Annotated in this window: 193 protein-coding genes and 1 tRNA gene (2 of these 194 only partly in view); 121 read left to right on the forward strand and 73 right to left on the reverse strand. The window is 38.7% G+C overall.

Going from position 1 to position 230,686, the window contains the following annotated elements; genetic code table 11:
- From B9A18_RS02295 to B9A18_RS02395, 20 genes are all read left to right on the forward strand, one after another.
- A protein-coding gene (locus B9A18_RS02295; RefSeq protein WP_084287040.1) for a FecR family protein crosses the window boundary here: on the forward strand, positions 1-263 show its 3' end. The gene continues 934 nt to the left of window position 1, outside the view; the window shows 263 of its 1,197 coding nt (coding positions 935-1,197); its start codon lies off the left edge, out of view; the stop codon is at positions 261-263.
- A gap of 195 nt (positions 264-458) precedes the next feature.
- Positions 459-3,971 carry a SusC/RagA family TonB-linked outer membrane protein gene (locus B9A18_RS02300; protein ID WP_159452584.1) on the forward strand — a complete coding sequence of 1,171 codons (3,513 nt, stop codon included), beginning with the start codon at positions 459-461 and terminating at the stop codon, positions 3,969-3,971.
- A gap of 12 nt (positions 3,972-3,983) precedes the next feature.
- Complete coding sequence (locus B9A18_RS02305) at positions 3,984-5,438, forward strand: RagB/SusD family nutrient uptake outer membrane protein (RefSeq protein WP_084287042.1); 1,455 nt, start codon at positions 3,984-3,986, stop codon at positions 5,436-5,438.
- A gap of 23 nt (positions 5,439-5,461) precedes the next feature.
- Positions 5,462-6,382, forward strand: coding sequence for a hypothetical protein (locus tag B9A18_RS02310; protein ID WP_084287043.1), 921 nt, complete (start codon positions 5,462-5,464; stop codon positions 6,380-6,382).
- Positions 6,383-6,442: 60 nt separating this feature from the next.
- Positions 6,443-7,576, forward strand: coding sequence for a TlpA disulfide reductase family protein (locus B9A18_RS02315; RefSeq protein WP_084287044.1), 1,134 nt, complete (start codon positions 6,443-6,445; stop codon positions 7,574-7,576).
- A gap of 140 nt (positions 7,577-7,716) precedes the next feature.
- The gene (locus B9A18_RS02320) at positions 7,717-8,295 is read left to right on the forward strand and encodes an RNA polymerase sigma factor (RefSeq protein ID WP_084287045.1); all 579 of its coding nucleotides are present in this window, start codon (positions 7,717-7,719) and stop codon (positions 8,293-8,295) included.
- A gap of 51 nt (positions 8,296-8,346) precedes the next feature.
- Positions 8,347-9,507, forward strand: coding sequence for a FecR family protein (locus B9A18_RS02325; RefSeq protein ID WP_084287046.1), 1,161 nt, complete (start codon positions 8,347-8,349; stop codon positions 9,505-9,507).
- A 381-nt stretch (positions 9,508-9,888) separates the two neighbouring features.
- Positions 9,889-13,383: a SusC/RagA family TonB-linked outer membrane protein gene (locus tag B9A18_RS02330; RefSeq protein WP_235005214.1), complete on the forward strand. Its 3,495-nt coding sequence runs from the start codon at positions 9,889-9,891 to the stop codon at positions 13,381-13,383.
- A gap of 10 nt (positions 13,384-13,393) precedes the next feature.
- Positions 13,394-14,842: a RagB/SusD family nutrient uptake outer membrane protein gene (locus B9A18_RS02335; RefSeq protein ID WP_084287048.1), complete on the forward strand. Its 1,449-nt coding sequence runs from the start codon at positions 13,394-13,396 to the stop codon at positions 14,840-14,842.
- A 16-nt stretch (positions 14,843-14,858) separates the two neighbouring features.
- The gene (locus B9A18_RS02340) at positions 14,859-16,058 is read left to right on the forward strand and encodes a thioredoxin family protein (protein WP_159452585.1); all 1,200 of its coding nucleotides are present in this window, start codon (positions 14,859-14,861) and stop codon (positions 16,056-16,058) included.
- 88 nt (positions 16,059-16,146) lie between these two features.
- Positions 16,147-17,331: a thioredoxin family protein gene (locus B9A18_RS02345; RefSeq protein ID WP_084287050.1), complete on the forward strand. Its 1,185-nt coding sequence runs from the start codon at positions 16,147-16,149 to the stop codon at positions 17,329-17,331.
- 395 nt (positions 17,332-17,726) lie between these two features.
- Entirely contained in the window at positions 17,727-18,329 is a 603-nt protein-coding gene (locus B9A18_RS02350; RefSeq protein ID WP_084287051.1) for an RNA polymerase sigma factor, read from the forward strand.
- 62 nt (positions 18,330-18,391) lie between these two features.
- Complete coding sequence (locus tag B9A18_RS02355; RefSeq protein ID WP_084287052.1) at positions 18,392-19,585, forward strand: FecR family protein; 1,194 nt, start codon at positions 18,392-18,394, stop codon at positions 19,583-19,585.
- A gap of 205 nt (positions 19,586-19,790) precedes the next feature.
- On the forward strand, positions 19,791-23,195 hold the full coding sequence (locus B9A18_RS02360; protein ID WP_084287053.1) for a SusC/RagA family TonB-linked outer membrane protein: 3,405 nt from the start codon (positions 19,791-19,793) through the stop codon (positions 23,193-23,195).
- A 10-nt stretch (positions 23,196-23,205) separates the two neighbouring features.
- Positions 23,206-24,615 carry a RagB/SusD family nutrient uptake outer membrane protein gene (locus B9A18_RS02365; RefSeq protein WP_084287054.1) on the forward strand — a complete coding sequence of 470 codons (1,410 nt, stop codon included), beginning with the start codon at positions 23,206-23,208 and terminating at the stop codon, positions 24,613-24,615.
- A gap of 13 nt (positions 24,616-24,628) precedes the next feature.
- Complete coding sequence (locus tag B9A18_RS02370) at positions 24,629-25,390, forward strand: DUF4843 domain-containing protein (RefSeq protein WP_084287055.1); 762 nt, start codon at positions 24,629-24,631, stop codon at positions 25,388-25,390.
- Between the two features lie 25 nt (positions 25,391-25,415).
- Positions 25,416-27,068, forward strand: coding sequence for a PKD-like family lipoprotein (locus tag B9A18_RS02375; protein WP_084287056.1), 1,653 nt, complete (start codon positions 25,416-25,418; stop codon positions 27,066-27,068).
- A 23-nt stretch (positions 27,069-27,091) separates the two neighbouring features.
- Entirely contained in the window at positions 27,092-28,870 is a 1,779-nt protein-coding gene (locus B9A18_RS02380) for a CE1 family esterase (protein WP_144009374.1), read from the forward strand.
- Positions 28,871-28,969: 99 nt separating this feature from the next.
- Positions 28,970-30,166 carry a thioredoxin family protein gene (locus B9A18_RS02385; protein WP_159452586.1) on the forward strand — a complete coding sequence of 399 codons (1,197 nt, stop codon included), beginning with the start codon at positions 28,970-28,972 and terminating at the stop codon, positions 30,164-30,166.
- 281 nt (positions 30,167-30,447) lie between these two features.
- Positions 30,448-30,966 (forward strand): hypothetical protein, encoded by a 519-nt coding sequence (locus B9A18_RS02395; protein ID WP_084287060.1) that lies wholly within the window; start codon positions 30,448-30,450, stop codon positions 30,964-30,966.
- 407 nt (positions 30,967-31,373) lie between these two features.
- On the opposite strand, the gene B9A18_RS02400 is transcribed toward B9A18_RS02395, so the two are convergent.
- Both B9A18_RS02400 and B9A18_RS02405 read right to left on the reverse strand, forming a co-directional pair.
- Entirely contained in the window at positions 31,374-31,703 is a 330-nt protein-coding gene (locus B9A18_RS02400) for a DUF3276 family protein (RefSeq protein ID WP_084287061.1), read from the reverse strand.
- 68 nt (positions 31,704-31,771) lie between these two features.
- On the reverse strand, positions 31,772-33,562 hold the full coding sequence (locus B9A18_RS02405; RefSeq protein ID WP_084287062.1) for an ABC transporter ATP-binding protein: 1,791 nt from the start codon (positions 33,560-33,562) through the stop codon (positions 31,772-31,774).
- A gap of 112 nt (positions 33,563-33,674) precedes the next feature.
- Between B9A18_RS02405 and B9A18_RS02410 the strand changes: the two genes are divergently transcribed.
- The 9 genes from B9A18_RS02410 to B9A18_RS02445 all read left to right on the forward strand — a co-directional run bounded on the left by B9A18_RS02410 (position 33,675) and on the right by B9A18_RS02445 (position 39,764).
- Positions 33,675-34,763, forward strand: coding sequence for a Glu/Leu/Phe/Val family dehydrogenase (locus B9A18_RS02410; RefSeq protein ID WP_084287063.1), 1,089 nt, complete (start codon positions 33,675-33,677; stop codon positions 34,761-34,763).
- 90 nt (positions 34,764-34,853) lie between these two features.
- Positions 34,854-35,747, forward strand: coding sequence for a transcription antitermination factor NusB (gene nusB / locus B9A18_RS02415; RefSeq protein ID WP_235005215.1), 894 nt, complete (start codon positions 34,854-34,856; stop codon positions 35,745-35,747).
- A gap of 4 nt (positions 35,748-35,751) precedes the next feature.
- The gene (locus B9A18_RS02420; protein ID WP_084287065.1) at positions 35,752-36,213 is read left to right on the forward strand and encodes a DUF1573 domain-containing protein; all 462 of its coding nucleotides are present in this window, start codon (positions 35,752-35,754) and stop codon (positions 36,211-36,213) included.
- 21 nt (positions 36,214-36,234) lie between these two features.
- Positions 36,235-36,561, forward strand: a complete 327-nt coding sequence (gene yajC, locus B9A18_RS02425) for a preprotein translocase subunit YajC (protein WP_084287066.1) — start codon at positions 36,235-36,237, stop codon at positions 36,559-36,561.
- A 102-nt stretch (positions 36,562-36,663) separates the two neighbouring features.
- A complete protein-coding gene (locus B9A18_RS02430; RefSeq protein WP_084287067.1) occupies positions 36,664-37,611 on the forward strand; it encodes a CdaR family protein in 948 nt (315 codons plus the stop codon).
- On the forward strand, positions 37,611-38,204 hold the full coding sequence (coaE, locus tag B9A18_RS02435; RefSeq protein WP_084287068.1) for a dephospho-CoA kinase: 594 nt from the start codon (positions 37,611-37,613) through the stop codon (positions 38,202-38,204). The genes B9A18_RS02430 and coaE overlap by 1 nt, the downstream gene beginning before the upstream one ends.
- A complete protein-coding gene (locus B9A18_RS02440; protein WP_084287069.1) occupies positions 38,204-39,145 on the forward strand; it encodes an MBL fold metallo-hydrolase in 942 nt (313 codons plus the stop codon). The genes coaE and B9A18_RS02440 overlap by 1 nt, the downstream gene beginning before the upstream one ends.
- The gene (locus B9A18_RS25120) at positions 39,145-39,303 is read left to right on the forward strand and encodes a C1orf53 family protein (RefSeq protein ID WP_159452587.1); all 159 of its coding nucleotides are present in this window, start codon (positions 39,145-39,147) and stop codon (positions 39,301-39,303) included. The genes B9A18_RS02440 and B9A18_RS25120 overlap by 1 nt, the downstream gene beginning before the upstream one ends.
- Positions 39,304-39,314: 11 nt before the next feature.
- Positions 39,315-39,764 carry a MarR family winged helix-turn-helix transcriptional regulator gene (locus B9A18_RS02445; protein ID WP_084287070.1) on the forward strand — a complete coding sequence of 150 codons (450 nt, stop codon included), beginning with the start codon at positions 39,315-39,317 and terminating at the stop codon, positions 39,762-39,764.
- Here the strand turns inward: B9A18_RS02445 and B9A18_RS02450 are convergent.
- The 3 genes from B9A18_RS02450 to B9A18_RS02460 are packed head-to-tail and all read right to left on the reverse strand — an operon-like array spanning position 39,761 to position 41,789.
- Positions 39,761-40,498 (reverse strand): ZIP family metal transporter, encoded by a 738-nt coding sequence (locus B9A18_RS02450; RefSeq protein ID WP_084287071.1) that lies wholly within the window; start codon positions 40,496-40,498, stop codon positions 39,761-39,763. The genes B9A18_RS02445 and B9A18_RS02450 overlap by 4 nt on opposite strands.
- Entirely contained in the window at positions 40,498-41,061 is a 564-nt protein-coding gene (locus B9A18_RS02455; RefSeq protein ID WP_084287072.1) for a phosphatase PAP2 family protein, read from the reverse strand. Before B9A18_RS02455 ends, B9A18_RS02450 begins: the two co-directional genes overlap by 1 nt.
- Entirely contained in the window at positions 41,058-41,789 is a 732-nt protein-coding gene (locus B9A18_RS02460) for a class I SAM-dependent methyltransferase (protein WP_084287073.1), read from the reverse strand. Before B9A18_RS02460 ends, B9A18_RS02455 begins: the two co-directional genes overlap by 4 nt.
- 156 nt (positions 41,790-41,945) lie before the next feature.
- On the opposite strand from B9A18_RS02460, the gene glmM reads away from it, so the two are divergent.
- The 3 genes from glmM (at position 41,946) to B9A18_RS02475 (ending at position 44,774) form a co-directional block, all read left to right on the forward strand.
- Positions 41,946-43,334: a phosphoglucosamine mutase gene (gene glmM / locus B9A18_RS02465; RefSeq protein WP_084287074.1), complete on the forward strand. Its 1,389-nt coding sequence runs from the start codon at positions 41,946-41,948 to the stop codon at positions 43,332-43,334.
- Positions 43,335-43,340: 6 nt separating this feature from the next.
- Positions 43,341-44,489 carry a cysteine desulfurase family protein gene (locus B9A18_RS02470; RefSeq protein WP_084287075.1) on the forward strand — a complete coding sequence of 383 codons (1,149 nt, stop codon included), beginning with the start codon at positions 43,341-43,343 and terminating at the stop codon, positions 44,487-44,489.
- Positions 44,490-44,567: 78 nt separating this feature from the next.
- Positions 44,568-44,774: a hypothetical protein gene (locus B9A18_RS02475; RefSeq protein WP_144009375.1), complete on the forward strand. Its 207-nt coding sequence runs from the start codon at positions 44,568-44,570 to the stop codon at positions 44,772-44,774.
- A 61-nt stretch (positions 44,775-44,835) separates the two neighbouring features.
- On the opposite strand, the gene accD is transcribed toward B9A18_RS02475, so the two are convergent.
- Positions 44,836-45,681 carry an acetyl-CoA carboxylase, carboxyltransferase subunit beta gene (gene accD, locus B9A18_RS02480; RefSeq protein ID WP_084287077.1) on the reverse strand — a complete coding sequence of 282 codons (846 nt, stop codon included), beginning with the start codon at positions 45,679-45,681 and terminating at the stop codon, positions 44,836-44,838.
- Positions 45,682-45,800: 119 nt separating this feature from the next.
- Between accD and fbaA the strand changes: the two genes are divergently transcribed.
- The 3 genes from fbaA (at position 45,801) to B9A18_RS02495 (ending at position 47,871) form a co-directional block, all read left to right on the forward strand.
- On the forward strand, positions 45,801-46,880 hold the full coding sequence (gene fbaA / locus B9A18_RS02485; RefSeq protein ID WP_084287078.1) for a class II fructose-bisphosphate aldolase: 1,080 nt from the start codon (positions 45,801-45,803) through the stop codon (positions 46,878-46,880).
- Between the two features lie 111 nt (positions 46,881-46,991).
- Positions 46,992-47,480: a low affinity iron permease family protein gene (locus B9A18_RS02490; RefSeq protein ID WP_084287079.1), complete on the forward strand. Its 489-nt coding sequence runs from the start codon at positions 46,992-46,994 to the stop codon at positions 47,478-47,480.
- Positions 47,446-47,871 carry a GNAT family N-acetyltransferase gene (locus B9A18_RS02495; protein ID WP_084287080.1) on the forward strand — a complete coding sequence of 142 codons (426 nt, stop codon included), beginning with the start codon at positions 47,446-47,448 and terminating at the stop codon, positions 47,869-47,871. Before B9A18_RS02490 ends, B9A18_RS02495 begins: the two co-directional genes overlap by 35 nt.
- Before the next feature lie 8 nt (positions 47,872-47,879).
- On the opposite strand, the gene B9A18_RS02500 is transcribed toward B9A18_RS02495, so the two are convergent.
- From B9A18_RS02500 to B9A18_RS02520, 5 genes are all read right to left on the reverse strand, one after another.
- Positions 47,880-48,755 carry a hydroxymethylglutaryl-CoA lyase gene (locus B9A18_RS02500; RefSeq protein WP_084287081.1) on the reverse strand — a complete coding sequence of 292 codons (876 nt, stop codon included), beginning with the start codon at positions 48,753-48,755 and terminating at the stop codon, positions 47,880-47,882.
- Positions 48,752-50,059: an NAD(P)/FAD-dependent oxidoreductase gene (locus B9A18_RS02505; protein ID WP_084287082.1), complete on the reverse strand. Its 1,308-nt coding sequence runs from the start codon at positions 50,057-50,059 to the stop codon at positions 48,752-48,754. The genes B9A18_RS02500 and B9A18_RS02505 overlap by 4 nt, the downstream gene beginning before the upstream one ends.
- Positions 50,060-50,167: 108 nt before the next feature.
- Positions 50,168-53,149, reverse strand: coding sequence for a protein translocase subunit SecDF (secDF, locus tag B9A18_RS02510; protein WP_084287083.1), 2,982 nt, complete (start codon positions 53,147-53,149; stop codon positions 50,168-50,170).
- A gap of 113 nt (positions 53,150-53,262) precedes the next feature.
- Entirely contained in the window at positions 53,263-53,748 is a 486-nt protein-coding gene (locus B9A18_RS02515) for a dihydrofolate reductase (RefSeq protein WP_084287084.1), read from the reverse strand.
- Positions 53,745-54,539, reverse strand: a complete 795-nt coding sequence (locus B9A18_RS02520) for a thymidylate synthase (protein ID WP_084287085.1) — start codon at positions 54,537-54,539, stop codon at positions 53,745-53,747. The genes B9A18_RS02515 and B9A18_RS02520 overlap by 4 nt, the downstream gene beginning before the upstream one ends.
- A gap of 406 nt (positions 54,540-54,945) precedes the next feature.
- Here B9A18_RS02520 and B9A18_RS02525 point away from each other — a divergent pair, with 406 nt between their 5' ends.
- From B9A18_RS02525 to B9A18_RS02540, 4 genes are all read left to right on the forward strand, one after another.
- Positions 54,946-55,455 carry a Uma2 family endonuclease gene (locus tag B9A18_RS02525; protein ID WP_084287086.1) on the forward strand — a complete coding sequence of 170 codons (510 nt, stop codon included), beginning with the start codon at positions 54,946-54,948 and terminating at the stop codon, positions 55,453-55,455.
- A 64-nt stretch (positions 55,456-55,519) separates the two neighbouring features.
- Entirely contained in the window at positions 55,520-56,323 is an 804-nt protein-coding gene (gene ispE / locus B9A18_RS02530; RefSeq protein ID WP_084287087.1) for a 4-(cytidine 5'-diphospho)-2-C-methyl-D-erythritol kinase, read from the forward strand.
- Between the two features lie 67 nt (positions 56,324-56,390).
- Positions 56,391-56,807, forward strand: a complete 417-nt coding sequence (locus B9A18_RS02535; protein WP_084287088.1) for an OsmC family protein — start codon at positions 56,391-56,393, stop codon at positions 56,805-56,807.
- A gap of 5 nt (positions 56,808-56,812) precedes the next feature.
- On the forward strand, positions 56,813-57,979 hold the full coding sequence (locus B9A18_RS02540) for an O-succinylhomoserine sulfhydrylase (RefSeq protein ID WP_084287089.1): 1,167 nt from the start codon (positions 56,813-56,815) through the stop codon (positions 57,977-57,979).
- Positions 57,980-58,068: 89 nt separating this feature from the next.
- Here the strand turns inward: B9A18_RS02540 and B9A18_RS02545 are convergent, their stop codons facing one another.
- The 5 genes from B9A18_RS02545 to tgt form a co-directional block, all read right to left on the reverse strand.
- On the reverse strand, positions 58,069-58,344 hold the full coding sequence (locus B9A18_RS02545; RefSeq protein ID WP_084287090.1) for a LapA family protein: 276 nt from the start codon (positions 58,342-58,344) through the stop codon (positions 58,069-58,071).
- A 3-nt stretch (positions 58,345-58,347) separates the two neighbouring features.
- Positions 58,348-61,158 (reverse strand): TolB family protein, encoded by a 2,811-nt coding sequence (locus tag B9A18_RS02550; protein ID WP_084287091.1) that lies wholly within the window; start codon positions 61,156-61,158, stop codon positions 58,348-58,350.
- Positions 61,159-61,739: 581 nt separating this feature from the next.
- Entirely contained in the window at positions 61,740-62,630 is an 891-nt protein-coding gene (locus tag B9A18_RS02565; protein WP_084287094.1) for a DMT family transporter, read from the reverse strand.
- Positions 62,630-63,733, reverse strand: a complete 1,104-nt coding sequence (locus B9A18_RS02570; RefSeq protein ID WP_084287095.1) for an LptF/LptG family permease — start codon at positions 63,731-63,733, stop codon at positions 62,630-62,632. Before B9A18_RS02570 ends, B9A18_RS02565 begins: the two co-directional genes overlap by 1 nt.
- A complete protein-coding gene (gene tgt / locus B9A18_RS02575) occupies positions 63,734-64,864 on the reverse strand; it encodes a tRNA guanosine(34) transglycosylase Tgt (protein WP_084287433.1) in 1,131 nt (376 codons plus the stop codon).
- A 175-nt stretch (positions 64,865-65,039) separates the two neighbouring features.
- Between tgt and B9A18_RS02580 the strand changes: the two genes are divergently transcribed.
- From B9A18_RS02580 to B9A18_RS02595, 4 genes are all read left to right on the forward strand, one after another.
- Complete coding sequence (locus B9A18_RS02580) at positions 65,040-66,185, forward strand: glycosyltransferase (protein WP_235005216.1); 1,146 nt, start codon at positions 65,040-65,042, stop codon at positions 66,183-66,185.
- Positions 66,182-66,808 carry a 16S rRNA (guanine(527)-N(7))-methyltransferase RsmG gene (gene rsmG, locus B9A18_RS02585; protein ID WP_084287096.1) on the forward strand — a complete coding sequence of 209 codons (627 nt, stop codon included), beginning with the start codon at positions 66,182-66,184 and terminating at the stop codon, positions 66,806-66,808. Before B9A18_RS02580 ends, rsmG begins: the two co-directional genes overlap by 4 nt.
- 110 nt (positions 66,809-66,918) lie before the next feature.
- Complete coding sequence (gene dprA / locus B9A18_RS02590; protein ID WP_084287097.1) at positions 66,919-68,010, forward strand: DNA-processing protein DprA; 1,092 nt, start codon at positions 66,919-66,921, stop codon at positions 68,008-68,010.
- A 151-nt stretch (positions 68,011-68,161) separates the two neighbouring features.
- On the forward strand, positions 68,162-69,523 hold the full coding sequence (locus tag B9A18_RS02595; protein ID WP_084287098.1) for a pyridoxal-phosphate dependent enzyme: 1,362 nt from the start codon (positions 68,162-68,164) through the stop codon (positions 69,521-69,523).
- A 120-nt stretch (positions 69,524-69,643) separates the two neighbouring features.
- Here B9A18_RS02595 and murA read toward each other — a convergent pair whose 3' ends face one another.
- The 4 genes from murA to B9A18_RS02615 all read right to left on the reverse strand — a co-directional run bounded on the left by murA (position 69,644) and on the right by B9A18_RS02615 (position 78,349).
- Complete coding sequence (gene murA, locus B9A18_RS02600; RefSeq protein WP_084287099.1) at positions 69,644-70,969, reverse strand: UDP-N-acetylglucosamine 1-carboxyvinyltransferase; 1,326 nt, start codon at positions 70,967-70,969, stop codon at positions 69,644-69,646.
- Positions 70,970-71,005: 36 nt separating this feature from the next.
- Positions 71,006-71,677 carry a DUF4290 domain-containing protein gene (locus B9A18_RS02605; protein WP_084287100.1) on the reverse strand — a complete coding sequence of 224 codons (672 nt, stop codon included), beginning with the start codon at positions 71,675-71,677 and terminating at the stop codon, positions 71,006-71,008.
- Between the two features lie 281 nt (positions 71,678-71,958).
- Positions 71,959-74,271 carry an ATP-dependent helicase gene (locus B9A18_RS02610; protein ID WP_084287101.1) on the reverse strand — a complete coding sequence of 771 codons (2,313 nt, stop codon included), beginning with the start codon at positions 74,269-74,271 and terminating at the stop codon, positions 71,959-71,961.
- A 100-nt stretch (positions 74,272-74,371) separates the two neighbouring features.
- Positions 74,372-78,349, reverse strand: coding sequence for a hybrid sensor histidine kinase/response regulator transcription factor (locus tag B9A18_RS02615; RefSeq protein WP_159452588.1), 3,978 nt, complete (start codon positions 78,347-78,349; stop codon positions 74,372-74,374).
- A 306-nt stretch (positions 78,350-78,655) separates the two neighbouring features.
- Between B9A18_RS02615 and B9A18_RS02620 the strand changes: the two genes are divergently transcribed.
- The 21 genes from B9A18_RS02620 (at position 78,656) to B9A18_RS02720 (ending at position 112,160) form a co-directional block, all read left to right on the forward strand.
- Positions 78,656-80,020 carry a glycoside hydrolase family 88/105 protein gene (locus B9A18_RS02620; RefSeq protein ID WP_235005217.1) on the forward strand — a complete coding sequence of 455 codons (1,365 nt, stop codon included), beginning with the start codon at positions 78,656-78,658 and terminating at the stop codon, positions 80,018-80,020.
- A 9-nt stretch (positions 80,021-80,029) separates the two neighbouring features.
- The gene (locus tag B9A18_RS02625; RefSeq protein ID WP_084287104.1) at positions 80,030-81,310 is read left to right on the forward strand and encodes a DUF2264 domain-containing protein; all 1,281 of its coding nucleotides are present in this window, start codon (positions 80,030-80,032) and stop codon (positions 81,308-81,310) included.
- 538 nt (positions 81,311-81,848) lie between these two features.
- On the forward strand, positions 81,849-84,830 hold the full coding sequence (locus B9A18_RS02630; RefSeq protein ID WP_084287105.1) for a TonB-dependent receptor plug domain-containing protein: 2,982 nt from the start codon (positions 81,849-81,851) through the stop codon (positions 84,828-84,830).
- Positions 84,831-84,848: 18 nt separating this feature from the next.
- Complete coding sequence (locus B9A18_RS02635) at positions 84,849-86,447, forward strand: RagB/SusD family nutrient uptake outer membrane protein (RefSeq protein WP_084287106.1); 1,599 nt, start codon at positions 84,849-84,851, stop codon at positions 86,445-86,447.
- A gap of 20 nt (positions 86,448-86,467) precedes the next feature.
- Positions 86,468-87,145: a hypothetical protein gene (locus tag B9A18_RS02640; RefSeq protein WP_084287107.1), complete on the forward strand. Its 678-nt coding sequence runs from the start codon at positions 86,468-86,470 to the stop codon at positions 87,143-87,145.
- Positions 87,146-87,155: 10 nt separating this feature from the next.
- Positions 87,156-88,178, forward strand: a complete 1,023-nt coding sequence (locus tag B9A18_RS02645; RefSeq protein ID WP_084287108.1) for a DUF5007 domain-containing protein — start codon at positions 87,156-87,158, stop codon at positions 88,176-88,178.
- Positions 88,179-88,213: 35 nt separating this feature from the next.
- Complete coding sequence (locus B9A18_RS02650; protein ID WP_084287435.1) at positions 88,214-91,369, forward strand: SusC/RagA family TonB-linked outer membrane protein; 3,156 nt, start codon at positions 88,214-88,216, stop codon at positions 91,367-91,369.
- Positions 91,370-91,381: 12 nt separating this feature from the next.
- A complete protein-coding gene (locus tag B9A18_RS02655) occupies positions 91,382-92,899 on the forward strand; it encodes a RagB/SusD family nutrient uptake outer membrane protein (protein WP_084287109.1) in 1,518 nt (505 codons plus the stop codon).
- 4 nt (positions 92,900-92,903) lie between these two features.
- Complete coding sequence (locus B9A18_RS02660; RefSeq protein ID WP_084287110.1) at positions 92,904-93,623, forward strand: fasciclin domain-containing protein; 720 nt, start codon at positions 92,904-92,906, stop codon at positions 93,621-93,623.
- Between the two features lie 33 nt (positions 93,624-93,656).
- Positions 93,657-95,363, forward strand: a complete 1,707-nt coding sequence (locus B9A18_RS02665; protein WP_084287111.1) for a DUF5008 domain-containing protein — start codon at positions 93,657-93,659, stop codon at positions 95,361-95,363.
- Between the two features lie 201 nt (positions 95,364-95,564).
- The gene (locus tag B9A18_RS02670; protein WP_159452589.1) at positions 95,565-97,286 is read left to right on the forward strand and encodes a LamG-like jellyroll fold domain-containing protein; all 1,722 of its coding nucleotides are present in this window, start codon (positions 95,565-95,567) and stop codon (positions 97,284-97,286) included.
- 6 nt (positions 97,287-97,292) lie between these two features.
- Positions 97,293-99,224, forward strand: a complete 1,932-nt coding sequence (locus B9A18_RS02675; RefSeq protein ID WP_084287113.1) for a M60 family metallopeptidase — start codon at positions 97,293-97,295, stop codon at positions 99,222-99,224.
- A 13-nt stretch (positions 99,225-99,237) separates the two neighbouring features.
- On the forward strand, positions 99,238-100,932 hold the full coding sequence (locus tag B9A18_RS02680) for an alkaline phosphatase family protein (RefSeq protein WP_084287114.1): 1,695 nt from the start codon (positions 99,238-99,240) through the stop codon (positions 100,930-100,932).
- A 122-nt stretch (positions 100,933-101,054) separates the two neighbouring features.
- Entirely contained in the window at positions 101,055-102,485 is a 1,431-nt protein-coding gene (locus B9A18_RS02685) for a Gfo/Idh/MocA family oxidoreductase (RefSeq protein WP_084287115.1), read from the forward strand.
- 12 nt (positions 102,486-102,497) lie between these two features.
- Positions 102,498-103,850 carry a sulfatase-like hydrolase/transferase gene (locus B9A18_RS02690; RefSeq protein WP_084287116.1) on the forward strand — a complete coding sequence of 451 codons (1,353 nt, stop codon included), beginning with the start codon at positions 102,498-102,500 and terminating at the stop codon, positions 103,848-103,850.
- 38 nt (positions 103,851-103,888) lie between these two features.
- A complete protein-coding gene (locus B9A18_RS02695) occupies positions 103,889-105,292 on the forward strand; it encodes a hypothetical protein (protein ID WP_084287117.1) in 1,404 nt (467 codons plus the stop codon).
- A 2-nt stretch (positions 105,293-105,294) separates the two neighbouring features.
- A complete protein-coding gene (locus tag B9A18_RS02700; protein ID WP_084287118.1) occupies positions 105,295-106,419 on the forward strand; it encodes a glycoside hydrolase family 88/105 protein in 1,125 nt (374 codons plus the stop codon).
- Positions 106,420-106,434: 15 nt separating this feature from the next.
- A complete protein-coding gene (locus tag B9A18_RS02705; RefSeq protein ID WP_200816295.1) occupies positions 106,435-107,688 on the forward strand; it encodes a DUF2264 domain-containing protein in 1,254 nt (417 codons plus the stop codon).
- Positions 107,689-107,902: 214 nt separating this feature from the next.
- Complete coding sequence (locus B9A18_RS02710; protein ID WP_084287120.1) at positions 107,903-109,636, forward strand: DUF4091 domain-containing protein; 1,734 nt, start codon at positions 107,903-107,905, stop codon at positions 109,634-109,636.
- Positions 109,637-109,718: 82 nt separating this feature from the next.
- Positions 109,719-111,089: a dipeptidase gene (locus tag B9A18_RS02715; protein WP_084287121.1), complete on the forward strand. Its 1,371-nt coding sequence runs from the start codon at positions 109,719-109,721 to the stop codon at positions 111,087-111,089.
- Positions 111,090-111,242: 153 nt separating this feature from the next.
- Entirely contained in the window at positions 111,243-112,160 is a 918-nt protein-coding gene (locus B9A18_RS02720) for a glycoside hydrolase family 25 protein (protein ID WP_084287122.1), read from the forward strand.
- A gap of 12 nt (positions 112,161-112,172) precedes the next feature.
- Here the strand turns inward: B9A18_RS02720 and cls are convergent, their stop codons facing one another.
- Positions 112,173-113,627 carry a cardiolipin synthase gene (gene cls / locus B9A18_RS02725; protein WP_084287123.1) on the reverse strand — a complete coding sequence of 485 codons (1,455 nt, stop codon included), beginning with the start codon at positions 113,625-113,627 and terminating at the stop codon, positions 112,173-112,175.
- Between the two features lie 226 nt (positions 113,628-113,853).
- Here cls and B9A18_RS02730 point away from each other — a divergent pair.
- Positions 113,854-113,937 (forward strand) — tRNA-Leu (locus B9A18_RS02730).
- Between the two features lie 367 nt (positions 113,938-114,304).
- Here the strand turns inward: B9A18_RS02730 and B9A18_RS02735 are convergent.
- The 6 genes from B9A18_RS02735 to B9A18_RS02760 form a co-directional block, all read right to left on the reverse strand.
- Positions 114,305-115,624 (reverse strand): DUF4302 domain-containing protein, encoded by a 1,320-nt coding sequence (locus B9A18_RS02735; protein WP_084287124.1) that lies wholly within the window; start codon positions 115,622-115,624, stop codon positions 114,305-114,307.
- Between the two features lie 5 nt (positions 115,625-115,629).
- On the reverse strand, positions 115,630-116,958 hold the full coding sequence (locus B9A18_RS02740) for a zinc-binding metallopeptidase (RefSeq protein ID WP_084287125.1): 1,329 nt from the start codon (positions 116,956-116,958) through the stop codon (positions 115,630-115,632).
- A 45-nt stretch (positions 116,959-117,003) separates the two neighbouring features.
- A complete protein-coding gene (locus B9A18_RS02745) occupies positions 117,004-118,479 on the reverse strand; it encodes a RagB/SusD family nutrient uptake outer membrane protein (RefSeq protein ID WP_084287126.1) in 1,476 nt (491 codons plus the stop codon).
- A gap of 12 nt (positions 118,480-118,491) precedes the next feature.
- Positions 118,492-122,094 (reverse strand): SusC/RagA family TonB-linked outer membrane protein, encoded by a 3,603-nt coding sequence (locus B9A18_RS02750; protein ID WP_084287127.1) that lies wholly within the window; start codon positions 122,092-122,094, stop codon positions 118,492-118,494.
- 138 nt (positions 122,095-122,232) lie between these two features.
- Positions 122,233-123,381, reverse strand: coding sequence for a FecR family protein (locus B9A18_RS02755; RefSeq protein ID WP_084287128.1), 1,149 nt, complete (start codon positions 123,379-123,381; stop codon positions 122,233-122,235).
- A gap of 103 nt (positions 123,382-123,484) precedes the next feature.
- Complete coding sequence (locus B9A18_RS02760) at positions 123,485-124,072, reverse strand: RNA polymerase sigma-70 factor (RefSeq protein ID WP_084287129.1); 588 nt, start codon at positions 124,070-124,072, stop codon at positions 123,485-123,487.
- Positions 124,073-124,306: 234 nt separating this feature from the next.
- Between B9A18_RS02760 and B9A18_RS02765 the strand changes: the two genes are divergently transcribed.
- Complete coding sequence (locus B9A18_RS02765; protein ID WP_084287130.1) at positions 124,307-124,489, forward strand: hypothetical protein; 183 nt, start codon at positions 124,307-124,309, stop codon at positions 124,487-124,489.
- 7 nt (positions 124,490-124,496) lie between these two features.
- Here the strand turns inward: B9A18_RS02765 and B9A18_RS02770 are convergent, their stop codons facing one another.
- Positions 124,497-125,594 (reverse strand): mandelate racemase/muconate lactonizing enzyme family protein, encoded by a 1,098-nt coding sequence (locus B9A18_RS02770; protein WP_084287131.1) that lies wholly within the window; start codon positions 125,592-125,594, stop codon positions 124,497-124,499.
- Between the two features lie 94 nt (positions 125,595-125,688).
- On the opposite strand from B9A18_RS02770, the gene B9A18_RS02775 reads away from it, so the two are divergent.
- Together B9A18_RS02775 and B9A18_RS02780 are read left to right on the forward strand one after the other, a co-directional pair.
- Entirely contained in the window at positions 125,689-127,713 is a 2,025-nt protein-coding gene (locus tag B9A18_RS02775) for a thioredoxin domain-containing protein (protein WP_084287132.1), read from the forward strand.
- 7 nt (positions 127,714-127,720) lie between these two features.
- Positions 127,721-128,221, forward strand: a complete 501-nt coding sequence (locus B9A18_RS02780) for an FKBP-type peptidyl-prolyl cis-trans isomerase (protein ID WP_084287133.1) — start codon at positions 127,721-127,723, stop codon at positions 128,219-128,221.
- 3 nt (positions 128,222-128,224) lie between these two features.
- On the opposite strand, the gene B9A18_RS02785 is transcribed toward B9A18_RS02780, so the two are convergent.
- The 6 genes from B9A18_RS02785 to B9A18_RS02805 all read right to left on the reverse strand — a co-directional run bounded on the left by B9A18_RS02785 (position 128,225) and on the right by B9A18_RS02805 (position 133,017).
- Positions 128,225-128,644 carry a Fur family transcriptional regulator gene (locus tag B9A18_RS02785; protein WP_084287134.1) on the reverse strand — a complete coding sequence of 140 codons (420 nt, stop codon included), beginning with the start codon at positions 128,642-128,644 and terminating at the stop codon, positions 128,225-128,227.
- 2 nt (positions 128,645-128,646) lie between these two features.
- Positions 128,647-129,090 carry a hypothetical protein gene (locus B9A18_RS02790; RefSeq protein ID WP_084287135.1) on the reverse strand — a complete coding sequence of 148 codons (444 nt, stop codon included), beginning with the start codon at positions 129,088-129,090 and terminating at the stop codon, positions 128,647-128,649.
- A gap of 13 nt (positions 129,091-129,103) precedes the next feature.
- Positions 129,104-130,357, reverse strand: a complete 1,254-nt coding sequence (locus B9A18_RS02795) for an ABC transporter permease (protein WP_084287136.1) — start codon at positions 130,355-130,357, stop codon at positions 129,104-129,106.
- Positions 130,354-130,983: an ABC transporter ATP-binding protein gene (locus tag B9A18_RS02800; protein ID WP_084287137.1), complete on the reverse strand. Its 630-nt coding sequence runs from the start codon at positions 130,981-130,983 to the stop codon at positions 130,354-130,356. The genes B9A18_RS02795 and B9A18_RS02800 overlap by 4 nt, the downstream gene beginning before the upstream one ends.
- A 4-nt stretch (positions 130,984-130,987) precedes the next feature.
- Entirely contained in the window at positions 130,988-131,116 is a 129-nt protein-coding gene (locus tag B9A18_RS25515; RefSeq protein WP_262497641.1) for a hypothetical protein, read from the reverse strand.
- 275 nt (positions 131,117-131,391) lie between these two features.
- Complete coding sequence (locus B9A18_RS02805; protein WP_084287138.1) at positions 131,392-133,017, reverse strand: ABC-F family ATP-binding cassette domain-containing protein; 1,626 nt, start codon at positions 133,015-133,017, stop codon at positions 131,392-131,394.
- A 139-nt stretch (positions 133,018-133,156) separates the two neighbouring features.
- Between B9A18_RS02805 and B9A18_RS02810 the strand changes: the two genes are divergently transcribed.
- Genes B9A18_RS02810 through B9A18_RS02825 form a run of 4 tightly spaced genes read left to right on the forward strand, consistent with a single transcriptional unit; the run spans position 133,157 to position 135,082 of the window.
- Positions 133,157-133,435 (forward strand): hypothetical protein, encoded by a 279-nt coding sequence (locus B9A18_RS02810; RefSeq protein ID WP_084287139.1) that lies wholly within the window; start codon positions 133,157-133,159, stop codon positions 133,433-133,435.
- Between the two features lie 31 nt (positions 133,436-133,466).
- Positions 133,467-134,036 (forward strand): hypothetical protein, encoded by a 570-nt coding sequence (locus B9A18_RS02815; protein WP_084287140.1) that lies wholly within the window; start codon positions 133,467-133,469, stop codon positions 134,034-134,036.
- Between the two features lie 21 nt (positions 134,037-134,057).
- Complete coding sequence (locus B9A18_RS02820) at positions 134,058-134,633, forward strand: nitroreductase family protein (RefSeq protein ID WP_084287141.1); 576 nt, start codon at positions 134,058-134,060, stop codon at positions 134,631-134,633.
- 2 nt (positions 134,634-134,635) lie between these two features.
- Complete coding sequence (locus B9A18_RS02825) at positions 134,636-135,082, forward strand: GreA/GreB family elongation factor (protein ID WP_084287142.1); 447 nt, start codon at positions 134,636-134,638, stop codon at positions 135,080-135,082.
- A 3-nt stretch (positions 135,083-135,085) separates the two neighbouring features.
- Here B9A18_RS02825 and B9A18_RS02830 read toward each other — a convergent pair whose 3' ends face one another.
- Together B9A18_RS02830 and B9A18_RS02835 are read right to left on the reverse strand one after the other, a co-directional pair.
- Positions 135,086-135,943 carry a polysaccharide deacetylase family protein gene (locus B9A18_RS02830; RefSeq protein ID WP_084287143.1) on the reverse strand — a complete coding sequence of 286 codons (858 nt, stop codon included), beginning with the start codon at positions 135,941-135,943 and terminating at the stop codon, positions 135,086-135,088.
- A 26-nt stretch (positions 135,944-135,969) separates the two neighbouring features.
- The gene (locus tag B9A18_RS02835) at positions 135,970-136,863 is read right to left on the reverse strand and encodes a polysaccharide deacetylase family protein (protein ID WP_084287144.1); all 894 of its coding nucleotides are present in this window, start codon (positions 136,861-136,863) and stop codon (positions 135,970-135,972) included.
- 127 nt (positions 136,864-136,990) lie between these two features.
- Here B9A18_RS02835 and B9A18_RS02840 point away from each other — a divergent pair, with 127 nt between their 5' ends.
- Complete coding sequence (locus tag B9A18_RS02840) at positions 136,991-139,504, forward strand: S9 family peptidase (RefSeq protein WP_084287145.1); 2,514 nt, start codon at positions 136,991-136,993, stop codon at positions 139,502-139,504.
- Between the two features lie 93 nt (positions 139,505-139,597).
- Here B9A18_RS02840 and B9A18_RS02845 read toward each other — a convergent pair whose 3' ends face one another.
- A complete protein-coding gene (locus tag B9A18_RS02845) occupies positions 139,598-140,203 on the reverse strand; it encodes an outer membrane beta-barrel protein (RefSeq protein ID WP_084287146.1) in 606 nt (201 codons plus the stop codon).
- Positions 140,204-140,581: 378 nt separating this feature from the next.
- On the opposite strand from B9A18_RS02845, the gene B9A18_RS02850 reads away from it, so the two are divergent.
- Positions 140,582-142,102, forward strand: coding sequence for a glycoside hydrolase family 130 protein (locus B9A18_RS02850; protein ID WP_084287436.1), 1,521 nt, complete (start codon positions 140,582-140,584; stop codon positions 142,100-142,102).
- Here B9A18_RS02850 and B9A18_RS02855 read toward each other — a convergent pair.
- The 4 genes from B9A18_RS02855 to clpB all read right to left on the reverse strand — a co-directional run bounded on the left by B9A18_RS02855 (position 142,094) and on the right by clpB (position 148,605).
- Positions 142,094-144,370 (reverse strand): glycosyltransferase family 4 protein, encoded by a 2,277-nt coding sequence (locus B9A18_RS02855; protein WP_084287147.1) that lies wholly within the window; start codon positions 144,368-144,370, stop codon positions 142,094-142,096. The genes B9A18_RS02850 and B9A18_RS02855 overlap by 9 nt on opposite strands.
- A 164-nt stretch (positions 144,371-144,534) precedes the next feature.
- On the reverse strand, positions 144,535-145,194 hold the full coding sequence (locus B9A18_RS02860) for an outer membrane beta-barrel protein (protein WP_084287148.1): 660 nt from the start codon (positions 145,192-145,194) through the stop codon (positions 144,535-144,537).
- Between the two features lie 36 nt (positions 145,195-145,230).
- Positions 145,231-145,866: an outer membrane beta-barrel protein gene (locus B9A18_RS02865; RefSeq protein WP_159452590.1), complete on the reverse strand. Its 636-nt coding sequence runs from the start codon at positions 145,864-145,866 to the stop codon at positions 145,231-145,233.
- Positions 145,867-146,010: 144 nt separating this feature from the next.
- On the reverse strand, positions 146,011-148,605 hold the full coding sequence (clpB, locus tag B9A18_RS02870; protein WP_084287150.1) for an ATP-dependent chaperone ClpB: 2,595 nt from the start codon (positions 148,603-148,605) through the stop codon (positions 146,011-146,013).
- A 242-nt stretch (positions 148,606-148,847) separates the two neighbouring features.
- Between clpB and B9A18_RS02875 the strand changes: the two genes are divergently transcribed.
- Positions 148,848-150,071 carry an MFS transporter gene (locus B9A18_RS02875; protein WP_084287151.1) on the forward strand — a complete coding sequence of 408 codons (1,224 nt, stop codon included), beginning with the start codon at positions 148,848-148,850 and terminating at the stop codon, positions 150,069-150,071.
- A gap of 52 nt (positions 150,072-150,123) precedes the next feature.
- Positions 150,124-150,729 carry a hypothetical protein gene (locus B9A18_RS02880; RefSeq protein WP_084287152.1) on the forward strand — a complete coding sequence of 202 codons (606 nt, stop codon included), beginning with the start codon at positions 150,124-150,126 and terminating at the stop codon, positions 150,727-150,729.
- A gap of 72 nt (positions 150,730-150,801) precedes the next feature.
- On the opposite strand, the gene B9A18_RS02885 is transcribed toward B9A18_RS02880, so the two are convergent.
- Positions 150,802-151,200, reverse strand: coding sequence for an SRPBCC family protein (locus B9A18_RS02885; RefSeq protein ID WP_084287153.1), 399 nt, complete (start codon positions 151,198-151,200; stop codon positions 150,802-150,804).
- Positions 151,201-151,210: 10 nt separating this feature from the next.
- Positions 151,211-151,864: an orotate phosphoribosyltransferase gene (gene pyrE / locus B9A18_RS02890; RefSeq protein WP_084287154.1), complete on the reverse strand. Its 654-nt coding sequence runs from the start codon at positions 151,862-151,864 to the stop codon at positions 151,211-151,213.
- A 398-nt stretch (positions 151,865-152,262) separates the two neighbouring features.
- On the opposite strand from pyrE, the gene B9A18_RS02895 reads away from it, so the two are divergent.
- Together B9A18_RS02895 and B9A18_RS02900 are read left to right on the forward strand one after the other, a co-directional pair.
- A complete protein-coding gene (locus B9A18_RS02895) occupies positions 152,263-153,123 on the forward strand; it encodes a sigma-70 family RNA polymerase sigma factor (protein ID WP_084287155.1) in 861 nt (286 codons plus the stop codon).
- A gap of 144 nt (positions 153,124-153,267) precedes the next feature.
- A complete protein-coding gene (locus B9A18_RS02900; protein WP_084287156.1) occupies positions 153,268-153,891 on the forward strand; it encodes an NUDIX hydrolase in 624 nt (207 codons plus the stop codon).
- Here the strand turns inward: B9A18_RS02900 and coaD are convergent.
- The 3 genes from coaD to B9A18_RS02915 are packed head-to-tail and all read right to left on the reverse strand — an operon-like array spanning position 153,886 to position 155,768.
- Complete coding sequence (gene coaD / locus B9A18_RS02905; protein ID WP_084287157.1) at positions 153,886-154,347, reverse strand: pantetheine-phosphate adenylyltransferase; 462 nt, start codon at positions 154,345-154,347, stop codon at positions 153,886-153,888. The genes B9A18_RS02900 and coaD overlap by 6 nt on opposite strands.
- A 60-nt stretch (positions 154,348-154,407) precedes the next feature.
- On the reverse strand, positions 154,408-154,947 hold the full coding sequence (locus B9A18_RS02910; RefSeq protein WP_084287158.1) for an RsmD family RNA methyltransferase: 540 nt from the start codon (positions 154,945-154,947) through the stop codon (positions 154,408-154,410).
- A complete protein-coding gene (locus B9A18_RS02915; protein ID WP_084287159.1) occupies positions 154,938-155,768 on the reverse strand; it encodes a DUF3822 family protein in 831 nt (276 codons plus the stop codon). Before B9A18_RS02915 ends, B9A18_RS02910 begins: the two co-directional genes overlap by 10 nt.
- A gap of 52 nt (positions 155,769-155,820) precedes the next feature.
- Between B9A18_RS02915 and B9A18_RS02920 the strand changes: the two genes are divergently transcribed.
- The 8 genes from B9A18_RS02920 to B9A18_RS02955 all read left to right on the forward strand — a co-directional run bounded on the left by B9A18_RS02920 (position 155,821) and on the right by B9A18_RS02955 (position 167,099).
- Positions 155,821-157,263, forward strand: a complete 1,443-nt coding sequence (locus B9A18_RS02920) for an ATP-dependent DNA helicase (RefSeq protein WP_084287160.1) — start codon at positions 155,821-155,823, stop codon at positions 157,261-157,263.
- Positions 157,264-157,368: 105 nt separating this feature from the next.
- A complete protein-coding gene (locus tag B9A18_RS02925) occupies positions 157,369-158,055 on the forward strand; it encodes an MCP four helix bundle domain-containing protein (protein WP_084287161.1) in 687 nt (228 codons plus the stop codon).
- 91 nt (positions 158,056-158,146) lie between these two features.
- A complete protein-coding gene (locus B9A18_RS02930; RefSeq protein ID WP_084287162.1) occupies positions 158,147-158,761 on the forward strand; it encodes an RNA polymerase sigma factor in 615 nt (204 codons plus the stop codon).
- Positions 158,762-158,839: 78 nt separating this feature from the next.
- Complete coding sequence (locus B9A18_RS02935; protein WP_084287163.1) at positions 158,840-160,033, forward strand: FecR family protein; 1,194 nt, start codon at positions 158,840-158,842, stop codon at positions 160,031-160,033.
- A 343-nt stretch (positions 160,034-160,376) separates the two neighbouring features.
- A complete protein-coding gene (locus B9A18_RS02940) occupies positions 160,377-163,904 on the forward strand; it encodes a SusC/RagA family TonB-linked outer membrane protein (protein ID WP_084287164.1) in 3,528 nt (1,175 codons plus the stop codon).
- 4 nt (positions 163,905-163,908) lie between these two features.
- The gene (locus tag B9A18_RS02945) at positions 163,909-165,363 is read left to right on the forward strand and encodes a RagB/SusD family nutrient uptake outer membrane protein (RefSeq protein WP_084287165.1); all 1,455 of its coding nucleotides are present in this window, start codon (positions 163,909-163,911) and stop codon (positions 165,361-165,363) included.
- Between the two features lie 85 nt (positions 165,364-165,448).
- Positions 165,449-166,132 (forward strand): hypothetical protein, encoded by a 684-nt coding sequence (locus tag B9A18_RS02950; protein ID WP_084287166.1) that lies wholly within the window; start codon positions 165,449-165,451, stop codon positions 166,130-166,132.
- A gap of 13 nt (positions 166,133-166,145) precedes the next feature.
- A complete protein-coding gene (locus B9A18_RS02955) occupies positions 166,146-167,099 on the forward strand; it encodes a DUF5007 domain-containing protein (RefSeq protein ID WP_084287167.1) in 954 nt (317 codons plus the stop codon).
- 83 nt (positions 167,100-167,182) lie between these two features.
- On the opposite strand, the gene B9A18_RS02960 is transcribed toward B9A18_RS02955, so the two are convergent.
- On the reverse strand, positions 167,183-168,505 hold the full coding sequence (locus tag B9A18_RS02960) for a sensor histidine kinase (protein WP_084287168.1): 1,323 nt from the start codon (positions 168,503-168,505) through the stop codon (positions 167,183-167,185).
- 172 nt (positions 168,506-168,677) lie between these two features.
- On the opposite strand from B9A18_RS02960, the gene B9A18_RS02965 reads away from it, so the two are divergent.
- From B9A18_RS02965 to B9A18_RS02975, 3 genes are read left to right on the forward strand one after another with little or no spacing between them, the layout of a single operon-like run.
- Entirely contained in the window at positions 168,678-170,024 is a 1,347-nt protein-coding gene (locus B9A18_RS02965; RefSeq protein WP_084287169.1) for a TolC family protein, read from the forward strand.
- A gap of 39 nt (positions 170,025-170,063) precedes the next feature.
- A complete protein-coding gene (locus B9A18_RS02970; RefSeq protein WP_084287170.1) occupies positions 170,064-171,164 on the forward strand; it encodes an efflux RND transporter periplasmic adaptor subunit in 1,101 nt (366 codons plus the stop codon).
- A gap of 20 nt (positions 171,165-171,184) precedes the next feature.
- On the forward strand, positions 171,185-174,565 hold the full coding sequence (locus tag B9A18_RS02975) for an efflux RND transporter permease subunit (RefSeq protein ID WP_084287171.1): 3,381 nt from the start codon (positions 171,185-171,187) through the stop codon (positions 174,563-174,565).
- Between the two features lie 130 nt (positions 174,566-174,695).
- Here B9A18_RS02975 and B9A18_RS02980 read toward each other — a convergent pair whose 3' ends face one another.
- The 4 genes from B9A18_RS02980 to B9A18_RS02995 form a co-directional block, all read right to left on the reverse strand.
- Complete coding sequence (locus B9A18_RS02980; RefSeq protein ID WP_084287172.1) at positions 174,696-175,205, reverse strand: PIN domain-containing protein; 510 nt, start codon at positions 175,203-175,205, stop codon at positions 174,696-174,698.
- Entirely contained in the window at positions 175,202-176,266 is a 1,065-nt protein-coding gene (locus tag B9A18_RS02985; protein WP_200816296.1) for a helix-turn-helix domain-containing protein, read from the reverse strand. The genes B9A18_RS02980 and B9A18_RS02985 overlap by 4 nt, the downstream gene beginning before the upstream one ends.
- Positions 176,267-176,668: 402 nt before the next feature.
- A complete protein-coding gene (locus tag B9A18_RS02990; RefSeq protein ID WP_084287173.1) occupies positions 176,669-177,067 on the reverse strand; it encodes a VOC family protein in 399 nt (132 codons plus the stop codon).
- A 155-nt stretch (positions 177,068-177,222) separates the two neighbouring features.
- Positions 177,223-178,362, reverse strand: coding sequence for a histidine decarboxylase (locus B9A18_RS02995; RefSeq protein ID WP_084287174.1), 1,140 nt, complete (start codon positions 178,360-178,362; stop codon positions 177,223-177,225).
- 291 nt (positions 178,363-178,653) lie between these two features.
- On the opposite strand from B9A18_RS02995, the gene B9A18_RS03000 reads away from it, so the two are divergent.
- Positions 178,654-179,433, forward strand: a complete 780-nt coding sequence (locus tag B9A18_RS03000; RefSeq protein WP_084287175.1) for a DUF3050 domain-containing protein — start codon at positions 178,654-178,656, stop codon at positions 179,431-179,433.
- Here the strand turns inward: B9A18_RS03000 and B9A18_RS03005 are convergent, their stop codons facing one another.
- Complete coding sequence (locus B9A18_RS03005) at positions 179,434-180,213, reverse strand: hypothetical protein (protein ID WP_084287176.1); 780 nt, start codon at positions 180,211-180,213, stop codon at positions 179,434-179,436.
- A 472-nt stretch (positions 180,214-180,685) separates the two neighbouring features.
- Here B9A18_RS03005 and B9A18_RS03010 point away from each other — a divergent pair, with 472 nt between their 5' ends.
- From B9A18_RS03010 to B9A18_RS03045, 8 genes are read left to right on the forward strand one after another with little or no spacing between them, the layout of a single operon-like run.
- Entirely contained in the window at positions 180,686-181,714 is a 1,029-nt protein-coding gene (locus B9A18_RS03010) for an AAA family ATPase (protein WP_084287177.1), read from the forward strand.
- Between the two features lie 2 nt (positions 181,715-181,716).
- Positions 181,717-182,592, forward strand: a complete 876-nt coding sequence (locus B9A18_RS03015) for a DUF58 domain-containing protein (protein ID WP_084287178.1) — start codon at positions 181,717-181,719, stop codon at positions 182,590-182,592.
- Positions 182,593-182,596: 4 nt separating this feature from the next.
- On the forward strand, positions 182,597-183,577 hold the full coding sequence (locus tag B9A18_RS03020) for a hypothetical protein (protein ID WP_084287179.1): 981 nt from the start codon (positions 182,597-182,599) through the stop codon (positions 183,575-183,577).
- Positions 183,564-184,568, forward strand: a complete 1,005-nt coding sequence (locus B9A18_RS03025) for a vWA domain-containing protein (protein ID WP_200816297.1) — start codon at positions 183,564-183,566, stop codon at positions 184,566-184,568. The genes B9A18_RS03020 and B9A18_RS03025 overlap by 14 nt, the downstream gene beginning before the upstream one ends.
- 4 nt (positions 184,569-184,572) lie before the next feature.
- On the forward strand, positions 184,573-185,607 hold the full coding sequence (locus tag B9A18_RS03030) for a vWA domain-containing protein (protein WP_084287180.1): 1,035 nt from the start codon (positions 184,573-184,575) through the stop codon (positions 185,605-185,607).
- A 1-nt stretch (position 185,608) separates the two neighbouring features.
- Positions 185,609-186,373, forward strand: coding sequence for a tetratricopeptide repeat protein (locus B9A18_RS03035; RefSeq protein WP_084287181.1), 765 nt, complete (start codon positions 185,609-185,611; stop codon positions 186,371-186,373).
- Positions 186,374-186,391: 18 nt separating this feature from the next.
- A complete protein-coding gene (locus tag B9A18_RS03040; protein WP_235005218.1) occupies positions 186,392-188,200 on the forward strand; it encodes a BatD family protein in 1,809 nt (602 codons plus the stop codon).
- A complete protein-coding gene (locus B9A18_RS03045) occupies positions 188,178-188,969 on the forward strand; it encodes an SH3 domain-containing protein (protein ID WP_235005219.1) in 792 nt (263 codons plus the stop codon). Before B9A18_RS03040 ends, B9A18_RS03045 begins: the two co-directional genes overlap by 23 nt.
- Here B9A18_RS03045 and B9A18_RS03050 read toward each other — a convergent pair.
- The 4 genes from B9A18_RS03050 to B9A18_RS03065 form a co-directional block, all read right to left on the reverse strand.
- A complete protein-coding gene (locus tag B9A18_RS03050) occupies positions 188,946-189,431 on the reverse strand; it encodes a helix-turn-helix domain-containing protein (protein ID WP_084287183.1) in 486 nt (161 codons plus the stop codon). The two genes, B9A18_RS03045 and B9A18_RS03050, sit on opposite strands and share 24 nt — an antisense overlap.
- A 98-nt stretch (positions 189,432-189,529) precedes the next feature.
- Positions 189,530-190,786: an RNA polymerase sigma factor gene (locus B9A18_RS03055; protein ID WP_200816298.1), complete on the reverse strand. Its 1,257-nt coding sequence runs from the start codon at positions 190,784-190,786 to the stop codon at positions 189,530-189,532.
- On the reverse strand, positions 190,786-191,124 hold the full coding sequence (locus tag B9A18_RS03060) for a YciI family protein (RefSeq protein WP_084287184.1): 339 nt from the start codon (positions 191,122-191,124) through the stop codon (positions 190,786-190,788). The genes B9A18_RS03055 and B9A18_RS03060 overlap by 1 nt, the downstream gene beginning before the upstream one ends.
- 22 nt (positions 191,125-191,146) lie before the next feature.
- Positions 191,147-191,740 carry an FMN-dependent NADH-azoreductase gene (locus tag B9A18_RS03065; protein ID WP_084287185.1) on the reverse strand — a complete coding sequence of 198 codons (594 nt, stop codon included), beginning with the start codon at positions 191,738-191,740 and terminating at the stop codon, positions 191,147-191,149.
- A gap of 108 nt (positions 191,741-191,848) precedes the next feature.
- Between B9A18_RS03065 and B9A18_RS03070 the strand changes: the two genes are divergently transcribed.
- The 10 genes from B9A18_RS03070 (at position 191,849) to B9A18_RS03115 (ending at position 198,860) form a co-directional block, all read left to right on the forward strand.
- On the forward strand, positions 191,849-192,352 hold the full coding sequence (locus B9A18_RS03070) for a hypothetical protein (RefSeq protein WP_084287186.1): 504 nt from the start codon (positions 191,849-191,851) through the stop codon (positions 192,350-192,352).
- Between the two features lie 18 nt (positions 192,353-192,370).
- Positions 192,371-193,090, forward strand: a complete 720-nt coding sequence (locus tag B9A18_RS03075) for a hypothetical protein (protein ID WP_084287187.1) — start codon at positions 192,371-192,373, stop codon at positions 193,088-193,090.
- A 63-nt stretch (positions 193,091-193,153) separates the two neighbouring features.
- Positions 193,154-194,233, forward strand: coding sequence for a helix-turn-helix domain-containing protein (locus tag B9A18_RS03080; RefSeq protein ID WP_084287188.1), 1,080 nt, complete (start codon positions 193,154-193,156; stop codon positions 194,231-194,233).
- A 61-nt stretch (positions 194,234-194,294) separates the two neighbouring features.
- A complete protein-coding gene (locus B9A18_RS03085; RefSeq protein WP_084287189.1) occupies positions 194,295-195,107 on the forward strand; it encodes a helix-turn-helix domain-containing protein in 813 nt (270 codons plus the stop codon).
- 49 nt (positions 195,108-195,156) lie between these two features.
- Positions 195,157-195,654 carry a hypothetical protein gene (locus tag B9A18_RS03090; protein WP_144009377.1) on the forward strand — a complete coding sequence of 166 codons (498 nt, stop codon included), beginning with the start codon at positions 195,157-195,159 and terminating at the stop codon, positions 195,652-195,654.
- Positions 195,644-196,270: a succinate dehydrogenase/fumarate reductase transmembrane subunit gene (locus B9A18_RS03095; RefSeq protein ID WP_084287191.1), complete on the forward strand. Its 627-nt coding sequence runs from the start codon at positions 195,644-195,646 to the stop codon at positions 196,268-196,270. Before B9A18_RS03090 ends, B9A18_RS03095 begins: the two co-directional genes overlap by 11 nt.
- A gap of 247 nt (positions 196,271-196,517) precedes the next feature.
- Positions 196,518-197,630 carry a hypothetical protein gene (locus B9A18_RS03100; protein ID WP_084287192.1) on the forward strand — a complete coding sequence of 371 codons (1,113 nt, stop codon included), beginning with the start codon at positions 196,518-196,520 and terminating at the stop codon, positions 197,628-197,630.
- A gap of 196 nt (positions 197,631-197,826) precedes the next feature.
- The gene (locus B9A18_RS03105) at positions 197,827-198,048 is read left to right on the forward strand and encodes a hypothetical protein (protein ID WP_084287193.1); all 222 of its coding nucleotides are present in this window, start codon (positions 197,827-197,829) and stop codon (positions 198,046-198,048) included.
- Positions 198,049-198,082: 34 nt separating this feature from the next.
- A complete protein-coding gene (locus B9A18_RS03110) occupies positions 198,083-198,550 on the forward strand; it encodes a MauE/DoxX family redox-associated membrane protein (RefSeq protein ID WP_084287194.1) in 468 nt (155 codons plus the stop codon).
- A gap of 4 nt (positions 198,551-198,554) precedes the next feature.
- The gene (locus B9A18_RS03115) at positions 198,555-198,860 is read left to right on the forward strand and encodes a hypothetical protein (protein ID WP_084287195.1); all 306 of its coding nucleotides are present in this window, start codon (positions 198,555-198,557) and stop codon (positions 198,858-198,860) included.
- Between the two features lie 52 nt (positions 198,861-198,912).
- Here B9A18_RS03115 and B9A18_RS03120 read toward each other — a convergent pair whose 3' ends face one another.
- Genes B9A18_RS03120 through B9A18_RS03130 form a run of 3 tightly spaced genes read right to left on the reverse strand, consistent with a single transcriptional unit; the run spans position 198,913 to position 205,031 of the window.
- On the reverse strand, positions 198,913-200,385 hold the full coding sequence (locus B9A18_RS03120) for a TlpA family protein disulfide reductase (RefSeq protein WP_084287196.1): 1,473 nt from the start codon (positions 200,383-200,385) through the stop codon (positions 198,913-198,915).
- A 31-nt stretch (positions 200,386-200,416) separates the two neighbouring features.
- Positions 200,417-201,793, reverse strand: a complete 1,377-nt coding sequence (locus B9A18_RS03125) for a RagB/SusD family nutrient uptake outer membrane protein (protein ID WP_084287197.1) — start codon at positions 201,791-201,793, stop codon at positions 200,417-200,419.
- A 10-nt stretch (positions 201,794-201,803) separates the two neighbouring features.
- Positions 201,804-205,031 carry a SusC/RagA family TonB-linked outer membrane protein gene (locus B9A18_RS03130; RefSeq protein WP_084287198.1) on the reverse strand — a complete coding sequence of 1,076 codons (3,228 nt, stop codon included), beginning with the start codon at positions 205,029-205,031 and terminating at the stop codon, positions 201,804-201,806.
- A 558-nt stretch (positions 205,032-205,589) separates the two neighbouring features.
- Between B9A18_RS03130 and B9A18_RS03135 the strand changes: the two genes are divergently transcribed.
- The 4 genes from B9A18_RS03135 to B9A18_RS03150 all read left to right on the forward strand — a co-directional run bounded on the left by B9A18_RS03135 (position 205,590) and on the right by B9A18_RS03150 (position 210,652).
- Complete coding sequence (locus tag B9A18_RS03135; protein ID WP_084287199.1) at positions 205,590-205,811, forward strand: helix-turn-helix domain-containing protein; 222 nt, start codon at positions 205,590-205,592, stop codon at positions 205,809-205,811.
- A 499-nt stretch (positions 205,812-206,310) separates the two neighbouring features.
- Positions 206,311-207,480 carry an SIR2 family protein gene (locus B9A18_RS03140; protein WP_084287200.1) on the forward strand — a complete coding sequence of 390 codons (1,170 nt, stop codon included), beginning with the start codon at positions 206,311-206,313 and terminating at the stop codon, positions 207,478-207,480.
- On the forward strand, positions 207,480-209,348 hold the full coding sequence (locus B9A18_RS03145) for an ATP-binding protein (protein ID WP_084287201.1): 1,869 nt from the start codon (positions 207,480-207,482) through the stop codon (positions 209,346-209,348). Before B9A18_RS03140 ends, B9A18_RS03145 begins: the two co-directional genes overlap by 1 nt.
- Positions 209,349-209,488: 140 nt before the next feature.
- On the forward strand, positions 209,489-210,652 hold the full coding sequence (locus B9A18_RS03150; RefSeq protein ID WP_084287202.1) for a hypothetical protein: 1,164 nt from the start codon (positions 209,489-209,491) through the stop codon (positions 210,650-210,652).
- Between the two features lie 35 nt (positions 210,653-210,687).
- Here the strand turns inward: B9A18_RS03150 and B9A18_RS03155 are convergent, their stop codons facing one another.
- Together B9A18_RS03155 and B9A18_RS03160 are read right to left on the reverse strand one after the other, a co-directional pair.
- Positions 210,688-211,878 carry a hypothetical protein gene (locus B9A18_RS03155; protein ID WP_084287203.1) on the reverse strand — a complete coding sequence of 397 codons (1,191 nt, stop codon included), beginning with the start codon at positions 211,876-211,878 and terminating at the stop codon, positions 210,688-210,690.
- 5 nt (positions 211,879-211,883) lie between these two features.
- Positions 211,884-213,104: a hypothetical protein gene (locus tag B9A18_RS03160; RefSeq protein WP_084287204.1), complete on the reverse strand. Its 1,221-nt coding sequence runs from the start codon at positions 213,102-213,104 to the stop codon at positions 211,884-211,886.
- A 245-nt stretch (positions 213,105-213,349) separates the two neighbouring features.
- On the opposite strand from B9A18_RS03160, the gene B9A18_RS25630 reads away from it, so the two are divergent.
- Positions 213,350-213,460, forward strand: coding sequence for a topoisomerase DNA-binding C4 zinc finger domain-containing protein (locus B9A18_RS25630; RefSeq protein ID WP_084287205.1), 111 nt, complete (start codon positions 213,350-213,352; stop codon positions 213,458-213,460).
- 64 nt (positions 213,461-213,524) lie between these two features.
- On the opposite strand, the gene B9A18_RS03170 is transcribed toward B9A18_RS25630, so the two are convergent.
- Entirely contained in the window at positions 213,525-214,007 is a 483-nt protein-coding gene (locus B9A18_RS03170; RefSeq protein WP_084287206.1) for a hypothetical protein, read from the reverse strand.
- Between the two features lie 401 nt (positions 214,008-214,408).
- On the opposite strand from B9A18_RS03170, the gene B9A18_RS03175 reads away from it, so the two are divergent.
- Together B9A18_RS03175 and B9A18_RS03180 are read left to right on the forward strand one after the other, a co-directional pair.
- Positions 214,409-215,119 carry a tetratricopeptide repeat protein gene (locus B9A18_RS03175; protein ID WP_144009378.1) on the forward strand — a complete coding sequence of 237 codons (711 nt, stop codon included), beginning with the start codon at positions 214,409-214,411 and terminating at the stop codon, positions 215,117-215,119.
- Positions 215,120-215,122: 3 nt separating this feature from the next.
- Complete coding sequence (locus B9A18_RS03180) at positions 215,123-216,136, forward strand: hypothetical protein (RefSeq protein ID WP_084287208.1); 1,014 nt, start codon at positions 215,123-215,125, stop codon at positions 216,134-216,136.
- Between the two features lie 181 nt (positions 216,137-216,317).
- On the opposite strand, the gene B9A18_RS03185 is transcribed toward B9A18_RS03180, so the two are convergent.
- The 6 genes from B9A18_RS03185 to B9A18_RS03210 all read right to left on the reverse strand — a co-directional run bounded on the left by B9A18_RS03185 (position 216,318) and on the right by B9A18_RS03210 (position 222,903).
- Positions 216,318-217,109, reverse strand: a complete 792-nt coding sequence (locus tag B9A18_RS03185) for an AbiV family abortive infection protein (RefSeq protein WP_084287209.1) — start codon at positions 217,107-217,109, stop codon at positions 216,318-216,320.
- Positions 217,110-217,172: 63 nt separating this feature from the next.
- A complete protein-coding gene (locus tag B9A18_RS03190; protein ID WP_084287210.1) occupies positions 217,173-217,886 on the reverse strand; it encodes a hypothetical protein in 714 nt (237 codons plus the stop codon).
- A 62-nt stretch (positions 217,887-217,948) separates the two neighbouring features.
- Complete coding sequence (locus B9A18_RS03195; protein ID WP_084287211.1) at positions 217,949-219,760, reverse strand: DUF262 domain-containing protein; 1,812 nt, start codon at positions 219,758-219,760, stop codon at positions 217,949-217,951.
- Between the two features lie 426 nt (positions 219,761-220,186).
- Positions 220,187-221,710 (reverse strand): hypothetical protein, encoded by a 1,524-nt coding sequence (locus B9A18_RS03200; RefSeq protein WP_084287212.1) that lies wholly within the window; start codon positions 221,708-221,710, stop codon positions 220,187-220,189.
- Between the two features lie 104 nt (positions 221,711-221,814).
- Positions 221,815-222,375 carry a hypothetical protein gene (locus B9A18_RS03205; RefSeq protein ID WP_084287213.1) on the reverse strand — a complete coding sequence of 187 codons (561 nt, stop codon included), beginning with the start codon at positions 222,373-222,375 and terminating at the stop codon, positions 221,815-221,817.
- A 54-nt stretch (positions 222,376-222,429) separates the two neighbouring features.
- A complete protein-coding gene (locus B9A18_RS03210) occupies positions 222,430-222,903 on the reverse strand; it encodes a hypothetical protein (RefSeq protein WP_084287214.1) in 474 nt (157 codons plus the stop codon).
- A 294-nt stretch (positions 222,904-223,197) separates the two neighbouring features.
- Here B9A18_RS03210 and B9A18_RS03215 point away from each other — a divergent pair, with 294 nt between their 5' ends.
- The 4 genes from B9A18_RS03215 to B9A18_RS25635 all read left to right on the forward strand — a co-directional run bounded on the left by B9A18_RS03215 (position 223,198) and on the right by B9A18_RS25635 (position 226,022).
- Positions 223,198-223,890, forward strand: a complete 693-nt coding sequence (locus B9A18_RS03215; protein ID WP_084287215.1) for a CPBP family glutamic-type intramembrane protease — start codon at positions 223,198-223,200, stop codon at positions 223,888-223,890.
- Between the two features lie 100 nt (positions 223,891-223,990).
- Entirely contained in the window at positions 223,991-224,974 is a 984-nt protein-coding gene (locus B9A18_RS03220; RefSeq protein WP_144009379.1) for a hypothetical protein, read from the forward strand.
- A 26-nt stretch (positions 224,975-225,000) separates the two neighbouring features.
- Positions 225,001-225,747 (forward strand): metallophosphoesterase, encoded by a 747-nt coding sequence (locus B9A18_RS03225; RefSeq protein ID WP_084287217.1) that lies wholly within the window; start codon positions 225,001-225,003, stop codon positions 225,745-225,747.
- A 71-nt stretch (positions 225,748-225,818) separates the two neighbouring features.
- Positions 225,819-226,022: an HTH domain-containing protein gene (locus B9A18_RS25635; protein WP_144009400.1), complete on the forward strand. Its 204-nt coding sequence runs from the start codon at positions 225,819-225,821 to the stop codon at positions 226,020-226,022.
- 239 nt (positions 226,023-226,261) lie between these two features.
- Here B9A18_RS25635 and B9A18_RS03235 read toward each other — a convergent pair whose 3' ends face one another.
- Genes B9A18_RS03235 through B9A18_RS25275 form a run of 3 tightly spaced genes read right to left on the reverse strand, consistent with a single transcriptional unit; the run spans position 226,262 to position 227,984 of the window.
- On the reverse strand, positions 226,262-226,870 hold the full coding sequence (locus tag B9A18_RS03235) for a hypothetical protein (RefSeq protein WP_084287219.1): 609 nt from the start codon (positions 226,868-226,870) through the stop codon (positions 226,262-226,264).
- Between the two features lie 26 nt (positions 226,871-226,896).
- The gene (locus B9A18_RS03240; RefSeq protein WP_084287220.1) at positions 226,897-227,499 is read right to left on the reverse strand and encodes a hypothetical protein; all 603 of its coding nucleotides are present in this window, start codon (positions 227,497-227,499) and stop codon (positions 226,897-226,899) included.
- A gap of 26 nt (positions 227,500-227,525) precedes the next feature.
- Positions 227,526-227,984 carry a hypothetical protein gene (locus B9A18_RS25275; RefSeq protein WP_200816299.1) on the reverse strand — a complete coding sequence of 153 codons (459 nt, stop codon included), beginning with the start codon at positions 227,982-227,984 and terminating at the stop codon, positions 227,526-227,528.
- Between the two features lie 296 nt (positions 227,985-228,280).
- Here B9A18_RS25275 and B9A18_RS03250 point away from each other — a divergent pair, with 296 nt between their 5' ends.
- Positions 228,281-228,628 carry a hypothetical protein gene (locus B9A18_RS03250; protein WP_084287221.1) on the forward strand — a complete coding sequence of 116 codons (348 nt, stop codon included), beginning with the start codon at positions 228,281-228,283 and terminating at the stop codon, positions 228,626-228,628.
- Complete coding sequence (locus B9A18_RS03255) at positions 228,567-228,977, forward strand: hypothetical protein (protein WP_144009380.1); 411 nt, start codon at positions 228,567-228,569, stop codon at positions 228,975-228,977. Before B9A18_RS03250 ends, B9A18_RS03255 begins: the two co-directional genes overlap by 62 nt.
- A 375-nt stretch (positions 228,978-229,352) precedes the next feature.
- Here B9A18_RS03255 and B9A18_RS03260 read toward each other — a convergent pair whose 3' ends face one another.
- Together B9A18_RS03260 and B9A18_RS03265 are read right to left on the reverse strand one after the other, a co-directional pair.
- Positions 229,353-230,168, reverse strand: a complete 816-nt coding sequence (locus tag B9A18_RS03260; RefSeq protein WP_084287223.1) for a BRO-N domain-containing protein — start codon at positions 230,166-230,168, stop codon at positions 229,353-229,355.
- A gap of 314 nt (positions 230,169-230,482) precedes the next feature.
- Positions 230,483-230,686: the end of a hypothetical protein gene (locus tag B9A18_RS03265; protein ID WP_084287224.1), read on the reverse strand. The gene runs 984 nt beyond the window's last position; only the last 204 of its 1,188 coding nucleotides appear in the window; the start codon falls outside the window, past its right edge; the stop codon is at positions 230,483-230,485.

Below are 230,686 nucleotides of genomic sequence, written 5' to 3' on the forward strand. Positions count from 1 at the left end.
AAATATCAACGGTAGATACCGAAGAGATTATAGCCTGGAAAAACGGAAACTTTGTGTTTGCCAATGAAGGTATTGAAAGCATTATGCGTAAAATTGCCAGATGGTATAACGTAGAAGTTATCTATCAGGGAAAAATAACAGATAATAATTTTGTGGGTACAGTACCTCGTTTTGGAAACATCTCGGAGGCCTTAACCATACTTGAACTAACCAATACCGTACACTTTAAGATCGAAGGAAGGAGGGTTACAGTTATGCCATAAATGCTACCTATTATAGCTGTAATCCAAAAAAGAAGTCAGACCCGACTGCCATCGGATCTGACGTAGGTTTGGGTTACTTAATAATTTGCAGATAACAGTCTATCAACAAACCAAACCAAAACAAATGTAATGAATTTTTACTATGTCTTTAGGCGTAAGCTGTCCGCTTGTGCGCCTGGCCAAATATTGCGTATAATGAAGTTAACCACCATTATTATCACTGCCTTTTTGTTTCAGGTAAGTGCTAATACGCTAGCTCAAAAAATCACGCTTTCTCGAAGTAACGTTGCTTTAAATCAGGTTTTTAAAGAACTTCAGGGTCAAAGTGGGTATAACTTTGTTTATACATCCCAAATGCTTGAGGGGATTAAAACTGTAAATGTTAAACTTAAAAACGCTACGCTACAACAAACGCTAGCTGCTTTGTTTGAAAATCAACCTGTAACCTATGTCATTAAAGAGAACACTGTAGTTATTCAAAGAAAAACCAATCTGGATCAAGCTCCGCTTGCAATAGAAATAAAAGGAAAAGTTGTGGATGAGCGTGGACAGGAGTTTCCAGGCGTAAGTGTAAAGCTAAAAGGAACAAGGGTAACGGTAGCAACAGATAACAATGGACAGTTTAAAATTACGGTACCGGATAACAATGCTGTGCTTGTTTTCTCTTACGTAGGTTATAACGCAATCGAAGAAACCGTAAAACAAAGAACCACCATTAATGTGAAAATGGTGCCGTCAGAAAGTGCATTGAATGATGTGGTAGTTACCGGTTACCAATCATTAAATAAAAAAACTTTAACGGCTTCAATTTCTACTGTTCAATTAAAAGATTTGCAATCAGTTTATCAGCCAAATATTGATAAATTGTTGCAAGGTCAGGTACCTGGATTAACAGTAATGAGTACTTCAGGTGCTCCGGGGGCCGTTCCTCAGATTCGTATTCGTGGTACTTCTACTATTTCTGGTAACGTACAGCCTTTATGGGTGGTGGATGGAATTATCCTGGATGATGCTGTAAACGCTTCTGTGGATGATATTTTAACCAACCGTAACCTGATTGCTTCCGGTATTGGTGGTGTTAACGTAGATGATATTGAATCGATTAGTGTGTTGAAGGATGCAGCCGCAACTGCGATTTATGGTACTAAAGCCGCAAATGGTGTAATTGTAATTACCTCTAAAAAAGGTGTTTCAGGAAAAACCAGAATCAATTATACCACCAACTTATCTATAGCAGAACGTCCGAGGATCGAAGATGCTTACATGATGAATTCTAAAGAGCGTATTGACGTTAATATGGAAATGATCGGTAAGGGGATTTTAAATGCATCATCGCCTAAGGCCGGTGACTATGGTACAGTTTCTGATTTTGAACGCTACTTTATAGATGTAAACGATAGAAAAATTACATGGAGTGATTTTGAGAATAAAGTAAAAGGACTGGAAGAAGTCAATACGGATTGGTTTCAACACCTTTTCAGGAATGCATTTACACAAAGACACAGTTTAAATATTTCTGGTGGTAATGATAGAACGACTTTTTATGCTTCAGGAAGCTTTATGGATGATAAGGCTACTGCTAAAGGAGTCGGTCAAAAGACCTATACCGGTGCATTAAAAGTAAACACTCGTTTTGGTAGTAATATTCGTTTAGGCTTATCACTGGACGTTAATGCTCGTGATAATACTAGTTTCTTCGCTACAGACTCCAGGGAAAACCCTTATGAATGGGCAATTTATACGACCAGAGCGCAAAATGCTTTCGATGATACTGGCGGATACAACCATATGTATTATAATAGCTTGAAATACAGTTTTCTGGAAAATCGTGAGCAGAACTGGCGTACTTCCAGAAACTTCGGTATGCGTGGTAATATAGATTTTGAATGGAAACTGTTAAAGGATTTAACTTATTCCAGTTTATTCTCTTATGCCAAGCAAAATACAACTGATGTGGATATTGCTCAGGAAGATAGTTACTTTGTTAGAGCAAGGAAAAAAGATGTATATCAGATTGTTAATTCTACGGCAGTTCCTCTTTGGTTGGATGGTGGGTACCGCAAAGATAAAGACAGTTACAATGGAAGTATCACCTTCAGGAATCAACTGACTTACAATCCAATATTTAATAATGTACATTACCTGAATTTAATGGCCGGACAAGAGATCCGTACTTCTAAATTTGAAGATCAGACTACTCAGATTTATGGTTACTCACATGATAGAGGTCACCAGCAAATTCCGCAGTTTGAGCTGATGAGGTATCTTGGTGTACCATATTGGAATGAAAATTTAAATGAAACTGCTGCTGTTTCTTATTTTGGGGTAGCAAGCTATACTTATGACAATAGGTACTCTATCAGCTTAAATGCACGTACAGATGGTTCAAACCGTTTTGGATTAAAAACTAATCAATTATTTCAGCCATTATGGGCAGTAGGTTTAAACTACCAACTTAAAGAAGAAGCGTTTTTGAGAGATAAAGATTGGTTGAGCTATTTAACACTGAAAGGATCTTATGGTAGTCAGGGTAATGTGGCATCTCAGGCTTATTCTGATTTGGTAGCCACCATAGGTAAATTAGATGTGATCAATAAGGAAGGTTATTTAAACATTGTAGCACCAAAAAATCCTACTCTAAAGTGGGAAATGAACTATACAACTAATGCTGCATTAGAATTTGGTTTTTGGAAGCGTCGGTTAACGGGTAGCATCGAGTACTATAATAAAAAGGCTATGGATTTGTTAGGTAGTAAAGAGGTGTCTCAGGTAACCGGTTTTAATTCAGTACAGGTAAACTGGGCATCGATGAGAAACCGTGGTATGGAATTCTCATTGAGCTCTATTAACGTGGATTCAAAATCTTTCCGTTGGTCTACTAATGTTAATTTTGGTTACAACAAAAATGAAGTACTTGAAGTTTATTCTGTTCCTGGAGTTAATGATTTAACGAATGCACAACGCTCCAACTATTCTGCTGCTGCGGTTGTGGGTAAGCCAATCAATGGTTTATGGTCTTACCGTTATGCGGGATTGAATAAAGATGGTAGGGCGACCTTTTATACGCAAACTGAAGGTAAAACATTGATTACGGGTATGAACAGCGTTGCTGGTTTGGCCTATTCTGGAACTACTATGCCGCTTTTACAGGGTGGATTTACCAATACTGTTTCCTATAAGAAATTGAGTTTATCTGCTTTGTTTATAGGAAGTTTTGGTAACGTGATCCGTTTACGTAACTTATCTCAAGGCTATGGCTTAGGTTATCCAGATGCTACTCAAAACATGTCTAAAGAATGGGTAGATCGTTGGAGACAACCTGGCGACGAACTGAAAACCAATATCCCTGTATTAGAAAGAGATGTATTTGATCCTGTTGTTTTTGGAGCAAGCCCTTATAATGGAGCTATGTATGATAATAGTGATCTGAGAACGGTGAAAGGTGATTTTGTTCGTTTGCAGAACCTCTCTTTGAGCTATGATCTGTTCAGTCCTAAACTTAGAGCAAATGGCATACAAAACATTCGTTTTATGTTACAGGGTAATAATTTATATACCTGGAAAAATAGCAAGTTAAAAGGACAAGATCCTGAATCTACAGGTTCAACGATGCGGTACAGCGATACCCGTTCGGCTAACGTATCTTTTGGTAATACATTTTTACCTGTGCCTCGTGCTTACTCATTGTCTTTGTCTGTTCAGTTTTAAAACATTATAGCCATGAAAAAAATATTCTATATCAACATATTGGCAATATTGCTAATCACTTTTAGCGGTTGTAAAAAATTGCTCGATATTAAACCTGTTAACGGTATGATGCCGGTAACTGTTAAGGATTACGAATCGCTCCTAATTGGTGGGTATCCGCGATCTGACTATTTCTTTAATACGGAACTCATGACAGATAATGCTTATGCCAATTTAAATTCAGGCAATGCACCTGGTAAAACACATGAACCATGGTTTGTTTGGGCTTCCAGTGTGCTACCAGATGCGGTTAAAACAGATGCTTATTGGGGTAATTTATATAAATCCATATTCTACGCCAATACTGTGCTCGATAATTTTGCAATGCGTACTCCTTCATCTGATGAAAAGGAATTGTACGAAAAAGTTAAAGGTGAAGCACTTGCATTAAGGGCTTATAGCTATTTCTATTTAATAAATTGGTATGCTGATGTTTATACAGCGGAGAATTTACAGTTGCCTGGTGTACCTATGCCTTTAACTGCGGTAGATGTAAATGTAAACACAACTAATAATGTACGTCAACCAATTGGAGTGGTTTGGACGCAAATCGTAAAGGATATAAACGAAGCTTCACGACTTTTAGCAGGTAAATCAGCTACAAGCAGATTTAGGTTCAGTGCTAACACTGTAGATCTATTTAAAGCGAGGGTAGCGCTTTTTATGGGGGATAATCAAACTGCTATTGAGTCTGCTACTTCCGTTATGGGTGCTAGTCCACTGACAGATTTGAACGGCTTGCAAGATTATATTGATTCTAAAAGTGGTCCATATGCTTTTACATATGATTTTGGGTTTATAGATACGGATTATAACAAAGAAATTTTGTTTTTTACAGGCGGCAGGGCTAACAACAATCTTTTTTATTATAGTGCTGCTGCATTTAAACCTACCGAGGAGTTGTTAAATCTAACCAAGCGTTATGGATATTTAACAGATTACAGGCAATACATTTTTGAATCATGGGCTGTCCAAAATACTGATGTGGTAGCCAAAGGGCCAACCATGTATTGTATGTATGCAACCCAATCAAGAGACTCTTATTATATTGGAATGAAGGCTAGTGAAGCTTATGTGACCCGTGCCGAGGCCTATGCCCGTACCAACCAGGGTGCATTGGCCATTGCAGACTTGAATCTGATTTTGCAAAAGCGCATTAAAAAGGCAAATTATGTGCCTTTAAAAATGACAGATTTTGCAAACAATGATGCTATCCTAAAAAGAGTTTTAGAAGAACGTCGTGTAGAAACAGCTTTTGATGCTGGTTTACGGTGGCTGGATTTGCGCCGCTTCGGCAAACCTGAAATTCAGCATAACTATAAAAATGGAGTGATTTATGCTTTGAAAAAGAATGATCCTAGATACTTATTGCAGATTCCTCCTTCTGAAATCAACAACAGTCCCGAAATGCCACTTAATCCTAGATAGTAGTTTATTTTAATATAAAGATTATGAAATTTAGAAATGTATGCGTCCTTGCATTGGGCTTAATCACCACCTTTGCCGCATGTAAAAAAGAAGATAATCCAGTTGCCTCTGATGATTTGAAAATCTCGCAGATGTTCGGACCGGATCCAAATGCGGATCCTAAAGTAAGATCTATCTATAATGATTATGGTTTATGGATCAGGATGGATTTTAACAATCCTAAAGAAGTCTCTAACGGTATATTGTACAATGATGTGAATAACCGATTTGGCGCTACAAAAATTGAGGACAACAAGCGTCAGGAAGCGATCACCTTTACGCAATCATTATTATCAAATGTGTCTTCAAAGTATACCAAAGCTTTTTTTCCGCTGGAGTTCTTTTATGTTAAGACTTACAATGGTTCCTGGTGGGCAGCAGACATGCAGATGATTGGCCGAAGTAGATTGTTGCTAACCTGGCCTAATAAGATGCTTAATTCGCTTCCGGTAACTGATCCCGCTACCCATTACTATAAAGATTCTGTACTAACAAGAGCTATCTGGTCTAGTTTGGGAACTATGGCATCACAAAGAATGGAGAAACCAATTGATGGTTTTGAATTGGCCGGTAAAGCCTATGATGGAGGGTTAGCTGCAGATAGGATTAATGCCGATTACTTTAAGGATTATGATGCAGCTAAAAGAGACGCTGCCAATGATGAACTGGCTAAAAGCGGAGGATTTATCTCAGGTTCTGGATCACGCTCATTTGATTCAGATTTCCCACAATGGATTACTTTGATGACAACAGAATCATATGACAACATCAAGAAGAAGTATCTTGACAACAGTCCTAGACGTGCAAAGAAATACGAAGTGCTGATCAAATTCTTCAACAGCTATGGCTGGAATATCCAGGCTACTGGTAACCAGTACAGACAGAAATTGGATTTATATAAATAATTCCCGCTCCACCCGCACAAGAAATTGTGCGGGTTTTCTCTTTAAAAACAATAAACACACATGAATAAATTACTATTGACCCTACTTTGCTCGGTTCCGGTTTTGGCCAACGCAGAGAGTGAACCATTTAAAGTAACAGGCAAAATTGCCAAAGCAGGCCCTAAAGCCAAAGTTTATTTAACCTACCGTGCTGCCGGATCAACTGTTAAAGATTCAGCTTTGGTAAAAAACGGAATTTTCTCATTTCAGGGAACAGTTGCCGGACCATTAGCTGCAAAACTGAGTTTAGATCATACCGGTGCTGGTATCAGCCAGGCTACAAAAAATCCTGACGTACTTTCTATTTATCTGGATAAAGGAAATGTAACCGTTGTAGCGAAAGATTCTGTTAAAAATGCAGCAATTTCGGGTTCTCCAATCAATACAGAATATCAGAAATACCAAAAGGCTATTGCTGCTCCTGAAAAAATCATTACTGATTTAAATACTGCCTGGGCAGCAGCAAGCATGGACCAAAAGCAAAATGAAGATTTTGTAAAAGGTTTCCGCGATAGGCATCAACCAGCAGCAGCAGAAAAAGCAAGGTTGCAACAGATCTTTATTGCTGAGAACCCTGATTCTTATTTTAGTTTAATGTCTTTAAAAGACATGTCTGAATACGATATGGATATTCCTAAAGTAGAGCCGGCCTTCAATAAACTTTCTGATCGCTTGAAAAAAAGTAAAGCAGGAGTGGAGTTTGTAAAACTGATGAACATCGCGAAATCTACTTCAATTGGTGCTATTGCTCCTGATTTTACGCAGAATGATGTAAACGATAAACCGGTTAAGCTTTCTGATTTCCGTGGGAAATATGTATTGATTGATTTCTGGGCTTCATGGTGCGGTCCTTGTCGTGCAGAAAACCCAAATGTAGTTGCTGCATACAACAAGTTTAAAGACAAAAACTTTACCGTGTTAGGTGTTTCTTTAGATATGCCAGGTAAAAAAGACAACTGGTTAAATGCAATTAAAGCCGACGGATTAATCTGGACTCAGGTGAGTGATTTAAAAGGATGGGCTAATGCAGCATCTCAAATGTATGGTGTTAAAGGTATCCCTCAAAACTATTTGGTAGGTCCTGATGGAAAGATCATTGCTTCTAATTTAAGAGCAGAAGGTTTACACAAAAAACTGGAAGAATTATTGAAATAATACATGCTCAATGATAACGAAGCCCTCTCCTAAGTAAAATCGGGAGAGGGTTTTCTTTTGTAAAAGTCATAATATAGTCCGTTCCTCCCTCCATTAAGGTAATAGTTTCTTAATCCGTATCTTTGCGTCCAAATTACACTATGGGGTCTAATTATGAATTTTCGTCAGATTATGAACTGCTGATCTTGCTTAAGGCAGGAGATAGGCTGGCGTATACTGAAATTTATAATAGATATAAAATCGTATTACACACCCATGCTTATAAATGGATGCGAGATCGCGAAGAAGCAAAGGATATTATCCATGAGCTTTTTGCTTTTTTATGGGATAAACGTGAAAGTATTGAATTCAATACCACTCTTTCCGGCTATCTGTACATCTCTTTAAGAAACCGAATTTTCAATAGAATTTCAAAAAAGAAGTTCGAGTCTCAGTATATAGATTCTTTACAAGAATTCATCAATAAAGGCCATTGCGTTACCGATCATCGCGTTCGCGAAAAGCAGCTTGGAGAGCTTGTAGAAAAGGAAATAACCGCTCTTCCTAATAAAATGCGTGAGGTATTCGAACTAAGTCGTAAATCGAACCTAAGTCATAAGCAGATTGCTGCGCAACTGGATTTATCAGAGCAAACTGTTCGGAAACACATCCAACATGCACTGCGGATTTTGAAGTCTAAATTCGGATTAATATTATTTTCACTTTTTTTTACCCCATAGGCATTTTTCATTTGTCTTCCATTTATAAGCCTAACCAAAACGCTCAATAAAATGGAGAAACCAGACGCAAAAGACCTATTAGCCAATTACCTCGCAGGAAAATCTACTGAAGAGGAAGCTGCGCTTTTAGAAAGTTGGCATCTAGATTATGAATTAGATGATGTAGCTACTATAACCCCTGAAGATCAGTCGAAAGATCTGGATGAGGTGTGGAATGCATTGGAGCAACGCGAACTGGTAAGCAAAAGGATCGTAATGTGGCCTAAAATGGCTGTTGCTGCTGCCGTAATCCTTGTTACAGGATTAGCTTTGTTTTTCTATTTACAACAATCAAAGCCTGTTGAGCAAATAACGAATACCGTTGCCGATATACCTCCCGGTAAAAACGATGCAGTGTTAACATTATCAAATGGCCAAAAAATCGTGCTTAATGAAACTGGCGAAGGAGAAATAGCTAGTCAGGCAGGGATATCTATTACAAAAGATAAAGACGGAACAATTGTTTATCATAGCAATGCTTCAGCCGGAGCAAAATTGAATTCTGGTGAATTGCTTTACAATACTATTACCACCCCCAGAGGAGGTAAGTACCAGTTGAATTTGCCTGACGGCAGTAAAGTTTGGTTGAATGCCGGATCATCGTTAAAATATCCGGTTGTATTTGCTGAGAATGAGCGCAGGGTAGAATTGAGTGGTGAAGCTTATTTTGAAGTCTCAAAAGATAAGAAGCGACCATTTTATGTAAATACAGATCGTCAGGGGTTAAAAGTGTTGGGTACACATTTTAACATCAACGCTTTTAGAGATGAACCTGAAACCACGACTACTCTATTGGAGGGTAGTGTAAAGATTATACCTGTATATAAGAATGTTACAAATTTAGCGTTAAGGGATGTGGTGTTGAGCCCTGGTCAACAGTCTGTTGTGGGCAGGACCGTCACCGTTTCCAAGGCAAACCTCGAAGAAGCTATTAGCTGGAAAAATGGGATGTTCCAGTTTAATGATACAGATTTAAGCAGCGTTATGCGTCAGGCCTCGAGATGGTATGATGTTGATGTAGTTTATAAAGGTGGAGTTCCTGCTATAAAGTTCAGTGGGGAGGTGTCGCGTAATGTAAATGCCTCCGCTTTTTTAGATATGCTTAAATATCTGGACATAAAGTTCAGTATTGAAAATGTAGATGGCAGGAAAAGAATAGTTGTGTCCAGATAAGGCCATAGCATAAAAATATAAATCAATTTAACTTAAACCAGCAGGATGAAAAAACAATTACGACCAAAATAGGGGCAGCCGAGAGAGAGCTGAAAAAAAACCGGGAAAAGTGTTATCGCACTTCCCCCGGTATAGACTTGGATTGCCGTCCTTGTCACCGTTCAGTTAATAATTATTCCTGATGAAATCAGGATAGAAATATCTAACAAATCTTACTATTTACTAACCTTACCTTACAAATGTATGTATTTTATTAATACTTCACATGGTGTGGATGAGCCTCGGTTTGCACCAATTTTTAAACTTTTAAAAGGCCTTTATAAGTGTGTCCCGCTTATAAAGCCGGAAACCAGGAGACAGATTATTATGCGGATTAATCTTATGGCTGTTTTTATGACATTGTGCCTGATGCAAGCTGTAGCAAGCGGCTTCGCTCAGGTAACCCTACATAAAAAGAATGCAGCGTTAAATGATGTACTTAAAAGCATCAAACAACAAACAAATTACACCTTTCTTTACAATAGCGAATTGCTAAAGGATGCAAAAACTGTATCCGTTAATTTGGATAAAGCGTCTATTGAAGAAGCACTGAAAGCTTGTTTTGAAAACCAGGATCTTACTTTTAAGATCATTGAAAAAACAGTGTTGCTTAAAAAGAAGGAAACTGGAATTCTTGATAAAGTAGTGAGTTATTTCGCTACGAAAGATATTCGTGGAACGGTATTAGACGAAGATGGTTTACCACTTCCAGGTGCTACTATACAGATTAAAAACAGTACTAAAGTAGTTTTAACTAATGGTAAAGGTGAATTTGAACTGAAAGGCATAGATGAAAAAGCCATATTGGTGATTTCATTTATTGGCTACAAATCAAAAGAGATTTCAGCTGGTCAGGCTTCACCAGTTACCATTCATTTAGAAACTAATCCTGGTGAATTGGCTGAAGTAGCCATTGTATCAACCGGTTATCAGAACATTCCAAAGGAACGTGCTGCGGGATCTATTGAGGTGATTAATGCAGATAAAGACTTGAAAGGAAAATTACAAGCTAATATTTTAGATAGGATTGAAGGGATGTCGGCTGGTTTGACCAGTTATAAGTCAGCAGGTAATACCCAGAATTCTGTTCGTATTCGTGGTGTATCCACATTGTTGGGTGAGGCGAAACCTTTGTACGTGGTAGATGGTTCTCCGTTTGAAGGTGATATCACGTCAATCAACGCTGCTGACATAGAAACGATCACAGTTTTAAAAGATGCTACCGCTGCTTCTATCTACGGCGCACGTTCTGCCAATGGAGTAATTGTAATCAATACCCGTCGTGGTAAAAAAGGCCCTGTAAGAATTACTTACAATGGTATCGCTAAATTGACTCCACTACCTAACCGCGACTACACGAACAAGATGAGCAGTTCAGAGTTGGTGGATTTCCAGAGAGAAATGTTTAACTACAGATCAGGATCTTACGCTGGAATTGATCCACGTAAATCAATGAATGATGTGTACAGACTATATTACGAAGCACGAGAAGGTAATATCACTGAGACTCAATTGCAATCTGCATTGGAGCCATACAGAAATAGCGACAGGTATGATCAGGTAGTTGATGAGTTACTTCGTAAGACAGCAATTAACCAGACACATAACATCTCCTTTTCAGGAGGTTCAGATTTTTACACTTATAACTTAAGTGGTAATTATATGCTAAACAATCCATACGAGCGTGAGCAAAGTTCTAGTCGTGTAGGTTTTAACCTGAACAATACTTTCAATTTCACTAAATGGATGAAGTTTGATGTAGGTGTAATCAGCAGTAAAGTAAATGAGGATTACGACAATGGCATACTGGGTATGAATTTATTAAATACTGGTAAAGCTTCATATTTCATGCTTAAAGATCAAAATGGTAGAAATGTAAATTGGTATAATTCTAAATCCCAGTTTGAAATTGATCGTCTGAACGCTTTAGGCCTGCAGGATGAAAATTATTCACCATTAGCTGAGCTGAATAAGAAACATTACAACAATACGAGCAATTACCTGAACTTGAATTTTGCTGCAAACTTTAAAATCATCGACGGCTTATCAGTTAACTTACTTTATCAAAAGGAAAGGACTGAAAACTATACTAAGCAGTATCTGACTAAGGATGCTTATGAAGTGAAGACCATGCTTAATGATGCAGCTAAACAAGTACACACCGGAAATCCTTATTTGATTCCAGTTGGTGGACAGTTAGATGAAACCCGTGCTGATCAGAATTCCCATACCATGCGTGCACAGGTTAACTTCAATAAATTGTTTGGTGAAAAACATAGAATTGATGTGATTGCAGGTGCTGAGCAACGTGGTGTATTGGTTACTTCAAGCAATTTATATAAATATGGCTATGATGACCATAGCTTAAGCTATAAGCCTGTTGATGAAGATTTTCTTTCTACTGCATACAAAGGAACAGAAGCGCTATTTGGACAGTTTACATTGACCAGAAAAGAAAAAGGCTTTGTTAATCTTGAAAACAGATATGCTTCTTTCTATGCTAACGGTTCCTATACTTACGATCGTAAATTAACTTTTACGGGAAGTATCCGTATGGACCAATCAAACTTATTTGGTACGGATCCTAAATATCAGTATAAACCACTTTGGTCTACTGGTGTAATGTATGTGTTGTCTGAGAATCAAAATGATTGGTTAGACCGCCTTGCAATTCGTACTACTTACGGTATTAATGGTAACATACCAAAAGATAGCGGGCCTTATATGATTACAAAAGATTACACAAGTCCTAATACCTATACTAAGGAAGCGTATGCTTATGTATATAGTCCGCCAAATGCAGGTTTAAGATGGGAAAAAACAAAGGTTACCAATTTTGGTATTGATTTTAGCTTATTAAAAAGTCGTTTCAGTGGATCTATCGAGTTTTATAATAAAGCAACGAGTGATCTTTTAGGTAAACAAAGTACAGATCCAACAATCGGATGGAGCTCGGTTTTGTTAAACTATGGAAGTATGACAAACCGTGGAGTTGACTTTACTTTCAAAAGCAAGAACATCACTACTACTGATTTTGCATGGAGCAGCGGTTTAAATTTCAACTACAATAAAAATGAGTTAACCAAGCTGGAAAACGCCAACAATACTGTATATGCTTATTTGGAGAGAGGACAAAATAGGGTGGGTAAACCTATGGATGCTTTGTATAGTGTTCGTTATAAAGGGTTAGATAGTAAAGGTTTGCCTATTGCACTGACTAAAGATGGCAGGGAAGTAAAGAGTACAGCTCAATTAACCCCTGATGACCTGATTTATTCAGGAACAACGACACCTCTTTTTGCAGCTTCATTAATGAACAACATGAGCTACAAGAATTTCGACCTGTTCTTTATGTTTATTTACTATGGCGGTCATGTAATGCGTGATGTAACATCACCATACCTGACAAAGTTTGCTGAGTTGAACTATACCACCAATATGGAAAGAAGTGCTTTGAATTACTGGAAGAAACCTGGTGATGAGAACATCCCAGGTATAGCGCCAGGATTTTATACAGCGGCATCTAGTACCATTACTAACATCTGGGAAGCTAGGGATCAAAACATTCAAAAGGGCGATTATATTAAATTGAGAGATGTTACTTTGAGTTATAATCTGGCGAATGAGCTATTGAAAAGAAATAGAATCCAAAGCATGCGTTTCAGCTTCCAGGTACAAAACCCGTGGAGATGGGCAGCAAATAAACAGAATCTTGATCCGGAAGCGTGGACAGTGGCTACATTAGTTCCTCGTGGAGTAAATAATGTTCTGGAAGCACCATCAAGAGGTATAGCTATTCCTACAACTTATTCTTTCGGCATATCTGCTAACTTTTAATTAAATTCTAATGAAGAAGATATTTATTACCATACTATTTGCAGCAGTCGCACTTTCGGGCTGTAAAAAATACCTGGACATTAAGCCTAAGGGCTATACCATTCCTGAGTATTATGACGATTATGTTAAGCTTTTAAATGGGCAGTCATTGACAGGTGTTTCTGCGGTTTATCCTAATTTTTTAACTGATGATCTTCAGACTGGCGTAGATAAGGACATAAACTCATCTGCGAATTACACAACTTATGCTCTTTATAAACGTAATTTGTATGAGTTTCAGCATGGAGCAATTATGGAAGATGGGCAGGTTGATCCTTTTTATGAGGCTGCTTATGCTAACATATTTACCTATAACACAGTAATTAATAATGTTGAAAAAGTATTAGATGCTACTGATGCCAAGAAGCTCCAGTTGAAAGCTGAGGCTCAGGTTGGTAGAGCTTTCGAATACTTTAACTTGGTAAATGCTTATGCCGTGCATTATGATCCGGCTACAGCATCAACAGATCTGGGTGTTCCTATTGTATTGACCGAGAATATTCTTACCCCGTATAAAAGAAATACTGTTGCTGAAGTTTACCAGTTGATACAAAGCGATCTGGCGGAGGCCTTACCTCACTTAGGCGCAACGGCTCCGCATAAGTTCCGCCCTACAAAAGGTGTAGGCTTTGCTTTTCTAAGCAAACTAAACCTGTATATGGGAAACTATACTGAAGCTTTAAAAAATGTTAATGAAGCTTTAAAGTTAAACAGTGATTTGATTGATTATAGCATCTATGGAACTAAAAAGAGTACCTGGGACAGGGTTCATTATATGGAAGGTACTACCGTTGTTCCTTTTCCTGATGTTCAAAATAGTAAGGAAACCGTTTGGGCTCGCGTAAGTTCAGGAAGTTCGTCGCATTTATTTGCTGAGGTATATGCGAGCAAGGATTTGTTGGATACTTACAAAGCAGATCTTGCAGCAGACGCTGTAGATAAACGCTTTTCATTGTTTTTCCTTGATGGAAAATCAGAACTTGGATCAACTATTGTTACTTTCCCAGGAAGAGTATTATGGGCGGCTTATGTCAATTTTAATGTAGGTTTAAGCACTCCTGAGTTGTTACTGATTGCTGCAGAAAGCGAAGCCAGAGTTGGGAGTAAAGACAAGGCTCTGGATCATTTAAATACGTTGCGTAATGCGCGTATTGTAGGAAACAAACCTTTAGTTGCTGCTACAAAGGATGATGCTTTAAAAATCGCACTTGACGAAAGAAGAAGAGAAATGCCTTTCCTGGGTATAACCAGGTTGGTAGATCTTAAACGCTTAAACAAAGATCCGCGTTTTGCAAAGACCGTTACACACGTAAATGGAACACAAACCTATACTTTGGCACCTAATGACTTGCGTTATGTATTGCCTATTCCACCAAAGGTATTGGCGCTTAACCCAGGCATTCCAGTTTACACCCGTTAGTATTAAAACAAATTCTATGAGATCATTAACCTTTTTGTTTCTGCTGATTGCAGCCATTACCACTAATGCCCAGGAAGGGATTAAATTTAACCAGACTACCACCTGGAACGATACTAAAGCAAAGGCTGCTGCCGAGCGTAAATTGATATTTTTAGACTGTTACACTTCTTGGTGTGCACCATGCAAATGGATGGATAAAAATGTATTCACTGTACCTGCTGTAGCTAACTTCTATAATGAAAACTTTATCAATGCTAAAATTGATATGGAAAAAGGAGAAGGAATTGAATTGCGTAAGAAATATGCTGTCCAGTCTTTCCCAACATTTTTGTTCATCAATGATAAAGGTGAAGTAGTACACAGAACGGCTTCTAAAATGTCGGTGGAAGAATTTCTTGAAGAAGGAAAGAAAGCTGCTAACCCTACAACAAACCTTTCTTACCTAAGTGCAAAATACACAGAAGGTACTCGTGATCTTCCTTTTTTATTGGATTACGTTCTGGTTTTGAACAAATCAGATAGAATGAAAGCAGAGCAGATCGGAAAGGATATCATTAATGGTATCTCTGAAAAAGAATTGCGTACTGAGTTCGGTTGGAAAACAATCAAAGCATTAGCTAGAACTGAAAATGATAAGTTAGGTGCATACTTCATCGCAAATGAAAGCGCTTTTAACAATTGGAGTAAGCCTGAAGAAAGAGAGCAGCTTAAAGATCGTTTGGTTACCAGCACCATGTATGGTTTAATGTCTGGCAAAAACGAAAAGGCTTTCATGGAGAAATTGTCTTATTTTAAAAGTTCTGAAAAGATCGACCGTAGAAAACAAGGCATCATGTTGGAAGCTGATTTTTATTTAGGCGCAGGAAGAACTGCTGATTATGTAAAAATCACTAAAAAAGCTTTAAAGAATGAGTTGAAAGATGATGCTGAGAAGTTGAGCTTCCTGGCTAGAAGAGCGTCAGGTTCTAAAGGTGATAATAATGGTACTGCACCGAAGGCTATACAAAAGCAAGCTTATTTAATGGCAAAAAGAGCGGTTGTGCTTGAGCCAGAAGAATACAGCATTCAATCCACTTTTGCACATGTATGTTTAGCCATGAAAAATAAACCGGAAGCATTAGCTGCAGCAAAGAAATCAAGACTATTGGCAGATGCCGAAACTTCCAAAATTCAAAAGCTTGCTCAGGATTTACTGGACAGAGTTGAAGCGCTTTAAGTTGTAATTGTTTATAGTTTTAAAAAAAGAGAAATAGGCTGTATAATTAATCATCATACAGCCTATTTTTATATCTCATAAAAAAAAGATGAAGAAATTAGGTGCTTTAATTATCCTGTTTGTCGCATTTAAAGCTAATGCGCAAAATGAAATAAAATTTAATCAAACCACTACCTGGAAGGAAACAGCCGAAAAGGCAGCTGCAACAGGTAAATTAATATTTGTAGATTGCTATACCTCCTGGTGTTCTCCATGTAAGTGGATGGATAAAAATGTATTCGTTGAACCAACTGTAGCCACTTTTTTCAATGATAAGTTTATTAATGTTAAAATTGATATGGAAAAGGGGGAAGGTTTAGAGCTTCGCAAAAAATACAGTGTAAAGTCCTATCCAACTTTTTTGTTTGTAAACAGTAAGGGAGAGGTGGTGCATAGAACGGGTTCAAGGATGACTGTTGAAGAGTTTTTGGAGGAGGGAAAAAGGGCTGTTGATCCAAAGAATGGTCTTGTTTCCCTTACTGAGAAATACAATGGTGGTGCACGTGATCTTCCTTTTTTGCTGGATTACTACTTGGTTTTGAATAAAACAGATAGAACGAATGCTGAGAAAATCGGGAAAGATATTGTTAACGAGATTTCTGCGCAGCAGTTAAATACTGAATTCGGTTGGAAGGCGATCAAAACCTTAGCGAGAAGCGAAAGTGACAAGTTAGGAGTACACTTTATGGCTAACCCGAATATGTATAATAGCTGGAGCAAAGAAGAAGAGCGGGATCAGCTTAAAGATCGTTTAATTACCAGTACTATTTATGGTTTAATGAATGCTGATAATGAACAGGCATTTATGGATAAACTGGCCTTTTTTAAAAAATCAGATAAAATAGAACGTAGAAAGCAGGGGGTGATGTTGGAAGCTGATTATTACTTGAAAAAAGGTAGAATAGAGGATTATGTGAAGTTGACCAATTCGGCTTTAAAAAATGAGTTGAAAAACGACGGGGAGAAGCTGAGCTTCCTGGCAGGTAGAGCAGGGTTTAAAGGCGGAACTTCGGTGACCTTTCTACAGCAGGCTTATGTATTAGCAAAACGTTCTGTTGAAATCGCACCTGAAGAATATAGTGTGGTTTCGACTTTTGGTTATACTTGTCTGTATCTGAAAAATAAAGAAGAGGGTTTAAAAGCCGCGAAGAAAGCGTATTTACTTGCTGATTCATTAGGTTCTAAAGTTCAGAACCGGGCAAAACAACTGGTAGATGAGATAGAGGCTCTGTAATTTTTTTATTTTTAAGAACTGGAGGAGCCTGTATCATAAATTATGATCAGGCTCGTTTTGTTTGTTTTTCCATTACCCCACCCAGATCCCGATCTGATTGCAGAGCGCATAATAAGTCCAGGATTAATGATTTCATAAAGGTGAGACGATATCACTGTACAAACAGAGTGGTGCTATTCTTATACTGCTTTGATACGGTCCTGGTGCTTCTATACTAATATGATAGTAGTACGAGAGTAGTACAAAAGTAGTAGTTGTTATAGGCCGTAACCAGACTGTCTATAAGCTTTGTTCGTCCATTATGATTTTTAAATTGAGTCTATTCGCGTAAATTTAAGCTGCGTTCCGATTTCCATGAAATTTTATACATTTGCTGAACCCACAAAAATTTTAGGATGAGATCACCTACTTTACTGAATGAAAGGGAACTGCTGCTTCTATTGAAACAGGGGGACGATGATGCATTTGAAGAAATTTATCATTTGTATAGTCATCGGCTTTATAGTAACTTATTGAAATTGGTGAAGTCGGATGATCTGGCGATGGATCTACTACAGGATCTGTACATAAAGCTATGGAATAATCGATCAAGTATAGATGTCGACAAGAGCATACGTTCATATCTTTTCAGCATTGCTAAAAACCTCGCGATTGATTTTTTCAGGCGTGCAGCAAGAGAATCAAACCTTCAAAATCACCTTATAACAGTTGGGACTGAGTTGTACAATCATGTCGATGATGTCCTTTTCCATAAAGAAACGGCTGTAGTTTTAAATAAAGCAATCATGGCACTGCCGCCACAACAGCAAAAGATTTTTAACCTTTGTAAGATAGAAGGTCGTAGTTATCAGGAAGTGGCATTGATTTTAGGTATTTCACCTGCCACTGTAGGCAATCAATTGGTAAAGGCCCTGAGAAGTGTACGTGCTGTAATGATGAATTCCCAGGATGCATTGATCATTATTGTTTCCCTTATCCTTACACGAGGAATAAAATAATTTTTTTTTAGTTTGGAGTAGTATGATTTCTTTTTTTAAGCGTAATACAATAAAAGGACACTTTGGAAAAGAAAGATCAGCTTAACATTATATTTCAAAAATACCTGGATCAGAACTGTAGCCCCAATGAGATGCAACAGCTCCTTGATTACTTTGGTCTCACTCAAGCAGATGACCAATCATTGGAAGCCTTGATTGAAGAGGTACTTTTAAATAAGGATGTTGTGGTTGCTGATACAGAAACTCAATTGAGATTAGATGCCGGATTTCAACATATTTTAGCCAGGAGAGCTGTGAAAGCTAAACCTGCATTGAGGTTAAGCTTGCTTTACAGTAAATGGGCTGTGGCCGCTATGCTGTTTATAACTGTTGGTGTCGCTTTGTTCTATTTTACTAAATCTGATACACCTGCAGTCGATGTTGTTGCTCAGCATACATTTAAACCGGGAACTGAAAAAGCCAGACTTACTTTAGCTGATGGGACCGTAATAGATCTGGAACAGGCTGTAAATGGAAAGCTGAATAGCAATGATGGAGTTGCAATAACGAAAACTGCTGATGGTAAGCTGATTTATGATGTAAAAAATATGGACGATGTAAATGGCCCTGTTTCTTACAATACTTTAGTAACCCCAAGGGGTGGACAATACGATGTAATTTTACCGGATGGATCTGTCATTTGGTTAAATGCAGCTTCCTCATTGCGATTTCCTACGCGATTTGTTGGAGCAGAGCGACGTGTAGAGCTGAGCGGCGAAGGCTATTTTGAGATTAAAAAGAATGCGAAGCAACCGTTTGTAGTTGTTTCCGGTGGTCAACAGGTGACTGTACTGGGTACACATTTTAACATTAATGCTTACCATGAAAATAATGTGATCAAAACAACATTACTAGAGGGTGCGGTTAAAGTTAGTAAAGGCACGAAAAGTTATTTGCTGGCTCCGGGCCAGGAGGCTAGTCTAGACAATCTGAATGATAGTTTCTCAATCGCAAAGAATGTTGATGTAGCTGTAGCAGTTGCCTGGAAAAATGGCAGATTTAGCTTTGATGCGGCCAATATTAAAGAAGTAATGCAGCAAATAGCCAGATGGTACGATGTGGATGTCCTTTATAAAGGTGATTTCTCTAATGTAGAATTAACAGGTGAAATCCCAAGAGGAGCTGATGCCAGTCGTGTTCTAAATCTGTTGAAAGGAACCAAGCAGGTAGATTTTATCATCAATGGAAGATCAATAACCGTTATTCCCTATAAATAATTACGCCTATAAATAAACTAACTATAAACCATAAACTAAAACCAACCAATTCATGATTAAAACCTAAACTAAAACCACAATGAGTACCTATAAACGAAAAACGGACCCCGATCGCCATCGGAATCCGCTAAATAGTTAAGGCTCACCTCAAAAAAAACGACACGTTTAATATCTTATTTTACTAAACCTCAACCAATACAAAAGTATGCAACTTATTATGTATTGCAAAACCCTGTGCAAGCAAGGTTTTTTGCAACGCCAGCCACCTAATGGACTGGAATTTGGAAATGAAACGCCTTGGAACCGTTTCCATAGAACGATATTGATCATGAAACTTACTTCTATTTTTATACTCGTTAGTTTTTTACATGTTAATGCCAGCTCTTTTTCTCAAACTGTAACCATTAAAGGAAACAACCTTACTCTTAAACAGGTGTTCAAGGAAATGACTGAGCAAACAGGATATGGGTTCTTGTACAATCCAAAATTGCTGAATGCGAACGCCAGAATCCAGCTTGATCTCAAGAATGAGTCATTAAAAGATGCTTTAGCAGTATGTTTAAACGGACAGTCATTAAACTATTCAATTGTTGATAAGACAATTTTACTTAGTCCCATGGCTTCAGACGAATCAATCAGCTCAGTAGCCAGAGTTGCTCCATTACCGGTAAAGGGTAGAGTAACCAATGAAAAAGGTGAGCCCATGGCAGGGGTTACTATCATATTCCTTAAAAACACGGCTATTACCGACGCTAAAGGAGAGTTTAGTCTTCCAGCTTCTGCTGACGGGCAGCAAGTCACTTTTAGCTTCGTCGGTTACGATAAGTTAACCAAAGTCTTATCAGCCAAAGAAGGTCCTTATGAAATTAAATTGAAGCCGACTCAATCAGATTTAAAAGATGTAGTGGTCACAGGTTACTTTAAGAGAACAAAACAAAGTGTCACGGGCTCTCAGGTGGTTGTACAGGGCGACGAATTAAGAAAAGTGGGATCACTGAACCTGATGCAAGCGCTTAACGCATTTGATCCGTCGATCAGAATGGCTCCGAATTTAGAATTTGGCTCTGACCCGAACCGCGTACCCGAAATTACTGTTCGAGGTGAAAATGGTTTTGACTTGAGGTCTAGTGCCGATGATTCAAGAAGTAATCCCAATGCACCATTATACCTGTTAGATGGTATTGAAGTTACGGCAACTAGAATCTATGATCTGGATATGAACCGTATTGAATCTTTCGTGATTTTACGGGATGCTTCTGCGACTTCTTTATACGGATCTCGTGGTGCCAATGGTGTAATTTTGATCACGACTATTCCACCTAAGGTAGGAGCTGTTCGGGTTTCTTTCAGTTCCAATACCACTGTCTCTATACCGGATCTTCGGGATTATAATTTGATGAATTCAAGAGAGAAGCTTGAGTACGAGCGCCTTGGAGGTGTGTTTACCAGCCCGTCGAATAATCGTGAGGAGCAAATCTCATTGGATATTAAGTATAATGATCGGTTAGCTGAAGTGGCTCGCGGAGTAGATACCTATTGGTTGTCCAAACCCGTGACTACGAGTATTAATCAGCGCTACACCGCTTTTGTAGAGGGAGGGGATAGAAGCTTCCGATATGGGGTTAATTTAAATTATGACAAGGATAAGGGGGTGATGAAGGGATCCGGTCGTGATCGTTATGGAATCAATGTAAGCTTTAATTATTATGTCAGACCCGATTTTCTAATTAGGAATGATGTGACGGTTAATAATGTAAAAGGTTTCAATTCTCCTTACGGTTCATTTTCTACCTATGCTCGTCAAAATCCAGTTGAACGGATATATGATCGGGCAACAGGGGAGTTGATTCGTTCTTACGAATTCAATAGTTCAATTAACCCATTGGTTAATGCCGCTCTGCCCAATACCGATTTCGATCGCTATACAGAGATTCAAGACAATTTTAATATGGACTGGCGTGTCAGTTCTAATTTTAGAGTGACCGGTAGAGCTTCCCTAAGCAAAAAGATAAGTAAAGCTGAACAATACCTCTCTCCACTTTCCTCCTCATTTGATAAGGAAACAGAGACCAACAAAAAAGGTAGTTACACAATTTCTGATCGTGATGATTTGAACTTTGATGGAACTGTTACAGCGGCCTACAATAATGTCTTTTGGGATAAAGTGTCAACCAATATTGGTTTAGGCGCGAACGTAGTTACTACTTCCGGGATTGGCGAAGGTTATACGGCTACCGGATTCTTGAGCGATAACATGAGTTTTATCCAATATGCACAGCAATTCAAGGAGAATTCAAAACCAACTGGCTATTTTGATAAATCCAGAATGATTGGTGTTTTTGCTAATGCCAATATTGGCTATGATAACCGTTATTATTTAGATCTTTCCTTCCGTACCGATGGTTCCAGCCGTTTTGGTAAAGAATCACGTTTTGCACCATTCTGGTCCGTTGGGGCTGCTTGGAACGTGGATAAAGAAGGCTGGTGGAAGAGTGATGTAACTTTAAAATTGAGAGCTTCTACAGGAAGTACAGGTTCAGTTAATTTCTCTGCCGATCAGGCGATCACCAAATACAATTATAACTCGGAATACGAATACAATGGGTATTATGGTGCACAATTGTTGGGCTATGGTAACCCGGCGTTGAAATGGCAAAATACCATACAGAATAATATAGGTGCCGATTTGTCCATGTTTAATAACCTATTGGTTTGGAATATTGATGCATATATCAAGCAAACCCAAAATCTATTGTTGCCTATTGATGTGGCTCCTTCTACAGGATTCTCTAGCTATACCGAAAACATGGGATCTATGGAAAATAAGGGTATGGATATGCGTTTGCGTTTCAATGTACTTCGTGGTCCGAGTAGTCCTTTAAATTGGAATTTCACATTAGGCGCAGCGACCAATAAGAACAAGATTAAAAAGCTATCTAATGCATTGGAAGCTTTGAATGAGGAAGCAAATTCAAATGATAACGTGACAGGACCTAAACCTTTGCGCTCTTATCAGGCGGGTAGATCGCAAAGTGCTTTGATGGTGGTGGAATCATTGGGTATTGATCCGATGACTGGTAATGAAATTTATAGAAAATTAAATGGAGATCTGACCTTTGTATACGATGCGAAAGACAAAATCATTGTAGGTGATGTGAATCCTACCTGGATGGGAACCTTCCAATCCAATTTCCTTTATAAAGGGCTTAATTTGTACTTTATTTTGGCTTATGAATACGGTGCGAAGATTTACAACTCTACATTGGCACAGAAAGTTGAAGGTTCAGACCCTCGATTCAATGCCGATAGACGCGTTTTATACGACAGATGGAAGCAACCTGGAGATGTAGTGCTATTTAAAAGAATTGATGACACTACGCCTCCATATCAAACTACGCGTTTGGTTCAAAAAAATGATTTCCTGAGACTTCAGACCTTGTCTTTGTCATACGATTTACCAACTCGTACTTTGGAACGCCTGAAGATTGAGAGAGCTAAGATCATGCTCTCGAGCAGTGATTTGTTTAGATTCTCTACCGTGAAAATGGAAAGAGGTACAGCTTATCCTTATGCGCAGACATTTACACTTGGACTTAATTTGACATTCTAAAAATATTGATATGAAAATAAAGTTTTTTATGATTATATGCTCAGTTATCCTGTTCAGCTCTTGTAATAAGTGGTTGGATGTTGATCTGGCAGATAAAGTGACCGAAGAGAAGCTCTTTGGTACACCTCAAGGCTATCAAGAGGCGCTAGCTGGTGTTTATAGTACGATGGCTTCTTCGGGTTTGTATGGGCAGAAGTTGACGATGGAAGATATCGATGTATTGGCTCAATATTATAGTTACGATGGTATATCCTCTACTTACGTAAAGTGGAAAACTTATGACTACGAAGATGCAGGATCTCAAGGTCGGATTTTATCGATCTGGAGAGGAATGTATACGGCCATAAGTAGTGCCAATAATATTATCAAGTGGGCTAAACAAGATGTTAAAGTGCTTGATGCGGACACTAAAAATCAGGTTTTAGGTGAAGCCTATGCCTTGCGTGCTTACCTACATTTCGATTTGATTCGTATGTTTTGTCCTGATGTAAAAAAATCACCCAAAGCTTCTGGTATCCCTTATAATCTGGAGTTCGGTGTGTCGCTTCCACCGATATATACAGTGGAAGAAAATGTACAATTGGTGGTAGATGATCTCAAAGAAGCTGAGAGATTATTGGTTAATGATCCTATTAAATTAGTAAAACCCTACCAAATGGCGAATAAAGACATGACGGATAAGTACGTTGCCCGAATCAATCTGTATGGGGTCAAAGCATTGTTAGCTCGTGTAGGTTTGTTGCGTGGTGATAAAACCAATGCCATTAAATATGCAAAGGAAGTTATTGAATCCGAGCGTTTCCAGTTATTGAATTTTGCTAGTGCAGATAAACCTGATAAGGAAATTGATATGCTTTTTTCAGATGAACATATTTTTTCTTTAAGAAACAAGAAGCTTTCTGATTATACCATTAGCTTGCACTATCCGGAAATAACTCCGACCTCTACTCGATTTGCTTATTTACCTTTTGTGAATATTTCAACATTGTACGAAGGTAATAATGATGATATCCGCAACAGCAAGTGGTTCTCCACCGTGAATGGGAATTTTGTGAAATTCAATGTAGATAACAAATTGAAATTCTTTTCGAAGATGCCTATGATTAAGCTTTCTGAAATGTATTTGATTTTAGCAGAATGCTATTTAGGCAAAGACGATCAGCTTGCGCAGTCCTACATCAATGCATTGAGAGATCATAGAATCCGAAACAATTCCCATTGGACCTACTTGACGATGGATTACATCATGCAGGAAATTAAAAGAGAATTCGTAGGCGAGGGGCAATTATGGTATGCTTATAAAAGATTAAATCTAAGTGTACCGACAAGTAGTGGGACTGTTGGTGTAGTACCACCAAGCGATAAAATATTCGTTTTCCCTATACCATTAAAGGAAATAGAAACAGGTAATCGTAATTAAAAATAAAGATATTATGAAAAATAGAAATATTTTGATGTTGATGTCATTTATGTTTGCAACAATGGTTTTGTCCTCTTGCAACCAGGAAATTGATCATTTGTATAAGGAAAAGTCTAGAATCCAGTTTAAATACTATACCCTGGATTTTAATAAAAAGATGATTTTTAAGGATAAATCTACCTTTTCATTTGGCATGATAGACGAAAAGATCATAAAGGATACCGCAAGGATTGTTGTTGAATTTTTGGGCAAGGCTTCAGACAAAGATCGAACGTACAAAATTAGAGTAGCTGCTGATTCTACTACAGCTGTTGTAGGTGTACATTATGAGCCTATTTCGACTAAGCAAATTTTTAGAGCAGGCAGACTGAAAGATACACTGAAGATTGTGGTTGATCGGACTAAATTGAGCACTAGCTTTACAAATCCAGAAGATAGACGTATAGCTTTGGATATGGTGCCTAGTGAAGATTTTGATCTGGGTATGAAAGGTGGTTTGAGAACCTATTTATACATTAATAATTATTTGTCTGAACCCATTTGGTGGAAATATCCATTGCGTTTACCGTATATCGGGTTTTATCACCCTAAGAAATGGAAAATTCTAATTTCTTTTAACGAGAAGTTTTCTAATTCAGAGACGTGTGAATTTGATTATAATAATCAAGGTAGGTCTTATTTTACGGGATTGGCTAGTTACCTGAATGCTGTTCCCACCTTTGATGATGAAAGTGGTGCCCGGATATACATTGATAGACTGGTACCAAAAATATAATGATTAACAATTTAAAGAACAAAATATGAAAAAGTGCAATATCATAGTACTCATACTTTCGGGATTTCTCCTAAGTTCTTGCTATAAAGATTTAGGTACCCCAGAAAGCGACTATCGTGAGATAAATGAACTCACGATCGAAGGAATCAGCGAACAATACGCACGGGATGTGGACGATAGTTTGTCTATTCATCCTGCAGTTAAAGGTACCATGTATAGTGATACCAGTAAATTCAATTATGGTTGGGAATTTAATAACACTGTAGTTTCCAGAAAATTGAATTTGGATATAAAAGTGGATATGACTCCCGGAAATAAGATATCCAGGTTTATTATTGAAGATAAAGTTAATAAGGTGAAGAAATTTGTAAGATTTAACCTTAATGTATCTTCTTCAACAGCCGGTAACCTGATTATGGTATTGAGTAAATCGAAAGGTAAAGCAGAGCTTTCTTACCTGCGCCTGGATAAGTCAGCCACCTGGGCCGTGAACTATTTCGAATCTCGATATGGATATTCGCTAGGTGTTAATCCGCAGCAGCTGGGATTTGTAATGGCGGAAGCGGCTAGTGCAGCAAATGCTCCCTTTGTAAATGGTTATGGAAGGATTATGGTGTTGGCAGACGATCAGATATCCTTGATTGACAAAAGAACATTAGCTCCAGATCCAGTCAAAACTTTGGAAGCAGGGGCTTTTACCGGGATCGCCTCCTATCCACCTCCGAATACAGCAGGCTATAAGCCTGAGTTTTTTACGCAAGGAGTCAGTATTTGGCGCAGCAATGCCTATGGGACAGGATTTCAGCATATGATCGAATTCCCATTAATATCAGGAGGTGCACTTTATTTTGCAGTTTTGGCACCTTCCGTTTGGGCACCAAGTTTCTACTATAATAAAAAAAGTGTGTATGGCGTAAATGGTTATTTCTCGCCTTATGGTTATTATGATACCATGCTTCCTACAGCGGATGGAAATCTTTTTCAGCATGGTTATACTTTAGGTAATTTTATGGTGTTTGATAGGGTATTTGGACGCTTTGCCTATTCCAGTTACGGTACGAGCTATGCCATTCCGACTACGGCTGTAAAAGAATTCCCTGGGCATGACCTGGTTTATGGATCAGTTACTAGCCAATCTGGAACTTCTTTCTCCGTATTAAAAAGTTCGGCTAATGCACTTCGTTTTTTACTATTGGGTAAAAGCGGTAACACCTATTCACTTCCAGGCGAAGTGAGTGGCGGAGTGGCTAACGATAAGAGTAAATTTTACAATATGAAAACGTCTCCTTATCTATTCTTCACTGCGGGTAATAAATTGTACAAATACAATATATTGGATATCATGTCCAATACTGTGCCTAATGAAGGTCATGCAGTTATATCTTTAACCAATTTAGGCTATTCTGCTGATGCCGTGATTACCAGTATGACTGTCTCCAGGACTGAAAAAACCTTAATTCTTGGGGTATCTCGATACGGGACGGATAAAGAAGGTAACGGGGAAGAGAATAAAGGTGATGTGTTGGTGTTTAATTTGGACAAAACAGGATTGGGATTGACATTTAAGTATAAGCATGAGGGGGTATCCGGAATACCTGTTGATGTGAAAATCAAGTATCAAACCCATTGGAGAGATGGTAAAGCCAATGGCGGATTAGTAGAATTAGATAATATTTAATTAAAAATATAGATAGAAAAGCTATGAAAATATATTTTTCACTCATAATGCTGTCGCTTCTTATCTTTTCCTCCTGTGTAAAGGATAAAAGTAGCTACCTCACGCAAGAGAAGAAAGAAGTGAAGTTAGACGGTTATGAAGTTGACGGTAACCAACCCGCCGAGGCTGAGGGCGTATTAATGCCCGGGCTTCACCAGATCAAATTAAAACTAACCACTAATGGTGTAGAATCAAATAGAAGATTCACGTATTTTATGCCGGTATCGATTAATAAATCGAAGCCTATTTCTTTGATTTTTAACTTTCATGGGAGTTATAATACGGGAGTAGACCCTTTGCAAGACGTAACGATGAATCATCCGCTTTCGCAATTGGCCATCAAAGAAAACTGTATCGTTGTCTTTCCAGCTGGAGAGGATACAGGTGCGGCCGTGAACTGGCAGAATTCAGATTACCATTTGCCATTTGTGGACGCGATGGTAGACTATTTTAAAACGCATACACCTGTAGCTGATTTGAATAGAATTTATACTTGTGGACATTCCAGTGGGGCTATTTTTTCCTTTGTATTGGCCTCTTATCGTTCTGAAGTATTTGCAGCAGCGGTACCGGTTTCAGGACAAATGAAATTGTCTGCTTCAGATGTTCCATCGAGAGCAGTACCGATCAGAGCTTTCAATGGCGTAACTGATGCTACGGTTTTATATTCTGCGGCTTCTGATAATATAAAAGCCTGGGCCAATGCTATTGGTGGTTATTTCACTTCGGATGCGGTGAATAGTGATACCTTAAAGATCGATAACTATAAGCGCTATCTAACTTCAAAATGGGGAGGTGGCAAAACCGATATCGAATTCTATTCCATCCTTGAAGAAGGACATGGTATTAGTTGGTTTTACATTATGCCTTTGATGTGGGAGTTTATGAATGCCCATCCTAAAAATAAGGTTTCATCTGGTTTGTATATATCATCTCAGCTGAAAAGATTTGATGCTCAGGAAGGCCAAACTTTTAGTTCGGAGATCAGATATACTGAAGGCGCTACAGTAAGTGTGCTTTCAGCACCTTCAGATTGGACGGTGAACTATAGTAATAAAATACTCACTGTAAAGGCACCAAATGATTTCTTTGGATCGAGCACCATCAACAGAAAAGGGAATATTAAATTAAAAGTAGAGCGAAACGGTACTTCTGCTGAAATTATCCTTCCTTATAGTTTAACTGCACCTAAAACTTATTATGAAATAGGTGATGTGGTTTACGATGCAGCTTATAATCCAGCAGGTATTGTGTTTTGGGTAAATCCAGCTAACATCAAAGAAGCGAAAATCATTGCTTTAGAACATGTGACCAGGAAATTCGGACCTGTTGGTAGTAGTTTCTTTACACCTGACTATAATGATGGTTATGGGAATACCCTTGCTTTAGTAGCACGGAATAAAACGCTCAATTTGGGTCTGACTGCAGCTACTAGTGCATTTATGTATGCCTCCGAATACAAAGCAAGTCCGGGCACAACAGCGGGCTGGTATCTACCTGCTGTAGATGAATTGAAGCTGGTGGATGCAAATTTAGCAATTGTGAATGCCGCTTTAGCTAAATACGGTGCAGTTATTCAAATAACAAATTCAGCAAGTTCTTACCATTTATCTTCCACTGTGCTGAACCAAAGTGGTAAAAAGTTTTATACCTACGACTACCATACTAATCCAAGTTTTCACGGTTATTATGTCCTGACAGCGAGCTCAGATAATACGGCTTTCGTTTCGACAAGACCGGTTAAAAAAGTAACTAAACCATAAGAATAAAATTATTTATAAATTTAGAAAATGCCTGAAAATAGAATGATTGTTGATTGAAATTAAACTATGATCAGGCATTTTTTTTTAATGCTATTACACATGAGAAAATTAAGTTTATTACTATTGATCCTTGTTGCACTTAAAGTGAATGCACAAGAAGGAATCAAATTTAACCAGACCAAAACCTGGAAAGAAACAACTGAAGCTGCTACTAAAACAGGTAAGCTGATATTTGTAGACTGTTATACCGATTGGTGTGGCCCATGTAAATGGATGGATCAGAATGCATTTACAGATGCAAAAGTTGCGGAGTTCTATAACAAAAACTTTATCAATGCTAAAATTGATATGGAAAAGGGCGAAGGAATAGAGCTACGTAAAAAATACAGTGTACAATCGTTCCCAACCTTTTTGTTTATCAACGGTAATGGAGACGTTGTACACAAAACTGGATCAAGGATGCCGATCGAAGAATTTCTGGAGGAAGGAAAGAAGGCTGCTAACCCAACAAAAAATCTTTCGTACTTAAATAAAAAGTATGAAGAGGGGGCACGTGATCTGCCATTCTTATTGAATTATTACTTGGTTCTAAATAAGTCAGACAGATCGGGTGCTGAAAAAATTGGAAAGGATATCACTAGTGGAATTTCGGTTCAGGAATTGAATACTGAATTGGGTTGGAAGGTTATCAAGACTTTAGCAAGAAGTGAAAGTGATAAACTAGGTGCTTATTTTATGGCTAATCAAACAGCTTACAACAGCTGGAGTAAGCAGGAAGAACGTGATCAGCTAAAAGATCGCTTAATTACCAGCACGCTTTATGGTTTAATGAGAGGTAATAACGAACAGGCTTTTATGGACAAACTGGCTTATTTTAAGAAGTCGGATAAAATTGACCGTAAAAAACAAGGTGTGATGTTAGAGGCTGATTATTATCTGGGAGCAGGAAGAACTGAAGACTATGTAAAGTTAACCAGTGCAGCCTTGAAAAATGAACTGAAGGATGAAGCTGATAAATTGAGCTTTCTGGCCAGAAGAGCCTCGGGAGGCAGAGCTGGTGCTGACCAGGTGTCGCCAGCTATTTTACAACAGGCTTACCTGATGGCCAAACGTGCCGTAGAACTTGAACCGGAAGAGTACGGTAACCAATCTACATTTGCTTCTGTATGTCTGGCGATGAAGAAGAAACCGGAAGCACTTGCCGCAGCAAAAAAGACAAGATCCTTGGCAGATGCAGAGACGTCTAAAATTCAAAAACTTGCACAAGAGTTATTAGATAAAGTAGAGGCATTGTAAAGAGTCTCTAAGTTATTACCATTAAAAGACCCTGTTGAATAAATCGGCAGGGTCTTTTAATTACTAATGTATATTGTCAATAATTTATAATCCAAATATGAACCATAAAAAACTTGCCAGAGCCGGACTATTATTTTACTTCATCTCCATGCTAATATTTTTAACCCTTCCAAAGGAATTAAGGGAAAATACTTATATCTGGCTTCCTTATTCGTTGATATGTGTAGTTTGGGCATACTTAATTGTCAGAAAAGAAAAATCAACAAACCCAATTAAATAATATGAAAGTAATGTTATTTAGTTTAATAATTTTAAGCTATTTCGGAATAGCTGACTCAACGGCTCAGCAAATTAACAATAATGAAGACATAGAGGCTACAGTTTTTGGATTGCTTAACCTGAAGCATAACTATGAAGAACTAATGTCGAAAAAGCGAACCAATTCAGCAAACGAGCGCAAAACCTTAACTGCTTCGGAATTAAATAAAAGTGAATACGGAAGGTCTGTCAAGATGATAAAAGACAATGCCCCGAAATACCTGGCATACATTGAAAAAGCTATGAGCAAGGACGCTGAAACTTTGAGTAAGCAATATATCATCTATCAAAAGATACCTGTGTGGGATTCTGGTGCCAGAGACCGATATGTTATCAGTAAGCTGGATTACTTGAAAGGCGTCAAATACAGTCTTTTTGAACAAAAAAGTGATGAGTTGTTACATTTGTATAAAATCCCTGGTATCAAGTTAAAATATCCGATACCTACATCTTCTGCAATTAGGCCTGTTAAGCTGAAATAATATAGTTGAGGATAGTGTTAATTTGTTGGTATGATTGGGATAATATTTTATTTCGTTGAATACATATTTACACTTTTCTTTTTTAGTAGCTACTTCGAATACTTCCTGTATAGACACAAACTAATCGCCCATTCCCCCCTTGCGGAGGTCCTTTAGGCAAATAAGTAGATCCTAGGTACCCGCTAGGTAGGTTATAGGTACCGCATTAGTGCAAGGACTAACAAAGTACCTGTCATGTACTTCTAAGCTTGGAAAGTTATGGTAAGACTCCTAAAAGGTACGTTGTGTTTTTGTGAGTAATGTGTTGATTTGTAGTTGTTTAGATATATATATATTGGAGGTACATTCCATTAAAAAGCCCTGCTGAACTAAATCAACAGGGCTTTTTAATAGAGCTTTATATCTTCTTAGAATGAAAAGTCGTCGTTATGACCTTTACTTCCCACTCCTTCATGATTTTCAGAATATTCATAACGTTTCTCTACAACATCCTGATGGTTCTTGATGTATTCAACCGTTTCGTTTAATCCTTCAGTAAACTTCTCAAAATCCTCTTTGTATAAAAAGATTTTGTGCTTTACAAAAACGCCGTCTTCCAGTCTTTTCTTGCTTTCTGTAAGGGTTAGGTAGTAGTCTCCTGATCTGGTAGCTTTCACATCGAAGAAATAAGTTCTTTTACCTGCCCTTACTTTCTTCGAGAAAACCTCTTCTCTCTCTTTGTTGTCAAATTCTCCCATGGTTGGTATTGATCTTGGTTTTGGTTCGGGTAAATATAAACTAATAATTATTAAAGTTCAAAATGAAATTAATTAGTTTGCCGTTCTTCTTCTAATAATTGATTACGGTACATTTCCGCATAAGCGCCATCAAGTTCCAGTAGCTGAGTATGATTGCCTTGCTCAATAATGCGGCCATGGTCCAGCACAATAATCTTATCCGCATTTTTGATGGTCGAAATCCGGTGTGCAATTAAGATACTCGTTTTGCCTTTCATCACCCTGCTCAGGTTGTTCAGGATTTCCTCTTCAGTCCGTGTGTCAACAGCAGAAAGGCAGTCATCAAAGATCAGCATACGTGGTTCCTTAATTAAAGCCCTCGCGATAGAAACCCGTTGTTTTTGTCCACCCGAAAGTGTAATACCCCTTTCACCAAGCATGGTTTCAAACTTCAGCTCAAAATCAATAATATTATGGTAAACAGCCGCATTTTTCGCTGCGGTATTAATTTCATGATCAGTAACCTGATCCAGGCCAAAGGCGATGTTATTTTTAATCGTGTCAGAAAAAAGGAAAACTTCCTGTGGCACAAAACCAATCTGACTCCTGTAATTATTTAAATTGAGCCCATCCAGTTTAGCCCCATCAACAGTAATCTCCCCATTGTTTGCATCATACATGCGCATGATTAAATTGGCAAGCGTAGATTTTCCTGAACCTGTCCGACCGATAATGGCCACAAATTGTCCCTGCTCAATCTCAAAACTCACATCTTTTAGCGCTTGAATGCCCGTATCCGGGTAAACAAAGTTAACATGCTCGAATTTTATATTACCATTAAGCTGAGGGATTTCTATGTTTCTGGAAACGATATCCGGCTGCAATTGTAAAAACTCATTGATCCGCTTTTGCGAAGCTGCAGCACGTTGAATTAAAGTGGTAACCCAACCCAGCATAGAAACCGGGAAGGTCAGTTGATTCACATAAACGATAAACTCAGCAATATTACCTGGCGTGATCGAACCGTCGATCACTTGTATACCACCAATGTAAATAGTTAAAATGGTGCTTAAACCTACGAGCAAGAGCATGGTGGGGTAGAACAGGGCCTGAACCTTAACCAAACCCATCGCATTGTCTTTGTAACCCTGACTTTCAGCTGCAAATATTTTTTGTGTATAATCCTCCCTTACATAGGATTTGATCACCCTGATTCCTGAGAACCTTTCCTGCACAAAGCTGGATAGTTTGGAGAGTTGTTCTTGTATCTGTTCACTCTTTTGGTTGATCATGGTATTAACAAAATAGATGATCACCACCAATATGGGAAGAGGAAGCAAACACCAGATGGCCAGTGTAGCATTTACCCTGAACATGGCGTAAATAACCAATACAAATAATACTGCTGTATTTATAGTATACATAATGGCCGGGCCAACATACATTCGAACCCTGTTTACATCTTCAGTTGCCCGGTTCATCAGGTCGCCGGTATTGTTCCTTCGGTAAAAGCCAAGGCTCAGTTTCTGATAATGTGCATAGATCTCATTCTTCATGTCGAACTCAATGTGTCTCGACATTAAAATGATCGTTTGCCGCATAAAAAACAAGAACAAGCCTCTCAATAAGTACAATACAAGCACCAGTAATCCAAAGTAAAAAAGACTGGTACTGAAGATGTCGTATACGATAGAAGAACGCTCAAATCCATTAAACAGGCCATATATCTGGATGTTTTCTGTAATGAGGTTAAAGGCATGCCCGATCACCTGTGCAGGGATCACACCGAAAATGTTGGAGATGATCACAAAGAAAACCCCTGGGATAATCCACCATTTATATTTATAGAAGTATTTGTTTAAAAAACGCAGGTGTTTCATTATGGTGTAAAGTTATCCAAATCCACCTGTTTTTTTTAAACTCTTTGGTTAAAACAATGTAAATAATGTTTTTTTATGCTAGTTTTGCGACTTATCTGATAAACAAAATTATATGTCTGGTAATAGCTCTATCGTGAATTCAGTTTTAGATCAGTTAAGTGCTTCAGGGCACAAGAAGGTAATTTATTGTAATGATCCCGATACCGGTTTAAAAGCAATTATTGCGATTCACGATACAACTTTAGGCCCTGCCTTAGGCGGAACCCGTATGTGGAGCTATGCTACCGAAGCGGAAGCATTACAAGACGTATTGAGGCTATCAAGCGCCATGACCTACAAGGCCTCTATTACAGGCTTAAATTTAGGTGGGGGTAAAGCCGTAATCATTGGTGATTCTCATAAAGGGAAGTCTGAAGCCATGATGCGTAGCTATGGTAAGTTTATCAAAAATCTAAATGGTGAATTCATTACCGCTGAGGATTTAGGTACGACAACCAAAGATATGGAGTATATCCGTATGGAAACCAATCATGTAACTGGTGTTCCTGAATCATTGGGTGGTACTGGTAATCCTGCGCCAACAACTGCAAAAGGAGTATACCTTGGTATTAAGGCTTGCGTTAAGGAAGTTTTTGGAACAGATATGCTTGCCGGACGTTCTGTTGTGGTACAAGGGATAGGTAATGTAGGGGAACACCTGGTCGCTTTACTGAGAGCGGAGAATGTAGAAGTTTACATCAGCGACATCAATGAGGAAAGGATGCAGCATGTAGCACGTACCTATAAAGCAAAACCAATCAGTGCCGATAAGATCTTCGGTATTGATGCAGATATTTATGCGCCATGTGCATTAGGAGCTACAGTGAATGACAAAACCATTAATAAAATGAAGTTTGCCATTATCGCAGGTTCTGCAAATAACCAGCTTGCCGATGAAAATATACACGGACAGCTGTTGTTAGACAAAGGCATCCTGTTTGCACCGGATTATTTAATCAATGCAGGTGGTTTGATCAGCTGTTACTCAGAACTTACCGGATTTGGTAAAAAGCGTACCATGCAATTAACAGAGAATATTTACAATGCTACCAGAGACGTTATTAAAATGTCGAAGGCAGATAATATACCAACAATATGGGCAGCGAACCGTATTGCTGAAAAGAGAATATTAGACATCAAGAAAATAAAATCATCATTTTAATCACCAGGTAATTTACCACTCGTTCTTACATTCATGTTAAACAGAAGGCACTTAAGAATTAAAGCTTTGCAAAATATTTTTGCATGGCAAATGACAGACAAAAGAGATCTAACGTCCGCGAAGAAGGCGTTAATGCAAAGTATTGACGATGTGTACGAAATGTACATTGGCATGCTTTCACTGTTAGTAGAAACTACAGAGTATACAGGTATAGACGCTATTGAGCGCTCTAACAAACACCTGCCTACTGCAGACGATCTGAACCCGAATATGAAGTTGTTAAACAACAAATTCGCGGTTACCCTAAAACAGAATCCTGAATATCTTGCGGCGATCCACAAGTACAGAATCAACTGGATGTCCGATCCGGAATTTGTAAAAGCTATTTTTAATACCCTAAAAGGTACACCTGAATATGCAGCATACCTGGCGGATGAAAATAACGATCTTGAAGAATCAAAAACGATCATCAAATTCATCTTCAGAAAAATCATCCTTAAGAGTCATAACATCATCCAGGCATTTGAAGATAAATTCATCAACTGGTCGGTAGATAAGGAAGTGATGCAAGGTATGGTGGCTAAAACCATCAAAAACTTTACTTCAGAAGATCCATTCAAAAATAAACTGACACCAATCAGTCAGGATTGGGAAGAAGATAGCAAGTTTGTACAAGACCTGTTTGTCTATACCCTTAAAAACAACAAGGAGTATCAGGACCTGATCGCAGAAAGAACTAAAAACTGGGAGTCAGAGCGTATCGCGGTAATGGATACCATTTTAATGAAAATGGCCATCTGTGAGCTAATGAACTTCCCTTCAATACCTGTTAAAGTAACAATTAACGAATACCTGGATCTATCAAAAGATTACAGTACTCCGAAAAGTAATTCATTTATTAACGGTATCTTGGATAAAATTTTAGGAGACCTGAAAAGGACCGACAGCATACATAAAATCGGTCGTGGATTAATTGAAGAATAGAGATATGAAGAAAATCTTTGTACTGGCTATGGTTGCTATTTCATTTGCAGCATGCCAAAATGAAGCAAAAAACGATAAATCAGTAAGTAATCACGATATGCTTACAGGAGTAAATGCCGAATCATCTGTTCCGGCATCCGGTGAAGCAGCGGTAATGAACTTTGAAAGCGGAACTTACGATTTTGGTAAAATAACTCAGGGAGAAAAGGTTGCCTATAGCTACAAATTTAAAAATGTAGGTAAAAGCCCTCTGATCATTCTAAATGCTACAGCAACCTGCGGGTGTACTGTACCTGAAATACCAAAAGAGCCTGTTAAACCAGGTGAAGAAGGAGAAATCAAAGTAGTATTTGATAGCAATGGTAAAATAGGCATGCAGGATAAAGTAATTACAGTTACTTCAAATGCACAACCTCATATTGCTAGCCTACATTTAACAGGAGAAGTTAAAGAACAAACTAATTAAGAAACATTTATAAAATAAGATATGATATCAACAGTAATTTTGCAAGCTCAGGGCGGTATGTTAAGCACTTTAATTCCTATGGTTTTAATCATGGTAGTTTTTTACTTCTTCATGATCAGACCTCAGGTTAAAAAAGCAAAAGACCTTAAGAAAATGGTTGAAGCTTTAAAGAAAGGTGATAAAATCGTTACTACAGCAGGTATTCATGGTCGCATCGCTGATATGAATGACACTACTTTCCTTATCGAAGTAGAAGGTGGTACTAAAATCCGTTTCGATAAAACTGCAGTATCTTTAGATGCAACTAAAGCCGTTGCTCCTAAAACAGAAGAAGCACCAAAAGCGTAATTTTCTGTAAATTTATTTATAAAAGCCTGCATCATATTTATGGTGCAGGCTTTTATATTTATGCAATCGTCATACTAGCAGATTATTTGTATTTTTACAGCAATGCCGTTTATCAAACTCACAAAAATAGAGCGAAAACGTATCCTCGTTTTGATCACCTGTTTGCTGATAGCAATTGCAGCATGGTTATTTATGGCTTTAAATAATAAGTATCCATATACGGTTAAAACGGTTTTAAAATACAATAACATCCCTCAAAAAAAGGCTTTCCATCCTTTGCAATCTGATACGGTTGATCTTCAGGTGGAAGGTACCGGATGGCAGTTGCTCTTTTCCCGATTAAGGATTCAGCCCCAGTCTATCGCTATCAGTCTTGAAAAACTAAACAACAGGAATTTTATCCTCTTTTCAGAGCAGTTGTATAATGTGAATAATCAGCTGGAAACCTCCCAGAAGATCATATCTGTTAAACCCGATACGCTATATTTTGATTTCTCAGAGAAAACGATTAAAAAGGTGCCTGTCAGACTGATTTCGGAACTTAACTTTGTAAAACAATATGGGGTTTCAAATCCTATTGAAATCAATCCTGATTATGTAACCATATCCGGTCCTGAGCAGGAGCTGGATAAGATTAAAGAGTGGAAAACAGATTCATTAAAGCTTGATGATATTCAATATACCACTAAAAATATGGTAGGGATGATGCAAAGCAAGTTGAAGAATGTCAGCATTTTCCCAGCTAGTGTAGAAGTGAAAGTGCCCATAGATGAATTCACAGAAAAAGTACTTGAAGTACCTGTAAAGGTTATCAATAACCAGGAATATTATAACGTTAAGTTGTATCCTCGTAAGGTGAAAATTACCTTTTTGGTAGCGCTTTCAAAATATAGCCAGGTAAATGAAGACTTTATTGAGGCTGTGGTAGATTTGAATGACTGGAAAAAACTTAACCACAATAGACTAAGAGTGAAAGTTGTTCGGTTCCCGGATTTTTGTAAGCTGTTACAGATTGAGCCGGGTAAACTTGACTTTATTATCGAAAAATAATGCTGAAGATAGGAATCACAGGTGGAATAGGGAGTGGCAAGACCACAGTTTGTAAGGTGTTTGAAACACTGGGTATTCCTGTTTTTTATGCCGATACAGTAGCTAAGCAAATCATGATTACCGATGAGATTCTGGTTAAAGGTGTGAAAGATGCCTTTGGAAAGGAAAGCTATACCAATAACGGAGCTTTAAATAACAAACACATTGCAGCAATTGTATTTAATGATGCGAATAAACTAGCTAAATTAAATGAACTGGTGCATCCTGCGGTATTCAGGGCGTTCGACAACTGGGTAAAGGATATACCAGCTTCTGTTCCGTTTATCCTTAAGGAAGCAGCACTCTTGTTTGAAAGCGGATCGTACCGGATGTGCGATAAAAATATACTGGTGATTGCTCCCGAGGAAATCAGATTACAACGCGTAATACAACGGGATGGAGTAACAGCAGAACAGGTTAAGGCCAGAATGGACAAGCAGATGTCTGATGAAGAAAAAATAAAACTGGCCGACTATACAATTTATAATAATGAAACAGATTCATTGATCATTCAGGTGATCAGATTAAATCAGATGTTTCTAAATATGCATTAATGATATTAGATGATTTTATTGTACTTACAAAAACAGGCTTGTTTTGTAGTTACGGGGATTTTTATTTAGACCCCAAAGAAATAGTAAAGAATGCAGTAATCTCTCACGCACATGGCGATCATGCCATAGGAGGCAACCTGAATGTATTTTGTACGGAAGCGACCGCCCTCTTTATGAAACATCGCTACAGAAAGTTTGCCGGTGGAGAATTTCATCTGAAAACTTTTTATGAAATATTTGATCTTAATGGCGTTAAGATCAGCTTTATCCCTGCGGGGCATATACTTGGCTCTGCGCAGGTTTTAATGGAATATCAAGGCGTTAAATACCTTTATACGGGAGATTATAAGTTGCAGCCCGACAAGACCTGCGAGCCTATCGAATTTGTACAGGCAGATGTACTCATTACCGAAACTACTTTTGCCGACCCGAACACCCAACATCCGACAGCAGAAGAGGAAATACTTAAATTAAACGGTACGCAAACCAACATCATGCTGGGAGCTTATGCCCTGGGTAAATGTCAGCGATTAATTAGCTTAATGAATGACTATTGTCCGGATAAAAGGATACTGGTACACCATAGCATGTTGCCTTTTGTAAAAATATATGAACAAATGGGTGTCAACATGGGTAAATACGAACCTTACGATCGTAAAGTAATGAAGAATAACCTTACCAATATGGTTTATCTGGTACCACCGATGGTATTTAGGAGTTATTTTAAAGCTATTAATGTAATCAGAGTATTTGCTACAGGATGGAAACACCTGCAGAACAGTCACGAAATTCAATTGTACATCTCTGATCATGTGGATTGGAACGATATTATGGAGACCATAAAGCAGGTAAAACCTACACAAGTGTGGACAAATCACGGAAGTGGTGCAGAATTAAAAAACCATTTCGAGGCCAGTTTGGTTGTTAAGTCACTTGATTGATGAAAGAGGGAGAAGACTATTATTTTAATGATGATGGTTTAATGGTTTTTACCGAAGCTTACCACCTTAAGCGGGGGTATTGCTGTAAAAATAAATGTAAACATTGCCCATGGGGTTTTGGCAAACAAAAGAATAAGAAGCCCGAAAAAGATAAATAAAGGAACGTAAGATGGACCTGCAAAAAGCAACACAAACATCCCGATTTGAGAGCATTCACCAGCAAGCAATAGTAAATGTATTGTATACTTATGGATGGTGTAATGATGGCTTAAAGAAAGTCATTTTACCTTATGATATCACCCCTCAACAGTTCAATATATTGAGGATATTAAGAGGACAGTACCCCAACGCATCAACCATCAACCTGTTAAAATCCAGGATGCTGGATAAAATGTGCGACGCCTCAAGGATTGTTGATCGCCTGGTTCAAAAAGAGCTCGTGGTAAAGAATGTAAATTCGCACGATAAAAGAGCAGTAGACATTCTTATCTCCCAAAAAGGGCTAGACCTTCTTGAGCAGATGGATGAAGAAGTACGACTCTCGGCCATGATTGAATCTAATCTAACAGAAGAAGAAGCAGGGCTATTAAACAGCCTGCTGGATAAAATGAGGGGCTAGTGCGCGTGGCTGTGGCCACCGCCTGAAGTATAAAAACCTATCAGGGCTATAGCCACACCGCTCAATACCGCAATCATTTTACGCTTGCTTACTTTATGATCAACGCTCGATTCGAATAGGATGGTGGTAGAGATATGTAAAAATATACCAATCACAATACCCATAATCTTATTGAAATACACTTCAACACCACCAATACTTCCGGTGCTTAATCCGTAGCTTACGTAAAAGCCAAGCGGCGCCATAATGGCAAAAATACTGATGTAAAAGATGACGCTGTTTCTGTTAAAATGGCTTTGTAAAAGGATACTGGCAAGCGCAAAAGCTGCCGGAATATGATGTAGCGCAATACCGTAGATCAATGCGTTGTGCTGATCCTTAGCCAATGGCATTCCCTCTAGAAATGCATGCAGACATAAACTGATCATGATGCCATAAGGGAACGCTTTGTTTTCGTTGTGTTTGTGGATATGACCATGCTCAACACCTTCCGAAAATTGCTCCAACAGGATTTGAAGTAAGAAACCTATTAAAATAAATATGCCGATGTCACCATGGTCGTGACCACTATAAGCTTCAGGTATTAAGTGCAATACAGTAATGGCAAACAAGTAAGCGCCACTAAAGGAAAGAATCAATTTTAGCAATTGAGATTTGTCGCTCTTAACTAAAAAGATCGCTGTGCCCCCTAAAAAAGCACTGAAAAATAAAATGAGTAATTTCCAGATTTCCATTATAATTGTGGTTGTATTTTTCTATAAATTTTTGAGGTAATTAAGCCTATCGTAGTGCCAAGCAGAGCACCAACCATAGTGTCGATAGGGTAGTGAACCCCAACGTAGATTTGAGAAAACGAAATGATAAATGCCCAGAATAAAGCTATTGGTAAAATAGGCTTCCACTTGTCGTAAAAAACGAAAATAAGGAATACGGCAATGGCAAAATGATTGGTAGCATGGGCCGATGGGAAACTATAACCGCTGCCGCAACCCACCCTGTGGATGATCTCGTCGGCAAGACCAGGTTCGTTGCATGGTCTGAGCCTTGTAACAAAAGGTTTAATCAGCCGTGAAGCAATCAAATCGCCCATCGCAAAAGTAACCAATAGCATCCCTATGATATAGGCACCCTTTTTTTTGTATTCAATGAAGCAAAAAATAATGATGAACAGATAAAGAGGAGCCCAGAAATACCTGTTTCGCATCAAAGGAAGCAACCAATCAAAGAATGGATTGCCCATACCCCTGTGGATCTTTAAAAACAGCGCTACATCAAATTGCTGTAAGCTCTCTATCATGCCTTCTTGCAGATTAATATCAAACGGTCTGATTTGATCTCATCAAATTCTTCCAGGGAATAGCTGCCAAATGTGGCTGTAATGCGTAAACCACTCTTGGTCAGCATTCGTTCAAAATCAGCACGGTCAAAAGCCTGTACACGCTCTTCAAAGGCGTACGACTTATCGCGGTGTTCAAAATTGATGTGCTTGATGATCTTTCCATTGGCCACGAACTTACTCAGTTGAAACTCTATGCCTTCAACAGTTTTGCTTTCCTTAGGAGCAAGATTTTTAATGATCTTTTGCGTGTTGAAATAGTCGATAACCAATGTTCCGTCTGGCTTTAAACTTTTTCTGAAGGATTTTAAAGCATTCACATGATCTTTCTCCGTGTCAAAATACCCAAAGCTGGTAAAAAGGTTCAATGCAATATCAAAGTAATTGATAAAGGACAATTTACGCATGTCATGAACAAAAAAATGAAGGTGTTTCTGCTCAAACTGCTGCGCGTACTTAATGCTTTGCTCCGAAAGATCAATTCCTGTTACATCATAACCCTTTTTGTTCAGGTATACCGCATGTCGGCCGCGACCGCAGGCAATATCAAGAATTCTTGATTCTGTGGTGGGCTTTAAATAAGCCGATAGGTTGTCAATCAGGAATTCTGCTTCCGCATCATCACGCTGACTATATAGAATGTGATAATAGGGAGAGTTGAACCAATATTGAAACCATTTGCGTTGCATAGAATAACTTTTAGATTGACAAATATAGTGTTTGGCTTGCAAGCGGCAAGATTATTTGACAGATAAATGCAATTTAGTTGTATTTACTGTAATAATGATTAAAGTTAAATAATTGGTTCAGTGATTTTTTCTTATTTTTGAAGAAAACTGAAAAACTTGACACTAATAAAATCTATCTCCGGCATTAGGGGTACTATTGGCGGCATTGCCGGCAACGGACTAACTCCTCTCGATATTGTAAAATTCACGGCAGCCTATGGCTCCTGGGTAATCAACAGAACCAACATTAAAAAGATTGTCCTTGGTCGCGACGCCCGTATTTCGGGTGAAATGGTTAATAATCTGGTTATTGGTACCCTGCAAGGGCTGGGAATTGAGGTCATAGACCTTGGTTTATCCACCACCCCAACTGTAGAAATTGCCGTTCCAATGGAACAGGCAGGTGGCGGTATCATTTTAACCGCAAGCCATAACCCAAAACAATGGAATGCCCTGAAACTACTCAACGATAAAGGTGAATTTATTAGCGATGCAGATGGAAAAGAAGTGCTGGAGATCGCTGAAAAGTCCGAATTTGAATTTGCTGATGTTGACAGTCTGGGTAAAGTAATTACCAACGATACCTATTTACAAAAACACATCGACGTGATCCTGGCTTTGCCATTGGTGGACGTTGAAGCTATTAAAAAGGCTAATTTTAAAGTGGCTATCGACTGTGTAAACTCTACAGGAGGGATATTTGTGCCTGCTTTATTGAAAGCATTAGGTGTAGAAACTATCCATGAACTGTACTGTGAGCCAAATGGTCACTTCCCGCATAACCCTGAGCCACTTCCTGAAAACCTGACGGAAATTGCTAAGCTCGTGCAAAGTAAAAATGCCGATTTGGGTATTGTAGTCGATCCGGATGTGGATCGTTTATGTTTTGTATGCGAAGACGGTGAAATGTTTGGTGAAGAGTACACCCTGGTAGCTGTTGCTGATTATATCCTTAAACACAACCCTGGAAATACAGTATCCAACCTGTCATCTACAAGGGCCCTAAGAGATGTAACTGAGCATGCTGGTGGCGAATATCACGCATCAGCAGTAGGCGAGGTGAATGTAGTGAACAAGATGAAAGCTACAAATGCCGTTATTGGTGGTGAAGGTAATGGTGGTATCATTTATCCTGAGTTACATTATGGTCGCGATGCTTTAGTGGGTATTGCCTTATTTTTAACGCACCTTGCCAAGTTCGGAAAGTCTATTTCTCAGTTGCGCAAAAGTTATCCTGAATACAACATTTCAAAAAATAAAATCACCTTAACTCCAGAAATGGATATTGACGCATTATTGATCAAAGTGCAGGAGAGATATAAAGATCAGCCAAACAGTACCATCGATGGGTTGAAAATTGAATTTGATAAAGAATGGGTGCATTTGCGCAGATCGAACACAGAGCCGATCATTCGTATCTACAGCGAGGCAGGAACCGAAACGGTTGCCGAAAATCTTGCTGCGAAGATCATTTCAGACATCAAGGAAATATTAAAACTGAATTAAGGAGAAATGGAAAGAATTTATCTAGATAATGCTGCAACTACACCCATAGATAAGGAAGTAGTAGCTGAGATGGTTCATGTAATGAACAATTATTATGGAAATCCGTCTTCAATTCATGCTCAGGGCCGTGAGGTACGTACTTTAATTGAGAAAGCCAGAAAAACTGTTGCCGGAATATTAAATGCTACACCTGCAGAGATATTTTTTACTTCAGGAGGTACTGAAGCTGATAATACAGCCATTCGTTGTGGTATTGCTGCTTATAAAATCAAACATGCCATCACCTCTAAGATAGAGCATCATGCTGTAGAGCATACCTTAAACATGCTGTTAAAGGAAGGTGTAATCGATAAGTTGAGCTTTGTAAATATTGATGAAAAAGGTAATGTTGACTACAACCATCTGGAAGAATTACTTAAAAACAATGAGCGTACCTTCGTATCGTTAATGCACGCCAACAATGAGTTGGGTACTTTAACAGATATAGAAAGGGTGGGAGATATCTGTGAAGCTTACAATGCAATTTACCACTGTGATACCGTGCAAACCATGGGACACTATGTTCATGATGTAAGAAAGCTGAAAGCGCAATTTATTGTATGTGCTGCTCATAAATTACACGGACCTAAAGGCGTTGGTTTCCTGTTTGTAAACCATAGCGTTAAAATCAGTCCGATGATTTTGGGTGGTGCACAGGAGCGTAACATGCGCGGTGGAACAGAAAACGTATACGGAATTGTTGGTTTGGCAAAGGCACTTGAAATTGCTTATGCTGAAATGGAGCAACACCAGAGCCATATTCAGGAGCTGAAAACCTATTTAAAAGATAAGTTGAGTAAAGAGATTGCAGACATTTCTTTTAACGGAGAAACTGATGCTGATAAAAGTTTATATACCGTGTTGAACGTTTCATTCCCGGCAATGGAAATGGCCGATATGTTGTTGTTTAACCTGGACATCAACGGTATCTCTGCTTCTGGAGGTAGTGCATGCTCATCGGGTTCTAACATCGGTTCTCATGTACTTAATGGTATAGGCGCTGATGCGAACAGACCCTCTGTACGTTTCTCATTCAGTAAATACAATACTAAAGAGGAATTAGATTTTGTTGTAGAAAAAGTAAAGCAAATCGTAGATCAGAACGTAAATGTTTAAAATTTTAAAACAGAACATATATCAAGATTGTTTTTAAGGTACAGAAAACAGAGTTTCTTACCATAAATGTTTTTGATTATGAAAAAGGAGAAAAAAGATGAGGGTGGAAAAGCACACAGAAAAACTGTTTACAAAGAAACCAAAGAGCTCATCAGTGACACAGAATTAAATAGCGGAGATACTTCCTCCGTTTTTGACTTGGGTAGGAATGATTTCGTGATAAGACCAAGAAGAAGGAACAGACCACTCGGGTCGGGGCACGAACCAGGAACTATTCCGGGATAGAGATATAAAAAAAGGGCTTGTGTTAAAACAAGCCCTTTTTTTATATCTGTAATTTTTCCTTTTAGTTCTTCATCATCTTGATAAATGTTGCCAGTTTAGCTTTCATCGCTCTTCTGTCAACAATAAAATCAAGGAATCCGTGTTCCAGAACAAACTCTGCAGTCTGGAAACCTTTAGGTAAATCCTTTTTAATGGTTTCTTTAATTACCCTTGGACCTGCAAAACCGATTAATGAACCCGGTTCAGCAATGTTAATATCACCCAGCATAGCGTAAGAAGCGGTAACACCACCTGTGGTTGGGTCGGTTAGTAAGGAAATGTACGGGATTTTAGCCTGACTCAACAAAGCGAGCTTTGCCGAAGTTTTAGCCATCTGCATCAATGAAAATGCAGCCTCCATCATCCTTGCACCACCTGATTTTGAAATCATCAGGAAAGGGATTTTGTGTTTAATGCTGTAATCAATAGAACGGGCAATCTTTTCACCTACTACGGAACCCATTGAACCGCCAATGAAATTGAAGTCCATACAGGCCACAACAAGGTCTTCACCTTCTATTTTACCATGAGCAGCCCTTATAGCATCTTTTAGACCTGTTTTGGCCATGCTTTCTACCAATCTATCGGTATAAGGTTTACTGTCAGTGAAATTTAACGGGTCGCCCGATGTTAAATTTGGAAACAGTTCTGTAAACTGATTGTCGTCAAATAATACCTGAAAGTACTCTTTAGACCCAACACGCAAATGATAGCTGCAGTATTGGCAAACATATTTATTTTCTTCAAGGTCTGCACTGTGTAACGCTTTCTTGCAATTAGGGCACTTATTCCATAAACCATCTGGTGCCTCTTTTTTTTCTTCCGTTAACGTACTGATACCTTTTTTTTCTCTCTTAAACCAAGCCATGTTATTTGTTGAAAAATGCGAGTACAAAGAAACAAAAAAAAATTAGAACAGTTTAAGGTATTTTGATTTGGCCAGATTGATATTTTTCATAACTTCGGGCATATCTAAAATCAAAAATAATGAGTTTAAAAGGCTATAAAGGCGTAATTTACGGAGATGCTGTTCAGGAGTTATTTGAGCAGGCTAAAAAACATCAATTTGCTTTACCAGCGGTAAATGTTACAGGCACCAACACCATCAATGCAGTTATGGAAACTGCAAAAGCAGTTAATTCACCTGTTATGATTCAGTTATCAAACGGAGGTGCGCAGTTTTATGCAGGAAAAACATTAAACAATGATAATTTAAATGCATGTGTATTAGGTGCTGTATCGGCTGCTAAACACGTTCATTTACTTGCAGAGCATTATGGTGTAGCAGTTGTATTGCACACCGATCATGCTGCTAAAAAATTATTACCATGGATTGATGGATTGCTAGACCACGGCGAGAAATTCTTTGCAGAGCATGGTAAACCACTATTTTCTTCTCACATGCTTGATCTTTCGGAAGAATCTATCGAAGAAAACATGGAGATCTCGGCTAAATATTTAGCGCGTATGGCTAAAATGGGCATGACTATCGAAATCGAGCTGGGTGTTACCGGTGGCGAGGAAGATGGAGTAGATAACAGCGATGTGGATAGCTCAAAATTATATACACAACCTTCTGAAGTAGCTTATGCTTACGAAGAACTGAGTAAAGTAAGTGATAAATTTACTGTAGCTGCTGCATTTGGTAACGTTCATGGTGTATATAAACCAGGTAACGTTAAATTACAGCCGGTAATCCTTAAAAACTCTCAGGACTATATCAAAGAGAAATTTAACCTTACTGCTGAAAAACCAATCAACTTTGTATTCCATGGTGGTTCTGGTTCTTCTCAGGAAGAGATCAGAGAAGCTATTTCTTACGGCGCTATCAAAATGAATATCGATACAGATATGCAATGGGCAATGTGGGAAGGTATCCTGGACTATTATAAAGCTAATGAAGCTTATCTTCAAGCACAAATCGGTAACCCTGATGGTGATGATAAGCCAAATAAAAAGTACTATGATCCACGCGTTTGGTTACGTAAAGGCGAAGAGCAATTTGTTAAACGTTTAACTCAGGCTTTCGAGGATTTGAACTGTACAAACGCAAGCGATAAATTATAATTTCGCTTAAAATTGATAAAAAGGGCTATACCATCATGGTATAGCCCTTTTTTTATATGTATTAGGTAGTTGCGCAAATAATGATGAACTTAGAAATACATATGCTGAATTATGAGAAAGAAGAAGACAACCTATAGTTTATTTGAACGTTTTGCCAATGCAGCAACCAGATTTACGGGAAGTTCACCTGCCTTTCTGGGTGCTACTGCTATTGTGATCCTATGGGCACTTACAGGACCATTTTTTAACTATTCGGAAACCTGGCAGCTGGTGATCAATACGGGAACAACCATCATTACATTCCTGATGGTTTTTTTAATTCAAAAAGCGCAAAACAAAGATGGCAAGGCCATTCAGCTAAAACTGAATGAATTGATTGCTGCCCATGAAAGGGCCAGTAACAGGATGGTAGATATTGAAGACCTCACCGAAACAGAGCTCGACCAGCTTCATAAATTTTATGTAACATTGGCTAATCTGGCTAAAAAAGAAAGCAATATTCATTCTTCGCACTCCATAGATGCTGCCGAAGAGATACACGAAATTAAAATTAAATTAAAGAGACATGGAAGAATTGCGGGTAAAGAAGACCAAAAATAAAGAAGAACTGGAAAAGGTATTTGAGATAAGGAAAACGGTTTTTGTAGAAGAGCAAAACTGTCCGCCTGAACTGGAATGGGAAAATGAAGACGTATCCATTCACTTTCTTGCTGAAATGAATGGCGAAGCCTGTGGTGCCTGCCGCTGGCGCAAAACCGACCATGGATATAAACTGGAACGCTTTGCTGTATTAAAAGAGTTTAGAGGGAAAAGAATAGGGCAGGCTCTGGTAGCAGCAGCTCTGGCTGATTTACCGGAAAATGCAGATTATATTTATCTGAATGCTCAAATAACAGCCATGCCACTATATGCCCGATTTGGTTTTATATCCGAAGGAGAACAATTTGATGAAGCCGGAATACAGCACTTTAAAATGGTTAAGAAGGCATAATTAACTGGTTACAAGAATACTTTGGCAGCGTAGGCAACCGCCTCCTGCCATTTTTCCATATTCAAGCCTAAAGGTTCGTCTTTACTATTTAAATAACTGATCAGGTCTTCCGTAGCCATATTGCCCGTTAAATCGTCTGCAGCCATCGGACAGCCACCAAAACCTTTTAAAGCGCTATCATAGCGCCTGCAACCACTTTCGTAAGCCGCTTCTATTTTTTCAAATCGGGTATAAGGCGTACTGTGCAAATGCAGACCAATCTCAACGCCAAGCTCGGGGCTTTCAAATCGTTTAATCAGCGGTGGTACAATCTCTTTTATCTTTTCAGGAGTAGATACACCTGTGGTGTCGGATAAGGCAAGGATCTTAGCGCCATGACCAACCAGTTCATCTGCCCATCTTTCTACAATTTCTGTATTCCATTCATCTCCGTAAGGATTTCCAAAGCCCATAGAAAGATAAATCACTGCAGTTTTATTGGTACGGTCGCATATTTCCAGTAAGTTTTTTACGGTATCCAGGGATTGTGCTATACTTGAATTGGTATTTCGTTGCTGGAACGTTTCTGAGATAGAAAAAGGGAAACCAAGGTAACTGATCTGCGGATGCGAAGCGGCTTCCTCTGCACCTCTTAAATTGGCTACAATGGCCAATAGTTTTGATTGTGTATTGCTTAAGTCGAGTTTCGACAAAACCTCCGCTGTATCCCGCAGTTGCGGAATGGCTTTCGGTGAAACAAAACTGCCAAAATCTATCGTGTCAAAACCTACCTGAAGCAATAAATTAATATAAGCGGCCTTCAGGTCTGTATCAATAAAATCGTGTATACCCTGCATGGCGTCTCTCGGACATTCAATCAGTTTAACCGGTTTTTGTGCTGTCATATGTTTTCTAACTCTTTGTCTATGCTGTTTTCTTTAAAATATGGGCGGATAATCAACCTGGTACCTCTGTCGTAGCTAAAATAGCTCCATACCCAGTTTACAAATACCACCAGTTTATTTCTAAAGCCTACCAGCGTCATCAAATGTACAAACATCCAGGTAAACCATGCAAATACACCCTGAAATCTGATCTTATGAAGATCCACTACCGCTCTGTTCCTTCCAACCGTAGCCATTGTGCCCTTATCGGTATATTTAAAAGGAACAAGCGGTTTTTTCTCCAGGATATTGATCAGGTTTCTGGCCAGGAGCTTTCCCTGCTGGATAGCAGCAGGAGCAACGCCCGGGTGTCCGTTTGGAAATTCTTCAGTAACCATGGCTGCCACATCGCCAATGGCATATATATTTTCGTAACCATCAACGAGGTTGATCTCATTTACTTTGAGTCTGTTCCCTCGTACAATATGCTCCGTATTTAATCCGTCTAATACTACACCTTTTACGCCGGCCGACCAAATAACAGTCGAAGTAGGAATCTTTTGTCCGTCCAATAAGCTTAAAATCTTTCCATCGTAAGCCTGAACACGGGAGTTATTCATAATGGTTACGCCCAGTTCTGTTAAAAACTCAGCAGATTTTTGTTGTGACTGGACCGACATGGCGCCCAGTAATTCCGGTGAGCCCTCAATGAGGTATATGTTTACATCGTTAATGTTCAGGTCAGGGTAATCATTTTTAAGCACGTGCTTTTTTAGTTCGGCCAGAGCACCTGCTGTTTCCACGCCCGTTGGTCCGCCACCAACCACTACAAAGTTCAGCATCTGTGCCTTTACCATAGGATCAGCAGCAATTTGTGCGGCTTCAAGGTTTTGTAAAATCAAACTCCTCAGGTTTAGTGCTTCAGGGATGGATTTCATGGGCATGGCATTATGTTCTATTTCCGTCTGCCCGAAGAAATTGCTTGTGGAGCCTGTTGCCAATACCAGGTAGTCGTATTCAATGGTTCCTATAGAAGTTTCAATAGTGTTCTCGGCAGGGCGGACCTTATGCACCTCCGTTACCCTGAAAGTCAGGTTTTTTTGCCCTTTAAAGATCTTTCGTATGGGGAAAGCAATAGAATCGGCCTCCAGGCCTCCAGTAGCTACCTGGTACAGCAAGGGCTGAAAGGTATGGTAATTGTGCTTATCCAGCATCATCACATCTACAGGCTCATCGCTTAATTTTTTGGTCAGCTCAATCCCACCAAATCCACCACCCACAATAACAATTCTTGGTTTACTGCCTTTTGGAAAATGTTGGTTCATAATATTGGGTTTCAGTAAATGTTTACAACAACGATTAGTAAAAATATATAACAAACAAAAAAGGCATCCCAAAAAGGATGCCTTTAATTATAATGTGTAAGAATTTACTTACTTTTTAACTTTTACGTTGGCTTCACCTAAGTCTAATACGATAGGGGTAGAGATACATAATGATGAGTATGTACCGATAATACGACCAATTAACAAGGCAAATATAAATCCGCGGATACTTGCACCACCGAAAACAAAGATTACCAACAATACGAAGAATACAGTTAATGAAGTCAGGATAGTACGACTCAATGTGCTGTTTAGTGCAAAATTGATTAGGTTTTCTTTTTCTTTACCATGTAAATCATCTTTACCTGCTTCAGTTAATTTCTCACGGATCCTGTCGAATACAACAACCGTTTCAGTCATGGTATAACCCATTACGGTTAAGATAGCTGCGATGAAATCCTGACCGATCTCTAATGAGAATGGAAGCACACCATCTAAAATAGTATAGAATGAAAGTACAAGTAATACGTCGTGGAACAAAGCGATAACCGCACCTAAACCATAGTTTAGTTTCTTAAACCTTACCACGATGTAGATAAACATCACTAAACATGAGAACAATATCGCGCCATAAGCACTGTATAGAATGTCGCTCGCGATGATCGGACCAACTTTCTCGTTACTCTCAATGGTATATTTAGCGCCAGTTTGATCCAAACCAGATTTTAATGCCGTCTCAACAATTTTATCAGCTTCAGTATCGGTATCAGTGATGTGGTAAGTAGTCGTGATTTTTAATTCATTGTCACCACCAGCAGTTTTAACAATCGTTTCTGATTCAGGGAATACTGAGTTTAATTTAGCTTTTACGTCTTCAGTATGCATCCCTTTATCAAAGTGAACGATGTAAGTTCTTCCACCTTTAAAGTCGATACCTAAGTTTAAACCATCATTTTTAATATAGAAAATAACACCTAAAGCAATAATAACTGCAGAGATCGTGTAATATAATTTTCTATGTCCAACGAAGTTGAAAGCGATGTTTTTAAACGCGTGAATGGTGTATTTGTTACCAAAAGTAATGTCAACTTTCTTGTCTAATAAAGTTTCGAATACTATACGTGAGATCAATACTGCACAGAATAGAGAAGACAAGATACCAATACAAAGTGTTGTAGCAAAACCTTGAACCGGACCACTACCGAATACATAAAGGATAACACCCAATACCAATACGGTAACGTTTGAATCGATGATAGAAGACATTGCATGTTTGAAACCTTCTTTGATCGCTACAGGAGTAGATTTACCTAAAGTAAGTTCTTCCCTAACACGTTCGAAGATCAGGATGTTCGCATCCACTGATAAACCGATTACCAATACGATACCTGCGATACCTGGCAATGTTAATACTGCACCGAGCGATACCAGGATTCCCATAATGAAGAATAAGTTGATCACCAATGCAAGGTTAGCAACCCATCCAGCTTTGTTATAATAAACAGCCATGAAGATCAGGATCACCACGAAAGCAAGTACAAACGATAATAAACCGTTATGGATAGCTACTTCACCTAATGATGGTCCAACCACAAATTCACCAACGATTCTTGCAGGAGCAGGTAATTTACCAGCCTTTAAGATGTTTGCTAAATCTTGTGTATCGTTTTGTGTAAAGTTACCAGTGATTTGTGAAACACCACCAGCGATTTCGTTTTGTACAGTAGGAGCAGAGTAAACTGTATTATCTAATACAATAGCAATTGCTTTTTTATTGTTTGCATCTGCAGAAGCTTCAGCGGTAATTTTTTTCCATTTTGAAGCACCGTCACCAGTCATGTACATGGTAACCTCAGGTTTGCCATGCTGATCGAAATCAGAACGGGCATCGCTGATCGCTTCACCACCTAAATCTGGTTTGCCATCTAAAGAAGTAACTTTGATTGCATACAATTCAAAAATCTTACTAGGCGTTTGCGTACCTAAATCAGCAGGCTTAACACTCCACATGAATTTGTAAGTCTGAGGAATGATTGCTGCAATTTCTGGTCTTTTCAGGAATGCATTTACTTTAGCAGTATCTTTTTGAGCTACCCATCCAACAACTGGTCCCGGACGTAATGCAGGCTGACCATTCTCACCTTGGTAAGTAGGGATGTTTAATATGGCGAATAATGGATTAGATTTTGCAAGCTCGTTATTTTTAACGTTTGCTGAATCTTTAGTATCTGTAGTTTTAGCTAAACCAGCTAATTTACTTCCAGCTTTAGCTGTAGTGTCTTTTGCTCCTGCAGCTGACGAAGTATCTTTAGTTGTATGTTTTAAAGTAGTAGCTAAAGTTTTGTTGATGTTTTCTAAAACAGGGTATACTTCTTCATTCTGGTATACTTGCCAGAATTGTAACTCAGCAGAACCTTGTAGTAGTTTGTGAACACGTTCTTTATCTTGCACACCTGGCATCTCAATCAGGATACGGTTAGTACCTTCTTGTTTCTGCATGTTCGGACTCACTACACCGAAACCATCAATACGGCTTCTGATAATGATGAATGAACGATCGATCGCGCTGGTAGCTTCTTTAGATAAGAAGGTTTTTACTTCAGCATTGCTCGCATTAGGCTTTAACAATTTTGCGTTGTCCTGGTTAGAGAAGAAATCTACAAGCTGTGAGTTCGGAGCAAGTTTTTCGTACTCGTCAACAAACAAACTAACGTAGTCTTTACCGCCAGCATTTAAGCGCTGTTGTGCAGCAGCCAAAGCTTTGTTAAAATTAACATCATCGGTATTTCCGGCTAAAGATTTAACCAGCTCACCTAACGAAATTTCCATCGTTACGTTCATACCACCTTTAAGGTCCAGACCAAGGTTAATTTCTTTTCCTTTACAGAACTGATAATTAAAACCGAAAAGCGGATAAACCGGCACAGTGGCCATCGAGTCTAAATAAGCTTTTTCTTTTTCTACGTCTCCTTTAGCATAAGCTTTTGCGTCTTTTTCAACCTTCGATGTGACGAAGTTGAATGAGAGAGAATACACACAGACAATACCTAATAGTATTGCCATAAATTTAATGAAACCTTTACCCTGCATTTGTTCGTAATTATTAGTCTATATATGCTATATATTTTTTTAACAAGTCGGCAAATCTAATTATTTTTTTAATTAATAGGCCACCTTATTGATTTTTTATTAAAGAGCCTCAACTATTTGCGTAAAAGTGTCGAAAAAGTGTAAGCTACGCGATTTTTTTCATCCGGAAGGTGTTTTTCTACACTAGTTTCTTCCCATTCGTTAAAATCGATTTCAGGGAAAAAAGCATCTGCTTCATAGTTTTCATGTACCCGGGTCAGATAAATGCGGTCGGTAACCGCTAAGGTGGTTTTGTAGATCTCGGCACCGCCTATGATGAATACTTCGTCTTCGTTGGCACAAAGTGCCAGTGCGTCTTCAATATTACCGGTAACTTCTACTCCTGGTATTAGCAGGCCGGCTGTACGGGTAATCACGATGTTTCTTCTGTTTGGCAAGGGCTTGCCAATGGAATCGTAGGTTTTACGGCCCATAATAATCGTGTGGCCGCTTGTGATTTGTTTAAAGTGCTTTAAATCGGCCGGTAAATGCCAAAGCAACTGATTGTCTTTTCCTATGGCATTGTTTTCGGCAATGGCTACTACTGCAGATACGATCATACGGCTACAGCTCCTTTAATGTGTGGATGGGCATCATAGTCAGATAAAGTGAAATCTTCAAATTTAAAACTGAAAATATCTTTAACTTCCGGGTTGATGTGCATAACCGGTAATTTTTTAGGCTCACGGGTTAATTGCAGTTTAGTCTGCTCGATATGGTTGTTGTACAAATGCGCATCGCCAAGGGTGTGAATAAAGTCGCCATACTGCAAGCCACATACCTGAGCAACCATCATAGTTAATAAAGCATAGGATGCAATATTAAATGGTACGCCTAAAAATATATCTGCGCTGCGTTGATAAAGCTGACAGCTTAATTTCCCGTCGGCCACATAAAACTGGAAAAATGCATGGCAGGGAGGAAGGGCCATATTGTCCACTTCTGCCACATTCCATGCCGAAACAATAATTCGCCTTGAATCGGGATTAGTTTTAATGGTATTGATGATCTGCGCGATCTGATCAATATGGCCACCATCAGGTTTAGGCCATGAACGCCATTGAGAACCGTATACCGGACCCAGGTCGCCATTTTCATCTGCCCACTCATCCCAGATCTTTACACCATTATCTTTTAAATATTTGATGTTCGTGTCGCCACTCAAAAACCAGATCAGTTCGTGTATGATGGATTTTAGATGCAGTTTTTTAGTGGTGACCATAGGGAAACCATCCTGTAAATTAAATCGCATCTGGTAACCAAATACGCTAATGGTTCCGGTTCCGGTACGATCGTGTTTTTGTGCGCCGTTATCGAGCACATGCTGCATCAAGTCTAAATATTGCTTCATAATTGTTTACCCAATTCCATGCAAAAGTACATAATATATGGGTTTTGAAGAAGCGCTGCCAGAGGATTGTTAGCTATCGGGAAAATAACAAGTGTAAAGCAGCTGAAGTTTAATTGAAGTCCAATTGTTTATAGGGAAACATGGACCTGGTATGGACTCACGATTTACTTTACAGGTATGGACAGTTATTTCTGATTTTGCTTTACACTTCTTGCTTTTTTTACTCAATTGCTTTACAAGATTTGTATTTTGCTTTACAGTTTTTTTGTTGGCGACTTAATCTTGAGAGAAATATTTTATATTTATTTAAAGTTTTGAGCATTCATGTAGAATGGTGGTTTTTAACACATGATAAAATATTTTTGTGTCTGGTGAAAAATATTATCTTTGATTATATCATATCATTATGCAAGACAAAGGTTCAATAAGAGTAGGTCAGCCATTTGTGGATCGTCAGCAATTGCTGGGGGAGATCTATGCTGGACTGTATGGTTTTTTTAAAGGAAAGGCTTGCGCAGTGTTTGCCGCTCCATTTGATTTGTTTTTTCTTGGCCGGTCGAAAGTTGATCAGGATGTATTCAATGTTTTGCAGCCCGATATCTGCGTAGTCTGTGATCAAACCAGGTTGGATGATCGTGATTGCGTTGCTGCGCCCGATATTGTGGTGGAAATTTTATCGCCTGAGCACAACAGGGGAGATCTGGAGAACAGACTTGTTATTTATGAAGCATATGGCGTGCGCGAATATTGGATTGTGCATCCTGATGAGCAGTATTTTTTAAAGTATATACGAGGTGATGATGGAATTTTTGGTACGGGTAAGCTTTACGATGGTGGGGTTGAGTTCGTTTCTGATATTTTACCGGGCTTTCACTTAAACGTTGAGGAGGTTTTTGGGTTAATGAAGTTCGCATAAAGGTCTGTTTCATTATGAAAACGTTTTTTGTAAGTTTGCCTGCCTAACATTAAACGCAACGTAAATGCTTGCTTTTGCAAATGCCAAGATTAATCTTGGTTTAAGTGTCACCGAAAAAAGAGCCGATGGCTATCACAATATTGAAACGGTTTTCTATCCTGTCAATCTGTTTGATGTAATTGAAATAACCGATGCTCCCGCGACTGTTTGTGTGATTGAGGGAATCGATATTCCTGGAGACGCCGCAGATAATCTTTGTCTGAAAGCATTTGAAGCCTTGCAAAAGGATTTCAAATTACCGGCACAACAAATTACTTTGCTTAAAAACATCCCTGTGGGGGCTGGTTTAGGTGGAGGTTCTTCTGATGCAGCTCATCTCATTAAGTTAGTGAATGATAAATTCAAGCTGGGAATATCTGTCGAAACTATGCAGAATTATGCGCGGGTTTTGGGAGCCGACTGTGCCTTTTTTATAGAAAATAAGCCGGCTTACGCTTTTGGTAAAGGTGACGAGTTCAGTTCAGTAGCAGTAGATCTGTCAAATTATCATCTCGTTTTGGTGAAGCCGGAAGTTCATGTATCTACCGCGGATGCCTATGCGGGAATAAAGCCTATAATTCCTAGTAGATCGGTAAAAGATTTAATACATTTGCCTATAGAAGAATGGAGGGCTCATCTGAAAAATGATTTTGAGTCTTCGGTTTTTTCGAAATATCCGGAAATTGAGCAGATCAAATCAAAGCTTTACCAGTCGGGCGCACTATTCTCTCTGATGAGTGGTAGTGGTTCAAGTGTTTTTGGAATCTTTGATCATCAGGTCAGCTTGCCGGAACTGGAAGAAAATAACAAGGTGTTTTACAACGTTTGATAAACAACATGAGGTTTGCGCTTAGCCAAGCCTCGTGATCAATTAAAAAGAACAATTAGATACGAATATGGAGATTAATCTGGTACGTAAAAGCGGTAAATTTAATTTTGAAGCAGAAAATACAGGTGGTTTTAAGGTTGAACTTGATGCTAAGCCTGCAATCGGAGGCGAAGGTAAGGGGTTCAGGCCAATGGAGATGCTTTTGATCGGTTTAGGTGGTTGCAGTGGGATTGATATGGTGAATGTGCTGACTAAGCAAAAGGAGCCTTTAAATGACGTTAAAATTGCCATTAAGGCCACCAGAAAGGATGAAGAAATGCCACCGATATTTGATGTGATTAATATTCATTTCGATCTTTACGGCACTTTAAATGTGCAAAAAGTAGAGCGTGCACTATCCATGACTTTCGATAAATATTGCTCGGTATCTAATATTTTAGAGCGCTCTGCGACGATTAATTTTACCTACACCATTCATCAATAAATACAATGCAAGAAGAGAATTTTGAAACCATTGCCATACGCTTACAGGCTGAAAGAACACAATATAAAGAGCACTCTGTGCCCTTGTATCTGACATCAAGTTACAAGTTTGATGATGCGGAAGATATGCGTGCGCTTTTCGCTAATGAGAAAGAAGGAAATGTTTACAGTCGTTATGCTAACCCTAATACCACAGAACTGATTGATAAAATGGTTGCGCTTGAAGGGGCAGAAGCCGGATGGGCTACAGCTTCGGGAATGGCAGCGATATTTACCACGTTTGGTTCTTTCCTGAAATCTGGCGATCATGTGTTGTCTAGCCGTTCTGTTTTTGGTTCTACACATCAGCTTCTGAATAACGTTTTCTCTAAATGGGGGATCACCTACACCTATGCTGATCTGGATAAATTGGATCAATGGGAAAATGGCATACAGCCGAATACAAAAATGATCTTTGTAGAGACGCCTTCTAATCCGGGAATTGACATCATTGATTTGGAATGGTTAGGACAGTTGGCCAAAAAACATGATATTATGCTGGTGGTTGATAATTGTTTTGCTACACCATATTTGCAGCAGCCGATAAAACTGGGTGCTGATATTTCCATTCATTCAGCTACTAAATTTATAGACGGACAAGGTCGTACTTTAGGTGGAATCATCCTGGGGTCTGATGTTCTGATTAAAGAAATTGAAGGTTTTGCCCGTCATAGCGGTCCGTCAATGTCGCCATTTAACGCCTGGATTTTATCTAAGAGTTTAGAGACACTTGCGGTGCGTATGGACAGACATTGCGAGAATGCGTTAAAAGTTGCAGAATTTTTAGAAAGTCATGCAAGCATCAACAAAGTGATGTATCCTTTTCTGCCTTCTCATCCGCAGTATGACATTGCTAAGAAGCAAATGAAGCAGGGTGGAGGTATTGTAACTTTGGTGATCAATGGTGGTGTTGAAGCAGCGAGTCGTTTTATGAACAACTTGAAAATGTTTTCTATCTCCGCTAATTTGGGTGATACAAGATCTATCGCTACGCATCCGGCAACCAGTACGCATTCGAAATTATCTGAGGAAGAGCGTTTGGAGGTAGGGATTGAGCAGGGGACTATCCGATTGTCTATCGGCTTAGAGCATATTAACGATATTATTGCTGATATCAAACAGGCATTGAGTTAAGCGTTTTCGTAAAGACGGAAAACATAAAATAAAAAAGCGCTGGATCAATCAAATGGTCCAGCGCTTTTTTTATGCAATTTAAAATCAGATTATTTGATGTACTCGCGATCCTCATCGCTAAGTGTGCTTTTGTTATTGTTATCGTGCTGGTCGATCTCTTTGTCGTACGAACTTACGGTTGTTCTGGGGCGACCTGCCCAATAGCCGAGTATAAATCCTACGAAAGTACAAACACCCACTACTACCAGTTTAGAAATATCCTTCTTCAGGAAGATGAAATTGAATTCAACTGCATCTGTATTGATCATTAAAAAAATGGTAATAAGAGCAGTGAAGATGATGATGAAAATGGTTTTTGCGCGCATGATTTAGAAACTGTAGTTTAAAATTAATTCTAATATAGGATTTTGATTGTAAATTTTGTTGACGAAGACAAATCTAGTTCCTAAATCGATAATCGGCTGGTAGCGGAGCAGGTTCATGCTGCTGCGTAATTCAAATCCGTAAGTTTTTGGTTCTCCGAGATTGGTGTCGACGCCAAGATTTTCGTAATGGCAGAATAGTCCGCCGCGAAGGTTTCTGATATAGGCTAGTGGTCCAAGTTCAGCATCAGGAAAAGCAAAAGGGAATCTGTAATTGAACAGCAATGTGTTTTTTAAGAAATTTCTGGCCATGATGTTGTTGTAACCGTATACGGTGCTGATCTCGTGGTCAAATCTTCTTACCCCTGAAGCGTTTTGGTAATTGAAGCTGGCCTGGAAGGAGTGATTTCTTAACAATCCGGGGAAATACAGTGAGGTTTCGGCGGCAAATAAATGCCCTTCCAATACCTTGTCAAATGGTTGGTGAAGGTAGGTTAGTCTGAAAACCTGCGCCCATTTCGGATAGCTATCACGTTCAGCCTGTCGTACAGAGTGGGCAAAGCTGAAGCTATACTCCATAGGAAATTTGAGGTTGGTAATGTAACCTGTCGGCATATTTTCGGGCATGTAGCGCTGGGTATAACTTGTCGCAGTTTTTACAGAAAAGCTGTAGCTGTCATTAAGCGCGTTTAAGGTGATTGGAAGTAATGCCTGGACTTGGATATTGTTTTCTCTCCAATCGCCCTGTACAACGCCTCTATTGCTGTTGTAGAATGTTCTTCTGGGTCTGTTCCTGTAGGTAGTGCTGATGATAGGGTAAAAACTTTTGAGTACAAAGCCGGCATTGTATTCGAATCGGTTCAGGTCTCTGTAGTACTCGACTCCAGCAAATGCATTGAAGGTGTTGAGTAGATTGTCGGAATTGATTTGTAGTCCGCCCTGATATTCATCTTCGATCACCGGGGTGATGCTGTGTATGTTGATCAGGTTGCCGAATGCGCGGTATGGTTTGGAGCTGTAGGTGCTGTCAGGGATTTTTGCAAATACGTTTCCTGTGTGTTCCTGTTTTTCGGCAGCGGCGCCAAAGTAGACAAAATTATTTTTTCCTGGCTCCTCAGGATTTATTGGGGTTTCGGCAATGTCGTATCCGGTTTGCTTGAAATTGTTGAAGAGAACCGACGAAGCTCCTTTTGGAAAAGATGGATTAAAAGCGCCGTATTTTGCGTCGCTCAGAGCGCTTATCTTTTTTGATTTGATATCTATGCTGTAAATGTTATCAACTCCGCTGTAATGCGCGTTAAATGCGATTTGCTGATTATTGAAGATTGGTCTTGATATCTGCTGTTGTGATGAAGCGATGAGTTGTTCGGTTTGGCCGGATCCGTTGGTGGTGTAAAGTGCTTTGCCTTTTTCGCTGAGTCCGATGTAAGTGATGGCGTTCCCGCTCTCGTCGAAGGATGGAGTTTGAAGGATCAGATTTTCCGGGTTAGGGTAGGTGCGCAGCATTTTTCCGGTTTGGGCGTCGAGTTCCACGATGTTGCATTGGTTACTCAGGTCAAACCTCACTGCGATTATTTTTTTTCCGTCGGCCGAAAGCGAAGGAGCGAAGAGCCTGCTTTTGGAGCTGAGCTTTTTTACTTTTTTTGTTTTGAGGTTGTAGCTGCAGATTACGCTGTAGCTGCGCTGCCGGTAACGAGGGTCGTAGCGGACCTCATCCCATACCACCAATCCGTTGGCGTAACTGTACCAGGGTTGTTCCTGGTAGCCGATGCTGAGCAGGTGACTTTCCTTGCGGTTGCTGTCGACCAGGGTAAGCTGCGAAGTTTCGGCTTTGCTTTGCTTTAAAGTTAATATGCTGTTGTTGCTTAATCTTACCGGTAAAAAGTAGTTGGTTGCATAGCTGGCTGGTTTGGTCAGACTGCTGTAGTTTTTGCCGGGTTCCGCATTTGCCTGAGCTGTCCATTTTTTTTGCAGCGTGTCGACGGTTTGCCTGAACCATTGGTAACTTCCTTTTCCGGTAAGTTTTTTCAGCGTGTTGGAAAAAGGGTAGAGTCGCAGCGGACGTTTGCGGATGTCGGTTAGTACCTCATCGAAGATATTTTTTCCATGAGAAGTTCTGATGTTTGATGACATCAGGTAGCCCAGCTGATAGTAGCCGGGAGTGATGTCTTTTTCTGACCCGAAGTTTGCTTTGCTGTATGAGATTTTTTTCCCTTCGAGGAGGCTTGCACGGTAGGGCATAATCCATGAAGGTTGTCTTCCGCGACCGGCATTCGTCAGTGCGGTTTCGGTACTCACGGCGTCGCCCTCAAAAAACCAAATGGGCAGGCTCGCGCCGAACCAGGCGAAGTAAACTAATTCCGGAAATGGGTGTGTCTTTCCACCCGTCAGTTTGTCGAATTGTGCGACGTGTCTGAGCTCGTGAACGGCGAGGTTATTCAGCCAGTCCTGACTGTCGAATTGTTGGGGTGGAGTGGTGTAGAATTCCGACTTCCTCGGGCCGAGTTGAACGAAGCCGTTTGCGATCACTCCCTGGTTTTGCAGGAGTAGGGGGATGGTTGTTTTTTTGATGCCGAGACCACTGCCAACATAAGGGTAAATGTGGGGTAGGGTATTGGCCATTCTTTGCGCTTCTTTTTCAAACTCGGTCGGATAGATAACTTTAAAACCGGAAGCGTTTATTTGCCTCCATTTTACACTAAGTGGGTTTTGTTCTTCATTGAAAATCTGTGAAAAAACTGAATGTGAAATTAAACTTAATATTAAAGTTGTTTTAATTTTGATTTTCAGTGTTTTATATGTGTTATTTTGCTTCATTTATTGTAATTGCTAAAATAATTAGTATTTTAAAATTTTTAAGCTTGATTTTATATTATGTTTTATTTTAACTGATTTAATTTTATTGTTTGATATTCAGTTAGTTGAGTTTGTTTGTGTTTTTGCAATGTTGAATTGTTTTTGTGGTTTAATTGTTGGTTTTTTATGCTTTTTTTGGATTTGTGGTGTTGTGTTTAATCGATGTTTAAATACGATGTTAAGGTACACTATTTGACCGATAAATAAAATTAAATTTCTGCTGTGTATTTTGATTATGTATACAGGATGGATGTTTTTGCTGCTCATTTTTTGTGTTAAAATGAGACAGTTTTTAGCGTCTGAAACTCGAGGTTTCCTGAAGAGGATTGAGTGGTTTTTGAAGGCTTTGTGTTGGGGTGGGTACGACCTTTTGTGTTGGATAATGAGTTGGAAGACGCATCGGAAAAGATCGGGAAAGAGCCAGGAAAGAGGTGGTCGGTGGGTAGGGGGAAGACCAGGAAAAGGTTATGCATAGGTGATGCATAACTATGCTTTTGCGGGAAGCTTTTTTACTCCCCTACGCTGTGGGTGGGAGTAGAAATCTAGTTAAGGTTTTTGTGTTTTTTGTAGATCGGGTACAGGAATACGGAGCCTAAAATAATGATGGCTCCGAGGTAAAATCCTACAGACATAGCCTCCTTTGTTCCGAAGAACAGGAAGGCTAAAATGATGCCGTATACGGGCTCAAGATTGGTGACGAGTGCTACGCGGAATGCGGTTATAGTTCGCATCACTGAGACGCCTGCAACGTAGGCTAAAGCGGTGCAGATCGTACCTAATATGATCAGGTAAATCCAGTCGTTAGGGCTTAGGTTGAATCGCTCAGTTAATAAGGTTTGATCGAACAAACGGTATACGCTGATCCAGAAAAATGCACCTGCAATCTCGTAAAAACTGATCACTAAAGGATCGCTTTTTTGTACAAATGTAGAGTTTATGGTACCGAAAAGACTTGAGCCAAGGGCTGCTGAAAGGCCGAAAATGATGCCTAAAGTGTACTGTGACTCGAACTTAAAGATGAGGTAAATACCCAGGATAATGATTAAACCGATGATGATATCGGCAATCTGGATCTTTTGTTTCTTGATTATTGGCTCTAGAATAGCTGTAAAGAGCGTAAATGAGGATAGGCAGACCAGTGTAACGGAAACAGTGGAGACTTTAATCGAATAAAAGAAGAATATCCAGTGTATGGCAACGATGCTTCCAGTGAAAAAGAACTGTAAGAATTGCTTTTTCGTCACCTTAAGGCTGGTTTTACTCAGTTTAAAGTAAATGAAAAGTGTTATGGTGGCGATTAAAACCCGGTACCATACCATTTGTACGGCATCAACAGAGATTAATGCGCCAAGGATGCCTGTAAAGCCCCATATGAATACTGTGAAGTGTAAAATCAGCAGATTTTTGTTAGGGGTTGCGGCTTGTTTTGTCATTATTTTGGTGCTTTTCGAAGCAGGTAGTATCCTAGTAAACCGAAGAATATTGTAGGAGCCATTACTGCAAATAGTGGCGGCATGCTGCCTTTGATAGAAAACATTTTTGCGAATTGGTTAAATACAATATACGCAAAACTTAGTATAATTCCGATACCCAGAGGAAGTCCAACGCCTCCACGCACCTTTCTGGAGGACAATGCAACGCCTATTAACGTTAAAACAAATGCCGAAAGTGGATGTAAATAGCGTTTGTATTGCTCAAATAAGAGGTCGTTCAGTACGCCTGAACCCCTTATCTTTTCCTTTTTGATCTTCTCTGAAAGCTCTTTTCCTGTAAGGTTTTCATAGATGTTATCATAGGGAGAGAAGTCATCCGGACGCATGTCCAGTATGGTGTCTTTGGTTTGGCCAGAACCGCTGGTTAAGGTCTCTTTTAAGCCTTGAATGTCCCTAACTGAATAGTTTACGAGCTTCCAGGAACGCTTTAAAGAATCCCATCTGATTTCATCTGCAACCAGCTTTTTAGTTAATACATCACCTTTAAAGTTGTCCAGGGAGAAGCGAGTACCTATATTGCTCTTATTGTCAAAGTTATCTATGAAAATGTAAGTATTGTTGTCCAGTTTCATGTGAATATTATTCTTACTGGATGGAGCACCTGTCTTTACATAAGTATTCTCAAAGCTGTTTTTAAGCTGATTGGTATAAGGAAGGATATATAAATTAGAGGCCAGATTAATGGCAAATATGATCGACGCAGAAACGAAATAAGGCATTAAGAAGCGATTAAAGCTCACTCCTCCACTCAAAATCGGTACAATCTCTGTCTGATCTGCCATCTTTGCTGTAAAAAATATAACGGCAATGAAATTGATCAACGGCGAGAGCATATTTACATAATAGGGCACTGAACCGGCATAATAGAGCGTCATAATCTGCCAAAGGCTAAGATTAGACTTTAAAAAATCATCCAGTTTCTCAGATAAATCAAAGATAATGATGATGACAATGAACAGCGTTAAGGTGTATAGGAATGTACCCAGATACTTGCTGATAATGTACCAATCGATAATTTTGATCCGGTCTTTGATGATGTCCATTTATAATTTATTACCTAAGATAGTAACCATTTTGTTTTTCCAGGCGTAAAACTCACCACTAATAATTTTCTCACGCGCTGTGTTGACAAGCCATAAGTAAAAATGCAGGTTGTGTAGGGTAGCAATTTGCGCACCCAGCATCTCTTTAGAGTGCATTAGGTGTCTTAAATAAGCTTTTGAATATACCTGATCAGCAAGCAGATCGCTATCGGCCTCAATTGGAGAGAAGTCATCAGCCCATTTCTTGTTGCCAATATTTATGATCCCATTTTTGGTAAATAACATTCCGTTTCTGGCATTTCTGGTCGGCATTACACAGTCAAACATATCTATACCCAGCGCAATATTCTCTAAAATGTTGATTGGAGTACCAACGCCCATTAAATAACGGGGTTTTTCTTCAGGAAGTATGTCGCAAACCACCTCTGTCATTCCGTACATTTCTTCTGCCGGTTCACCTACTGAAAGTCCGCCTATCGCATTTCCCTCACGATCCATAGCAGCAATAAATTCTGCAGATTTCTTTCTCAGGTCTTTATATACAGATCCTTGAACGATAGGGAATAAGGTTTGATTGAAACCATATTTCGGTTCAGTCGTGTCAAAACGTGTACAGCAACGTTTTAACCAGCGGTGCGTCATGTTGATCGAGTTCGCCGCGTATTTATAATCACAAGGATAAGGCGTGCATTCATCAAAAGCCATAATGATGTCGGCGCCAATGGTCCGTTGAATATCCATTGCATATTCCGGTGTGAAAAGGTGTTTCGAGCCATCTATATGAGAATGAAAAGTTACCCCTTCCTCTTTAATTTTTCTTACTTTACTTAAAGAATAGACCTGAAAACCACCGCTGTCGGTAAGAATCGGTCTGTCCCAGCCAATAAATTTATGCAGACCACCGCCACCCTCAATGATGTCAAGTCCCGGTCTTAAATATAAATGGTAGGTATTCCCTAAGATGATTTTAGCGTCGATATCATTTTTTAATTGCTGCTGGTTAATCGATTTAACTGTTCCTGCAGTGCCTACAGGCATGAAAATAGGCGTTTGTATGTCGCCATGGTCTGTTGTAATCGTTCCCGCTCTCGCCTTCGAATGAATATCTTTCGCTTGTAAATTAAATTTCATCTTTATGTGTTTATTGCTTTTTTGAGCCTCATCATTAATAAATGATGATTTTTTGCGTTCAAAAAATCTGCGCAAAAATAGGAAAAATCAAGCTATAAAATGGTTAAATTTTTTATCAACATAAAGGAACATTACAGATTAAAAATCAGAAATTTGGCTGCATCAAAATTACGTCGTGGAATTAACCTTTATTGATGGTGCTTTAGCAGAGCGCTTAGCGTATTGCCTGTTCGGCATCTTAATCTTTTGTTTTCTGATACAGCTATATTTTAGCTTATTTGTACACCTTAAATTGGCGTGTGTAAAAGTTGCACCCATACCTGAAACGGGTAAAAGACCATTAAGTGTAGTGATCTGTGCCCGTAATGAGGCCAAGAACCTGACAAAGTATTTACCCATAGTGCTTGAGCAGGATTATCCTGATTTCGAGGTTGTTGTGGTGAATGATAGATCCTGGGATGGTACAAAAGGTGTGCTGGAAGCATTTGCAAAGCAATACAAGCACCTCAAAATTGTAACCGTTAATGATGGTAGTAAATTTATTGCAGGTAAGAAGTTTGCAGTAACAATGGGTATAAAAGCTGCGGCTCATGAGTGGCTTGTTTTTACCGATGCCGACTGTATGCCGGCCTCGTCGAAATGGTTGCTTGGTATGCAGCAACCGGATCAGGACGACATTGAAATTGTTTTAGGGTATTCACCATATATAAAGAAAAGAGGGATTTTAAATGCGTTGATTCGTTTTGAAACTTTTTTTACAGCGCTAAATTACCTTTCGTTTGCTATAAAAGGTATGCCTTATATGGGGGTTGGCCGGAATATGGCTTATAAGAAATCACTATTTTTTAGCAATAAAGGTTTTGCGGCACACATGCATATCCCTTCAGGTGATGATGATCTTTTTGTGAATGCGCATGCGCATAATGGCAATACTGCAATATGTATTCAAAAGGAAGCTCATGTATGGAGCGAGCCGAATACAAGTTTTAGTGCGTATTTAAGACAAAAGAAGCGCCATTTTGGGGCGGGTAAATTGTATAAGCCACAGCATAAGTTCATTTTGTCGGCGCAGATCATTATACAGTTCCTCTTTTATGTTATCTTAGTGGCACTGATGTGTTTCAAAGCAACACTTTACCCGGCCTTAGGGGTGCTGGGTTTAAGTATTATCATCAGATGTTTTGTTTACCCGCGCATTTTAAAGCGACTAAATTATGGCGATTTGAGGTGGTGGTTCCCTATTTTAGATATGCTTTTATTCATTTTTCTAGTGTTTAATGGCATTGTGTCTATATTTGTTAAAAAAGTACAGTGGAAATGAAGTCGACCCTAATACAGGAATATTTTAAAGACCTTACTGAGCAGCAGATTGCGCAGTTTGATCAGTTATACGATTTATACAGCTTTTGGAATGCACAGATCAATGTGATCTCGAGAAAGGATATTGATGAGCTTTATGAACGTCATATCCTGCATTCGCTGGGGATCGCTAAGTTTTGTACTTTTAAACCTGGAGAAAAGGTGCTTGATGTAGGTACAGGAGGTGGTTTTCCTGGAATTCCATTGGCCATTATGTTCCCGGAAACTGAGTTTCACCTGGTGGATTCTATAGGTAAGAAGATTAAAGTAGTTACTGAAGTTGCTCAGGCGCTGGGCTTAAAGAACGTTACAGCGAGTCATTTAAGAGCAGAACAGATTACGGATAAGTTTGATTTTGTGGTTTCCAGAGCAGTAACGCGACTGATAGATTTTTATCCATGGATAAAAGGTAAGTTTAATAAGGAATCAAAAAATGCCATTCCTAATGGGATTTTGTATTTAAAAGGTGGCGATTTGGCTGAAGAAATTGCTGAATCACGCTTAAAAGCGGAGTTGTACCCACTTTCTGCTTACTTTAAAGAAGAATTTTTCGAAACCAAATACGTGGTTTATATTCCCCAATAATTTTTTTATTTATTGAGTTCGTCTTTATCCCGGTGAATGCCGGGACCTTGTTTGTGAAAAAAGCTGCTGTGAACTGTGGATGATTTATAATTATATGTATAAGTTAGCCCATGAGTTTAATCCATAAAATTGCGCTAACGTTGATCAAAAATGTGGGGCATGTTACTGCTAAGCAATTATTGCTGCATTTTGGTAGTGCTGAAGCTGTTTTTAAGGCCAAAAAGAAACAGTTGTTGCAAATTCCGGGTATTGGCGAACTTACAGCTAACCTGATCTTAAAAAATAATGCGCTCACAGAGGCTGAAAAGCAAATCCCTTTTATTGAGAAACACCAGATACAGGTGCTTTTTTATACGGACGACAATTATCCTCAACGATTAAAAAGCTGCTATGACGCCCCGATTTTGCTGTATTTCAAGGGGAATGTAGATTTGAATCAGTCGAGAATCATAAGTGTTGTGGGCACCAGAAGGGCCACTGCTTATGGCCGGCACCTATGTAAACAGCTTGCAGCCCAGCTTTCCCCATATCATGTAATCATTGTAAGTGGTCTGGCTTATGGAATAGATGTGGCTTCGCATAAGGAAAGTTTATCGTATAACATTCCTACTATAGGGGTTATGGCACACGGCTTAGATCGTATTTATCCAGCTTTACACAAATCTGTAGCTCAGAAAATGGTTTTAAACGGTGGTTTATTAACAGAGTTCCTGCCTGGTACAAATCCTGATAAAGAGAATTTTCCTAAAAGAAACCGCATTATTGCCGGCATTTCTGATGCTACGATAGTTGTTGAGGCTACCGCTAAGGGTGGGGCATTGATTACCGCTGATATTGCAAGTTCTTATAACAGAGATGTATATGCATTTCCAGGTCGTACTGATGACCAGTACTCTGAAGGTTGTAATTTTCTGATTAAAACGAATAGGGCAGCATTGATAAACCATGCAAGGGATCTGATTTATTACCTTGGATGGGAGGAAGTTATACTTGAAAAGGAAAGGGTGCAAGTTCAATTGCCCGTAAATCTTTCCAAAGAGGAACAAAAGATTGTGTCTCTTTTACAGGATGCTTCAATGGGAATAGATGAACTGGCTACTCGTTTAAATGTTGGTCTGAGTAAGCTGGCTATGCGCTTATTGAACCTCGAAATGCAAGGAATTTTGATTTCTTTGCCAGGTAAAGTATACAAGCTGAATTAGGATGTTTTAAGTTCACATAATTTTCATTGGTTATTAAGTCTATTGGAGTAATAGATTAAAATGTTATTTCGTTTGTTTTATTACTTCCATATTATATTTTGATTGTCCGTTTGTTTGTAGAATTTCAATCTTCTATTCGTATTTTTGCATCATGTGGTATAATAATATTTTGGAAACCATTGGCAATACGCCATTGGTAAAATTGAATAGCATTACTAAAGACATTTCTGCTACAGTGCTGGCTAAAATCGAAACAACCAATCCTGGGAATTCTATTAAAGACCGTATGGCTGTAAAGATGATAGAGGATGCTGAAAAAAGTGGAAAGCTTAAACCTGGAGGTACAATTATAGAAGGAACATCCGGTAATACGGGGATGGGACTTGCTATGGTGGCGATTATCAAGGGCTACAAGTGTATTTTTACGACTACAGATAAGCAATCTAAGGAGAAGGTAGATGCTTTACGTGCTTTTGGGGCGGAGGTAATTGTATGTCCGACCAACGTAGAGCCTGAAGATCCACGTTCTTATTACTCGGTTTCTTCTCGTTTAGAGCGTGAAGTTCCCAATTCATGGAAGCCTAATCAATATGATAATCTATCCAATTCGCAAGCGCATTACGAGCAGACGGGACCTGAAATCTGGGCACAAACAGAAGGAAAAATCACGCACCTTGTAGTGGGGGTGGGTACTGGAGGAACAATTTCCGGTGCCGGAAAATATCTGAAAGAGAAGAATCCTAACATTAAGGTTTGGGGTATAGATACCTATGGTTCGGTGTTTAAGAAGTATAAGGAAACGGGTATTTTAGATAAAAACGAGATTTATCCATACATCACTGAGGGGATTGGTGAGGATTTTCTTCCTAAAAATGTTGATTTCGACGTAATTGACCTGTTTGAAAAGGTAACAGATAAGGATGCTGCATTGATGACACGTGAGATTGCTCGTAAAGAGGGAATTTTTGTAGGTAATTCGGCGGGTTCGGCTATTGCGGGACTATTACAGCTAAAGGATAAGTTAAAGCCCGAAGATGTAGTGGTTGTGATTTTTCATGACCATGGTAGTCGTTATATGGGTAAAATGTATAACGAAGACTGGTTAAGGGAACGTGGTTTTCTTAAGGATGAGAAGCTTACAGCCCGTTCTATCATTGCGAAGAAAGAAAATACCGAGATCATCACTATTGATTGTGAGAAAACGATTCATGAGGCATTTAACAGCATGAGTACACTTAATATCTCCCAAATACCTGTTACACAGCAAGGAATGGTGATCGGTAAGCTTGCTGAAAGTGATATTTTAAAGGCTTTATTGGAAAATCCTTCACTCAAATCTGCTCCTGTACAGCAGATCATGTCGGCAGGATTCCCTTTTGTAGATTTAAACACTTCAATAGACAGGATTTCTGCTTTAATTAACAAGGAGAATAGTGCTGTTTTGGTTGAAGATGAAGAAGGTAAGATTGAAATTATTACGCAGTATGATATTATTAACGCGATTTCAAGTTAATTGATATTTAATAAGCCGTCGTATTTTATAACGAAATGCGAAGTGTATAAAACGACAAAAGCCCCATTTGGGGCTTTTGTCGTTTTATAATACAGTTGTTCACAACTGTAGCGTAATTGATTAATGAGTTGGAGCTGAGGCTTCAACACGTTTAATATCTGCACCCAGGGCGCGTAAACGTGTATCAATATCCTGGTAACCACGCTCAATCTGCTCAATATTGAAGATTGTTGATTTTCCTTCAGCAGATAAGGCTGCGATTAGCAGAGAAACACCTGCACGGATATCAGGAGAAGTCATGCTGATACCTCTTAATTTGTATTTTTTATCGATACCATTTACAGAGGCACGATGTGGATCACAAAGGATGATCTGAGCGCCCATATCTATCAGTTTATCCACAAAGAATAACCTGCTTTCGAACATTTTCTGATGAATCAACACGTTACCTCTGGCTTGCGTAGCTACTACGAGCACGATACTTAACAGATCGGGAGTAAAGCCCGGCCATGGAGAATCTGCAATGGTTAGCATCGAACCGTCAATAAATGACTCGATTACATAGTGTTTTTGAGAAGGAATGAAGATGTCATCACCGATTAATTCAAACTTGATACCTAGTTTTTTAAATACATCAGGTATTACACCAAGCTCCGAATAGCAAACATTTTTGATGGTGATTTCTGACTCAGTCATGGCTGCTAAGCCGATAAAAGAGCCGATTTCTATCATATCAGGCAACATTCTATGTTCTGTTCCGCCTAGCTTTTTAACACCTTCAATGGTTAATAGGTTAGAGCCTACACCAGAGATTTTAGCACCCATGCGGTTCAACATCTTACACAATTGTTGTAAGTAAGGTTCGCATGCCGCGTTATAAATAGTGGTTGTTCCTTTTGCCAATACAGCAGCCATTACGATGTTCGCTGTACCTGTTACTGAGGCTTCATCAAGTAGTATATATGCACCCTTTAAGTCCGTTGCATCAACGTTAAAGAATTCTTTTTTGTTGTCGTATACGAATTTCGCACCTAGTTTTTCAAAGCCGATAAAGTGTGTATCTAGTCTTCTGCGGCCGATTTTATCACCTCCCGGTTTAGGAATAGCAGCCTTTCCGAAGCGTCCTAAAAGTGGACCAACGATCATGATTGAGCCTCTTAAGCCTCCGCCTTTAGCTTTAAAAATATCAGACTGGAAAAATTCCTGATTGATATTTTTGGCTTCAAAGGTATAAGTGTCTTTGTTTAAGCGTTCGATAGTAACGCCCATATCTCCCAGCAGTTCAATTAGTTTATTAACATCCTTAATGTCTGGGATGTTGCTAATGGTAACTTTTTGATCAGTTAACAGAACGGCAGAAATGATTTGAAGTGCTTCATTCTTCGCTCCCTGAGGTTGAATTTCGCCTTTTAATTTCTTACCGCCAATTATTTCAAATGCGTTCATGTGATTTGTAAGATGTATAAATAAAAATGGGTAAGATTAATGCCTTTGTTTAGCATTATTGTTGCGGGCAGGACGGTTGTTGTTATTGTTGTTTTGTCTGCCTTTACCGCTGTTGTTTCTTCCACGGTTGTTGTTTGATGGTCTCACTACCGGTGGTTTAAACTCAACTTTATTTAAGTTAACGTTCTCATCCAGTTGTAATTGACCGCCTGATAACTCGCGAAGATTTTTTAAAATGGTCTCATCAGCTACGCTGTCTTTGTTCCAGGTAACGTAAGCCATTTTCATGAAATTGGCAATTCCTTGCACCATTGCTGCCCTGCGTTCAGGTTCATCCACCGCTTTTGCTCTTTCGATCATCATTTCAACTGTTTTACCATAGTGTTTATAGGTAATTCTTTGTTGAGGATAACCGATGTGCTGTGGTTTTACCAATGCATCTTCAGGTGTAGGCTTTGGATAGGGACTGTCTACATCAATTTTATAGCCCGAAATGATGTGCAAATGATCCCAAAGTTTGTGCTTGAAATCGGCAACATCACGTAAATGCGGGTTTAAAAAGCCCATCAGGTCGATAACTGCCTGGGCATATTTATTACGTTCTTCAAGATCGGGAAGTTCGATAATGTACTTCACCATGTTTTGTACATTACGGCCATATTCGGCTAAAATCAGCTCGTTTCTTGTGGTGTTATATTCGAAATTCATTTATATGTTTTCGTTAATATTTTAAATTCTCTAATAGTTCTGATTTCCCTGAGTCTTTTTCATCAGTACCTAATTTGCTTTTTAAAGGTTATGAAGCTTGCAAAGCTTATTCATTGTGTTTGTAAGCGGTAAGCTTATGCAGGTTTCATTTACTTTTCTAGTAAAACTCAATGGGCTATAATCGGCTCAGTTATTAAAGGAATAACGACAAAAGGCCGATTTTTATATGTTACAATCAGTTTTATTTAATTCAGTGCTTGTAAGTCCTGTAAATATAAGGGTTATTTAACAATTCGCAACTTTGCAAATTTTAATAACAATTGCTTGTTACCCAGGCCTTGAAAAAATACAGTAGCTTTTACATCGGGTAGGGTACCTTCCAGACTGATAATTTTTCCGAAACCAAACTTTTCATGTTCTACATCCATACCATTTTGGAAAGCATTGGCTGGATCAGGTGCAAAACCTGGTGTAGGTACGTGTGCTTTAGGCAACATTGACGTTGTTTTGGGCCTTTGTGGAGGTGCGCCAACTGTTCCTGAGCCCGATGACATGGAAGGCTTTGGTTTGCTAAAGGTATCACGTTGCTGTGTCCAGCTGCGTTTTTCGTCGCTAAAACTGGCTTCGCCTAAGCTGCTTTTTGCTGGTTTAACTACTTCAATTTCAAGGTAACGTGCATTAATCTCGTCGATAAAACGGCTAGGCTCGCAATTGGTTAAGCTTCCCCATCTGTAGCGTGATGTTGCGTAGGTTAGGGTCAGTTTCTTTTCTGCACGCGTTACGGCAACATAAAATAACCTGCGTTCTTCTTCCAGATCGGTTCTTGAATTGAGCGACATTTGTGATGGGAACAGGTTTTCTTCCAGTCCCACCACGAAAACGTTCTTGAATTCCAGACCTTTAGAAGAGTGGATGGTCATTAATGAAACGGTATCCTTCTCCTTGTCGTCTTTTTTATCGTCATTGGTTAATAAGGCAATGTCTTGCATAAAGACAGCAAGACTACGGTCTTCAATGTCTTCACGCTCGCCAAATTCCTTAATACCATTTAACAATTCCTGTATATTTTCATGTCTGCCACGACCTTCTTCAGATTGATCGGCATGAAGTTCTTTTAAAATTCCAGAGTGTTGTGCTATATATAAGGCAGTCTCATAAGCATCCAGTTTCTTTGCTTCTGCGCTGAAACTCTGGATCATTACGGCAAAATCATTCAATTGATTGGCAATTCTTCCTGGTATATATTGCTGAGGGTTACAGATTACCTGCCACATCGTGATGTTATGCTGGTCGGCCGCCACACTGATCTTTTCAACAGTAGTGTCTCCAAGCCCTCTTTTTGGATAATTGATTACCCTTTTGATGGCTTCTTCATCCGCAGGATTAAAGGTTAATCTGAAGTAAGCGATTAAATCTTTAATCTCTTTACGCTGATAGAAGGATAGTCCACCATATATCTTATAAGGTACGTTAAGTTTCCTTAAGGCCTCCTCCATTGCCCTTGACTGGGCATTTGTTCTGTAAAGAATGGCGAAATCATTGTAGTTATAGCCTTTAGTGCTGCGTTCCTGTACAATAGCATCCGCAACGATTTTACCTTCTTCGTTGTCGGTAAATGCGCGTTGTACCTTGATCCTGTCGCCAGATTCGTTGTCAGAGAATACGTTCTTCTCTAATTGATTTTTATTGTTGGCGATGATACTATTTGCCACTTCAACAATATTTTGCGTTGAACGGTAGTTTTGCTCCAGTTTGTATACTTTCAACTCCGGATAATCGCGTTCAAAGTTTAATATATTCTGGATATTTGCACCCCTGAAAGCATAAATACTCTGTGCATCATCACCTACTACGCAGATGTTTTGATAAGCAGCAGCCAATTTTTTAACAATAGTATACTGTGAAAAGTTGGTATCCTGGTACTCATCTACCATCAGGTATTTGAATTTCTGCTGGTATTTGTTCAGTACGTCAGGGTGTGTTTTTAACAATACATTGGTTTTGAACAACAAATCGTCAAAGTCCATAGCGCCAGCTTTAAAGCAGCGTTTGGTGTATGTCTCATAAATTACCCCTATTAAAGGTCTTTTATTGCTTACATCCTCTGCCTGAATTTCAGAATTTTCCATGTATTCTGTATGGGAAACAAGGTTGTTTTTTGCTGAGGAAATGCGGTTGTATACAAAGTTTGCATTATATAGTTTATCATCCAGCTGCATTTCGCGCAGGATGGTACGGATCAGACTTTTACTATCGTCTGTATCGTAAATAGTAAAGTTAGAAGGATAGCCAATCTTTTCAGCCTCAACCCTTAATATTTTAGAGAATACAGAGTGAAATGTACCCATCCAGATGTTCTTTGCCTCGGCACCAATTACTTTCATGATACGCTCACGCATATCTTTGGAAGCCTTGTTGGTAAAGGTAAGTACAAGGATATTAAAGGGATCGACTCCTTTTTCAATCAAATGTGCCACTCTGTAAGTGATTACTCTTGTTTTTCCGGAGCCTGCACCTGCAACGATCATTGCCGGGCCTTGTGTGTTCTCTACTGCTGCGCGTTGTTGGGGGTTTAAACCTGCTAAATAATCCAAAATCCGTTCCTGATATTTAAAGTATGCTGTTTATAGATACATTCTTAATACAACTGCAAATTTAAGAAATTATGTGCGTTTAATAGAATGTGTTGGTAAATTACTCTGAAAAGGAGGGGGCATGGTATTGACTTGGAGGTACACCAAATTGTTTTTTAAATTCTTTAGTGAAATACTTACTGTCAAGAAAACCTACCAGATAAGCAATTTCTGATACAGGAAGGTTTTTCTGACTGAGCAGTTGAGCAGCTTTTTTTAAGCGTATGCTTTTCGAGAAATCATTTACGGTCATATCCGTAAGGGCCTTAATCTTTTTATACAATACCGATTGACTCATGCCCATTTTATCCGACAATATATCTACGCCGAATTCATGGTTTTCCATTCCCTCTTCAATGATCTGGATAAGTTTAGACAAAAATTGTTCATCCAGGTTATTTATGGTAATGTTTTTTGGCTCAAAAAGAAATTGTTGACGGTATTTGGCGGAGATTAGTTCTCTTGATTCCAGTATATTACGTACATTCAAGAGCAACACATGTTTACTAAATGGCTTGGTTAAATATAAATCAGCCCGCATAGCTAATCCGCTAATCTGATCAGACTGAGAGCTTTTAGCGGTAAGCAATATTACCGGAATATGGCTGGTTCTTTCGTCAGTTTTTATGTCTTGACAAAGCTCTAGCCCATTTTTGTTGGGCATCATGATATCACTAATAATCAGATCCGGAATTTCATTTTTTGCCATTTCCAGTCCGGTCAGCCCATCCACACTTTCTAATATTTTATATTCTTTTTCAAGAATGCTTTTTATTAGTGCGCGTAGCTTTGGGTTATCTTCTACAACCAGGACGCTGAATTTTCCCACTTCCCGGCCAGGATAATTGTCAGGTTGTAAAGTCTGCTCATCAAACTGATTGTGCTGAGGGTTGTGTAATACGGTTAGCGGCACTGAAGATGTATTTTGAGGATGGGAAATAGGCACTCTAATTGTAAAACAAGTATTCCCTTCTTCACTTTTAACGGATATGGTTCCATGGTGCAACTCGATAATACGCTTACTTAAAGCGAGGCCAATACCATAACCAATATTTTGAGGCTGTTCATCCAATTGGTAATAATTCGTAAATAACTTGTCATGGTATTCAGGTGGAATTTCCTTTCCGGTATTCGCTACACTTATGACTACGGAATTTGATTGCTTATCAATGGTCAGTATGATACTTCCATGTTCTGGTGTGAATTTTACGGCATTACTTAATAAATTGAAGACAACCTTTTCCATTTGGCCCTTTTCAAATGAGACAAGCAGCTCCTTTTCGACATGAAAGAATGATAAACTGATATGCTTTCTGGCACATACCTCTTTGAAGGAATCATAAATTTCCTCCAGGAAATCGATAATATTATGATCAGAGAAGTTTAATTTTAAATTGTTTGTTTCAGCCCTCCTGAAGTCCATTAACTCTGTGACCAACCTCACCAACCTGTCTGTGTTTTTCTTAATGTAAGTCAGCTGTTTGTTTACTTGTATATTACTTACGGTGTCCTCAATTACTTTTTCAAGTGGCACCATAATCAATGTTAAATGGGATCTTATCTCATGGGATACATCAGTGAAAAAATTGAGCTTTAACTGATGAAGTTCTTCATCTCTTTTTAAGAGCTGTCTAAGGTAAAAAAAGCGGACAAAGAAGAAGGTGATTATACCTAGCAAAATAGCATATATGGTATATGCCCACCAGGTTTTCCATAGTGGAGGTAAAATCTTTATTGAGATATTGACCGGTTCACTCCATATGCCATCATTATTTGCTCCTTTTACAGAAAACACATATTCTCCTGCGGGAAGGTTTGTAAAAGTAGCTTCGGGTAAATAGGTTTCATTCCAGTTTTCGTTGATACCCTGAAGTTTATAGGCATACTTGTTCTTTTTGGATTTGATATAATTCAGCAGCGCAAATTCAATGGTAAAGACATTTTGATCACTATTAAAGGTGAGTTTAGGACTAAATATGATGTTTTTTTGAAGTATTCCATCTTTTTCACCTGGTTTTTCTACTTTATGGTTGAATAGTCTTAAACCTATAAAACTCAAGGGAGCATGGTAATTATTCTGTTCAATTTCTTCTGGATTAAAATAGGTAATGCCATTTAGACCACCCAAATAAAGCGTTCCGTTTTCTGTTTTGTACAATGAATTGAAATTGAATTCATCTCCGGCCAGACCATCAGTCATTGTATAGGTTTGAAACGTTTTACGGTCTGGCTTTAACCTCGACAAGCCATTTATGGTACTAATCCACAAGTTTCGCTGTTTATCTTCAACAATACTCAGTACATTATTATTGCAGAGTCCATCTGTTGTGGTATATTTTGCAGTAATCTTTCTTGTTTTAGGACTATAAACCTGGAGTCCTCCATAATATAAACCGATCAATATATTACCATCATGGTCTTCGGCCAAAGTATTGAAAGTTATCGTTTCGAGGTCTTTTGGTCCAGAGCAGATGGTGCTGAAAGTTTGTTTATCCTGATGATACAAGAGAATTTCCTGACCCGTAACTATCCATAGGTACTTATTTCTATCTTCATAATACTTCTGAATGATTTTATCTTTAAAATACTCTTTGAAAATCGGTGGCGTGATATCTTTAAGAGTAGTTCCTTCACGTTGGTAAACCCGATTAACCCCTAGTCCACCAATCCATAATTTCTTTCTGGAATCTTCCAGAATAGTGGTTACGGCAGTGCGTTTAATTTCAAAATCATTCATTCCAAAAAGGAAACGTTTGAATTTACCGCTTGAGGGATCAAACAAATTCAATCCGGCTCCAGTGGTACCAACCCATAAGTGATTATCATTATCAATATACGTCGCTTTTAGGAGATTTGTGCTTAAACTTGTCGGATCTGCTGAATTATTAACGTAATATTTAAACCGCTGCGCTTGCCTATCGAAATAATTTAATCCTCCTCCTTCTGTTGCAAACCATAAATTCCCGTTGGCATCGCCAACAATTGAACGGATAACATTATGGTTTATACTGGTGCTATTGGCATTGCTGATTATCGTCTTGAACGTAGTTTTGACACCATAGGAAACACTTACCCCTCCAAAATAACTGCCTACCCATATGGTACCTGTTTTATCTTCAAAAATACCATAAATGGAATTCTGGTTCAGACTCAAAGGGTCATCAATATGATTCTGGTAATTTGTAAAGCTATTTTTTTGTGTATTGTATATACTTATCCCTTCCTGTGTCCCGATAATAAGATTACCATCCTTATTCAGGATCATTTTTCTGATGGAGTTATGTGGAATACTGTTTTGATTGCCACTCTGGTGAACATAATGCTCAAAGGTTTGTGAGGCGCGGTTAAAACGGTTAAGTCCGCCTGTTCTCGATGCGATCCAAAGGTTTCCCTTGTGGTCTTCTACAATAGACTTGACAGGTCCGTCACTTATACTGTTCAGATCGCCTGGTAAATGTCTGAAGATTTCGATGGCTGAGATTTTTTTGTTGTATCGAAACCTGATCAACTCCTTATTTGTACCAATCCACATATATCCCTGCGTGTCCTGGTAAACGCTCAAGACTTCAGGGCTCATCAACCCGTCGTCTAAACCTAATTTATCTACGTTTACAAATGCGTTTTTTTGTCCGTTGCCTAACACGTATAGACCTTTATCTGTGCCAACCCATAGATTATCATTCGGATCTTCATAAACGCATGATACATTAGGTCGTATTACTGCCTTTTTTTTGTAAAAATTTATCCGCTGAAAATTATCAGTTACCGCATTATATTTGTTTAAACCTGTTGATGTACCTACCCATAAGGTTTTTCGGTTATCACAATATAAGGTATTGATATAGTTGTTGCTTAAAGATGTTGTATCACCCGGTAGCGATTTGTATATCTTAAAACGTGTCCCGTCATATCGGTTCAAACCATATCTGGTAGCAAACCACATGAAACTATAACCATCCTGAGTGATATCAAGAACTGAACTCTGCGAAAGTCCATCGCTGACTTTTATGGAATTAAAACTTAGCTTTTGGGCATTCACATAAAAAAATGGGCTAGAAAAAAACAGGATAAAGACTGTTCGACATAATCCCGAGTTCAGATGGTTGTGCATTTGGCAGAAATATTTGGAAAGAAACCACTCTAAATATAGGGCTAAAAACCTTAATAGAAGCGGAAAAATAAAATATTCTTCCATTATCAACAGGATTACCCACCGTCGCTTTAGACTGATTACATCATTTTTGTGTTTCACATCTGTAAGTTTTAGCCGACAGATAGAAATGAATTCTGTATTCTTTTCTTGTGAGAATTATCAACATAAAACCGAATTAAACCTTTGATGCAAATGTACAAACGAACATTTTTATCCGTTTTGATCCTTTTCTGTTTTGGGACAGTAATTGTGAAGGGACAGAATGAGATATTGAAAACGGACTCCTCTTATTTATTAATGCAGAAAGTTGCTGATTGGCAATGGAACACCCTTGAAACTAATGGCTGGAAAAATCATAAAAAGGATTGGACCAGTGGGGCCATGTATACCGGCATGATGGCCTGGGCTAAGCTGGCTAATGACGAAAATTATTATCATAAGTTAATACAAGTAGGTGTAGATAACAAATGGGATACAGGTAAGTACAGGCATTTTGCAGATGATTATTGCGTAGGTCAACTTTATTCGCAGTTGCATACGATTTATAAGAAGCCGGAATATATTCAGAAGTTTAAAGCTTTAGCGGATACCATTGTTACACTACCACATTCGGAAAGTCTGGAATGGAAAAATGGAATTTATACCCGCGAATGGGCATGGTGTGATGCTTTATTTATGGGGCCACCGGCTTTGGGTTATTTAGCGCAAACGACAGGAGATTCCAAATACCTGGATAAATCAATAGCCCTCTGGTGGAAATCTACTGTTTATTTATATGATAAGGACGAAAGCCTTTACTATAGAGACAGTCGTTACTTTAATAAGAAGGAAAAAAATGGAACTAAAGTATTCTGGAGTAGGGGTAATGGTTGGGTAATTGGAGGTTTAGCACGTCTATTGTCAGTAACTCCTGAAAATCATCCGGAACGTAAAAAGCTGGTAAAGCTCTATGTAAAAATGTCGGAGAAGCTGGCTTCACTGCAACAGGCAGATGGAAGCTGGCATGCGAGTTTGCTGGATCCGAATAGTTTCCCTGTAAAAGAAACAAGCGGTACTGGCTTTATTTGTTACGCGATGGCCTGGGGTATTAATAATGGCCTTATTTCTTATAAGAAATATGAGCCTGTAGTTTCTAAAGCATGGGCTGCCCTAAAATCTTCAGTACACCCTGATGGAAAGTTAGGATTTGTACAAGCTCAGGGCGCTGCTCCTGATAAAGTTGGATATGATGATACAGATGTATATGGAGTAGGTGCTTTTTTATTGGCAGGCAGCGAAATCATCCCTATGTACATAAACCATAAAAAGGATGTGTTTGTAACAGAGATATACAATGAAACCTCATTAGAAAAAGAGCAAACAATTGAGGTTAAATGGGAGGATTTATCTAGAAAGCTAAAAAAAATTAGTCCCTATAAATTAGTACTGAGAGATGGGGCGTCCGGGTTGTTGATCCCTTCGGAAGTAGAATATAGTGGTGAAAAACCGCAATCGCTTCGCTTTACTGTAAAGGTCTCGCCTGGGACAAATAGAATTTTTGAAGTTAGTAAATCATAAAAAGAAATAATGAAGAAATTTAAATTCGCGTTTTTGCTTGCGGTAATATCTTTTACCGTCAATACTTCCCTTGTTGCACAACAACAACAACAACAACAACAACAACAAAAGAAAAAGAAGTCGTCTACAGTCGTTAGCGGGGCTCAGGATCGTGAGTATTGGGCAAATTTATTATATAAAATATCGTCGCCGATAATACTTAATCTGGCTAATGGGACATTAAAACAGCATATGCCTGTTGAAGTACCTCCAGGGCAAAAGACTGATTTTTTTAAAAAAGTAACCTACCTGGAGGCGGTAGGGCGTACAATGGCAGGAGTTGCACCATGGCTTGCGCTACCTGATGATGATACAAAGGAAGGGGAGATGCGTAAAAAGCTACGTATAGCGCTTTTAAAGGGAATTGCAAACGCTGTTGACCCGGCTAATCCTGATTATTTGAATTTCAGGACTGAAAGTCAGCCCATAGTTGATGCGGCTTATATGGCTCAGGCCTTTTTAAGAGCACCAAAGGCATTATGGGAGCCTCTCGATGCGGTTACCAAAGGCAGGATAGCAGAGGAGTTTATGGCCTTGCGTACCAGAACCGGAGCTTATAACAACTGGTTGCTTTTCGCAGGAATCAATGAAGCATTTTTAATGAGTATTGGAAAGCAGACTGATCCGGTACGTATAGAATTTGCCAAAAGAAAAATTATAGAATGGTATCAGGGCGATGGCTGGTATAGTGACGGGCCTAGTTTTAGTATGGATTATTACAATTCTTATGTTATCCATCCGATGCTGGTTGATTTTTTTAAAGTATTATCAGATAAAAAAAGAGTGAATGTGGAGGCATATGACACTGCGGTAAAACGTATGATCCGTTATTCGGAGTTTTCTGAGCGCATTATAGGGCCGGATGGAACTTATCCGCCTATGGGCAGATCTGTAACTTATCGTACTGCAGCGTTTCAGGCTTTGGGCCAGGTCGCATTAATGGATAAGCTACCTTCAGGGATTAGTCCGGCTCAGGTTCGCTGCGGAGTAACAGCGGTGATGCACCGCATGTTCGATCAGTACAACAATTTTGATAAAGACGGTTGGCTGGTTCTAGGTTTTTGTGGCGCTCAGCCTGGTATTGCTGATGGATATACTTCAACTGGAAGTCTATATATGGCAACGCTTGGATTCCTGCCTTTGGGCTTGCCTGCAGACCATAAATTCTGGACAGATCCGGCAGCAGACTGGACTTCGAAAAAAGCCTGGAGCGCACAACCATTTAAGAAAGATTACCACGTAGAATATTAGTTGTTGGGATAAACCTTCATTTAAAATAAGATATTCCTACATATTAAACAGGATTGTCGGTGTTACGTACCAATTAATAGCCTCAAATTTACACTAAACCATTGATTATTAGAATCAATTTTAAACCTAACCAGTTATTGTATGACCTTGAAATGTTTGACTCGTATTAACCAAATTATTAGAAGCGTATGAAGAATGTTTACCTAATAAAAACAAAATATCCCCCTTTATAAACCGAATTACCTACCCCCAATTTAAGAGGATAATTTCATTTTTGATCTTAACCAAAGGACATAAACTGAAAGTTCGTTATCTGAATAATGCAAGGAATTTTTAAACCAACCAACCAACCAAAACCCAACCAAACCAAAACCAAACAAATATGACAAAAACAACTACTCTTTTCCCAAAAATGGGCATTTTCAATAAAATACTACTTCACGATTAGTATTTCTCCAATAATCTCACTCGAGTAATTTCTTATTGGTATTTAACATTCAGGATTTTTTTAACACTAAACTTTAATTAAACTATTAAAATGGTTAAAATTTATACAAGCGTTTCTTTTACCTTGTTTTTATCTGTTTTTGGATTACAATCTTTATACGCCAGCAAGACCGGGTATAAGATGCCTGATAAAAGCTATTTTATCGTTCAACAAGATACTACCAAGGCCAAAAAGGATTTATCCAATTCCATTAAAACTGATACAATTGGTCAGATGGTTAAGGCACTGCAGAAGTTTAAAACTGTACGTGATACGATTAATATTCGTTCATCTGCTTCGGTCCCGAACCTGTCGTTGCAACAAATTATTAAAGGAAATTTAGCTGGTGTTTATGTGCAGGAGCCAAATGGTGAACCAGGAACTGAACAAAGTATGCTGGTACAGGGTGCATCAGGGTTATTATTTACAAAAAGAGACATTTATGCGTTACAGCCCGCAGTTTATTTAAATGGTGTTCCGTTAGTTCAAGACAATCCCTTTGCTTTTGATGTACAAAAATACGATTACAACAGGATTGGCCCTGCTACAAATTTGCTGTCGCAAATTGATATAGATAACATACAATCTATAGCTGTAGTGAAGGATCCTTTGGAATTAGCTAAGCTAGGTCCAAATGCGGCCAATGGTGCTATATACATAGTTACAAAAAATGCCAGAGGAGGGCTGAGAGACATCAGCTTAAATTCTTATTTCGGTTTTGTAACTGCACCTAATGTAAACACAGTTAATGGTGTTTACGAAAATAATTTCAGGAAGCCTTTCTATCAAAAATATGCATCAGCAGAAAATTATGCTGATTATGCATCTTACCTAAAGGATTCGACCAATACTTCATATTATGGTCCATCAAATTGGAATGATTTATACTATAAAAACACGCCAATTGTTTCTGCCAATTTAGGAATTACCGGCGGTGGTGATAGAGCCAATTTTAGATTTTATGGTTCAGGTACTGAAAATGCTGGTAATGCCGATGATACAAAAATCAATAGGTACAATTTGTTTTTTGGTATCAATATGGCACCATTCAAATGGTTTACTATTTCCAGCACAGTAAATGCGGCCCGTTTAGATAGATTTAGAAATAAGAGTTTAAGGGATCGTTTTGCTGAAACAAGGTATATCCCCGATTTATCAAGTCCGTTGTCTCCAAATTCGTCTATTTATGGAGGTTATCTTACTGAAAACGAAAAGAACGTAGATAACAACCGCTCTTCAATTTTAAATGGTAACCTGGTATTAAGTGCTAAGGTGAATAAAGTTATCATTTCATCAAGCTTAATTTTTGATTACAATGAAGGTGTCAGAGATTATTTCACGCCATCAACGCTTATGGATGGGGTAAGTTATGTTTCCAACTATTTCGGTTATAGTCAGCGTTTATCGGTAAATAATACAGCTTCTTATAAGCTTGAAATTAATGCTAAGCACACTGTTGATTTTGAAATTGGACAGAGTTTACAGGGAGATACTTATAAATATAATTATGCCAGGGCCTACAATGGACCGAGTGATTATGTGAAATTAAATTTGGTCGACGGAAATTCCGGAAGTGGTGACTATTTGAATACTTTGGCTGCAGGAGGTTTTTACGTTTTCAGGTATATAGATAAAGAAAGAAATAACTTGATGTCATTTTTTGGCGCTGCAAAATACAGCTACAAAAACCTGTTGGATGTAAGTTTGCTACTAAGAAGAGATGGATCATCAAATGGGCAACCGGATAGCAGATGGGTAACCACTCCAGCTTTTAATGCTGATTTCAATCTTAAGGAACAATTCTTTAAAGATAATACTGTTTTTGGTAAACTTAATATTAGTGCAGGTTGGGGAAGAAATATTAGGATTTTTCTTGATGACAGATATGCTGCCGGACCTCAGTACCGCTCGGAAAACGGATGGTTTGAAGAACCTACTATACCTGGTTATGGTGGTAGGTTAGGAATTAACAGACCTTATGAAAGTGGATTTATCGGTTATGGCATAACCTTACCTTATGCTGAACGGACCAACATCACCTTAGATGCCTCTTTCTTCAATAATAGAGTTAATGCGGCAATTACAGCCTATAATAGAGATGATAAAAACCAGATTATTGGGATGCCTGTGCCATTTGAGACCGGTTATGGTCTTAATCATAGATCAGGAATGAACATTAATAATAAAGGTTTAGAATTGATGTTGAATAGCTTAGTGCTCAGTACGCCTAATGGTCTGAGTTGGAATACTATAGCTAATGTAAACTATAACAAAAACGAGCTTAAAGCGTTGCCAGATGGTTTAACTGAAGTAATCATTGGTAACAATAAACTTGTTGTTGGCAAGCCGGTTGGTAGTTTTTGGTTGTATACCAACAACGGTATCTATAATACTAATGCAGAAGTTCCGGCAGGAAGAACATTTAACGGCATAGAAATGAAAGCAGGAGACCCAAGCTGGGTTGACTACAATGGAGATAACAGAATAGATGGTAAGGATAAAATCTTAACCGGTGATAGATTGCCGAAATTTGTAGGCGGTTGGAATAATACATTAGCTTACAAAAGTTTCGATCTGAATTTCAATTTCATATTTGCTTTAGGTCATAAAGCGATTAATCAATATGAGGCAACCCGTTATGGCTTTATTAATCGTGAGGCAGGTAACGATATTAATTCTGTTAAAGAGGTTTCTTCATGGCAAATATTCGACAATGAAAAAGCTTATCCTATTTATAACCCCTGGAGTGATGTTGATGCCTACCGGGTAGACCAAAGTCTATTCCTGGAGAATGCGTCATATATGAAATTGAGATCGGTCACTATAGGTTACGATTTTGGTAAAACTTCATTGTTTAAAAAAGCAGGTGGTAATTTGAAAAGGGCATATTTATATGCAACCGCAATGAACGTATTGACAATTACTGATTTTTCAGGTGCAGATCCGGAGCTGGTGAATTATAACGGGTATTATGATGGTGCTAATTTAACTATCCCCAGAACGTTCGTCTTAGGTTTTAAACTGGATTTATAAAATAATTATAGAATTAATATGAATTATATAATCAATAAAAGAAGTAGTTTCAACAAATCTTGTATTGCAATTTTTGTACTACTAATCAGTTTCGGGAATTTTTCATGCAAGAAAATTGACGATGTATCATCTATACGATTAGCTACAGAAGAAACCAATTGGAAAACTTTGGAAGATGCCAGAGCCAATTTATTATCTATATATGGTTTACTTCGTTCAGCAACAGTTGCCGATAATGCACACTGGTTAATGGGGGATTTAAGACAAGGTGATTTCGCTATTACCAACCGTGTAGATTTAAAGGCTATTGTAAATGGAAAGCTAAATGCGACCTATCCGGTAATTAATAGAATTACAAACTGGAGAGCGTTTTATGCCGCAATAAATGCAGCTAGTCTTTTTATAGAAAGATCAAAAGAGATCCATGCGCTGGATCCTCGTTATACTAAATTGAACAATGAGGTAGATATTGCTCAGGCCAGAATGCTTCGGGGCTTTGCTTATTTTTACATGAGCAGAATTTGGGGGGATGTGCCCTTGTTAACCTCCTCACATGATGGTGAATTTGTGAAGCTTCCAAGAACGTCTCAACAAAAAGTTTTGGCTTTTGCTACGAATGAGTTGCTGGCTGCTGCAAAGGTTGTACCATTTAGATATGGAGGAACTGATCCAATAATGCCTGGCTTATACTATGGTGCTGGCTGGACTGCATGGAATGGTGTCCTTTTTACCCGATTATCAGCATATATTATTTTGGCTCACATTGCTGCCTGGCAAGGAAACTATATGGATGTAGCAAATTATTCGAAATTCGTATTAGACAATCAGTCTACTCAGGTTTCTGTAGATGGAGCAAATTCATTAAGTTATATTAATATACAGGCATTAACGGAAAATGAAAATAGCAGTAGTCCATTTGCTTATAAAAGGGCGAATTTAATGGTTGGTTTTCCTTTTGAAGCGGGTAATGGCTTAGCCACAGCCAACGGACATATTGAGCAGTTGACTTTAGCGGCTCCATTTATTCCAAAAGCAACGCCTGAAATGTTTGTGACAAAAGATAGCATCAATAAGATATTTCCGATTCCTGGAGATCTGCGCTATAGCATTAATCCATTGACCGGTATATACAGGACAAATTATTTTTATAATTCCGAATCAGAAAGACCAATTTTCAATAAAATAAAAGTTATTTATCCATCCAATACTTCAGGAGATGTGACTTTATTCAGTTCTTCAATGGTGTTTAGTCGTATGGAAGAGATAACCCTGTTAAGGGCTGAGGCATTAGCTGTTTTAGGACAAAAAGACGAAGCCTTGATAGCACTAAATAAGGCTAGTAGTTTGAGGGGGATTACCTTAATCTCTTCACCTACGACAGATTTAATAGCTGAAATTTTTGGAGAAAGAAGGAGAGAGCTAATGGGTGAGGGCTGGAGATGGTATGATATCGTAAGGTATAACAGGATTAAAAATTCTAACCAGGTTTTTGCGACTAAAAATGGTCAGCAGATGACCTTTAAACAATTTGAAGCAGCGGGGGGGATCTATTGGCCAGTATCTCAAGATGTAATTAATGCAAATTCGTCAATTACCCAAAATTCTTATTGGCAATAACTCACCTAATCAGATATAGAATGAAAAATTTAACAAATAAAAGAAGCACATTTTTTCTCTTAGGGCTCATTTGCTTATGCTTTGTTGCATGTAAAAAAAGCGAATCGCGTTATTACGACTATGTTAATACGGTTCAAACGTTTAATGGTACAGCCATGGATTATCTTAAGGCTCAACCGAAAGGCACCTTTGATTCCTTATTGCTGGTATTGGATCGTTATCCTTTTCTACAGGATTCATTGAGAACAGCGCAATTGACACTTTTTGCGCCCGTTAATAAAAATTTTGAAGGAGCAATTAAATACCTGAATCAGGTGCGTAAAGGCCAAGGTAAAGCACCTTTATATTTAGCCGATGCAGATATTAATGAGTTGGGATTCATGCTTTGCAAGTACATCATTAGAGGAAATAGAACAACAGACGCTTATGTAGGTAATCTTGATGGGATATTGTTGGAATCAATTATAACCAAGTACCCTATGCATGCCAGGTATGAAAAATTGAGCTCTGCGGGTTATCAGGGAGGAGGAGCAGCTGTATTAAATTTCAGTGATCCCTTTTTCTCTACTTTTATCACCGACTGGATTACTACTACAACTAATGCTGTAAATATCAAAACAAATAATGCCACCATTAACATCTTAACACCGATGCACAATTTTGGCTTTGATGAATTCACGTTAAGATTGAATAACTAAATAGGACCCAATGAAAAATATTCAATATACATTACAAATAGCATTAACTGTATTAATGGGCGGTGTACTATTATCGTCGTGCAGAAAGAATTTGCCAACGGAAAGGCTTTCAATAGCCAACGATACACAATACACCGAATATTCGTATCAACCGGTTTTGGGTAGAAACACATTGTTTGCCAATAACTTTCAATATGGAAACTCCAGCAGGCCATTAGATTTCAAAATTGTAAACATGAGAACTTTTAATGGAGAGCCGGCACCTGAGTTGACGAAAAATTATCCTGTAACCGTTTGGAAAACAGCTTATGATGGTGGAGAACAGTCGCTGGCGGAGATTGAAGCTAAGCGAACCATAGAAAACCACCCCTTATTTGAGGTAAGGCCACACTCTGGTGAGTTTATCATGTGGGCTGCCGCGAATTCAAATATGATTAAAGCGCAGCCAGATTCGGGTTATGTTTTTGACGTGGAAATGTCCAATTCAGGAGGAAGAAAGTATTTTCAGAATTTTCGTTTACGTCCTTTACGTGAACGCTCATATGAACCATCAAATTTAGACCCGGTTACAGGCCAGGGCACCTCGGTATCTGTTAACCCAACAAGTGTATCCATTACCGGTGAGCGGGGGCAGCCGTTCAATACAAGAGATGATGTGCAGGTCTTATTTAAAAAAGCAGGAAATGGTAATAGTTTAACGATCAAATTTGTCGATACATTATCTAATCCAATCAATCCTGATAAGTTTGAAAACACAGATTGGAAAAATTTAGTGCATGGTTTTAACATGGTTAAGGATGCTACTAAAGTAAGGTACGATGTGGCTTATCCAATTCCTTGTAGCGCTTATCCAACCAGGTACACCACTTCATCCGGTGAGCAAGCCAGAATGGTTTTCAAATTTGACAGACTGGGATTTGGTAATGTGCTTCAGCAATGTCATTTGGCCTTAAACTTTAATATATATGAAAAGGGCGACTGGGAGATTACATTCTGGTTTAAGAGGGATAAACCAAAATTTGATAATGATTAATGGAACAATATAAATTAACACAAAACATATTTCCAATGAAGTATTTTTACACCATAGTTATTTTATTGATTTTTGGTTTGCAAGAGCTAGCTATAGCTCAACAACGCATAACTGTAACCGGCGTAGTACATGATGGCTCGTCAAAATCAAAAGAAACAATACCTGGAGCTAACATCACTAGTGGAGGCGTTTCAGTAGGTAGTACAGGATCGGATGGTAAGTTTAAAGTTTCGGTGCCAGGTAATGCATCCTTAACTTTTAGCTATGTTGGTTACACCCCGGTTACGGTAAAAGTTAATAACCGAACTAACATTAGTGTCTCTTTAGTTACTGATAGTAAGGCACTAAACGAGGTGACGATCAAATCAGGTTATCAAACTAAAACTAAGACATTAAATACAGGTTCTGCGGTAACCATTTCCGGAAAGGACATTCAAGGTCAGCCGGCGGGTGATGTAATGTCTCTATTACAGGGTAAGGTAGCGGGTTTGAACATACAAAATAATAGCGGTGCTCCTGGTTTTAGAGGTAGTGTAACGATTCGTGGTATTTCAAATATCAATGTATCCGGATCTGGAAACTCATCATTTCTAACCCCAACATCCCCATTGTTCGTAATCGATGGCGTACCTGTGGATGACAACAGTAATTTTTCATATGGCTTTCAGCAAGCAGGACCTGGTGTATCTCCGGCCTCTCAGATTCCACCTGAGGATATCGAAGATATAACGGTTTTGAAGGATGCGGCTGCAACAGCACTTTTTGGATCAAGAGGAGCTTACGGGGTAATTATGATTACCACTAAACGCGGTAGTTCCAAAGTCCCGGTGATTCGCTACAACGGATCGGGATTTATGTCAAGTGTTCCTCAATTACGTACCGTGATTGGAGGTAAGGACGAACGTTTACTAAGGATTGATCAAATTCTTCGTTACGATACTTCGGCAAACCACGCCATAGATTTAATTAATTCTACACCTTTTCTGGCTGATAGCTTAAATGCTTATTATAATAACTCAACAGATTGGCAGTCTTATTTTTACAGGCCTACGTTTAACCAAACGCATAATTTAAACATGTCCGGTGGTGACTTGAACTTTAATTACAAAGTAGCCTTGGGTATTTACGATGAGAAGGGAATCCAGGAAAACACAGGCTATTCCCGCTATAACCTGAATATGAATATGACTTACAGCCCGAGTCGAAAGTTTAAACTCGAAGGTCAGCTAAACAACTCCATACAAAAGCAGCAAACAGGAAGTGGAAATGGACTTCAAAATGCCGGAGTAGCTACAGGGGGTAGTTCGTCTTCGCTGTTACCAGCCCCTTCACTTTACTCTTCGGTTAACTCCGTATTGGGGGCCTTAACTACTGATAATGACAATAAAGTATTGATTACCACGGCCACAGTGAATGCTGAATACGAAATTTTAAAGAACTTTAAATTAGCGTCATATCTAAATTATAACGGACAATCATCAACGAAAGACAATTTTTCTCCGGCGCTATTGAATTCAAATCAATCGGAGTATTATACCTATAATGATAGATCGACAACCTTATATAATCGTAATCAGCTTACCTATGTATATGCACTTAAAGAAAAGGGAGAAGATGCTCATAATTTCTCACTTTTTGCATTCTCTGAGTTAAGATCCTCATTTTTTAAGGCTGATGCGATCATGAATGATAAAGGTGTGAATGACCAGTTGAGAGGACCATTAACCGTTATGAGCAGTTATATCTTATCCAAGGGTGGAACGATTAGGTACAATGATCTGAGGACCATCGCTTTTGCAGGTGCATTCTCTTATAATTATAAACAAAAATATGTATTAGATTTTAACTACCGTGTTGACGGGCTGTCAACTAATGGCCCTAATGCGGGTTATAAGAAAAACCCCGCCATTTCGGTAAAATGGAATTTCGATAGAGAGAAATTTTTAGATGGCGTATCCTGGCTGAATTACGGTGATATTCGTTTAAGTTATGGTTCTAATATTACACCAAACGGAGATATTTATCAGGCTTATGGTAAATATTATGGTGGTGACCGTTATAATAATAGTAACACCATCGTATCAGATTTGAATTTCCTACCTAATTTAAGTCTGGAGCCAACTAAAGCAACCACTTACAATGCAGGTTTTGATTTGGGTTTGTTTGATAACCGGTTCACTATCTCCATGGATACTTATTATAAGCAAACAGACAACATATTTCAGGAGAAAGTATTATCTGGTTCAAACTCATTTAATACGATTGCCTCAACAGAAATTAGTAATGTTAACTATGGATGGGAATTTCAGGCTACCGGACGCCCACTAAATAGCAGCAGCCCTTTCAAATTAACCTTAACTGGTACATTGGCCATTAACCGTGAAGTATTAGCTGCACTTCCTGATGGCTTACGTGAAAAAATTTATTATGATACTTCATTAGGTCAGGATATTTATTACAGGTTAGGTATTAACTCGTTATCAAATTACTTGTATAATACGAAGGGTGTTTATGCTACGAATAAACAAGTTCCTGTAGATCCATTAACGGGTTTGCCATACCGTGTTGGTACAAATGCACTGCTAAATTATTTCAAAGCGGGAGATCCAATATTTACTGATTTAGATGGTAATTATGTGTTAAACGAATTTGATAGAGTAATAGCGGGAAATTCACAACCGCAGGTAACAGGAGGATTTACTTCCCTGTTTCAATATAGAAAATGGAGTCTGGAAGTAAATACATCGTTTACCTTTCAAAGAGACATTTTAAATAACAGTCTGGCTGCTCAATTTGCTTCATTTGGTACGCCAACTAAATTGGGGAATATAGTGCCATTATCTGAGTACAACTATTGGGCTAATGCTGGAGATGTCGCAACTTATGGAAATCCGTTAGACTTTGTGAGGGCCTCGATAATAGATCCTTTTAGATATTCTCAAACCATGTTCCAGGAAGATGGATCTTACATTAAGCTAAACTCAGTAAAAGTATATTATAACGTTAATCAGGCATTTACCAAGCGGTTTGGTATGAATAGGGTAAGTGTGAACTTTACAGCTGCCAACTTAGGTTTTATAACCCGTTATTCGGGACCAAATCCTGAAAATGTAACGGCATTAGGTAGAGACTATGCAGGTGGATATCCACTTGCCAAACAATTTGCATTAGGCTTAAACATAGAATTTTAATTTTTTGATACAATGAAAAATATTAAATATTTACTAATGGTAGCGACCCTGTTATTTGTGGTCCCGGGGTGTAAAAAATTCCTAAATGTAACACCGATTGATGCTTTATCCGGAAATAATTTTTGGCAAACCAAACAAGATGTAGAAGGCTTTACAAATGGTATTTACTCAAGATTGAAAAGTAAAATAGGTGGAAACGTAATGATGCCGGCCCTTGATATCAGAGGGAATTTTGTCAAAGTAGTAGGTACCATAGAAAGCGACGGAAACAATGTGTTTAATCGCTTGATTTCGAATAATCTAAAGCCGATAGTTACTGCTACCACAACCTATGATAACAGATTAAAAACAATTATGAACTGGGATGCCTGGTATGATATCATTGCAGCAAGCAATATTTTATATGTTGAGGTTGATAAAGTCCCATCTACGAGCTTATCAGATCATGATAAAAAGAGGTATAAAGCTGAGGCCGTTTTTATGCGCAATTTAAGTTACATGTTTCTTTGTAAATTATTTGGTGATGCAATTTACTATACGGAAGCTTATCATAGTAAAGCCCTGGCAAGGACACCACAGCTGGAGGTGATGAAAAAATGCATTGCGGATATGAATGCGGCAAAAAATGACTTGCCAACAGCCTATACAGAGAGTTCATTAATTGGTTTTAGGCCAACTAAAGCAAGCGCTGTAGCATTGTTGATGCATTTAAATATGTGGGCAGCCGCCTGGGAAACCAAGGATAAAACCGATTATTACAGATCTGTTTTAACATTGGCTGAGGAAATGGCCACCTATACAAACTATTATTTGTTGCCAATTAATACAAGTAATACGATGAAAATTTTTAAGGGGCGAACAGCAGAAAATCTATTCGGTGTTTTACAGGATTATAATTACGGAGAAACGTTTGCCGCTTATGCCGGTTACTCTTATTTCTTTTCTCATTATCCTTACCGGGGTTCAGTTACTAAAACGACTAGTTTTATGACCTATGAAAAGGATTATATCAATAAATTGTTTCCTTCAGGAAGCGCTGATGAGCGACTTTCAGCCTGGTTTGAAAATTACAATGCAGATAATAATACTTTCCAATTCAAGAAATTCATTAATGTTTATGCAACCGGATCAGGCTCAAATTTAAATGTAAATAGTGATGATAGCGCTATTATCTTCAGGTTACCAGACGCCTTATTGCTTGCCGCAGAGGCCGCAGCAGAGTTAGACGATGACTTAAGAGCCCAGGGGTATGTAAATCAAGTAAGGAGTGCAGCTTCGGCGACTGCGTTTACCTCGTCCGGACAAACGCTAAAAGATGATATTTATGCAGAAAGATGTAGAGAGTTGATAGGTGAAGGACATTTTTTCTTTGATCTTGTAAGGACTAAAAGAGCTGTTAATACAGAATATACAAAAAACCCGATTAGTGTTGGAAACTTTAATAGCGGGGCCTGGACCTGGCCGTTAACCATAAGTGCCACTGAGCGTGCTGCAAATCCTAAATTAGTTGGTAATACCTATTGGAACTAAAAATATGAAAATACAAAACATTAATAAGGCATTCTTTCTCGTGTTAGCGACTGTGCTGCTATTACTCTCTAGCTGTAAAAAGTATTACTTCGATTCAGGTAAACATGATCCAAAGTATAATGGAACGGTATTACAGTATCTGAAATCAAAGCAGTCTTTTTTTGATAGCACGCTAACAGTAATCAATTTGGCAGGTATGGATGATGTACTGAGTAATGAAAAGGTTACTTTTTTTGCGCCGCCAAGTGGTTCGGTTTTTAAATCTATCAATAAATTAAACCGGTATCTAAGAAATACGGGTAAGGACACGGTTTCTCAACTCAGTCAGATAAAACCTGAAGTTTGGAGAAATACTCTTTCTCAATATATTTTTAAAGGCACTTTTCTATTGAAAGATTATCCTCAAAGAGATACAATTGCTTATTTGGCTTATCCAGGACAGAACTATACCTCTTATGGGGGACGTATCATGAATGTTGGGGCAATATTTAATGATGCAGGAGGTGTTGTTTACGCTGGTTATCGTCAATTATACCTGGCTTATATTCCTGATTTGTCTAATCCACAGGTTGCATTGCAGAACAATCCTGTTGCAACATCAGATATTCAGACTACAAATGGTGTAATACATGTGTTGACTAAGCTCAAACATGGTTACGGATTTAATGGGGATGCATTTATCGATCAGGTAATTTCCGCCGGAATTTTGCCGCCAACACTTTAGCTAATTGAGTCATTAATTTAAATTAACTGATAAATGTTAACAAACATAAAATATAGAAAAAGCTTATTTGTAGCAACTGCTGTTTGCCTTAGTTGTTTAACGATGGTTGCCTGCAAAAAAAGTCAGGGTCTTGCTGAAGATCCTTATGCCGGTGGTAAAAAGGTTTTAGGGATAACTTTTATCTCAAAAACTACGGACCCTGATATTGTAAATGCAGGCGCAACTTTAAACCTTATGGTAAATGGCTTAATGAAATATAAAGATAATTTCAAGCTATACGTGAATGAGATTGAAGCAGAGGTTTTAAATTACACAGATAGTACCATTCAGTTTAAAGTGCCATTAACCGCCAGCACAGGTAGTGTTTGGGTGACCAGTCAAGATCAAAGTTTTTTCGGTCCAATTGTTAAAATTGGTGGTAAGGTAAGTGTAGATCCATCATTTAAAATTGTAAATGGTGCCGGAAGAACCCCTGAAGGAGGTGGTACTACAGTTTATGATGCGGAAGTATTGCCCTCTGGTAGGTTTTGGCTTGCAGGTGCCTTCAGTAGTTTCGAACAAAAAGGTACTGACGCGCTACCTAATGGAGGATTAGTTCAAACAGATCCTGATGGAGGTTATATCATTACTGACGTCGAATTTGGAATGGGTGTTGTGGGTGGATCGAGGACTATCTATTCCATCAACAGGATAACTACCGGTACACATAGTGGTAAGTATATTATTGCCGGGAATTTCAGATCTTATAATTCTAGAAGGCCTAACCGACAAATACTTAATAATATTACCAGATTAAATGATAGGGGAAGGTTGGACACTGTAAAGACTGCAGATATGGATCCTTCAGGTAACTCATTGGTGCCTATTGTAAACCCTAAACCTGAACAAACCTGGAAAAATCAAGATACAGTTGCTGCGTTTAATGCAGGGGTTGATGGTACTGTTAGAAAAACATTTATCCTTGGAGAGCAGGTTTACATTGTTGGTAATTTTCAAAATTTCAAACGAATTTATTATCCAAATTCTACTTATGATGAAAAGGTTTATGATGTGACCAGAATGCGTCAAATGGTTCGTGTAAATTCAGATGGATCAATGGATTCTACTTTTCACTATAACAAGGTGACACGACAAAGTGCTGCTGGCGGGAATGGTGCCATTTTAGATGCATTGATGCAGGCAGACGGTAAACTTATTTTGGTAGGCAGTTTCAGTACATTTAATGGGGTAGTTGCAAATCGAATTGTAAGGCTGAATTTAGACGGTTCGGTTGATCAAAGCTTCAATGCTGGTGTTGGCGCAGATGGAGATGTTTACTCTGTAAGGTACAACGCCTCCACCAATAAAATTGTGATCGCCGGCAGTTTTAGAACTTTTAATGGAAAGGCCTCCTCTGGTTTAGCCTTATTAAATGCAGATGGTTCTACAGTAAGTACTTTTATCGGTGAATCGATTAGTGGCGGCATTACCACCTTTGCTGGTCAGTTAAATAATGGTAAAATTATAGTTGCGGGATCTTTTAATAAATATGGCACTTACCTGAGACAAGGTTTTATGATATTGGAAGCTAATGGCCAGTTGGCCGTCGGGTACAATAACACAGGTGGTTTTCAGGGTAGAATATATGATATGATTGAAACGACTGCGCCAAATGGTTCTAAAGTTGTTTTAGTGGGTGATATTATTAGATTCAATGCGATGTTACCTCACAATGTACTGAGATTAATTATCTCTAATTAAAAAGGGACCTTAATTAATTGGATATGGAAACCATCATGAGCAAACGCTCACAAACTGCGATGAATATTGCTCATGATAGCTTCATCACCGATAAAAAACAAATTATATACTGATGAAACCATCATGAGCAAACGCTCAGAAACAGCACTGAATATTGGTCATGATAGCTTCATTACAATTAAAAAACAAAATTATATTCCAATGGAAAAAATTATAAAATCGTTTTTTGAGATAAAAACTTTAAGTATTACAGCGATTATTGGTTTAATTTTAGTGATCTCGGGCTGTAATAAAGATTTTGAGAATGTACTTCCGAAATCATTTAGAAATGATACCCTTGGGCTTGGGGATGGTTCAAAAAAGGTATTATATATTATTATGGATGGTGTTAAAGGTTCAGTTGTTGAATCGTTAGCACCAACGAATATCACGGAAATAACCCAAAAAGCTATTTATAGTTACGATGGTTTAGCAGATTTTCAGTATAATCAACTGACCAATGCTGCTGCCTGGACCACTATGCTTACAGGCGTAGATTATACTAAGCATCAGGTAAGTAACGAAAATTTTAGTGGCCTTAACTTGCAGGCAACTCCAACTATTTTTACCAGGATAAAAGAAAGTTTGGGTAATGTCAGATCGGTTTCAATTGCCGCTTCTGCTGGTTTTAATGATAATTTAGCTGTTGATGCTTCGATGAAACAAACGCTAACTGATGATGCCGCCGTAAAAGCAGCAGTAGTTGATGAATTAAGTACAAACAACCCTTCGTTAGTCGTTGCCCAATTCCATAGTGCTGAAGATGCAGGCGCTACAGCAGGCTATACAACAGCTACACCAAGCTATACAACAGCTATACAAAATATCGATGGCTATATTGGCGAAATTTTGAAAGCGTTGAAAGCTAGAAAAACTTATGCCACTGAAAATTGGCTGGTAGTGATCGCTTCTAATAAAGGTGGCGGGACCTCAGGTGGTGCAGGTGGAAGTAATATTTATGATGATCTTTCCAGGAACACATTTTTAGCGTTTTATAATCCCAAATTTGTTGTAACGCCTATAAGCCAACCGGATATAGATAACTTGCCTTATGTTGGGACGGCGCCGCGCTTTGCTTCTAATGCATCGGTAAGCCCAAAAGCATTGCTAAGCAGTAATACAAACATAGGTAACTTTGGTGTAAGTGGTAATTTTACCATGATGTTTAAAATGAAGGATGACCTCGGAGCAGCAAGTGGTTTCCCTCCGTTCATAGCTAAGCAAGTTACTTTTGGTTCCGGTGCAGGATGGAACTATTTTAGGGGAAGTAACAATGTACAGCTAAGTTTTTCCGGAGCCAGTACCCTACAAGGAGCCGCAGTAATGAATGATAGCAAATGGCATACTTATGCAATTACTATAACTACCTCAGGTGGTACCAGAACTACTGTTTTTTATATAGATGGAGTTTCTCGTAGTAGTACAAATATTGGAGTAACGAATAGAGACAATACAGCTCCACTACGGATAGGTGCAGATATGGGGAAAAATACCAGTTTTATGGTTAAAGATTTAGCGATATTTAATGTAGCTATGACTCCAGCTGAAGTCATCAAAAATATGCGTATTCAGCTTAGACCTAGCAATCCATTTTTTAGTAATTTATTAGGCTATTGGCCATTTGATGAAACCAGTGGAACCGTAGCTGCAGATGTTTCGGGTAAAGGTAATAACATGACCTATTCTGGTCCTGTTCAGTTTATTCCATTCTCTGAAATTTCGCCAAATATTTCTCCGGAAATTTCATCCGCTGCATATACCGCTGTACCTAATGGTGTTGACATTCCAGTACTAATTTATAATTGGCTAAATATTGCCGTTCCATCGCAATGGGGCTTAATGGGTAAATTTTACAACCCTACTGTTACTTTACCAAAAAACTAATCAGATATGAAACACTATTATCTTACAAAAATACTTGCCGTTATGGTGTTGCTGGTTGCTACATCTTGTAAAAAATACGGTTACAATATACCAGATGGTTATCCTGACGATTCTAAAAACGTGGCTAACGACAAGATCGATACCAACATAAAGGTAATCGATAAATCGATGTATTCGAAGGCGAGGGTGTTTCCGGGCCTGGTTGATCAATCAGAGCCTCGTGTTCAGAACGCAAAGTTTACATTGGATTTAAATTTTACAAAGCAAACTGCTGAGAATCTCCGTATTTCAGTGGCTCCTGAACCGCAATTTAGTACGGGTTTTTACGCTGCGCCCGGGGAACTTGTTAAAATTGTAGTTCCAGCGGGTATAGAAGGTTTAACAGTTCAAATTGGTGGACATACAGATAATCTTGGTGGTAAATATCCATTGTTACGGGATCCGCTTATTTACATGCGCCAGCAATTGTACGCTGGTGTTAATTACGTACGTAATTTGTATGGAGGTACAATCTATATACTTGCTAATAATGCTTATCCTACGCCCGTGGAGTTTACGATAACCAATGCATGCGTTTCTCCTGATTTTGTCTTAGGAGAAATTAATGATACAGATTGGGTAGCCAAGGTAAAAGCTTCGCAAGTGCCCTGGTTAGAACTAAGAACAAAAAGGGTAGTATTTTTGGTACCAAGAGATAAAGTGATAAAGACATTTACGTCTTCAGAACCATTTACTAATCCTACAGCGGTAATGACGAAGTGGAATGATGTATTTGATTTGGATTATAATGGCTGGATGGGCTTATCTGATGATGCTGATGATGAGAGAGATAGAAGTCCACAAGGCCCATGGAGAGGAGTGTTAGACATTCAATTGTCCTTAGGTTATGGTCATAGTGGTTTCCCTTTTGTGGGCTTAAACGATGGTTATTGGTTTGCTAGTTTTACCAGTTTAAATTCAGTTAATACCAGTTCCGGGCAGTGGGGAACTTACCATGAGTTTGGTCACAATTGCCAGCAAGGGAAGGTTTGGAGTTGGAGTACTTTAGGGGAAACGACCAATAATCTTTTTAATTTTAAAGTGGCTAATAGAATTGGGGCTAATTATAGCACATTACATTCTTCGGTGACGACAGGCTTTCCGCAAGCGATTACTTATGCAAGTGGTACGGGTGTCAAAAATTTTGATAAGGATGCAGCAATGGATGATCCGTTTAAACGCATGACTCCGTTTGTACAGATTTTTGAAAAATTTGGGTATGGAGCAATGACCCACTTGTATACAGCAGCCAGACACGCACCACGTCTTAATCCGAGTGATATCACGATGCATAATTGGGTTTATGAGCAATTATCTGATTATACAAAAACAGATTTAGCACCATTTTTTGATGCCTGGGGTATTTCCTATAGTGATGCAATTGCAGTTAAAATGTCAGCTAAGTATCCTTTGTTAGATAAGCAAATCTGGACATACAATCCATTAACGAAAACAGGTGGAACGGGAGCCGTGGTTTACAACACAAGTGTAGTATCGGTAAGTTGCCCCGCACAAGAAGGATCTTTTGCTAACCTTGTAGATAATAATCCGACCACCATTTACCACTCTCAGTATAGTCCAGTTCCAACCGGTGCATTAACCTTTCCTTTTACATTTGTTTTCAATGCGGGGGCTAATATTCCGATTAAAGGGATGTACTTTAATGGCAGAGCCACTAGCAGAGTAGGAGATGGAAAATTGATTGAAATTTTTAGTAGTAGAGATAATGTTAATTTCACTAGCATTGGTACTACAACTTTGCCAAACAGCGCTAACAGGTTTGAATATATATTCCCAAATGGGAATATAAATGCGAAATTCTTTAAAGTAATTGTTAAAACTGGATATTCCACGAATCCTTATGTGGTATTTGGTGAAATGAACTTAATTAAGCCATAATTATTAAAATATCATGAAATTAAATTATAAAATTTTTACAATACTCTCAGCAGGTTTATTGAGCATTTTAATTTATTCTGGCTGCAAGAAGTACGATAATCCACCACCCATATTTGAAGAATTAAAAAGTCTGTCGACAGAACAGCGTAAGGTTTTGATTATTAGTATTGATGGATTGACCGGTGCTGAGTTGCAAAAAGTTGCACCGACTAATATTTCAGCGTTGCAAAAGAATTCAAAGTATTCTTATAATACCTTAAAAACGGCTTCGGATGCCGGTGGTTGGGCTTCTATGTTAACGGGAACCGGTTATTCTAAACATCAGATTAGTAATGATAATTTTGAAAGAACCCCGGATCCTAATAGGGTAGGCCATGGAGATATTGTTTCTTATCGAAATGTATTGGATTATGTAACACAATACAAAGCCGTAAAAACAGCGATGGTTACTTCCTGGTCTGATTTACGTAAATACATGCGTAATGCTGATTTTTCACCAGAGGTAACAACAGATTTGGGTGTAAAGGATAGTACGATTAACATTTTAAATACCCAGATTGGTTTAGGTGCTGTGTTGGTTAATTTTAGAGAGGTAGAAACTGCGGGTAGTAACGGTGGTTATTTGGCTGGTAATAGTACCTATAAAGATGCAATTATTAAGGCTGATGAATATGTAGGCAATATTTTAGCGGCTTTAAAGGCGAGAAAAACTTTTGCCAATGAAGATTGGTTGGTTATTGTAACCAGTAATCATGGTGGAAGTAGCGCTAATCCTGAAAATGGTTTTACTATAGTACATAATCCGGCATTTAAAGAATTTGAATTGAAAAAAACTGGCTTTAACCCTGTTTTATTCAATAATAAAACAGGCAGGGCTACACTTTTAAATGACAATGGTTTATATGATGCCGGTGAAACCAAAAGTTTTACCGTACAGATGGATGTGAAATTTAATAGCCCTACACCAACAGGTTGGTCCAGTTTCTTTAGTAAAAGTACCAATCTTAGTGGTGGATCAATCACCGGCTGGCAATGGGCATTGTACCCAAGTGGTAAATGGGTAGTTACTGTAGGAGGAACTTTGAATGGTGGAGCTGGAAAAGATGAAAGAAGTTCGACTACTACTCCTGGTACAGTTTGGCATACATTAACGATGACTGTTGAGTATGTGAATGCAACAACCCGAAACTTAACCATGTATATGGATGGTAACCTTGAAAATTCCATTAATATAAGTGGTAAGAAAAGTCTTAGTACCACTGAAGGGGTCAGAATAGGTCACAGGGCTGGTGATAGTGACACACCTACATCTTTTTATGGAGCCAATTTAGCTTATTTTAATACGGCGCTCAGCGAGGCAGTGATCAAAAGCAATTTGGGACTGAAGGATATTACGAAACATACTAATTATACTAACTTAACTGGTTTTTGGCCTATGGACGAGGGAACTGAGGGTACTTTTTTCAATGAAGCTCCTGGTGGTTATAACATGTCTTTATCGGGCGTTTACAGTTGGGGAAATTTAGCATCAGTATATCCTCCGGGGACAGCTCAAGAGCCTATAACATCTCTATTTTCAATTCCATCGACAGTTAGTGATGTATCTGCTTTAACATTATATTGGTTAAAGATCCCAATTCTTGCTGATTTTGGTTTTGATGGGAAAACTTATCTTAAAAACTTTGAATTAGAATTTTTAAAAAATTAGATATGAATTTTCGAGCTAGCCAGGGCTAGCTCGAATTGTTTCCCGGAAACCTATGGATTTCAAAATTTGAGATCGGGTTTTTGAAATAGTGTTTAGAAATAAATGTGTAAAAATTATTAAAAATGAGTACAAAAGAATTTTCAAGGCGACATTTTTTAAAGCAAACGATGATGTTATCTGCTGCGGCAGCGATTGCTCCTGGAATAATTATGGGGATGAGCAAGGGAGATATCAAATTAGCCAGCCCTAATGAACGGGTAAACCTGGCTTGTATAGGTATTGGAAATAGAGGGGCTGAAATTATTCGTGATTTGTATAAAACAGGTCTGGTTAATATTGTTGCATTGTGTGATGTGGACATGGGCGCAGCACAAACGCTGGCTATTTTGAAAGAATTTCCTGACGTACCTCGTTTCCAGGATTTCAGAAAGATGTTTGATAAAATGAGTAACCAGATAGATGCTGTTACCGTCGGTGTGCCTGATTTTTCACATTTTCCGATAACCATGATGGCTATGGGCTTAGGAAAACACGTGTATGTAGAAAAACCAATGGCCCGTACTTTTAATGAAGTCGAGCTGATGATGAAAGCTGCGAAGAAATACGATAAGGTAGTTACACAAATGGGTAACCAGGGACACTCTGAGGCTAATTATTTCCAATTTAAGGCTTGGAAGGAAGCAGGTATTATTAAAGACGTAACGTCAATAACAGCTCATATGAATTCACCAAGGCGCTGGCATGGATGGGATATCAATATGAAATCTTTCCCAGCTGCTCAAAAAATGCCAGATACCCTGGATTGGGACATATGGCAAATGGCAACTACAGGGCACAGTTATAATAAGGATTTTGTGAATGGGCAATGGCGTTGCTGGTTTGATTTAGGTATGGGAGCGCTTGGTGATTGGGGAGCTCATATTTTGGATACAGCACATGAATTTCTTGATCTTGGCTTGCCATATCAGATTAATCCAATTTTAAGTGGGCATAACAATTTCTTTTATCCAACATCCACTACTTTGGCTTTTAAGTTTCCAAAAAGAGGCAATATGCCGGCTTTAGACGTTAACTGGTATGATGGGATTAATAATTTGCCTCCGATTCCCAAAGGATACGGCGTTTCCGGTTTAGATCCGAATATCCCGCCGCCAAGTACAGGAAAAATAGAGCCGGCAAAATTAAACCCCGGAAAAATAATCTACAGTAAGGAGCTCACATTTAAAGGAGGTTCTCATGGTAGCACGCTCTCGATTATTCCCGAAGAAAAAGCAAAGGCTATGGCTGGTTCATTGCCGGAAGTACAACAAAGTCCTTCAAACCATTTTAAAAATTTCCTTCTAGCCTGTAAAGGAGAAGAAAAAACAAGGTCGCCATTTTCAGTAGCAGGGCCTTTAAGTCAGGTATTCTGTCTGGGTGTGCTCGCTCAGAAATTAAATACAAAACTTGAATTTGACCGTAAAAAGAAAATAATTATCAATAATAAAGTGGCCAATGCACTACTTATTGGTCCACCACCACGCAAAGGATGGGAGCAATATTACAAAGTGTAAGGAATCGAGAAGATGAAAATAAGCTGTTTTTGTATTGCCCTCTTGTTAATCACTTTTGGTAAGTCCGCACAGGGGCAAGTGGTTGAAAATCGGCCAAATGTAATTATTATTTATGTTGACGATATGGGCTATGGTGATTTAGGTAGTTATGGAGCCGAAATTTCTACTCCCAATATTGATAAAATTGGTAAAACGGGTATCCGTTTTACCAATTTTTATGCATCAGCGCCTGTATGTACCCCCTCAAGATATAGCTTGCTTACGGGGACTTATCCTCAGCGCTCAAAGCATAATCTTACTTTTGCGCTTATGCCTGATGATAAAAATTATCTGGACACAAGCGAAACCACTATGGCCACTCGCTTTAAATCTGAAGGGTATTTAACGGGAATGATTGGGAAATGGCACCTGGGACAAGCCAATTCTATAAACCTTCTGGTTGATTATGGTTTTGATCTTTTTACAGGAGCACTAGGCGGTTGTATTGATTATTTTTCACATACTTATGGGCAATCGGAAGGAGATTGGTATGTAAATGGCAAGCTTCAGGCTGAAAAAGGTTATAGTACCGATCTCATCACTAATCATGCTGTTGATTTTATTCATTTAGCGTCTAAGAAAAAGCAGCCGTTCTATCTCTATCTGCCATATAATGCACCGCATTATGGAAAAACAGATCCCGAAAATATAAAGGATTATACCCTTTCTTTAGGGGAGACGAAATATAAAGGGAGAAACGACCTGAATACATTGCAGGTCCCACAAACCTACTTGAACAAGGTTTCTAATATTGCTGACCCATACAGAAGAGCTTATGCAGCTATGGTTATGTGTTTGGATCACAATGTGGGTAAGCTAATGGATCGGCTTAAGAAGGAAGGCATCTTAGAAAATACAATGATTTGGTTTATTTCAGATAATGGAGGATATTCAAAAAGCTACTATGGGCATGCCAGTAATGGAAAATTGAGAGGTCAGAAAGCTGAGTTGTGGGAAGGAGGGATAAGAGTGCCTGCGTTATTAAGCTGGCCTGCAAAGGTTAAACCAGGACAGGTAGTAAGTACACCTTTGGTTAATATGGATATTATGCCTACACTGGCTGGAATCATAGGATGCGCTAACAATAAAGTCCATACGGATGGAGCTGATATCAGGAAGGTCCTTTTTAATCAGGGAGATTTGAAACGAAACCTGTATTGGAAATATGGTAAACAAACTGCCGTAAGAAGTGGTGACTGGAAGTTGGTAAATGGTACCGAGTTGTACAATCTTAAATTTGATGAAGGAGAAACAACGAATGTTGCACGTAAATACCCTGAACTTGTAAAATCCTTAAATATTGAATTTTCGACCAATATGCCGTAACCTTATGGTTTTAACACTTTTGATACAATAAAAATACGATGAAATATCATTTGAAAATAATAGTACCCATTTTAATATTGGTTATCGAAGTCAACTCTGGGAAAAGCCAGGTTAATACGACTACCCGGAAGTCTGATAGCTCGACAATGGTGATGTCAATTAATTGGGGCGACTTTCAAAAAAAAGCACCTCGTGATAAAGTAACAAGTGCTGTAAAAGCCGCATTGCTTAATGCCAATAAGTTTGCACTCACTTCCTGGTATCATAACGTGAAAAAATATCAGCGAGATTCCAGTGGTTATCTTGATTTGAAAAGCAAATCCAAGGTAAATGAATACCGGTATCGTTTTCCTGCTGCAATGGCATTTGGTGTTGCAATTGCTATTAAAACGGGGATATATGATCCGTCAGTAACAGGGGTATCATTGCAAGAAGCTAAAGATAAAACGGTCTCGTTGCTCCGTTCTGTGGCTTATGACCATAAAGTTAATGGTAGCCGTAAGGTTTGGGGAGGAGATTGGCAAGCGGCTCACTGGGCTTATTACATTGGATACGGAGCCTGGCTATTATGGGACGAATTTTCTCCTGATGATCGATCTAATGTTATCAAAATGCTGGTTTCTGAAGCAGATCGTTTTCTTCCATCAGCTCCGCTTTATTATAAAGACAGTACTGGGAAAGTAATTTTCAAAGGTGATTCTAAAATTGAAGAAAATGCCTGGAACGCTGAATTATTGTACCTGGCAGCGGTAATGTTACCGAACCATGCCCACTCGAACAAATGGTTACAAAAGGCTGTTGAATATTTGATCGCTGCAACTGCGCTACCTTCAGATATCCACAATGCAAGAATTATACATGGAAAGCCTGTTAGCAAATGGATACAAGGCTACAATATGGAAGAGCCCGGTTTTGTAATCAATCATGGCATTATCCATCCTCAATACAATGCGCTTGCTTCGATGATTAATGCGCCGATTGTATTCTCATTGGCCGGGAAATTAACGCCAGAAGCAGCACGCTTTAATCTCGATAAAATTTATTATTCGGTAACCACTCATCGGTTTTCAGATCCGCCTTACAAAGCACCTGGAGGTACTATGTATCAGGAAGGATCACCCGAAGTTTATTATCCTGAAGGTTCTGATTGGGGCTTTGGTGTTTATGATAATTTCGCCAATCTGGATGTCGCAGCTTTTACTTATGGCTGGGATAATCTTTCGAAGAAACATAAAGGAGCATATTGGGCAAAACTGCATATCAACAAAGTCCTGGAGCAACAAAAACGCTTTGCTGATGGACATACCTATATTGGCGATAAGGAAAATAGCTATCTCGGCAGGGAAGAAGCAATTGCAAGTAGAATGGGATCGGCTTGGATGACCATTTGGTTACAACAACAGACGCCGGCAGTTTACAATAATGAACCTATTTTAAAATAGAAATGAGGAATAAAATTTATATCAGTTTTTTAATGGCATTTTTTGCCATAGTCAATTTAAAAGCGCAGGATTTACCATCTAAAAAAGAGGTACTAAATATCATCGATAAGGCAAACACTTATTGGCAATCGAATAAAACGCCTGAAGTGCGGTCATTTTGGGATAATGCCGCTTATCATACTGGAAATATGGAAGTTGTTTCACTTACAAAAAATGAGAAATATCGCAAGTATTCTGAAGCTTGGGCAATTCATAACAAATGGATGGGAGCAAAGTCTACAGATAAAACCAAATGGAAATATCGGTATGGTGAAACGGATGATCATGTGTTGTTTGGGGATTGGCAAATATGTTTTCAGACTTACATTGATTTATATCATTTAAATCCTGAGGATTATAAAATTGCAAGAGCCAAAGAGGTTATAGACTACCAAATGAGTACTTCGGCAAATGATTATTGGTGGTGGGCCGACGGGTTATATATGGCTATGCCTGTCATGACTAAGCTTTATAAAATAACAGGAAACAAACAATACCTCGATAAACTATATGAATACTTTATGTATGCCAATAGTATCATGTATGATAAAGAGGAAAAGCTTTATTATCGTGATGCAAAATACCCTTATCCGAAACATAAGAGTGCAAATGGCAAGAAAGATTTTTGGGCGAGAGGAGATGGATGGGTATTTGCAGGTTTGGCTAAAGTGCTTAAAGATCTACCTAAAAATGATAAACATAGAAAGGAATATTTAACGAAGTACAAAGGTATGGCCGAGGCAATTTTAAAGAGCCAGCAAAAGGAAGGCTATTGGACGCGTAGTATGCTTGATCCGGAACATGCACCAGGCTGCGAAACAAGTGGGACCGCTTTTTTTACATACGGGCTGCTATGGGGGATTAACAATGGTTATCTTAACGAAAAGGTTTATTTGCCGGCTGCATTGAAAGGTTGGAATTATTTAGTGAGAACAGCACTTCAGGAAAGCGGAAAAATTGGCTATGTGCAACCAATTGGGGAAAGAGCAATACCAGGACAAATTGTAGATAAAAATTCGACCGCTAATTTTGGCGTTGGCGCCTTTCTTCTTGCTAATTGCGAAATGTACAGATTTTTGAAAAACTAATCGGATAAATTTGACATGAGAAATCTTATGAAAGTGTTGACACAGGCCCTGTTAGTCTTGATGTTGTTTTCTGCATTTGCTTTTGGGCAAAAGAAAAAGGCTACTAAAAAAGCTCAGGTTTTAAATGACAGAGCATTTTGGTTGCAACAGATGGATAAAATGGTTAGGCCTGTTTTATATAATCTAGCCAAGGATAGTTTGAGAATTAATATGCCTCAGATTACTTCCATTCATGTTGACAGCAAAGAACAGCGTATTAAAGTTCAATATGTAGAGGTTTTGGGTAGAGTTTTAAGCGGTATAGCACCGTGGTTACAACTGGAAGGTGGTAATGCCGCTGAGGTTGCCTTAAGAAGGCAGTATAGGGAGTGGGTAATTCAAGGTCTAAAAAATTCGTTGGATTCTAATGCAAAAGATTTTATGAAGTACGATATTGGCAGTCAGCAACTTGTTGATGCTTCTTTCGTTGCATTTGCTTTCGTCCGCGCGCCATGGTTGTGGGAAAACCTTGATAAAAAAAATCAAGACTTAATGTTGAAATCTATTGTAACCACAAGAAGATTCAGACCTGCATTCTCCAATTGGTTGCTTTTTTCAGCGATGAATGAGGCATTCCTTGCCAAATTCGATCAGACATGGGATCCTATGCGGGTAGACTATGCGCTTCAACAGATGGAACAATGGTATGTTGGCGATGGGATGTATAAAGATGGAAGTACTTATGCGTTCGATTATTACAACAGCTATGTTATTCATCCATATCTGGCAGCTATTTCAAATATAATTGGTGGCAAAGTAAAGAACTACAACAATATGTTTGAAAAGATTAAAAAGCGAAATGAACGTTACGCAATTATCCAGGAAAGGTTAATAAATTCAGATGGAACATTTCCTGCAACTGGCCGATCGATTATATACCGTGGAGCTGCATTTCATCATTTAGCTGATATGGCTTTTAGAAAAGCACTGCCCAGGCAGTTGGGCCCTGAACAGGTTCGCTGCGCATTAACCGCAGTAATTAAAAAGACATTGGAGAGCCCAACTACTTATAAAAATGGCTGGTTAACAATTGGTTTATATGGTTCACAAGCAGATATAGGAGATTCTTATAATAATCAGGGCAGTCCCTACCTTTGTACCAGTATTTTCCTGCCTTTGGGTTTACCCTCAACAGATCCTTTCTGGTCCAATCCAGCCGCTAAATGGAGTGCACAAAAGATCTGGTCTGGAGAGGATTTTGCAAATGATCATAGTGTTGACTTAAGGTAATATTCTTCAATCTGAGGTATTAAAGAGAGGGAAGCTCACACTTATTATGGGAGCTGAACCAAATAAACAACTATAAGCGAAAAAACCAGGTACGGCAACCTGGGCCGTATCTTGATATAATGTAACTATATTGTTACATTATATCAAACGGTTGCGTAACAGGCGTAATGCGATTGCCGTTTTACCTTATTCCCTAAATGGTTAGCTTAGGGTTATGAAACAGCTATTTTTTATTTCTCTATTCTTTTTGTATTTCAATGTTAAGGCGCAAGACGCAAGCTTAGCACTGCAAAAAAAGCCTTTAATAAGCGCGCAAATCATCGATGATGAATGGGGCAAAGTTCCTAATGGATTAAATATAAGCTTTGCATCCGCCAATACACGTTTTGCAAGAGAATTACCACCAAAAGTAGCGTTAGAAACCGAGTGGGAAGCAAAAGCCTGGAAAGGCGAAAAAATACATACACAACTGCTGGCATGGACAAACAAGAGTTTGAATGACATTAGTTTACAGGTCTACGATCTGAAAAACGAACAAGGTCAACTCATTAAAAAAGAAAACATTACGGTTGGTTTTGTAAAATATGTGATTACTGATGAATTTAAAGACGGCTGCGGTTACCGAAAACCAAAAGATTTTGACTCTTCGTATGTGGCGGACATCATCGATTCAAAAACCAGATCTACCTTATTAGAAAAGAATAGTACGCAACCGGTTTGGCTAAGTATTAAGGTACCAGCTAATGCAAGTCCCGGAACTTATAAAGGAACAATTAAAATTAAAGGAGATAAGGATTATACTTTACCCATAACGGTGCAGGTATTGAACCAAACACTACCAAGCGCTAACAAATGGCAATATGATTTGGATTTATGGCAACATCCTGTAGCGATATCCCGCGTGCACAATGTACCGTTGTGGAGTACTGAACATTTTTCATTGATGAAAAAGTACTACGAGATGCTGGCCAATGCAGGCCAAAAAACCATTACCGCGAGCATAGTTAATGAGCCTTGGGGACATCAAACTTATGACGATTATCCAAGTTTGATTAAATGGACCAAAAAAAAGGATGGAAGCTGGAAATATGATTACAGCTTATTTGATAAATATATAGCCTTTGTAATGGATTGTGGCATTAGGGAGCGTATCAACTGTTACAGTATGGTGCCCTGGAAAATCGCTTTTACCTATTATGATGAGAACTCACAAAAAGAAGCCGTTTTTACAGATGCCATTGGTACACCATCCTATAATGCTTTTTGGAAAACTATGCTTGTCGACTTTACGCAGCATCTGAAACAAAAAGGATGGTTTAGCAAGACGTATATTGCAATGGATGAAAGGCCGATGGAAGCAATGAAGGCGGTCATAAAATTATTGAAAGAGACTGATAAGAACTGGAAAATAGCATTGGCCGGAGAGTATCATGCTGAAATAGAACAGGATATAGATGTCTATTGCATCGCTTCTAAATGGGATTTCCCGGCGGCCACTTTGCAAAAACGTCAGCAACAAGGTAAAATTAGTACGTGGTATACTTGCTGCACTGAACCCTATCCTAATGGCTTTACTTTCTCATCCCCGGCAGAGGGAGTGTGGATAGGCTGGTACACGGCAAATAAAAATATGGATGGCTATTTACGTTGGGCTTATAATAGCTGGACAAAAAATCCATTAGCAGATAGTCGTTTTACCACATGGCCAGCTGGCGACACTTACCTCGTTTACCCTGGTCCGTTTAGTTCTGTCAGGTTTGAAAAATTACTTGAAGGCGCTCAGGATTTTGAAAAAATCAGACATTTAAGATCATTTTATACAAAGAATAAGCAGATTAAGGAGTTAAATGAGCTCAATAAGGCTTTGGAAGTTTTCGACATAAAATCATTGGCAAATACTACAGCCGATGAAATGCTAAAAAAAGTAAAACCGCTGCTTAATCGATAAGTTCATATAAGCATGGCATTGACAAGACATACAAAAAGTACTTTGTAAATATTTAAATTATATTTGTCCAAACTAATTTGTTATGCAAGAAATCAAAAAATATGTAGAAGAAAACAAGCAGCGCTTTTTAGATGAGCTGTTTGAATTGCTGCGCTTCCCATCGGTTAGTGCCGACCCAAAATATAAGGCGGATGTACTTAAGACTGCTGATTTTGTAGCTCAGAAACTAAAAGATGCTGGTGCCGATAAAGTAGAGATCTGTGAAACAGCAGGTTATCCTATTGTTTATGGCGAAAAAATTATTGATGCAAGTTTACCTACCGTTTTAATTTACGGACACTATGATGTACAACCGGCAGATCCGTTGGAGTTATGGAAAACCCCTCCGTTTGAGCCAACTGTACGTGATGGAAAGATTTATGCACGTGGTGCTTGCGACGATAAAGGGCAGTTTTACATGCATGTAAAAGCTTTTGAGTTGATGATGAAAACCAATACACTTGCTTGTAACGTGAAATTCATGATCGAAGGTGAAGAGGAAGTTGGTTCTGCTAACCTCGGTGTTTTTGTAAACGCTAACGTTGAGCGCTTAAAAGCTGATGTAGTTCTGATCTCTGATACTTCAATGATCAGCATGGAAAATCCATCTATTGAAACCGGATTACGTGGTTTGGCCTATATGGAAGTTGAAGTTGTTGGTCCTAACCGCGATTTACACTCAGGTGTTTATGGTGGTGCAGTAGCTAACCCTGCAACAATATTATGTAAAATGATTGCTTCTCTGCATGACGAGAACAACCACATTACTATTCCTGCTTTTTATGATAAAGTGGTTGAATTGAGCGATACTGAGAAAAAAGCATTGAATGCTGCGCCATTTGATTTAAATGAGTACAAAGAAGATCTTGATATCAATGCGGAATGGGGAGAGAAAGGTTATTCAACATTGGAGCGTACCGGAACGAGACCTACATTAGAGGTTAATGGTATCTGGAGCGGTTATATTGGTGAAGGTGCTAAAACAGTACTTCCTTCTAAAGCCAATGCTAAAATCTCTATGCGTTTGGTACCTAATCAAACTTCTAATGAGATATCTGAGATCTTTACCAAGCATTTCGAGAGCATCGCTCCTGATTATGTAAAAGTAAAAGTAACTGCGCATCATGGTGGTGAGCCGGTAGTAACGCCAACAGATAGCGTGGCTTACCGTGCAGCTGAGAAAGCAATTGTTGATTCATTTGGTAAATCACCTATCCCAACACGTGGTGGTGGTAGTATTCCAATTGTTGCTTTATTTGAAAGCGCATTGGGTATTAAATCAGTACTTTTTGGTTTTGGATTAGATAGCGATGCATTGCATTCACCAAACGAGAAATACGATATCTATAACTATTATAAAGGAATTGAGACTTTGCCTTTGTTCCACAAGTATTTTGCCGAATTAAGTAAGTAATTGCTTTTGTATCGTGTGTAAGCATGATGCTTTATTTATAAAAACACCAATATTCCTACGCTCCGTGGATTCAGAATAGAATTCGAAGGTTGATCAGGAACATTGGTGTTTTTATTTTGGATGCCTACCCGAAAGGTGTATTTTTGCAGCATCATGCCGCCAGCACCTAGAAAAACAACTACTCCCCGAAAACCTACTTTCCGCCAAACTTATGAGTCAGATGCATCTGGCCGTCCACGCAGAAAAGCTACTCCAAGAAAAAAAGTCGTTAAGAAAAAGCCCTGGCCAGTTTGGCTTAAGTTTTTTATAGCCGCTGTTTTGCTGGTATTACTTTCGCCATTCTATTATGGTTACATCATTAAAGGCTTCAGTTCAACCTGGAGGTGGGTTAGGGATATTGGTGAAGACCCAAATTACCGTACTTACAGCAGCTTTGATATCCGCATTCCAAAAGGTTATAACATTCATGGTATAGATGTTTCTTATTACCAGGGTAAGATAGACTGGAAGCAGGTGAAGGCGATGAAAGAGGACGATGTACAAATTGATTTTGCTTTTATAAAAGCAACTGAAGGTTTGTTTAAGGTGGATCCATATTTTCAGCGTAACTGGCGGGAAGCCCCAAAAGCGGGAGTGATTTGTGGTGCCTATCACTTCTTCCGTCCGCAGAAACCGGGCGAATGGCAAGCCAAATTCTTTTTGCAGACCGTTAATTTTGAGGCGGGAGATTTACCTCCGGTTGTCGATATAGAAGAACTTGATGGCGTTCCTGCATCAAAAATGCGCACTGAATTAGCTCAGTTTTTGAAACATATTGAGAAAAAAACGAGTGTGAAGCCGATTATATATACAGGACTTTCTTTTTATAAAGATTATCTACGCGGTCATTTTGATGAATATCCGTTATGGATTGCTCATTATTATCAGCCTAAATTAAAGATCAGTAAAGAAACCAACTGGCATTTCTGGCAACATTCTGATAAGGCCAAAATATCAGGTATTAATCATGTTGTTGACTTTAATGCTTTTAATGGAGATAGTCTTGCTTTTGATCGTTTGCTGATTAAGTAAGTCTTTTTTTTACTAAAGCAAAGGAGATAGTAATCTCGCTGCTTTCTCTAATAATTGCTTGTATATAGGTCTATTTGCCCATTCTATAGGATCAATTCCTATGGCATCTTTTAGGTCATTGTAAAAAATAGCACTCAATTCACTGGCAATTTCGGTATCATAAACAATTGCATTTACTTCGAAATTCAGGTCGAAGCTTCTGAAATCCATGTTAGCCGTGCCTACCATCGCTACTTTTTTATCGGTAACCATTGTTTTAGCATGTACAAAGCCTCTTTTATATTGGTAAATTTCAACTCCCGCATTGAGTAAATCATTGTAAAATGATCTGGCAGCAGCATTCACCAATTTTGAATCAGACTGGCCGGGAATCAATAACTTTACGGAGATTCCACTTAGCGATGCGATGGTCAGTGCATCTAAAAGGCTCTCTCCGGGAATGAAATAAGGGCTGGTAATAAGAATTTCTTTTGTAGCCAGATTAATGGCCTGAAGGATAGAAAACAGAATAGTAGGCGATTCTGAATCAGGTCCACTTGCTGCAATTTGAACGATTTTATTGTCGGCGGTTACTTGTTGTTCCGACATAGGTGGGAAAAAGATGTTGTCAGGTTGTAATACTTCTTCGGCACAGAAATTCCAGTCGCACAGGAATAGGTACTGCAGGTACAATGCACCTGGTCCGTCAATACGCAAATGTGTATCTCGCCAATACAGCTTATTATTAATCCCATTAATATACCTGTCGCTTACGTTGATCCCTCCAATAAAGGCAGTGAAACCGTCGATAACAATTATTTTCCGGTGATTTCTATAGTTTAGGCGGTTGGCCAATAGAATAAAGTGAACTTTTAGGAATGGATAGGCTTCAACTCCGTTCTCTACAAGCCATGGGACTAGCTTTTTACGGATGTCTCGGCTTCCAAAATCATCATATATAAAACGCACTTTTACACCTTCTTTTGCTTTTGCAATCATTGCTTCGCCCAGTGCTGTACCTATATCATCATCTTCAAATATATAATACTCGATATGGATGTGGTGTTTTGCATTTTGAATGGCCTGGATTACTTCCGGGAACTTGTTCTCTCCGTTTATCAGCAATTTTACGGCATTTTTAGCAGTCAACGGACTCATAGAGTCTTTTAGTACCATAAATGCAAGCTCTTTGTTACCAAGGATTTTTGCGTTGTTTTCCTGAAGTGTCTGAGCTGAATATTGAATGATGTCCTGTTTAAACTTTGCCGCCAGATCGTCGTTTTCGTATAGTTTCTTGCTATACATCTTTCTGTGACGATAATTAATCCCGAAGAAGAAGTAGAAGATCATTCCAAAGAAGGGAACAAATACAGCAAATAGGAGGTAGGCAAGTGTTTTGGTAGTGCTGCGGGTGTCGTAAATAATACGAAGACAAACTAAACCTAAAATTAGGAGATAAGCGATTTCAGCAATCAGCAGCCAGTTCATAAACGTGAATTTACATTAATAGATGTGATGTAAGTTAAGAAATTCAGGTTAATCTTTACAAATGTAATGATGAAACGGTTGCACAAAGTTTTTATAATCAGGCAGTAGGTATTTGGGAAGGATAACGGTGTGAAAAAAATACGCTTAATTCTGCATCTGTTGTTCGAAAAAACGGTCAATAATACTATATTTGCTCGCAAGTAAGGATAATCTGAACTTTATTAATGCCCGGATGGCGAAATTGGTAAACGTTGCGGTCTCAGAAGCCGTTGGAGTACAATCCTTGAGAGTTCGAGTCTCTCTTCGGGCACGAGTAGTGTATTTAACCGTCTAACTATAAATATGTTAGACGGTTTTTTTTTTCAAATTACTGTGTACTTCTCACTGTTTGAAAATGGACAGCTATTCAACCAAAGCTCATCGGTTTTGTATGCTTCCGGTATGGGTCTTGTATGCCTCCGGTATGCCTAGCCTGTTCAGTCGCAGATACTTCGCCCGTCATTCAGTCTTAAGTCGGGGTTGCCTCGGTCAGAATCGAACCAACCCCGTAGTAAGAGTGAGTCATGACCGAAGCAGGAGGCCAGGCATACAAGAGGCATAACTGATGTATAGCGGTACCAGGAACTGCTTTTATCGACCCGACCTCCAGCTATAACCTACAGACAATGAATAAAATATTATTTCAATTCTCCCGTCACATAGAAATTAGGGTCATCAACACTAGTAATACTACCTACCTGGCCTTGAACCGGATCTAATTTATAGTCCAATGTAAATTTATGATCTGCAAATATCTTTGTTAAAGGCAAAACTGCATTTAATATTACAGCAGTTCTTTCTTCGGTATTCACAAATACAAAATCATAGGTTCCGTCAATGGTTTTAGTATAGCTGTAAACAAATTCAGAAACTGTTGGAAGAATACTTCTGAAAGTAGTAACCGTAATCTTCATCTGTTTGGTTTCATCATTGAAAATGAAATTAATATTTCCCAGTCTTCTCGTGTTAAGCGTTAATGAGGTAGACATGGTTGCACGCATGGCTGCAAAGCTTGGCGACCAGGTCTGGAATGGCGTAGAGAATACTGTAATAGATTTAAAACGATCAGTTCCCATTAAAATATGTAATGGAATAATTGGAAGATCGCCTCTTAAGATCTCAATCTGCTTACCCGTGGTCGTTGTTGCAGTAAGCTGGTTTTTGGTTTTATCCCATGCTATGGTTTTAAAAGCAATGTTGTTAAAAACAAGCGGTTTGTTGAAAAACATGCCATTGGTTGTATAGGCAAAAGGCGCCTCAGCTGTTTTTACGATACCATTTTCTACCCAGGTAAAAAACGCTTTTTTAACGGTTAAATCCATGTTCACAGAAAACTGAACTTTGCTGATCTCGTCGTTTCCTTTTATATAAAGGTTTTTGTTGACCGTGAAATAATTCGTCAGGTCGGATACGAGGGTTTTTAGACCTCCTTTAAGGTAAAACTCTTGCTGTTGGGTATTTAGCTTCACTAAAAATAAATCACTTCTTCTCTTTTTTCCGATAAGTTTAACGGTGTCTCCTTTTATACCAGAAAACTCGAATTCAAAATCAGATTTAAAACCTACGCCGGCGGTTCCGCCAACAACGTCCGAATTTGGATCTGCAAGCAGATGCAGGTAGTTATAAGTGTCGAACAATAGCGAAGGGCCCATAACCGCTTTCAGTCTATAGGTACTTATCATTAAATCGGTAGCTGTACCACCATCAATCTCGGCAAGCATTTTTACACGATCCTCGTCATTAAAGTCCATATAAAATCCGTAACCACCACCACCTTCGGTAAACAGGTAAGCTGCCCAGCCATTCTCTGCAGAGGTAAGCGTTTCTTTATAAGTTTTCAGACTTTCCTGTGATCTTAATTCCGGCATTTTTCCGTCGATCATTAAATCTTCGGATCCTTTTTTACAGCTGCTTAATGCCAGTGCTAAACAGAGTATGCTTAATATTTTGGTTTTCATAGTAATTATCTGATAAGTGATCCGTAAAAATAGCTTGAGGTATTAACTGAACCTTTAAAGCCGCCCTTGGTTAAGTGCTCAGGAGATAAAAATGCTGCCGTTGAAGCTTGTTCAATGATATCCAGCAATGGTTTCAACTGAGGTCTGTATTTTGTTCCTTTATCTGTTTCTACTCCGGTAATCGTATTATCCAGCACAAAAGTCACTTTATCTCCTGTAACTGTTACTTTGTAATTGTAAAACCATTCTTCATTTGTACTACCATTTTTGACAGTCATAACCAGGGTTGCAACCGGTTTTCCAATCACCGTACCAAACCTCAGCTCAAACTGATCTGCTAAAGTAAGTGCAGCGCTTGCTGTTTTTACAGCTGTCGCGGCAGAAGTATATGCAGTAGTAAATGCAGCCGATTGATTTTCGTCACCTTTTGCTACGATCATCTTGCTATATGTATTTCTGGCAAGGTTGGCAGCAAACGTTGTGGTTCGACCTGTTTCTCTATCAAAAGCAGCCTTAACTTCTGCCTGCAGCTTCCTGAAATTGATGTTGTAAGCTGTTTTGAAGTAATCCACAACCATTTGTTCCTTTTGTCTTAATCTCGGCTTTCCTAAGTCGCCTGCAGTATTTACATAGGCATCAAACCAATCCTGACCTTCTACTAATAGAAAAGCAATCATTTCCACAAAATCCTCGTTGTCGTTGCTTCTTGAATACCTGGAAACAAACCCAAGTCTTTTGGCTTCATTGGCTGTATTTACGTTGGCAGTCCAGTTTGCTGCATACTCTGGTGATATTCTTGGGAAATCTTCAGGTATTGGCGAATTCTGGTGAAGGATATGACCAAATTCATGATGAATGGTATGCATCATTTGTTCTACATTAGCCGTGTTCGATTTCTGAAAGCTATTGATGATAAAGAGGTTGATTCTTCTACCTGCATCGGCAGTTCCAAGCGTGATGGTACCATCGTTATTGTATTCGGCACTTCCAATTAAAACAATTTGCTTAGGTGTATAAGGTTTAATAAATTCTTTACCCGCCACGGTTAGATAGGGGCTAAGCCAGATAGACTTTACCGTTTCCAGTGCAGGGATAACTTTGCTCTCCAGCGGTGGAACCAGATCCTTGGCCAGGGAAAGCTGATAGCGGTCCCAACGGTACAGAACCTCAATATTGAATGGATCAAGATATTCCTTTTTTAACCATTCGTCTGTTGCTCCTGGTTTAAAGGAATCTATGTTAAAGTTGTCCATATCTGCGTTAAGTGGACCATCTTTTTTGCAAGATGCCAGCCCCAGACACAGAATAGCTATATAGTTTATCAATCGTTTCATTAGAAATATATTTTTGTATTAATATTTATTTTATGTCAGCGTGGTTTAACGTGGATTTTGAGCTACTCCAGAAAGGACAACCTCTTTTGGTAACTGGAACAACCTGCGTGGATCATCTGGAGTCAGTTCAACCGTTTTTTCTTTCCCATTAATATCTAATAGGTTGTGTTTCACAGTCAGTTTGTGTCTTAAAATATCAAACCAACGCATACCTTCGGTAATAAATTCCATTTTCTTAAAATCAAGAATCCCTTTTATCAACACCTCTTTTTCATTCGTGCTTCTGTAAAATCCTTTTAGTTTATCTAAGGTCAAAGCATCAGTTGCAGCATTAAAATTCACAATTCTGGTACTAATAAAGCTGTTAAGGTCTTTTAAAGCCAAATCTGTACTGCCAAGATTCACGTAAGCTTCCGCTCTGTTTAGCAGTGCCTCATCAGTAGTAAAGGCAGGTAGAATGGTATAACCAATACCTGAACTTGCATTTACACTCGAAAGCGAGAAATGTTCTTTCCATTTAGCCATGGTATACTGTGGTGCACCACCAAAGGAGTATAGCTTATGAGCCCATGTTCTGCCGGTAGCATTACTACGGTTAAAAATCTCGTCGGCTAATTTCTGACCAAAGCCAAACCTTTGTGAACCTCTTCTTGCCCACCAGGAAACTGTTTCTATTAACAGCAGGTTAGATTTTTCGGTAGTCTGTGAAAACCTTGCGCGTAAATCCTGTGGGGTTAATGCAAAATATTCTGTACTCCATGGACGCAAGCTGGTCTCTACTATTTCGCCTGTAAAAACATTGCCGGCATGGTTTACAACTTTATTGTAATCGCCTTTGAAAAGATAAAAACGGGTAGCAAAAGCATTTGCTGCGGCGATGTTAAAGTGGTATTTCTGTACTTTGTAAGCTGTGTTTTTGATCAATGGAAGCCCCTCTTCCAAATCACGTTGTATTTGCTCATAAACTGATTTTACTGTTCCTCTGCTGTATTTCTCAAAAACAACAGTTTCGGGAGCAGTAACGTAAGGCACACCTGGAGCATCGTTTGCGCCATTGATGTCATAAGCCGTTGCATATAAAGTTACCAGCATAAAATGCGCATAAGCACGGGCCACTAAAGCCTCACCTCTATAAGGACGCATTTTAGGGTCACTTATGTTTTTGTCGACATAACTAAGTGCCTCATTTGCCGCTGCAATAGCCGTATAGCATGCATTCCAGTAAAAATCCGTAGAACCTTGCGCTCTGTCTTTTACTTCCTGCCACATATAAGGATCTGTGTTGGTAGGGTCTTCAGTACCTTCATTCGGACCTTTGTCTTCTGCACTATCAGAAGCAGGTTCGGTAAAACTGATGTATTCTGCTTTAGGGTAGGCCGATGTTAAAAGTTCAGCTACTTTTTCAACAGAGTTCAATTCCGAGCGCATATCAGGAACTGTGTCCAGGTACTTCTGGCAGCCAGTTGAAGAAAGCGCAATAGTGGTAACCAGTATATATTTTAAGTTTTTGTTTAAGTTCATGTTAATGTATGTTTAGAAACCTAATTTTAATGAGACAGTAAATTGACGTGGAACAGGAAGTGATACTCCACCCGAAGTATAGAACTCAGGATCTTGTCCATTTAAGCGTTTATCCGAATATAATAAGGCAACGTTATTTCCTACAACACTAATTGAAGCGTTGTTTGCGCCAATTTTTCCGGAAACAAGCTTCGGCAGGTTGTAGCTGAGCATAATTTGCTTAAGGCGGACAAAACCACCATCGGCAACTCTTACATCAGTATAATTGTAAACATTATATGGATAATCAGAACCCAGATTACTGTTTACAAATTTATCCGCAATACCGGGAATATTGGTTCTAAGTTCATCTCCTGGTTGCATCCATCTGCCAACAAAATCGTTGGACATAGAAGAAAGGTCGTTGTAGCCAGCTGAGAAGGAAGGATTTAACCTGATTTTATTACCAGCGCTAAAGGTTAATAAAGCACTTAAAGAGAAGTTTTTATAAGAGAAAGTATTGAAAAAACCTCCATTCATCAGGGGGTCTGTAGGACCTTCGTATTTCAGGTGAGCAATATTATCATCCTGTAAATAAACATTGGTTACATGACGTTCGCCATTTACCCCAACAAACGTAGGAATACCTGTTTGTGGATTCAATCCATCAAATTGAACTGAGAACAATCCTCTTTGTGGATAACCTTCCAATGCATCACCACCGGCAGATATCAGATTCCAAACCAATGGAACGCTTTCCAGTTTGGTTATTTTACCTTTATGATAGCCAAAATTTAACTGCGAGCGCCATTTTATACCAGTTCCATTTAAAATTTGGCCTGCGGTGGTCACCTCAATACCTTGAGATTTCATGTCGGCATAGTTCGCATATTTTATAAACTGACCACCGATACCTGATGTCCTTACTGCACCAATCAGATCGTAGCCATTTCTTTTATATAGATCAACCGTAAGGCTTAAACGATCTTTTAAAAAACCTAAATCAAAGCCGATATTGGTTTCTAGTTGTTTCTCCCAGGTAAGCTCTGAGTTTTTAAGTCCACCAATGACCAATGCAGTTTCAATATCACTTAAAAATGGTCTTTTTGTGCTTTGGTTATTAAGAATTAAACTTGCGTTTGTTGCAGGCCCCATACTGGCAGTTAGTCCGTAAGTACCTCTTAAAGTCGCTCTGCTCAATACATTTTGCCTTTCAAAGAAGTCTTCGCTGTCCATATTCCATGCACCACTGATGTTCCATGTTGGTAACCATCTGGCTGTAGTGGTTCCACCAAGTAAATTGGATCCGTCATACCTCATGGTCCCATTTACGCTATACTTGCCTTTATAAGAGTAGGCCACTCTACCTAAATAAGAAAGGTATCTTTCTTTTAGGGTATTCATGCTGTAATAGAAAAAGTTACTCTCTACACTTTTCTTAAAATAGTCGGGGTCGATAAAAGGTACACCACCACGGTCGTACTGATAACCTACTCCATCAAAAGCGCGACGCTGTCTATCCGTGAAACGCATTTCGGTAGATAAGAATGCATTTAGCAAATGATCACCGTTGTATTCTTTGTTCCACTCCAAAGAGTTTCTCATGTAATAATTTTCCATGTTGTCGCTGTTCACATTGTAAAAGCCTCCTGCTGGTAAAATTACTCTAGGCAAAGCATTTGGGTTATCGGGATCCTTATAAAGGAATTTATTGTTACTGATCACATACGAATCCCCTGCTGCTCTGTAGGCCATTGGCATATTCGAATTGTCGTTAATGCGGTGCTCATTATCACTTTTTACATAGCGGTAAGCGGCGTCAAAGGAGTATTTTAAGCCATTAATGATTTTATACTTTAAACCACCCTGAATTTTAAAATCCAACATTTTAAGCTGCGTGGTGTTGTTTTCAAGCTCATGGAGAATGTTGAAAGGGGCAAAGTTTTGTACAAAGAATTCTCTATTTCCCTGCTCGTCGAAAGCGGTAAGCGTACGACTGGTGTTTAGGGCATAAGTGAATGGGTTAATGTCAAATTCTCTGGTAAACTGACCACTAACGGCACTGCTTCTTCTTCCAAGAGAACCTGGCGTAAACTGGTTACGGATCGATCCCTGGGTAATCAGCTCAATGCTTAGCTTGTTAGATAGGTCGAAGTTACCTCTTACGTTTCCTGTAAATCTGTCTACACTGTTTCCAACGGTCCAGCCATTATCGCCTAAATAACTTGTAGATATATAGAATTTAGATTTATCTGTTCCGCTGGTTACACTTAACGCATGCTCCTGCATAAATGAATTTTTAAACAACAGGTCAAACCAATCGGTATTTGAATTGGCATATCTCCGTAAAAATTCTTTTCTGCTGGGTGCATCATTTCTTAAATTGAACTGATCTGTAGTCGCATCATATTGGTACATTTCATTGTACATTTTGTAAAATACACCACCACTCGCACCTCTCGAAACCTCTGAATGGTTTAACCAGCCTTTGTTCATCATTTCTGCAAATACCGACATTTGATTAGCAGAGTTCATGATATCATACTCACCATAAGAAGGCTTAAGGTAGGTAGTGAAGTTACCTGTATAAGAAAGTACGGGCTTGCCATCTGTTTTTTTACCCTTTTTAGTCGTAACAACAATTACCCCATTCATGGCGCGGGCGCCGTACATTGCTGTTGCGGACGCATCTTTTAATATTTCGAAACTTTCGATGTCATCCGGATTCAGTCCGGCAACAGAAGATCCTACTAGTGTACTTGGGTCACCGGTAGACAGCTGTTCATTGGAAATGTTTACTACGTCTTCTAATATAATACCGTCTACCACCCATAACGGTTTATTTTCGCCATTGATGGAAGTTGCACCTCTGACCCTGATTTTTGGAGCGGCTCCAAAAGTACCTGAAACATTTTGTACCGAAACACCGGCAACCTGACCTTCCAGCATCCTGCTTACATCCGGAACACCCGCACGCTGTGCATCTGCCGCTTTAATTTTGGTAGATGCCCCTGTGAAAAGTCTTTTATTCAGGTCCTGGTATCCCGTCATTACAATGTTCACTTCGTTAAGATTGCTGGTTTGTAAAGTCATTCTAATTACTTTCAAATCCCTGGCAGCCTTGATTTCCTTCACTTCAAAACCAATATATGAGACCACCAAAGTCGCGTTCTCCTCTACATTGGTTAATACGAAATCACCACTGGCATTTGTTTTTGTTACCTGGGATGAACCTTTTACGGCAATTGTAGCGCCGGCTAAGCCTTCACTGTTTTCATTTACTACTTTTCCTTTAACATCAATTGTAGCGAAACGATTAATTACACGATCAATAAAGGAGGTTTCCTTCTCTTTAATTACAACCGTGTTTTTCTCTATCGTGTAGTTTAAGTTTTTTCCTTTTAACAATTCATCCATCACTTTATCCAGTGGGGTGTTGTTGAATTTTACATCCAGGCGTTCTGTGCTTTTAATCTTCTTCGAAATCAACAATACGTCATAGCTTGTTTGTTTTCTGATTTCTCTGAATACTTCATCAAAAGATGCTTTGTTTTTGTTCATGGTTAGCTTCTGGGCGAAGGAAGCCGCACTAACCTGGAGCAGTGTGGTAATTAATAGAAAAGCTGTTAGCCTCATAATTAATAGTGATTTGTGTATGCAGCGCGATTGCCTGCATAAAATTTTGGTATAAATTTTATACATTTTTAATCTGTTAATTCGTAATAATTTTTGTGGGTGGTTGGTGTTTTGGTTTCTATTCTGGCATTATCTATTTCACTTTTTCAATACGATGATTTTATTCACTTCTATTTCAAACTTTACTGCTTCTGTAAGTTCTAAAAGGTTTAATACATCGGCTATGTTGCTAAAACGGCTCAATGAACCGTAAACATTTTTATTCTTAATGGTTTGCTCTTTGTACTCAATCTTGACATTATACCAGCGGGCAATTTTATTCATGGCCTGTTCAAGTGTTTCGTTGTTGAATCTGAAGTAACCATTTTTCCAGGCTATTGCATCTTCAGCTTTTACCTGATCGACATAGATTCTATTGGCTTTTATGTAAGCTTGTTCACCGGGCTTAATGATTGTGCCTGTCTCATTTTTATTTGATGAAAAGCCAATCTGTACGGATCCCTCTAACAAAGTTGTTTTGGTGTTTCCGTCGTCTTTATAAGAATTTACATTGAAATGGGTACCCAAAACTTTTATTTCCTGATCGGCTGTACGAACTATAAAAGGATGTGAACTGTCTTTCGCTACCTCAAAGTATGCTTCTCCATTTAGCTCAACTTTTCGCTCATCAAGTGTGGCGAAAGATGCCGGGTAGCTGATAGAAGAAGCTGCGTTAAGATATACGATGGTATGATCGGGTAGGGTAATGGTATAGGTTTCGCCGTTGGTGGTAGATAGGGTATTTATTTTGTCTTTTGCCGAAGCTACTGCCTTTGTTTCATAGAGGATCTGTCCGTCTTTGGTCTTGGTGATCCGAACTCCGGCTTCATTAGCTAACTCACCTTTGGTAGCGGCATCTAATCTGATTTTGCGTCCATCAGCTAAAGTGAGGATTGCTCCGTTACCGCCTGGCTTTATGTTTTCCAGGTAAGCAATTTCCCTCTTCTTATCGGCTTGTTGAGCTGTGTAATAAAACAAACTTAGTCCAACAACTAATGCAAATGATGCTGCAACAGCAATGCGCGGCCAGATTTTAATAGTGCGAGGCTTTGGAATCTGCAGGTTCGCTTCGGTTGTTATATTTTTAAATATGCGCTCAGCCAGGGCCTCCTGACTTTTATCAGAAGTTACATTTTGCTCAAAATTTTCGTAAGTAGCATACCATTCGTTAAATTCATCCATTTCCTGTTCGGAGATAGTTCCTTTAACGATTTTATCGGAAAGCATATTTATTTTATGTTCGTCCATTTTTAGGGCAGTTTAGAACATAGTCCCACGAGTAGTGCTATACCCTACCTTTTATTTTTAAATTTTTAGATTTTTTTGAATAGTGTTTCGGAGAATGGGGGATTTAATTGAGGAATAGTATAAATATCAGAGATAAGCCCAGTTTGGTTCTCAAAACTTTAAGGGCTTGCGTTACATGTTTTTCTACTGCTTTTTCAGAGATACCCAATTCAGCTGCAATCTTTCTATTGGTGTAATTTTCATCTCTGCTCATGTTAAAAACCAGTTTACATTTGGGCGGTAAAGTGTCTATGATTTTACTTAAGCGGTTCTGTAGTTCTTCTAAATCATATTGGTTCCAGTCGTAGTTTTGGTTTTGGAAATTCTCCAATTCAGCTTCAGTTCCAAGTTGTTGTTCAATAATAGACCTTCTAAAACGTTTAGCTCTTCTTTTAATCACCTGAAATTTTATAGCTATAGCGAGATAATTCTCGAAATTGACTTTAAGCTGAAAGGTTTCTCTGTTTTTCCAAAGATTTAAAAAGATATCCTGAACGGCTTCTTCAGCTTCGGCAGGATCATTTAAACGTTTCGAGGCAACAAAGTAAAGTTTACTCCAAAAGCGGTCGTAGATAATTTTAAACACGGTTTCATCCCCATGCCTTAAAAGGTCTGCCAGTTCCTGATCAGAAAGTGTAACATAGCTTGCCATTTTTATCCCTAAAAATGCAAGTTTACAGAAATTTAATAGTTTTTTAAAACGAGGATCAATCTTATACTCAACATTTTGTTATAGTTATATGTTATTCATTTTGAAATGCGGCAGGCATAAATTGTGCTGTATTGTGAAAAATCTATGTCTTATTAAGGCTAAGATTTGTATCATTGACAAAAAAAAATGGCAAGGCTGATTTATGGATAGCCATTTTTTGTAAAAACACAGACCATGATTAGACTGAATAGTGAAACCCCGTCATCCGTATTGCAAGAGGTAAAGAAAGGAGATCTGGTAACGGATACTTTTAGTAAGACCGGGCTGGTTGAAAGTATTGAAACTTCTGATGATGGTTTATACAGGATTTATACCTTTCATTTGGTGACTGGTCGTACGATTATCATTAAACGATAGGATTAACTTAAACCACCCATTTATCACATTTCGCTAAAAACAACGGGTCTGCATCCGCCCCGATTCCAGGTGTATCAGGAACATCCAGGAAATAGCCATTATAAGTCGGCCCACCTATAACCGGGTCAACCAGATGGCCTAATAAGCAGGTGTCCAGGTCAAAGAATATAATATTGGGACAGGATAACGCGAAATGAAGATTGGCACTTACGGCAATCCGGCTTTCCAGCATACCGCCAATCATACATTTAGTGCCTGTTTGTAAAGCAATTTCATGAATTTTCTGCGCCTCCAGAATTCCTCCTGATTTGGAGAATTTGATATTCAGGTACTCGCAGGATTTACTATTGATCAGTTTCCTGGCGTCATGGTGGTTATAACAACTCTCATCCGCCATGATCTTAATTGTTGAATTTAATTGCAACTCGGGAAGGTAGTCGTCGTACCAGGTACGCATGGGCTGCTCACAGAATTGGATGTTATAAGCTGCGAGCTCACCAAGTACAAAAAGAGCATCGTCAAAGCTCCATCCCTGGTTAGCATCCAATCGTAAAATTATATCCCCGCCAATTGCTGCTCTGATCTGTTTTACCCGTTCAATATCGCTATGTATTTCTTTACCCAGTTTTATTTTTATAATCCTGCAGCCCATGTTTTTGTATTTCAAGGCTAAAGCAGCCATGTTTTCCGGACTGCCAATACCAATCGTCATGTCGGTTTCAACAGTACGCTTTTGTCCCCCTAAAAACTTGTACAGGGGCAATCCTGCATGCTTTGCCGAAATGTCGAACAAGGCCATGTCAAAAGCACTCTTAATCGTGCTATTGTGCGCAGCATAGCCCAACAGGTCGTTCATCCTTTCTGGAATATCCAATGGATCTCTATGTTGCAGTATAGTCGCGAAATCTTTAGCCATGGCTAAACATGTTTCCTGGCTTTCACCAACAATCATTGGAAATGCAGAGCATTCGCCCACGCCATAAATTCCCGTATCTGTATATATTCTTATCAACACATTTTGTGCAAAATGCATTGTTCCTGTAGCAATCACAAATGGTTCAATCGGAATGCTAAAACGGTAAATCTCAGTATGGGTAATTTTCATAGTCTGGCATTTTTATCTAAAATAGAAAAACAAAACTTAAATGGAAGCAGGATTGTATATAATTTATAGCTTTATGGTTTTAATTTCATAGCTCATGTCTCACGTAAATCAAGAACCCAATAATTTAATTAAAGCATCCTCACCTTACTTATTACAGCATGCTTATAACCCGGTAAACTGGTATGAATGGGGGGAGGAAGCCTTACAGAAGGCCAGAAATGAGAATAAACTGATATTGGTAAGTATTGGTTATTCCGCATGCCACTGGTGTCATGTGATGGAGCGTGAAAGCTTCGAAAATCATGAGGTCGCAGAGGTAATGAACCGCGATTATGTTTGCATCAAAGTGGACAGAGAAGAACGCCCTGATATCGATCAGATTTATATGCTGGCGATACAATTGATGACGGGGAGCGGAGGCTGGCCTTTAAACTGTATCTGTTTACCAGATCAGCGACCTATATATGGAGGTACTTACTTTAAAAAGGAAGATTGGATCAATGTATTGTCGAGCGTGGCAAATATGTGGACCAATGAGCCTGATAAGGCCAGGCAATATGCCGATAGGTTAACTGATGGCATCAAAAACGCAGAGAAAATTATCCCCAATATAAAAGTTGATGAATATACCAGAACGCATTTAACGGAAATTATTGAGCCCTGGAAACGATATTTTGATATGTCGGAGGGGGGATATAACCGTGCACCAAAGTTCCCATTACCAAATAACTGGCAGTTTATGCTGCGCTATAGTCACCTGATGGAAGATGATGGTACGCATGTTTCGGCCCTGTTAACCCTCGAAAAAATGGCTATGGGTGGTATTTACGACCATATAGGTGGTGGCTTTGCCCGTTATTCTGTAGATGGAGAATGGCATGTGCCACATTTCGAGAAGATGTTGTACGACAATGGACAATTGATCAGCTTATATGCGGAGGCGCATCAGTATTCGAGATCGATGCTGTTCAAAGATGTTGCCGAAGAAACGATAACCTGGCTTGAAAGGGAAATGACATCGCCCGAAGGCTTGTTCTATTCTGCACTGGATGCCGATAGCGAAGGTGTAGAAGGTAAGTTTTACGTTTGGGATCAAACTGAATTTGATGCTGTACTTGGTGATGATGCTGATTTATTGGCAGATTATTTCAATGTAACCGAAGAAGGAAACTGGGAAGAGGAGCAGACAAACATTCTGCTGCGGAAGTTTTCGGAAGAGGAATACGCCGTAGTTAAAGGGGTGAGCATTATCAGTTTAATCGAGAAAGTTAAGGCCGCTAAAGTTAAATTGCTACAGGAACGTAGCAAGAGAGTACGACCAGGGCTGGATGATAAATGTTTAACCGCATGGAATGCCATGGCCATAAAAGGCCTGGCAGAAAGCGCGGGGATATTTGAAAACCCCCATTATTACCACCTTGCTAAAAAGGCTGCGGATTTTATATTGAGTAATTTAAATACACCAGATGGAGGGTTGTACCGCAATTATAAAAGTGGTAAAGCCAGCATTCCCGGCTTTTTAGATGACTACGCTTTCTTTATCGAGGCCTTGATCACCTTGTATCAATATGATTTTGATGAAAAATGGTTGCTTGAAGCCAAACGCCTAGTGGATTATGTATTGACCAACTTTGAGGATGCAGACAGTCCGATGTTATTTTATACGGCCGGTAATGGGGAAGCATTAATCGCCCGGAAGCATGAAATTATGGATAATGTAATCCCATCATCTAATTCTGCAATGGCACAAAACCTGCACAAACTGGGACTGTTATTTGATGATGATCGTTACATCTTGAAGGCAGAAGGTATGCTGGCATCAGTTCTGCCACAAATTAAGACTTACGGCTCTGCTTATTCCAACTGGGCCATACAGGTTTTGGAGGAAGTTTTTGGTATAAATGAAGTAGCATTAACGGGCAAAAATGTTGAAAAAGTGAAAAAAGAGTTCAATAAACACTATGTTCCTAATAAAATTACACTTGGAGGAACAAATTCTGAACTTCCTTTGTTAAAAGATAAGCAAAGCCAAGAAACAAAAATCTATATTTGCCGAAATAAAGTATGCCAGTTGCCGGTAACAACGGTTGATGAAGCATTAATATTGATAACTAAATAACATTATAATGAGTATTAAACCCAATACAGTGGTTTCATTAACGTACGAATTGCATACGACTAATGAAGAAGGACAACAAGTTTTTGTAGAAAAAACGGATAAAGAAAATCCATTAGTTTTTTTATACGGTACAGGAATGATGTTACCAAAATTTGAAGAGCATTTAGCTGGTTTGAAAGTTGGTGATTCGTATGGTTTCGAACTTTCTGCTGCAGATGGTTACGGAGAAATCGATCCGGGAGCATTTGCTGACTTACCTGTCGATATGTTTAAGGAAGCAGGTTTGCCGGCTGTTGGTGATGTAATTCCTTTGCAAGATAACCAGGGTAACCACTTCAGAGCAGGTGTTACAGCTATTCATGAGGATGTTGTTAATGTAGATTTAAACCATCCAATGGCTGGTAAAGACTTGATCTTTGCAGGTGAAATTTTAGCAGTACGTGAAGCTACTCAGGAAGAGTTAGCTCATGGACATGCACACGGAGCTGATGGTCATTCAGGCCACTAGTCATTAAATATTATTACATTTCTCGCAAATGCCGTAGGCTGTAGAGCTTACGGTTTTTGCAAGAAATCCTTTAGGCATCTTAATTCTGGGAACTTCCACCTCCAGACAATATATTTTAAAGCATTTTGTACAGTTAAAATGTACATGTTCATCATGGTGATGATCTTCAGAGCATGAAGAAGAGCAAATGGCGTAATTAGCAGTTCCATTCATGTCCATAATCCTGTGTAGGATCCCTTTCTCCTGATAAGTATTCAATATCCGGTATAATGTTACCCGATCGATCTCCTTGCCTAGTTTTTTCTCCAGGTCAGGCTGCGAAATGGCTACAGTATCCAAAGCAATCTCTTCCAAAACACGTACCCTTTGTTTGGTGTGCTTTAAATCATGTTCTTTTAGGATGCTTACCGGATCAATCTTCATATCTATATTATTTTAGCACCTGTTAATGCAATTGGTGGATTATCCATCGCATTGCCTGGGTTTAGTTTCAACGTACCTTTAACGGTTACGGTTTTGTAAGTAAACTTGATGGGTTCGGCCATCTCTACCAGCACCATGATTGGAACCCCGTTTTTCCCACAGTAAAAACATTGGTTGATAGGTAAGGTTGATAACATGAACTTTGTTTGTTTCATGCCGTCTTTAATCGGCACAATATAACCTTCCAATTCAAATTGCTTATTGGCGTATTTTTTAATCTGCGGGGTAAAAATAGCCTGCATCTCTGTGTCTTTAACAATTTTAAAGTCTACACCGCCTACAATATCCCAGTTATCTGAATTGATCTGATCGTTTGGATTGTGCTGTGCCTTAACCGCAAAGCCTGTAAACAGTAAAACAACCAATATCATTCTCTTTATCATCATATGATCTTTTTATCTAGTTTTTAGCTAATATCTTCGAAATGTTTGACCTGTAAGCATGTATTGCAGGTATTATAGCTGCAAATATACCAATCGCTAAGCCCGCAACAAACAGGTATATTTCATCGTAAAGTAAAACAAAACCGGTTAATTGTGCCTGACCGCTTTCCTGGTTACTTCCAATGAATTCCAATATTAAATGCCCTAAAAGTACCCCAATTACCGTACCAGCCAAAGTAAGCATTATTCCTTCTGCAATCACAATCATAAATAGCTTTGTTCTGGATGCCCCTAATGTACGCATAATGGCCAGATCGTAATTGCGTTCTTTTAATGAATTGTATAGGTTTACAAATACACTAATGGCAGCTATCAGCATGATGAGTACAGCAAACCATTGAAGCGTGTCGACGCCTATGCCAATTAATGAAAATAAACGTGTACTTTCCTGTGCCGGAGAGGCTGCCTGCATGTTTGTAGTTTCATTCACAAGTCTTGGGAACATGGCCACCGACATAGGCGAGCGGTATTGAATCAGTAAAGAGGTCAGCTCGCGCGATTCTTCATTTGCCTGAACTTCGGTAGGTGCTTTGTGATCATGGCCCTCGTGGTCCTCATGATTATGTTTTTCTGCTTCATGATCATGATCTTCATGTTCATCGTGCATTTTCCAAACACTGGCCACATTGGTCAGGATCAGGTTGTCGGCCACATTTCCTTGCGGTTCAAGAATTCCTGAAACCACGTATTCATGGTTTTTATGCACATCAGCATTATCGGTTAATCCATGTGCACCGTAAAATTTATCACCTACTTTTAAGTTCTGCGTTTTGGCTACAGCAGCACCTATGGTTGTTTCGAAATCTTTTTCCCAGAATTTTCCCTGAGCAGCTTTTAACTTGTAAAGTGTTATAAAATTAGTATCTGTACCAACAATGCGTAATCCATTGTAATTATCACCCAGTGCCAATGGTACCGCACGCTTTACAAAGGGGCTTCTCGCAAGCTCCATTGCTTCTTTTAGGGGAATGTTGCCCGTAGGGAAGTCAATGTAGTATATGCTACTTAAAATCAGTTGTAGGGGACTTCCTTTGGCGCCCACAACCAGGTCAATGTCTTTTGAGTTGTTTTCCAGTTTTTCACTGATCTGATTTGATGCCAGGAGCAGGATGGTCAAAATTCCTGTGCCGAAAGCAATCAGCATCATGTTTAGTGCAGCAGATAGGGGTTTAGACCATAAGCTTTTCCAGCTTATTTTTAATGGACTCATGATAATGCGTAAGTATTGGTAAATGCGTCTTTAACTCTTTTGTCATGGGTAGCTACCACTAGTGTAGCCTGGTTGATGCCTGATTGCTGAAGCAAAAGTTCTAATACCGCGGTTGCGTTCTTATCATCCAGACTGGAAGTCGGCTCATCAGCTATCAGCAGGGCAGGTTTGTTGATCACCGCCCGCGCAATAGAAACGCGTTGCAGTTGCCCCTGACTAAGCTCATTTGGGTAGGATTTTTTCTTGTCGGCGATACCTAGTGAGGTTAAAACTTCATTTACCCTGTTCAGATTCGTTGGCAGTCCGGCTAAACTTTGTGCCAGTACCAAATTATCTGATATGTTTAAACTCTTAATCAAATGCGGACGCTGAAAGATAATTCCCACATTACGACCTCTAAACTGATCCAGTTCTTTAGCTGATAAATTATAAATAGAGGTCTCATTGATCTGCACATCTCCTGCTGAAGGCTTAAGTATACCTGTTAGTATATGCAGTAGGGTCGTCTTTCCACTGCCTGATTCACCCAATAGCAACCATTGATCGCCATTATTGATCTGCCAGTCTTTAAACGCAATGCGAAGCCCACCAGGATACTGGTGGGAAACGGATTTTAATGAAATCATAAAGCTATTTACTTAAATGGCTGGTTGTACACTTTACAGCATGCTTTGTGCCATCTACCTTACCATGCTTACAACCTGGGTTGATCATGCTTACAAATAATAAAAATGCGCCTACTAATAATTTTCTGTTCATACGATTTGTGTTGTACACAAAAATAGTATATGCAATTTAATTGCATATACTATTCGTGTAAAGTATTTGCTACTACTGGCAAAATAAAAAGGGAGATCTGCTCAGATCCCCCTTTTATAACTTTTAAAATAATTTTTCTACTATGCTCCATGCTATTAAACACCATGCAGGTTGTGTAGTGTTGACAACAAAATATGCCTTCTACGAACAGACCTGGGAAGATTTGCCCATCTTAGCGAAGCGGGCAAAGATTCCAGTCTGTGAGCTAGAATGGCTTATTTTGCATACATAGTTGCTCTCAACTCCGCAACATCCGGACTAGTAATATACTCATCATACGTCATCATCTTATCAATCACACCTTTTGGCGTAATTTCAATGATACGGGTAGCAACCGATTCTGTTAATGCATGATCTCGTGAAGTAAACAATGCTGTACCTTTAAAATCTTTCAATCCGTTGTTTAAAGCGGTGATCGACTCTAAGTCCAGGTGATTCGTTGGCTCATCAAATAACAATAAGTTAGCGTGTTTCAACATCATTTGCGAGAACATGCAACGCATTTTCTCTCCACCTGATAATACCTTCACATTTTTCAATACCTCTTCACCTGAGAATAACATTCTACCTAAGAAACTTCTTACGAATTGCTCATCCTGATCAGTGCCAGAATATTCACGTAACCAGTCTACCAGGTTCTCATCTTTACCTTCAAAATATGGAGAGTTATCGTTAGGGATATCAGCCGTATTAATGGTTACGCCGAACTTAAATTCACCTGTATAGTTCTTTTCACGATTGGTAAGTACGTTATAAAACGCAGTCGTTGCCAAACTGTTCTGAGATAGGATAGAAATCTTATCACCTTTATTCACCATGAAGCTGATGTTTTTAAACATCACTTCACCGTTTAAAGTACAAGATAGGTTCTCTACCTGTAAAATCTGGTCACCAGCTTCTCTACCCAGGTTGTTGAACAAAATTGCTGGGTATTTTCTGCTTGAAGCTTTAATTTCCGAGATATCGATTTTATCCAACGCTTTCTTACGGGAAGTAGCCTGTTTCGATTTCGACGCGTTGGCGCTAAAACGTTGAATAAACTCCTGTAATTCTTTAACCTTTTCTTCCAGTTTTTTATTCTGATCGCCGCGTTGTTTCAAGGCAAGCTGACTAGATTCATACCAGAACGAATAGTTGCCAGAGTAGATGCTCATTTTACTGAAGTCGATATCTACGATATGCGTACAAACTGCATCTAGAAAGTGCCTATCATGGGATACTACCAATACAATGCTTTGATAATCAGCAAGGAAGTTCTCTAACCAGGCAATGGTATCAATGTCCAAATCGTTGGTAGGCTCATCCAGTAACAAGATGTCAGGATTACCAAATAAAGCCTGTGCCAATAACACACGTACTTTTTGGTTACCATCTAACTCTTTTAGTTGTTTATAGTGGTGCTCTTCTTTAATACCTAAGTTGCTCAGCATGGTTGCAGCATTGCTTTCCATGTTCCAGCCGTCCATCTCTGCAAACCTGTTTTCCAGTTCACCGGCACGCTCACCATCTTTATCAGAAAAATCTTCTTTTAAATAGATCGCATCTTTTTCCTTCATGATGTCGTACAATTCCTTGTGCCCCATCATTACCGTTTCAATTACGCTGAATTCGTCAAACTCATAATGGTTTTGTTTTAAAACCGCCATGCGCTCTCCCGGAGTAAAAGCTACCGAACCTGTAGTCTGGTTTACATCACCCGATAAAATTTTAAGAAATGTAGATTTACCTGCACCGTTAGCTCCAATTACACCATAACAGTTGCCATGGGTGAATTTTAAGTTTACATCTTCAAATAAAGTTCTCTTTCCGTAACGGAGTGATAAATTAGAAACTGAAATCATATTGCTGAAAAATAAGCCGCAAAGGTAGTCATAATTTATAAAATGATTTGATTGCAGGCTTATTAAAAATTGTAGTAGCTTTATGTAACATAATTGGAATCAACTAATCTTATGAAGAAATTGAACTAAACGTAATCACATGACATTAACAAGTAATCATAAACTAGTACTCATAGCCAGTCTTGTTTCGGCCGTTTATTTTGGACTGCTATTCAGTAATTTGCTTCAATACGTAAATTCAGTATTGGTTCGCGTCGCGGTTGAGATGTCTGCTATCCCAATGGTGATACTTCAGGGTGTGATCATTGTTTATACATTACGTTGGATTTTTATACAGAAGAATAAGGTTACCATTCAAATCCTTATTCCACTGATCATTTCTATAACATTAGTGGTTTCCATGTTTTTAGTTAAATAATTCAGTAGTTGACTGATCAAACTTTTATTTTTTGAAAAAAGAAGAATTAATTGCAAGACTGGAAACTATTAAGTTCCAGATGGTGGCCGATTGTATGGCTATTGTGGAATGTTATGATTTGGATATTGACGATCTGCTGGATATTACCTTTCACAAAAAGAAGGAGATTGCTTTCAGGGCCGCCTGGATGCTCGAATACATAATGATGCATAAGGCAGCTCGTTTTTGCCCTTATGTAGAAAAGTTATTGGCCCTGCTATCCAAACAGCAGAACCCATCCGCTATGCGGCATTATGTTAAAATTATCGCCCTCATGACTGATAAGAAAGCCTTCCCAATATACAAGGAGCTGGTAAAGCAAATTGATTTTGAACCAGTGATTGAAGTGTTGTTTGCCTGGTTGGTGGACCCAAAAACGCTCGTGGCTGCTAAAGTTCACTGCATGCAGTCGCTGGCAAACCTCACGCCGCGTTACGATTGGATTAAAGAAGATTTAGAAGAAACCATTGATCACCTGATGGGTATTGAGAGCATCGCTTTTTTTGCCAGAGCCAAAATGGTAAAAAAGCAATTGAAAAGAAATCCTATTTTTGCGGGATAGAGGCGCTCGAGCAGATGAATTATGGAAGAAGAAATAACGGTTTTAACCAACATTATACAACGCAGGAGAAGTATATTCCCTGTTAGTTATACCGGGCAGGAGGTTCCTGTAACAGTGATTAAGCAAATTCTGGAAAGCGCAAATTACGCACCTACACATAAACTTACCGAGCCGTGGCGCTTCATTGTATTTAGGAATGAAGGTAAAATAAAGCTAGGAGCTGAGCTGGCACGCTTGTACAAGGAAACAACACCTGTTCATCAGTTTCTGCAGAAAAAATACGACAGCATTATAGAGAAAGCACATCAATCCAGTTGCATCATTACTCTAAATGCGCAACTGACAGCTAAAGTTCCTGAATGGGAAGAGCTTGCTGCCCTGGCCTGCGCCGTCCAAAATATGTCACTCACTGCCGAAGCACTAAATGTAGGTGCTTACTGGAGTTCTCCTGGGATGATTGCAGATTTGAAAGAATATCTTAACTTAGGTGAAACAGAGAAATGTTTTGGCCTCTTTTATATGGGTTATCATAACGAAGAACCAAGAGCAGCCAAACGTACGCCAATTGAAGAGAAAATTAAATGGGTAGAGTCGTAAGCATGAATAAAGAGAATTTGTACCAGTTGTGTTTGAATTTTATCGAACAAAGAATCCAGACTGCCGAAACCGCACTAAAACAGGCGCGTGAGGCCAGTAATGACGATACTAAGAGTAGTGCAGGTGATAAATACGAGACCAGTAGGGAAATGATGCAGCAGGATATTGATCGTAACAAAAGGTTGTTGATGGATGCCCAGGAGAATTTTAAAGTATTGGAAGCTTTAGAAAATATCCCTAGCGCTGATGTGGCAAGGGCCGGAAGTTTGGTTTATACCAATGAGGGTACGTTTTACATTAGTATAAGTGCCGGACAACTCAATACTGATGAAGGGGTTGTTTTTGCTATTTCTGCAGCTTCGCCAATTGGTAAGCTACTACTTGGAAAGAGAAAAGGAGATAGCTTTACTTTTAACGGAAAAAACTACCTCATAAAAGAGGTAGCTTAAATTCTATTTAAAACTTTTATTGATGCTATTGTATAGATTTCGGGCTGTGTAAGTGCCGGGATCTATAATGCGTCTGATGGTATACATCGGGTAGCTCTCGTCGCGCTTGGTCGACAATATAAAGGCGGCCTTAATGCCATGCTCCTTTAATTTTGCTAAGCCAGATGCTTTGAACACGCCGTATGGATAAGCAAAATACTCAACTTTCTTTCCCGTAATTGCTTCCAGGGTTCTGGATGGTTTATCGATCTGAACTTCCCAATCCTCATCCGTAAACTGGGCGAAGTTTTTATGATTCCAGGTATGACTGGCAATCACATGCCCATCGTCAGAAAGCTCTTTAATCTGGGCTTTGTTCATGTACCGTGGGCGACCAATGGAAACGGTCATGATAAAAAATACTCCTCTAAAGCCATTCTTTTTTAATTCTTTAGCACCAACAGTATATTGATCCAAATCGGTATCATCAAAAGTGATCATGATGGGCTTTTCGGGTAGGGCAGTGCCATAGTTCAGGTAATCGTGCAGCTGATCTGGTAAAATGGTATGGTAGCCACTATCAGCTAGCATTTTCATATGCTCGGCAAATTTAGCTGGCGGCATAATATCGTCATGTGCACGCTTGGAGTCGCTGACTTTCCAATCTCTTATCTGGTGGTAGCAAAGCACCGGAACTTCCTTTTTATTTAAAATTTCCGCTGCGGTAGCTTCTTTCTTACCGGCCCCATCAAGATTGGGTTCTACTGTTTCATTATTGGAGGTAGCCAGTTCGGTATTGCCAAGTTTGCTTTGGATGGCGTTAGTGCAGGCAGCTGTGCATAACACAGCTGCTGTAATAAGGGTGAAAAACGTAATTTTCATTAATGATTTGCTAAAATTAATTAGCCTTAAAAGCTTTTAACGATGCTGTTGTGTAATGTTTTAGGGCTCCAGTATCCACTGGCGATGATTCTTCTAATGGTAAATAACGGATCATTCTGATCCCGTTTATCAGCCAGTGAAAAGGCCATTCTGAAACCACGTTTTTTAAGTTCAGGAATACCTTCAGCATTCCATAAACCAAACGGATAAGCAAACTCGGTCATTTTCTTTCCGGTAATCTCTTCCAGTTTTTTTGTTGGCTTATCTAACTGCTCTTCCCAGTCTTTACCCTGGTATTTCTTGAAGTTCTTGTGGTCGTAAGTATGGCTGCCAATTACATTTCCTTCATCAGATAATTGTTTAATCTGTTCTTTAGTCATGTAATCTACAAACTTGCCTTTCTTACCAATGGTAACGGTCATGATAAAATACACAGCCTTGAAGCCATATTTTTTAAGGGTAGGAGCGGCTACAGTAAACTGATCCATATCCGTATCATCAAAAGTAAACATGATCGGTTTTGAAGGTAGCGGGGCGCCCGTATTTAAATAAGCATACAGCTGATCAGGTAAGATTGAATGGTAACCACTGTCGGCAAGCATTTTGATCTGATCTTTAAAGTTTTGTACCTCAACAATGTAGTCTTTACCTACTTTTCCATCTGTAGGTTTCCAGTTACGTACCTGGTGATAGCACAATATCGGAACCTGTTTTCTGGCTAATATCGTTTTTGCATCTGCTACTTTTATTTTAGATACATCAACAGCGGGTGTCTGTGTATCGGCTGTTGCAGTACCTGTCGTTTCTTCTGTAGGGGTAACAAGCTTATCTGTTGCAGCTGAGCTTGTTTGCGATTTGCTTTGGCAACCGGCAACAAGAATTGTGGCTGCTGCGATAAAAGGTAAAAAATGCTTATTCATAGGATCTTCTTTGATGCAAAACTAAAAAATCAAACTTAATAAAAGATAGCTAACGTATTTATTACAAACAAATTTATCCCTTCCATTATATAAATCAATATTTTTATCGGCTTAACCCTAACTTATAATGAATAAACTTTACCTGCCATTAGCTGCAGTACTGTCTTTGCTCTCTATCGATTCTACAGTAAATGCCCAAACCAAAACATTTACAATTACCGAAACTGTAGCCCAAGCGCCGAAAGCTAATTATCAGCTTGCTTCCAGGTTCTCGCCTAATAAGCTTAGAAAAATGATCTATTCTACTGCTGTAGATCCGCACTGGCTTAAACTATGTAACCGCTTCTGGTACGAGTACGAAACTCCTGCCGGAAAAGAATGGTACCTGGTTGATCCTGCAAGTAAAAAGAAAACCAAAATATTTGATAAAGCAGCACTTGCAGCCTCCATCACCAACATCATCAGAGATCCTTTTGATGCGGAGCACCTGCCTTTGCAGAACTTAAAATTCGCTGCGGATGAGAAGAACATCACCTTTGAGGTGGTAAGTACCATCGACGAGTTGAAAAAAGACCGCAAGGATAAAAAAGCTGCCGATTCTATGGAGAAGAAGATCTTTTATTTTAACTATGAGATCAGCAAAGCAAAGCTTACTGAAGTCCCTAATTATACCAAGCCTAAGGCTAAACCAGGATGGGGATCAGTAGCTCCGGATTCTTCGGCAATTGTCTTTACCAGAAACTATAATTTGTATTGGATGGATAAGGAAAACTATAAGAAGGCTGTTAAAAATGAAGAAGACAGCACGATTGTAGAGCACCAGCTGACTAAAGATGGTGTTAAATTCTATTCCTATGGTAGCAATGGGGATGGTGAGAATAACGAGGAAAACGAAAAGAACAATAAAAAAAGGCGACCAGCCTATGTGATGTGGTCGCCTGATGCTAAACATTTCGTACTAAACAGGGCCGATTCACGTAAAGTGAAAGACCTGTGGGTGATCAATAATGTGGCTGCTGGCCGACCAACACTGGAGACTTATAAATACCAGATGCCGGGCGAAAAGGAATCTGCAATAACGGAGATTCTGTTGTTCAACTTTGCTTCAAAAACCTATAAAAAGCTAAATACAGCGGCATTTAAAGATCAAACGGTATCGGTATGGTCGGCACCTTTGTTAAACAAAGACCGCGATAATGAATTCAGGCCTTCGGTATGGTTGGGTAATAACAGTAAAGTGTATTTTCAACGTACCAGCAGGGATTTAAAACGTATAGACGTATGTATGGTCGACATCAACACAGGGGTGGTTACACCTTTAATTGATGAACGCTTTAATACTTATGTAGAGGTTACCCGTCCGGGATTGGTAAACGACGGAAAGGAGTTAATCCACTGGTCGGAACGCGATGGCTGGGCACACTTTTACCTGTTCGATGGTAATGGTAAACTAAAAAATCAAATCACCAAAGGCGCTTTCCATTGCGAAGAGATTGTAAATATCGACGCAAAAAACAGAGTGCTTTACTTTACTGCAAATGGCAGGGAGAGCAAAGAAGATCCATATTACCTGCATTTATACCGCATCAACTTTGATGGATCAGGTATTAAATTGTTGAATCCAGGTGATTTCGATCATGCCATCAGCATGAGCGATGATGCAAGGTTCTTTGTAAACAACTTTTCCAGAGTAAACACGGCCCCTAAATCTACTTTGGTGGATAACAACGGCAGGGTAGCGATGAATCTGGAAACGGCGGATTTGTCGTTATTAATGGCCACAGGCTATAAATTTCCTGAGCCATTTAAAGTAAAAGCTGATGATGGGGTTACTGATATTTATGGGGTAATGTATAAGCCTTTCGACTTTGATCCCAATAAGAAATATCCGGTTATCGAATATGTATATCCTGGCCCGCAAACAGAAGCTGTAAATAAAGCGTTCAGCAAAAGTATGGATCGTACAGATCGCCTTGCACAGTTTGGTTATGTTGTACTTACTGTAGGAAACAGAGGTGGAAACCCTGCCCGTTCAAAATGGTACCATACTTACGGTTACGGTAATTTAAGGGATTACGGTTTGGCTGATAAAAAAGCGGCAGTAGAGCAATTGGCAGATAAATATTCATTCATTAATGCCAATAAAGTGGGTATTACCGGTCACTCAGGTGGCGGTTTTATGTCTACAGCAGCTATGTTGGTTTATCCTGATTTTTTCAAAGCTGCGGTATCTAATGCAGGTAATCATGACAATAGTATTTATAACCGTTGGTGGAGTGAAAAACACCATGGTGTAAAAGAGGTGGTGTCGGCTAAAGGTGATACTACATTTACCTATAACATTGATAAGAATCCTGATCTGGCCAAAAACCTGAAAGGACATTTATTGCTGATGACCGGTGATGTGGACAATAACGTGCACCCTGCTAATACCATCAGAGTTGCTAACGCGTTGATGAAAGCCGGTAAAAGGTTTGAAATGGTGATGGTTCCTGGTCAGCGTCATGCCTTTGGTGAGCTTACAGAATACACTTTCTGGAAGCTGGCAGACCACTTTAATAAATACCTGATTGGTGATTTCTCTCAAACAGAACAAATTAATATCCTGGAAATGGATAGAGAAGTGGAACGGAAACGTTAAGCAAATCTCTTTTACTCGGAAAAAGAAAGGCCCTTCGCTATTGCAAAGGGCCTTTTCTCTAACCAAACTTAACCTATATTATGAATTCTTCTCTTAGAAGTGGAACATTACACCTAATTTAGGAGTGACAGTGCTTGCATCTAAACCAAATGAATCAACTTTAGCTTTGTTTCCTGTAGCTGCGTCTTTAACAGTATAGTTGTTGTAACCTAATCCATCAACTGAAACCTCAATACCAACTCTTTTTGTAGGATAGAAGGCAAAACCAGGAGCTAATTGAACACCAATGCTAGTAGTTGTACCTACTTTATTACCTACATCACCAGTAGCTTCGTCAACGTGTTTAATGTCTCCGAAAGCCATAGGAACTGATAATTGTCCGAAAAATTTGAACTGATCAGATAATCCTACATAGTAACGGCCAAATGGAGCAACTACAAATGCCTGGTTTAAAACTTCTTCACTTACTTGTTTGTTGTATTCATAACCAACACCAGTACCGATAGCAAAGTTATCACTGATAAAGTATCCTGCTGACGGAACAATGTTAAATCTGAAATCTGCTTTACTTGCACCTTTTTCTTTTGTAGAGTTTAAACCTACGCTACCTCCTAACAAAAATTTACCCTTTTCTGTTTGTGCCTGAGTGCTAAATGCTAATGCTGAAACTGCAACTAATGATAATAACAACTTTTTCATATTCGTATTTTTTTAATTTATAATGAGGTCATTTTATTTATCTACATACTGACCATTTACGGTATATAGTCAATGTATATGCCAATTGAAAACCCTATTAATTGATTGAAATGGCTGTTTTTGTGTAATTTGCTTATTCATAGGTGGATAAATATTTTCGTTGGATTGTTTATTATTTTGGGATGACAATCCGATTTGAAATGTGACAAATTAGCGTCTGTAAAAACAGACGGTTTGACTTTTATTGTAATTTTGTCAGTAGTTTAGTTGTCTGGTTTTACAGACATGTTGACAAAAACATGGGTGCTTCATGTGAATTTTGTCTCAGAAAAACATAAATTAATAAATCATTGTGCTCCTTTAGGTGTTTATAGTAATATGAGATTATTAATAGAAAGAAAACCGGTCAAAGTATATCCGGATCCGAAGCGGGTTATCGCTAGATTCTTTTTTAATGGAGATGAACGGGCAGTGCAGGTCATTAAGCATGTAATGGCACTTTCAGATAAGGATGTTTTTAACCTCATCTCTCCTTTATTACAGGAGTACTCTAAACGACACCGTAATATTACTAAAATACTCATCCGTCACTGCAAAAAGGTGATATTTTGTATTGAAAGGGCAGGCTTTGATTTCGAGGCCCTTGATAAGTATCAAAAACTGTTAATAGGATCCTATTTTACACACGAATACTCCATTGAATCTGCTGCTTTTTTTAATCCCTCCATTGTAGAAGATCCGGATCAGTCGGAGCTTGTGGAAGGCGAAAAGAGGTTAATCATTAGCTTTAGAGCGGTAGGCGAGGGGCACATCTCATCAGTCGTATTCAGAAGGGCATTGATAGACCGCGATCATAACATTACTGTGATTCCGGTAGGGAATTATATCGATGAGGCCGAGGTGATAAAAAATGCGATCTACAATAAGAAACTGTTTCTTAAAAAAGCAGCCGATTCAAGAATCAATATTGAGGTTTTGGATGAAGTGGGCGCCAAGCTTAATGATAAATTTGATTATGCCACACTTAGAAAAATAAGTCTTGATGGGAAGAACCTTCAGGAAAATGAATTGAAGAAATTAGAGTATGATAAGATACTTTGGCTGTCAGATACTTATCACGAGATTAGCTTTTCGAGGGACACTGATATTTCAGACCGTATAATTTACCCTATTTCTGAGTTTGAACGCAAGGGAATAGAGGATGCCAGGTTTGTACGCTTTGTAAAGGATGATGGTAGTGTTGTTTTTTATGCCACTTACACCGCATACGACGGCGCTATGATTATGCCTAAACTGCTCCAAACCACAGATTTCTATGATTTTAAAATCAGCCCTCTGCACGGTATTGGCGCTCAGAATAAAAATCTTGCCCTGTTCCCGCGTAAAATTAATGGTAAATACGCCATGATGTCGCGTATAGATGGCTGGAATAATTATTTGATGTATTCTGATAAACTAACGGTATGGGATAACCCCGTGAAATTACAGGCACCGGTGTTTCCATGGGAATTTATACAAATCGGTAATTGTGGCTCACCAATAGAAACAGCAGCCGGCTGGCTGGTGATCACGCATGGGGTAGGCCCAATGCGTCGCTATTGTTTGGGCGCCAGTTTGTTCGATCTGAATGATCCTTCTATTGAAATAGGCCGTTTAAACGAGCCGCTAGTCATACCAAATAAAGACGAACGTGAAGGTTATGTCCCTAATGTATTGTATTCCTGCGGCTCTATTATCCATAATGGGGAATTGATCATCCCATACGGCTTGTCTGATTATTGTTCTTCCTTCGCCGGCGTAAAAATAGACCTCCTGATAAAGAAATTGAAAAGCTCTAACTGTGCCATTGCGAAGCAAGAGGCAGAGGGAGCTGTCATCAAAAATAATTTATCAGTTTAGTACCTGTTTCTGCGCCGCCATCAGGTCGTCAATTTTAATGTATTCATATTCCATGGCTTTTAATACCATCAGATGCGAAATCCAATAAGCCAATGTGCTTTCTGCACCTTGGTTTCGGTTTACGCCCTGGGGCCGTAATCCATCTCCACAACCTTTTGTTTCATGATCGAATAGTGGAAGATGCAGGCTGTTTTCTCCCAAAAACCATTGGTAACATACATGCATTTGACTGATATAGGTCATATCCTGGGTAATTTCATAAGCCTTGAAGTACATCAATACCATGGCCATTGTTTCTATGGCCTGCTGGTCATATAGAGCCATTTTACCGCCATTTTTATGTAGCCAGCCGTCATTCCCTACCGGATTTAAGTAACCTTGTGACAGCGTTTTCTGACTCAGGAATTCCATACTTTCCAGAGCAATACCGAGTGATTCGGCATCTTTAGTGGTTTGATAATGGCAAAACAGTGCAAGTGGAAGAATGGCATTGTCATAGGTCATTTTTTCTTCAAACCATTGCCAGTGCCCGTGCGAATTTACAATAAAGGATTCTTTCAAAGGTTTAGCCAGGAGGTCAAACTGATCTTTGATCTGCTCATCATCAGGATGCGCCTTCAGGTAGCTAGCCAGCCCGATCATGGTGTTGGCTATGCCCCTCAGGTGTTTAAGGTTTTTAAAATGGGGCACCGATTTTCTGAACAGTTCTCTTCCAAATTCGCGGTACGAATTATTTGGGGCATTGTCAATCAGATAACCTAACGACCAGATGGTACGTCCAAAGGAATCTTCCGAACCAATCTCATCCAGGTATTCCCTGCTATAACTTAAGAAATTCCTGAAGCTACCATCATCGTGTTGCATATATTGGATGTAACTTAAGTATACAGGTAGCAATTCCAGCGCTACTTTACTTTTGTTTTGCTGATAAGCCATAATCGCCATGATCAGTGCTCTCGCATTGTCGTCCAGGCAATAGCCCTCTTTAAGATTTGGAATGCCATATTTGGCATGCTGCACAATCCCGGTGTCATCCGTTAACCTTTGTATATGGGCAAGGTTGAAGGAAGGCATTTCATCCGGATTTATAATATGTTTATCTTTTTCTTTTTTGATAAGTGATTTAGTAAGCGCTTCACTTAAGAGTTCGACGAATATCTTTCCTATCACAGGCCAACGCAAATTTAGTCCATATTTATAAGCGTTTGTTTTTAGCTGGTTTAATTTTTCAGGGGCTTCAAACAACTCATTTACAATTGTTGCCAGCGCATTGGTATCTTTGAAATCAAACAATCTACCTCTGTCCTCTGCTAATAACTCCAGCGCATGCCAGTATGGAGTTGAAATTACCGCTGCACCCGACCCAACAGCATAGGATAAGGTTCCACTTGTAATCTGTGTTTCGTTTAAATAGGGGGTGATGTACATATCGCAAGCCGTTAAATAGTCAAACAGCTCTTTTTCCGTTACAAACTTGTTAATGAAAGTAAGGTGGTTTTCAACGTTTAGTTTTCGCGCCAGTTTCTTCAGACTGTCGCGGTATTCCTCACCCGAATTACGGATTACGCCAGGGTGTGTAGCACCGAGAACGACATACATGGTATCAGGATTTTTTGCAACGATTTTTGGTAAGGCCTCAATTACGGTCTCCAGTCCTTTATTCCGACTGAGCAGTCCGAAAGTAAACAACACCTTTTTATTTTTAAATGGGAGCGATGCTTTAACCGGATTCACATCTACAGACTCCAGATCCGGAACACCATGCTCAATTAGCTTAATCTTGTTAAAAGGAATGCCATAAATGCTGGTTAAAAAGCCTACAGCCCTATGACTCATCACTACAATCCTTGCAGAGTGCTTTGCAATTTCCCTGATGATGGTCAGCTGCATATAACTCGGCTCCTTCAGTATCGTATGTAAAATGGTGATCAGTGGTTTTTTTAACCTTGCAATCAGTGGAAGTATAAACACGCCATTCTCGCCACCAAAAATTCCAAATTCATGCTGCAAAATACAAGTGTCTACCACGCTGGTATTGATGTAGTCTGCCGCCCGGCGATAATCCTTTTGGTTTTCTTGTCTGATTTTGTATTTAACCTCTGGGGGATACTCGTAGGTATCCAAATGCTCCGAATCATTCATGGCAACGACAAAGCTTTCTTCTGAATTTGCTGTTTTATCGGAACCGATAGCCTGAATCAGGTTGTAATTGAACGTAGCTATGCCACATTCACGTGGTGGAAAGGAGGATATATAAGCTATTTTCATGAGTTAAGGGGTTAACAACAGGTCTGCCAATTATAAACAGTTGTTAGCCGAAATTGTTCTAATGAAATTGTCTTATATATGTAATTTAAGAGAAACTTTTTAAATAAGAACGGGGAGTCCTGTTGTAATCAGGTTCCCCGTTTTATTTTGAGGGCGAATAGGAATTAGAAATGGAAGTATACGCCGATTTCTGGTTTAAAAGTATCTATGCCAATCTTAAATTCTTCGCCATTTTCTTTAAATGAGGTAGAAGCTTCATCGCTTTCTGATTTCGAGAAACCTTTTTGGTAGCTCAGCATGGGGAAGGAGAATTCAATAGCCAGTTTTTTAACCGGAAAGAAGGCCAGGCCTGGTTTAGCTGCTACACCAAATCCTTTAAATTTGTAATCTGGGTTGTACGCGTACGCTTGATCCTCGGAGAAAACATACTTTGAATCGCCAATATTTCCATTAATGGCTACCTCAGTGAAAATCTTGAACTTTTCAGAAATATTGAAATAGTACCTGGCAAAAGGAGCCAGGCCGTAGCTTTGTCGTGTTTGTTTGCTCTGAATTTTATTACCATCTAAAACATTTGCGTTTGATTTTGATATAGTATGATTGTAAATTAAGCCAAGTCCAATTGCCAGATTATTGTTAACGAAGTAACCGGATCTTAAAGAAGCGTAAGAATAATTCATTTTTTGCTCATTTTGTCCGATTTTATATTTATGCGTGCTAAATGAAACATTTCCACCTAATATTATTGTTCCTTTTTCTGTCTGGGCCTTAGCCTGGAGGCTAAAAATGCATAACAATACTGCGAAAATTAATATGTTCTTCATGTTGTCTTTTTTGAGGGGATTAATTAATATGCAGCATTAAAAATGGTAGTTCACGCCAATAGATGGATTGAATGAGCTCAAACCGAAAGTAAAAGCGTCATATTTAAATGAAGTTGTTTCGGGCATTTCTGGTGTAATTTTTTGAGTAAAGTAGCTCACCAGCGGGAATGAAAATTCAATGGCCCATTTTTTAGCAGGGAAAAATGCAAGTCCGGGACTTATTCCGGTGCTGTAAGTATTATGTTTGCTTTTAGTAGCTCCTGATTTTCCATGCTCATTTACCTCTTTTTCCTTTCCGAATGCAGCTTGAACATTAAAATCCCCAAAAAACTTGAAGTTATCTGCGATTTTTGCGTAATACCTCACAAAAGGTGCTATGCCATAATAGGTGTGTTGATTGCCCATATCAAGGGTGTTGTTGTCATTAATAGTGCCCTTCACTTTTGATATGGAATAGTTTAAAGTTGTACCAACAGCCCAATTGTCGCTTACCAGATACCCAATTCTCGGACTTAGTCCAAAAACTGTTTTTCTTCCTGATCCCTGATTGTCTTGATTTGATGTGCTGAAATTTACACCACCTCCTAATAAGAATTTTCCTTTTTCTGTTTGAGCGTTAGTTGAGAACGCAATGGCGCATAGCATGGCCATGATGAATAGTTTGTTTTTCATTTTCATTTGTGTTTGTGTTAATCAATAGTAGAAATAAAAAACAATATTTTTCTTTTGTAACAAGAATATCTTACAAATAAAAAACCGCAGGTTTTGCAGAATTAATCATCTGCAAACCTGCGGTTAATAAAATATTGAATAACCTTATTTGTTGTTTAAGAACACAAACTGGTGGTCAAACATATCCAACTTGATCTTGCTGTCTTTATCCACTTTACCGGATAATATTTCCTTAGACAACTCATTTAGTATGCGTTTCTGTATGACGCGTTTCAATGGTCGGGCACCAAATTGTGGGTCGTAACCCAATTCTGATAACCAGTCTAAAGCTTCCGGAGTGGCTTCAATCTCAATACCCATTTCAGCAAGTGTATCCTGAACATGTCTAAATTGCAAGCTCACAATATCCCTCAACTCATTACGGTTAAGTGGAGTGAACATAATCAACTCATCAATCCTGTTTAAAAACTCCGGACGGATGGTTTGTTTCAGCAATTCAAAGAGTTCATTCTTTGTTTTTGCAATTACCTCGTCATGATTTTGATCATTAAGGTCTTTAAAATTATCCTGTATCAGGTGTGAACCTAAATTTGAAGTCATGATGATAATGGTGTTCTTAAAGTTCACCACGCGGCCTTTATTGTCCGTTAAACGGCCATCATCCAGTACTTGTAATAGGATGTTAAATACATCCGGATGTGCTTTTTCAATCTCATCCAGTAATACTACCGAATACGGTTTACGTCGCACGGCCTCTGTCAGCTGTCCGCCTTCATCATAGCCCACATAGCCCGGAGGCGCACCAATCAATCGCGAAACAGAATGGCGTTCCTGGTATTCACTCATATCAATCCTTGTCAGCGCATTTTCATCGTTAAACAGGAATTCTGCAAGCGCTTTAGCCAGCTCAGTTTTACCCACACCCGTTGTGCCCAGGAAGATAAACGAACCAATAGGTTTTCGTTTGTCCTGTAATCCGGCACGCGACCTGCGTATGGCATCAGATATGGCTTCGATAGCCTCATGCTGACCCGCAACACGTTTGTGTAACTCATTTTCGAGGTTCAGTAGTTTCTCACGTTCACTCGAAATCAGTTTAGTTACCGGTATGCCGGTCCACCTGCCCACTACACCCGCAATGTCATCAGCCGTTACTTCTTCTTTCAGCATGCGGCCCTCAACCTGCTGACTCTCCAGTTGTGCTTTTAGTTTTTCAACTTTATCCTGAGATTCTTTTATCTTGCCATAGCGGATTTCAGCAACCTTTCCATAATCACCTGCCCGTTCGGCCTGATCAGCTTCCAGCTTATAGTTTTCAATCTGCTCCGACTCGTTGTTAATGCTATCTACCAGGTCTTTTTCACCCTGCCATTTGGCTTTTATCTCATCCCTTTCGGCAGAGATATTGGCAATCTCCTCGGCTAAGGCCTGCACCTTTTTAGCATCGTTTTCTCTCTTGATGGCCTCACGTTCTATCTCCAGCTGCATGATCTTACGGTTCAGCTCATCCACTTTCTCTGGTACGCTATCCATCTCCATACGAAGCTTAGCAGCAGCCTCATCCATTAAGTCGATCGCTTTATCTGGTAAAAATCTGTCGGCAATATAGCGCTGCGACATTTCTACCGCCGCAATAATAGCCTCATCTTTAATCCGCACCTTGTGGTGGGTTTCATAGCGCTCCTTCAACCCGCGGAGGATAGAGATCGCATCCTGGGTATCCGGCTCATTAACCATTACCTTTTGAAAACGACGTTCTAAAGCTTTGTCCTTTTCTATGTATTTCTGGTACTCATCCAGGGTAGTGGCACCTATTGCGCGTAAATCACCACGTGCCAATGCAGGTTTCAAAATGTTTGCTGCATCCATAGCACCCTCACCACCACCGGCACCCACCAAAGTGTGGATCTCATCAATAAATAGGATGATATCTCCGTCGCTTTGCGTTACCTCTTTAATTACCGCTTTCAAACGTTCCTCAAACTCACCCTTATATTTGGCTCCTGCAATCAAAGCGCCCATATCTAAGGAGTAAACAATCTTTGATTTCAGGTTGGTAGGGATGTCTCCTTTAATGATCCTGAAAGCAATACCTTCAGCGATGGCAGTTTTACCAACACCAGGTTCACCAATCAGTATCGGGTTGTTTTTAGTCCTCCTTGAAAGAATCTGGATCACTCGCCTGATTTCTTCATCACGACCAATGATAGGGTCCAGTTTGCCTGATTCGGCATATTCGTTTAAGTTACGTGCATATTTATTTAATGCGTTGTAAGTAGCTTCTGCATTCTGATCCGTAACATGGTTATCACCCCGCAAAGCGATGATCGCTTTTTTAAGGTCTTTCTCTGTTACCCCCTGATCTTTTAGAAGCTTCGACGTATTGTCGTTTACTGAAAGTAAGCCCATCAATACGTGCTCAACTGAGACAAACTCGTCTTTAAATTCCTTTAAATAGGATTGCGCTTTCTGCAAAGCCGAGTTGCTTCCAGAAGTTAAATACGGACTGCTACCCGTAACTTTAGGGAATTTCTCAATCTGTGTATCTAATTGCTGATTTAAAACATTTAGATTCACATTCAGCTTCTTTAATACATAAGAAACTACGTTTTCATCAACAGTAAGCAGCCCTTTTAAAATGTGGGCTGTCTCAATAGCCTGTTGCTGATTGCCTTGGGCTATTTCAGAAGCCTGTTGAATCGCTTCCTGTGCTTTTATAGTGAAGTTATTGAAGTTCATGCTTATCTTTAAACAAAGTAAATGCCGCCTTGTTTTTTTAATAATTATCGGAAATTTTGTCGCTTTTTTGGAGCTGATGCTGACTAATTTACCGATAATTAACCAACTTATATGAAATAATGTCTTCTTTTAGTAAAGCGATGTAGCGTTAAGCGGCAGGCTTTCTCTATATAGACACAAAGCCTTGCATAAGCCCGATTTCCTTTCTATTTTGGATAAATTTCCCGTCCTTTGGGGCTTAAATGAAAGAATTTATACGATTATATCTTGATGCCTACAAAGGTCTTTCCGCTCCGGCATGGATGCTGGCGTTGGTCATGCTGATCAACAGGAGCGGAGCAATGGTGATCCCTTTTTTAGGCGTATACATGATTAATCATTTGAATTTTAGTCTGGAGGATACCGGAACAGTTTTAAGCTGTTTTGGTATTGGCGCTGTTGCCGGATCCTTTTTAGGCGGCTGGTTAACGGATAAAATAGGACATTTTAAAGTGCAACTGGTGAGTTTGATTTTAACAGTACCTATGTTCTTTCTTTTACCCGAACTCAATACCGTGGTAAAACTGGCGGTAGGTGTTTTTATCCTCAGCATTATTTCGGAAACATTCCGACCGGCAAACTCGGTTTCTATCGCCTATTATTCAAAGCCAGATAATGTGATCAGGTCGTTTTCTTTAAACAGGATGGCCTTAAACCTGGGCTTTTCTATCGGTCCTGCATTGGGTGGTTTCCTTGCTGCGGTATCTTATACCTTCCTGTTTTATGGTAATGCCGTTGCCGCATTCTTTTCGGCACTGTTGTTTTTTCTTTATTTCCGCAACCGTAAGGGAAATGAGAAGAAAGAAGTAATCGCCACTGAAGCTACCAGTAATGACCCTAAAGCAGATAGATCTCCCTATAAAGACCTGCTCTTTATGCTGTTCAGCATCCTGAGTTGCATATTTGCCATATGCTTTTTTCAATTGCTCAGTACGCTGCCGCTATATTACCGAACTGTTTACCAGCTTACAGAGGCCAATATTGGTGTAATCCTTGCTTTTAGCGGATTTGTAGTGTTTCTATTGGAAATGTTGCTGGTTCACATTGCCGAGAAAAGGATGACCGCCAGGGCCGTAATTGTATGGGGTGCGTTGTTGTGCGGCTTGTCTTTCCTGATCTTGAATCTTGCACATGGCATCTGGGTATTGTACGTGGCCATGTTTGTATTCTGTATTTCCGAAATTCTGGCTATGCCATTTATGGCTACGGTTACTTTGCAACGATCTTCTTTAAAAACCAGAGGTGCCTATATGGGCGTTAATGCTTTGTCTTTTTCAGCTGCTCATATCTTCTCACCATTTGTAGGAACAAGAGTTGCTGCGGTATATGGATTTGAGACTTTGTGGTATGGTACGGCTATTACATTGTTGTTAACGGCTATCGGATTTCTAATTGTGATGAAAAAGATGCGCTTATCCACTTTTTAAGGTAACAATTTAGGGCTTGGGTTGATATGATGTAAACCTAACCTTAAATGTTATGAAAAAGCTCATCTCTACCCTGGCCAGCATTCCATTTTCTATCTTTGCACAGCAGTTCCCCGAAGTCCCTATGTGCTTTCAGGCATTAAAAACGATACTATCCCTTTTTGCCTTCAAAAGTGGTTTTAAAACCTTACTGGCAATGGACATGAGAACCCATGCCTGTGCATTTAACAGCGAAAAGCCGATAGTCATTAACAGGGTAGGGTGCAGGGCCTGGATGGCTGGTATTACTTATCGTATTTCCTTATGGGAACTGGGCGAGGAGCGGTCGCTCGGTACCTGTTTGGTGTGTCCGGGAGATACAAACACTATTGAATTCTTTTCCTTAAAATATCCAGTAGCTATACAACCCGGAAAAACCTATTACATCACGCGTACGTATGTAAGTGGTGGATTAAATGATAACGCTACCGATCATGTAGGTTGGTTGAGTAGTAAAGATGGCGGATCAATTTATCCTATAAAACAACAAAGCATTACTTTAATCCATGGTTTTTTTAGTGATGATGAGCATCCTTTGCAAAGCGATAGTGCATCGAACATCAGAACCAGTACGCTACTGCCTTTTATTGATTTTGAATATACCCTGCAGTGCCCATGAAAAGGGCTGTACCATGTGAATGATACAGCCCAATTATATTTTATGCTCGTGTTATCGAGCTTTTAAACCTTACTATTTTAATATTTCTGCTAACCTTGCTGTTTGATGATCAGCCAATTTTTGTAACGGCCCTGCAGCTAGCATTTTCATCATCATGTTCAGGTCTGCTGAGATGATGTGTTTTGCTATAGTACCACCTTTACCATTATCAGCTACAGTCCATTTTAATTCCAGATCAAAAGGTGCTTTTTCTGTCGGAACTGCGATCAGTTCCTGGTTTTCGGTACGACTGGTAATTTTGATACTCAGTTTAGCCATATTTTGTATGGTAAAGCTGGCATCATCTTCAGTCGACGACCAGTTATAGATATTCTCAGGCATCAATTGCTGATGATTGTTCATATCTGCTAAAAAAGCATAAACTTTTTCTACCGGTAAATTTACTTCGGTGGTACTTTCAATAACTGTCATTATAATCAGTTTAGTGTTCTATTTCGTTAGTCCATTCAGCTGGGTTTCTACGCCATTTTGTTAAAAGATCTACATCTTTCTGTGCGATAAAACTATGTTCAGCTGCGTAATCAATCAGCGTATTGTAATTAGAAAGTGTGGCATAACGACATTTAGATGCAGCGAAGTTCTCATCAGCCTGATCAAAACCATAAGTAAATATAGCAACCAGTCCGGCAACAGATAATCCTGCATTTCTTAATGCATCAACTGCCTGTAAACTGCTTTTTCCTGTTGAAATCAAATCTTCAATTACTACTACACGTTGTCCTTCAATGATTTCACCTTCAATCAGACTTCCTGTACCGTGTTCTTTTGCTTTAGCTCTTACATAAGCAAATGGTAATCCCAGTTCCTGAGCAACCAATGCACCCTGAGGGATACCGGCAGTGGCCACACCAGCAATTAAATCTACAGATCCAAATTCTTCCTGAATCAATTGAGTAAGTTTTTGTCTGATGTAAGTTCTAACAGATGGATGGGAAAGGGTGATCCTATTGTCACAATAAATAGGGGATTTCCAACCTGAAGCCCATGTAAACGGGTTGTTTGGTTGTAACTTTATTGCTTTTATTTGTAATAAAAATTCAGCTACCTTTAATTCAATATCACTTTTATTATACATGGCGCAAAAATACAGATTTCTTTACAATTTGTGCTAACACTGCTATAAACTAGTTACATCGTGGGCTTCAAAATCAAGAAAATGCTGGGTTAAATAATTAATTCCTATGTGGGCAAATATCGTTAATTAATATTGGCGTTAAAAGCTGTTTTTTGACTTGCACTGATAATCAGTGTTATAAAGAATTTGCAAAGCTTTTACTGAACTAATTGTGCCGCACAGTAATAAGAACTTTTATGATATTTCGTTGACCATCCCCGCGCAGCCTATGCCGCGAAATTATATTCTGTTTTAGTGGGCGTTTTTGGTGGAAACAACCATAGTTTCCGAAGGACTAGCCTTTTTCAATCCGTCTGTAGAGATTAGCTTTTGACAAGCGCAAAAGCTTCCGGTTTTATATGAGAGAAATTAAAATAGAAAAGTCTATTACCAATAGAAGCGAGGATTCTATTGATCGTTATCTTCAGGAGATTTCAAAGTATCCATTGCTTTCCGTTGATGAGGAGGTGATTTTAGCAAAAAAGATCCGCTCGGGTGATGCAATGGCATTACAACGATTGGTGAATTGTAATTTGAGGTTTGTGGTTTCAGTAGCTAAGAAGTATGCTATAGAAGGGGTGTCGCTGGCCGATTTGATTTCGGAAGGGAACATTGGTTTGGTGAAGGCTGCCGAGCGCTTTGATGCAAGTCGTGGATTCAAATTCATATCCTATGCAGTATGGTGGATCAGACAGGCAATTCTGCTCAGCCTGGGGGCATATAAGCGAATGATCCGCCTTCCCATGAATCAGCTGACTGGCGTTATGGATCTATTCAAAGCCGAGTGTGTACTGGAACAACGCCTGCATCGTTTGCCGACCGTAAACGAGTTGGCTGAATTTATGGGCGTGGCCCATGAACGGATCCTCGAATATTGGTCTTATTCGCCCATTACCTTTTCTCTGGATAGCCCCTCGAACAATGATGAAGATGAATGGATGACTGTCAGGAAAGATCCAGTTGCAATCCAACCGGATGCAGGCCTGGAGCAGGAGGCCTTGCAGGTTAATATAGAACTGATGATGCGGGTGTTGAGTACGCGTGAAAAACGTATCCTCCGTTTGGCTTATGGTATGGAAGGCTGCCGACCGCTCCAAAACGAAGATATCAGTGAGGTACTCGGCATTAGTCCTGAAACCATCCGTCGCGCTAAGGCGAAAGCACTGTTTACTTTGCGTAAAATAGGGTCTATAAAAATGATGCAGGAATATCTTCGGTAGCTTTATCTTATACCTATTAAATAAAAGATGGAATATGGATTATTTTTTTCAGGTAATTCTGTACTTTTAAAGCCTGGTTTTCATCTCTGAAATATGCGTTAAAACAGCTACTGACGACCATTCTTAAAAAATAGGCATTGCATTATGAAGACTTACAGGATTTACATCAACGATAATACCCTATATATATCCGCCTCTGTTCCGGATTTTGTTGAAAATATTGAGCAACTAAGCGTTGTAGGCTTTCATTTTCCTACGTTTTTTAAGCAGATATCCGATCTGTCTGGTAAAACATATTTGTTACAGGATCCTGATCCTAAAGCCTTGTTTCAAATTATCAAATCCAGTTGTACCATTATTAAGGCAGCAGGTGGATTAGTGGCCAATGCCAGTGGAAATTTCCTGTTTATTTTTAGGAATAAGAAATGGGATCTGCCTAAAGGAAAGGTCGAGAAGGATGAGAAAATGAAACAGGCTGCCCTACGCGAAGTGGAGGAAGAATGCGGTGTAAAGATCTTTAGCAACGATGAAAAGTTGTGTAAAACCTATCATGTGTATGAGATGGGTGGTAAAGTTGTTTTAAAGAAAACCAACTGGTACAGCATGACCGTTAAGGGAGTCCCAAAGTTAGTCCCGCAAAAAGAGGAAGGCATTACTAAAGCCGTCTGGTTAAGCAGGACCGAGTTGGATCAGATTGTTGCCAATACTTATCCATCTATTATGGATGTACTGGAAGCAGGAGCGTTGCTTGGGCAACGCGTATTATAAGTACTGAATCGCTTCCTTTGGTAAAAACGGGCTAACATCACCATTGTTACGCAAAATATCGCGTACAATGGTCGAGCTTATGGCTGAATACTCTGGTTTACTCAATATAAAGATGGTCTCCATTTCTGGCATCATGGTCTGATTGATCTGAGCAATGGCTCTTTCATATTCGAAATCTGCCACAGAACGGATACCTCTAACCATATAGTTAGCGTTAATCTTTTTACAGAAATCTACCGTCAGCCCCTCGTAAAGCTGGACTTCTACACCAGGGGTATCGGCAAATACTGTTTTAACAATTTCTTCACGCTTTTCTGCGGATAAAAAACTCTGTTTCGAGCTGTTTAATCCGATACCCACTACAATTTTGTCAAATAAAGGGACAGCGCGCTTTAATATGTCTACGTGAGCGATTGTAATGGGGTCAAAAGAACCGGGAAAGAGTGCGATTTTCATAAGTGTATGATTTGCTTTTTATCGGTTATGATGGTTTCATCAGTTTATAGTTTGCTTTTATTATTGTGGTTTTTCAAAGAAGCTAAAAGATGAGTTACCATAACGACGGGTTTCTTTATAACCCGGCTGGTCTTTCATTTTCAGTAAAGATGGATGTTCCACAATTAACAAACCGTTATCAGTAAGTAAATTGTTTTTTAACACCAGTTCTGGTATCAATGGAATGGTTGGTAAATCGTAGGGTGGATCTGCAAAAATGATCTGGTATGTATCTTTGCAACTCTCCAGAAATTTAAAAACATCAGCTTTTTGCACGTCAATTTCTGGCAGGTCGTATTTTTTGATCACTGATTTTAACCAAAACACACAACCCGAGTGCTTATCTACCGACGTTACCTGTTTAATCCCTCTCGAAGCAAACTCAATACTGATGTTTCCTGTTCCGGAAAACAAGTCGAGCACCTTACATTCTTCAAAATCGTAAGTATTATACAGAATGTTGAAAAGAGCTTCTTTGGCCATGTCGGTCGTTGGTCTTACCGGTAAGCTTTCCGGGGCATTAAAGCGGATGCCTTTTAATTTTCCTCCTATTATTCGCATAAATCAAGGGCTAGGAGGCTACTGTAATAATGAGCAGGCATATCGTCTAAAATCTTGTGGTCTATTTCTTTTGCCGGTGGCAAATTGAAATTTATGGTGTGGAAATATTTTTGGATACACTGGTAATAGTCGTCGCCATCATGGATCACACCACTTAAGTATACTTCAGTGTTCGAGGTATTGATGTTAAGTTGACTGATGATCAGTAGCAGGTAATAGTTAAATTCTTCTGCATTATCCGTCTGGTAATAATTCTGAAAGATCAATTGCTCTGCTTTAGTATACAGTGCATTGAAAGAAGATGCGGTGAAATCCAGCAGTAAAACCGTTTTTTTAGTCTGCGCCGCCAGTGCCAGTACAGGCGCATTCTGTGCAAACATTTTGCAATTGTTTAATGCGTTTTCCAGTGTTTCTTCAGTGAATTTCTGAAGGGTAAAAATCGAGGTAAAGCCAAAAGTACTAAAGGGTCTGGCATATAGGTTATTCGATTGCTCTTCAGCAAAGAATTTGGCATATTGGTTCACTTGTTCCGGATCAAATAGTTCGTTGGGAACGCAGATGGAATTTTCGGTGTATACGGCAGCTTTAATTTCTTTGAATGGAAGGGTTAAATAAACATCATTCTTAAGTTTTATCGCCAGGATTGCGGGTACATTGTCGCATTCCTGCTCATCATATACTGCTTTTAGCTGCTTGCTTTGCTTATCTATGATCGCATACGAGAAACTATCTGGTGTTATTTTCAACAACAGATCACAATCTGCAGCCGTATTGAGGTCAAATTCAGGATCAACCAATAGTATGCTGTTCTTATTATCCATATTAGCAAAATTAATCCTTTTTTCTATAAGATCACCATCGCATATTTGTTAAATGGATAAAGCAGCAATTATAGCCCAGTCTTACGAATTCATTCCTACAGCCGAACAGTTGGATTTTTGTAATGAAATGGCTTCCTTTTTATCGCATGGACTGGATAGTCAGTGTTTTATATTGCGGGGCTATGCGGGGACGGGAAAAACGACTTCTGTAGGTGCCCTGGTAAAGGCTTTGCCAAAATTTAAAATTCGTTCGGTCTTACTCGCTCCAACAGGTAGGGCCGCGAAGGTAATGAGCAATTATACGGGTAAAAAAGCGCTCACCATTCACAAGAAAATATATAGAAAACGTTCGGCTGTGGCCACAGATTTGTCATTTCAGCTGGCTCCAAACCTTGCCGAGCATACCCTCTTTATCATTGATGAGGCTTCGATGGTTGCTGATGAATGGGTTAGCCATACAGGTTCTTCGTTTTTAAAAGACCTGATGGAGTTTGTGTACAATGGGAAAAACTGTGCCGCTTTATTTGTCGGGGATACGGCGCAGCTGCCTCCGGTAGGGAGCATCGATAGTCCGGCTTTAAACGCGGCCTATGTGATGGCTAATTTTGGTAAGGAGGTAAAGGCCGTTGAACTGAAGGAAGTCGTGCGTCAGGAAAAGGAATCGGGGATACTGGCCAATGCGACCATGCTACGTAAATTGATTAACGATCTGGAAGCTGCGCATGACTCGGAAGTGGTTTTGCCTAAGTTTATCACTAAAGACTATAAGGACATTTTCAGGATGACAGGCTTGAAGCTGGTGGAAGGCCTGGAATATGCCTACAGTAAATTTGGTATCGAAAATTCACTCGTGGTTTGTCGTTCAAATAAATCAGCCAATGTATATAACCAGCAAATCAGAGCCAGATTGCTGTACCGTGAAGAAGAACTCACCGGTGGCGATCAGATTATGGTCGTGCGGAACAATTATTTCTGGCTGCCGGAGAACGAGTCTACCGCTTTTATTGCCAATGGCGATATGGCCAAAGTAGTTCGCGTTAGGCGTACCGAAGAACGGTATGGCTTCCGCTTTGCAGAGGTGCAGCTGGAGTTTCTGGATTTTCCCGAAGCAGGACAGGTTACGTGTAAGGTGATGCTGGATACTTTGACCGTTGAGGCGCCAAATTTATCTTACGAGCAAAGCAACAAGCTTTTTGAGGAGTTAAACCTCGACTATGAGCACATTAAAAATAAGCGCGACAGGTATAACGCGATTAAAGAAGATCCTTATTATAACGCGCTGCAGATAAAGTTTGCCTATGCGGTAACTTGTCATAAGGCGCAAGGTGGACAATGGGATGCTGTTTTTGTTGATCAGGGCTATTTAACTGATGAAATGGTGGACATGGATTTTTTAAGGTGGCTATACACAGGGGTGACAAGAGCGAAAAAAGAATTATTTTTAGTAAATTTTGCTCCGAATCTGTTTTTAGCTCCGGCTGAGGATCAATTTTAAAAACATAAAACCATCATAAACATACGCTTTCAAATAGGATGAATATGTTTATGATAGCTTAATAGCCTTTAAAATTAAATACAAACTAATGAAAAAACTGAAATTATGAGATTTGCATACTCTGTTAAACAAAAAATGAAGATCGCAATGTTGTTGTTCTGCATCATGGCCTGCACCTTGTTGATTCGTTTTTTGGAAGACAAAAGTGTGAAGAGTATGAACGAGTCATTTGTATCGATGTACAACGACCGACTGATTCCTGCTACAGATCTGTTTTATGTAGCAGAGAATGCTTACTTAAAAATGTCTGTGTTTGAGGATGCATTGTACGGTCCGGATCAGCTTTTTAATGCGGCAACTTTAAAGTCAAAATTGAATAATCTTAATGTTTCTATTGATTCCTTAATCAATAAATATGGTAAAACTTTCCTGGTAACGAAGGAAAAGGAACAGCTGGAAGAACTAAAAAAGGGGCTAACCAGTACGGTTAAGGTGGAAGATAGGATTCTTGAAATCGCTACCAATAAAGGAATAAACGAAGCAAGGGCGCTTTACAACAGTGAAGGCCGAAGCTCGTCCACCAAAACCATCAAGAAGTTATCAGAGCTAATGAGTATACAGAAACAGATTGGCGAGGAATTGATTAAAGATTCGGCCTTTATGGTATCCGGTAATCAGCTGTATTCTACATTTCAGGTAGTTTTAGCCATCGTAATTGGTATTCTGATTGTCGGGATTGTATTTACCTCTAATGTGGTAAAAATTAGTAATGATAAGTTTAACCTGAATTAGGTAAAGAATATAGTTTTTTTCATGTATATTGATGTAATATTTTAGTTATGTTTGAGTATAAATAAGGGAAAAAACAGTAAGAATACCAAATATGGAATGTAAGGTGCCAAATGTGCTTGAAAATGAACGTTTTCTTCTTCAGGAGGCTTCTGCGGGCAGTAGAGAGGCGTACACCACCTTATATACCTTTTACCTTCCTAAATTGTATAAATACATTTACCCCTTTGTTAAGTTTTCTAAAGAAGACACGGAAGAGATTCTCCACGACATGTTTATGAAAATATGGGAGCGAAAGGAGGGACTTTCAAATATAAAATCCTTTAACAGCTACCTGTATAGCATGGCAAGAAACAAGCTTGTCAATTTGCATGAACATACTAAAGTAAAGCAAAAAGCCATCAATTATATGGTTGCTCATGCTGTCCATACCGGAAACAGTACTGATGACAATTATATTTATGTACAATATCAGGAAGTAATCCAGCAAGCTATCAATGCGCTGCCACCAAAGCGCAAGCGCATATTTGAAATGAGCGCTTATGAGGAACTATCACAAGATGAGATTGCAACTGCATTGGCAATATCTAAGTCGATGGTTAAAAAGCAATTGTATGCTGCCACCAGACATGTAAAGGAATACCTGCGTTTGCATACGGATCTGACCGCATTTATCGCCATTTGTCTGACGGCGGGATTATTAAAATAGAAAATATTTTATTTTTTTGTTTAGGGGGGTATCTAATTTTAATCCCTCCCTGTCTTACTATTAAAACAGCTTAATCTTATGACTCTAAATCAAATAAAGGAACTTCTACAATTCATTGCTGCGGGGAATGCTACAAAAGCGCAGGAAGATGCCTTTGTTGAATGGTTAGACAATTGTGATAAGGCAGATTATCAGGAAGCAATTGCAGAATGGGAAAGATTATTGGAACAGGAACCAGTGTATGCTGCTCAATATCCGGCATTAACTTCAAGAATAGAAGCAAGTCTTAATAAAGCTGATATCCCTGTAATTCCACTTTATGGAAAAGAGAAAGATAAACGCAGTTCAGTAAATTGGAAAATGATTGCTGCTTCTGTGATCCTGATCCTTGCTATGGGCAGTTTCTTTTATTTCGGTAAGGATAAATTACAAAAAACGGCTTCCAATCACCAGACTATGGATATTAAACCCGGCGGAAATAACGCAGTGTTGATACTAGGTGATGGCTCAGAAGTAAATCTAAATAGTATTAAGAATGGCGAAGTGGCCATGCAGGCCGGAATTAAGGTAGAGAAGCGTGCTGATGGACAGTTGATTTATACCATCGTTAAAAACGCTGAAAACAGAAGCAAAGAATTGTTTAATACCATACAAACCCCAATTGGAGGTCAGTATCGGATCAATTTACCTGACGGGAGCCTGGTATGGTTAAATGCAGCATCCTCATTGCGTTACCCTACATCTTTTAGTGGTGATGAACGTAGGGTAGAATTGATTGGCGAAGCCTATTTTGAGATAGCAAAAGACAAAGCCAGGCCCTTTCGCGTAGTGAGTCACCAGCAAACGGTTGAAGTGTTGGGAACACACTTTAACGTTAACAGCTACGAAGATGAGGATAATACAAGAACTACTTTACTTGAGGGCGGCGTAAAGATTTATGCCAGGGCAAATAAAGAAACTTTGGTATTAAAGCCGGGCCAGCAGTCGCAGGTTAGTGCAAATTCAATCAATGTAAAAGATGTTGACGCAAGCGATGCGGCAGCATGGAAAGACGGGTATTTTGTCTTCAATGCTGAAAGTATTCCTTCAGCAATGCGTAAAATAGCGCGTTGGTATGATTTGGAAATATCATATGAAGGAGATATTAATCAGGATCTTGCAGGGTCAGTATCGCGCTTCACAAATGTATCTGAAGTGCTTAAAACACTGGAATTAACCGGTCTGGTGCATTTTAAAGTCGATGGCCGCAAGGTCAGAGTTATTGCTAATTAAATCCTATGAAACCATCATGATTTTTCAAAAAACCACAGGGGAATGACTATAAACCGAGCTTGCGAGTTCTTGAACACTAGAATACAATAAAAACCGGTGAAAAAATCATGATAGCTTCATCACAAATAAAAAACAAATAATAGACAGATGAAAACCACAATATAAAATCAACTAACCAAATAACCTAAACCAATAAAGTATGAAGAAATAGAGACTCACCACACAAAGGTTGTCTTGATAAAAACCGGGAGGTGCTTGGAACCACCTCCACGGTTAATTTGTCTGGACCTAACCTAAATAATTTTCGAAGACCATTTATTGTCAATCCAAACTAAACAAAAGTATGAATAAAAATATTCATTGCCGGCCGGCCTGTGAACAAAGGTGGCTATATACTAAAAAACAGATCATCATGCGCATAAAAATGACCGTTGTGTTAATGATTGCAGCATTTTTACAGGTAAGTGCAAATGGATTTGCCCAGAAAATTACCTTATCTGAGAGAAATGCTTCTTTGGAACAGCTTTTTGCCAAAATAAAAAAGCAAAGCGGCTATACATTTTTATATAGTCCACAATTAATTAAAAGAACCAAACCAGTTTCACTAACTGTCACAAATGAGCCTCTAATTTCAGTATTGGAGATGTGCCTTGAAGGACAGCCACTAACATTTGCAATCAATCAGAATACAATTGTTGTCAGAAAGCGGGAAGAGGAATCAACCCTGGTTGATATTCAGTTTAAGCTATTCAAAGGAAAAGTTGTTGATACTAAGGGAATGCCTTTACCAGGTGTAACGGTTAAAGTAAAGAATAAAAATACGACAAAGATAAGTGATGCAAATGGTGATTTTAGCTTAGATGTTGAAGATGATGATGTGCTGATTTTAAGCTATATAGGCTATAGAAGAAAAGAAGTAGCTGTAAGCGGAAAAGAAAGTTTAAGAATTACCCTTGAAGAAGAGGAATCAGAACTGAAGAATGTCGTAGTTATTGGTTATGGTAAGCAAGATAAGCACCTTAATCCGAGTTCTATTAGTCGTGTTGATGGAGAAAAACTACAAAACAGGCCGAGCGGTTCTATCGAAGGCTTATTGCAAGGACTTGCACCAGGGTTAATAGTTCAAAACAATTCTGGTCAACCTGGAGGAAGAAGCAAAATTTCAATTAGAGGGGTGTCAGACTTTTCTAGTTCTGCTAATTCTAACGTGGTAAGTACGCCATTATTCATTATTGATGGAGTGCCATTGGATCAGGATACTTTCAATCCATCAAATCCCAGAGAAGCTATTTCGAGTGTTTTAGGTGGATTAAATCCTTTCGATGTAGAGAGTGTAGACGTATTAAAGGATGCGGCTGCAACAGCTATTTATGGTTCAAGGGGTGCTAACGGCGTAATTATCATTACCACAAAGCGTGGAAAGGCGGGAAAACCTATTGTAACCTTAAACACACAATTTGGAGGTAGTACACCGCCCCAGCTTCGGAAAACATTCGGCGGATCGGCAGAGCGTAATTTTAAATTAAATTTATTTAATTCGTATCAGAGTTCGAAAGTTGGCGGTGGAACTTCTAGCCCACCAATGGAATTAACAGATAGTTTGAATAGCTTTTACAATAATTCTACCGACTGGCAAGAGCTCTATTTCAGAAATGCTACATTATACAGCGTTAATCTTGGTGTTAGTGGCGCAAGCGAAAACGCCAGTTACCGTTTAGGTGCAGATTATTATAACGAAAAAGGTGTTGTATTAAGCTCTGGTTATAAACGTTATTCGTTAACCTATCAAGGCATTTTTAATCCAACAAAAAAGTTAACAATTACGGGTAGGGTTAATGTTAATCAACAAGATGCCGGTCAGCGTCGTGGAGAGACATTTAACGCTGCTGTAATTGGCAATAATTTTTCTTCTTCATTTGCCCCCGGACCGAGTTCAGGTTTTTATGATGCGTTTTTAGAGTCTTATAACAAAGGTGTTAATATTGATTTAACAAGAAATTTATCTGCTCAATTAGAAGGAAGTCTGGATATAACTGATTATCTAAACGTATCGTCCAGAGGTTCTGCGCGCTATCAGTTTTATCGTACAAGAGGTTTTAATCCTTCGGCGGCAAATTTAAACGGTAAAGCATCAGCGTCATATTATGCTAAGGAGAAGTTAGATCTTTTGAGTGTGACCAATGTTAGGTTACATCACACTTTTGCGAATGCGCATACTTTTGATTTCTTAATTGGTTCTGATATCAACACCAATAGTAACGATAATATTTATGGTAGCGGAGTAAATGGACCAAACGATGCGCAGCAAGTTATCCAAGGCTATGCCCAATCAGATATTACATTACAAACCAATAACATTACCTATGGATTGTTATCGTATTACTCAAGGTTGTCTTACGATTTTAACAAAAAATATATATTTCAAGGTGTAATCAGGAGAGACGGTTCCTCTAAGTTTGGGAAAGATAAACAGTGGGGTAATTTCTTGTCTGCCTCTGCAGCATGGGTTTTTACCAAAGAAAATTTCTTTGCAAACAATGTGGGTACCTGGTTTAGCTTTGGTAAGTTAAGAGGAAGTGTTGGTAAAGCCGGACAGCAATACCAGGATGATTATTTGGCTTTAGGTGCTTACAACACTGGTGCAGCTAGTGGTGCCCTCGGAACCTATAATGGCTCGCCAATATTAGCGCCAAACTATGCAGGTGCTAACGGTTTGCGAATTCCAGATTTAACCTGGCAAACTTCAAAAGACTACGGAGTAGGTTTAGATTTAGAATTTTTTAATAGCCGTTTAACTGCAGCTTTTGATTATTACCATAAAGCAAAAGACGGATTCTTGTTTACAACTCCTTTAAGTAGCACAAGTGGATATGCTCAAAAAAGTGTCAATAGCGGGAATGTGCTGAATACAGGCTTCGAGGCTGGTATTACAGGATATTTGACAGCACCTGATAAAAGGTTGCAATACAGCATGACCTTAATTACCACAACGAATAAAAATGTATTGACCAAACTTCCAGACTACGGAAGAAGTATTGCGAGAACAGGTTATTCTATTGGGGAACCCTATTTACAGATTGGTAAGCCATTAAATGGTTTTTATCTATTGGAATATCTAGGTGTTTTTCCTGATGAGGCCTCTGTGCCTATTAATCCTTATACCGGAGGTAAATTGCGTCCGGTTGGTCCTTTTGCAGCTCAGGATCCGTACCACGCAGGAGATATTCATTTAAGGGATGTAGACGGAGATGGTCGGATCGATGGAAGTGGAAATAGCGATAGAGTTTATATGGGTGATCCTAACCCTAAGGTTACGGGAAGTTTTTCAAATACTGTTTCTTTCCGTTTAAAAAACAATTCATCATTTCAGTTTAGCTTTCTTCTAAATTACTCCATAGGTAATAAGGTGTATAATAAAGTGTTAGCGGATCGAATTAAGTCGGTAAGCTGGACAGCAAGTACCAACGTAAATTATCCTGGAGGCCAACGCAATTTGTTAGATGTTTCTGACCTTGATGTGTGGACACCAACGCATACCAATGCGAAATACCCGGTATTAAACCCTTGGCGCTATTACCTTTTCTCTAGCTACGATTTTATTGGTAATTACGAAGGGAATACTTCTTTGTTCTTAGAAGATGGAAGCTTTGTAAGGTTAAGTAATGTAACTTTTGGATACGATTTTTCACCTAAGTTTTTACAAAAAGCCAAAATTAGAAGATTACGTGTTTTTGCAGGCTTAGAGAATATTTTTCTCCTCACCAAATATACCGGAGTTGATCCCGAAAACGTGGATGACTATGGTTATGATATTGGTAACGGGTATCCTGTTCCGAAGAAATTTAATTTAGGTTTCAACTTTGAATTTTAATCTCATGAATAGAAATAATTTTAAAAAAATAGCAAGCCTATTTTTAATATACAGTTTAGTGCTGTTTTCATGCCAAAAGGTGCTCGATCCAGAAGTGGTACAATTGCCTACGGCTGATAATGCAATTCAAACAGCGGCTGATGTTGATAAAGCTGTAGCGGCCGCTTACTCATTTTTACGTTCAGTATTGCCAGATAAAGTATTTTTAATGGGCGATGTGCGGGCAAATACATTCGAAAGCTATAGCCAAACGAGCAATACCAGGCCAGAAACATTAATTGCTACCAATACTATTGGACCGCTTTTAAATAATGGTGGTGGAGATTGGAGTGGATTTTATAAAGTTATTGCGCAATGTAATTTAGTGTTAGAGAGCATTCCTACGATTCAAAATTATGATCAGAGTGCTAAACGTAGAAGCTTGGGCGAAGCCAGCTTTTTAAGAGGATTGACCTATTTTTATCTTACCCGTTTTTGGGGAGATGTGCCAGTGAATCTCAAAGCTGTGGATGTTGATAATATTTCCAGAACGCCACAAGCCCAGGTTTACGACCAGATAAAGAAGGATTTAGATGTAGCAATTGCTAATCTTGCGCCTTCCTATTCTGCAGGCGATAAGGCGGTTAGAGCAACAAAAGGCGCTGCCTGGGCAATAAAGGCACATGTGTTGGCTTGGTTACAAGATTATGCTGGTTCAGAAAAACTTTGCGATAGCGTAATTAATAACGGACAATACAGTCTTATTGCAGATACAACCCAGTTGTTAAGAATTTTTATTGGAAAATCTCAGGAAGGTATTTTTGAATTAAATTTCGATGCCGCTTTAAAAGAGGTACAAAAAAATAAGGTATACAATCGCACATTAGGAAGACCATGGTATACCGATGGATCAGATGGTGGGGGGGGTACAGAAAAATTTTTACTATGTCCGCCTCCTGCATTGATAACACAAATGTTCCCAGTTAAAACAGTAGATGGACGTAAATCTACCTGGTTAACAAATTCGTCTAAAAATTATGACCCTACCCGTCCATATTTAGGCAAGTATAGAACTTTACAGGTTCAAGGTGATACCACATCTCAAAACATCAACGAATCAAACATTATAGTTACCCGTTTGGCCGATATTATGCTGCTAAGGGCAGAGGCTTTGGCAAGCACACAGGTAAATAGACCAGCAGAAGCCATAATTTGGTTAAATAAAGTAAGAGAAAGAGCAAAGGCTAGAGAGTATACAAGTGGTGGCAGTCTTCAAGACACCATTTTGCTGGAGCGTAGAAAAGAACTACTGGGCGAGGGGCAAATATTTTTTGATTACGTTAGAACTAGAAAACTTGCGGCTTATTCCAAAATAACACAGGCAGACTGGTACACGAAAGGCGCATGGTTGCTGCCAATCAGTCAGACTATATTATCTCAAAGTGGGTTTATAATCACTCAAAATAGCTTCTGGCAATAATTATTAAATTTTTATTTAAAATAGTATGAAACCATCATGAGTTTACCTGATAGCTTCATCACCTTTAAAAACAAATTATATACAGATGAAAAATTATATATCAAAAAAGAACATCATAATAGCCTTTGGCATGGTTTGTATCGCAATTGCTTCATGCCAAAAGAAAGACTATTTTAATGATGGTGGGATATCGAGGCAATCTGACGCGGAAAAAAATATGAGCACATATGATTTTTTGGCGAGCAGAAAAAATCATATGTTCGATTCATTAGTCAAAATCATCGACTTGACAAATGGCAAAGCGCTTGTGAATCAGTCTAATATTACATTTTACGCTTGTCCCAATTCGGCAGTAATGAGGTTTCAACGGAGGTTCTTGCCTTCTGATAAGCAAGCACCCAGGCCACTAAGTAAAATTGGTGTAGATACTTTGACTATGTTGTTGAAGCGGTTTATCCTGGTAAATAACAAGGTTTCTTTAGAGCGTGCCGTTGCCGATAAGGATAAAGCTTATAAGGATAACAATACAGATAGTTTAATTATTTATGGTATTAGCGGTATTAGCAATGCGGGTAGTTCGGTAAGGACAGGCCCGGATTATATGACTTATGAGCATCGAAAAGTAAAAGTTATAGATTCTATCAATTATACTGCGGGCATGCAAACCCACAATTTAATTACCGCAAACGCCATTTTACATATTTTAAACGACGGTGCGAATTTTAGTGGTGGCTTCAAACTGAAATATTTTAGGAAAAACGATAATTAATAGAAAATTATTTATGAGAAGAATTTATTTGAGTTTTTGTTTGCTATTTGTGACGGGAATGGCATTGCTTACAGGATGTAAGAAACAAGAAAAAATTGGCTTTATAAGCCCGACAATAGCATATACAACTAAAACTTTAACGGTAGTTACCGGACGAGGACTTATTATGTCAGCAGCTTTAGCTACAGACGGATCTACCAAACCGATTGAAGCAAGTATCGTTTCTATCCACGATGAGAATGGTAAAGTGTTTACAGAGTTGATGAATTATAAAGTGGACACCTACTATTGGACGGGTACACCTACCGGTTTAGAGACTTCGCTGGATCAAATTAATAAGATCAGAATTGCGGCTAAAAAACCGGCGATTGATATTAATCCAACCAATGGTCAGATTATTATTTATCCGGAAGCTAAAGATCCTGCTATTTTTCCTTCGGGACGTTATATTTTTGACATAAAAGTGAAAAATAGTGGCGGAGAAATGATCATTAAAAATGCATTAACCATAAATACTACACCTGCAGGGCCTTATTCTTATGCCTTCTCAGGCGTAGATGGCATAACTGGTATTGATGTTACAATGGAAAAAACTGTGGCTTCAACCGGGCCTACTAAGCTGATTGTTAGAACACTGAGGAAGGATGACACCCCAATAGATCCCAAAACACTTTTGGGGTACGAATACGGTACAGTCGCAAATCCAAACTTAAAAGATTGGCATAATTTAGGGCTTCAGAAAATAGTTAAATATACCGAATTCCCTGACCGCTTAGAGATTGAAACTGAGGGAACTCCTATCCCCGTTATTGGTGGTTTGCCAACAGGACAAGGTATTCCGATTTGGGCACAGCGTATAGATATGTACAACAACAACAGCGCTATTGGAAAGTACTTTAACTATTGGTTCGATTTTGCAATTTTTGAACCTGGAACCTGGAATATTACCATTAAACTGAAATATTAACCCTCATTTAGTACTAACGCTCCCTTTGCCTGTTGATATTGTATCAACAGGCATTTTTATTTGTGCATTAATAATATTCAGTCTTAAGCTGCTATTAAAGGAATCGTAATTTGGAAAGTAGTACCTTCGTTTTCCTTGCTGGAAACGGTGATTGAACCTCCGTGCTGCTCAATAATCTGTTTGGAGATGTGTAAGCCTAATCCCACTGATTTCTCGCCTCTAAGGCCGGGTCTGCCTGCCTTAGAAAACTGATCAAAAAGTACGTCCTGCAGATTTGTAGGGATACCAATACCCAGGTCGGTAATCCTGATGATGCATTGAGTCGCGGATCTGCTAACTTCGATGTCAATTGGCGTTTCCGGATTCGAGAATTTTAAGCTGTTTCCTATCAGGTTATCAATTACCCTTGTTAGCTTTGATGGATTAACGGCAGCAGTAATAGCTGGTTCAGCAGGTTTGAAATTTATAGACCTTTCTCTGTTCAGGTTTTTTTGCCAGTTCTCGCAAATGCCATTCATAAAGTCACTGATATTGGTGTGTTGCAAGTGGAAAGGGTTTTTATCATTATGAGCCACCTCCAGCAGGTCTTCTATGATGTGCTTTGCCTGACGTGTAGAACGGAGGATCAGCTGCATCTCTGTACTGTCTTTATGCTCCTCCTCATCCAGCAGCATTTTTGTTAGCGCCTCTATATTGTTCAATGGGTTTCTTAGGTCATGCGCCACAAAACCAAGGATCTCACTTTTTTGCTGAATAAGAACCTGCACTTCCATGTTCTTTTCTTCCAGTTGCTTTACTTTTACAAATTGCTCTGCTTTAAAGTAATAGCTGGATCTGGAGCAGGCAAACAGGAACATAGAGAGCACACCTGACATAATGATATTGAGCACTTTTTGAAGACTGCTAATATCGGGAATGATCATTGCAACAATAAACAGAAAAACGATATAAACAGAAATGATGACAATGTGTTTTAATTCAATTGCGAAGAAAATACTGACAGCAACAATTCCAGTGAGGAATACGGTGAGGGTATTTTTTGGATTGAATTGGGAGAACAGATAACCTACCGTAAAGGAGGTTGTTAGCAGGAAAATGCAGAATAGGGTGACGAAGATATTCCGGGCTGTTATAGACCAGCTTCTCGATTTTAAAATGTAAGCACTGATGATGATGAACAATGCAGATCCTCCAATCTGAACGCCATTTAAGATCTGGTAAAAGAACAGGTTAGGCATGTTAACCAGCTCCTTATGGTAAACTAAATAAGTTATCCTTACCCCCAGGGCAATAGCTATCAATACCGAACTTAATGCGGTTACCTGTCTTACATTGATATAACTAAAAGTCTCCTTAAACTGTTCGGAGTACTTAGCAGGAATTCTGTATCTAAATAAATGGAACACTTGTTTGTTTTGGTACGTAAAAATAAAGAAAGGAAATGAAGTTGCATCATGAATATATTTTTTTTACTATAAGGCATAAAAATAACCTGATAAAAGCGTCAGTAGTTGTAAAACTTGCTATGGATTTCCGATGATTCGTTATATATTAGTGTAGTCATTTGTATTTAACCCTATGAAAATCAGAATTTATTGGATCCTCCTATTGTTTACAATCGGGGCTAAAGTTAAGGCACAGGAAAGAGATGTACCTAACTACAGCTTCAGCCTGAAAGCAGCAATAGATTATGCATTTACACACCAGACTGCAATACTCAATGCCACAATCGACGAAGAAATTGCCCGCAATACTGTAAAACAGACCATCGGTATCGGCTTACCACAGGTTTCTACTTCTTATAGTTTCCAGGACTTTTTAAAACTGCCGACTACTTTGCTGCCAGGCGAATTTTCAAATCCACCTTCTAGTACACCTATCCCTGTGAAGTTCGGAACCAAATACAACTCCACAGCGAACATCGAATTAAATCAGCTGCTGTTCGACGGGACATATATTGTTGGCTTGCAGGCTTCAAAAACTTATAAGGAATTGTCGATCAGAAACAGCAAGCGTACCAGAATCGAAACTGCAGTTGCGGTAAGTAAAGCCTATTATTCGGCATTGGTTAGTCAGGAACAGCTGCAATTGATTGATGCCAACCTGACCCAGTTAACTAAGTCTTTAAACGATACCGAAGCCCTGTTTAAGAATGGCTTCGCCGAAAAGATTGATGTCGACAGGTTGCAGGTTCTAAAAAATAACCTGGAAACAGAGCGGGAGAATGTGATCAGTTTATTTGCCATCAATACCGACCTTCTTAAATTCCAGATGGGCATGCCCGTTCAGGCCAATCTTACCCTCACTGATAAGATCAGTAATGTAAGGGCTGAGCCGGTTGTGATGCCAATGGCGGATACCACAGCTTATAAAGGACGAATAGAGTATTCCTTGCTGGAAACACAAAAAAAACTGAATGAACTGGATTTGAAAAGACAAAAAAGCTATTTCCTGCCAACTTTGAAAGGATTTGCCAGCGCATCTAAGAGTTTTCAATCGGACTCATTTTCAAACCACTATGACATGAGTTTCCCAACTTCGGTGATTGGTTTTACACTTTCCTGGAATTTAATTAACGGGGGACAGCGTATTTACCAGGTGGCCAATGCCAAACTAGCTGTTAAGAAATCGGAAAATGATCTTTTTAATGCGAAAAACGGCATTACTCAAGAAATCGCTACCACTCAGAAAATGTATACCAATAGTTTGCGCTCTGTTGAAAATCAGCAGCGAAACCTTCGCCTGTCGGAAGAAATTCTCCGCGTTAGCCGTATTAAATACGAGCAAGGTGTAGGCTCCAGTCTGGAAGTCACCAATGCCGAAACCACGGTAAAGGAATCGCAAAACAATTATATCAAAGCCCTGTACGACCTGCTAATCAATAAAGTGGATCTGGATAAGGCTACAGGAAGAATCAATTATTAACATCCCTATTATTAACCTCAAAATCAAACGAAAATAACGATGAAGACACCTTTATATACCATAGCATTGGCCCTTGTTTTGGCTTCCTGTTCTTCCGATCAACCGAAGAATAAAAAAGCAGCCCTCGATCAGCTTAAAAAGGAACGCATTGCATTGAATACAAAGATTGAAAAGCTGGAGGCCGAGCTCGGTCAGGATAAAAAGGAAGCCGATCTAAAAGATGTGGTTGTTACGGAATTGAGCACTATGCCTTTCATGAGCTATGTAGAAGTTCAGGGGAGGGTTGATGCAGAAGATAATGTAGATGTCATGCCTGAGTCGCCGGGTACCGTGACTGCGATTTATGCTAAGGTAGGTCAGCATGTAAGTAAAGGGCAGGTGTTGGTTCAGCTTGATGATAAAGTATTGCGTCAGAGTGTTGCACAGCTGCAAACACAGCTCGATCTTGCTACTACGGTTTTTATGCGTCAGAAAAATCTCTGGGATCAGAAAATCGGTACTGAGGTGCAGTATCTTACTGCAAAGAGTCAGAAGGAAGGCCTGGAAAGACAACTGTCGGGGTTAAAATCCACAGCAGCCATGAATAAAATTAAAAGCCCGATTTCGGGGACAGTAGATGCTATGGACCTGAAGCTCGGCCAGTCGGTATCACCAGGAGCACCCATTGGTATTAGAATCGTTAATGCCGATCGCCTTAAAGTAAAAGCATTGGTTTCCGAAAACTATGGCGGAAAAGTGAATCAGGGAGATGAAGTTGAAGTTTCCCTGCCGGATGTGCCTGATAACCTTCACGCGAAGATTTCTTTTGCTGCTAAAGTGATTGATCCGATTTCGAGAGGCTTTAATGTGGAAGTGAAATTGCCGTCAAATAAGACCTACCGCCCAAATATGGTGGCCATATTAAAAATTGTAGACTATAGGAATAACAATGCACTGGTAGTTCCGGTAAATGCGATCCAGAAGTCGGAAAGCAGTGAGTATGTCTTCATCGCTGAAAATGGCAAAGCGAAGAAGGTAGACATTAAAAGCGGAAAAATATCGGACGGAAAAGCCGAGGTATTATCGGGTTTAAAGGCAGGAGATAAGGTAATTGTTACCGGTTTTCAGGATCTGAATGATGGCGATGGAATTAAATTATAACTGATTATTCATCAAATTATATGAAGGATATTAATAAAGAATTTCGACCGTCCAGCTGGGCAATTGATAACAGGACGGCCATCTACGTGTTTACATGTTTGCTGATGATTGCCGGTTATTTTTCTTACCAGAGCTTGCCTAAAGAGAATTTCCCGGAAGTAATTATTCCTAAAATATTTGTGCAGACCGTTTATCCGGGAACTTCTCCATCTAACATGGAAAACCTGGTGACCAAACAGCTGGAAAAGGAAATCCGCGGAACATCGGGCTTAAAGAAGATTACTTCGAACTCTTTCCAGGACTTCTCTTTCATCACGGCAGAGTTCAATACGGATGTAGACATTAAGGATGCCAAACAGCGGATAAAGGATGCCGTGGATAAAGCTAAAACTGATCTTCCTTCAGATTTGCCGGATGATCCGGTAATTATGGACATCAACCTGTCCGACCTGCCCATCATGTACATCAATATCTCGGGCGACTTTGACCTGAAAAAACTAAAGGAATATGCAGATGATATTGAAGACCGCGTTGAAGGTTTAAAAGAGATTGCAGGTGTGGATATTGTTGGTGCCCTGGAGCCGGAAATACAGATCAATGTGGATTTGCGGAAGATGGAGGCAGCCCAGCTTTCTTTTACGGATATTGATAATGCGGTGAAATATGAAAACCTCACCATCTCCGGCGGATCCGTTAAAATGGATGGCATGCTGCGGACCTTAAACATCAAAAAGGAGTTTAAGAATGCGGAAGAGATTGGTAATATGGTTGTTAAAACCCCTACCGGCGGATCTGTTTATTTAAAGGATATTGCTGAGGTAAAGGATTCATTTAAAGAACAGAACAGTTATGCTCGTTTGTACGGCAAAAATGTAATCACCCTAAACGTAAGGAAGCGAAGTGGAGAAAACCTGATTGAGGCTTCGGACAAGATCAATGCGATGTTAAAGGACATGAAGGGCAAAGTGATTCCGGAGAAGCTGAACATTACTATAACAGGTGATCAGAGCGACCAAACACGTATTACCTTACATGATCTGATTAATACCATCATCATTGGTTTTATTTTGGTGACCTTGATTCTGATGTTTTTTATGGGGGTAACCAATGCGCTGTTTGTGGCGATGTCGGTGCCGTTATCAATGTTTATTGCCTTCCTGCTGATGCCAGTACTGGGAGGAATATTCGATTTTAACTTTACCATGAACATGATGGTATTGTTCTCCTTCCTGCTCGGTTTGGGGATCGTGGTGGATGATGCTATTGTGGTGATCGAAAATACGCATCGTATTTTTGATAATGGCAGGGTGCCTATCGTGCAAGCTGCCAAAACAGCTACCGGAGAGGTGTTCTTACCAGTACTATCGGGTACTTTAACTACACTAGCTCCGTTTTTCCCTTTGCTGTTCTGGCCCGGAATTATTGGTGAGTTTATGTATTTCCTGCCGGTGACATTGATTGTAACTTTATCGGCTTCCCTGGTGGTGGCTTATATTATCAACCCTGTTTTTGCGGTTGATTTTATGAAGCCTCATGATGAGCATGAAAACGACAAACCTACCTTTAACAAAGGGGTAAGGCTTACGGTGCTGGTGTTTACCGGTGTAGCCTTGGTGGGTTATCTGATTAATATGGGGATCGGGAATTTTGTAGTCCTGATGTGTCTCCTTTACTTGCTAAATCACTTTGTGCTGACCAGAATAATTAAGAAATTCCAGACGGTAACCTGGCCTAAAGTGATTAATGGCTACCATTCCTTGCTCACCTGGGCATTGAAACGTCCGCGTACCATGATATGGGGTACCGTAGGCTTGTTTTTCTTTACGCTTATTCTTGTCGCTGTAGTGCCACCTCGTGTGGTGTTTTTCCCTACTGCCGACCCTAATTTCGTGTATGTATATATTGAATTGCCTGTAGGTACCGATCAGGCATATACCAGTAAGGTGGTCGAGAAGGTGGAAGAGCGGGTTACCAAAGTAGTAGGCCGCAACAACCCGGATGTATCTTCTATCATTTCAAATGTAACGGTTGGGGTAACAGATCCGCAGGGCGAAGATCAGGGCGAGTATACCAATAAGGGTAAGGTTACCGTGGCTTTTGTGCCTTTCGGTAAGCGTACCGGAGAAAGAACATCTATTTATCTGGATAAGGTTCGTGAGGTTGTAAAAGGCATTCCGGGAGCTGAAATTAGTGTGGCGCAGGAGCAGGGTGGGCCGCCGACAGCAAAACCGATTAGTATCGAAATTACTGGCGATAACCTGGATTCTATCGCACTTACTGCCGACAGGCTAAAAAAATACCTGGATAAGAAACAGGTTGCCGGTGTAGAGGAGTTGAAGACCGACTTCCAGAACAACAAACCGGAGATCATCTTTAATGTAAACAGGGAACGTGCCAACAGGGAAGGGGTTTCGACAGGTCAGATTGGTTTGGCTTTACGTACCGCCTTGTTTGGTAAGGAGGTGTCGAAATACAGGGACGAAAATGAGGATTACGAGATCAACGTGCGTGCCAAAGAGGAGCAGAGGGATAATCTTGAGGCCTTACGTAATATGAAGGTAACCTACCGAGATATGGCTATGGGTGGTGCCATCAGGCAGGTGCCGATATCGGCTTTCGCGGATATTGATTATGTAAATACCTATGGCGGTATCAAGCGTAAACAGCAGAAAAGGATCATTATCCTTTCTTCGAACGTTTTATCGGATTATAATGCCAATGAGGTAGTAGCCAATATTCAAACCGAAATCAATGAGTTTAAAGCGCCCGACGGGGTAGAGATAAAAATGGCAGGTGAGCAGGAAGAGCAAATGGAGACAGCAGCCTTCCTGGGGACAGCAATGGTGAGTGCTTTGTTTATCATCTTAATCATTCTGGTATTGCAGTTCAATTCGATTAGTAAGCCTGTCGTGATTTTAAGTGAGATCTTGTTTAGTATCATCGGTGTATTGCTGGGTGTAACGATATTCAGAATGGAGTTGTCGATCGTTATGACGGGGCTCGGAATTGTAGCGCTTGCAGGTATTGTAGTGCGAAACGGAATCCTGCTGGTAGAGTTTGCAGATCTGATGGTGAGTCAGGGTATGGAAGTGAAGGAGGCAGTGATTGAAGCGGGACGCACAAGGATGACACCGGTATTGCTGACAGCAACGGCAACGATGTTAGGGTTGATCCCATTAGCTGTAGGGTTAAATATAGATTTCGTGACGATGTTTACGGAGTTCCATCCGCATCTTTACTTTGGCGGGGACAATGTGGCGTTCTGGGGACCGCTGTCGTGGACGATTATATTTGGATTGAGCTTTGCAACATTCTTAACGTTGGTGTTGGTGCCGTGTATGTATTTGGTAGCGGATCGGAATTCTAAAAAGGTAAAATCGTGGTTTAAAAAGGCAAAGTAATACTAAAAAATAACCATTCTCCTCTAAGGCTGGGCATCTTTTGCGGAAGGGCAAAAGCGCCTGAGGCCTTCTCGGAGAAGGTAATTTTTTAGTCAAGCAGGGCGCCTAAAGAGTTGGGCGCCTTATTTGTTTATAGACTCCATTTTTTGACTCTTAAGGCCATTTCTTTTAGAAGTTCCATATTGTTTTGATAAATGATATTGGATTTCATCATTTGCGTAATCTTTATGATAGCATCACTTTTTGTAATTACATTGAGGAGTACCAATCTATCAAATATCCAAAGCATGCCGTGGTACTCAATTGATGATTTTTTAGCGTGCTTCCTTACAGCTTTATCACTGCTTAACACTATGGCCTGATTTTGAATGGCGATATGAAGAACCGTTTTGTCATTCTCAGAAAGTCCGGCAGCATATTTACTATTAAGAATAATATTTCTGTCCGTTTCTGTTAAAGTGTGCATGATCAGTTTACCCGTACCCTGATAAGCTCGTAGCAGATCTTGTTGCTCGTCATAAAGCTCATTAAAAACATCTATTGATGTATGAACTTCAATGTCGAGTTTGAAAAAATCTGAGGTGAGTCTTAAATTGTGTAGCTCAATAAAGATACAAGCATCTGTAATGGCTAATTTCATTTCATAGACAACTCTAGACTGTGAAATTCAGCTACTTTTAAATTTTTGAGGGCCGCTGCTTTACTGAATGAAATGATTTCTTGTGCTAAGGCTCTGAACAGCAATTGATCAAAACGATTGGATGTTTCTTTTACTTCGTAACTAACAGGTTCATCAACCCTCCAGTTCATTTGCTTGAACATGGTGAATAATTGCTTGCAGTAGTTGTCAGAAATAATTTTTAAATCTTTTGCTCTCATAATGATGGCCTGCATAGATATACCATATTCTTTTTTTAGTGCTCCTAACTCCTGGAGGTGTATTTTAGTTCTCTGATTTCCGAGTTCATTTCTTAAAGCGTCGGCAGGGAATAATATTGCTCCAGCAAATTGGTGACATATAATTTCCTTTTCTTTTTCAGGAAGATCATCTTGAATATTCAGTAGCAAATGCGCCAACTCATGCATTGCAGTAAATCGCTTACGATCTTCTTTCTTAACCTTATTTTCGTTAATAGCTATCACCGGAACATTGTTTCCCAAAACCATAGTTTGCATGCCGTCGTAATCATTGCCCGCATTAATATACATTACTTTAATGTGTTTATCCTCGAGAAGTTCAACAACGCTGGCAATAGCACCTATTCCCATTCCCCAAATTTCTCTAACTTTAATGGCGGCTTCTTCCACATCATCAAAAGATTTGATTGGTTTCATACCCTCCAATGGATTGCTAAATTTAGTCTCGATGTTCAATAATTGTTCAAGTTCCAGGTACCGGGAAAGATAATCCTTTGCATGTTCAAGGATCTTATGCTCTTCTTTAGCAGGAAGCTTTTTTAGTTTACGAAATTCAATGTTTCCCAGCTGAACCTGTGCATCCCTGAAAAAATAATCTGGCCTGACAGACAAGGCTTCACACAATAGCCCTAGCATGACGCTGTCGGGAATTACTTCTCCCTTTTCGTACTTATGTAAGGCCTGACGGGAAATTTTCTTATTGAGCTTATCAGATAAGTCCTGTAATGAAAAGCCATTCATCAGACGTGCAGATTTAAATCTTTCAGCAAAGAGATTATTCATATGAGCTATTTTTGTTGCCAATTAACTAACATACTCTGCTAGTATTTGGTTTACAAAACTACTTTATTTTATTGGTGTTGTCAACTGCAAAAAATAACCGTTCTCCTCGAAGTCGGCATAATTTCCGATGAAGAATCGGAAACAACGCTAGGCCTTCTCGGAAAAGGTAATTTTTTAGTCAAACAGGGCGCCTAAAGAGTTGGGCGCCTTATTTGTTTGTAGATATTTATTAGTCAATACTGAAGCTAAAAAAGCAATTTCTCCGTAAAGGCCTCAGGCGCTCTTGCCCTTCCGCAAGAACCGACTGAAAGGAACTCAACGAGGCCTTTAAAAATCAAAATGCTACGAGTTAAATGCCAGCCTTCGAGGGAGGAGTTGTTTTTTAGCTAAGTAGAATACTTGTTAAGTATTATCTGGTTCCCAATCATCTACTGGTTCCCAAAGTTCAATAACATTCCCTTCTGGATCGAGTACATGGACGAATTTGCCATATTCAAATTCGGAAATTTCATCAATAACGGTCACGTTTTCCTTTTTAAGTTCATCTACCAGTGCAACGATGTTTTCCACGCGGTAGTTAATCATAAAGGGCTTAGATGATGGGTCAAAATATTTGGTGTCCTTCGGAAATGTGCACCAGGCCGTGGATCCTTTTTTCGACGGATCATCGGCCTGTCGCCATTCAAACGTTGCTCCGTATTCAGTGGTAGCCAGGCCAAGATTTTTGGCGTACCATTCGTTCATATCTTTTGGATTGTCGCATTTAAAAAATACACCGCCAAGGCCTGTTACTTTCTTCATATTTTAAAAGGTTTTGTATGATTAAAAATTGATATATAAAAAGAGGGAAATTGTTCTAAAGGTTTATGCACAACCCTTAGAACAATTTCCCTCTAATTTCGGACAATCCCAAATCTGTTTTAAAATCCGCTATTTAATGCTGGCAGTACCAGTCTTTACAATACTGGTACTGCCATTTGTGTAACCACGATTTCTTGTATCAGCTGATCGATTTGTGTTTTAGTAATGTTCGGCATACAAATGATGTGCGACCAGCCTCCTTCGGCTGCCAGTTGCCATTTTTGTCTGATTTGCAGATCAGGCTCCGGGAAGTTTACAGTAATGGCATTGGTGTTTCTCCAGGCCGGGATACCGATTTCCTTAAGTTTTAATTCTGCATACGCTGCGGTCTCCAGACAATGCTGTGCACGTTCTTTCAAGCCAGTAATACCTAGTTTTTTAATGGTATACCACATAAACAGGGGACTATGACCATTTCTTGATCCTGAGATCGTGGTATCCATGCTGCCGATGTAAGCTACGGAGCGTGCAATACGGTCTCTGTTGGATTTCTTAGCCACAACAACACCACAAGGCATTGGTGACCCTATGAATTTATGACCACTGATCGCGATGCTATCTGCACCATCGGCAAAGTCGAATGCTGGTCGAGGTTCTATTAAAGCACTGTAACTGCCGGATAGGGCGCCGTCGGCATGGATGTAGTAATGCTTGATGGCCAGTTTTTTAAGGATGAGCTTAATTTTGCTGATGTCGTCACGGGCTTCGGTCATGGTTGTGCCGATGTTAGCCATGATGATTACTGGCATATGGCGGTTCATTCTGATGGTATTTTCAAGATCTTCGTAATCAATTTCGCCATTTTCCTGGGTGCTGATCACGATGTTCGACATATTTAACAGGTGCAGGTTCTTCTGTACGCTGTAGTGTGTAGCTTCAGAATAATACACCATTCCTTTTGGATGCAGTTCACGGGCAAGATACAAACCATAAAGGTTTCCTTCCGAACCACCATTGGTTACATAACCCCACCAGTCGTCGGACTTAGCCCTGAATAATTCAGCAAAAAACTGAACCACTTCCTTTTCAATTTCACGCGAACCTACTGCATAGGTAGAAGGAACAAAAGGATCACCAAGGTTGTTCATTGGGTATTCCAGAAAGGGCATCAACTCACTATAGTTGAAATCCTTAGATACAGGGTAGCCCATGAAATAGCTCGTATTTTGTTTTACCTCTTCCAGTAATTCTTTGAGCGTTTGGTTTTCGCTTGGTGATAAGGAGTTTGTGTTCATTGTTGCCTCAGTTTTATCTTGTTTGAGTTACAAAATTACACTTAGTAAAATAATATATTAATATGTGTTGTTAAATAAGAATATTATGTTGTTTAAATTGTTTATTTAAAATTATGAATTGCGGAGGATGGTCTTAGTCATATTTCGGTTTAAGGAAATTTTGTCCACTTATTTAGTGGATTTTGGCTTTGCAAGCATTACACCAAGCGCAAATGATGAGAATTTTACATACCGATCCTGAGCAACCAAAAATTCCTCGTACTTTTGCGCCCAAATTAAAAAGACACGGCAATGAAGGGACTTCTGGAAAACATACAAACCTCAATCGAATCACTAAGAGCAGAAATCATCAATCATAAAGTTTACGATGTGATTAGTGATCTGGAAGATCTGAGAATCTTTATGGAGTACCATGTTTATGCGGTTTGGGACTTTATGTCATTGTTGAAGTCATTGCAGATTAACCTTACTTGTACACAAGTGCCATGGTTTCCGGTTGGGACGGGCAGTACACGTGCACTAATTAATGAAATTGTTGCTGGTGAGGAATCAGATGTGGATGCGAATGGAGAAAAGAAAAGTCATTTTGAGATGTACCTGGATGCGATGCAGCAATGTGGTGCAGATACGACTCAGATTGGTAGGTTTGTAGAGACTTTAAAAGCGACAGGTGATTTTGAAAATGCTTATGCTCATTCGGATACACCTGCTGAAGCCAGAAACTTTGTAGATTATACATTTAAAATCATCAACAGTGGGGAGGCTCATTTGCAGGCGAGTACTTTTACTTTTGGCCGTGAAGATTTGATCCCAAACATGTTCCTAACAATTGTTAACGACCTGAACAAGAAATTCCCTGATCAAATCTCTTTATTCAAATACTACCTCGACAGACACATTGAAGTGGATGGCGATCATCACAGTCACCTTGCTTTGGCCATGACTTCAGCGCTTTGCGGTGATAGTGAGTCGAAGTGGAAAGCTGCTGAGGCGGCCACTATTGAATCCCTGAAAAAGCGTATTGAACTTTGGGATGGTGCTTATCACAGAATCAAAGCCTCAAAAGCTTAATCATAAGCCGATTAAGTTTTTTTCTGCTAAGCTGATATACTTTTTGATTCGATTACTATCTGGTAAGCTCAGGCCATCATGATATTTATACTCCATTTTGGTGATATTGGCTCCCGTTAAAATCTCCAGAGTCGTTGAGGTACCGCCAAATTTATCATCTAAGTATTTGCTCAGTGGGTAGAATCTAATTTTTAACTCTTTATCTAAATAAACAGTCGACACCTTATTTACTAATGATGAATCATTTTTGAATTCCGATAAGGAGATGATTTTTTTGAAAGTTCTATTGTCAATGAGGGTGTCTTTAACAAAGGTGTAATTTTCAAGTTCATTATTGACATTGGGATAATTGTTGTCTTTGAAATTATGTCCTTTCCTTTTAGCGTCGATAGAAAATGAGTTGACTAATTTTGGGGGCTCAATTGAAGCATCGAATTCCCAGGACATTCTCCTATTAAAATCTGTTAAAATGTATCCTGTTAAAGAGTCTTTAGTGGAGGTCATACTTTTCCCTTCATTACTAAGAAAAACATCTTGACGCTGCATGTGTAATACTATTTCCTCCAGGCAGTAGTTGGCATGCAGATAAATATTTCGATTTGGAAATCCCGGCGTTTCATTACCATTAAAGTAGAGTCCTATAGTAAGCTTTCCCTCATTTAATGCGGGTTTCTTCTCAATCGTATCTTCTTGTAGTTGAGGGAAAACAATAAATGGCAATAGCGTAGCTGATACCACGAGGATAGTGCGTCTTGTTAGGACTTTGAGTTTTGCGTTCATTTTGATAGAGCTTAATTATCTTACTAAGATATAAAAATAGTTTTTTAGTAAGGTAAAAATGACTGTAAAACTCTCATTACCTTCTTTATAACACTCGATAGCGGGTTTTTGCAGCTCCCTCGATTTGTCAAATTCTAATCTTTTGTGCCTGTTGTACCGCTTGCCCGGAAATTTTGGTTGCTTGTCAAATTCTAATCTTTTGTGCTTGCTGTACCGCTTGCTAGGAAATTTTGGTTGCTCTGTCGGCTTGTTAAATTCTAATCTTTTGTGCTTGCTGTACCGCTTGCTAGGAAATTTTGGTTGCTCCGAGCGGTCCTAGGATTCTTTTGTTTCCCAGACAGGGGAAACAAATTATTCCAGACAGCGAGGAGTCAACCTAAATTTCCCTTTTAACATATTTTAACCCTTTCCCCCTTGCTTAAAAACTATCCTTTCCCTAATTTTCCCAGCTATTAACAAAAATTGGGTATAAATGGAAGAAGTAACTAATATTACTGAGCATTCGACGTATGGAACAGACATCCGTGCATTGAATGAAATGATACAAAAGGAAAGTGCATTTATCGATCTCCTGTTATTGGAAATGGATAAAGTGATTGTGGGTCAGCGGTATATGGTAGAGCGTTTGCTGATCGGTTTACTGGCCGATGGACACATTTTGTTAGAGGGGGTTCCCGGATTGGCAAAGACGTTGGCTATTAACACCTTGTCGAAAGCCATTGATGCGGGATTCAGCAGAATTCAATTTACACCAGACTTGTTGCCGGCCGATTTGCTGGGAACGATGATCTATAACCAGAAGAAAGAAGAATTTATAGTTAGAAAAGGACCATTGTTCTCGAATTTCATCCTTGCTGATGAAATCAACAGAGCTCCTGCGAAAGTGCAGAGTGCTTTATTGGAGGCGATGCAGGAGCGTCAGGTAACAATTGGCGACAATACCTTTCCATTACCAAAACCATTTTTGGTATTGGCAACACAGAATCCTATTGAGCAGGAAGGTACATATCCCTTGCCAGAGGCGCAGGTGGATAGGTTTATGTTGAAGGTGGTGATTGGCTATCCTAAGAAGGAAGACGAGAAGAAAATCATGCGTGCAAATATTGCACCTCAGGGCATGCCTAAGCCTAATGTAGTGATTCATACAGACGATATTCTTAGAGCCAGGAAGGTGGTTAGAGAAGTGTATATGGATGAGAAGATTGAACAATATATCATCGATATCGTTTTTGCTACGCGTTTCCCGGGCGATTATAAGCTAAATGATTATAAGAACCTGATCAGCTTTGGTGCTTCGCCACGTGCGAGTATCAATCTGGCATTGGCGGCTAAAGCATATGCTTTTATTAAAAGAAGAGGTTATGTGATTCCGGAAGATGTAAGAGCGATATGTCATGATGTATTGAGACACCGTATTGGCTTGACTTACGAGGCAGAGGCCGAAGACATCAATACAGAAACGATTATCACTGGAATATTGAATGCTGTTGAAGTACCATAGTTATGGATACTAAAGATCTCTTAAAGAAAGTAAGGAAGATTGAGATAAAGTCCCGTGGTTTAAGCAACCAGATCTTTTCAGGCGAGTACCAATCGGCCTTTAAAGGTCGCGGTATGGCCTTTAGTGAGGTGCGCGAATACCAGGTGGGAGATGAGATCCGTACCATCGACTGGAACGTAACGGCCCGTTTTAACCATCCTTATGTGAAAGTGTTCGATGAGGAACGGGAGATGACGGTGATGTTAATCGTGGATGTAAGTGGATCCAAGAACTTCGGAACCCAGGTTCAGCTGAAGCAAGAACTGGCAACGGAACTCTGCGCGGTACTCTCTTTCTCAGCCATACAGAACAACGATAAAGTAGGGGTGCTCTTCTTTAGTGATAAGGTAGAGAAGTTTATCCCACCAAAAAAAGGCAGAAGTCATATTCTGATGATCATCAGGGAGTTGATCAATTTCCAACCACAAAACAAAGGAACTAACGTCGCCGAAGGCTTGCGCTATTTCACCAGTGCCATTAAAAAGCGATGCACGGCTTTCCTGATTTCTGATTTTATGAGTGGCCCTTTTGAGAATGAATTGAAGATTGCCAACCGTAAACACGACCTTGTTGCCCTGAGACTATATGATATCCATGAGGAAGAAATTCCAAACCTGGGACTTATTCCCATTAAAGATGAGGAAACAGGACAAGTGGAATGGATCAATACAGCGGATAAAGATGTCCGGATTGCCTTTAAGGCCGCTGCACTGGAAAGAAATGATAAACTGGAAGAGCAATTCAGAAAATCGGGGGTCGACTTTACCAAAATCGGTACACATGAATCCTATATTAAACCATTAATGACATTGTTTAAGAAACGAGAGGCCAGAAGATAAGTTTATGAACAAATATTTTAAATCCAGCTGCTTTTTAATGCTGTGTTTAGGCGGACTTACCTTTAACAGTAAGGCGCAGGACATCAGGGTAGAAGCTAAGCTGGATCAATCAAAAATAGCACTGGGCGATCAGACCATATTACGGTTGATGGCCCATTTGCCGGTAAATGGGCAGGTAGATTTTCCCGTCCTGGCAGATACCATTTCCTCAAAAATACAGATTGTAGAAATGGGGAAAACGGATACCCTGACGGATAAAAATAACCCGGCCCTAAAAACCATCAGCAGACAGTATACCATCACTTCTTTTGATGCGGGATTACACGCCATTCCTGCTTATACTTTTGGCACCAAATCGGGAAACCTCAATACAGCTGTTTTGCCTTTGGAAGTAACCGAGGTAAAGGTGGATACCACCAAGGCCATATATGATATTAAAGAACCGCTGGCTGTAAAGTATTCTTTTATGGACTGGCTAAGAGATAATGCCAAGCTCGTTGCCTTTTCGGCACTAGGTATTTTGCTACTTGCCGCACTGATCTGGTATTGGATTAAAAAACGCAAAAACAAGCCTGCCAAAGTAGAGCCTCCTAAAGCTGTGATACCATTGCATGTTATCGCTTTAGATAAGCTGAATGCTTTGAAAAGTGAGAAATTATGGGAGCAGGGACAGGTGAAGCAATACCATAGTGAGTTAACAGACATCATCAGGGATTATCTGGAGAAAAGATACCAGATCAATGCGATGGAGCAAACTTCTGAAGAGATTTTCTCCGGATTAAAGCATATGAACATCTCTGAGCAAAACACCAACAAGCTACGACAAATGTTGCTGCTGGCCGATCTGGTGAAGTTTGCCAAAGCCACGCCATTGAATAGTGATAACGAACAGAGTATGGAAAATGCAATCAGTTTTGTAACCAATACGAAACCTGCTGCAGTTCCATTCACAGATAAAGAAACAAAGAATAATGAACCTGTTTAGCGGAATTGAATTTGCCAACAAAGGCTTTTTCTGGCTACTGCTGATCATTCCTTTGATGATTGGCTGGTACATTTGGAGAAATGCCAAACTTCAGGGCAGCCTGAGGATGTCGGCCTTAAGTGGTTTTTCAAAAGTAAAGAAGAACAAATACGGCACGCTAAGGCATTATGGTATCGTACTGAGGGTTCTGGCCTTCATCGCAGTAATTATTGCGCTGGCGAGACCACAATCAGCTTTCAGCTGGGAAAACTCTACCACTGAGGGGATCGATATTGTGATTGCTACCGATATTTCGGGAAGTATGCTTGCCGAAGATTTAAAACCTAACCGTTTGGAAGCAGGTAAGCAAATCGCGATAGACTTTATCAAGGATCGTCCGGAAGACCGTATAGGTCTGGTTATTTTTAGTGGAGAGAGCTTTACGCAATGTCCGCTAACCATCGACCACGACGTGTTAGTTAATTTATTTGGCGAGATCCGCAACGGGATGATAGAAGATGGAACGGCCATTGGAATGGGACTAGCTACTGCTGTAAATCGCTTAAAAGAAAGTGATGCTAAAAGTAAGGTAGTGATTTTGCTGACTGATGGATCGAACACCACAGGCTCTATTCCGCCATTAACGGCTGCTGAGATTGCCAAGCAAATGAAGGTAAGAGTTTATACTGTTGGTGTTGGTACAAAAGGCTTTGCACCATATCCGGTACAAACTCCTATGGGGGTACAATACCAGCAAGTACCGGTAACGATTGATGAGGGTGTATTGAAGGAGATTGCGAAAGTGACCGGCGGTCAGTATTTCCGTGCGACCAATAATGCTACGCTTAAAAAGATCTACGGTCAGATTGATCAATTGGAAAAGGCAAAAGTTGCAGTCACCCAATACAATAAAAAAACAGAGCGCTTCCTGCCATTTGCCTTGATTGCCATGGTGTTGTTGCTTGCAGAGTTTTTATTAAGAAATACAATTTTTAAAGGAGCCTTAACTTAATCATATGTTACGTTTTGAACACATAGAATTTTTATGGGCACTGGCATTGATCCCTTTTATGGTGATCGTGTTTTTGATGGTGCGCAAATGGAAAAAGAAGGCCTTATTATCGCTGGGCGATCCGCATACCGTTCGCAGGATGATGCCCGAAGCTTCTTTAAGCAGACCGGGACTAAAGTTCGTGCTTTTTGCATTGGCTTATACTTCACTGGTAGTAGGTGCTGCTAACCCCCAAATAGGTACTAAAATGGAAGAAACCAAAAGGAACGGGGCTGACCTGATGATATTGCTCGACGTGTCGAACAGTATGCTGGCAGGAGATCTGGCACCTAACCGACTGGAGAATGCCAAGCGTGCCATATCACAACTGATTGATAATTTACATAATGACCGTATCGGTATCATTATTTTTGCCGGTGAGGCTTACGTGCAATTGCCCATTACAACCGATTATTCGGCCGCTAAGTTGTTCCTGAACAACATTACTACGGATATCGTTCCTACACAAGGTACTGCCATCGGTGCAGCGATCGACATGGGGATGAAGTCCTTTAATTTTGTAAACGGTACGAGCAAAGCGATGATTCTGATGACCGATGGAGAGAACCATGAGGACGACGCTGTTTCGGCGGTTAAGCAGGCCAGAGCAAAAGACGTAACCATCCATGTGATTGGTTTAGGTACACCAGAGGGCGCACCGCTACCGATATATAGGAATGGTCAGCCGGTGGGTTTTCGTACGGATGAAGCCGGTAAAACTGTCGTGAGTAAGCTGAATGAAGAAATGTGTAAAGAGATCTCACAAATGGGCAATGGCGTATATGTAAGGGCCAGCAATGCCAACAGTGGTTTAAACATTGTAATGGATCAGGTGAATAAGATGGAAAAGAAAGGTTACGACAGTAAAATGTTTAAAAACTATGAAGATCGGTTCCAGTTTTTCCTGGGCTTCGCGCTGTTGTTGCTGGTACTGGAATTCCTGATCTCTAACCGCAGGAATATGAAATTAAGTGAATTGAATTTATTTGAGGTGAGGTAATATGAAGCAGTTGATCATCATTATATATATCGTATTACAAGGTGCCGTTGTTTTTGCCCAGAAGGAGAAGAAATACATCCATAACGGCAATAAGCTTTATCAGCAGCAAAAGTATGCAGAAGCTGAGGCTAGCTACCGTCAAAGTGTAGAGAAAACAAAAGAATCCGTTGCCGGTAATTTTAACCTGGGTGATGCTTTGTACAAGCAGAAGAAGTTCGAAAATGCAGCGCAAAAGTTTACAGAGATTGCCACAACATCTGATAACAAAGCGGTAAAGGCGCAGGCTTATCATAATCTGGGCAATTCCTTATTAGAATCTAAAAAGCTGGAAGAAAGTATCGAGGCCTATAAAAAGTCTTTGATGAACAACCCTAAAGACGATCAGACGCGTTATAATCTGGCTTATGCGCAGGAAAAACTGAAGGAGCAGCAGAAGAAAGAGGATAAAAACAAAGACAAGAATAAGGATAAGAAGGACCAGGACAAGAAAGATCAGCAGGATAAAGACAAGCAGAACCAGGATAAAAAAGATCAGGATAAGAAGGACCAGAACAAAGATCAGAAAGATAAGGACAAGCAGGACCAGGATAAAAAGGATCAGGATAAGAAAGACCAGCAAGGGCAGCAACCTCAGCCTGATAAGTTGTCGAAGGAAGATGCAGAGCGCATGCTGGAAGCTTTAAAAAATGAAGAGAAAAACACCCAGGATAAGTTGAAAAACAAAAAAGCAAAAGGTGTAAAGGGACGTATTGTTAAAGACTGGTAAGGGGTTATATTAATGAACATGAGATATTATTTATTGACGGTATTGCTGTTATGGTCGGCCATTGGTTTTGGCCAGGCCGGAAAAGTTACCGCCTCTGTAAGTTCAAACCAGGTAGCTACAGGTGAGCAGTTTGAAATTATTTTTTCTACAACGGGGAATCCGGAATCTTTTGATCCGCCTGCATTTACTGGTTTTCAGGTGGTTGGCGGACCCAATCAATCTTCCAGCTACACCTCTGTTAATGGACAAACTACAGCGAGTATTTCTGTGGGCTATGTGTTGGTTGCGGTAAAGGAAGGGGAGTATATCATTGGGCCGGCAACGATGTTGTTTGGTGGCAAGGCTGCTAAGTCTAACTCTGTAAAGATGAAGGTGACCAAGGGTAGGACTGTACCTCAGCAACAGGGTCAATCAGCTGCTTCCGGACAAGGTCCAAGAGCTTCGGCTGGTAATTCATCAGATATTTCGAAGCAGTTGTTTATGCGTGCTGTGGCCAGTAAAACCAATGTATACCAGGGCGAGCAGATTGCGGTAACTTATAAGTTATATACCAATATTGGTATCGTGGGCAACGCACCAGAAAAACTACCTGATTTTAATGGTTTCTGGAGTCAGGAGATTAAGAACAACCAGGGGCAAATAGATTGGAAAGAGGAAGTATATAACGGACAAAGATACCATGTTGCGATGCTGAGGGAAGTGATCTTATTTCCTGAGCGCTTTGGTAAGTTGACATTGGATCCTCTGATCATGAGTTTTGTGGTGCGTAAAAAGTCACCCTCAAATGATCCTATAGAAGATTTCTTTGGTGGCGGGTCGTATGAAGACCTGACTTATAAGATTAAAACTGCTCCGGTAACCATCAATGTAAAACAATTGCCGGAGGCAGGTAAGCCAGAGGGTTTTGGCGGTGCGGTTGGGCAGTTTGCTATTGCGTCTTCGGTGGATAAGTCGTCACTTAGAGCTAACGAGGCTTTAAATTACAACCTTAAAATCAAGGGTTCAGGAAACCTGAAGCTATTGAATGCACCGGTGGTGAATTTCCCGGCAGATCTCGAAAAGTATGATCCTAAGATCAACGATAAGATTACTGAGACCATGAACGGCGTTTCGGGTAGTAGGGAGTACAGCTATTTGCTAATTCCAAGGCATGAGGGAAATTATACCATCGAGCCTTTAAAGTTCTCTTATTTTAATCCTTCAACGCAAAAGTACGTTACTTTAACTACCGGATCATTTGACCTGAAAGTAGCCAAAGGCGCACCGGGCTCCAATGTTACAGCTTATGCTTCGGGTCAGAAGGATATTAAAATGCTGGCTAAGGATATCGCTTATATTAAAACTAAGGTATCTGATTTGCATCAGACGGATGACGTATTTTACGGATCAGTAGCTTATTATACCTTATTGTGCTTAGGTCCGCTATTGTTTATTGGTGCTTTTGTTTATCGCAAACAGTACAGGGAAAACAACCGCGATCAGGTAAAAGTGAAAGGCAGAAATGCCAATAAGGTGGCGGCTAAACATTTGGCCAGTGCTCAAAAGCAATTGCAGGGCGGTGATAAGAAACTGTTTTACCAGGATGTTTATAAAGGCTTGTACCAATACCTGAGCGATAAGTTTAATATCCCAGCTGCGGAATTGAACAAGGAAAATATCAGTGAGCAGTTGAATGCTGCGGGGATTAAGGAAGCCTTGATCAACCAGCTGACCGAAACGCTTGACTTGTGCGAAATGGCACGTTATGCACCGGTTTCAGGAATTTCGGATCAGGAAGTATTTGATAAAGCTAAAAATATCATTAATGAGATTGAAGATCATGCGTAATCTTTTAAAATATAGTTTGTGTGTATGGCTGTTGCTGTTGGCTATACCGTTTTGCGTAACAGCGAAAGAGATCAATGCTGAGACATTGCTTAAACAGGGGAATGAGGCTTATGCCAGAAATCGGTTTGAAGATGCTGCTGCGGCTTATAAGCAGGTGTTGGATGCCGGATATCAATCGGCAGCGGTTTATTTTAACCTGGGTAATGCCAATTACAAGTTGTCGGAAATGCCGGAGGCCATTTTAAATTATGAGAAGGCTTTGAAGTTGAGTCCGGGTGATGACGAGATTCAATTGAATTTGCAATTGGCAAATATGAAGATAACGGATAAGATTGAAGCGGTGCCAGAGTTTTTTCTGACTAAGTGGTGGAAGGGGTTTGTCTTCTTCTTTCCGTTGAGTACGCTTTCGGTGCTTACAGTTGTTTGCTTTATTCTGGGCTTTGTTGCACTAATTGCTTATCTGTTTTTAATTGCCGTAGGACCTAAAAAGATTGCTTTTTATATTGGAATAAGTGTGTTGTCGCTGGGTTTGATTTTTATGATTATGGCCTCGGCACAATCTAACTATCTGCATGGCCAGGAGCAAGGTATTGTTTTTAGCGGCGCCGCGGATGTAAAAGGTGGTCCGGATGCTAAGCAAAAGACTTTGTTTGTGATCCATGCAGGAACTAAAGTGAGCATTGTAGAAAATGAGGGAGACTGGATTAAGGTTACTTTGGCTAATGGTAATGGGGGCTGGATTAAGCTAGCTGATATTAAAGCGATCTAAGCTTTTAAACTCCAGATCTTGCATACTGATATTTAAAAGTTTGTGGATTGTGGTTAAATCGTTTAAGGTAAAAGACTCGATTCCGTTGATGAGTTCGGACATATAGGTTTCACTGGTATGTCCTAAAATCATTCCTAACTGTTTTTGGGTTAACTTTTTCTCTTTAAGTTTGGATGTGATTAATTGTTTACGATGCATGGTGAATTTGTTTTCACGTTCAGCAATTAGTTCGGCCAAATCGTTTTCCTCAACTTGTTGAGTGGTGATTTCTGCTTTAACCCAATGCTTATCTTCATAAGCCATGATAATATCTTGTAGCATTTTTTTTTGCTCGATAAATTCCGGATGATCTTTAACGAATAATCTCAATCTACGGTACATGATTGATGCCCTTTCAAGCTCTAGTTCTGAGTTTAATAACCCCTTTTCAATGATCTTTTTTAAACCAAGTTGTGAATCCATTTCTCTGCGTTTTAATGAGTATTGTAAGTCTAAGCGCTTTTATTGGATTACTGGTAAAAAAACAGAACATTTTTAGGTAACAGATCAGTGGTCGTCGACTAGTGGGATGTCTTTTTGTTATATAGCCGCTCTATTTCTTTGGTAAGTGTTTGTTTCTCGGTTTTGGACTTTGTCAGTTTAATAGCCTGCCCGTAGTGACTTATAGCCTTTTCAATATCTTGATCAGCATATAAGTAACCTAATAGTTGGTGGTAGTAATTGCTTTCGTTCGGATTTAGTTTTTCAGCCTCAGAAATGGCCTTTTCATTTCCATAAACCTTAGCGAAGGCAAATATTCTGTTCAATGCAATTACGGGTGAGGACTCCATAAGCATAAGCTGATCGTATAATTGCAAAATATGCTGCCATTTACTTTCATCATCAGGTGTGGTGTGCCAATAGGCGATGCCTGCTTCCAAATGATATTTTGAAATTTCATTTCCATCGAAAGCATTTACCAGATAATAATTACCTCTCTCCATCAGGGATTTATCCCACAATTTTTTGTCCTGTTGTTCGTAAACAATGGCTTCGCCCTTATTATTGATCCTTGCATCTAACCGTGAGCTTTGGAAGCACATTAAAGCCAGCAATGCATTTGATTTTGGTGTATTGGTCAGGGGATTTTCTATTAGCATAAGGGTAAGCCTCACCGCTTCCGAACAAAGTTCCTTCCGTATCAATTGATTGTTCGTTTTTGAAAAATAGCCTTCGTTAAAGAGCAGATATAAAGTTTTTAAAACCGTTTCCACTCTTGATTTTATATCCGTTTCAGTTAAACTGTTGAGCTGGAAACTATCGTTCCGGAGGTTTGTTCTGGCTCTGAGCAGCCGTTTTTTTATGGTTTCAGGTTTTGCTAAAAATGCATTGGCAATTTCTTCCACACTAAAGCCGCAAAGGATCTGAAGTGCCAGACAAATTTGCGCTTCGGCTGAATTTGCAGGATTACAAACCGCAAAAATCATGGCAAGCTGGCTATCTGCAATGTGTTGGTTATCAAATTCGAACTGTTGTTCTTCCTGAATTTTTCCGGTCGACAATTCGTTTTTGATCTGGCTTTCAAAAATAGAAAGATGTTTAAAGTAGTCTTTGGTTTTATTCCTGGCCACTGTATAGAGCCAGGCCGCAGGCTTTTTGGGGATCCCGTTAATCGCCCAGTTTTCAGATGCTTTTAAAAAAGTTTCGCTGGCAATATCTTCGGCAATTTCAATATGCTTCAAGCCAAAATGACGGCACAATACAGCCGTCATTTTCGCGTACTCCTGCCGGAATAAATGGGGCAAAAGTTCCTGGAGCGAATTTGCCTCTTCCTCCATTAACTAAGTTTTAATAGCTCCCTTACTTCAATATTCCCGCCGATTTTAAAAATGGGATTACTTTTCGCCAGTTCAACGGCTTCCTCAATGGTATCGGTTTTTACAATGATATAGCCGCTGATAAATTCCTTGATCTCGGTGTAAGGTCCGTCAGTGACCACATTGTCGGCGTGTACAGACATTGCACTTCCCGGAATTGGTAAGAGTGTGTTTCCCTTATCAACTAATTTGTTCTGAGCTACAATCCCGGCAAGCCAGTTCATCCTTTCCTGCATTTGTTCAGGAGAAGGTTTAAAATTGATGTCGTTTATTCTGAAAATTAATGCGAATTCTTTCATGTGGATTAAATTTATCGATATTTTAGATATTTCTGCAAATTTCGTCGTAGTCGACCGTAAAGCCCGGTCTTTTGGTTCCTTCAATAATTAAGGATTTAATATTATTGATCCCTATGTATTTCAGTATGGCGCTAAGGTGATTCACGATGTAGTCGTTAACTGGGTTGAATTCATTATTATAACTTCCCCCTGCTGTTATTGCAAGGTATACCGTCTTATCGGCCAATAATCCAATTCGCGTTCCATCTGCCTGATAGGTAATCGTCTGTCCTAGCCTAACGATCTGATCGATATAAGCTTTTAAAGTTGCATGTATTCCAAAATTATACATTGGTGCGCCTAATATTACAATATCAGCATGCTTAATTTCTCGTAGTATGGTATCAGAATAGCCTAATTTTTCTTTTTCCTCATCACTTATGTCTTGCTCATTTTTAAAAGAGGCCAAAATATGTGCGCTATCCAGGTAAGGTGGATTGTCGTTTACCAGGTTTCGTTCGGTAATTTTACTTCCTGGATGCTTTAATGCCAGTTGCTTAATAATAGCGTTTCCAAGTTTAATGCTGTGAGAATAGTTCCCCATAGGACTGGAAATAATGTGTAGTATCTGTTTCATTGTTTTTTTGATCCTATGACGATTAGGATTTATCAATGGGGACAGTTTTTTGATGTCGATTTTTTACAATTCTGTAAACTATTAAAAACGGATTTTTGTAGCTAAAAAATGAAAACACCTATCACACGTTTATTTTATCTGATCGTTTTAGTCGGTTTTTCGTCTGTTGTAAATGGGCAGGAAAAGCCGGTGAAACTCAGTAAAGAATTGAAGGAAGCGCTGGAACAGCGTTACTCGACAGACCAGCAAACGGCTAAAACGCAGAGATTCATTTACAATAAAATGGAGTGGAAAAAATCCTGGATAGGCGTAAAGTATACCGACTTGCTTAAAAGCTGGGGGGCGCCTACCAAAGCTTTTCCAAGTGGCGATGGGGGACAGGTTGTAGTATATGAAAAGATAAGCAATTATGCTGGAGGGAGCTACAAGCCGGGCTACCTTACCACAGCTATTAACGGTGTTGGACAAAGAGTGATAACCGGGAGCAAACAAGCAGAGGATACCAGATGGGCGAGCCAATATGTAGAATTAACTACACTTTTAGTAGGCAAAGACAATTTAATACAAAGCATAGATCAGAAAACCACGCACAGTCAGGCCGGTAATCAATAAGTTAAAATACACCTTAAGATGAAATTTCAAAAAGCAATATTAACACTCGTTTTGATCGCTGTAGTACACTTTGGCCAGGCTCAGGGGAGGTACTTTGAGGCCGTATGCGAAAAATCAACAGGAAATCTGTTCGGCGATAATCTTTTTGGTTATATCAGACCCCTGAATAAGCAGCCTGCTATCACTTTCCAGCTCACCAATAAAAGTAAAAGTAAAGCGGAGCTGATGAAGCTGTTGCAGAGTTATCTTAAAAGTCGCCCGGCTCTTAAAGTTGAGGAGGTTGTAAATGGTGAGGGGGCTTACATCTGTTATAGGGATTTTGCCAGCATTGGCGATAAAAGCAAATGCTATGCTGATCTCAGCGGCCTTACCTATGTTTACGCTGTTCCTTTAGATGATATGATAAAAATACGCATTGGGCTGACTTCAAAAATTTATGCTACGCTTAATGATGCAAAATTGCAGATCAGCCCTTCGGGCACTGTTGTTTCTGATAACGATGTGCCTTTTGGCGATTACAAATATGTACAGCCTGGCGGATATAAAACCGGAAATACCGGTGGTTTGATCGGCAAGATAAAGGAAAAGACCAAATCACCAGGCCTAGCTTATCCTGATAGTATTTTCGATGCTGAAGGAAATGTAGTTAACCCGGTTAACAAACAAATCATTGAAGCATTTTACGATGGCTATATCAATGATTTAAAAAAGTTCCTCGACGAAAATTTCAAGAAGTAATTGCGAATCAGATGCGTTAAATTTCTATTTTTACCAGACCTATAGATCTTTAAAAAAGCATAAATGCAATATCTTGTTGGCGCAATCATCGCGGTTTACATTTCCATATTAATTTTAGGTAAGAAGAAAAGAGTTACCGCCGATTATATATTGGCTGCCTGGTCGTTTTTTGCAGGGGTGCATCTGACTTATATTTATTACTATGCAAGCGGTAAATATATCGACATACCGGAGCTAATAGGGTGGAATGCGCCTATTCCTCTTGCTCATGGCCCATTTCTTTATGCTTACATATTGCAGCTTACGCAACAGCAAAAAACCAGGTACGGCTGGTTGCTGTTTTTTGTTCCTTTCTTTTTAGGTTATTTGTACATACTGCTTGATCTGCAACCCTTATCCAATGCAGCGCGAATTTCGATGCTAAGTGGAAATCAGCCGCCCGAATTGAAATGCGAATACCTATTTCCCGGTCTTACCACCGCCATTATTTGCTCGGGCGTTGTTTATATTGCGGCTTCCCTGGTTCTGCTCAGAAGGCATAAAAAAAATATCAACGAACAGTTTTCCAATACCGACAGAATAACCCTGAACTGGCTTCGTTATCTGATTGCAGGGATAGTCATTATCCTTAGTTTTTTCATCTTGGGACAAGCGGAACTAACCTTTCTTTCGGTGGTTGGGTTTATCGTTTTCCTTGGTTATTTCGGTATAAGACAAGTGGGGATAATTAGTGATGAAACTGCTGAAGAAACAACCGTAAAGGGTAGGTATGAAAAATCTACCTTAACGGGTGGAGTGGCTCAAAAAATACATGCAGAATTGATTGAAGTTATGCAAACTGAACAATTGTATAAAGACCCTGAGCTTACCCTCGGCATGCTGGCTAAGCGACTGGCGGTTCATCCGGGATTATTGTCTCAGGTATTAAATACAGAAGAGCAAAAAAGTTTTTACGACTATATCAATGAGCATAGGGTAAATGAATTTAAAAAACTGGTATGCCTGCCCGAAAATCGAAATTTCACGATTTTATCCATTGCATTTGATTGCGGATTTAACTCAAAATCATCCTTCAACCGAAACTTCAAGAAGATCACACAGATTTCGCCATCTGCGTATGTAAAGCAGCATCATTTGGATTAATTATAGGTGTCAACTTATATATTGAGACGATTGCACCATTCGAAGTATAGATACTTGCAGGATGGATTACAGACATTATGCTCCTCCTGCTTTTTTGAAAGATTACATTAGGTACTATTGGAGTGCTGATTTTCTACAGTCCGATTTACCGGGGTTTGTGGTGAAAAGTTTTGCCGACAGGTATCCCCGTTTAATCTTTCAAATTTTAGGTCGGTTTGAACCTATGCGCAATCAAAGGGGAGAAAAGTTACCCGTATGTTACTTAAGTGGAATAGGTACTCAACCAACAGTTGCCACCTTTGATGGCGTTTTTTCTCAGTTTGGTGTTAGCTTTTACCCGCATGCTTTAAATGCTCTTTTTAGGCTTGATGCCTATGAACTCGTTAATCAAGTGTCGGCCATCCAAAGTTTTTGCAAGACCGGAATTCAAGATGAGCTAGCGCAGGCAGGTTCTCATTACAACAGGGTACAGGTACTGAACCAATATTTTTATGGGAAGCTGTGTAACAACAGCAAGCAGGATTTATTAATCAACAACATTATTCGGCAAAATGAAATTAACATTGATAGCGAAATTCTTGAACTGCCAAAAAAATACAATATTTCGGAAAGGCAGTTAGAACGGTTGTTTAAAACCAGCCTGGGTATTTCTCCAAAAAAACTGCAACGCATTATTCGTTTCGAGAAAGCGCTGCAATTATTGAGTAACACGGCCTACAGTCAGCTTACTACAATTTCTTATGAACTCAATTACACAGATCAATCTCATTTTATAAGGGATTTCAGCGCATTTTCAGGGACAACGCCTTATCAGTTTGTAAGGACCCAAAGTTTAGGCGCCGAAAGTGCTTCTTTCCTTTATGCGGCCGATTGAAAACAGACCATTCAGCAAATATTTTAAAACCTATAAAAACAAATTACACATGAAAACAATGAACTTAATTAATCGGGCAGTTTCTTTTACAATGGTATTGGCGCTTATGGCAGCGGTATTTACAGGATGTTCTAAAAATGATGATGATGATCAGGGTGGTTCGGAGGATAAAGGCATTGTCAAGATGACGGTGACCACATCCGGCGAATTTGACAAGAACAAGGGCGCAGATATTAATTTAACGGTGTCATCGCACGACAGTCGCGCTAATTATCAAAAATGGAAAGTTAATGGAGTGGAGACCGGCGCAGAGATGAATCATACCTACCTGAGTGATGCTTTTAACGGAGGGAAAACTTTGGTGCTCGAATCGCCGCAGACGTACCTGGGTGCCAGTGTTAATCTAAGTGCTTCTACATCTGATGTAGGTTATACCTTAAGTTATAAGCTTGAAGAAAAAGGAAAGGTTGTAGAGGAAGCAACGATTGTGGTTGCTAAGGATAAACCGGTAAGAAAAAACTGGGTGTTTAGTAACTATGGTAAATAGAATCCATTATTTCTCAGGACTCATCTTATCTGTATTTATTGCATTTCATTTAAGTAATCAGCTCTTCTCGCTTTTTGGAGTTGCTGCACATATAGAAATGATGACTTTGCTAAGGACGGTTTACCGACACATCATCGTGGAGACCGTTCTGCTTTTAACTGTCGCATTTCAAGTAGTAACAGGCATTAAACTGTTATTTAACAAGCGTAAAAAGTCGATGGTAGAAAAGGTACAGCTTTATTCAGGCTTGTACCTTTCCCTTTTTCTTATTATCCATGTGGCTGCGGTTATGTATGGCCGGCAGCTGCAGTTGGATACCAATTTTTATTTCGCTGCAGCGGGGATGAATATGTATCCCATCAACCTTGTTTTCATTCCATATTATTTTTTTGCGGTAGTTGCCATTGCGCTTCATTTGAGCTCACTTCATTATCTAAAAACAAAATCTAAAAAAGTTTCTTACGGTATTGCAGTCATTGGGATAATTGTTGCAATCCTGATTATTATAGGTTATACTAATGCCTTAAAATGGAGGGAGGTACCCGCTGAATATCAAAATTTTATATGCATATCGTCATCTTCGAATTTTTTTAGAAACTCAGTTGTTCTTCGATAAATGTGGGATGAAAACCACACAAATGTTGCATACGAATGCAACATTTGTGCAATGGTAATTACTTTTGCTTTATTATATTAGTAATTGCAACTGCAGTTACGGGCTCATATCCCAACCAGCTGTAGTGTTTCCGGTCCCTTATTCAGGAAACCCAAGCTAAATCAAGCCAGCGGGACCAAAACCACAACCAAATATTTTTTTGTATGAACTCGCTGTGCCCAATGGGACGGCATTAAAATATTCTATTATGTTTACAGCATTAGAAGTGTTAAATGCTTGTGTAGCACAAGTATTAATCAACCCACCAAATCATAATCATGCTACATTGATCAATAATGTGGTGATGGAATGTGAACGTTTAAAAGGACTTCTGTTCGATATTTTTAGTAAGGGTGGAAATGTGGCAGCATTTGCCAGTGTTTTAAATGTGTGCCAGGTTTCGGCAATAAAACTAACCAATAGTTTATGGACTGCTCATCCGGAAAATCCGGTGGTGCAGCAGGCGCTAAATCCTTTAGTAGCTTTAACAAGGCATACCGAGGGGTTTTATTGGGACTTGCTTAATAAAAGTCATGCTTTATCTGCTTTTGAAGTACAGGAGTTACGTGTATGGCTCGATGAAGAATTGAAAGAGATCGAACAGCGGCTTAGGCAAACTCGGATAGATGAATCCTTAATTGAACAACTGATGAAGGCGCATACAGATTTTTTCAAGCCAGAGAAATACCCGGCGCTTTGTTATGCAGACCGGCAGTACCTGGAGGTTTTTATTCCGAAGCTTAAAGCGAAAGCTTTTGATGAGAGGAAGCAGGACTGGAACATTGAGTTAAGGCAATTGCTGATTAAATGGAATTTTAATCATATGGGGATTTATAAAATGCTGATTGCTGAGATTGATAAAATAGTGGATATTAAGAATCTGAAGAAAAAGCAGCAAAAACTTCATGAAATAGATGGATGGTTACATCAGGTTCAGTCCGTTCCGAACATCGCTTATGATTTCCAGATAGGTGATTTTAAAACTTTATTGCTGAAACGCATTGGGCTACTTCAGGAGCAGTTAAGGGTGATGATTGAATTGGAAACACTAATTAAAGTGGAAAGTATTTGTTTTAAGGGGAGTGTTCATGAATTGGCATTGGAGTTTCATTACAAGTATGATGAAGGTGTTTATGTTTTTTCAACCAAAAAAGCTGCTGCTGAATGTATTCTAAGTCATGTCCGAACGGAGGGAACTGAAGAAATTGCTCTGGCATCTTTCTTGAAACTTGATAAGTTAGAATATCGACCTGCTGCAACAAGGTTGTACCAGCGATACGCGAGAATAACAGCAAAACTGAAAAAAGACTTCGATTTGTGAAAAAAGGGGGGATGATCAAGTATCATCCCCCTTGCTATTGTTAACAGCCTTGGGTGACTGTTGAAGGCCCATTTATTTCTTCGTTGATTTTTAAGGCTATCCCCCATAGCCCTTTAAAGCATCATTAAGGGCCTTCTGATCATACCCCTCTGGTGTATTTTATTTTTGCTCTTTTGCTTTTGAAGCATTTACAATAATGGAAACAAAAGCAAATCTATCCTTTAAAATCCGGGCGTTTGCCCAGGTAATGATCCCAGTCCTTTGGCTACTGGGCTGTCTGTACAGGGCGCTGGGTTGCCTGAGTGGTAAGCGAGGTGGCTGCTTATGTTTCTCTCATTGTTTTGTTCGCAATCGTAGGTATGCTTTATTTCCGGGTGGCACCAACATGGATAAATTAACGGAAGCCAATATTGGCTAGAGAAAAATAACGATGAACAATAAATATTGCAACAATGGAAAGTATAACTCATAAACAATCAGCATTTAGCTTAACAGACAAGACCAAAGAATGGATTGTATTTGGCATCTGTTTACTTTGTCTGGCTTTATTTGCATCAGCTGCATATCAAAAGCTGGCAGATCATGAAATCTTTTACAAAGGTTTATCTAAAGTCTCTTTAATAGGAGGAGCAGCCATTTACATTGCCTGGCTTGTTCCAATAGCAGAAATGCTGATCTGTTTATTACTGCTTATACCAACAACTCAAAAAATAGGCTTGTACAGCTTTATAAGTCTGATGACCATATTTACCGGTTACATTTTGAGCATGTTGTTATGGACAGAAAAACTGCCCTGTCATTGCAATCTGATCATCGAAAAATTGAGTTGGGCTGAGCATTTATGGTTCAATGCAGGTTTTATTGCGTTGGCTGTTTTTGCATTGTGGCTGGGTAAAGCAAAAGAATTAATTAAAAAATAATGTCATGAAAAATTTAAGTTTAAATATCAAAAAAATCGCTTTGAGCCTAATGGTAGTTGGCTTGGTGGTAGGGTTTAGTGCATTTACAAGTGTTGAAAAACAGACAAAATTGGCTCCGTTTTATTATGGGTTTAATGGTGTAGAATACCAACTGATTGGTTCTGATTATGATCCAAATAATTGTATTTCTGGTACAGAACGCTGTGTAGTTGAGTCTCCTGATGACACAAACCCAACTATTAGTGTGAGTGCTGCTGCATCTTTACCTTCTCCTACAGGTAATGGACATAATAAGCAATATGATTTCTAGTAAATCAATTTAGGCAGGCTGCCCTATGGTTATTTGGGCAGCCTGCTTTTAATTATTTCAGGGCTTTTTCTAAAATCGCTATAAAATCTTTAGCCGATTGTGGATTAATAGGCCGGGGCGGTGTTGAAGTTATTACTTTGCCCTCTTTATTTATGATGATTAACCGGGGATAAGAATTAATATTATAATATTTTATTATAGGATGATTATGCCCTAATCCCTCCGTATATAAATTTACATTTCTTTCATGGGTGTGTAGCTTACTTTTTAGTCCGTTGTTGATCCAGTTATCTTTTTGAAAATCAGTGCTGACTGTTAAAAACACAACATCTTTATTTTTGAAATGGTCAATGATAGGACCCATTTGTTTAGCCAATACCCTGCATGGTATACAACCTGTAAACCAAAATTCCATTACTAAAACCTTTCCTTTAAAATCACTCGATTTAATGATGTTACCTGTCGAATCAGGAAGCGAAAATGGATAAGCCTCTGCATTGTTCCCCACAGCTGTTTTAAGTCTTATTAACGCTTTTTTATATGGTAGATAGCTTGTTAAATTAATGGCCTTATCAATATCCGAAAATACATTTAAATAAGAGCGGGGTAATTCTGTAAAAGCTATAAGAAACAATATCTCCCGTATTTTTCCATCAAAATTTTCAGCTATAGTATTGATAATTGAATGGGAACTTAAGTTATTTAATTGCGCAGGATTTAGGAGTTTGTTTTCAAACTTCAATTTTTGAAACAAAAAGTCCACCATAAAAGGGGATAGATAAGCTTTCTTATCAAGTTGCTCAGGAAGTGGTTTTAAATTTTGCGCATAGAAATCTTTGGCCTCTGGCGTGTAGTCCCTTTTGCTTATTTGTTTTAGAAATTGGAGATATTTAAGAATAGAGCTCGCTTTGGCAGCGTAACACTGGGTATACAGGAGGTCATATATTTCCTGACTTAACTTAGTTTTGTTGCTATTCAAAAACACTATTTGTTCATCAAAGGCTGCTTCTCTCATTATTTTAGCTTCCTCAATTGACCGCGGGGTTTTTAAATGCCTATCTGAGATTTTAAATAGATTAGCCTGAATATTCATTTTTTCCGCTCCCTTACCACTGAACCAGATTGAATCTGCATAAATTTCACAACTTATTTGATCTCCTCTTTCTATCACATAAATCCTGTTACTACTAAAAAATATTCCGATAGACTTATCACAAGCATAGCCAATCCATAAGTAATTTAGGGATGCATGTAAATTGAATTTAGATTGGAATCTACCATCGTAGGTGACTTGATTTTCAGTTGATTCCACATTTAGTAATGCTGCAGTGTTGGACCATACTTCACTCATTTCAAAAGTAAGTCTTCCCGGAGCTGTCTTTGCCCTGCTATCCTTACATATCCCGCTTATTGTAAAAGTATGCTTTGAATCCAGTTTATCTGGATAATTTGAACTTTGTAAAGTGTCGGCTTTTACGGGGCTTATTAACTGAAGTAGAAATGGTATTAAGATTAAATGTTTCATAATATTGGTTTTGTTAATTTATCGTTTTAATTTATCGTTGATTTTGGGTTATGCCACTTAAAGCTATTTCCTGATCGGGAATTGGGAACACGTATCTTGAATCATTAGGAGGGAGGGAATAAGTGATGTTATTGATTACTCTGATTAAAGTGATGTTCATTCCATCACGATTAAACCTTTTCAAATCCGACCATCTTAGCCCTCTCCAAATCAGTTCTTTAACACGCTCTTCCAATACCAGCCTAATTGCCTCTTCCGTTGTGCTTGCAGTGAGTTTGGTAAAAAGGTTTTTCTTGTAACGCTTAATAAGATATTGATTGAGCGTTTCCATTGATAAAGCTGTTTCTCCTCTGCGGGCCAGGCATTCAGCTTTTATGATCAGCACCTCATCGGTGGCCAATCCTGTAAAGGGGTAAGACCCACCACCAACATAACCGCGTTTCATATTGTATTTGTTCACTCCGGTTTTGCTAAAGAAAATAACCTTCCTCAAATCATTGTCACTATACAGGGCTATAAAATTTGGGTTTACCTGGAATTTAGGAACATTGCCATATCCAGATAGGTCATAATAGTTAACCACCTGAGTTGACTGATAGATCACTTCATCAGTATTCCATGTAAATGGAGTTGTTGCTGTGGTACTTATTCCGTTGTAATCAATTAGTTTATTGTGGTATAATAAGCAGCTATCTGCGGCTATTTCGGCCATGCTATAATTGCCCATGTATAAATAAATTCGCGCTTTTAGGGCTAATACAGCAGCTTTAGAAGGCCTGTTTTTATTCCTCTCAGGCACCTCAGCATCCAATAACCTTCCAGCTATTTCGAGATCCCGAAATATATGATCAAAGGTGGATTGCAGCGATGACCTTTGTGTCACCTGATCTACATCCGGACTTAATTTAATAGGGATGCCCAGATCACTGGCTGCGGTAATTGAGTTATATACAGGTGAAAAGTTTTTGACCAGATCATAACATGCGTAAGCACGTATAAAACTTGCCCAACCCTTTGTACGATTGCTCTGCTTTTGATCCTTAAAGTTTTTCTCCTCTAAAACTTTAAGGACACTATTTGCATAGAAAATTTGACTAAACGGAACTTCCCAATCTAAAACAGTCTCACCATTATACAGGTTCCGATCCCATATGTATCCATTTCTTTCGGTGGCCGTTGTTAATGAATAATATTGCTGATCAGATACGATGTTGTATTCATCTGCCGAGATATGAGGTAAGCCACCTGTATAATTCATGATGGTCTGATTCTCTAACAATCCGTTAAGTTCTGCTATTGTGTTTGGAGCAGTGATTGTTGATAGTGGTTTTTTATCCAAAAAGCTCTTTTTACAGCTCGTAAAAAGGGATACGGCTATAGTTAGGCAATAAACTGTTTTCCAATTCATAATTATATTTTTATAAGTCTGCTTTAATTCCGATTGCTATGGTTCTTGGTGTCGATACATTGCTGATGTCGGGGCGTGGTACATCGGGATCTAATCCGAGTTTATTGGCTTTCCACAAATAGCCCAGGTTATTGATGTAGCCATATACCTGAAGCTTTGAGAAGTACTTGCTTATATTTTTAATGCCGTTTAAGTTCCAGTTCAAACGGATGTCCTGCAGACGGATGTTATCTGCCTTTTCAACTAAAATATCCGAATACATATAAGTGTTGTCGCGTTGGCCTATAGCAGGATACAGTAATGCCGGTACATTCGTAATTTTTTCATCACCCGGATTGCGCCAACGTTTATCATAATCTATAGCATTCTTATACCCGCCTGTAGAATATAGCGTAGTGTTATCTAATGACGCTCTCCTAAAAAAGTAGCCCAACCGATAAACTATATTTAATGAAATCTCGATGGATTTGTAAGCAAATGAATTTCGAATGTTGCCATATTTAGTTGGCACTGATGACCCTATATACCTGATGTTTGAGCGCTCTGATGAATTAAAAATCAGGGAATAGTCTTTAGAAGGTTTACCATCTAACATCACTTGTGGGTCTCCTTTGTTATCTAAACCAGCCCATTTATAAGCATAAATAGAAAAGAATGGATTGCCTGCTAAGGGACTATTATAGGGCGATGAAATTACTGATGTATTTAAGCCATTAGCTACATTGTAGCTGGTAACCTTATCCTTGTTAATGCTAAAAGTTAAGTTTGTAGTCCATTTTAATGGACCGTTTAAGTTATTGCTGTTTAGTAAAAGATCAAGCCCTTTGGTAAGCGTATTTGCTGTATTTCCCTTAAAGGTGGCAACTCCTGCTTGTGGGGCGAGCGGGCTTTCACCAAATAAATCGATGCCATATTTAATGTAAGGATCAATGCTTCCTGACAACCTGTTATTGATGGTAGCGAAATCAAGACCGGCATTGATTATCTTAATTCTTTCCCATTTTAATGATGGATTTGGAGGGTTTGTAATGGTGTAGTAAGCCGAACCATATCTATTGTTTGGGCCCGCTGATGCAGTTAGTAAGGCAGTAAGGTTTTTACTTACATTACCAGTATAACCATAACTTCCCCTTAACTTTAAATGCGGTAGCCAGCTGAGCTTGTAGAAGGGTTCTTTGTTTATATTCCAAAGCAAGCCTGCCGACCATAATGGAATGCCTCTCTGATTAGGTTTTACGCCAAATAGATTAGATTCGTCCTTTCTGGCACTTAGTGATAAAATGTATTTACTGTGTAGTTCATACGAAGTGTTCACAAAGTAAGAGAGGTAGCGGTCTAACATGTATCCAGATCCTTGCCCAGCGTCAATCCTTCCTGTATTTCCGCTGTATAGAATGGTATAATCCTTAGTGAAATCTATTGCAGAGTTTGCATTGGTAAATGTTTCTTCATTAAAGCCATAAAAGCGTTGGTTGATGTAGGTTGTATAATTGTTACGAACCTCCATACCCGCGATGGCCGAAATGTTGTGATGGTTGCCAATAGATTTGTCATAGTTTATCTGAAACCTGGCAAAGTTTGATTCGTACTGTGATCTGCTGTCATTTACAATGCCACCTTGTGGTATTGGCCTTTGTACTGATCCCGTAGTGTGATCAATAACCGAATAGCGGTTTACAATATCCCTTGCATAATGCGAGTCGGCGTTATAGTTGTCATTCTGGACATTAAGTTGCGTTTGGTGCTGATAAAGTAAAGCAAGCTTCAGGTTTTTAATAATTGAATAGTTCAGCCCTGCATTTAAAATGTAACTGGTAAGTTTAGTATGGCTATTTGCTTTGTTTTCTTCCAGCGGTTTATAATACCAGTCTAAAAGGTTTGTTTCAGCGGCCATATCTACATAGGATAATCTTAATCCTCTTTGAACAGCTAATGCATTTCCTTGCTCGTTGGCCAGCCTTTCATAAGGAGATGCAGGTGAGCTATATCCTTGGTTAATCGTTCTGGAGGAAGAGGAACTAAGTATTATTCCTGCGTTTATTTCCAGCTTATTGTTTAACAGCGTAAATGAGTTATTGGCGTTTAATGTATATCTGTTATAGCTATTGGTTATTCTTGAAGCAAGATTTCTATCGTAGCCGGCTGATATAAAGTATTTATTTTGATTGCTACCTCCTTTTACATAAAAGGAGTATTGCTGGTTGGTGCTGGGGCGATATAGATACTTTAACATATCCCTTCGGATATCATAGTTTTTTAAAGCATCTATTTGTTTTAGTGAGTCGGCCCTGGAAATCTTATTTTTAGCATGGGCATCCATAATTACTATGGCTGCGGAGATTGGCGTATAACCATTACTTATAGTTGATGTATAAGCTCCCTGATTAAATAAATACTGTTCAATATCAATATATTGGGAAGAGGAGAACCACGAAGGTTGATATAAATCGGGCTTAGCTCCAATGGTTAAATTGGTATTGATGCCGGTTTCTAGCTTTGACTGATAACTTCCTTTGTATGTTGTGATTACAATCACCCCGTTTCCGGCTCTTGTTCCCCAGATGGATGCTGCTGCGGCATCTTTCAGAATGTTAATGTTTTTTATATCATTGGGATTGATATTGGTGATTTCTCCTTCGTATGGAAAATTATCAAGGATAATAAGCGGTTTGTCTTCCCCAAAAATTGTACTTCTACCTCTTATGTTTAAGTCGCTTTGGGTATTTTGAGTTTTACTTTTATTAAAAATAAGTGCGCTTGTTACCCCATCTAATCTGTCGAGAATATTTGTACCGACCCGTCTGTTCAAGAGTTCATTGTCAATGGTAGTAAAAGAGCCAGTGGCTCTTTCTTTAGGAATGTTCTGGTATCCGGTGGATACAATTTCTACTTCTTTCAGGTTTTTGTCATCAGTATCCAGTGCTATAATAAGAGACTCTTTTAGCGGGATCTGGATGCTGATGTTTTTGGTTTTATAGCTTAGGTAGTATATGGATAAATTATACGTGCCATTGCCCAAGGTTAGGATAAACTCTCCTTTATCATTGCTGATTACGGTGTGGTTGGTGGTTGTTACTTTTATGACTGCACCGGGTAAAGCTTCGCCGGTTGTGGCGGAGATGACTTTGCCTGAAATGGCTTGGTTTTTTAATGGGGGCGGGGTGTTTTGGCTTTGTGCTTCGGCCTTAAAATTTAGGCAAAGTGCGGCCATGACGATGATTTTTATCGTTTTTAACATATCTGGTTAGAGGTTGTACCTATAAGCCAGATATGGGAAATGTTGCCGTACCTGGCTTGTAGATGATTAATGGATTAAGAAATTAAGCGTGAATGCTTATTTAGGCACTGCTACAATTATTTTGGTGGACAAATGATAAGAGAGAAAAGATTGTAGTAGTTGGTAAGGTTAGCTGTTTTCATATTAATCGTTGTTAGTTTCAATTTAATATGAGTCGCTGGATGGTGTACAAAAATAGGCGGGGCCTTATCTATATAAACCACCACTCTTAGTTGACAGCCAAGATAATGGTCTACAGTAAGGCCCACACCTATCCTAAAGCACAAATATATGCACTTTAAGTCGATCTGGGCATTTTTCTTACTGTCTCGCATCTTGGCTGTCAATCTTTGAGTGACGAGACTCTTCAGTTAATACCTCTTAAAGAGGAAGTAATTATGTTTTGAAATTTTTATTTGATCATACGTTCTACAAATGGTTATGTAAAGATAAGAATATATTTCATTTCTTGTCAATATTGACAAGAAATATTTACGTAAAAGACATCAATTTTCTCTCATGAAAGTTGAATTCAAAAAGCATTATGAAATTATAGGTAATAATGTAAGAAAGTTCAGAAAGGAATTGGGCTGGTCTCAAGAGGAATTGGCACAACGTTGTTCGGTTAATGCAGCGAAGATTAGCCGGATCGAAAATGCTAGAAGTGATTATATGCATTCAACATTGTTGGAAGTTTGCCGAGCACTTGGGAAGGAATTAGTTGAAATGATAAAGGAATAGAATCTATTGATGTGGGGGCTGAGAGAGCTGTAGAAAGAGGTTTTTAAAGATGTTACTCTTAATTATCCCAGGGGAAAAAATGGATTAAGTAAAAGGGGAAGTAAAACTAAAGTCTAGTTAGTGGTTTTTGATTTTAAGTTGGTCGTTAACTGTAAGGGTAGCCATTTAGCAACTCTATTTATTAAATCAGCATGGGTATTAGCTCAATGATATTTTTATGTTGTATTAGTAGCATGCGGGGATGAGGGGAGTCTATTGTAACACTTAGAGGGTATATTCTTTATTTTAAAGGATTTATTTGAAAAGCCGGACATTAAATAAATAAAGCACTTACATTGTAAATGTATATAGCAGAGATGGGGCCTGTACCTAAGTACGATTACTTTTAAAAAGAGGTAGTTTGGAGGAATTTTTTTCCTCAATACTTTAACTGCCGAACATCGATAATTTCTAAAAGATATTATATTTACAGTTTTCTAATGTTTTTTATACGCTCAAGATGGATGATGATAAATTTAAAAAGATTATAGAAAGCTGCCATTTAAATTTTCTAATTGGATCAGGGGCATCAAGAAATTTCTTTAATACCCTTGGTAATGTGGAAAATCTTTTGACAGAATTATTGAAGTTCCCAAAGTCAGACTCTAGGGATATTGTAGAAGCAAGCATAAAAAAGGATTATTTTACTAAAGGCATCAAGGGAAATGTAGATATACTGGATGAACAGCTTGTTTCCGAAATGGAACTCGTTAAAACAAGAGAGAATTATCATGACTTTCTGAGTGCAGTAAATATCATCCTGCTACGGAGAAGAAGTACACTGATTGGAAAGCAGGCGAATCTTTTTACTACTAATATGGATATCTTGCTAGATAAATCCCTTGAAGAGCTTAACCTAGAGTATAACGATGGCTTTTCGGGTAAGTTAAATCCAGTGTTCTCAACGAGCAACTATAGAAAGAGTATATTTCAGAAAAGTCCTCATTATGAGAATAAGGCTGAGCTTCCATTATTCAATTTATTTAAGCTGCATGGGTCGGTAACTTGGTCCGCAAATAATGATAAGATTGTTTTTGATAAAAATCTGGATATTTTAAAACGTATATCTGATATTTCGGTTGAGGGAAAATTGATTGAGTCATTTGAGGATAGTGAAAAAAAGGCTAAGGGTATCGACTCTCTTTTAAATGAGGCAGAGTTCATAACTAAGGATGATTCTGTTACGAAATTTCTGAGTGCTTATGATGAGATGGTGATCATCAACCCCACGAAGGAAAAATTCAGTACGACGACAACGCAGTATACTTTCTATGAACTGCTCAGGATGTATTCAAATGAGCTTGAAAAGGAGAATTCAGTTCTGTTTGTATTTGGGTTCTCATTTGCTGACGAGCATATCCGAGAAATTACCAAGCGCGTAGCCAATTCTAACCCCACACTTTTAATATGTGTTTTTGCTTATGATGATAGTGCAAAAAAAGATATTGAAAACAAGTTGAATCTTGGAGAGTTTAAGTTCGGTAATATTTCTGTATTGGTAGCGGGTGATCTAGCTGCCCTGAACAGTACTCGATTTTCTAGTCTTGCTAGGGATCTAGATGATAGTCAGTTCGCTAAAAAAACAAATGATATTATTGTTAACGTAAGCATTCCACCTAAGGACAATTGATGGACGAGCTGAATTCAATAATAAAGATCGGTGTAGTTACTTCTGTTAAGGGTAGGAGTGTAGAGCTTAAAGTTGACACGACTAAGAACGTTTCACACTTGCTGTTCAAAGGAGAATTGATTAAAAACGTCTCTGTCGGTTCTTATGTAAAGATTGCCAAAGGATTTTCTCATCTTGTTGGAAAGATAGAAGGGGAGTTTATCACCGAGGATAAAGGTTCGGATTTTAAATCCTATACCAGTCAGCAAGATAAGGTTAAACGCATTCTTCAGATTAGTCTTGTTGGATTTTTGGAGAGTGGAGTTTTTAAGCAAGGTATAAAAGAGTTACCACTAATTGACAATGAGGCCTATCTCTTAACACAGGGAGAATTTAATCTGGTACATAAGTTTGTCCAGGATGGTGAAGATACATTTGTTTTGGGGAATCTTGCACAGGAAAAGGGGAAAGAGATTGAGTTGGGCATTGATAGACTGCTAGCTAGTCATATCGGAATATTCGGTAATACGGGTAGCGGGAAGTCTTATACTATGGCAAAGTTCTATCACGAAATTATTAATAAATATAAAGGAGAAACTAAGTTTCTTGAGAATGCTCGATTCATTTTAATAGATTTTAATGGAGAATATACCATTCCAAAGCCTGTTTTTGGTGTTCGTGACGATGTAATTATTGAAGAAGAGTTCAAGAAAGTTTATAGGCTTTCCACCGGTAAAGGAGGTAGCATTCTTAAGTATCCGGTAGCGCCCAGTGTACTTAAGGATGCCCAATTTTGGTCATTGATCTTGCATTGTACCGAGAAAACACAGGCCCCATTTGTAGCAAGAACTCTTAAAAATGAATTCATTGAATCCAATATACGTAGTAATGATGGATTTAAAAGGTTGATTTCTGTGACACTTAAAAGTATACTTACAAAGGTTGAACATAACCAGGAACGGAATCTTGCTTTCACTTTTCTGGAAGAACTTGCACGTTTCAATCTCGATTCTAAAATAGATGGTTACAGGGCCTTGTTTAGTGATTACCAAAAAAACTTACAGTTTGTTCCTAAGGATAAATGTTATCTCTATTATAATACGAAGTCTACCGAACCCGATTTTCTTAAGCAGGTCATAACTGATAAGACGAAGGCTCTGACTCCAAATATTGAGGGGCTTTCAGAAATACATATAATTCGGCTTAAGATAATTTTCAATTTTTACCATGAGGTTCAAAAAGGTTTTGCCAATAAGGAGCATATTGGTCCTGTTATGGGCAGACTTGATGAGCGTATATCTGATCTAGAGAAAGTAATTACGGTTGATCTCAACCATAAGGATGATACGTTGATGTCTATTGTTTCTTTGAAGGACGTTAACATGCAGATGCGTAAGATCCTTCCAATGATCATCTGCAAACAGGTTTATGAAGATAAAAAGCATCGGTTTGAAAAACATAAATACCTCAATATTATCATTGACGAGGCACATAATATATTATCGTATAATTCTGAGCGGGAAAATGAAAGTTGGAAAGACCATAGGTTGGAAACCTTCGAGGAAATCATAAAAGAAGGAAGAAAGTTTGGGGTTTTTTTAACGATAGCTAGTCAGCGGCCCTCAGATATTTCAAGTACTATAATTTCCCAACTTCATAATTATTTCTTGCACAGATTAATAAATAATAAGGATATAGAGGCTGTGGAGAAAACCATTTCCTATTTAGACAAGGTCTCTTTTGATTCTCTTCCGATTTTACCACAAGGCAGTTGCATTTTGGCTGGTCTGGCAGCTCAGTTACCCATTGTTATCGAAGTAGGAAAGATTGCGGATCGTTATAAACCTTTTAATGAGACAATGTGTTTAACTTCAAACTGGAAGGATTAATTATGTAATAACTAGCGATAAATAAAAGTGAGAATCCAAGTCCAAAAAAGGCTGAATTTGAGTGCAAGAAACAGGCTCTGGAAAAATCTTGATTAACTTTGAGATAAGTTTATAGTCTTTTATATCACCTAAGCAAAAAAATGGGAATTATAACGAAATGCGTGCAATGTGAACATTGTGATGAAAAATACCGACTGAGATTTAACATTGGAAATAAATACCCTCAAAGTGCTACTTTTCCATGTCATACCTGCGGTGAAGATTTAACATTTGGCATGGACGAGGATGAATCGATATTTAAAAATATCAAAGAAGTAGCTTTCAGAATGGATTTAAAAATTGTTAACCTGCATCCCGAACTGACCTTAGATGCAGCATTAAAAGATGATCCTCTCTATTTTCCTTCTATAGACTTCATGGTGCGTCAGCAGGAACAAGGCGAAGATGGAATTTTTGGTTTTCGGTCGGCTCAGCAATCCTGTATTTTATATCAACAGAAATGGGATGCAATTCAAACAGATTTTCGTTACCTAAGAGAGAAGCGTTGGAAATTACTTGAAGATAAATATGGAACTGATCAAAAAGAAACCGAGCACAAAATTCTTTTAGCGGTATTTGATGCTGCTGATCATTTCTTACAAGGAAAATGGGCAGAATTTTCAGATAATATGCTCGATATTGCGGGGGAAGCTTATAATCACCTTGGTTATGCGGGTTTGAGGAACTACCTACTTGATTTCAAAGAAGATTTTTTGATGAACAAGCTATATGAAGTAATGAAAAGCTATAGAGAAGTTGAAGATGCCTTGCTACCTACGCTTCTTCATCAAAAATGTGGCTTCGTACCGGAAGGACATTCTTCTGCGGTAAACTGGGAAAAGTTAAAAATGGTTTATGGTGATTTTTTTGAGATCTATGGTGACCTGTTACTCATTCCAACCTCGCTTAACAATTTACTTACCAGGAATGATTTCAATAAATTTAACACAGACGGTTTTAACCTAAATAAATATATTGACGCTGACAAATCTGGTAAGGCTGAAAATTTCAAAACTAATGGTAACCTTGTAGGTTTAGCTGACTTCTATGATTCTGGAATACGAAATGGTACGCACCATCAAGCCAGTACATTTGATAAAGATACACAAACGATAACATTTAGGACTGGAAAAGGTGGCAGAGGACGAAAAGATATGTCCTTAGTAAATTATATTGAACATTGCAATGAGCTATTTGCAAGGATATTAGCTGTTTTGAAGAGCTACTATCTTATCAATATGATGAAGCCAGCAAATCCAGTATAGAGATACTTACCATAAATCCTCTATAAATATATAGACTATCCTACAAAAACCGTAATAGTCTCTGCCACCAATGCCTCTGAGAGGTGGTTAATGGTGTCGATTCGAGATTTTGTCACTTCATGGTCGACACCATTTTCGTGTAAGATTCGATATTCATGTACAATCTTATTCCTAAATGCATAGAATAAATCTGTTAAGCTTAAACCAATATTTTTTGCTTGATCTTGGAATTCCGGATGGTTTACATGAATAAAAAAATCTAGAATTTCCTGGCGTAGCAAATTGGAGAGTTCATTTGAAGGAATGGCGTGCCTGGCAAAAAGCGCAGTAATCAATTCGCCTTGCTTGGTTAAACCTATTACCAATTCTTTGACTTTATCAGTAGTTAGACTATATAAATCATTACATACCCTCTGTTGAACTTCTAAATGAATCATTTTAGGCATAAAAATCTCTATAACTTGATAGATCATCAAAAACCTTGTTACTTGGTCAAACTTTTTTTGTATCAGATTGGTAAAAAGGTGTATTACATAGGCTTCGCTACATATCGAAATTTTTGCTTTTTCTAAACGAAATGGATATATACCATTCAATATTGGCGGCGTAGTTACTGTATAAGAGTCAAATTTATTTTTTAAGTATGTATTATCATTCAGAGTTTCAATCAGACTATTTTTACTGAAAAAAGTAAATCCGCTTAAGAACAGGTTGGGAAGGTAGTTTTGAAAATTAAAGTTGTTAATATCATTGCAAAACTCGTTACATAACACCAATATGATTGTATCGCTATCAAAAAAATCCATAATGGAATATGGATCGGCCTTTATATCGGCATCTTTGGTTTGAATAGTTGCCACGTTCTCAAAGATATATTGAATACCGAAGTATGCATAACAGTATCTATGAGGATCAAGTTGTAATGCTCCAGGTGTAAATAATGCCTCAAGGCTAAACAAATATCCAATTCTCCCATTTCCTTCCGATCGATCGGCTGACCTTAAATCAATTATCTGTCCTTGAGTATGAAATGGGTTCTTAAACAAATGTACTGACACAGTGTAACCAGTGGGTAAGGCCTGAGCCGGGGGGTCTAATGTAAATTGAATGTTTAAACCCGGATAGGTTGCTGAAGTTAAGGTGAATTCTTTTTGATTTACACCAGTTACATCAGTAAGAGTAAAACTATGTTCAGTTCTATCTGTAGCGTCTTGAAGTACCAACATAGATTTTAATCCTTATATCCTTTTTCATCGGCAAGTGTCCGATATGCATAATTGGCAGCATCTGACATATTAAGTTCATGATCAGAACTAGGTCTCAACAACCCTCTAAAAAGATATTTGAAAAAGAAACGTTGATCATTCCCGATTTTTTTTGAGCGCTCTTTGATCTTGTCAAAGTCTTTTAAGATCTCCAGAAAAGTCGTATTCCAATCGCCTCCAGGTTCTATTTGCACAAATCTTTCTTGCACCTTGTCCAATGTTAGTCCGTCTTTATCATTCATAAAACCAAGAGCTGCACCAAAACCGGTAATTGCCTGCGACTTCTTGAATATGTCTAATACAGATTTGCCAAATGGTGAAGAATTAATCTTATATTCTGCAGGGGCGTCTGCGGAATTATATTTCCAGTTATTTGATTTTTCCACAATAATATCCAAAAACGTCTTGTAGGTTATAAGAAACGTCTTGAACAAGTCCTTATCTTGCTGATTCTGTTGCGCTTCTTCTTGCTGATTGATTACCTCTAAACTTTTGATATTATCTAAAATATCAACGCGTTCAATTACAGATTCGTCCTTCTCAATGTATGAATTAAATCCATCCAAGATCGTTTTAAAGTTGAAGGTTGTTGTATTTTCTTCTACCCGTGTATCATCTTTATCTTTTATCAGGCTGATTCCCTCAAATGGCACCCGAGAATAGTCTAAGTACAGTATTTCCATTAGGTGCCTTGTCGACATTGTGGTTTGTCCAGTATTTAAAGTAATCATTCGGTAAAGCAATCCAGTTCTACTTAAGCCCAGATAGACTTCAGCCCTAATTTTCTGCGCATATAAAGTTTGCAAGGTATCTTCATCTTTTTTTCTGATCAAGTCTTCTTCGAGCGCTTTCATTACATACGTCCTTTGTAGACCGTCGATAATTACTAAGTCGTTCTTCGATATCGACTCATTTATAATTTTAGTGGCTATATCAAAATCTTCCGCACTCTTTATTGTACCAACTTCCTTATTAGAAATCGCCAACACAATTGATGGAATAACACATCCTCTTAATAAGTCGGCAGTTAATATCTCTTTTATTTTTGATTTAATGACCCGTTTCCTTTGGAAATCATTATCATCAATCACATTCTTGGCGAACCCTAAATATTCTCCAATGGTCAATTCCACAAGTGCGTTAAAGGCGTGTATTCTATTATCTTCAAGTATTGAACGTACAATCATCTCATCTTTTTTAACCGATTATGTCCATCAAAAAAATATTTGGTAGTTGACGAAGATCTAGTTTTCGCCAAATCAATATACTCTCTTAATATAATCTGGATTTTATGTCTAAGATATAATAAATCGACCACTACTAACTGTCGATTTTTAAAAAAAAATATCGCTGCTGTTTAATTTAATGGTTACTTAGCGTAACCCTCATTAAATCAATTAAGAAAAGAATAAAAGAAAGAGAACAGCTAGTAATGCAAAACAAGTGCCCTCGTAGTGGGGCTGAACTTGTGTTGAAGACAGGGAAATTTGGGGATTTTAAAGGTTGTTGCCGGTTTCCTTCGGGCATGTATACAGTAAATTAATGGTATTGAAATTTATAATTTCAATATAATCTTGTTACGTTTTGATGAAATTATTAGATAAATATTAATTGCATTTGCAATAGTTTCGATCCACATATGACTTATTTCCGCCACTTGTTAAATAATAACAGCCACCCTGGCTACCTAAGTAAAGAGTTTTACCATTATAGGACCCACAGCCGTAATTTCCACTGCCTGAACCTGATGAAGAACCATCATTTACATATCTTGATGATTTAGAGTATGTCAGGTATACATTTTTATCATATTCTCTGGAAAAATTGAAATTTCCATGGTATATTTTAATTGTTGCTGTTGTAATTACTTGAACTGAAATTTCAATGTCTCGAGATGACAGGTATTCTTTTTTAAAGGAACCTTTTATGTTGTTTGCTGTTGATATCGATCCATTATCATTAGAATAATTGACGGTACAGTCGTTACATAAAACTTCAAAATACTGCTGATCTTGATTTTCTTCAGTTGTTTTTTTCTTACATCCGGCAATAAGTAGAACCAATAAGATGAAAGGTAATATATTTTTCATGGCGTTAATTTAAATAAGTGCGAATGTATTAAATTTTAAAGAAAATAGATTGCCTGTTGTAATTTATCTTTTAATTTAATTGGTTGTTTTCGGTATTTGGATCAGAATGTTAATAATACCTATAAAGAACTAATTTAAAAAGCAAAATTCAGTTTCCAATTTATATATTTACAATAATCTAAACTCTCAATATGCGTTATCTCAAAAATCTAATAGCTTCAGAGCATAAGGTCTTACCTGATTACTTTCAATCGCCCGAGTCAAAAAAAAGTGCCAAGCGGGGAAAAATATCTTTATTATTCACATTTGCTAGCATCCTTTTTTTTATAGGTACAATATTTTGCTTTCACCGCTTTTGGGTTGCAGTGTTGTTAATATTGATTGGCTTATTGTTTACCGCCATGGGAAAAAGATGGCTTGAAAATAAGGGTAGATTTCATTTGACGGGAAAAATAAGATTAAGTGTAGCTGCCGGATTGTTCTTTTTAACTTTGCCTTTACATGCCTATTATCAGCAGGTAGAGGTTGTTGCTGCAAGAAATAAAGAACTGATTAGACTGACTCAGATAAAGTTTACTGCAGACTCATTATTAAGTGAAAACAAAAGAAGGGATAGCCTTCATTTTTACATTTCAAAATTGAGACAACTGGAACCGGAGAGTGCTTTTAATTCACTAAAGGATATTGAAAAATTTTGTGCCGATGCTAGGGAAATGGATACACTTAAGCAACTTAAGAAATCTGTTTCTAGAAGACACGCGTCCTCTTTGATTTCAAGACAGAAGGGTAAACAAGCTTTGTTTGTATATGAAAAGTTGCTTTCTGATTTTCCTAATGATGCCAATGTCCTTTACGATCGGGCGAATTATTATGTGAAGGCAGGAAATGTTAAAGCAGCTGTTGCAGATCTTACTTCAGCCATTAATAGAGGTAGTACTCTTGCATCAAAATTATACAATAAGGTAAACCCCATGCGTAGAAGGGTATCTTATTATGTAACCAGATGCTGTGATGGTACAACTTCTAATGCTAAAGGGCGCGGCGCCTGCTCATGGCATGGTGGTGTATGCAATTGGAATGAACCGGTTTATGAGGAATATAGAAAATATTAAGCGATGAATAGTCTGATCTTTAGAATGGTTCCTTTTGTAAAAAGTAGCTTTTTGCAAAGCGTGTTTAAGCAGCAGCCTGGTGATAATGCTATCATAGAAGTCAATAATTTACTCGCTTCTAGAGATATCATGGATATTCAAAAGCAGGACATTAAAAATATAGAAGAAAAGTATGGTTTAAGCTTACAGAGCGAATACGATCTTAATCTTCAGGAATTTTATGCAGTATATTGGAATTACTACATTAAAATGAATGACTTTTCGTTGATTTCAATGAACAAAATTGAGTATCTGGCAAATTTGTTCGACTTATCCGAAGATATTACCAGTTTTTTAAAGATCAAGGTCGGAGAAGGATGGTACAGGAGATCAGTAGAAAGGTTTGTATCAGGAAGAAGATTGAAATCCGATGATTGGTTATCTTTGGAAAGGCTAACCAATAACTTGCAACTGCCGGATAACTTTGCTAATGCCATTATTAAGGAGGAGCAAGTGAAGGTGATGGAGAGTTACATGGCATCTTTAACTAGTAAGAATAGATGCTCTCCTGAAGAAGCTCAGGAAATGGAAAATATGTTAGATAGCTTTCGTATTTCAATCGAAGAGAAAAAAACTATATTCAAAAAGATTAAAATACTGATTACTTATTGGGAAACGGAAAAATTGCCTCTTAGTGTATTGAATCTTGTTGAACCAGCGATTCAAAAGAGTGAGGTCTGCTACTACTTTGAAAGTAAAGTGAAATGGTACGAGACTAGAAATAGTCGTTATGGAGGAAAAGATATGGAACTGATACAGATGGGTGAATTATATCTAACAAATAAGCGCCTGTTATTTGTTGGCCATATAAAAACCTCACAGTTGCCTTTTAATAGGATTGTAAGAGTTGCCAGAAATCTAAATGAGATAACGATTAATAAAGATAAGGGGAAAAACCCAACATTGTGCTTATCTAAAGATGCTGAGGTGTTTAGGATAATTATTAATAGGCTGATGTTGGATAGGCCCAATACCTGAGCATAGTTATATTTGACATTTACGCAGTTTTTTCAGAACGCCAGTTATTGAACTATTGAAAGTGGATTAAAAAGACCTCACCTCTAAATTGAAAATGGAATTTGTTTTATTAAAGGGGCCCGATTGAAGTAGAACGTGCTTATAAAAATATTGGTAAAAAATAGAGTAGCCATTCCCGTAATTATTCAAGATTTTCAACCTGATCTAGCAATTGTAGGAATTGTTGGAACATTTGTTCTGCTTTCATACCTTTCAGGTAATCACCAATGTGCCGGTACAATTGCTCATCCTTAAAGGACTGAAGTAATTGGCTGATTTCTTCGTTGGATTGGTTCGTAAATGTTTCAGAAAAACCCCTAATAAAATTGTGTATTTTTCCGTACTTTTTAAGTACTTCCAAGTACTTCGTCTCATCGAGATCCTCTGGCGAAAGAAATTTATTCTCAAAATCACAGTAGAAGCCTCGTTGCCGTGATTGTTCTATGCTGAGGAAAAATGGGAGCTCACTCTTCATTTCCTTAGCTTTTCCTTGGAGATAAACTACTGCGTCTGTTATCAGGGGCTGTAGGTCTTTTATTTTTTGTATAAATAATTGTGTCTCAGATGGACTTTTATGTATTCTTTTAAAATATTTTAACAGGTCATCGCCAATAAGTTCGATGCAAAGGAACACGCATGCCGTGACATGCCGGATCGCATGTTCGTTAAAAAAGCGAGAAACACCTTTGGCACTTCGGAAATTAAATCCGGCACCATCCAACTGAATGATAATGGCCTTTATAGCCTCTTCTATACTGACGGTTGCTACAGATATGGCCTGTCCGTAGAACCCTTCTTTAGCCAGTAGTTGAGCCGCCTGCCAATTTCGGTCTGCATTATGGAATATCTTAGGGTATATGATTTGACATTCGCGTCTAGAAATATGTGGTAATTCTCTTTTGGTGAGCTGTACTGCCTGTATCCTTTTGTTCATCGTTTTTACTTTTCGGCTGTATCCTTCCTTTTAATGTGCATTTAAATCTTGAAATATATAATTTTAGCTAAGTGCTTCCTCTAATTCGTTTCTCTCCGAAGTTGCTCTCAGATGTTCTTTTTTTAGCTTTTGATACTGTTTATTATGTTTCATATCTACTAATAGGAGATAAAGTTCAAAGTATCTATTTGACTGTTGATCTAATGATGTAATTATATTGACTAACAAGTACCAAATTCCAAATACCACAAGCGCAAACGAAATCACTAAGGATGCCATATCTTCTAAGGATATATCCTTAACAATAGCAAGAATTGCGACGAAAATAGGAATTATGGCCAGCGGTAATTCTAAGCGGTAATAATTTCTTTTGTACCTATCGGCCAAGATCAGACATATTTCTGCTGTTTCTTGCACAGCTGTTTTGCCAAGTTTTAAATCATTTTTTATATACTGTTCTAATTCAAATCTTTTTTTGAAAATTATTGAATGAAAACCTTGTTGAATTAGTTTAAGAGTTTTTCTATAGATCCAAATCATAATTATTGCGACAATTATTGTTGCTATACCACTCATTATATTCCAAGGTTTAGCTTTTAAGTATGTTGTGGTTACAAAAGCTCCGCTAAAAATTATATATAATACGAATATTGAAATTCTTGCCCCTTTCAGAGACCTTGGAGAATATTTGCCATGAAGTCCATTACCAAAACTATATCGCTTTATAAATTCGTGGAGCTTTTGGTGATTGTATTCAAGACGATTTTGTTGTGCCATATGTTTAATTCAGAAAATTAAAATGATTTATTGAAATCGGAATAACTGATTAATATTTTAGACTATTTGTCTATCCTTTTTCCATTGAATTTCCATGTATCAAAAGCTAATTCTAGTAAAATCGTTTGTCTAGAACTAATAGTATCATGATTCCATTCCATGAAATTATGATTGTGTTCTATTTTAAACCGGTTAAGTGCCGTGTTCTGGCCAATAGTAAAACTGTTATTCATGAGATTAGTGGATGTTACATTTGATTTAGCATATTCGGTTTGCTTTTTTTCAAACCAATCACCCTTCATGTCATTAAAGTTATTAACAGCTTGGTTAATAGTGCTCTCCAGGAGTATCACATTGCCTAATTTATAAACTGAATTATAATATGAATCATGATCTAAGTAATCATCAGGTAAAATCCCATCTTTTGGGGTTTGTGGTAAAACATGTTCGATTTGTAAATCATTATAAAAGTTTTGTCCCTTAGTAGGCATTCCAGACTTATATAGAACTGTATTTTCAATTTTCCCCAAAATATACCTTTGTCTGTATAGAGGATTAAATGCATAGTGTCTGATGTTTAAAAAGGCGGATTTAAATTCACCTATTTTATTTTTGATGTAAGGAACCATAGTGTTTTCAATAACGTTCTGAACTCCGGAAATAGATTTTTCTTGTCTAATTTTTCGAGCCCATTGAGCAAATAACCCTTCATTGCTTTTAGCCTCAATGCCTAAAACATTACTATAAAAGAAGAAGCTTTCGATCTGTTCTGCTAAATATTCAATTTCGGATACTCCAAATGTGATATCCAATGCTAATAGCATAATAAGATGCTGTCTGGATTTATATTTGTTAACAAATCCAATGCTTGTAACTTTTGGGTAACTTCCCCCATCACTCACCAACTCGGTTGCTATGACCAAATCAGAGTAGCGTTTAGAGATTTTATTAAGTTCTTTAGCGAATGAAAGTGGATCCTTTTCATAATTTGTAGAATCTTTACCTTCCTTAGAGATAAACCATTTGTATATATCATCTTCTCTAATGACGCTGTCATTATATCGCGACATTATAAAGTATCTTAAGAAACGCAATGGACTATTATCCTCATTACAATTTTGAAGATTCATTGTAATTCCTTTCCACGTATCCTTTATTTTTTGAAAATCAGTTTCACTCGCTTTACTAAATAATAGATTCTTAACCAGGTCCATTGCATTAAGACCTGATCCGCGTTGGTTGATTGTTTCGAATATTTTTAAGGCACTGCTTAAATTTTCGGATTCAATTAGTACCAATTCAATTTTGGTAAGGAAGTACTGTGCAAAATTGATAAAACTTTGCATTCCATTATTTAGGTAAATTTCGAAATGGTCTTTTAGCCTTTGATAAGCAAACTGCATTTTTTTTATTGAGGATGTCATCTCATCCTCGTACTTCCCATCCTGAATTAATTTAGTTAAGAAATCTTTGCTTTCTTCATATTGTAATTCAAGTCGGAGTTTGGATTCGTTTGTACTGATGTCAAAATCTGAGAGTAACTCTTCAATTGTTTGAAGATATTTCTTTTCAACCGGTCCTAATTCTAAGGGTTTGAGTAAATCTCTAAAAGCACATAGGGATAAAATTATGGTAGTTAATCTTTGTTGCCCATCAATGACGTCAAATTTTCCTTTGTTTGCTACTATAATTATAGATCCAATAAAATAGCTTTTTTGATCTTTACTATTCGGCTCAAATTCATTGTCAATATCAATTATGAACTGTTCAACCTGGTCATCTGGCTTCCAAACATATTCCCGTTGGTAATCAGGAACCAGGAAAAAATAGTCTTTTAGTTTCGTTATGCTTTTTACCTCTGCTTTAATATCCATAATTAATTAGGGTGACGTTTGTAAAATATTTTGAGTTTTATTCGTGAGTAATCAGAACATATTTTAAATAAGGACTGGGAAAATAATTTAATGTAAGCTTCCCATGCTTCATATAAATCGCTATCTGATTTTAGTGTTTAGGATTTTCTAAAGAAATCGGATTTATATTTGAATTGAGTAATAAAATGCTGAAAATCAGTGTGATTTGGGGAGGTTTTTTCATGATTGAGCAGCGTTTATTAGGTTATCTCAAAGTTTGAAATATTATTCGAGATAAGCAAGTTTTAACTTGGAATGATAGTGATGATTTCAAAATGTATGTTTGATATAAAATAAATATGGCTGGATTCAATATATGTTGCTGCACTCAAGAATATTGACCACTTGGATAACTCGATATCCAACAAGTGTTGAATGAGGGCAGTTTTACAGTAATTCGTAATTTTTTTCTAAAAAATCTTTAAGTTGGCTATAGGGAATTACTACTTTTTTTGAATCAAAAATGGGAATATAGATATTGGTAATATGCACATTGATTATCTCAATATCCCGCATTAGATCACAGCCTTTAAGCCAACGTCTTTTTTTTTCCAACTTTTTATGAAACCCATCAGTATCTCTATCATCAAATTTCGCTGTCAAATTCCTAAGTACATTAGCCGACTTTGGGAAATGTATCAGCTTGCAATCTATAAGTAATGCTTGCTTTTTATTACTATCTAAAGCTAAAATATCTATTTGTCCAGGCATTTTTTCCTTATTTTCAAACAGTATGTCTTCAATGTTGTTTTTCCAGACACCTTTTTCACTTACTTCTCCACTCGAAAAGCCATACTTACTAAGTAGTTCTAGTACCTGAGTTTCGAACGGCTTGGTAAAATGTTTTTCATATAGTGCATCATTTTTATGGATGTAGCTTTCTAGACAATAATTTATTGCATCCATTAAAAGGAAAACTGATGTGGCGAACAAGTTGTCTACATCCCTTATCCGGATGCAAGGGCGCTCAACAATCAGCCGCTGAAGAATATCATGTTCTTTCATGATTGCCTCTCTGTGCCAATCTTTTCTCCAGAAACAGTTATAAATTGCTTCTTGAATCTCAGTCGCGGGAATGCGCGAGTGTGTAATCATTCCGGACTTTGGAATAAGGCACAAACCTTCATGATCCTGAGAAAAGAGGTTATTTCTTTGTATCGAAATAAGGAGAATCCTCCTCAAAGCCCAAAGTTTAAGCCAAAAGGATGTTTGACTTGGAGGTATGTCCGCCAAAAAGGAATCCTTAAATGCCTCTTTTGGCTTAATTATGCCCATCACAATTTCTTCTAGCACATCATCGATTTGATCATTCTCCCATATGTATTTCTTTGCATCATTCAGAACTTTATACTCATGTCTACCCTGTAGGGAAAAATGTGTACTCAGTTTCCAGAAAATTTCTGAATCAATTACTCCGGTGTTTGAGATAGAGACTTGCACCAAATCCTGTTGCTCCCACATTTTAATGATCTGTTCGAGAGTGATATAAAGTATGGATTTTGAGACTATCCTTTTTAAGGAGGTATAGGATCTAGAGTCTTTTCCCTGATTATTATAGCTTCCGGCCCAGATGAAATTGAGTGTATTTTTCAGTGCAAGACCAAGAAGTGTTGAACTAGTTTTTTCTTTTCCCTCGTAGTACCTCGATATAGTATCAATCAATATCGGTGAAAAATACAAGTAATCCATTGAGAGGCACTCTTCATACAGTGACTTTCTAAACCGTGTTCGGAAGGACTTTATTGATATCACATCTTTAAAATAAAGCGCTTCTCCATACCCGAGGTTGGTGAACACCTCTTCCATGCCTGCATATTCATCGATAAAGTCTTTCAGTATCAGTGCTGAAGTCTCGTGTGCCTTTCTATATACCCTAAGTAGTTCGTAGTTGTTCTGTTTTTTTTGTGTCATCCTAGTCTTATGCTTAGCAACAAATAAGTCTTCTTTATCGCATTGTTTTTTCCGTCTACATTTAGTTTTGTTTAAGACGTTAAATTTAAGATTTCAAGGAATTACTAGTTAATAGCTTTGCCATTAAAGTCTACTTTGTATTTTACATTGCAAAAGTCGGTCAGAGCTATGTGGTCTGTATTTAATTTAAATGCTTCATCACCATCAAATGATACGAAAATATCAGAACCGCCAAATTGCCATTTAATAAGACCGTCTTTGCTGATACGGGTGACCAAAATCTCTCCGTGAATTATAAAATCATCTTGAAGTTTGTGAATTTGAAAACACGTAGCCTGATCAGCTTGAATGCTCCATATTAAGTCAAGGCTAGGGAGCTTTAAGCAGAAAACTGTATCAGCACAACAGATTAATAATTGATCACTATCTATCAGAGATGAGTTTGATGAAATACCTGTACCTCCTCCGGTGCCAAGAATAATGCAGTCGTTTATTTCTTCTTCATTACAATATATTTTTACACCGTGTTTTGATGATGGCTGATAATGTTCTTCGCAATTGGAATAAATCTTTGAATAATTGGATTTATTGTCTGATGATCCATATTCATAAGTTGGATCATTGAATATTTGAATAACCAGATTTTTATAAAAGTGCGTGTTCATTGAAATAGATGCTAAACTAAACTCAAAAATATCAGTATTAGGTGGTGGAGGTAATTATTGGTCTTTATCTTTTTTGATGCTTTTTAGTACTCTCAATTGTGAAAGTTTAAGCTCTAGTTTCAGAAGCGAGAAAAATAGAATTGCCAAAACAAGAATAAAAATTGTGGCTTCTGCATCGGTTTTACCATTTAATAAACCTAAGATCACAGTGAAGATGCAAAAGGATATGAAAAGACATACCGCAAAAGGTATTGCACTTAATCTTATTTTGTAAGCTGTTGCCATTTGGTCTTTAGGAAGGCTTATAATTAGCTTTGGCAGCATAAATTCAAATGATGTTTTGATGCGTGTAAATTTTAAAGAAGTTTTATCTTCAAGCCCGAAAAAGATCTTGTCTGTTCCAACGTTCATCGTCGAACTTTTAAAATCTAAAGAAGACGTTTTCTTAAGTGCGTATTTTCTTAAAGCCTTTTCAACTTCAGGTTGTTTAACATCACCAGGAAAGGGTACCGTTTTGAAATAGAGCATTTGAATTTACGTTTGATTGGAAAGGTGAAATTAATTGTAATTTTAGAATATACGGCACATTAATGAAAAATACTCACTGTGGATATAGCGGATATTGACCGATACTTTCACTTATAATGGAAAGTTTGAAACTGGTTTGCTATAATTTGTTTAAACCCCTCGAATTCGAGAGGTTTAAAAATAAGTCGGGAAATAATTATTTTTTTCAAGTATAGGCCACCAAAACTTGTAAACATTTCTTGGATATCAGATAGAAAGAGATAAATTTATAATTAGAAATTTACACCATTCCGAATGACAGAAACGCTCTCCGCCTATTGGCAATACCTAAAAAGACCGCATCTCATAAAATTAGTTACTGATAGGACGATGCTATGGAAGGATATTTTGGGACTCTCAATCCTAAACTTTGTTTTTGCTGGGATGGTGTGCTTGGTTTACTGGCTTTTGCTGAAATTTAATCTGATTATTAAATATGAAGAGTATGATCTTTTTCAATGGGGGTTACTGATAGCGATGGTATTAGGGGTTATCGTCGCCCCAATATTGGAAGAGTTTGTTTTCAGATGGCACCTCAGGAAACCGAAACTTAGCGTTTGGTTTGTATTGATATCCCTGGCATTGCTAATTAGCTCCTTTACAAGTAATGAATACATTAAGTTTTTTATCTTCATTTCTCTTTTGGTTATGGGACTTAGTGTTTTTCCTGTGATCGAAAAATTAAGCCGTGAGAAGGTTGTTAAACTTTTTCGGGGATATTATGTCTTCTTATTTTATTATACGGCGGTTATTTTTGGCTATATCCACATTATAAACATCAAAGGACTTACGGTAGCGGATCTGTCATTTATAATTTACATTAGCTCACAATTATTTGGGGGGCTAACTATGGGGTATATACGTGTAAAATATGGACTAGTGTATAGTATGGTATTGCATGGTTGTTTCAACGCTGTCGCAATCCCTATTGCCTGGACATTGATTTAGGTTTATCTAAGTAATTAACTCATGAGATAGATATTTTGAAAAGATTTTTAAATAGTGATCAAGAAACATTTATAACGCCACTCAATACGCTTGTTGAAATATGAAAAGAAAGTTAGCTGATTTCAATATAGTATTCATTGTTTTCGTCCTCTCTATAGCCTCATTTATAGTATATGTTTGTTATAGGGCTTCTGTAAGTCCAAATAAAATATTTTCATTAAATATTTTAACATTAATGGCAGGACTACTATTTGAAAGTTTCAGATTATCTCGAAAATTGAGTTATGTTTTATATGCTTTAGCTGCTAGTTTTACTTTCAGTCTATTACTTTTTGTTCCAGGGAAAACTGAGCGTAATTATATATTTGAAGAGCACTTGGCCATTTGGCCTTATGGTTTACTTATAATATTCGCTCTTACCTCTGCTATTATTTATGATAAAAAAGCAATTGCAAGATTAACGGAAGGGATTACCTTGATCCAATCCATTGCTATTATCTATTGGGTTATTGACTATGGGTATTTAAATATTGACAACTTATTTATGTACATCTTACTAGGCATAGGCTTGTTGTTTTGTTTGTTTTCTTTTATGAATGCATTGACTTATATTAAATTGTCAAGATCTACCAGATTATGGCTAAGCATCTGGAGTTCGATAATTATGTTGCTTTTTTCAATAGATAATATTATCAGGACTTTCAGCAATGGTGATATTGAAAACACTTGGGCAGTTTCTGATTCACTTTTCTATGGCTTACAGTATTTTCTTTTGGGTGTTTCGGGAATGTATATTGTTAAGAATATATTGATGTTAATTGGTTTTCTGCCGGGTAGAGGTACTTTCTTTAATGCCCAATATTTCAGAGAATTACATGAACTCAAAAATGAGCATGTCGAAAGATATTCTGAAGATCAAATTTACATTGGCCATGTGGTCTTTTGTATCCTGATTACCGCTGGTCTGTTTTTTGCAAATTACACCTACAGATTTGTACCAGCCAATATTGCCATTTGGATTGGCTTTGTTCTGTTTCCTGGTATACTTATGCTTGCCAATTTTAAAAGAGGAAGGCGTTACTGATTCCACTACAATAATTCAAGGAACAAATGAAGATACAGATTATAAGTGACCTACATCAGGAGTTTGGGATGTCAGACCTAAACTTTGAAAATGCCGACCTGGTCATTTTAGCCGGGGATACCAACTTGGGGATAAAAGGAATTGAATGGGTTAAAAAATACATTCCAGGTAAACCTGTGATCTACATTCTCGGGAATCACGAATATTATAAGGGGACATACCCTAACACACTTCATAAGATCATCGAAGCATCAAGGAACTCAAATGTAACTGTTCTTGAAAATGATAGAATTGAAATCAATGGAATAAGGTTTCATGGCTCAACTTTATGGACAGACTTTTCTTTGTTTGGGAACCCCGTTGAATATGGGATTATCTGCCAGGCTAAAATGAACGACTATAAACAAATCCGCCGAGATCCTTCTTATTCAAAATTGAGAAGTATAGACACCTATAAGATTCACCAGTTTTCAAAAATGTGGTTGGAGGAAAGTCTTGAAGAATCCAAAGATTATAAGAATGTGGTTATTACGCATCATGCACCGAGTATAAAATCTGTTCCTGAATTATACGAAAATGATCTAGTAACTTCGGCATATGCTTCCAATCTTGAGGATTTAATTTCGAAATATAAGCCGCTGTATTGGATACATGGTCATATTCATACTCCAGCAAGATATAAAATAGACCAGACAGAGATTATATGTAATCCACACGGTTATATTGATGAAAAGCACAATGGCTATAATAAGGAGCTAATAATCGAAGTATAAAAAGTAGGTGATATGACCTTACTTTCTAATCCCCATTTCTTTGTACGCATCCTGATGACACTGTAAATGACATTGTAAATGGCACTGTAAATAAAGATAGACTAAGCATGATTTTAGCGGAAATTTTTAAGAATAATCGCTTGTCAATTGAGGATTTAGCAAAGATAATTGGTGTAAGTAGGAGAACTTTAATCCGTGATCTGGATAAATTAAAAGAACAACGTCGTCTTCTTAGAGTTGGGTCGGATAAAGCAGGAAACTGGGAAATACTCTGATTAAGTTGGATTTCTGATGTTAGGTATGAATGGAGCATAAAGCGCTGCGGGCGGCGTGTTGTCATTAATTCACCTTGGAAAAAAGTTGTACTAATGACAACAGAAATTATAAATTTGGGATCTCGTTGGCAGATTGGTTCGAATCTAGGGAGGGTTACAGTGTAGTTGGAGGAAAGTATAGGGTTAAGATGTATTATCGTAGGCTCTCTCTATTGGGTGTAAAAGCCAAATCGAAGCCATTACGCCACCTGTACTATTCTGCAACCTTCACAGTCGGGTGTGGTACTTAAGAAATCGCTTATTGAATTTTTAATGCCTTCAAAGGAATCGCCATAAAAATAAAGGCCTGTTTCTGTATTGCCATTCCAGTATCTTACTACATCGCTTTTTATGTTTGCAAGTCTGCGAATTTCTTCTGCTAGTGCTTCAGAGTCTGAGTTTTTATATACTTCATCAGAAAGGTTGATACCGTCGAGATACAATCCGAGTCCTTCTAGTTTCCCAAAGGGGATTTGCTCTCCCGTGTATTCAACAATCATCTTCGATCCTTTTGGCGCCCCCAGGTATTCTAATTTATTAATAATTTCATCTATTATATGCTTGGTAGGGTGGTTGAAGAGTCTTATTTCTAAATCGCAATAGGCTATATCATTATCTTCCATAAGTTGAGTTCCACCTCCTGTTACTTCGCCATAAGAATTGGATTTTAAAAATTCATCCAAAGGATCTTCGTAAACCTCACCTCTGGAAATAGGCATAATTTTATCATTTAGCTGGGCAATAATGTAGATTTCTTTTGATTCTTGCTTTGGACCTTGAAATAGTTTTTTGAATAATTTTCTGATCATGAGGTTTAAGTGGCTGCTATGCTAAATTATTTTTCACTTGTTTTGCGTAGTTCTGTTAATACAGTATTTCCTTCTTCAAATAATTTTAGCCAGGTGGAGGAATTATTTTCAAAATTTTTCATTTGTTCCTCGCCAGCATAAATCCCATTGTTTGTTAACAGATAAAACTTGACTTCGTTAGTAGATGGTAAAGGTGTCGTTTCAGTTTTAGTTGTCTTTCCAAGAAAGGTTTGTGCTAAACTTACAAATTGCTTCGCTGCACTATTTACGTTTTGATGTTGCCCGCCACCAATAACACCACCTCCTGAACTTAAATACATACTTGCATCTCCTGTTTGATAAGCAACCGTTGAAGCTGTTTCACCATCCATTCCCCAATCCATGATAATTCCATAAACGATCGTTTTATCTGTAGGTAATGAAAGTCCAAGTTGTTTTGGTGTTGCTGTAAACGCCATATTTCTAAGTCCTTCAAAAGTGTTTTCTTTTGTTTGATGAACTTCTGGTTTGCTGGGGCTTTGGTCGGTTGTTAATTGCTTGTCATTAGCCGATGATTTGTTTCTACAACTTGCAATATTGAACAAAAGCCCACTGGCTAAAATCATTCCTATAATGTATGTTATTTTCATATGGTTGGTGTAGTGTGGTCGCAATGTTATTCACTCTCTATAATTATATGCTCAATAGATTTCTCATCAACCCTTAACCACCTTAAGATTTGTTTTGCTCTGGACTTGTTTGTTAGTCTTGCTGTATCAAACTCATCCATTAGCCCACTTGCGTAGAGCCTTTCGTTGACCGTCATACCTAATAAACCATTTATGTTTTGGATCCTATTTGAGGTTTGTTCATCGATCAGCAATGTATAGATCCAATCACAGGCTTCATGCTCATCTATGAAAAGTCTTGATGAATGCTTTTCTCCTCGCTCTTTATAGTAAACCTCATATTCTATTGTGTATTTACCTCTTTTAATAGCTAGTCCATACTTTTCTTCATCATTGATAGATCCGTATAAGCCATGTAGATAATAGCAGTCCGGTGAGATCCCTTGTTCAGAGAGTTTGTCACTTAGTTGCTTTAAAGTCAATAGAGGGTTATTTGTCTGGAGCATAAAATAAAATTAAGAAAATACAATGATTATTTATCTTAACTCGTAGGAACATTATTCAGAAGATCCATTCCGTTATTTAAGAATATTATGATTATAAATTCCTTGTTATCTTTACAAGACTACATAAACTAATAAAATTGAGCTTATTTAATTTTTTTAAACGGAAATCAGTTGATATACTTTCGCCGGAGAAAACGCTAGAACGTCTGGTCGAATATATGCCGGAGCTTTATAAAGCTCAATGGGAATATATAAACTGAATTAAGTTTTTAGAAAAAGGAGAGTATGGGCTCGCCTTGAAGAGTCTCATTCAATTGCCAAAAGAAACCACTCATTACTTTTCAGAGGAATATTGGTATGCTCTTGCTGAAGTGGCAAAGCAATTTAACTTGCCAGGTGCTAAGTATTGCTTAGAACAAATAGAACGCAACAAGCAAGAATTAGGATCTAAAATACCTTTTGGATGGACAATGGAAAAGCTGGATGATACCCATTTTCCCACTCATATTGCAGCAAAAATAAAAAAGGAATGGACAACCGAAAGGCGGGAGAAAGATAATGTTCAAAATTTGTTAAAGCAGGATGGTATCTACGAGAAGTCGTACGGAAGAGCTGGATTCCTCGACAGCGGGAGACATCACTGAGCCTATATTTCTGGAAAGGGGTTTGTCAACCGAGACAGCAAAAATGGATAGTTTAATAAAACCCATGGGATGGAGCAGAGCAACTCTGGCTGAACTAAAAGAAAAAATGGATAATGCAGGTTGTATTCAGATTGAAAGTGGTGAGCCTACTAAAATCGGGTTTAAAAGAAGTGGAATGGGAATGTATTTCTTTAATGTCTTTGATAATCCAATGCCAGATAGTTTGAAAAGCAACTACGATGAAATGTGTACACATATCTATGTAGACCCTAAACTGGTTCTGGAATATGGAGGCGGTGCTGTTGGACCGCAGTGTTTTGCAGAGAAGATACGAAATACAAGAAAGTAAGTGTATTGGCCATCAAAATGGCTGTAGGATTATGCTTTTTGTAAATGCCTTTCCTAAGCTACGATTAAGGATTCTGCCTATGCCAATGATATTAGTACAGGGATACACGGAGACATCAGTGCTTATGAACGAGATGCATACGATGCTGTCGATAGTTTGTCAAAAATCACGGCCTTGAAAATTCGCCCTTCAATAATAGCAGATTATGAAGGGAGAAAGTCACTTATACAAAGCTGTTTGAATTATTACCGGAGCAAAACGCTTGATTCTTTGGTGAATAAGTAAAAGTTCGTTCCAATGGAGTAGAAAGCGTGAAGTGGTTGTTTCAACGCTATTGTAATATTGCACTCTGGGTTAGTGAAAATATTTAAGATACTACCTCAACTTCGGTTTGGCTGCGGGTAAGAAACTATCTTCAGATATTACTTTCTTCCCAGTCTTTGCTTCGAGTGCCAACCTGGCATCCTTGGCTATTTTCCCATCTTTTTTACCAGCAATTGCATTTTCTTTTAGACCCTCAGCCTCGTCACTTTCTGCAATCTGTCGAGTCGATAATTCTGCGAGTGCAGTAAACAACAATTCTGCCTCGGTCATATGGTCCCGAAGGTTTTGCCTTTCCAGGCCTTTTATATCTTTATGCGTCTTTACCGTCATACCCGTCCATTCCTGATGAATGATATTAGTCAGCAAAGCAAACTCATCTCCTTTTTGTACTCCATGCTCCTGCCAATAATCGGTTAATTTATTCCGGGTCTCCTGTCCAGACATACGCTGCTGAATCCACTTCTCACTTCGTCCAGCCTTCTGCCAATTTTCTCTAGCCCTATCCAGACTCTGTTCCGGATCAGAGATTTCCTGCATACGTTCATAGCCAACTTTTGCCAACCACATTTTAAATGGTTCAGCCTTGGGCGAGGGGATAGATTGGATTAAACGGAGTAATTGTTTCGTATCGGCAACATCTGTTTCGCGCATCTTGCCATCTTCGGCTTTCATTTTCAACTGTCCCAAGAATTGGGACAGTTCACTTCCTTCATCTTTCAATTTGGTCTTTAAGGCATTCCAGTACTTTCTTGGTCTAGGGCTCTCCGTCAAAACCTCAACTACATCAATGATAGAAAAATACCATTTCTGATCTGTTTCGCTCCATTCTGAACGAATTCGCTTGCTTTCAAACAATTTGATATCCATTTTATAAAGATTAAGAGCTAAGTTAAGCAACTTTAAATCCCGTATCCACAAGTAATATATTATTCTTCTTTTGTGAAACCTTGTATTACATAAAAACTATACTTGATAAAGAACTTGAACAACTATTAAGAAGAACTACACCTATGGGAAAGTACTCTGACATGCAGGCTTTAAAAAATCTATTGGCATAAATCTTCAATTTCCAAGAGTTTAGCAAACAATTCATTCCCTTCAGCAAGTATGGAAAAGATGCGCTGAGCAGCTATTTTATCGACTATATAAAACTGGCTCTTCATTATAAGGTGAATTTTATTTTAGAAACGCCCACCTGGCGTCAGTTTTTTTGTGGGGGCTGATGAGGTTTTGGGCCATTTTTCTTTCGCTAGCTGATATTTAAACTCATCTACTGTACTACCGTCTACTGTCACATCATTTTGGGTAAGCGTAATAACAATTTTATCAAAATCAAGACCTGAGGATGGTAGCTTTACCGGCTTAATCAGGATTGGTCCATTAGT

This window comes from Pedobacter nyackensis (assembly GCF_900176505.1).
Lineage (GTDB): Bacteria > Bacteroidota > Bacteroidia > Sphingobacteriales > Sphingobacteriaceae > Pedobacter > Pedobacter nyackensis.

Bases quoted from the DNA above. Each gene is read 5' to 3' on its own strand.
- B9A18_RS02300 (WP_159452584.1), top strand. From the start codon at position 459: ATGAAGTTAACCACCATTATTATCACTGCCTTTTTGTTTCAGGTAAGT.
- B9A18_RS02305 (WP_084287042.1), top strand. From the start codon at position 3,984: ATGAAAAAAATATTCTATATCAACATATTGGCAATATTGCTAATCACT.
- B9A18_RS02310 (WP_084287043.1), top strand. From the start codon at position 5,462: ATGAAATTTAGAAATGTATGCGTCCTTGCATTGGGCTTAATCACCACC.
- B9A18_RS02315 (WP_084287044.1), top strand. From the start codon at position 6,443: ATGAATAAATTACTATTGACCCTACTTTGCTCGGTTCCGGTTTTGGCC.
- B9A18_RS02320 (WP_084287045.1), top strand. From the start codon at position 7,717: ATGGGGTCTAATTATGAATTTTCGTCAGATTATGAACTGCTGATCTTG.
- B9A18_RS02325 (WP_084287046.1), top strand. From the start codon at position 8,347: ATGGAGAAACCAGACGCAAAAGACCTATTAGCCAATTACCTCGCAGGA.
- B9A18_RS02330 (WP_235005214.1), top strand. From the start codon at position 9,889: ATGGCTGTTTTTATGACATTGTGCCTGATGCAAGCTGTAGCAAGCGGC.
- B9A18_RS02335 (WP_084287048.1), top strand. From the start codon at position 13,394: ATGAAGAAGATATTTATTACCATACTATTTGCAGCAGTCGCACTTTCG.
- B9A18_RS02340 (WP_159452585.1), top strand. From the start codon at position 14,859: ATGAGATCATTAACCTTTTTGTTTCTGCTGATTGCAGCCATTACCACT.
- B9A18_RS02345 (WP_084287050.1), top strand. From the start codon at position 16,147: ATGAAGAAATTAGGTGCTTTAATTATCCTGTTTGTCGCATTTAAAGCT.
- B9A18_RS02350 (WP_084287051.1), top strand. From the start codon at position 17,727: ATGAGATCACCTACTTTACTGAATGAAAGGGAACTGCTGCTTCTATTG.
- B9A18_RS02360 (WP_084287053.1), top strand. From the start codon at position 19,791: ATGCAACTTATTATGTATTGCAAAACCCTGTGCAAGCAAGGTTTTTTG.
- B9A18_RS02365 (WP_084287054.1), top strand. From the start codon at position 23,206: ATGAAAATAAAGTTTTTTATGATTATATGCTCAGTTATCCTGTTCAGC.
- B9A18_RS02370 (WP_084287055.1), top strand. From the start codon at position 24,629: ATGAAAAATAGAAATATTTTGATGTTGATGTCATTTATGTTTGCAACA.
- B9A18_RS02375 (WP_084287056.1), top strand. From the start codon at position 25,416: ATGAAAAAGTGCAATATCATAGTACTCATACTTTCGGGATTTCTCCTA.
- B9A18_RS02380 (WP_144009374.1), top strand. From the start codon at position 27,092: ATGAAAATATATTTTTCACTCATAATGCTGTCGCTTCTTATCTTTTCC.
- B9A18_RS02385 (WP_159452586.1), top strand. From the start codon at position 28,970: ATGAGAAAATTAAGTTTATTACTATTGATCCTTGTTGCACTTAAAGTG.
- B9A18_RS02395 (WP_084287060.1), top strand. From the start codon at position 30,448: ATGAAAGTAATGTTATTTAGTTTAATAATTTTAAGCTATTTCGGAATA.
- B9A18_RS02400 (WP_084287061.1), bottom strand. From the start codon at position 31,703: ATGGGAGAATTTGACAACAAAGAGAGAGAAGAGGTTTTCTCGAAGAAA.
- B9A18_RS02405 (WP_084287062.1), bottom strand. From the start codon at position 33,562: ATGAAACACCTGCGTTTTTTAAACAAATACTTCTATAAATATAAATGG.
- B9A18_RS02410 (WP_084287063.1), top strand. From the start codon at position 33,675: ATGTCTGGTAATAGCTCTATCGTGAATTCAGTTTTAGATCAGTTAAGT.
- nusB (WP_235005215.1), top strand. From the start codon at position 34,854: ATGACAGACAAAAGAGATCTAACGTCCGCGAAGAAGGCGTTAATGCAA.
- B9A18_RS02420 (WP_084287065.1), top strand. From the start codon at position 35,752: ATGAAGAAAATCTTTGTACTGGCTATGGTTGCTATTTCATTTGCAGCA.
- yajC (WP_084287066.1), top strand. From the start codon at position 36,235: ATGATATCAACAGTAATTTTGCAAGCTCAGGGCGGTATGTTAAGCACT.
- B9A18_RS02430 (WP_084287067.1), top strand. From the start codon at position 36,664: ATGCCGTTTATCAAACTCACAAAAATAGAGCGAAAACGTATCCTCGTT.
- coaE (WP_084287068.1), top strand. From the start codon at position 37,611: ATGCTGAAGATAGGAATCACAGGTGGAATAGGGAGTGGCAAGACCACA.
- B9A18_RS02440 (WP_084287069.1), top strand. From the start codon at position 38,204: ATGATATTAGATGATTTTATTGTACTTACAAAAACAGGCTTGTTTTGT.
- B9A18_RS25120 (WP_159452587.1), top strand. From the start codon at position 39,145: ATGAAAGAGGGAGAAGACTATTATTTTAATGATGATGGTTTAATGGTT.
- B9A18_RS02445 (WP_084287070.1), top strand. From the start codon at position 39,315: ATGGACCTGCAAAAAGCAACACAAACATCCCGATTTGAGAGCATTCAC.
- B9A18_RS02450 (WP_084287071.1), bottom strand. From the start codon at position 40,498: ATGGAAATCTGGAAATTACTCATTTTATTTTTCAGTGCTTTTTTAGGG.
- B9A18_RS02455 (WP_084287072.1), bottom strand. From the start codon at position 41,061: ATGATAGAGAGCTTACAGCAATTTGATGTAGCGCTGTTTTTAAAGATC.
- B9A18_RS02460 (WP_084287073.1), bottom strand. From the start codon at position 41,789: ATGCAACGCAAATGGTTTCAATATTGGTTCAACTCTCCCTATTATCAC.
- B9A18_RS02470 (WP_084287075.1), top strand. From the start codon at position 43,341: ATGGAAAGAATTTATCTAGATAATGCTGCAACTACACCCATAGATAAG.
- B9A18_RS02475 (WP_144009375.1), top strand. From the start codon at position 44,568: ATGAAAAAGGAGAAAAAAGATGAGGGTGGAAAAGCACACAGAAAAACT.
- accD (WP_084287077.1), bottom strand. From the start codon at position 45,681: ATGGCTTGGTTTAAGAGAGAAAAAAAAGGTATCAGTACGTTAACGGAA.
- fbaA (WP_084287078.1), top strand. From the start codon at position 45,801: ATGAGTTTAAAAGGCTATAAAGGCGTAATTTACGGAGATGCTGTTCAG.
- B9A18_RS02490 (WP_084287079.1), top strand. From the start codon at position 46,992: ATGAGAAAGAAGAAGACAACCTATAGTTTATTTGAACGTTTTGCCAAT.
- B9A18_RS02495 (WP_084287080.1), top strand. From the start codon at position 47,446: ATGGAAGAATTGCGGGTAAAGAAGACCAAAAATAAAGAAGAACTGGAA.
- B9A18_RS02500 (WP_084287081.1), bottom strand. From the start codon at position 48,755: ATGACAGCACAAAAACCGGTTAAACTGATTGAATGTCCGAGAGACGCC.
- B9A18_RS02505 (WP_084287082.1), bottom strand. From the start codon at position 50,059: ATGAACCAACATTTTCCAAAAGGCAGTAAACCAAGAATTGTTATTGTG.
- secDF (WP_084287083.1), bottom strand. From the start codon at position 53,149: ATGCAGGGTAAAGGTTTCATTAAATTTATGGCAATACTATTAGGTATT.
- B9A18_RS02515 (WP_084287084.1), bottom strand. From the start codon at position 53,748: ATGATCGTATCTGCAGTAGTAGCCATTGCCGAAAACAATGCCATAGGA.
- B9A18_RS02520 (WP_084287085.1), bottom strand. From the start codon at position 54,539: ATGAAGCAATATTTAGACTTGATGCAGCATGTGCTCGATAACGGCGCA.
- B9A18_RS02525 (WP_084287086.1), top strand. From the start codon at position 54,946: ATGCAAGACAAAGGTTCAATAAGAGTAGGTCAGCCATTTGTGGATCGT.
- ispE (WP_084287087.1), top strand. From the start codon at position 55,520: ATGCTTGCTTTTGCAAATGCCAAGATTAATCTTGGTTTAAGTGTCACC.
- B9A18_RS02535 (WP_084287088.1), top strand. From the start codon at position 56,391: ATGGAGATTAATCTGGTACGTAAAAGCGGTAAATTTAATTTTGAAGCA.
- B9A18_RS02540 (WP_084287089.1), top strand. From the start codon at position 56,813: ATGCAAGAAGAGAATTTTGAAACCATTGCCATACGCTTACAGGCTGAA.
- B9A18_RS02545 (WP_084287090.1), bottom strand. From the start codon at position 58,344: ATGCGCGCAAAAACCATTTTCATCATCATCTTCACTGCTCTTATTACC.
- B9A18_RS02550 (WP_084287091.1), bottom strand. From the start codon at position 61,158: ATGAAGCAAAATAACACATATAAAACACTGAAAATCAAAATTAAAACA.
- B9A18_RS02565 (WP_084287094.1), bottom strand. From the start codon at position 62,630: ATGACAAAACAAGCCGCAACCCCTAACAAAAATCTGCTGATTTTACAC.
- B9A18_RS02570 (WP_084287095.1), bottom strand. From the start codon at position 63,733: ATGGACATCATCAAAGACCGGATCAAAATTATCGATTGGTACATTATC.
- tgt (WP_084287433.1), bottom strand. From the start codon at position 64,864: ATGAAATTTAATTTACAAGCGAAAGATATTCATTCGAAGGCGAGAGCG.
- rsmG (WP_084287096.1), top strand. From the start codon at position 66,182: ATGAAGTCGACCCTAATACAGGAATATTTTAAAGACCTTACTGAGCAG.
- dprA (WP_084287097.1), top strand. From the start codon at position 66,919: ATGAGTTTAATCCATAAAATTGCGCTAACGTTGATCAAAAATGTGGGG.
- B9A18_RS02595 (WP_084287098.1), top strand. From the start codon at position 68,162: ATGTGGTATAATAATATTTTGGAAACCATTGGCAATACGCCATTGGTA.
- murA (WP_084287099.1), bottom strand. From the start codon at position 70,969: ATGAACGCATTTGAAATAATTGGCGGTAAGAAATTAAAAGGCGAAATT.
- B9A18_RS02605 (WP_084287100.1), bottom strand. From the start codon at position 71,677: ATGAATTTCGAATATAACACCACAAGAAACGAGCTGATTTTAGCCGAA.
- B9A18_RS02620 (WP_235005217.1), top strand. From the start codon at position 78,656: ATGTACAAACGAACATTTTTATCCGTTTTGATCCTTTTCTGTTTTGGG.
- B9A18_RS02625 (WP_084287104.1), top strand. From the start codon at position 80,030: ATGAAGAAATTTAAATTCGCGTTTTTGCTTGCGGTAATATCTTTTACC.
- B9A18_RS02630 (WP_084287105.1), top strand. From the start codon at position 81,849: ATGGTTAAAATTTATACAAGCGTTTCTTTTACCTTGTTTTTATCTGTT.
- B9A18_RS02635 (WP_084287106.1), top strand. From the start codon at position 84,849: ATGAATTATATAATCAATAAAAGAAGTAGTTTCAACAAATCTTGTATT.
- B9A18_RS02640 (WP_084287107.1), top strand. From the start codon at position 86,468: ATGAAAAATTTAACAAATAAAAGAAGCACATTTTTTCTCTTAGGGCTC.
- B9A18_RS02645 (WP_084287108.1), top strand. From the start codon at position 87,156: ATGAAAAATATTCAATATACATTACAAATAGCATTAACTGTATTAATG.
- B9A18_RS02650 (WP_084287435.1), top strand. From the start codon at position 88,214: ATGAAGTATTTTTACACCATAGTTATTTTATTGATTTTTGGTTTGCAA.
- B9A18_RS02655 (WP_084287109.1), top strand. From the start codon at position 91,382: ATGAAAAATATTAAATATTTACTAATGGTAGCGACCCTGTTATTTGTG.
- B9A18_RS02660 (WP_084287110.1), top strand. From the start codon at position 92,904: ATGAAAATACAAAACATTAATAAGGCATTCTTTCTCGTGTTAGCGACT.
- B9A18_RS02665 (WP_084287111.1), top strand. From the start codon at position 93,657: ATGTTAACAAACATAAAATATAGAAAAAGCTTATTTGTAGCAACTGCT.
- B9A18_RS02670 (WP_159452589.1), top strand. From the start codon at position 95,565: ATGGAAAAAATTATAAAATCGTTTTTTGAGATAAAAACTTTAAGTATT.
- B9A18_RS02675 (WP_084287113.1), top strand. From the start codon at position 97,293: ATGAAACACTATTATCTTACAAAAATACTTGCCGTTATGGTGTTGCTG.
- B9A18_RS02680 (WP_084287114.1), top strand. From the start codon at position 99,238: ATGAAATTAAATTATAAAATTTTTACAATACTCTCAGCAGGTTTATTG.
- B9A18_RS02685 (WP_084287115.1), top strand. From the start codon at position 101,055: ATGAGTACAAAAGAATTTTCAAGGCGACATTTTTTAAAGCAAACGATG.
- B9A18_RS02690 (WP_084287116.1), top strand. From the start codon at position 102,498: ATGAAAATAAGCTGTTTTTGTATTGCCCTCTTGTTAATCACTTTTGGT.
- B9A18_RS02695 (WP_084287117.1), top strand. From the start codon at position 103,889: ATGAAATATCATTTGAAAATAATAGTACCCATTTTAATATTGGTTATC.
- B9A18_RS02700 (WP_084287118.1), top strand. From the start codon at position 105,295: ATGAGGAATAAAATTTATATCAGTTTTTTAATGGCATTTTTTGCCATA.
- B9A18_RS02705 (WP_200816295.1), top strand. From the start codon at position 106,435: ATGAGAAATCTTATGAAAGTGTTGACACAGGCCCTGTTAGTCTTGATG.
- B9A18_RS02710 (WP_084287120.1), top strand. From the start codon at position 107,903: ATGAAACAGCTATTTTTTATTTCTCTATTCTTTTTGTATTTCAATGTT.
- B9A18_RS02715 (WP_084287121.1), top strand. From the start codon at position 109,719: ATGCAAGAAATCAAAAAATATGTAGAAGAAAACAAGCAGCGCTTTTTA.
- B9A18_RS02720 (WP_084287122.1), top strand. From the start codon at position 111,243: ATGCCGCCAGCACCTAGAAAAACAACTACTCCCCGAAAACCTACTTTC.
- cls (WP_084287123.1), bottom strand. From the start codon at position 113,627: ATGAACTGGCTGCTGATTGCTGAAATCGCTTATCTCCTAATTTTAGGT.
- B9A18_RS02735 (WP_084287124.1), bottom strand. From the start codon at position 115,624: ATGAAAACCAAAATATTAAGCATACTCTGTTTAGCACTGGCATTAAGC.
- B9A18_RS02740 (WP_084287125.1), bottom strand. From the start codon at position 116,958: ATGAAACGATTGATAAACTATATAGCTATTCTGTGTCTGGGGCTGGCA.
- B9A18_RS02745 (WP_084287126.1), bottom strand. From the start codon at position 118,479: ATGAACTTAAACAAAAACTTAAAATATATACTGGTTACCACTATTGCG.
- B9A18_RS02750 (WP_084287127.1), bottom strand. From the start codon at position 122,094: ATGAGGCTAACAGCTTTTCTATTAATTACCACACTGCTCCAGGTTAGT.
- B9A18_RS02755 (WP_084287128.1), bottom strand. From the start codon at position 123,381: ATGGACGAACATAAAATAAATATGCTTTCCGATAAAATCGTTAAAGGA.
- B9A18_RS02760 (WP_084287129.1), bottom strand. From the start codon at position 124,072: ATGGCAAGCTATGTTACACTTTCTGATCAGGAACTGGCAGACCTTTTA.
- B9A18_RS02765 (WP_084287130.1), top strand. From the start codon at position 124,307: ATGATTAGACTGAATAGTGAAACCCCGTCATCCGTATTGCAAGAGGTA.
- B9A18_RS02770 (WP_084287131.1), bottom strand. From the start codon at position 125,594: ATGAAAATTACCCATACTGAGATTTACCGTTTTAGCATTCCGATTGAA.
- B9A18_RS02775 (WP_084287132.1), top strand. From the start codon at position 125,689: ATGTCTCACGTAAATCAAGAACCCAATAATTTAATTAAAGCATCCTCA.
- B9A18_RS02780 (WP_084287133.1), top strand. From the start codon at position 127,721: ATGAGTATTAAACCCAATACAGTGGTTTCATTAACGTACGAATTGCAT.
- B9A18_RS02785 (WP_084287134.1), bottom strand. From the start codon at position 128,644: ATGAAGATTGATCCGGTAAGCATCCTAAAAGAACATGATTTAAAGCAC.
- B9A18_RS02790 (WP_084287135.1), bottom strand. From the start codon at position 129,090: ATGATGATAAAGAGAATGATATTGGTTGTTTTACTGTTTACAGGCTTT.
- B9A18_RS02795 (WP_084287136.1), bottom strand. From the start codon at position 130,357: ATGAGTCCATTAAAAATAAGCTGGAAAAGCTTATGGTCTAAACCCCTA.
- B9A18_RS02800 (WP_084287137.1), bottom strand. From the start codon at position 130,983: ATGATTTCATTAAAATCCGTTTCCCACCAGTATCCTGGTGGGCTTCGC.
- B9A18_RS25515 (WP_262497641.1), bottom strand. From the start codon at position 131,116: ATGAACAGAAAATTATTAGTAGGCGCATTTTTATTATTTGTAAGCATG.
- B9A18_RS02805 (WP_084287138.1), bottom strand. From the start codon at position 133,017: ATGATTTCAGTTTCTAATTTATCACTCCGTTACGGAAAGAGAACTTTA.
- B9A18_RS02810 (WP_084287139.1), top strand. From the start codon at position 133,157: ATGACATTAACAAGTAATCATAAACTAGTACTCATAGCCAGTCTTGTT.
- B9A18_RS02820 (WP_084287141.1), top strand. From the start codon at position 134,058: ATGGAAGAAGAAATAACGGTTTTAACCAACATTATACAACGCAGGAGA.
- B9A18_RS02825 (WP_084287142.1), top strand. From the start codon at position 134,636: ATGAATAAAGAGAATTTGTACCAGTTGTGTTTGAATTTTATCGAACAA.
- B9A18_RS02830 (WP_084287143.1), bottom strand. From the start codon at position 135,943: ATGAAAATTACGTTTTTCACCCTTATTACAGCAGCTGTGTTATGCACA.
- B9A18_RS02835 (WP_084287144.1), bottom strand. From the start codon at position 136,863: ATGAATAAGCATTTTTTACCTTTTATCGCAGCAGCCACAATTCTTGTT.
- B9A18_RS02840 (WP_084287145.1), top strand. From the start codon at position 136,991: ATGAATAAACTTTACCTGCCATTAGCTGCAGTACTGTCTTTGCTCTCT.
- B9A18_RS02845 (WP_084287146.1), bottom strand. From the start codon at position 140,203: ATGAAAAAGTTGTTATTATCATTAGTTGCAGTTTCAGCATTAGCATTT.
- B9A18_RS02850 (WP_084287436.1), top strand. From the start codon at position 140,582: ATGAGATTATTAATAGAAAGAAAACCGGTCAAAGTATATCCGGATCCG.
- B9A18_RS02855 (WP_084287147.1), bottom strand. From the start codon at position 144,370: ATGAAAATAGCTTATATATCCTCCTTTCCACCACGTGAATGTGGCATA.
- B9A18_RS02860 (WP_084287148.1), bottom strand. From the start codon at position 145,194: ATGAAGAACATATTAATTTTCGCAGTATTGTTATGCATTTTTAGCCTC.
- B9A18_RS02865 (WP_159452590.1), bottom strand. From the start codon at position 145,866: ATGAAAAACAAACTATTCATCATGGCCATGCTATGCGCCATTGCGTTC.
- clpB (WP_084287150.1), bottom strand. From the start codon at position 148,605: ATGAACTTCAATAACTTCACTATAAAAGCACAGGAAGCGATTCAACAG.
- B9A18_RS02875 (WP_084287151.1), top strand. From the start codon at position 148,848: ATGAAAGAATTTATACGATTATATCTTGATGCCTACAAAGGTCTTTCC.
- B9A18_RS02880 (WP_084287152.1), top strand. From the start codon at position 150,124: ATGAAAAAGCTCATCTCTACCCTGGCCAGCATTCCATTTTCTATCTTT.
- B9A18_RS02885 (WP_084287153.1), bottom strand. From the start codon at position 151,200: ATGACAGTTATTGAAAGTACCACCGAAGTAAATTTACCGGTAGAAAAA.
- pyrE (WP_084287154.1), bottom strand. From the start codon at position 151,864: ATGTATAATAAAAGTGATATTGAATTAAAGGTAGCTGAATTTTTATTA.
- B9A18_RS02895 (WP_084287155.1), top strand. From the start codon at position 152,263: ATGAGAGAAATTAAAATAGAAAAGTCTATTACCAATAGAAGCGAGGAT.
- B9A18_RS02900 (WP_084287156.1), top strand. From the start codon at position 153,268: ATGAAGACTTACAGGATTTACATCAACGATAATACCCTATATATATCC.
- coaD (WP_084287157.1), bottom strand. From the start codon at position 154,347: ATGAAAATCGCACTCTTTCCCGGTTCTTTTGACCCCATTACAATCGCT.
- B9A18_RS02910 (WP_084287158.1), bottom strand. From the start codon at position 154,947: ATGCGAATAATAGGAGGAAAATTAAAAGGCATCCGCTTTAATGCCCCG.
- B9A18_RS02915 (WP_084287159.1), bottom strand. From the start codon at position 155,768: ATGGATAATAAGAACAGCATACTATTGGTTGATCCTGAATTTGACCTC.
- B9A18_RS02920 (WP_084287160.1), top strand. From the start codon at position 155,821: ATGGATAAAGCAGCAATTATAGCCCAGTCTTACGAATTCATTCCTACA.
- B9A18_RS02925 (WP_084287161.1), top strand. From the start codon at position 157,369: ATGAGATTTGCATACTCTGTTAAACAAAAAATGAAGATCGCAATGTTG.
- B9A18_RS02930 (WP_084287162.1), top strand. From the start codon at position 158,147: ATGGAATGTAAGGTGCCAAATGTGCTTGAAAATGAACGTTTTCTTCTT.
- B9A18_RS02935 (WP_084287163.1), top strand. From the start codon at position 158,840: ATGACTCTAAATCAAATAAAGGAACTTCTACAATTCATTGCTGCGGGG.
- B9A18_RS02940 (WP_084287164.1), top strand. From the start codon at position 160,377: ATGAATAAAAATATTCATTGCCGGCCGGCCTGTGAACAAAGGTGGCTA.
- B9A18_RS02945 (WP_084287165.1), top strand. From the start codon at position 163,909: ATGAATAGAAATAATTTTAAAAAAATAGCAAGCCTATTTTTAATATAC.
- B9A18_RS02950 (WP_084287166.1), top strand. From the start codon at position 165,449: ATGAAAAATTATATATCAAAAAAGAACATCATAATAGCCTTTGGCATG.
- B9A18_RS02955 (WP_084287167.1), top strand. From the start codon at position 166,146: ATGAGAAGAATTTATTTGAGTTTTTGTTTGCTATTTGTGACGGGAATG.
- B9A18_RS02965 (WP_084287169.1), top strand. From the start codon at position 168,678: ATGAAAATCAGAATTTATTGGATCCTCCTATTGTTTACAATCGGGGCT.
- B9A18_RS02970 (WP_084287170.1), top strand. From the start codon at position 170,064: ATGAAGACACCTTTATATACCATAGCATTGGCCCTTGTTTTGGCTTCC.
- B9A18_RS02975 (WP_084287171.1), top strand. From the start codon at position 171,185: ATGAAGGATATTAATAAAGAATTTCGACCGTCCAGCTGGGCAATTGAT.
- B9A18_RS02980 (WP_084287172.1), bottom strand. From the start codon at position 175,205: ATGAAATTAGCCATTACAGATGCTTGTATCTTTATTGAGCTACACAAT.
- B9A18_RS02985 (WP_200816296.1), bottom strand. From the start codon at position 176,266: ATGAATAATCTCTTTGCTGAAAGATTTAAATCTGCACGTCTGATGAAT.
- B9A18_RS02990 (WP_084287173.1), bottom strand. From the start codon at position 177,067: ATGAAGAAAGTAACAGGCCTTGGCGGTGTATTTTTTAAATGCGACAAT.
- B9A18_RS02995 (WP_084287174.1), bottom strand. From the start codon at position 178,362: ATGAACACAAACTCCTTATCACCAAGCGAAAACCAAACGCTCAAAGAA.
- B9A18_RS03000 (WP_084287175.1), top strand. From the start codon at position 178,654: ATGAAGGGACTTCTGGAAAACATACAAACCTCAATCGAATCACTAAGA.
- B9A18_RS03005 (WP_084287176.1), bottom strand. From the start codon at position 180,213: ATGAACGCAAAACTCAAAGTCCTAACAAGACGCACTATCCTCGTGGTA.
- B9A18_RS03010 (WP_084287177.1), top strand. From the start codon at position 180,686: ATGGAAGAAGTAACTAATATTACTGAGCATTCGACGTATGGAACAGAC.
- B9A18_RS03015 (WP_084287178.1), top strand. From the start codon at position 181,717: ATGGATACTAAAGATCTCTTAAAGAAAGTAAGGAAGATTGAGATAAAG.
- B9A18_RS03020 (WP_084287179.1), top strand. From the start codon at position 182,597: ATGAACAAATATTTTAAATCCAGCTGCTTTTTAATGCTGTGTTTAGGC.
- B9A18_RS03025 (WP_200816297.1), top strand. From the start codon at position 183,564: ATGAACCTGTTTAGCGGAATTGAATTTGCCAACAAAGGCTTTTTCTGG.
- B9A18_RS03030 (WP_084287180.1), top strand. From the start codon at position 184,573: ATGTTACGTTTTGAACACATAGAATTTTTATGGGCACTGGCATTGATC.
- B9A18_RS03035 (WP_084287181.1), top strand. From the start codon at position 185,609: ATGAAGCAGTTGATCATCATTATATATATCGTATTACAAGGTGCCGTT.
- B9A18_RS03040 (WP_235005218.1), top strand. From the start codon at position 186,392: ATGAGATATTATTTATTGACGGTATTGCTGTTATGGTCGGCCATTGGT.
- B9A18_RS03045 (WP_235005219.1), top strand. From the start codon at position 188,178: ATGAGATTGAAGATCATGCGTAATCTTTTAAAATATAGTTTGTGTGTA.
- B9A18_RS03050 (WP_084287183.1), bottom strand. From the start codon at position 189,431: ATGGATTCACAACTTGGTTTAAAAAAGATCATTGAAAAGGGGTTATTA.
- B9A18_RS03055 (WP_200816298.1), bottom strand. From the start codon at position 190,786: ATGGAGGAAGAGGCAAATTCGCTCCAGGAACTTTTGCCCCATTTATTC.
- B9A18_RS03060 (WP_084287184.1), bottom strand. From the start codon at position 191,124: ATGAAAGAATTCGCATTAATTTTCAGAATAAACGACATCAATTTTAAA.
- B9A18_RS03065 (WP_084287185.1), bottom strand. From the start codon at position 191,740: ATGAAACAGATACTACACATTATTTCCAGTCCTATGGGGAACTATTCT.
- B9A18_RS03070 (WP_084287186.1), top strand. From the start codon at position 191,849: ATGAAAACACCTATCACACGTTTATTTTATCTGATCGTTTTAGTCGGT.
- B9A18_RS03075 (WP_084287187.1), top strand. From the start codon at position 192,371: ATGAAATTTCAAAAAGCAATATTAACACTCGTTTTGATCGCTGTAGTA.
- B9A18_RS03080 (WP_084287188.1), top strand. From the start codon at position 193,154: ATGCAATATCTTGTTGGCGCAATCATCGCGGTTTACATTTCCATATTA.
- B9A18_RS03085 (WP_084287189.1), top strand. From the start codon at position 194,295: ATGGATTACAGACATTATGCTCCTCCTGCTTTTTTGAAAGATTACATT.
- B9A18_RS03090 (WP_144009377.1), top strand. From the start codon at position 195,157: ATGAAAACAATGAACTTAATTAATCGGGCAGTTTCTTTTACAATGGTA.
- B9A18_RS03095 (WP_084287191.1), top strand. From the start codon at position 195,644: ATGGTAAATAGAATCCATTATTTCTCAGGACTCATCTTATCTGTATTT.
- B9A18_RS03100 (WP_084287192.1), top strand. From the start codon at position 196,518: ATGTTTACAGCATTAGAAGTGTTAAATGCTTGTGTAGCACAAGTATTA.
- B9A18_RS03105 (WP_084287193.1), top strand. From the start codon at position 197,827: ATGGAAACAAAAGCAAATCTATCCTTTAAAATCCGGGCGTTTGCCCAG.
- B9A18_RS03110 (WP_084287194.1), top strand. From the start codon at position 198,083: ATGGAAAGTATAACTCATAAACAATCAGCATTTAGCTTAACAGACAAG.
- B9A18_RS03115 (WP_084287195.1), top strand. From the start codon at position 198,555: ATGAAAAATTTAAGTTTAAATATCAAAAAAATCGCTTTGAGCCTAATG.
- B9A18_RS03120 (WP_084287196.1), bottom strand. From the start codon at position 200,385: ATGAAACATTTAATCTTAATACCATTTCTACTTCAGTTAATAAGCCCC.
- B9A18_RS03125 (WP_084287197.1), bottom strand. From the start codon at position 201,793: ATGAATTGGAAAACAGTTTATTGCCTAACTATAGCCGTATCCCTTTTT.
- B9A18_RS03130 (WP_084287198.1), bottom strand. From the start codon at position 205,031: ATGTTAAAAACGATAAAAATCATCGTCATGGCCGCACTTTGCCTAAAT.
- B9A18_RS03135 (WP_084287199.1), top strand. From the start codon at position 205,590: ATGAAAGTTGAATTCAAAAAGCATTATGAAATTATAGGTAATAATGTA.
- B9A18_RS03140 (WP_084287200.1), top strand. From the start codon at position 206,311: ATGGATGATGATAAATTTAAAAAGATTATAGAAAGCTGCCATTTAAAT.
- B9A18_RS03145 (WP_084287201.1), top strand. From the start codon at position 207,480: ATGGACGAGCTGAATTCAATAATAAAGATCGGTGTAGTTACTTCTGTT.
- B9A18_RS03150 (WP_084287202.1), top strand. From the start codon at position 209,489: ATGGGAATTATAACGAAATGCGTGCAATGTGAACATTGTGATGAAAAA.
- B9A18_RS03155 (WP_084287203.1), bottom strand. From the start codon at position 211,878: ATGTTGGTACTTCAAGACGCTACAGATAGAACTGAACATAGTTTTACT.
- B9A18_RS03160 (WP_084287204.1), bottom strand. From the start codon at position 213,104: ATGATTGTACGTTCAATACTTGAAGATAATAGAATACACGCCTTTAAC.
- B9A18_RS25630 (WP_084287205.1), top strand. From the start codon at position 213,350: ATGCAAAACAAGTGCCCTCGTAGTGGGGCTGAACTTGTGTTGAAGACA.
- B9A18_RS03170 (WP_084287206.1), bottom strand. From the start codon at position 214,007: ATGAAAAATATATTACCTTTCATCTTATTGGTTCTACTTATTGCCGGA.
- B9A18_RS03175 (WP_144009378.1), top strand. From the start codon at position 214,409: ATGGGAAAAAGATGGCTTGAAAATAAGGGTAGATTTCATTTGACGGGA.
- B9A18_RS03180 (WP_084287208.1), top strand. From the start codon at position 215,123: ATGAATAGTCTGATCTTTAGAATGGTTCCTTTTGTAAAAAGTAGCTTT.
- B9A18_RS03185 (WP_084287209.1), bottom strand. From the start codon at position 217,109: ATGAACAAAAGGATACAGGCAGTACAGCTCACCAAAAGAGAATTACCA.
- B9A18_RS03190 (WP_084287210.1), bottom strand. From the start codon at position 217,886: ATGGCACAACAAAATCGTCTTGAATACAATCACCAAAAGCTCCACGAA.
- B9A18_RS03195 (WP_084287211.1), bottom strand. From the start codon at position 219,760: ATGGATATTAAAGCAGAGGTAAAAAGCATAACGAAACTAAAAGACTAT.
- B9A18_RS03200 (WP_084287212.1), bottom strand. From the start codon at position 221,710: ATGACACAAAAAAAACAGAACAACTACGAACTACTTAGGGTATATAGA.
- B9A18_RS03205 (WP_084287213.1), bottom strand. From the start codon at position 222,375: ATGAACACGCACTTTTATAAAAATCTGGTTATTCAAATATTCAATGAT.
- B9A18_RS03210 (WP_084287214.1), bottom strand. From the start codon at position 222,903: ATGCTCTATTTCAAAACGGTACCCTTTCCTGGTGATGTTAAACAACCT.
- B9A18_RS03215 (WP_084287215.1), top strand. From the start codon at position 223,198: ATGACAGAAACGCTCTCCGCCTATTGGCAATACCTAAAAAGACCGCAT.
- B9A18_RS03220 (WP_144009379.1), top strand. From the start codon at position 223,991: ATGAAAAGAAAGTTAGCTGATTTCAATATAGTATTCATTGTTTTCGTC.
- B9A18_RS03225 (WP_084287217.1), top strand. From the start codon at position 225,001: ATGAAGATACAGATTATAAGTGACCTACATCAGGAGTTTGGGATGTCA.
- B9A18_RS03235 (WP_084287219.1), bottom strand. From the start codon at position 226,870: ATGATCAGAAAATTATTCAAAAAACTATTTCAAGGTCCAAAGCAAGAA.
- B9A18_RS03240 (WP_084287220.1), bottom strand. From the start codon at position 227,499: ATGAAAATAACATACATTATAGGAATGATTTTAGCCAGTGGGCTTTTG.
- B9A18_RS25275 (WP_200816299.1), bottom strand. From the start codon at position 227,984: ATGCTCCAGACAAATAACCCTCTATTGACTTTAAAGCAACTAAGTGAC.
- B9A18_RS03255 (WP_144009380.1), top strand. From the start codon at position 228,567: ATGGTATCTACGAGAAGTCGTACGGAAGAGCTGGATTCCTCGACAGCG.
- B9A18_RS03260 (WP_084287223.1), bottom strand. From the start codon at position 230,168: ATGGATATCAAATTGTTTGAAAGCAAGCGAATTCGTTCAGAATGGAGC.